280 protein-coding genes, 2 tRNA genes, 20 pseudogenes and 1 riboswitch (1 of these 303 running past the window's edge) are annotated in these 223169 nt (G+C 41.5%); of the genes and pseudogenes, 151 read left to right on the forward strand and 151 right to left on the reverse strand.

Going from position 1 to position 223169, the window contains the following annotated elements; all coding sequences use genetic code 11:
* Positions 1–122, reverse strand: the 5' portion of a protein-coding gene (locus MKP07_RS12775; RefSeq protein ID WP_240847538.1) for a LytR/AlgR family response regulator transcription factor. It extends 526 nt beyond the left edge of the window; 122 of the gene's 648 nt are visible here — the first part of the coding sequence; the start codon lies at positions 120–122; its stop codon lies beyond the left edge, outside the window.
* Positions 123–176: 54 nt separating this feature from the next.
* The gene (locus tag MKP07_RS12780) at positions 177–1280 is read right to left on the reverse strand and encodes a sensor histidine kinase (RefSeq protein WP_240847539.1); all 1104 of its coding nucleotides are present in this window, start codon (positions 1278–1280) and stop codon (positions 177–179) included.
* A 27-nt stretch (positions 1281–1307) separates the two neighbouring features.
* Positions 1308–1525, forward strand: a riboswitch (cobalamin riboswitch).
* 89 nt (positions 1526–1614) lie between these two features.
* Between MKP07_RS12780 and MKP07_RS12785 the strand changes: the two genes are divergently transcribed.
* The 3 genes from MKP07_RS12785 (at position 1615) to MKP07_RS12795 (ending at position 4173) form a co-directional block, all read left to right on the forward strand.
* The gene (locus MKP07_RS12785) at positions 1615–1926 is read left to right on the forward strand and encodes a TonB-dependent receptor plug domain-containing protein (protein ID WP_240847540.1); all 312 of its coding nucleotides are present in this window, start codon (positions 1615–1617) and stop codon (positions 1924–1926) included.
* A gap of 5 nt (positions 1927–1931) precedes the next feature.
* Entirely contained in the window at positions 1932–3491 is a 1560-nt protein-coding gene (locus MKP07_RS12790) for a TonB-dependent receptor plug domain-containing protein (RefSeq protein ID WP_240847541.1), read from the forward strand.
* Between the two features lie 100 nt (positions 3492–3591).
* A complete protein-coding gene (locus MKP07_RS12795; protein WP_240847542.1) occupies positions 3592–4173 on the forward strand; it encodes a MarC family protein in 582 nt (193 codons plus the stop codon).
* Positions 4174–4234: 61 nt separating this feature from the next.
* Here the strand turns inward: MKP07_RS12795 and MKP07_RS12800 are convergent, their stop codons facing one another.
* Both MKP07_RS12800 and MKP07_RS12805 read right to left on the reverse strand, forming a co-directional pair.
* Positions 4235–4729: a hypothetical protein gene (locus tag MKP07_RS12800; protein ID WP_240847543.1), complete on the reverse strand. Its 495-nt coding sequence runs from the start codon at positions 4727–4729 to the stop codon at positions 4235–4237.
* A gap of 19 nt (positions 4730–4748) precedes the next feature.
* Positions 4749–4871, reverse strand: a pseudogene (locus MKP07_RS12805) (DUF6496 domain-containing protein); the annotation flags it as partial.
* Between the two features lie 392 nt (positions 4872–5263).
* Here MKP07_RS12805 and MKP07_RS12810 point away from each other — a divergent pair.
* From MKP07_RS12810 to MKP07_RS12830, 6 genes are all read left to right on the forward strand, one after another.
* Positions 5264–5338: transfer RNA gene (locus MKP07_RS12810), tRNA-Arg, on the forward strand.
* Between the two features lie 30 nt (positions 5339–5368).
* A complete protein-coding gene (locus tag MKP07_RS12815; RefSeq protein ID WP_240847544.1) occupies positions 5369–5605 on the forward strand; it encodes a GIY-YIG nuclease family protein in 237 nt (78 codons plus the stop codon).
* Positions 5602–5946, forward strand: a complete 345-nt coding sequence (locus MKP07_RS12820; protein ID WP_240847545.1) for a GIY-YIG nuclease family protein — start codon at positions 5602–5604, stop codon at positions 5944–5946. Before MKP07_RS12815 ends, MKP07_RS12820 begins: the two co-directional genes overlap by 4 nt.
* Before the next feature lie 167 nt (positions 5947–6113).
* Positions 6114–6233 carry a GIY-YIG nuclease family protein gene (locus MKP07_RS42455; protein ID WP_394803652.1) on the forward strand — a complete coding sequence of 40 codons (120 nt, stop codon included), beginning with the start codon at positions 6114–6116 and terminating at the stop codon, positions 6231–6233.
* A 129-nt stretch (positions 6234–6362) separates the two neighbouring features.
* Complete coding sequence (locus MKP07_RS12825) at positions 6363–6542, forward strand: hypothetical protein (RefSeq protein ID WP_240847546.1); 180 nt, start codon at positions 6363–6365, stop codon at positions 6540–6542.
* A complete protein-coding gene (locus tag MKP07_RS12830) occupies positions 6542–6934 on the forward strand; it encodes a rhodanese-like domain-containing protein (protein WP_240847547.1) in 393 nt (130 codons plus the stop codon). Before MKP07_RS12825 ends, MKP07_RS12830 begins: the two co-directional genes overlap by 1 nt.
* A gap of 51 nt (positions 6935–6985) precedes the next feature.
* Here the strand turns inward: MKP07_RS12830 and crcB are convergent, their stop codons facing one another.
* The gene (gene crcB / locus MKP07_RS12835; RefSeq protein WP_240847548.1) at positions 6986–7354 is read right to left on the reverse strand and encodes a fluoride efflux transporter CrcB; all 369 of its coding nucleotides are present in this window, start codon (positions 7352–7354) and stop codon (positions 6986–6988) included.
* 82 nt (positions 7355–7436) lie between these two features.
* A complete protein-coding gene (tpx, locus tag MKP07_RS12840) occupies positions 7437–7934 on the reverse strand; it encodes a thiol peroxidase (RefSeq protein ID WP_240847549.1) in 498 nt (165 codons plus the stop codon).
* 335 nt (positions 7935–8269) lie between these two features.
* On the opposite strand from tpx, the gene MKP07_RS12845 reads away from it, so the two are divergent.
* From MKP07_RS12845 to MKP07_RS12860, 4 genes are all read left to right on the forward strand, one after another.
* A complete protein-coding gene (locus MKP07_RS12845; protein ID WP_240847550.1) occupies positions 8270–9127 on the forward strand; it encodes a MotA/TolQ/ExbB proton channel family protein in 858 nt (285 codons plus the stop codon).
* A 76-nt stretch (positions 9128–9203) separates the two neighbouring features.
* Positions 9204–9860, forward strand: a complete 657-nt coding sequence (locus tag MKP07_RS12850; RefSeq protein WP_240847551.1) for an ExbD/TolR family protein — start codon at positions 9204–9206, stop codon at positions 9858–9860.
* 28 nt (positions 9861–9888) lie between these two features.
* Positions 9889–10575: an ExbD/TolR family protein gene (locus MKP07_RS12855; RefSeq protein WP_240847552.1), complete on the forward strand. Its 687-nt coding sequence runs from the start codon at positions 9889–9891 to the stop codon at positions 10573–10575.
* A gap of 15 nt (positions 10576–10590) precedes the next feature.
* Positions 10591–11421: an energy transducer TonB gene (locus MKP07_RS12860; protein ID WP_240847553.1), complete on the forward strand. Its 831-nt coding sequence runs from the start codon at positions 10591–10593 to the stop codon at positions 11419–11421.
* Positions 11422–11820: 399 nt separating this feature from the next.
* Here MKP07_RS12860 and MKP07_RS12865 read toward each other — a convergent pair whose 3' ends face one another.
* From MKP07_RS12865 to MKP07_RS42460, 5 genes and pseudogenes are all read right to left on the reverse strand, one after another.
* Positions 11821–12843, reverse strand: a complete 1023-nt coding sequence (locus MKP07_RS12865; protein ID WP_240847554.1) for a lytic transglycosylase domain-containing protein — start codon at positions 12841–12843, stop codon at positions 11821–11823.
* 110 nt (positions 12844–12953) lie between these two features.
* Positions 12954–14248 (reverse strand): annotated as a pseudogene (gene gatA / locus MKP07_RS12870) (Asp-tRNA(Asn)/Glu-tRNA(Gln) amidotransferase subunit GatA).
* A gap of 172 nt (positions 14249–14420) precedes the next feature.
* A complete protein-coding gene (locus MKP07_RS12875) occupies positions 14421–14636 on the reverse strand; it encodes a Sec-independent protein translocase subunit TatA/TatB (protein WP_114793086.1) in 216 nt (71 codons plus the stop codon).
* A 153-nt stretch (positions 14637–14789) separates the two neighbouring features.
* Entirely contained in the window at positions 14790–15185 is a 396-nt protein-coding gene (rplS, locus tag MKP07_RS12880) for a 50S ribosomal protein L19 (RefSeq protein WP_240847555.1), read from the reverse strand.
* 3 nt (positions 15186–15188) lie between these two features.
* Positions 15189–16651, reverse strand: a pseudogene (locus MKP07_RS42460) (multidrug effflux MFS transporter).
* 58 nt (positions 16652–16709) lie between these two features.
* Here MKP07_RS42460 and MKP07_RS12895 point away from each other — a divergent pair.
* The 3 genes from MKP07_RS12895 to MKP07_RS12905 are packed head-to-tail and all read left to right on the forward strand — an operon-like array spanning position 16710 to position 17843.
* Entirely contained in the window at positions 16710–16925 is a 216-nt protein-coding gene (locus MKP07_RS12895; RefSeq protein WP_240847557.1) for a hypothetical protein, read from the forward strand.
* Positions 16926–16936: 11 nt separating this feature from the next.
* On the forward strand, positions 16937–17512 hold the full coding sequence (locus MKP07_RS12900) for a hypothetical protein (protein WP_240847558.1): 576 nt from the start codon (positions 16937–16939) through the stop codon (positions 17510–17512).
* Between the two features lie 43 nt (positions 17513–17555).
* Positions 17556–17843 (forward strand): hypothetical protein, encoded by a 288-nt coding sequence (locus MKP07_RS12905; RefSeq protein WP_240847559.1) that lies wholly within the window; start codon positions 17556–17558, stop codon positions 17841–17843.
* Here the strand turns inward: MKP07_RS12905 and MKP07_RS12910 are convergent.
* Entirely contained in the window at positions 17808–18524 is a 717-nt protein-coding gene (locus tag MKP07_RS12910; protein ID WP_240847560.1) for a hypothetical protein, read from the reverse strand. The genes MKP07_RS12905 and MKP07_RS12910 overlap by 36 nt on opposite strands.
* Before the next feature lie 244 nt (positions 18525–18768).
* On the opposite strand from MKP07_RS12910, the gene MKP07_RS12915 reads away from it, so the two are divergent.
* Complete coding sequence (locus tag MKP07_RS12915) at positions 18769–19581, forward strand: IS982 family transposase (RefSeq protein WP_240847561.1); 813 nt, start codon at positions 18769–18771, stop codon at positions 19579–19581.
* Between the two features lie 30 nt (positions 19582–19611).
* Here MKP07_RS12915 and MKP07_RS12920 read toward each other — a convergent pair whose 3' ends face one another.
* From MKP07_RS12920 to pheT, 5 genes are all read right to left on the reverse strand, one after another.
* Positions 19612–20247 (reverse strand): hypothetical protein, encoded by a 636-nt coding sequence (locus MKP07_RS12920; RefSeq protein WP_240847562.1) that lies wholly within the window; start codon positions 20245–20247, stop codon positions 19612–19614.
* A gap of 162 nt (positions 20248–20409) precedes the next feature.
* The gene (gene rny / locus MKP07_RS12925; protein ID WP_240847563.1) at positions 20410–21963 is read right to left on the reverse strand and encodes a ribonuclease Y; all 1554 of its coding nucleotides are present in this window, start codon (positions 21961–21963) and stop codon (positions 20410–20412) included.
* 202 nt (positions 21964–22165) lie between these two features.
* A complete protein-coding gene (locus tag MKP07_RS12930; protein WP_240847564.1) occupies positions 22166–22456 on the reverse strand; it encodes a cell division protein ZapA in 291 nt (96 codons plus the stop codon).
* 83 nt (positions 22457–22539) lie between these two features.
* Positions 22540–22821 carry a hypothetical protein gene (locus tag MKP07_RS12935; RefSeq protein ID WP_240847565.1) on the reverse strand — a complete coding sequence of 94 codons (282 nt, stop codon included), beginning with the start codon at positions 22819–22821 and terminating at the stop codon, positions 22540–22542.
* 50 nt (positions 22822–22871) lie between these two features.
* Positions 22872–25319 (reverse strand): phenylalanine--tRNA ligase subunit beta, encoded by a 2448-nt coding sequence (pheT, locus tag MKP07_RS12940; protein WP_240847566.1) that lies wholly within the window; start codon positions 25317–25319, stop codon positions 22872–22874.
* A gap of 779 nt (positions 25320–26098) precedes the next feature.
* Here pheT and MKP07_RS12945 point away from each other — a divergent pair.
* From MKP07_RS12945 to MKP07_RS12965, 6 genes are all read left to right on the forward strand, one after another.
* Positions 26099–26437, forward strand: coding sequence for a DnaB-like helicase N-terminal domain-containing protein (locus MKP07_RS12945; protein ID WP_240847567.1), 339 nt, complete (start codon positions 26099–26101; stop codon positions 26435–26437).
* Positions 26434–26832, forward strand: a complete 399-nt coding sequence (locus tag MKP07_RS42465; RefSeq protein ID WP_394803564.1) for a DnaB-like helicase C-terminal domain-containing protein — start codon at positions 26434–26436, stop codon at positions 26830–26832. The genes MKP07_RS12945 and MKP07_RS42465 overlap by 4 nt, the downstream gene beginning before the upstream one ends.
* Positions 26833–26852: 20 nt before the next feature.
* Complete coding sequence (locus tag MKP07_RS12950; protein WP_394803565.1) at positions 26853–27689, forward strand: DnaB-like helicase C-terminal domain-containing protein; 837 nt, start codon at positions 26853–26855, stop codon at positions 27687–27689.
* Between the two features lie 137 nt (positions 27690–27826).
* The gene (locus MKP07_RS12955) at positions 27827–28600 is read left to right on the forward strand and encodes an RsmE family RNA methyltransferase (RefSeq protein ID WP_240847568.1); all 774 of its coding nucleotides are present in this window, start codon (positions 27827–27829) and stop codon (positions 28598–28600) included.
* Between the two features lie 42 nt (positions 28601–28642).
* A complete protein-coding gene (gene nagA / locus MKP07_RS12960) occupies positions 28643–29497 on the forward strand; it encodes an N-acetylglucosamine-6-phosphate deacetylase (RefSeq protein WP_240847569.1) in 855 nt (284 codons plus the stop codon).
* 8 nt (positions 29498–29505) lie between these two features.
* A complete protein-coding gene (locus MKP07_RS12965) occupies positions 29506–29781 on the forward strand; it encodes an amidohydrolase family protein (protein ID WP_240847570.1) in 276 nt (91 codons plus the stop codon).
* A 56-nt stretch (positions 29782–29837) separates the two neighbouring features.
* On the opposite strand, the gene MKP07_RS12970 is transcribed toward MKP07_RS12965, so the two are convergent.
* The 6 genes from MKP07_RS12970 to MKP07_RS12995 form a co-directional block, all read right to left on the reverse strand.
* A complete protein-coding gene (locus tag MKP07_RS12970) occupies positions 29838–30002 on the reverse strand; it encodes a deaminase (RefSeq protein ID WP_240847571.1) in 165 nt (54 codons plus the stop codon).
* 44 nt (positions 30003–30046) lie between these two features.
* On the reverse strand, positions 30047–30253 hold the full coding sequence (locus tag MKP07_RS12975) for a deoxycytidylate deaminase (protein WP_240847572.1): 207 nt from the start codon (positions 30251–30253) through the stop codon (positions 30047–30049).
* Positions 30254–30324: 71 nt separating this feature from the next.
* Positions 30325–30669, reverse strand: coding sequence for a biliverdin-producing heme oxygenase (locus MKP07_RS12980; protein ID WP_240847573.1), 345 nt, complete (start codon positions 30667–30669; stop codon positions 30325–30327).
* Positions 30654–30860, reverse strand: a complete 207-nt coding sequence (locus MKP07_RS12985; RefSeq protein WP_240847574.1) for a heme oxygenase-like domain-containing protein — start codon at positions 30858–30860, stop codon at positions 30654–30656. Before MKP07_RS12985 ends, MKP07_RS12980 begins: the two co-directional genes overlap by 16 nt.
* Positions 30861–30895: 35 nt before the next feature.
* Positions 30896–31621 carry a sensor histidine kinase gene (locus MKP07_RS12990; protein WP_240847575.1) on the reverse strand — a complete coding sequence of 242 codons (726 nt, stop codon included), beginning with the start codon at positions 31619–31621 and terminating at the stop codon, positions 30896–30898.
* Complete coding sequence (locus MKP07_RS12995; protein WP_240847576.1) at positions 31530–33110, reverse strand: GAF domain-containing protein; 1581 nt, start codon at positions 33108–33110, stop codon at positions 31530–31532. The genes MKP07_RS12990 and MKP07_RS12995 overlap by 92 nt, the downstream gene beginning before the upstream one ends.
* 185 nt (positions 33111–33295) lie before the next feature.
* Here MKP07_RS12995 and MKP07_RS38455 point away from each other — a divergent pair, with 185 nt between their 5' ends.
* The 3 genes from MKP07_RS38455 to MKP07_RS13005 all read left to right on the forward strand — a co-directional run bounded on the left by MKP07_RS38455 (position 33296) and on the right by MKP07_RS13005 (position 34522).
* The gene (locus tag MKP07_RS38455; protein WP_262919282.1) at positions 33296–33745 is read left to right on the forward strand and encodes a DUF4846 domain-containing protein; all 450 of its coding nucleotides are present in this window, start codon (positions 33296–33298) and stop codon (positions 33743–33745) included.
* A 14-nt stretch (positions 33746–33759) separates the two neighbouring features.
* Complete coding sequence (locus MKP07_RS38460; RefSeq protein ID WP_262919283.1) at positions 33760–34059, forward strand: DUF4846 domain-containing protein; 300 nt, start codon at positions 33760–33762, stop codon at positions 34057–34059.
* Positions 34060–34168: 109 nt separating this feature from the next.
* Positions 34169–34522 carry a hypothetical protein gene (locus MKP07_RS13005; RefSeq protein WP_240847577.1) on the forward strand — a complete coding sequence of 118 codons (354 nt, stop codon included), beginning with the start codon at positions 34169–34171 and terminating at the stop codon, positions 34520–34522.
* A 6-nt stretch (positions 34523–34528) separates the two neighbouring features.
* Here MKP07_RS13005 and MKP07_RS13010 read toward each other — a convergent pair whose 3' ends face one another.
* The 7 genes from MKP07_RS13010 to MKP07_RS13040 all read right to left on the reverse strand — a co-directional run bounded on the left by MKP07_RS13010 (position 34529) and on the right by MKP07_RS13040 (position 38753).
* The gene (locus tag MKP07_RS13010) at positions 34529–34729 is read right to left on the reverse strand and encodes a helix-turn-helix domain-containing protein (RefSeq protein WP_240847578.1); all 201 of its coding nucleotides are present in this window, start codon (positions 34727–34729) and stop codon (positions 34529–34531) included.
* Between the two features lie 17 nt (positions 34730–34746).
* Complete coding sequence (locus tag MKP07_RS13015) at positions 34747–35595, reverse strand: response regulator (RefSeq protein WP_240847579.1); 849 nt, start codon at positions 35593–35595, stop codon at positions 34747–34749.
* 14 nt (positions 35596–35609) lie between these two features.
* Complete coding sequence (locus tag MKP07_RS13020) at positions 35610–36017, reverse strand: sensor histidine kinase (RefSeq protein ID WP_240847580.1); 408 nt, start codon at positions 36015–36017, stop codon at positions 35610–35612.
* Entirely contained in the window at positions 36007–36366 is a 360-nt protein-coding gene (locus MKP07_RS13025; protein WP_240847581.1) for a sensor histidine kinase, read from the reverse strand. Before MKP07_RS13025 ends, MKP07_RS13020 begins: the two co-directional genes overlap by 11 nt.
* A gap of 298 nt (positions 36367–36664) precedes the next feature.
* Positions 36665–36784, reverse strand: coding sequence for a PAS domain-containing protein (locus MKP07_RS41130; RefSeq protein WP_240847582.1), 120 nt, complete (start codon positions 36782–36784; stop codon positions 36665–36667).
* 86 nt (positions 36785–36870) lie between these two features.
* A complete protein-coding gene (locus MKP07_RS13035) occupies positions 36871–37698 on the reverse strand; it encodes a TerC family protein (protein WP_240847583.1) in 828 nt (275 codons plus the stop codon).
* Between the two features lie 8 nt (positions 37699–37706).
* Entirely contained in the window at positions 37707–38753 is a 1047-nt protein-coding gene (locus tag MKP07_RS13040) for a quinone-dependent dihydroorotate dehydrogenase (RefSeq protein ID WP_262919284.1), read from the reverse strand.
* A gap of 374 nt (positions 38754–39127) precedes the next feature.
* Here MKP07_RS13040 and MKP07_RS13045 point away from each other — a divergent pair, with 374 nt between their 5' ends.
* From MKP07_RS13045 to MKP07_RS13060, 4 genes and pseudogenes are all read left to right on the forward strand, one after another.
* Complete coding sequence (locus tag MKP07_RS13045; protein WP_240847585.1) at positions 39128–40300, forward strand: acetyl-CoA C-acyltransferase; 1173 nt, start codon at positions 39128–39130, stop codon at positions 40298–40300.
* Positions 40301–40502: 202 nt separating this feature from the next.
* On the forward strand, positions 40503–41573 hold the full coding sequence (locus tag MKP07_RS13050) for an ABC transporter transmembrane domain-containing protein (protein ID WP_240847586.1): 1071 nt from the start codon (positions 40503–40505) through the stop codon (positions 41571–41573).
* A pseudogene (locus MKP07_RS13055) lies at positions 41570–41988 on the forward strand (ATP-binding cassette domain-containing protein); the annotation flags it as partial. The gene MKP07_RS13050 and the pseudogene MKP07_RS13055, both read left to right, overlap by 4 nt.
* Positions 41989–42087: 99 nt before the next feature.
* Complete coding sequence (locus MKP07_RS13060) at positions 42088–42276, forward strand: hypothetical protein (RefSeq protein WP_240851121.1); 189 nt, start codon at positions 42088–42090, stop codon at positions 42274–42276.
* Positions 42277–42639: 363 nt separating this feature from the next.
* Here MKP07_RS13060 and MKP07_RS13065 read toward each other — a convergent pair whose 3' ends face one another.
* The 3 genes from MKP07_RS13065 to MKP07_RS13075 all read right to left on the reverse strand — a co-directional run bounded on the left by MKP07_RS13065 (position 42640) and on the right by MKP07_RS13075 (position 44186).
* Positions 42640–43221: a 7-carboxy-7-deazaguanine synthase QueE gene (locus tag MKP07_RS13065; protein WP_240847587.1), complete on the reverse strand. Its 582-nt coding sequence runs from the start codon at positions 43219–43221 to the stop codon at positions 42640–42642.
* An 81-nt stretch (positions 43222–43302) separates the two neighbouring features.
* Positions 43303–43389 (reverse strand): hypothetical protein, encoded by an 87-nt coding sequence (locus MKP07_RS13070; protein WP_240850813.1) that lies wholly within the window; start codon positions 43387–43389, stop codon positions 43303–43305.
* Positions 43390–43433: 44 nt separating this feature from the next.
* Positions 43434–44186 carry a bifunctional 5,10-methylenetetrahydrofolate dehydrogenase/5,10-methenyltetrahydrofolate cyclohydrolase gene (locus MKP07_RS13075; protein WP_240847588.1) on the reverse strand — a complete coding sequence of 251 codons (753 nt, stop codon included), beginning with the start codon at positions 44184–44186 and terminating at the stop codon, positions 43434–43436.
* A gap of 315 nt (positions 44187–44501) precedes the next feature.
* Between MKP07_RS13075 and MKP07_RS13080 the strand changes: the two genes are divergently transcribed.
* From MKP07_RS13080 to MKP07_RS13145, 15 genes are all read left to right on the forward strand, one after another.
* Positions 44502–44750, forward strand: coding sequence for a carboxypeptidase-like regulatory domain-containing protein (locus MKP07_RS13080; protein WP_240847589.1), 249 nt, complete (start codon positions 44502–44504; stop codon positions 44748–44750).
* Positions 44751–44811: 61 nt separating this feature from the next.
* A complete protein-coding gene (locus MKP07_RS13085) occupies positions 44812–45081 on the forward strand; it encodes a TonB-dependent receptor plug domain-containing protein (protein WP_240847590.1) in 270 nt (89 codons plus the stop codon).
* Entirely contained in the window at positions 45054–47597 is a 2544-nt protein-coding gene (locus tag MKP07_RS13090; protein ID WP_240847591.1) for a SusC/RagA family TonB-linked outer membrane protein, read from the forward strand. Before MKP07_RS13085 ends, MKP07_RS13090 begins: the two co-directional genes overlap by 28 nt.
* A 48-nt stretch (positions 47598–47645) precedes the next feature.
* Positions 47646–48725: a SusD/RagB family nutrient-binding outer membrane lipoprotein gene (locus tag MKP07_RS13095; RefSeq protein ID WP_262919285.1), complete on the forward strand. Its 1080-nt coding sequence runs from the start codon at positions 47646–47648 to the stop codon at positions 48723–48725.
* Positions 48677–49111: a SusD/RagB family nutrient-binding outer membrane lipoprotein gene (locus MKP07_RS38470; protein WP_317235807.1), complete on the forward strand. Its 435-nt coding sequence runs from the start codon at positions 48677–48679 to the stop codon at positions 49109–49111. The genes MKP07_RS13095 and MKP07_RS38470 overlap by 49 nt, the downstream gene beginning before the upstream one ends.
* A gap of 61 nt (positions 49112–49172) precedes the next feature.
* A complete protein-coding gene (locus MKP07_RS13100) occupies positions 49173–49574 on the forward strand; it encodes a DUF1735 domain-containing protein (RefSeq protein ID WP_240850815.1) in 402 nt (133 codons plus the stop codon).
* 240 nt (positions 49575–49814) lie between these two features.
* A complete protein-coding gene (locus MKP07_RS13105) occupies positions 49815–50087 on the forward strand; it encodes a hypothetical protein (protein WP_240847592.1) in 273 nt (90 codons plus the stop codon).
* 75 nt (positions 50088–50162) lie between these two features.
* Complete coding sequence (locus MKP07_RS13110) at positions 50163–50843, forward strand: hypothetical protein (RefSeq protein WP_240847593.1); 681 nt, start codon at positions 50163–50165, stop codon at positions 50841–50843.
* Positions 50844–51416: 573 nt separating this feature from the next.
* Positions 51417–51920 (forward strand): carboxypeptidase-like regulatory domain-containing protein, encoded by a 504-nt coding sequence (locus MKP07_RS13115; RefSeq protein WP_240847594.1) that lies wholly within the window; start codon positions 51417–51419, stop codon positions 51918–51920.
* On the forward strand, positions 51917–52558 hold the full coding sequence (locus MKP07_RS13120; protein ID WP_240847595.1) for a TonB-dependent receptor plug domain-containing protein: 642 nt from the start codon (positions 51917–51919) through the stop codon (positions 52556–52558). The genes MKP07_RS13115 and MKP07_RS13120 overlap by 4 nt, the downstream gene beginning before the upstream one ends.
* Positions 52525–52965, forward strand: coding sequence for a hypothetical protein (locus MKP07_RS13125; RefSeq protein WP_240847596.1), 441 nt, complete (start codon positions 52525–52527; stop codon positions 52963–52965). The genes MKP07_RS13120 and MKP07_RS13125 overlap by 34 nt, the downstream gene beginning before the upstream one ends.
* 79 nt (positions 52966–53044) lie before the next feature.
* Positions 53045–54562 (forward strand): TonB-dependent receptor domain-containing protein, encoded by a 1518-nt coding sequence (locus MKP07_RS13130; protein WP_394803653.1) that lies wholly within the window; start codon positions 53045–53047, stop codon positions 54560–54562.
* Positions 54563–54586: 24 nt separating this feature from the next.
* Positions 54587–56023 (forward strand): SusD/RagB family nutrient-binding outer membrane lipoprotein, encoded by a 1437-nt coding sequence (locus MKP07_RS13135; RefSeq protein ID WP_240847598.1) that lies wholly within the window; start codon positions 54587–54589, stop codon positions 56021–56023.
* Positions 56024–56170: 147 nt separating this feature from the next.
* Positions 56171–56605, forward strand: a complete 435-nt coding sequence (locus MKP07_RS13140; RefSeq protein WP_240847599.1) for a hypothetical protein — start codon at positions 56171–56173, stop codon at positions 56603–56605.
* Between the two features lie 93 nt (positions 56606–56698).
* Entirely contained in the window at positions 56699–57010 is a 312-nt protein-coding gene (locus tag MKP07_RS13145; protein WP_240847600.1) for a DUF3467 domain-containing protein, read from the forward strand.
* A gap of 71 nt (positions 57011–57081) precedes the next feature.
* Here the strand turns inward: MKP07_RS13145 and MKP07_RS13150 are convergent, their stop codons facing one another.
* Together MKP07_RS13150 and MKP07_RS13155 are read right to left on the reverse strand one after the other, a co-directional pair.
* On the reverse strand, positions 57082–57321 hold the full coding sequence (locus MKP07_RS13150; protein ID WP_240847601.1) for a hypothetical protein: 240 nt from the start codon (positions 57319–57321) through the stop codon (positions 57082–57084).
* 189 nt (positions 57322–57510) lie between these two features.
* Positions 57511–58233: a pyridoxine 5'-phosphate synthase gene (locus tag MKP07_RS13155; RefSeq protein WP_240847602.1), complete on the reverse strand. Its 723-nt coding sequence runs from the start codon at positions 58231–58233 to the stop codon at positions 57511–57513.
* A 191-nt stretch (positions 58234–58424) separates the two neighbouring features.
* Here MKP07_RS13155 and MKP07_RS13160 point away from each other — a divergent pair, with 191 nt between their 5' ends.
* The gene (locus MKP07_RS13160; protein ID WP_240847603.1) at positions 58425–58889 is read left to right on the forward strand and encodes a thioredoxin family protein; all 465 of its coding nucleotides are present in this window, start codon (positions 58425–58427) and stop codon (positions 58887–58889) included.
* A 149-nt stretch (positions 58890–59038) separates the two neighbouring features.
* On the opposite strand, the gene MKP07_RS13165 is transcribed toward MKP07_RS13160, so the two are convergent.
* From MKP07_RS13165 to MKP07_RS13200, 9 genes are all read right to left on the reverse strand, one after another.
* The gene (locus tag MKP07_RS13165; protein WP_262919287.1) at positions 59039–59515 is read right to left on the reverse strand and encodes a signal peptidase II; all 477 of its coding nucleotides are present in this window, start codon (positions 59513–59515) and stop codon (positions 59039–59041) included.
* Between the two features lie 2 nt (positions 59516–59517).
* On the reverse strand, positions 59518–59721 hold the full coding sequence (locus MKP07_RS38475) for a signal peptidase II (RefSeq protein WP_262919288.1): 204 nt from the start codon (positions 59719–59721) through the stop codon (positions 59518–59520).
* 141 nt (positions 59722–59862) lie between these two features.
* A complete protein-coding gene (locus MKP07_RS13170; protein ID WP_317236007.1) occupies positions 59863–60321 on the reverse strand; it encodes an alanine racemase C-terminal domain-containing protein in 459 nt (152 codons plus the stop codon).
* The gene (gene alr, locus MKP07_RS13175; RefSeq protein WP_240847604.1) at positions 60267–61154 is read right to left on the reverse strand and encodes an alanine racemase; all 888 of its coding nucleotides are present in this window, start codon (positions 61152–61154) and stop codon (positions 60267–60269) included. The genes MKP07_RS13170 and alr overlap by 55 nt, the downstream gene beginning before the upstream one ends.
* The gene (locus tag MKP07_RS13180) at positions 61132–61386 is read right to left on the reverse strand and encodes a hypothetical protein (protein WP_240847605.1); all 255 of its coding nucleotides are present in this window, start codon (positions 61384–61386) and stop codon (positions 61132–61134) included. The genes alr and MKP07_RS13180 overlap by 23 nt, the downstream gene beginning before the upstream one ends.
* Before the next feature lie 160 nt (positions 61387–61546).
* Entirely contained in the window at positions 61547–62326 is a 780-nt protein-coding gene (locus tag MKP07_RS13185; protein ID WP_240847606.1) for a Mur ligase family protein, read from the reverse strand.
* A gap of 8 nt (positions 62327–62334) precedes the next feature.
* On the reverse strand, positions 62335–63093 hold the full coding sequence (locus MKP07_RS13190; RefSeq protein WP_240847607.1) for a TerC/Alx family metal homeostasis membrane protein: 759 nt from the start codon (positions 63091–63093) through the stop codon (positions 62335–62337).
* The gene (locus MKP07_RS13195) at positions 63078–63311 is read right to left on the reverse strand and encodes a hypothetical protein (protein ID WP_240847608.1); all 234 of its coding nucleotides are present in this window, start codon (positions 63309–63311) and stop codon (positions 63078–63080) included. The genes MKP07_RS13190 and MKP07_RS13195 overlap by 16 nt, the downstream gene beginning before the upstream one ends.
* Before the next feature lie 32 nt (positions 63312–63343).
* Complete coding sequence (locus tag MKP07_RS13200) at positions 63344–63697, reverse strand: HesB/IscA family protein (protein ID WP_240847609.1); 354 nt, start codon at positions 63695–63697, stop codon at positions 63344–63346.
* Positions 63698–64006: 309 nt separating this feature from the next.
* Here MKP07_RS13200 and MKP07_RS13205 point away from each other — a divergent pair, with 309 nt between their 5' ends.
* The 5 genes from MKP07_RS13205 (at position 64007) to MKP07_RS13225 (ending at position 66687) form a co-directional block, all read left to right on the forward strand.
* On the forward strand, positions 64007–64510 hold the full coding sequence (locus tag MKP07_RS13205; RefSeq protein ID WP_240847610.1) for a hypothetical protein: 504 nt from the start codon (positions 64007–64009) through the stop codon (positions 64508–64510).
* Between the two features lie 15 nt (positions 64511–64525).
* On the forward strand, positions 64526–65302 hold the full coding sequence (locus tag MKP07_RS13210; protein ID WP_240847611.1) for a cation:proton antiporter: 777 nt from the start codon (positions 64526–64528) through the stop codon (positions 65300–65302).
* Between the two features lie 234 nt (positions 65303–65536).
* Positions 65537–65800 (forward strand): hypothetical protein, encoded by a 264-nt coding sequence (locus MKP07_RS13215; protein ID WP_240847612.1) that lies wholly within the window; start codon positions 65537–65539, stop codon positions 65798–65800.
* A gap of 318 nt (positions 65801–66118) precedes the next feature.
* Complete coding sequence (locus MKP07_RS13220) at positions 66119–66265, forward strand: hypothetical protein (protein WP_240847613.1); 147 nt, start codon at positions 66119–66121, stop codon at positions 66263–66265.
* Positions 66250–66687, forward strand: a complete 438-nt coding sequence (locus tag MKP07_RS13225) for a hypothetical protein (protein ID WP_240847614.1) — start codon at positions 66250–66252, stop codon at positions 66685–66687. Before MKP07_RS13220 ends, MKP07_RS13225 begins: the two co-directional genes overlap by 16 nt.
* A gap of 6 nt (positions 66688–66693) precedes the next feature.
* Here the strand turns inward: MKP07_RS13225 and MKP07_RS13230 are convergent, their stop codons facing one another.
* The 7 genes from MKP07_RS13230 to MKP07_RS38480 form a co-directional block, all read right to left on the reverse strand.
* Positions 66694–67041: a tRNA-binding protein gene (locus tag MKP07_RS13230; protein ID WP_240847615.1), complete on the reverse strand. Its 348-nt coding sequence runs from the start codon at positions 67039–67041 to the stop codon at positions 66694–66696.
* A 5-nt stretch (positions 67042–67046) separates the two neighbouring features.
* Positions 67047–68639 carry a Na+/H+ antiporter gene (locus MKP07_RS13235; RefSeq protein ID WP_240847616.1) on the reverse strand — a complete coding sequence of 531 codons (1593 nt, stop codon included), beginning with the start codon at positions 68637–68639 and terminating at the stop codon, positions 67047–67049.
* Positions 68640–68764: 125 nt separating this feature from the next.
* Positions 68765–69109, reverse strand: coding sequence for an SRPBCC family protein (locus tag MKP07_RS13240; protein ID WP_240847617.1), 345 nt, complete (start codon positions 69107–69109; stop codon positions 68765–68767).
* A gap of 59 nt (positions 69110–69168) precedes the next feature.
* A complete protein-coding gene (locus MKP07_RS13245) occupies positions 69169–69324 on the reverse strand; it encodes a hypothetical protein (protein WP_240847618.1) in 156 nt (51 codons plus the stop codon).
* A 292-nt stretch (positions 69325–69616) separates the two neighbouring features.
* Complete coding sequence (locus MKP07_RS13250; RefSeq protein ID WP_240847619.1) at positions 69617–70078, reverse strand: YciI family protein; 462 nt, start codon at positions 70076–70078, stop codon at positions 69617–69619.
* A 25-nt stretch (positions 70079–70103) separates the two neighbouring features.
* Positions 70104–70253 (reverse strand): hypothetical protein, encoded by a 150-nt coding sequence (locus MKP07_RS13255; protein WP_240847620.1) that lies wholly within the window; start codon positions 70251–70253, stop codon positions 70104–70106.
* A gap of 85 nt (positions 70254–70338) precedes the next feature.
* Positions 70339–70467, reverse strand: coding sequence for a hypothetical protein (locus MKP07_RS38480; RefSeq protein ID WP_262919289.1), 129 nt, complete (start codon positions 70465–70467; stop codon positions 70339–70341).
* A 223-nt stretch (positions 70468–70690) separates the two neighbouring features.
* On the opposite strand from MKP07_RS38480, the gene MKP07_RS13260 reads away from it, so the two are divergent.
* From MKP07_RS13260 to MKP07_RS13270, 3 genes are all read left to right on the forward strand, one after another.
* On the forward strand, positions 70691–71287 hold the full coding sequence (locus MKP07_RS13260) for a 3-keto-disaccharide hydrolase (protein WP_240847621.1): 597 nt from the start codon (positions 70691–70693) through the stop codon (positions 71285–71287).
* Positions 71288–71376: 89 nt separating this feature from the next.
* Positions 71377–72462 (forward strand): glutamate--tRNA ligase, encoded by a 1086-nt coding sequence (gene gltX, locus MKP07_RS13265; protein ID WP_240847622.1) that lies wholly within the window; start codon positions 71377–71379, stop codon positions 72460–72462.
* 8 nt (positions 72463–72470) lie between these two features.
* Positions 72471–72911 (forward strand): hypothetical protein, encoded by a 441-nt coding sequence (locus tag MKP07_RS13270; RefSeq protein ID WP_240847623.1) that lies wholly within the window; start codon positions 72471–72473, stop codon positions 72909–72911.
* A 42-nt stretch (positions 72912–72953) separates the two neighbouring features.
* Here the strand turns inward: MKP07_RS13270 and MKP07_RS13275 are convergent, their stop codons facing one another.
* Genes MKP07_RS13275 through MKP07_RS38485 form a run of 3 tightly spaced genes read right to left on the reverse strand, consistent with a single transcriptional unit; the run spans position 72954 to position 74272 of the window.
* Positions 72954–73331, reverse strand: coding sequence for a hypothetical protein (locus MKP07_RS13275; RefSeq protein ID WP_240847624.1), 378 nt, complete (start codon positions 73329–73331; stop codon positions 72954–72956).
* Between the two features lie 16 nt (positions 73332–73347).
* Positions 73348–73785 carry a GNAT family N-acetyltransferase gene (locus MKP07_RS13280; protein ID WP_240847625.1) on the reverse strand — a complete coding sequence of 146 codons (438 nt, stop codon included), beginning with the start codon at positions 73783–73785 and terminating at the stop codon, positions 73348–73350.
* A 22-nt stretch (positions 73786–73807) separates the two neighbouring features.
* Entirely contained in the window at positions 73808–74272 is a 465-nt protein-coding gene (locus MKP07_RS38485) for a YdeI/OmpD-associated family protein (protein WP_262919731.1), read from the reverse strand.
* A 513-nt stretch (positions 74273–74785) separates the two neighbouring features.
* Between MKP07_RS38485 and MKP07_RS13295 the strand changes: the two genes are divergently transcribed.
* Positions 74786–75043: a hypothetical protein gene (locus tag MKP07_RS13295; protein ID WP_240847627.1), complete on the forward strand. Its 258-nt coding sequence runs from the start codon at positions 74786–74788 to the stop codon at positions 75041–75043.
* Positions 75044–75102: 59 nt separating this feature from the next.
* Positions 75103–75447, forward strand: coding sequence for a GNAT family N-acetyltransferase (locus MKP07_RS13300; protein WP_240847628.1), 345 nt, complete (start codon positions 75103–75105; stop codon positions 75445–75447).
* A gap of 29 nt (positions 75448–75476) precedes the next feature.
* Here MKP07_RS13300 and MKP07_RS13305 read toward each other — a convergent pair whose 3' ends face one another.
* The 25 genes and pseudogenes from MKP07_RS13305 to MKP07_RS13420 all read right to left on the reverse strand — a co-directional run bounded on the left by MKP07_RS13305 (position 75477) and on the right by MKP07_RS13420 (position 93794).
* Entirely contained in the window at positions 75477–75992 is a 516-nt protein-coding gene (locus MKP07_RS13305; protein WP_317236008.1) for an HD domain-containing protein, read from the reverse strand.
* Positions 75993–76076: 84 nt separating this feature from the next.
* Positions 76077–76655 (reverse strand): YdeI/OmpD-associated family protein, encoded by a 579-nt coding sequence (locus tag MKP07_RS13310; protein WP_240847630.1) that lies wholly within the window; start codon positions 76653–76655, stop codon positions 76077–76079.
* 61 nt (positions 76656–76716) lie between these two features.
* A pseudogene (locus tag MKP07_RS13315) lies at positions 76717–77309 on the reverse strand (Pr6Pr family membrane protein).
* A gap of 59 nt (positions 77310–77368) precedes the next feature.
* Positions 77369–77674 carry a DUF5694 domain-containing protein gene (locus MKP07_RS13320; RefSeq protein WP_240847631.1) on the reverse strand — a complete coding sequence of 102 codons (306 nt, stop codon included), beginning with the start codon at positions 77672–77674 and terminating at the stop codon, positions 77369–77371.
* A 25-nt stretch (positions 77675–77699) separates the two neighbouring features.
* Complete coding sequence (locus MKP07_RS13325; protein WP_240847632.1) at positions 77700–78203, reverse strand: hypothetical protein; 504 nt, start codon at positions 78201–78203, stop codon at positions 77700–77702.
* Between the two features lie 314 nt (positions 78204–78517).
* Positions 78518–78991 (reverse strand): SMI1/KNR4 family protein, encoded by a 474-nt coding sequence (locus MKP07_RS13330; protein WP_240847633.1) that lies wholly within the window; start codon positions 78989–78991, stop codon positions 78518–78520.
* 15 nt (positions 78992–79006) lie between these two features.
* Positions 79007–79186 (reverse strand): hypothetical protein, encoded by a 180-nt coding sequence (locus MKP07_RS13335; protein WP_240847634.1) that lies wholly within the window; start codon positions 79184–79186, stop codon positions 79007–79009.
* 127 nt (positions 79187–79313) lie between these two features.
* Positions 79314–80069 carry a hypothetical protein gene (locus MKP07_RS13340; protein ID WP_240847635.1) on the reverse strand — a complete coding sequence of 252 codons (756 nt, stop codon included), beginning with the start codon at positions 80067–80069 and terminating at the stop codon, positions 79314–79316.
* A gap of 35 nt (positions 80070–80104) precedes the next feature.
* Positions 80105–80851 (reverse strand): hypothetical protein, encoded by a 747-nt coding sequence (locus MKP07_RS13345; RefSeq protein WP_240847636.1) that lies wholly within the window; start codon positions 80849–80851, stop codon positions 80105–80107.
* A gap of 760 nt (positions 80852–81611) precedes the next feature.
* Positions 81612–82130: a helix-turn-helix domain-containing protein gene (locus MKP07_RS41135; RefSeq protein WP_317235808.1), complete on the reverse strand. Its 519-nt coding sequence runs from the start codon at positions 82128–82130 to the stop codon at positions 81612–81614.
* Positions 82131–82168: 38 nt separating this feature from the next.
* Positions 82169–82336, reverse strand: coding sequence for a hypothetical protein (locus MKP07_RS41140; RefSeq protein WP_317235809.1), 168 nt, complete (start codon positions 82334–82336; stop codon positions 82169–82171).
* 189 nt (positions 82337–82525) lie between these two features.
* Entirely contained in the window at positions 82526–82879 is a 354-nt protein-coding gene (locus tag MKP07_RS13355) for a hypothetical protein (RefSeq protein WP_240847637.1), read from the reverse strand.
* Positions 82880–82910: 31 nt separating this feature from the next.
* Positions 82911–83311 (reverse strand): annotated as a pseudogene (locus MKP07_RS13360) (DUF2147 domain-containing protein).
* Positions 83312–83355: 44 nt separating this feature from the next.
* Complete coding sequence (locus MKP07_RS13365; RefSeq protein WP_240847639.1) at positions 83356–83772, reverse strand: Rossmann-fold NAD(P)-binding domain-containing protein; 417 nt, start codon at positions 83770–83772, stop codon at positions 83356–83358.
* Positions 83760–84323 (reverse strand): SDR family NAD(P)-dependent oxidoreductase, encoded by a 564-nt coding sequence (locus tag MKP07_RS13370; RefSeq protein ID WP_240847640.1) that lies wholly within the window; start codon positions 84321–84323, stop codon positions 83760–83762. Before MKP07_RS13370 ends, MKP07_RS13365 begins: the two co-directional genes overlap by 13 nt.
* A 346-nt stretch (positions 84324–84669) precedes the next feature.
* The gene (locus MKP07_RS13375; RefSeq protein WP_240847641.1) at positions 84670–85284 is read right to left on the reverse strand and encodes a hypothetical protein; all 615 of its coding nucleotides are present in this window, start codon (positions 85282–85284) and stop codon (positions 84670–84672) included.
* Between the two features lie 192 nt (positions 85285–85476).
* Positions 85477–85905, reverse strand: coding sequence for a hypothetical protein (locus MKP07_RS13380; RefSeq protein ID WP_240847642.1), 429 nt, complete (start codon positions 85903–85905; stop codon positions 85477–85479).
* A 540-nt stretch (positions 85906–86445) separates the two neighbouring features.
* Positions 86446–87495 carry an IS481 family transposase gene (locus tag MKP07_RS13385; RefSeq protein WP_240847643.1) on the reverse strand — a complete coding sequence of 350 codons (1050 nt, stop codon included), beginning with the start codon at positions 87493–87495 and terminating at the stop codon, positions 86446–86448.
* A 78-nt stretch (positions 87496–87573) separates the two neighbouring features.
* Positions 87574–88014: a hypothetical protein gene (locus MKP07_RS13390; RefSeq protein ID WP_240847644.1), complete on the reverse strand. Its 441-nt coding sequence runs from the start codon at positions 88012–88014 to the stop codon at positions 87574–87576.
* A 231-nt stretch (positions 88015–88245) separates the two neighbouring features.
* Positions 88246–89118: an alanine dehydrogenase gene (locus MKP07_RS13395; RefSeq protein WP_240847645.1), complete on the reverse strand. Its 873-nt coding sequence runs from the start codon at positions 89116–89118 to the stop codon at positions 88246–88248.
* A gap of 41 nt (positions 89119–89159) precedes the next feature.
* On the reverse strand, positions 89160–89459 hold the full coding sequence (locus MKP07_RS13400) for a hypothetical protein (RefSeq protein WP_240847646.1): 300 nt from the start codon (positions 89457–89459) through the stop codon (positions 89160–89162).
* A gap of 69 nt (positions 89460–89528) precedes the next feature.
* Positions 89529–89930 (reverse strand): tRNA (adenosine(37)-N6)-threonylcarbamoyltransferase complex ATPase subunit type 1 TsaE, encoded by a 402-nt coding sequence (tsaE, locus tag MKP07_RS13405; protein WP_262919732.1) that lies wholly within the window; start codon positions 89928–89930, stop codon positions 89529–89531.
* A gap of 89 nt (positions 89931–90019) precedes the next feature.
* The gene (locus MKP07_RS13410; RefSeq protein ID WP_240847648.1) at positions 90020–91033 is read right to left on the reverse strand and encodes a chloride channel protein; all 1014 of its coding nucleotides are present in this window, start codon (positions 91031–91033) and stop codon (positions 90020–90022) included.
* Positions 91002–91298 carry a hypothetical protein gene (locus MKP07_RS13415; protein WP_240847649.1) on the reverse strand — a complete coding sequence of 99 codons (297 nt, stop codon included), beginning with the start codon at positions 91296–91298 and terminating at the stop codon, positions 91002–91004. Before MKP07_RS13415 ends, MKP07_RS13410 begins: the two co-directional genes overlap by 32 nt.
* A gap of 147 nt (positions 91299–91445) precedes the next feature.
* The gene (locus MKP07_RS13420) at positions 91446–93794 is read right to left on the reverse strand and encodes an ATP-dependent helicase (RefSeq protein WP_240847650.1); all 2349 of its coding nucleotides are present in this window, start codon (positions 93792–93794) and stop codon (positions 91446–91448) included.
* Positions 93795–94007: 213 nt separating this feature from the next.
* On the opposite strand from MKP07_RS13420, the gene MKP07_RS13425 reads away from it, so the two are divergent.
* The 5 genes and pseudogenes from MKP07_RS13425 (at position 94008) to MKP07_RS13445 (ending at position 97367) form a co-directional block, all read left to right on the forward strand.
* Positions 94008–94772, forward strand: coding sequence for a hypothetical protein (locus tag MKP07_RS13425; RefSeq protein WP_240847651.1), 765 nt, complete (start codon positions 94008–94010; stop codon positions 94770–94772).
* Positions 94773–94809: 37 nt separating this feature from the next.
* Positions 94810–95256 carry a hypothetical protein gene (locus MKP07_RS13430; RefSeq protein WP_240847652.1) on the forward strand — a complete coding sequence of 149 codons (447 nt, stop codon included), beginning with the start codon at positions 94810–94812 and terminating at the stop codon, positions 95254–95256.
* A 112-nt stretch (positions 95257–95368) separates the two neighbouring features.
* Positions 95369–95542, forward strand: a complete 174-nt coding sequence (locus MKP07_RS13435; protein ID WP_240847653.1) for a hypothetical protein — start codon at positions 95369–95371, stop codon at positions 95540–95542.
* Positions 95529–96890, forward strand: coding sequence for a pseudouridine synthase (locus tag MKP07_RS13440; RefSeq protein ID WP_240847654.1), 1362 nt, complete (start codon positions 95529–95531; stop codon positions 96888–96890). Before MKP07_RS13435 ends, MKP07_RS13440 begins: the two co-directional genes overlap by 14 nt.
* Positions 96891–96957: 67 nt before the next feature.
* Positions 96958–97367: pseudogene (locus MKP07_RS13445) on the forward strand (GatB/YqeY domain-containing protein).
* A 58-nt stretch (positions 97368–97425) separates the two neighbouring features.
* Here MKP07_RS13445 and MKP07_RS13450 read toward each other — a convergent pair.
* The 3 genes from MKP07_RS13450 to MKP07_RS13455 all read right to left on the reverse strand — a co-directional run bounded on the left by MKP07_RS13450 (position 97426) and on the right by MKP07_RS13455 (position 99581).
* Complete coding sequence (locus tag MKP07_RS13450) at positions 97426–98511, reverse strand: lipase family protein (protein WP_240847655.1); 1086 nt, start codon at positions 98509–98511, stop codon at positions 97426–97428.
* A gap of 141 nt (positions 98512–98652) precedes the next feature.
* Complete coding sequence (locus tag MKP07_RS42470; RefSeq protein WP_262919291.1) at positions 98653–98844, reverse strand: hypothetical protein; 192 nt, start codon at positions 98842–98844, stop codon at positions 98653–98655.
* Positions 98841–99581: a malate dehydrogenase gene (locus MKP07_RS13455; protein WP_262919292.1), complete on the reverse strand. Its 741-nt coding sequence runs from the start codon at positions 99579–99581 to the stop codon at positions 98841–98843. Before MKP07_RS13455 ends, MKP07_RS42470 begins: the two co-directional genes overlap by 4 nt.
* Positions 99582–99870: 289 nt before the next feature.
* On the opposite strand from MKP07_RS13455, the gene MKP07_RS13460 reads away from it, so the two are divergent.
* From MKP07_RS13460 to MKP07_RS13490, 7 genes are all read left to right on the forward strand, one after another.
* Entirely contained in the window at positions 99871–100551 is a 681-nt protein-coding gene (locus tag MKP07_RS13460) for a hypothetical protein (protein WP_240847656.1), read from the forward strand.
* A gap of 166 nt (positions 100552–100717) precedes the next feature.
* Positions 100718–101527 (forward strand): hypothetical protein, encoded by an 810-nt coding sequence (locus MKP07_RS13465; RefSeq protein WP_240847657.1) that lies wholly within the window; start codon positions 100718–100720, stop codon positions 101525–101527.
* Positions 101506–101835, forward strand: coding sequence for a hypothetical protein (locus MKP07_RS13470; protein WP_240847658.1), 330 nt, complete (start codon positions 101506–101508; stop codon positions 101833–101835). Before MKP07_RS13465 ends, MKP07_RS13470 begins: the two co-directional genes overlap by 22 nt.
* Positions 101836–101894: 59 nt before the next feature.
* A complete protein-coding gene (locus tag MKP07_RS13475) occupies positions 101895–102761 on the forward strand; it encodes a hypothetical protein (RefSeq protein WP_240847659.1) in 867 nt (288 codons plus the stop codon).
* The gene (locus MKP07_RS13480; protein ID WP_240847660.1) at positions 102704–102910 is read left to right on the forward strand and encodes a hypothetical protein; all 207 of its coding nucleotides are present in this window, start codon (positions 102704–102706) and stop codon (positions 102908–102910) included. The genes MKP07_RS13475 and MKP07_RS13480 overlap by 58 nt, the downstream gene beginning before the upstream one ends.
* A 78-nt stretch (positions 102911–102988) precedes the next feature.
* Positions 102989–103059, forward strand: a tRNA-Gln gene (locus MKP07_RS13485).
* Positions 103060–103142: 83 nt separating this feature from the next.
* Positions 103143–104117 carry a Gfo/Idh/MocA family protein gene (locus MKP07_RS13490; protein ID WP_240847661.1) on the forward strand — a complete coding sequence of 325 codons (975 nt, stop codon included), beginning with the start codon at positions 103143–103145 and terminating at the stop codon, positions 104115–104117.
* A gap of 54 nt (positions 104118–104171) precedes the next feature.
* Here the strand turns inward: MKP07_RS13490 and MKP07_RS13495 are convergent, their stop codons facing one another.
* On the reverse strand, positions 104172–104846 hold the full coding sequence (locus tag MKP07_RS13495) for a 2-C-methyl-D-erythritol 4-phosphate cytidylyltransferase (protein ID WP_240847662.1): 675 nt from the start codon (positions 104844–104846) through the stop codon (positions 104172–104174).
* A gap of 91 nt (positions 104847–104937) precedes the next feature.
* Here MKP07_RS13495 and MKP07_RS13500 point away from each other — a divergent pair, with 91 nt between their 5' ends.
* Entirely contained in the window at positions 104938–105531 is a 594-nt protein-coding gene (locus tag MKP07_RS13500; RefSeq protein WP_240847663.1) for a bifunctional folylpolyglutamate synthase/dihydrofolate synthase, read from the forward strand.
* 87 nt (positions 105532–105618) lie between these two features.
* Positions 105619–106227, forward strand: a complete 609-nt coding sequence (locus tag MKP07_RS13505; protein WP_240847664.1) for a glutamate ligase domain-containing protein — start codon at positions 105619–105621, stop codon at positions 106225–106227.
* Positions 106228–106231: 4 nt separating this feature from the next.
* Here the strand turns inward: MKP07_RS13505 and MKP07_RS13510 are convergent, their stop codons facing one another.
* The 8 genes and pseudogenes from MKP07_RS13510 to MKP07_RS42485 all read right to left on the reverse strand — a co-directional run.
* The gene (locus MKP07_RS13510) at positions 106232–106915 is read right to left on the reverse strand and encodes an ABC transporter permease (protein WP_240850818.1); all 684 of its coding nucleotides are present in this window, start codon (positions 106913–106915) and stop codon (positions 106232–106234) included.
* A 101-nt stretch (positions 106916–107016) separates the two neighbouring features.
* Positions 107017–107454, reverse strand: a complete 438-nt coding sequence (locus MKP07_RS13515; RefSeq protein ID WP_240847665.1) for an ABC transporter permease — start codon at positions 107452–107454, stop codon at positions 107017–107019.
* 75 nt (positions 107455–107529) lie between these two features.
* Complete coding sequence (locus tag MKP07_RS13520) at positions 107530–107670, reverse strand: ribosome-binding factor A (RefSeq protein WP_240847666.1); 141 nt, start codon at positions 107668–107670, stop codon at positions 107530–107532.
* Positions 107667–107804, reverse strand: a complete 138-nt coding sequence (locus tag MKP07_RS13525; protein WP_240847667.1) for a ribosome-binding factor A — start codon at positions 107802–107804, stop codon at positions 107667–107669. Before MKP07_RS13525 ends, MKP07_RS13520 begins: the two co-directional genes overlap by 4 nt.
* A gap of 243 nt (positions 107805–108047) precedes the next feature.
* On the reverse strand, positions 108048–108233 hold the full coding sequence (locus tag MKP07_RS13530) for a hypothetical protein (protein ID WP_240847668.1): 186 nt from the start codon (positions 108231–108233) through the stop codon (positions 108048–108050).
* Positions 108230–109203, reverse strand: a pseudogene (locus MKP07_RS42475) (glycerate kinase). Before MKP07_RS42475 ends, MKP07_RS13530 begins: the two are co-directional and overlap by 4 nt.
* Complete coding sequence (locus MKP07_RS42480) at positions 109193–109525, reverse strand: alpha-L-fucosidase C-terminal domain-containing protein (protein ID WP_394803654.1); 333 nt, start codon at positions 109523–109525, stop codon at positions 109193–109195. The pseudogene MKP07_RS42475 and the gene MKP07_RS42480 overlap by 11 nt, the downstream one beginning before the upstream one ends.
* Before the next feature lie 9 nt (positions 109526–109534).
* A pseudogene (locus MKP07_RS42485) lies at positions 109535–110544 on the reverse strand (alpha-L-fucosidase); the annotation flags it as partial.
* Positions 110545–110948: 404 nt separating this feature from the next.
* On the opposite strand from MKP07_RS42485, the gene MKP07_RS13555 reads away from it, so the two are divergent.
* The 9 genes from MKP07_RS13555 to MKP07_RS13595 all read left to right on the forward strand — a co-directional run bounded on the left by MKP07_RS13555 (position 110949) and on the right by MKP07_RS13595 (position 117348).
* The gene (locus MKP07_RS13555) at positions 110949–112697 is read left to right on the forward strand and encodes a CarD family transcriptional regulator (RefSeq protein ID WP_240847672.1); all 1749 of its coding nucleotides are present in this window, start codon (positions 110949–110951) and stop codon (positions 112695–112697) included.
* Positions 112694–112957, forward strand: a complete 264-nt coding sequence (locus MKP07_RS13560; protein WP_240847673.1) for a DEAD/DEAH box helicase — start codon at positions 112694–112696, stop codon at positions 112955–112957. Before MKP07_RS13555 ends, MKP07_RS13560 begins: the two co-directional genes overlap by 4 nt.
* 23 nt (positions 112958–112980) lie before the next feature.
* On the forward strand, positions 112981–113316 hold the full coding sequence (locus MKP07_RS13565) for a hypothetical protein (RefSeq protein ID WP_394803655.1): 336 nt from the start codon (positions 112981–112983) through the stop codon (positions 113314–113316).
* Positions 113317–113330: 14 nt separating this feature from the next.
* Positions 113331–114344, forward strand: a complete 1014-nt coding sequence (locus tag MKP07_RS13570; RefSeq protein ID WP_240847675.1) for a TRCF domain-containing protein — start codon at positions 113331–113333, stop codon at positions 114342–114344.
* 125 nt (positions 114345–114469) lie between these two features.
* A complete protein-coding gene (locus MKP07_RS13575; RefSeq protein WP_240847676.1) occupies positions 114470–115363 on the forward strand; it encodes an oxidoreductase in 894 nt (297 codons plus the stop codon).
* Positions 115364–115436: 73 nt separating this feature from the next.
* Positions 115437–116252 (forward strand): helix-turn-helix domain-containing protein, encoded by an 816-nt coding sequence (locus MKP07_RS13580; RefSeq protein WP_240847677.1) that lies wholly within the window; start codon positions 115437–115439, stop codon positions 116250–116252.
* Between the two features lie 86 nt (positions 116253–116338).
* A complete protein-coding gene (locus MKP07_RS13585) occupies positions 116339–116539 on the forward strand; it encodes a hypothetical protein (protein ID WP_240847678.1) in 201 nt (66 codons plus the stop codon).
* A 12-nt stretch (positions 116540–116551) separates the two neighbouring features.
* The gene (locus MKP07_RS13590; protein ID WP_240847679.1) at positions 116552–117064 is read left to right on the forward strand and encodes a potassium channel family protein; all 513 of its coding nucleotides are present in this window, start codon (positions 116552–116554) and stop codon (positions 117062–117064) included.
* The gene (locus MKP07_RS13595; protein ID WP_240847680.1) at positions 117061–117348 is read left to right on the forward strand and encodes a hypothetical protein; all 288 of its coding nucleotides are present in this window, start codon (positions 117061–117063) and stop codon (positions 117346–117348) included. Before MKP07_RS13590 ends, MKP07_RS13595 begins: the two co-directional genes overlap by 4 nt.
* Before the next feature lie 150 nt (positions 117349–117498).
* On the opposite strand, the gene MKP07_RS13600 is transcribed toward MKP07_RS13595, so the two are convergent.
* From MKP07_RS13600 to MKP07_RS13620, 5 genes are all read right to left on the reverse strand, one after another.
* Positions 117499–117975 carry an ORF6N domain-containing protein gene (locus tag MKP07_RS13600; protein WP_240847681.1) on the reverse strand — a complete coding sequence of 159 codons (477 nt, stop codon included), beginning with the start codon at positions 117973–117975 and terminating at the stop codon, positions 117499–117501.
* A 298-nt stretch (positions 117976–118273) separates the two neighbouring features.
* Entirely contained in the window at positions 118274–119062 is a 789-nt protein-coding gene (locus tag MKP07_RS13605) for a Gfo/Idh/MocA family protein (RefSeq protein ID WP_240847682.1), read from the reverse strand.
* 5 nt (positions 119063–119067) lie between these two features.
* The gene (locus tag MKP07_RS13610; RefSeq protein WP_240847683.1) at positions 119068–119526 is read right to left on the reverse strand and encodes a Gfo/Idh/MocA family protein; all 459 of its coding nucleotides are present in this window, start codon (positions 119524–119526) and stop codon (positions 119068–119070) included.
* 216 nt (positions 119527–119742) lie between these two features.
* Entirely contained in the window at positions 119743–120483 is a 741-nt protein-coding gene (locus MKP07_RS13615; RefSeq protein ID WP_240847684.1) for a formylglycine-generating enzyme family protein, read from the reverse strand.
* Complete coding sequence (locus tag MKP07_RS13620; protein ID WP_240847685.1) at positions 120432–120629, reverse strand: hypothetical protein; 198 nt, start codon at positions 120627–120629, stop codon at positions 120432–120434. Before MKP07_RS13620 ends, MKP07_RS13615 begins: the two co-directional genes overlap by 52 nt.
* A 70-nt stretch (positions 120630–120699) precedes the next feature.
* Here MKP07_RS13620 and MKP07_RS13625 point away from each other — a divergent pair, with 70 nt between their 5' ends.
* Positions 120700–121641 (forward strand): hydroxypyruvate isomerase family protein, encoded by a 942-nt coding sequence (locus MKP07_RS13625; RefSeq protein ID WP_240847686.1) that lies wholly within the window; start codon positions 120700–120702, stop codon positions 121639–121641.
* Positions 121642–121857: 216 nt separating this feature from the next.
* Here MKP07_RS13625 and MKP07_RS13630 read toward each other — a convergent pair whose 3' ends face one another.
* The 4 genes from MKP07_RS13630 to MKP07_RS42490 form a co-directional block, all read right to left on the reverse strand.
* Entirely contained in the window at positions 121858–123321 is a 1464-nt protein-coding gene (locus MKP07_RS13630) for a peptide MFS transporter (protein WP_240847687.1), read from the reverse strand.
* Between the two features lie 63 nt (positions 123322–123384).
* Positions 123385–124146: a POT-type proton-dependent oligopeptide transporter gene (locus MKP07_RS13635; RefSeq protein WP_240847688.1), complete on the reverse strand. Its 762-nt coding sequence runs from the start codon at positions 124144–124146 to the stop codon at positions 123385–123387.
* A complete protein-coding gene (locus MKP07_RS13640) occupies positions 124143–124745 on the reverse strand; it encodes a POT-type proton-dependent oligopeptide transporter (protein ID WP_317236009.1) in 603 nt (200 codons plus the stop codon). The genes MKP07_RS13635 and MKP07_RS13640 overlap by 4 nt, the downstream gene beginning before the upstream one ends.
* On the reverse strand, positions 124694–125095 hold the full coding sequence (locus tag MKP07_RS42490) for a POT-type proton-dependent oligopeptide transporter (protein WP_394803566.1): 402 nt from the start codon (positions 125093–125095) through the stop codon (positions 124694–124696). Before MKP07_RS42490 ends, MKP07_RS13640 begins: the two co-directional genes overlap by 52 nt.
* 239 nt (positions 125096–125334) lie before the next feature.
* Between MKP07_RS42490 and purD the strand changes: the two genes are divergently transcribed.
* From purD to MKP07_RS13650, 3 genes are all read left to right on the forward strand, one after another.
* Entirely contained in the window at positions 125335–126612 is a 1278-nt protein-coding gene (gene purD / locus MKP07_RS13645) for a phosphoribosylamine--glycine ligase (RefSeq protein ID WP_240847690.1), read from the forward strand.
* Between the two features lie 81 nt (positions 126613–126693).
* Positions 126694–126825 carry a hypothetical protein gene (locus tag MKP07_RS38495; RefSeq protein WP_262919293.1) on the forward strand — a complete coding sequence of 44 codons (132 nt, stop codon included), beginning with the start codon at positions 126694–126696 and terminating at the stop codon, positions 126823–126825.
* 23 nt (positions 126826–126848) lie between these two features.
* Complete coding sequence (locus MKP07_RS13650; RefSeq protein WP_240847691.1) at positions 126849–127985, forward strand: PQQ-dependent sugar dehydrogenase; 1137 nt, start codon at positions 126849–126851, stop codon at positions 127983–127985.
* Positions 127986–128197: 212 nt separating this feature from the next.
* On the opposite strand, the gene MKP07_RS13655 is transcribed toward MKP07_RS13650, so the two are convergent.
* The 4 genes from MKP07_RS13655 to MKP07_RS42495 all read right to left on the reverse strand — a co-directional run bounded on the left by MKP07_RS13655 (position 128198) and on the right by MKP07_RS42495 (position 130017).
* The gene (locus MKP07_RS13655) at positions 128198–128407 is read right to left on the reverse strand and encodes a helix-turn-helix domain-containing protein (protein ID WP_240847692.1); all 210 of its coding nucleotides are present in this window, start codon (positions 128405–128407) and stop codon (positions 128198–128200) included.
* 152 nt (positions 128408–128559) lie between these two features.
* Complete coding sequence (locus MKP07_RS13660) at positions 128560–128835, reverse strand: hypothetical protein (RefSeq protein ID WP_240847693.1); 276 nt, start codon at positions 128833–128835, stop codon at positions 128560–128562.
* A 185-nt stretch (positions 128836–129020) separates the two neighbouring features.
* A complete protein-coding gene (locus MKP07_RS13665; RefSeq protein WP_240847694.1) occupies positions 129021–129617 on the reverse strand; it encodes a DUF2975 domain-containing protein in 597 nt (198 codons plus the stop codon).
* A 10-nt stretch (positions 129618–129627) separates the two neighbouring features.
* The gene (locus MKP07_RS42495; RefSeq protein ID WP_394803567.1) at positions 129628–130017 is read right to left on the reverse strand and encodes a DUF2975 domain-containing protein; all 390 of its coding nucleotides are present in this window, start codon (positions 130015–130017) and stop codon (positions 129628–129630) included.
* 687 nt (positions 130018–130704) lie between these two features.
* Here MKP07_RS42495 and MKP07_RS13670 point away from each other — a divergent pair.
* The 10 genes and pseudogenes from MKP07_RS13670 (at position 130705) to MKP07_RS13715 (ending at position 142455) form a co-directional block, all read left to right on the forward strand.
* Positions 130705–131136: a 6-bladed beta-propeller gene (locus tag MKP07_RS13670; protein WP_240847695.1), complete on the forward strand. Its 432-nt coding sequence runs from the start codon at positions 130705–130707 to the stop codon at positions 131134–131136.
* Between the two features lie 17 nt (positions 131137–131153).
* Positions 131154–131948, forward strand: coding sequence for a hypothetical protein (locus MKP07_RS13675; protein WP_240847696.1), 795 nt, complete (start codon positions 131154–131156; stop codon positions 131946–131948).
* Positions 131949–131991: 43 nt separating this feature from the next.
* Positions 131992–133287, forward strand: coding sequence for a TonB-dependent receptor (locus MKP07_RS13680; RefSeq protein ID WP_240847697.1), 1296 nt, complete (start codon positions 131992–131994; stop codon positions 133285–133287).
* On the forward strand, positions 133278–133529 hold the full coding sequence (locus MKP07_RS13685) for a hypothetical protein (protein ID WP_240847698.1): 252 nt from the start codon (positions 133278–133280) through the stop codon (positions 133527–133529). Before MKP07_RS13680 ends, MKP07_RS13685 begins: the two co-directional genes overlap by 10 nt.
* A complete protein-coding gene (locus MKP07_RS13690; RefSeq protein ID WP_240847699.1) occupies positions 133526–134920 on the forward strand; it encodes an outer membrane beta-barrel protein in 1395 nt (464 codons plus the stop codon). Before MKP07_RS13685 ends, MKP07_RS13690 begins: the two co-directional genes overlap by 4 nt.
* Before the next feature lie 674 nt (positions 134921–135594).
* Positions 135595–138891 carry a SusC/RagA family TonB-linked outer membrane protein gene (locus MKP07_RS13695; RefSeq protein ID WP_240847700.1) on the forward strand — a complete coding sequence of 1099 codons (3297 nt, stop codon included), beginning with the start codon at positions 135595–135597 and terminating at the stop codon, positions 138889–138891.
* A 122-nt stretch (positions 138892–139013) separates the two neighbouring features.
* Positions 139014–139163, forward strand: a complete 150-nt coding sequence (locus tag MKP07_RS13700; RefSeq protein ID WP_240847701.1) for a hypothetical protein — start codon at positions 139014–139016, stop codon at positions 139161–139163.
* A 14-nt stretch (positions 139164–139177) separates the two neighbouring features.
* Positions 139178–140272, forward strand: coding sequence for a RagB/SusD family nutrient uptake outer membrane protein (locus tag MKP07_RS13705; RefSeq protein WP_240847702.1), 1095 nt, complete (start codon positions 139178–139180; stop codon positions 140270–140272).
* Entirely contained in the window at positions 140269–140949 is a 681-nt protein-coding gene (locus MKP07_RS13710) for a RagB/SusD family nutrient uptake outer membrane protein (RefSeq protein ID WP_240847703.1), read from the forward strand. The genes MKP07_RS13705 and MKP07_RS13710 overlap by 4 nt, the downstream gene beginning before the upstream one ends.
* A pseudogene (locus MKP07_RS13715) lies at positions 140927–142455 on the forward strand (sulfatase family protein). Before MKP07_RS13710 ends, MKP07_RS13715 begins: the two are co-directional and overlap by 23 nt.
* A gap of 197 nt (positions 142456–142652) precedes the next feature.
* Here MKP07_RS13715 and MKP07_RS13720 read toward each other — a convergent pair.
* From MKP07_RS13720 to MKP07_RS13745, 6 genes and pseudogenes are all read right to left on the reverse strand, one after another.
* Positions 142653–143390, reverse strand: coding sequence for a LytR/AlgR family response regulator transcription factor (locus MKP07_RS13720; RefSeq protein ID WP_240847704.1), 738 nt, complete (start codon positions 143388–143390; stop codon positions 142653–142655).
* Positions 143387–144424: a sensor histidine kinase gene (locus tag MKP07_RS13725; protein ID WP_240847705.1), complete on the reverse strand. Its 1038-nt coding sequence runs from the start codon at positions 144422–144424 to the stop codon at positions 143387–143389. The genes MKP07_RS13720 and MKP07_RS13725 overlap by 4 nt, the downstream gene beginning before the upstream one ends.
* A gap of 118 nt (positions 144425–144542) precedes the next feature.
* Positions 144543–145328 carry a LiaF transmembrane domain-containing protein gene (locus tag MKP07_RS13730; RefSeq protein WP_240847706.1) on the reverse strand — a complete coding sequence of 262 codons (786 nt, stop codon included), beginning with the start codon at positions 145326–145328 and terminating at the stop codon, positions 144543–144545.
* Between the two features lie 112 nt (positions 145329–145440).
* Positions 145441–146138: pseudogene (locus MKP07_RS42500) on the reverse strand (adenine deaminase C-terminal domain-containing protein).
* 53 nt (positions 146139–146191) lie between these two features.
* Positions 146192–146584, reverse strand: a complete 393-nt coding sequence (locus tag MKP07_RS42505) for an amidohydrolase family protein (RefSeq protein WP_394803656.1) — start codon at positions 146582–146584, stop codon at positions 146192–146194.
* Positions 146530–147066: an amidohydrolase family protein gene (locus MKP07_RS13745; RefSeq protein WP_240847708.1), complete on the reverse strand. Its 537-nt coding sequence runs from the start codon at positions 147064–147066 to the stop codon at positions 146530–146532. Before MKP07_RS13745 ends, MKP07_RS42505 begins: the two co-directional genes overlap by 55 nt.
* A gap of 132 nt (positions 147067–147198) precedes the next feature.
* Between MKP07_RS13745 and MKP07_RS13750 the strand changes: the two genes are divergently transcribed.
* Positions 147199–148638 (forward strand): glycine-rich domain-containing protein, encoded by a 1440-nt coding sequence (locus MKP07_RS13750; protein ID WP_240847709.1) that lies wholly within the window; start codon positions 147199–147201, stop codon positions 148636–148638.
* Between the two features lie 28 nt (positions 148639–148666).
* Here the strand turns inward: MKP07_RS13750 and MKP07_RS13755 are convergent, their stop codons facing one another.
* Both MKP07_RS13755 and MKP07_RS13760 read right to left on the reverse strand, forming a co-directional pair.
* Positions 148667–148906 (reverse strand): hypothetical protein, encoded by a 240-nt coding sequence (locus MKP07_RS13755; RefSeq protein WP_240847710.1) that lies wholly within the window; start codon positions 148904–148906, stop codon positions 148667–148669.
* 270 nt (positions 148907–149176) lie between these two features.
* On the reverse strand, positions 149177–149320 hold the full coding sequence (locus MKP07_RS13760) for a hypothetical protein (RefSeq protein WP_240847711.1): 144 nt from the start codon (positions 149318–149320) through the stop codon (positions 149177–149179).
* A 523-nt stretch (positions 149321–149843) separates the two neighbouring features.
* On the opposite strand from MKP07_RS13760, the gene MKP07_RS13765 reads away from it, so the two are divergent.
* A complete protein-coding gene (locus MKP07_RS13765) occupies positions 149844–150557 on the forward strand; it encodes a hypothetical protein (RefSeq protein ID WP_240847712.1) in 714 nt (237 codons plus the stop codon).
* On the forward strand, positions 150554–150841 hold the full coding sequence (locus tag MKP07_RS13770) for a hypothetical protein (RefSeq protein WP_240847713.1): 288 nt from the start codon (positions 150554–150556) through the stop codon (positions 150839–150841). Before MKP07_RS13765 ends, MKP07_RS13770 begins: the two co-directional genes overlap by 4 nt.
* Before the next feature lie 135 nt (positions 150842–150976).
* Here the strand turns inward: MKP07_RS13770 and MKP07_RS13775 are convergent, their stop codons facing one another.
* The 4 genes from MKP07_RS13775 to MKP07_RS43755 all read right to left on the reverse strand — a co-directional run bounded on the left by MKP07_RS13775 (position 150977) and on the right by MKP07_RS43755 (position 153300).
* Positions 150977–151264, reverse strand: coding sequence for a hypothetical protein (locus MKP07_RS13775; protein WP_240847714.1), 288 nt, complete (start codon positions 151262–151264; stop codon positions 150977–150979).
* A 2-nt stretch (positions 151265–151266) separates the two neighbouring features.
* Positions 151267–152121 carry a hypothetical protein gene (locus MKP07_RS13780; RefSeq protein WP_240847715.1) on the reverse strand — a complete coding sequence of 285 codons (855 nt, stop codon included), beginning with the start codon at positions 152119–152121 and terminating at the stop codon, positions 151267–151269.
* Between the two features lie 83 nt (positions 152122–152204).
* The gene (locus tag MKP07_RS43750; RefSeq protein WP_240847716.1) at positions 152205–152690 is read right to left on the reverse strand and encodes a DUF933 domain-containing protein; all 486 of its coding nucleotides are present in this window, start codon (positions 152688–152690) and stop codon (positions 152205–152207) included.
* Positions 152691–152751: 61 nt separating this feature from the next.
* Positions 152752–153300, reverse strand: a complete 549-nt coding sequence (locus tag MKP07_RS43755; protein ID WP_317235813.1) for a GTPase — start codon at positions 153298–153300, stop codon at positions 152752–152754.
* A 120-nt stretch (positions 153301–153420) separates the two neighbouring features.
* Here MKP07_RS43755 and MKP07_RS13795 point away from each other — a divergent pair.
* From MKP07_RS13795 to MKP07_RS13810, 4 genes and pseudogenes are all read left to right on the forward strand, one after another.
* A pseudogene (locus MKP07_RS13795) lies at positions 153421–154559 on the forward strand (PDDEXK nuclease domain-containing protein).
* A gap of 14 nt (positions 154560–154573) precedes the next feature.
* Positions 154574–155047 carry a hypothetical protein gene (locus MKP07_RS13800; protein WP_240847717.1) on the forward strand — a complete coding sequence of 158 codons (474 nt, stop codon included), beginning with the start codon at positions 154574–154576 and terminating at the stop codon, positions 155045–155047.
* Complete coding sequence (locus MKP07_RS13805; RefSeq protein ID WP_240847718.1) at positions 155032–155703, forward strand: hypothetical protein; 672 nt, start codon at positions 155032–155034, stop codon at positions 155701–155703. The genes MKP07_RS13800 and MKP07_RS13805 overlap by 16 nt, the downstream gene beginning before the upstream one ends.
* A gap of 68 nt (positions 155704–155771) precedes the next feature.
* On the forward strand, positions 155772–155975 hold the full coding sequence (locus tag MKP07_RS13810) for a hypothetical protein (RefSeq protein ID WP_240847719.1): 204 nt from the start codon (positions 155772–155774) through the stop codon (positions 155973–155975).
* Between the two features lie 158 nt (positions 155976–156133).
* Here the strand turns inward: MKP07_RS13810 and MKP07_RS13815 are convergent, their stop codons facing one another.
* From MKP07_RS13815 to MKP07_RS13855, 9 genes are all read right to left on the reverse strand, one after another.
* A complete protein-coding gene (locus MKP07_RS13815) occupies positions 156134–156433 on the reverse strand; it encodes a hypothetical protein (protein WP_240847720.1) in 300 nt (99 codons plus the stop codon).
* Between the two features lie 83 nt (positions 156434–156516).
* A complete protein-coding gene (locus MKP07_RS13820; protein WP_240847721.1) occupies positions 156517–156909 on the reverse strand; it encodes a hypothetical protein in 393 nt (130 codons plus the stop codon).
* 34 nt (positions 156910–156943) lie between these two features.
* On the reverse strand, positions 156944–158596 hold the full coding sequence (locus MKP07_RS13825; RefSeq protein WP_240847722.1) for a SusD/RagB family nutrient-binding outer membrane lipoprotein: 1653 nt from the start codon (positions 158594–158596) through the stop codon (positions 156944–156946).
* Positions 158597–158624: 28 nt separating this feature from the next.
* Complete coding sequence (locus MKP07_RS13830) at positions 158625–160700, reverse strand: TonB-dependent receptor domain-containing protein (protein ID WP_240847723.1); 2076 nt, start codon at positions 160698–160700, stop codon at positions 158625–158627.
* A 244-nt stretch (positions 160701–160944) separates the two neighbouring features.
* The gene (locus MKP07_RS13835; protein WP_240847724.1) at positions 160945–161724 is read right to left on the reverse strand and encodes a TonB-dependent receptor plug domain-containing protein; all 780 of its coding nucleotides are present in this window, start codon (positions 161722–161724) and stop codon (positions 160945–160947) included.
* Between the two features lie 37 nt (positions 161725–161761).
* Positions 161762–162511 carry a DeoR/GlpR family DNA-binding transcription regulator gene (locus MKP07_RS13840; protein WP_240847725.1) on the reverse strand — a complete coding sequence of 250 codons (750 nt, stop codon included), beginning with the start codon at positions 162509–162511 and terminating at the stop codon, positions 161762–161764.
* Positions 162512–162696: 185 nt separating this feature from the next.
* Positions 162697–163803 (reverse strand): glutamine-hydrolyzing carbamoyl-phosphate synthase small subunit, encoded by a 1107-nt coding sequence (gene carA / locus MKP07_RS13845; RefSeq protein ID WP_240847726.1) that lies wholly within the window; start codon positions 163801–163803, stop codon positions 162697–162699.
* A gap of 150 nt (positions 163804–163953) precedes the next feature.
* On the reverse strand, positions 163954–164427 hold the full coding sequence (locus tag MKP07_RS13850) for a queuosine precursor transporter (RefSeq protein ID WP_317236010.1): 474 nt from the start codon (positions 164425–164427) through the stop codon (positions 163954–163956).
* Positions 164313–164753 carry a VUT family protein gene (locus MKP07_RS13855; protein WP_240847727.1) on the reverse strand — a complete coding sequence of 147 codons (441 nt, stop codon included), beginning with the start codon at positions 164751–164753 and terminating at the stop codon, positions 164313–164315. The genes MKP07_RS13850 and MKP07_RS13855 overlap by 115 nt, the downstream gene beginning before the upstream one ends.
* A 535-nt stretch (positions 164754–165288) precedes the next feature.
* Between MKP07_RS13855 and MKP07_RS13860 the strand changes: the two genes are divergently transcribed.
* The 4 genes from MKP07_RS13860 to MKP07_RS13875 all read left to right on the forward strand — a co-directional run bounded on the left by MKP07_RS13860 (position 165289) and on the right by MKP07_RS13875 (position 168994).
* The gene (locus MKP07_RS13860; protein ID WP_240847728.1) at positions 165289–165717 is read left to right on the forward strand and encodes a hypothetical protein; all 429 of its coding nucleotides are present in this window, start codon (positions 165289–165291) and stop codon (positions 165715–165717) included.
* Between the two features lie 202 nt (positions 165718–165919).
* Positions 165920–166567 carry a hypothetical protein gene (locus MKP07_RS13865; protein WP_240847729.1) on the forward strand — a complete coding sequence of 216 codons (648 nt, stop codon included), beginning with the start codon at positions 165920–165922 and terminating at the stop codon, positions 166565–166567.
* A gap of 160 nt (positions 166568–166727) precedes the next feature.
* The gene (locus tag MKP07_RS13870; protein WP_240847730.1) at positions 166728–167627 is read left to right on the forward strand and encodes a hypothetical protein; all 900 of its coding nucleotides are present in this window, start codon (positions 166728–166730) and stop codon (positions 167625–167627) included.
* Between the two features lie 236 nt (positions 167628–167863).
* Positions 167864–168994, forward strand: a complete 1131-nt coding sequence (locus MKP07_RS13875; RefSeq protein ID WP_240847731.1) for a glycosyltransferase family 4 protein — start codon at positions 167864–167866, stop codon at positions 168992–168994.
* A 220-nt stretch (positions 168995–169214) separates the two neighbouring features.
* On the opposite strand, the gene MKP07_RS13880 is transcribed toward MKP07_RS13875, so the two are convergent.
* From MKP07_RS13880 to MKP07_RS13895, 4 genes are all read right to left on the reverse strand, one after another.
* On the reverse strand, positions 169215–169457 hold the full coding sequence (locus tag MKP07_RS13880) for a glycosyltransferase family 2 protein (RefSeq protein WP_240847732.1): 243 nt from the start codon (positions 169455–169457) through the stop codon (positions 169215–169217).
* Between the two features lie 47 nt (positions 169458–169504).
* Positions 169505–169993 carry a glycosyltransferase family 2 protein gene (locus MKP07_RS13885; protein ID WP_240847733.1) on the reverse strand — a complete coding sequence of 163 codons (489 nt, stop codon included), beginning with the start codon at positions 169991–169993 and terminating at the stop codon, positions 169505–169507.
* Complete coding sequence (locus tag MKP07_RS13890) at positions 169917–170927, reverse strand: glycosyltransferase family 2 protein (protein WP_240847734.1); 1011 nt, start codon at positions 170925–170927, stop codon at positions 169917–169919. Before MKP07_RS13890 ends, MKP07_RS13885 begins: the two co-directional genes overlap by 77 nt.
* Before the next feature lie 102 nt (positions 170928–171029).
* Positions 171030–171686 (reverse strand): methyltransferase domain-containing protein, encoded by a 657-nt coding sequence (locus MKP07_RS13895; protein WP_240847735.1) that lies wholly within the window; start codon positions 171684–171686, stop codon positions 171030–171032.
* Positions 171687–171735: 49 nt separating this feature from the next.
* On the opposite strand from MKP07_RS13895, the gene MKP07_RS13900 reads away from it, so the two are divergent.
* From MKP07_RS13900 to MKP07_RS13910, 3 genes are read left to right on the forward strand one after another with little or no spacing between them, the layout of a single operon-like run.
* Positions 171736–172023, forward strand: a complete 288-nt coding sequence (locus tag MKP07_RS13900) for a glycosyltransferase family protein (RefSeq protein ID WP_240847736.1) — start codon at positions 171736–171738, stop codon at positions 172021–172023.
* 16 nt (positions 172024–172039) lie between these two features.
* Positions 172040–172582, forward strand: coding sequence for a glycosyltransferase family protein (locus MKP07_RS13905; RefSeq protein ID WP_240847737.1), 543 nt, complete (start codon positions 172040–172042; stop codon positions 172580–172582).
* Between the two features lie 11 nt (positions 172583–172593).
* Positions 172594–173421, forward strand: coding sequence for an FkbM family methyltransferase (locus MKP07_RS13910; protein ID WP_240847738.1), 828 nt, complete (start codon positions 172594–172596; stop codon positions 173419–173421).
* Here MKP07_RS13910 and MKP07_RS13915 read toward each other — a convergent pair.
* Positions 173411–174135, reverse strand: a pseudogene (locus MKP07_RS13915) (menaquinone biosynthetic enzyme MqnA/MqnD family protein). The gene MKP07_RS13910 and the pseudogene MKP07_RS13915 sit on opposite strands and share 11 nt — an antisense overlap.
* A gap of 160 nt (positions 174136–174295) precedes the next feature.
* On the opposite strand from MKP07_RS13915, the pseudogene purB reads away from it, so the two are divergent.
* Positions 174296–175632 (forward strand): annotated as a pseudogene (gene purB / locus MKP07_RS13925) (adenylosuccinate lyase).
* Here purB and MKP07_RS13930 read toward each other — a convergent pair.
* The 8 genes and pseudogenes from MKP07_RS13930 to MKP07_RS13970 form a co-directional block, all read right to left on the reverse strand.
* Positions 175629–175862 carry a hypothetical protein gene (locus tag MKP07_RS13930; RefSeq protein ID WP_240847740.1) on the reverse strand — a complete coding sequence of 78 codons (234 nt, stop codon included), beginning with the start codon at positions 175860–175862 and terminating at the stop codon, positions 175629–175631. The pseudogene purB and the gene MKP07_RS13930 sit on opposite strands and share 4 nt — an antisense overlap.
* A 419-nt stretch (positions 175863–176281) precedes the next feature.
* On the reverse strand, positions 176282–177874 hold the full coding sequence (locus MKP07_RS13935; protein ID WP_240847741.1) for a peptide chain release factor 3: 1593 nt from the start codon (positions 177872–177874) through the stop codon (positions 176282–176284).
* Positions 177875–177954: 80 nt separating this feature from the next.
* Complete coding sequence (ligD, locus tag MKP07_RS13940) at positions 177955–178143, reverse strand: non-homologous end-joining DNA ligase LigD (protein ID WP_240847742.1); 189 nt, start codon at positions 178141–178143, stop codon at positions 177955–177957.
* A complete protein-coding gene (gene ligD / locus MKP07_RS13945; protein WP_240847743.1) occupies positions 178133–179161 on the reverse strand; it encodes a non-homologous end-joining DNA ligase LigD in 1029 nt (342 codons plus the stop codon). Before ligD (MKP07_RS13945) ends, ligD (MKP07_RS13940) begins: the two co-directional genes overlap by 11 nt.
* Positions 179162–179224: 63 nt before the next feature.
* Positions 179225–179845 (reverse strand): ATP-dependent DNA ligase, encoded by a 621-nt coding sequence (locus MKP07_RS13950; RefSeq protein WP_240847744.1) that lies wholly within the window; start codon positions 179843–179845, stop codon positions 179225–179227.
* Between the two features lie 61 nt (positions 179846–179906).
* Positions 179907–180575, reverse strand: a complete 669-nt coding sequence (locus tag MKP07_RS13955; RefSeq protein WP_240847745.1) for a DNA polymerase ligase N-terminal domain-containing protein — start codon at positions 180573–180575, stop codon at positions 179907–179909.
* Positions 180506–181224, reverse strand: a pseudogene (ku, locus tag MKP07_RS42515) (non-homologous end joining protein Ku). The gene MKP07_RS13955 and the pseudogene ku overlap by 70 nt, the downstream one beginning before the upstream one ends.
* A complete protein-coding gene (locus tag MKP07_RS13970) occupies positions 181206–181346 on the reverse strand; it encodes a hypothetical protein (RefSeq protein ID WP_240847747.1) in 141 nt (46 codons plus the stop codon). The pseudogene ku and the gene MKP07_RS13970 overlap by 19 nt, the downstream one beginning before the upstream one ends.
* A 347-nt stretch (positions 181347–181693) precedes the next feature.
* Between MKP07_RS13970 and MKP07_RS13975 the strand changes: the two genes are divergently transcribed.
* From MKP07_RS13975 to MKP07_RS14010, 10 genes and pseudogenes are all read left to right on the forward strand, one after another.
* Positions 181694–181882: a hypothetical protein gene (locus MKP07_RS13975; RefSeq protein WP_240847748.1), complete on the forward strand. Its 189-nt coding sequence runs from the start codon at positions 181694–181696 to the stop codon at positions 181880–181882.
* Positions 181873–182106, forward strand: coding sequence for a family 43 glycosylhydrolase (locus tag MKP07_RS38505; RefSeq protein WP_317236012.1), 234 nt, complete (start codon positions 181873–181875; stop codon positions 182104–182106). The genes MKP07_RS13975 and MKP07_RS38505 overlap by 10 nt, the downstream gene beginning before the upstream one ends.
* A complete protein-coding gene (locus MKP07_RS13980) occupies positions 182031–182483 on the forward strand; it encodes a family 43 glycosylhydrolase (RefSeq protein ID WP_262919294.1) in 453 nt (150 codons plus the stop codon). Before MKP07_RS38505 ends, MKP07_RS13980 begins: the two co-directional genes overlap by 76 nt.
* Before the next feature lie 61 nt (positions 182484–182544).
* On the forward strand, positions 182545–184185 hold the full coding sequence (locus tag MKP07_RS13985) for a ribulokinase (RefSeq protein ID WP_240847749.1): 1641 nt from the start codon (positions 182545–182547) through the stop codon (positions 184183–184185).
* 53 nt (positions 184186–184238) lie between these two features.
* Positions 184239–184742 carry a class II aldolase/adducin family protein gene (locus MKP07_RS13990; RefSeq protein WP_317235815.1) on the forward strand — a complete coding sequence of 168 codons (504 nt, stop codon included), beginning with the start codon at positions 184239–184241 and terminating at the stop codon, positions 184740–184742.
* Positions 184730–184939 carry a class II aldolase/adducin family protein gene (locus MKP07_RS41160; RefSeq protein ID WP_317235816.1) on the forward strand — a complete coding sequence of 70 codons (210 nt, stop codon included), beginning with the start codon at positions 184730–184732 and terminating at the stop codon, positions 184937–184939. The genes MKP07_RS13990 and MKP07_RS41160 overlap by 13 nt, the downstream gene beginning before the upstream one ends.
* Positions 184940–185181: 242 nt before the next feature.
* Positions 185182–186684, forward strand: coding sequence for an L-arabinose isomerase (gene araA, locus MKP07_RS13995; RefSeq protein WP_240847750.1), 1503 nt, complete (start codon positions 185182–185184; stop codon positions 186682–186684).
* Positions 186685–186931: 247 nt separating this feature from the next.
* The gene (locus MKP07_RS14000) at positions 186932–188491 is read left to right on the forward strand and encodes a sodium:solute symporter family transporter (RefSeq protein WP_317236013.1); all 1560 of its coding nucleotides are present in this window, start codon (positions 186932–186934) and stop codon (positions 188489–188491) included.
* Positions 188492–188645: 154 nt separating this feature from the next.
* A pseudogene (locus tag MKP07_RS14005) lies at positions 188646–189322 on the forward strand (EcsC family protein).
* Positions 189323–189348: 26 nt separating this feature from the next.
* The gene (locus tag MKP07_RS14010; RefSeq protein WP_240847751.1) at positions 189349–190407 is read left to right on the forward strand and encodes a hypothetical protein; all 1059 of its coding nucleotides are present in this window, start codon (positions 189349–189351) and stop codon (positions 190405–190407) included.
* A gap of 64 nt (positions 190408–190471) precedes the next feature.
* On the opposite strand, the gene MKP07_RS14015 is transcribed toward MKP07_RS14010, so the two are convergent.
* Together MKP07_RS14015 and MKP07_RS43760 are read right to left on the reverse strand one after the other, a co-directional pair.
* Positions 190472–191149 (reverse strand): transketolase, encoded by a 678-nt coding sequence (locus tag MKP07_RS14015; RefSeq protein WP_240847752.1) that lies wholly within the window; start codon positions 191147–191149, stop codon positions 190472–190474.
* Between the two features lies 1 nt (position 191150).
* Entirely contained in the window at positions 191151–191306 is a 156-nt protein-coding gene (locus MKP07_RS43760) for a hypothetical protein (RefSeq protein ID WP_240847753.1), read from the reverse strand.
* A 204-nt stretch (positions 191307–191510) separates the two neighbouring features.
* Between MKP07_RS43760 and MKP07_RS14025 the strand changes: the two genes are divergently transcribed.
* The 7 genes and pseudogenes from MKP07_RS14025 (at position 191511) to MKP07_RS14050 (ending at position 195791) form a co-directional block, all read left to right on the forward strand.
* Positions 191511–192596: an MraY family glycosyltransferase gene (locus tag MKP07_RS14025; protein WP_240847754.1), complete on the forward strand. Its 1086-nt coding sequence runs from the start codon at positions 191511–191513 to the stop codon at positions 192594–192596.
* Positions 192597–192711: 115 nt separating this feature from the next.
* Positions 192712–193229 (forward strand): annotated as a pseudogene (gene frr, locus MKP07_RS14030) (ribosome recycling factor).
* A gap of 13 nt (positions 193230–193242) precedes the next feature.
* The gene (locus tag MKP07_RS14035; protein WP_240847755.1) at positions 193243–193995 is read left to right on the forward strand and encodes a PPK2 family polyphosphate kinase; all 753 of its coding nucleotides are present in this window, start codon (positions 193243–193245) and stop codon (positions 193993–193995) included.
* A 61-nt stretch (positions 193996–194056) separates the two neighbouring features.
* Positions 194057–194194, forward strand: a complete 138-nt coding sequence (locus MKP07_RS38510; RefSeq protein WP_262919296.1) for a large conductance mechanosensitive channel protein MscL — start codon at positions 194057–194059, stop codon at positions 194192–194194.
* On the forward strand, positions 194191–194466 hold the full coding sequence (locus MKP07_RS14040) for an MscL family protein (RefSeq protein ID WP_262919297.1): 276 nt from the start codon (positions 194191–194193) through the stop codon (positions 194464–194466). The genes MKP07_RS38510 and MKP07_RS14040 overlap by 4 nt, the downstream gene beginning before the upstream one ends.
* Positions 194467–194515: 49 nt before the next feature.
* Positions 194516–195310: a segregation and condensation protein A gene (locus MKP07_RS14045; RefSeq protein WP_240847756.1), complete on the forward strand. Its 795-nt coding sequence runs from the start codon at positions 194516–194518 to the stop codon at positions 195308–195310.
* 67 nt (positions 195311–195377) lie between these two features.
* Positions 195378–195791: an OsmC family protein gene (locus MKP07_RS14050; RefSeq protein ID WP_240847757.1), complete on the forward strand. Its 414-nt coding sequence runs from the start codon at positions 195378–195380 to the stop codon at positions 195789–195791.
* Between the two features lie 82 nt (positions 195792–195873).
* Here MKP07_RS14050 and MKP07_RS14055 read toward each other — a convergent pair whose 3' ends face one another.
* The 3 genes from MKP07_RS14055 to MKP07_RS14065 all read right to left on the reverse strand — a co-directional run bounded on the left by MKP07_RS14055 (position 195874) and on the right by MKP07_RS14065 (position 198451).
* Complete coding sequence (locus MKP07_RS14055; RefSeq protein WP_240847758.1) at positions 195874–196500, reverse strand: hypothetical protein; 627 nt, start codon at positions 196498–196500, stop codon at positions 195874–195876.
* A gap of 38 nt (positions 196501–196538) precedes the next feature.
* On the reverse strand, positions 196539–197348 hold the full coding sequence (locus MKP07_RS14060; protein WP_240847759.1) for a hypothetical protein: 810 nt from the start codon (positions 197346–197348) through the stop codon (positions 196539–196541).
* 83 nt (positions 197349–197431) lie between these two features.
* The gene (locus MKP07_RS14065) at positions 197432–198451 is read right to left on the reverse strand and encodes a hypothetical protein (RefSeq protein ID WP_240847760.1); all 1020 of its coding nucleotides are present in this window, start codon (positions 198449–198451) and stop codon (positions 197432–197434) included.
* A gap of 283 nt (positions 198452–198734) precedes the next feature.
* On the opposite strand from MKP07_RS14065, the gene MKP07_RS43765 reads away from it, so the two are divergent.
* Both MKP07_RS43765 and MKP07_RS43770 read left to right on the forward strand, forming a co-directional pair.
* Complete coding sequence (locus MKP07_RS43765) at positions 198735–199328, forward strand: aminoacyl--tRNA ligase-related protein (protein WP_317235817.1); 594 nt, start codon at positions 198735–198737, stop codon at positions 199326–199328.
* Complete coding sequence (locus MKP07_RS43770) at positions 199310–200212, forward strand: His/Gly/Thr/Pro-type tRNA ligase C-terminal domain-containing protein (protein ID WP_317235818.1); 903 nt, start codon at positions 199310–199312, stop codon at positions 200210–200212. The genes MKP07_RS43765 and MKP07_RS43770 overlap by 19 nt, the downstream gene beginning before the upstream one ends.
* 128 nt (positions 200213–200340) lie before the next feature.
* On the opposite strand, the gene MKP07_RS14075 is transcribed toward MKP07_RS43770, so the two are convergent.
* A complete protein-coding gene (locus MKP07_RS14075) occupies positions 200341–201165 on the reverse strand; it encodes a DUF3108 domain-containing protein (protein WP_240847761.1) in 825 nt (274 codons plus the stop codon).
* On the reverse strand, positions 201152–202147 hold the full coding sequence (locus MKP07_RS14080) for a lysylphosphatidylglycerol synthase transmembrane domain-containing protein (RefSeq protein WP_240847762.1): 996 nt from the start codon (positions 202145–202147) through the stop codon (positions 201152–201154). Before MKP07_RS14080 ends, MKP07_RS14075 begins: the two co-directional genes overlap by 14 nt.
* Positions 202148–202176: 29 nt before the next feature.
* Between MKP07_RS14080 and ruvC the strand changes: the two genes are divergently transcribed.
* The 6 genes from ruvC to MKP07_RS14110 all read left to right on the forward strand — a co-directional run bounded on the left by ruvC (position 202177) and on the right by MKP07_RS14110 (position 206633).
* On the forward strand, positions 202177–202734 hold the full coding sequence (ruvC, locus tag MKP07_RS14085) for a crossover junction endodeoxyribonuclease RuvC (protein WP_240847763.1): 558 nt from the start codon (positions 202177–202179) through the stop codon (positions 202732–202734).
* Positions 202735–203160: 426 nt separating this feature from the next.
* Entirely contained in the window at positions 203161–204309 is a 1149-nt protein-coding gene (gene atpB / locus MKP07_RS14090) for a F0F1 ATP synthase subunit A (protein ID WP_240847764.1), read from the forward strand.
* A 38-nt stretch (positions 204310–204347) separates the two neighbouring features.
* Positions 204348–204599 carry an ATP synthase F0 subunit C gene (gene atpE, locus MKP07_RS14095; RefSeq protein WP_114792401.1) on the forward strand — a complete coding sequence of 84 codons (252 nt, stop codon included), beginning with the start codon at positions 204348–204350 and terminating at the stop codon, positions 204597–204599.
* A 214-nt stretch (positions 204600–204813) separates the two neighbouring features.
* The gene (gene atpF, locus MKP07_RS14100; RefSeq protein WP_240847765.1) at positions 204814–205308 is read left to right on the forward strand and encodes a F0F1 ATP synthase subunit B; all 495 of its coding nucleotides are present in this window, start codon (positions 204814–204816) and stop codon (positions 205306–205308) included.
* A 66-nt stretch (positions 205309–205374) separates the two neighbouring features.
* Complete coding sequence (gene atpH, locus MKP07_RS14105) at positions 205375–205938, forward strand: ATP synthase F1 subunit delta (protein ID WP_240847766.1); 564 nt, start codon at positions 205375–205377, stop codon at positions 205936–205938.
* A 215-nt stretch (positions 205939–206153) separates the two neighbouring features.
* Positions 206154–206633: a hypothetical protein gene (locus MKP07_RS14110; protein WP_240847767.1), complete on the forward strand. Its 480-nt coding sequence runs from the start codon at positions 206154–206156 to the stop codon at positions 206631–206633.
* Here the strand turns inward: MKP07_RS14110 and MKP07_RS38515 are convergent.
* From MKP07_RS38515 to hemH, 6 genes and pseudogenes are all read right to left on the reverse strand, one after another.
* The gene (locus MKP07_RS38515) at positions 206607–207044 is read right to left on the reverse strand and encodes a metallophosphoesterase family protein (RefSeq protein WP_317235819.1); all 438 of its coding nucleotides are present in this window, start codon (positions 207042–207044) and stop codon (positions 206607–206609) included. The two genes, MKP07_RS14110 and MKP07_RS38515, sit on opposite strands and share 27 nt — an antisense overlap.
* Complete coding sequence (locus MKP07_RS38520; protein ID WP_262919298.1) at positions 207026–207868, reverse strand: FN3 domain-containing metallophosphoesterase family protein; 843 nt, start codon at positions 207866–207868, stop codon at positions 207026–207028. The genes MKP07_RS38515 and MKP07_RS38520 overlap by 19 nt, the downstream gene beginning before the upstream one ends.
* 167 nt (positions 207869–208035) lie before the next feature.
* Positions 208036–208590, reverse strand: a complete 555-nt coding sequence (locus MKP07_RS14120; protein WP_240847768.1) for a CopD family protein — start codon at positions 208588–208590, stop codon at positions 208036–208038.
* A gap of 189 nt (positions 208591–208779) precedes the next feature.
* Positions 208780–208992 carry a four helix bundle protein gene (locus MKP07_RS14125; RefSeq protein ID WP_240847769.1) on the reverse strand — a complete coding sequence of 71 codons (213 nt, stop codon included), beginning with the start codon at positions 208990–208992 and terminating at the stop codon, positions 208780–208782.
* A 57-nt stretch (positions 208993–209049) separates the two neighbouring features.
* Complete coding sequence (locus tag MKP07_RS14130) at positions 209050–209523, reverse strand: OsmC family protein (RefSeq protein WP_240847770.1); 474 nt, start codon at positions 209521–209523, stop codon at positions 209050–209052.
* Positions 209524–209554: 31 nt separating this feature from the next.
* Positions 209555–210603, reverse strand: a pseudogene (gene hemH / locus MKP07_RS14135) (ferrochelatase).
* A gap of 271 nt (positions 210604–210874) precedes the next feature.
* Here hemH and MKP07_RS14145 point away from each other — a divergent pair.
* The 18 genes and pseudogenes from MKP07_RS14145 (at position 210875) to hemL (ending at position 223132) form a co-directional block, all read left to right on the forward strand.
* Positions 210875–211486, forward strand: coding sequence for a glutamyl-tRNA reductase (locus MKP07_RS14145; protein ID WP_240847771.1), 612 nt, complete (start codon positions 210875–210877; stop codon positions 211484–211486).
* On the forward strand, positions 211486–212148 hold the full coding sequence (locus tag MKP07_RS14150) for an NAD(P)-binding domain-containing protein (protein ID WP_240847772.1): 663 nt from the start codon (positions 211486–211488) through the stop codon (positions 212146–212148). Before MKP07_RS14145 ends, MKP07_RS14150 begins: the two co-directional genes overlap by 1 nt.
* Entirely contained in the window at positions 212148–213110 is a 963-nt protein-coding gene (hemC, locus tag MKP07_RS14155) for a hydroxymethylbilane synthase (RefSeq protein ID WP_240847773.1), read from the forward strand. Before MKP07_RS14150 ends, hemC begins: the two co-directional genes overlap by 1 nt.
* Entirely contained in the window at positions 213100–213537 is a 438-nt protein-coding gene (locus MKP07_RS14160) for a uroporphyrinogen-III synthase (protein WP_240847774.1), read from the forward strand. Before hemC ends, MKP07_RS14160 begins: the two co-directional genes overlap by 11 nt.
* A complete protein-coding gene (locus MKP07_RS14165; RefSeq protein ID WP_240847775.1) occupies positions 213495–213794 on the forward strand; it encodes a uroporphyrinogen-III synthase in 300 nt (99 codons plus the stop codon). Before MKP07_RS14160 ends, MKP07_RS14165 begins: the two co-directional genes overlap by 43 nt.
* 113 nt (positions 213795–213907) lie before the next feature.
* Positions 213908–214866 (forward strand): annotated as a pseudogene (gene hemE, locus MKP07_RS14170) (uroporphyrinogen decarboxylase).
* A gap of 67 nt (positions 214867–214933) precedes the next feature.
* On the forward strand, positions 214934–215575 hold the full coding sequence (locus tag MKP07_RS14175; RefSeq protein WP_240847776.1) for a gluzincin family metallopeptidase: 642 nt from the start codon (positions 214934–214936) through the stop codon (positions 215573–215575).
* The gene (locus MKP07_RS14180) at positions 215521–215991 is read left to right on the forward strand and encodes a gluzincin family metallopeptidase (protein WP_240847777.1); all 471 of its coding nucleotides are present in this window, start codon (positions 215521–215523) and stop codon (positions 215989–215991) included. The genes MKP07_RS14175 and MKP07_RS14180 overlap by 55 nt, the downstream gene beginning before the upstream one ends.
* Complete coding sequence (locus MKP07_RS14185) at positions 215988–216494, forward strand: M1 family aminopeptidase (protein ID WP_240847778.1); 507 nt, start codon at positions 215988–215990, stop codon at positions 216492–216494. The genes MKP07_RS14180 and MKP07_RS14185 overlap by 4 nt, the downstream gene beginning before the upstream one ends.
* Before the next feature lie 73 nt (positions 216495–216567).
* Positions 216568–216786: a hypothetical protein gene (locus MKP07_RS14190; protein ID WP_240847779.1), complete on the forward strand. Its 219-nt coding sequence runs from the start codon at positions 216568–216570 to the stop codon at positions 216784–216786.
* Positions 216787–216795: 9 nt separating this feature from the next.
* Positions 216796–217758: an oxygen-dependent coproporphyrinogen oxidase gene (hemF, locus tag MKP07_RS14195; protein WP_240847780.1), complete on the forward strand. Its 963-nt coding sequence runs from the start codon at positions 216796–216798 to the stop codon at positions 217756–217758.
* A gap of 58 nt (positions 217759–217816) precedes the next feature.
* Entirely contained in the window at positions 217817–218656 is an 840-nt protein-coding gene (locus MKP07_RS14200) for an SH3 domain-containing protein (protein ID WP_240847781.1), read from the forward strand.
* A gap of 269 nt (positions 218657–218925) precedes the next feature.
* Positions 218926–219608 (forward strand): annotated as a pseudogene (locus tag MKP07_RS14205) (hypothetical protein).
* Positions 219595–219906 (forward strand): hypothetical protein, encoded by a 312-nt coding sequence (locus tag MKP07_RS38530; protein WP_262919300.1) that lies wholly within the window; start codon positions 219595–219597, stop codon positions 219904–219906. The pseudogene MKP07_RS14205 and the gene MKP07_RS38530 overlap by 14 nt, the downstream one beginning before the upstream one ends.
* Complete coding sequence (locus MKP07_RS14210; protein ID WP_240847782.1) at positions 219906–220280, forward strand: oxygen-independent coproporphyrinogen III oxidase; 375 nt, start codon at positions 219906–219908, stop codon at positions 220278–220280. Before MKP07_RS38530 ends, MKP07_RS14210 begins: the two co-directional genes overlap by 1 nt.
* The gene (locus MKP07_RS14215; RefSeq protein WP_240847783.1) at positions 220274–221263 is read left to right on the forward strand and encodes a coproporphyrinogen-III oxidase family protein; all 990 of its coding nucleotides are present in this window, start codon (positions 220274–220276) and stop codon (positions 221261–221263) included. The genes MKP07_RS14210 and MKP07_RS14215 overlap by 7 nt, the downstream gene beginning before the upstream one ends.
* A 9-nt stretch (positions 221264–221272) precedes the next feature.
* Positions 221273–221797, forward strand: coding sequence for an STM3941 family protein (locus tag MKP07_RS14220; protein WP_240847784.1), 525 nt, complete (start codon positions 221273–221275; stop codon positions 221795–221797).
* Between the two features lie 45 nt (positions 221798–221842).
* Positions 221843–223132 carry a glutamate-1-semialdehyde 2,1-aminomutase gene (gene hemL / locus MKP07_RS14225; RefSeq protein ID WP_240847785.1) on the forward strand — a complete coding sequence of 430 codons (1290 nt, stop codon included), beginning with the start codon at positions 221843–221845 and terminating at the stop codon, positions 223130–223132.
* The last annotated feature ends 37 nt before the right edge of the window (positions 223133–223169 follow it).

Here is a 223169-nt window from a genome sequence, read left to right on the forward strand (position 1 = left end):
AGGCCTGCTACTGCATTGTCAAATGTTTGGGTAAGGTCGATCTCGTTGATTTGGGTGCAATATTGTTTGATGATCTCCAATGCGAGCGGCTCATCATCTATGGCAACAGCGGATAGTTTCATGGGTACATGGTTTTAGTTTAATGTCTTCGGCTGTGATTACTACTTACAGGTATTTTATGGAAAGGAGACCTTGAACAACTGGTCGTCAGGAGTTATCCCAAGCTTGTAGTTGTTCTTGTAAAGATGTTCAAGTCTCTGTGTTACGTTCTGCAAGCCAATGCCTGCTCTTTTTGTATCATCGGCATTTTTTATAACCGGGTTAGATGTTTCCAGCCGTATCAGATCGCGATCTACATAAATGTGTATATTAATTTCGGATTCAACATTATTGCTGATGCCATGCTTGAAACAATTTTCTACAAAGGACATCAGGATAAGCGGTGCAATCTGCGCATCGCCATAAGTTCCGGTTACAGTATAATGAACGGTTACCTTTTTGCTAAGCCTTATTTTCTGTAAGGCAATATAGTCGTTGATGCAGGCTATCTCTTTCTCAATCGGTACAAAGTCAGTACGGGCCTCATCTGTTACATACCTCATAATATTAGAGAGACGTAAAATACTGGAAGCGGTTTGCTCATTTTTGGTGATCGCCAGCGCATAAATATTGTTGAGCACATTAAAAAGGAAATGCGGGCTGATTTGTGCCTTTAAAAAAGCCAGTTCGGCATTAGCTTTTTGAGCTTCAATGAGCGCTTTATTGCTTTCGGCTTGCCGCCATTGTTTGGAAAGAACAAGCATAGCGCTTACCGCCATAGACATGAAAAATAGTATCAGGCTGATAATGTCTATTCTCTGGCCTCCCTCGGGTCCGGGACCCATCTCTCCGCCAGGTTCCCGGCCATTGGGGTGAGGCGGTGGAAATCGTCCTTCATTCCCGTTGGGTGGGGGGCGGAATTGTTGGGCTCTATTACTTCTGAACGTACGCATCGTCTGTTCAAAAGGTTTCATATAAAAAGTGCCGGCGAGTAAAAGTATAAGCAGGGCTGCAAATGCGGTATACCTCTTTTTTAGAAACAAATGAGGCATTAAAACATACTGGTTCAGGTAAAATATAAAAATGTAGCATGTTGTGAAAAGAATGAATGAGCCTGAAAAAATAACCTGCAGAACTGTTTGGTCGCCCGTATTGCCGTTGTGCAGAAATGCGGCTACCAGGCAGATAAAAAAAAGCCAGCAGAGTAAATGGGTAAGTATTTTAAGGCCGCGTCTGTTCATGCTAAAACAAACTTAATACATTTCTGTACTTTTGCCGCGATTTTTGGTCTCCGCGGTAGCGGAGTTAAAAGGAAGTCCGGTGTACTTGTCTGCCGCAGGCACGGAGTCCGGCGCTATCCCCGTAGCTGTAAGGTTCAGGAATGATACATTCCTTTTTCGCACAGGACCCACTGTCTGCCGCTGGCTGACGGGAAGGGAGCGAAGCTGAACCAAGCCAGAAGACCTGCCAACTATCGTACTATATTATTCAGGCTTTCGGGTGAAAGGCGTGAAATGTAACCGCTCCTGCGTTTATATTTCCTTTGACCTGGCGTTAAACTAAAACACACTAAAAGTGAAAAAGGTAATTTTATCGATGTTGGCATTTACATCAGCCGCATCATTGATGGCGCAACAGGATGTAATTAATCAAAACCTGGAGAAGGTAACAGTAACTGCAACAAGATTTCCAAAAAAGCTAAGCGAAACAGGCAAAGTGGTGAGCGTCATCAGCAGGGCGGATCTGGATCGGGCAGGCGGAAAAGATCTGGCCCAGGTATTAAATGAACAGGCTGGAGTAATTATTAACGGAGCCAATAGCAATGCTGGTAAAGACAGAAGTGTTTTTTACGAGGTGCGGCCAATGCTTATACGGTTATTCTTATAAACGGCGTGCCTGTAAACGATCCTACGGGAGTAGGTGGTGCCTACGACCTGCGAATGCTGCCGGTAGAGTCGGTAGAAAGAGTGGAGATTTTAAAAGGAGCGCAGAGCACGCTTTATGGAACCGATGCGATAGCGGGGATAATTAATATCATTACCCGCAAGGGAGAAGGGAAAGCTGCGAATTTGTATGGGGGCATCAGCTATGGACGGTATAACACCCTCAAGGCGAATGCAGGGTTAAATGGCAGCTTCAAAGAGTCCTCTTACAACCTTTCTTTTATGCATGACGAAACCGGGGGTATTGCAGAAGCAAAAGATACACTGGGTACGCAAGATTTCCCTCGTAATGGTATGCTGCGCAACTCTTTGAGTATGGATATAGATGGCGCGGTTACCAATAACTTTCATGTAAAGCCATTTTTCAGGTATGCTTACTTTAAAAGTAGTTTTGCCAATGATGCTTTTATAGGCGGCGCTAACCGTTTTGCAAGCGAACTACTTTCTGCCGGAACACAGGCTCAATATCGTTTTGACAAGGGAACCCTAACTGGTATCTTTTCGTTTGATGACGTAAAAAGAGAATATCCTGATGGTTATGTAAAGTCTTACGAAGGAAATAAGAAAACTGCCGAATTGTTTAATCAGGTGGATTGGCACCAGCATTTTCAAACATTGCTGGGAGTGAGGTATGACGATATTTCCATGAAAAACCCTAACCCAACTAACCTGGATACCAATATACAAATGGTGAGCCCCTATTTGTCCTTGTTCCTGAGGGATTGGAAAGGCTTTAATCTGGAAATGGGAGGGCGACTTAACAATCATTCAAAATATGGGAACACATTTACCTACTCTGTTAATCCCTCTTACATAGTAAACAACCAGGTGAAGATTTTTGTAAATTATGGAACTGCGTTCCGGGCTCCGGCTTTGTCTGAATTATATGGCTCGTTTGGTGCTAACCCAAATTTGAAGCCCGAAGAATCTCACACTTTCGAAGGAGGTTTGCAATACACCAGTATTAATGATAAGCTGGATATACGAGCGGTTGTTTTTAAAAGAAATACAAAAAATATCATAGCCTATCAAAATCAGCAGTATACCAACTATAACCAGCAAAAAGACCAGGGACTGGAAATAGAATCCTCTGTAAAGATTAACGATGATCTTCAATTAAAACTGTTCTATACGTTTGTTGAAGGAAAAGTAACTACGCCTGCTTCGAATGGCGATACCACATATAATAATTTATTTAAACGCCCGCGGCATACATTTGGATTGAATTTAGGATACCAGGTTACGCCCGCTTTTTATGTGAGCACTCACTTCCAGAATTTTGGCAAAAGAAACGATCTGTATTTTGAATCCGTTCCACCTTACGGGCAGCGAACAGTACCGTTGGCTGGTTATCATCTTTGGGATATTTATGGGTCTTATTCGTTTTTGAAATCAAAAATCAGTGTTTTTGCGCAGGTAACTAATCTGTTAGATGCTGATTACTATGAAGTATATGGTTATAGTGTTTTGGGCAGATCATTAAATGCAGGGATCCGGTTCAGGCTCTAAATGGTTGGGCCGGCAAGAGCAAGCTCAACTATTCGAATACCCGAAACAATCATCTATATTCGTATAGCATTTGCTATTGGTAACCAACAAACCAGCTGATATGAATTTAAGCTACAAAGAAATTCTTACTGTTGCTTTTACACTCTTTGCTATTATTGATATTATAGGATCGGTGCCTATACTTATTTCTATAAAAAACAAAGCAGGCGGCATCAGGGAGTTTAGGGTTACCATCATTGCAGGGGCATTAATGATTTTATTTTTATTCCTGGGCGGGCCAATACTAAATGTATTGGGACTCGATGTTAAATCTTTTGCCGTTGCCGGTTCCATAGTAATTTTTATACTCGGACTGGAAATGGTTTTGGGAATCGAGTTTTTTAAATCCGACGGAGATGTAAAGGCGTCAACCGTAGTGCCCCTGGCATTCCCGTTGATTGCCGGATCCGGAACGTTAACCACCATTATGTCATTGAAGGCCAACTACGGGGTATACACCATTCTTTTTGCTATTGTATTAAACCTGATTGTCATCTACACGGTTCTTAAGTCATTAAGTGGAATATCGAAACTTTTAGGCCCTAGCGGATTGATTGCTATCAGGAAATTTTTTGGGGTGATCCTATTAGCCATCTCTGTAAAGATCTTTGCCGCAAATGCAGCGGGGTTACTCAACCACTAATTGTTGGGACGATAATAAAAGCTACTGGTTTAAGTAGCTTTTGAGTTATGTAGCAATAATCTTATTTCCTGTTATCCCAAAGAGGTTTTTTACCCGAAGGTTTTACGGATGTTTTAGCCTTAGAAGGATTTTGATTGCTATGGTAGGGGTCCTGTGCGGAAGCTTTGAAGTCTTCCGGCATATATTGCTGGTTAGGAGTACTGGCAGCAAAAACAGCCTCGTCATTTTCTGCTTCCGGGGTGACAATATTATTAACATCTGTATTGGTAACCTGTTCTTCACCTGAATTAGCAGATGTTGAACTAATGAACTCACCGGTGTCAGAGGTTTCTCCCGGCATTTTTGCTTTCGCTTTGGCAGGCTTTTCCCTGGTCTTTTTCGGCGATGCTGCTTTTGGAGCAGCGGATTTTACAGCCGATTTTTTAGGAGCTGCCCCGCCTGCCGGACGCCCGCCTGTACCGGTACGGGCAGGGGCAGGTTTTTTAGCGGGAGATTTTGCCGGTGTCGCCTTTTTCTTTGCTGCTGCTTTTTTAGTAGCGGCTTTTTTGGGCGCCACCTTCTTTGGAGCAGCCTTCTTAGGGGCGGAGCTTTTTTAGGAGCAACTTTCTTGGTAGCGGCTTTCTTTGCTGCAGTTTTTTTGCAGGTACTTTAGCGCCTTTTTCACGCGCTTCGGAAAGACCGATAGCTATTGCCTGTTTCTTACTGGTAACTTTTTTATCTGAGTTGCCGGAGGTAAGCGTTCCTTTTTCATTCTTTTTACTGCGCTCTTAACCGATTTTCCTGCAGCTTTTGAGTATTTAGCCATGATGTTGGAATTTAAGGGAGGTTAGAAAATGAATTAGAAGTGTTCTTTAGCAGTAAGAATTTCAAAAAACGTACCATTAATATATATACGATGTCCATTAAAATGCGCAGGAGTAACCTTTTTCGCTTAAATTTGCGCCCTGCTAAATGCAGCAGGCCTCGTAGTACAATGCCCGCCCGGCTGAACGCCGTTCGGATGGGGATAGTACAAGTTCCGACTCTGAATGTTTTTTTCGGACGGTATGAAGCTTTAACGCATCAATGGGGAGATGTTCTTCAAATTATTGGCCTCGTAGTACAATGGATAGTATAAGAGTTTCCGAAGCTCCAGATCCCAGTTCGATTCTGGGCGAGGCCACCAAAAACACCGCTTACTTTATATTATGCCTATGTGATAAAGAGTGTAGCCTTTGATTATTACTATAAGGGGCACTGTGCTGATTTAACCATACGACTTCAGGAGCATAATACAGGTAAAACGTCTTCTATTCGCAAGTATATCCCTTTTGTATTGGTATATTTTGAGCAGTTTGAAACCAGGCTGGAAGCTGTTGCTAGAGAAAAGTATTTCAAAACTGGCGCAGGCCGAAGATTTTTGAAGACTAAGCTAAAGGATAAGGAATCATGAGTTTCCGAAGTTCCGGATCCCAGTTCCCTGCCCGACTGCGTCATGCAGGCGTGGGATTCTGGGCGAGGCCACCAAAAACACCCCTTACTTTGTATTATGCCTATGTGATAAAGAGTGTAGCCTTTGATTATTACTATAAGGGGCACTGTGCTGATTTAGCGACACGACTTCAGGAACATAATGCAGGTAAAACGTCTTCTATTCGCAAGTATATCCCTTTTGTATTGGTATATTTTGAGCAGTTTGAAACCAGGCTGGAAGCTGTTGCTAGAGAAAAGTATTTCAAAACCGGCGCAGGCCGAAGATTTTTAAAGACTAAGCTAAAGGATAAGGAATCATGAGTTTGCGAAGTTCCAGATCCCAGTTCCCTGCCCGACTGCATTGTTCCGGCATAATCTTGAGCAATTATTTAAATCCTTAGGCCGGCGGGCCTGCCCGACTGCGTCATGCAGGCGTGGGATTCTGGGCGAGGCCACCAAAAACACCGCATGCTTTGTATTATGCCTATGTGATAAAAAGTATCTCCTTTAATTACTACTATAAAGGGCACTGCGCTGATTTAGCGACACGATTTCAGGAACATAATGCAGGTAAAACGTCTTCTATTCGCAAGTATATCCCTTTTTAGTTATTGCATTCTCCGGTGTTTTAAGCAACTGTTGCGTTTACACCTGCTCCTGCGTTTCCAGTTTAAAGTAAACCTGATTTTTAAACCAAGCTACAAAAACCTGATTTTCGTAGCCATAATTATTGCAATATGAATAAAAAACTATCTGTTCTGGCTTTGTCCTTGTTAGCCCTGGGTGCCATTGTTGTTATCTATTCCTGCAGTAAAAGCCATGCAGCGGAAAATGTAAATTATCCTAAAGCATTGGCAGACTATGGCGATTTTAAAGCTTTGGTGGGACAGGTGGAGGAGCACCGGCAAAAAGATTAGTGAACCTGAACGATTTTTTAAGAATGCAGAAAGAGCCCAACACAATTGTTTTGGACACCCGTTCTGCCAACCGTTATGCTGCCAGGCACTTGAAAGGCGCCATTTCGCTTCCTTTTACGGATTTTACACAAGCCAACCTGGCGCGGCTGATCCCCGATACTAAAACAAGAGTGTTGATCTATTGTAATAACAACTTTATGGGCGATCAGGTGAATTTTGCTACCAAAACGGCGGCACCGTCAGCAACTAATAATCATACACCGGTAACATTGGCCTTAAACATACCCACATACATTAACCTGTACGGCTATGGGTATGAAAATATCTATGAATTAGATGAGCTGGTTAATATGACTGATGGCCGGGTTCAGTTTGAGGGAGCGGTGAGATAGCATCGCTGTCTTAAAATTCATAAACCCGCATCATGGAAAGCTGCCGGAAAGTTATTTGGCTATAACCCATCCGGCAAATGTGGCCAGTAGACCTAACAGGAGACTTCCCAAAGTGTAGGCGAAAAAGTAGGTGTATTGCCCTTCTTTGAACAATGAGAATCCCTCATTTGAAAAAGTAGAAAAGGTAGTGTAGCCTCCACATACACCGGTAACCAACAGTAGTTTCCAATCCGAAGTGTCCGATGTTTGTTTGCTGAGAAAGCCTAACAGGACCCCTATCAGCAAGGAGCCCGATATGTTTACCAGAAAGGTCCCCAACGGAAATTGATTTTGCCACCATTTGCCTACCCAGGTTTGTGCAAGGTATCGGATTACGCTTCCGGCACCGCCACCCATAAATACCAATAAAGCCTCTTTCATTGTTTGATTTCTGATCATTCAAAGATATCCCAAAAAAGAAAACTCCCGGCTCGCGGGAGTTTTCAGTTGTTATAGTGGTGATTTATTTTAATGCAGATAATGCTGCTTCGTAGTTCGGCTCCTGCGCAATTTCAGGTACCTGTTCTGTGTAAACGATCTGTCCTTCTTCATTGGCAACCACTACTGCGCGGCTCAGTAAACCTTTCATACCGGAGTCCGCAATAGTAACACCATAATCAGCGCCAAAACTCCCACGGAAATCCGAGAGGTTTTCTACATTATTCAATCCCTCTGCAGCACAAAAACGCTTCAAGGCAAAAGGCAGATCCTTGGATACATTAACAACCACCGTATTGTCAAGAGAACTGGCTTCCTCATTAAATTTTCTTGCAGAAGCAGCGCAAATGCCGGTGTCTATGCTAGGGAAAATATTCAGCACTAATTTTTTGCCTTTATAGTCTGACAGGCTTTTTTCACTAAGGTCATCTTTAACCAGGGTGAAATCTTTTAACTGGCTACCCACTGCAGGCAATTCGCCTGTTGTATTCACTGCATTACCTTTTAATGTAATAGTCGACATATTTGCTTTTTTTGATTAATTGAGTATTTAAAATTACTTCGAACAAAAGTATTGTTAATTAAGGTTGCGCAGCTAACAGAAAAAACAAATTTGTATTGGTTATAAATTTCATATATTCATGCCAAAATAACGACGGCTATATTACAGACTGCAAGGCATTTGTATTAATTTAATGGTTATTAAATAACCATTTATAGGCATTAAATAATCATTAAACATTACTTCTTTAATCAGAAAAAAATAACAAAGAAAAATTTTGTTATAAATTATTTTTTGTTAGAATTGTAATCTATTTCACAAGCTTTAATATTTAAAAAACTAAAAAAACTAAGATCATGGCTGAAAATCAAGCTAAGCCGGTAGCGGCAGCAACGACATCTGTGCAACCTAAAAAGAGCAGTAACGCAATCTCCTGGCTCGCACCCATTTTGTGTGTAGTGGCAGGTTATAGCATTTGGAGATTTGGTATGGGTAATCCCGAAGGATTTAAGGCGCCTGACGCAGCAGGTGGTTTTTGGCCTCACCACGTTGGACCTAAAGGGGCATTTAACGCGATCTACGAAGGTGGTATCATTGTACTTCTTCTGATAGGAATGTTGTTAGTGGTTATCGTATTTGCAATCGAAAGATTCATGACCATCAGCAAAGCCTTAGGTAAAGGAAACATCAGCAACTTTATCCGTAAAGTACAGTATCACCTGGCTAATAAAAATGTTGACGCAGCTATCGCTGAGTGCGACAAACAAAAAGGTTCTGTAGGTAATGTAATGAAAGCTGGTCTTCGTCGTTATAAAGAAATGATTAACGAAACTGGTTTGGAAACTGAACAAAAAGTAGTTGCTATCCAGAAAGAAGTTGAAGAAGCTACAGCTCTTGAGCTGCCGATGCTTCAGAAAAACCTGGTATTCCTTTCTACTATCGTATCTGCTGGTACACTTGTAGCGTTATTAGGTACGGTAATGGGTATGATCCGTTCTTTCGCAGCATTAGGTGCGTCTGGAGGCGGTGGTGATTCTTCTGCTCTTGCGGTAGGTATCTCTGAAGCCCTTTATAACACAGCTATTGGTATCGGTACTTCTACATTAGCATTGATTTTCTACAACATGTTAACTACACGGATCGATAGTATCACTTATGGTATCGACGAGTCTGGATTTACTTTAACTCAGTCTTTTGCTTCTTTGTACAAATAATAAGTGTAACAAAGACGAAAGTTGATTTTATGGAAATTCCGGATTAATTCGTCTCATATCAAAATAATTATTCAATATGCCTAAACATAATATAGCCAAAAAGTCGACTGATACGGACATGACGCCCTTCGTGGACATCGCATTCCTTATCCTGTCGTTCTTTATCATGGCTACTAAGTTTAAACCGGCTGAGGCAGTTCCCATTACGACCCCTAATTCGGTTTCATCTCAAAAATTACCGGAGAATGATGCGGTAATGATCAGCATTGATAAAGATGATAAAGTATATTTCTCTATCATGGCTCAAAAAGATCCGCAACTGGCGAGAGATATTATTAAAGCTGCAGCACAGGCGAGAAATATTCCTGTAACTGATGCACAGGTTGCTGGTTATTTCCCTGGCGATATGATCGGTGTTCCTTTCAACAAATTAGGAGCGTTCCTTGCATTATCGGCAGATCAGAAAAAAACATACGTTCAGGAAGGTGTACCTGTAAAAGATTCTGCTAATAACGAATTGTATTACTGGATCGCTGCTTCTCGTAGCGTTTTTGCAGGTCAGCCTTTAAAGTATCTGATTAAAGGTGATAATGTATCCAAATACCCTGCTTTTAAAGCAATAATTGACGCTTTAAAGAAAAATGATGAGCAGAAGTATAACCTGGTTACTATGCCTGAGGGTGCTCCGTCAGGAACTGAGTTGTGGGTAGAGCGCAACACCAGCAAAAAATAGTTTTTAATTTTTTTAAACAGAATTAGTTATGGCAAGTTTAGATACCGGCGACGGTGGCGGACATAAAAAAGGCCCCGGCGTTAAGAAAGCCAAGAAGCTAAGCACAAGGGTAGACATGACGCCGATGGTGGATCTCGGTTTCCTGTTGATCACCTTCTTCATATTCACTTCTACCATGAGCTCTCCAACAACAATGGACCTCAATATGCCGAAGGATACGGATAAGAAAGAAGAGGAAACTAAGGTGAAAATGTCAGGTGCGCTTACTATCATGGTCGGCAGAGACAATAATATCTTTTACTATGAAGGAGAGTTGACCAACGAGAATGCCAGCCAGGCATTTAAGTCTTCAACAATCAAAGACATAAGAGATATCATTATCAAGAAAAAGAAAGAGGTGGAATCAAGGTATGTTACCGATGCCGCTTGCGAAGCAAAAGCCCAGGCAGATGGTAAAGATCCCAAAGATTGTCGGCAGAAAGACTTCTTTGTATTGATCAAACCAACTGAAGAGGCGAATTATAAGAATGTAATTGATCTGTTGGACGAAATGACCATTAATAAAGTAGCACGCTACGCATTATTGGAGCCATTCGACACAGAGAAAGAGCTTATTAGTGTATCGCAAGGTGCAGCACCGGCAGCAGCAGCGCGGCGCAATAAAAACCTGATGTTAGTTGTGTGGAATTTTCCGACACCCGCATCTTATAATTAACAAATTAAAAGAACAATGGACGCCAATAAAATTTTAAGTACCGACTTCTTGGACCTTCTGTTTGAAGGCCGCAATAAGAGTTACGGCGCCTACGAACTTCGTAGAAGCTATAACAAAAGATTGTGGACTGCCCTCGGTGCTACAGGTCTTGGCTTCGCTTTAATTGCAGGAGGTATATTCCTGAAAAGCCAGATGAAGCCGCCGGTAGATGAGGATGCAGTAAAGATCAATGAAGTTACTATACAACAGATCGAGCAGGAGAAGCCGGAAGAGCCGCCACCTCCGCCACCACCGCCGCCGCCCAAACAGGCACCGCCTCCAAAAATTGAAATGAAGGCGTTTACACCTCCTAAAATCGTAAAAGATGAGGAAGTAAAAGAACCACCACCTGCGGTTGAAGAGCTGAAAGAAACCAAAATTGGTACGATCAGCCAGGAAGGTATCAAAGATATCGGTATAGTTACACCACCTGCAGCAGCAGATGGAGGTAAGGGTCTCGTTGAGGCTAAACCGGTTGAAAAAGAGCCTGAAGTGTTTACCAAAGTGGAGGTTGATGCAAAATATCCTGGTAACTGGCGTTCTTTCCTCGAAAGAAACCTTGATGGCCAGGTTGCTGTTGACAACGGAGCTTCTCCCGGAACTTATACTGTAATTATCCAGTTTATTGTGGACGTTGCAGGAAACGTAAGTGATGTAAAGGCATTAACAAGCGTTGGTTTTGGAATGGAACAGGAAGCTACGAGGGTAATTAAAAAGTCTGGTAAATGGAATCCGGCCATTCAAAATGGTAGAGAAGTAAAGGCCTATAGAAAGCAGCCGATTACTTTCCAGGTTACAGATCAATAATTTGTACAGTATTCAAAACAACCAATATTTAAACCCGTCTTTTTAAGGCGGGTTTTTTATGTGCCTGCTATTTTTGAATTGAAGAGGAGGTAGAGGCTTGTTTACATCAGGGACGAGTACCCTGTTTTTAGGAACCTTAATTTGCTTCTTTGATAACAACAGAGATCTCTGATATTCATTTATTATTGCTTATCTATGCCATTTCAAGTAATTGATGGAAGATGGACAATTTTGTTGGAGCATACTGTGCAACGCGGACTCTTGAGAAGATTGAAGAATAAGCAGGGTAAAAGGGGATTGGCTTATCTGTGGTGCCAAATGAGCTGGCATTTGAGGAGGATGGTAGGGAAATAAAAAACCGCCTCAAAGGCGGTCTAAAGTTTATTATTACGAATAATGCTAGTTTCTATATTCAGGATTAATCAGCATTTGAATAGATTCGTTCAGCATCTCATTTTTCTTAGATAAAAATAAATCCATCTTCTCTAAAGGTAATTTGAGCTGGTAAGTAGCATTGGAAGCGAGTACCTTATCCATACTGGGATTTAGGCTGCTGAATTCTTCCAGGCTCATCTCCAGGTGCTTTATAATAGCTTTCGAATTATAACGGCCACTAATGGTTTGCACTTTTACGTCTTTGTGCGTTACTTCATCCTTAACGGTTGCCATCATTGCAAGCGCCTGCTGTTTGGAAACAGTTGTGATTCCGCCTTCACCTTCCATTATATAATGGGTTGCAATAAATTTTTTAACATGGTTACGGCTTTCGGTAGGTAAATGATACTGGAGTTTCCAGAAATCACTGCTACCTGCTTTAGCAATAGCCGAGTTAACCCGGCCTGGTCCGCAATTATAAGCAGCAACTACCAATAACCAGTCTTCATAAATATTAAACAGGTAATTGAGGTATTTACTCGCCGCTTTGGTACTTTTCAGGTAGTCTCTTCTTTCATCCACACCACGGCCAACACGTAGTCCCATTGTAGTGGCCGTACCGGGCATAAATTGCCAGGGACCTACCGCACCTACCCATGATACAGCAGAAGACTTTAAATTAGATTCAATTACCGCGAGATACTTTAATTGTTTGGGGATATTATTCTGTGTAAGAATATCATCCATCATATCAAAATAAGGCTTGCCCCAGGCCTGCAGCTCTTTTAAGTCCTCGGAGTATTTTTCCATATAATCCTGAACAAAGCTAAGCGCCTGCGGATTCAGGTGTTCCATGCTAACACCGTTTAGTGTGTTTGCTTTGGTTGATGAATTACCAGAGGCTTCGAAGAGATTTTTGAAACCGCCTTTAGGATCTGCTTTTTTAATAGCTTCGGCATTATTATTGACTCCGGAAGATATTACCAAAGGGCTTATTTGCCCGAAAGAGAGATAAGACAGAGAAGAAAAAGAATCACCATTCCGCAATGCTTCACCACCAGTTTTTTATTAATCATTCTTTGTAAAATGTTTTTTAAAAAAGGTCAATTAAAAGTCTATGGTTTGGTTGTAGTAGTTATTCGAATTCTTAATAACGTTTAATTCTCTAAAATATTGTTGCAAAACGAAAGCAAAGATAATTCATTAAAATGAGCAGACATCAGTTGCAGGCCAAATGGCATTTGATTGCCGGGGTGGGAGAACAAGGGCACTGCAATACCGGGTACACCGGTTAAATTGGCTATAACTGTGTAAATATCAGCGATATACATAGCCACAGGATCCTCCATTTTTTCGCCGATCTTAAAGGCGACAGAGGGTGAAGTTGGTAAACAGAGGAAATCGAAATCGTTGAAAATCAACGATAATTTATTTGTTAAAGTTCTCCTTACTTTTTGGGCCTGGGTGAAATAGGCGTCGTAGTAGCCGGAACTTAATACGAAGTTCCCGAGCATTATTCTTCGCTTCACTTCCCACCCAAAACCCTGCGAGCGGTTTTCTTTGTAAAAAGTATCAAGGTCGGTAATAGTCTCTTTATTGGCTCTAAAGCCATATTTTACGCCGTCATATCTGGAAAGGTTAGAAGTAGCTTCGGCTGTTGTAAGAATATAATAGGCCGGAACGATATAGTCAAGCAGGTCGAAATGCACTTCTTCAACGGTATGGCCCTGACTTTTCCAGTCTTCAAGCTTATTTTTTACGGCTTTTGAAATTTCAGGATCCAAACCCGGATGAGACAATGCTTCGGGGAAATACGCGATCTTATATTTTTGCCGGTTTCCAGCTGCTTAGAATAAGCCGGAACTGGCTTCTTGGACACCGTACTGTCAAATTCGTCAGCGCCAGCCATTACTTCAAGCAGGAGGGCCGCATCTGCAACGGTAGTAGAAAAAATACCTATTTGGTCAAAAGACGAGGCGTAAGCGATCAAACCGTAACGGGAAATGCGCCCGTAAGTAGGTTTTAAACCAATGATCCCGCAAAAATCTGCCGGTTGTCTCACCGAACCTCCGGTATCGCTTCCCAGCGAAACCATGCAAAGTCCTGCTTGTACGGCAACTGCCGATCCGCCCGAAGATCCACCTGAAATACGCGTTTCATCTGCGGCATTTAATACCTTTCCGTATACAGAGTTTTCGTTGGTAGATCCCATTGCAAACTCATCGCAGTTCAAACGCCCGATAATAATTGCGCCTTCTGCTAATAGTCTTTCCACAGCAGTTGCCGAAAATATCGAGGTGAATCCTTTGAGTATGTTGGAAGCGGCAGTTAACTCATGCCCCTTATGGCAGATAACATCCTTAATGCCTATCACAACCCCGTGTAGTTTACCTTGTGGGGTTGCTAATTCGTCCAGCTCTTTTGCACGGCTTCTTGCTTCTTCGGCATACACTTCTACAAAAGCATTTAACTGCTTTTGGGCTTCAATTTTTTGAAGATAAGTTTCAACAGTAGATAAGCAAGATGTTGTACCCTCTTTTAAGTCCTGATGGTACCGGGCAATAGAAATGAAATCTGGCAAAAGGATGGCTTTTGTAAGTCAGGAAAAAATATGGAAGAATAGTTTATTCGGCTCTTTTAGGTTCGCTTGTGATAGAGTTTGCGCTTTCTTCTATTTCTTTTTTAACATTGTCCTTAGCATCGTTAAACTCGCGCATACCTTTACCTAAACCTCTCATCAATTCAGGAATTTTACGACCTCCGAATAACAGCAGCACAATTACCAGTATAATGATGATTTCATTTGTACCCAAAGCGCCCAATAGTTGAATTTGTGTCATGATCAATAAAAATTAGTTATCAAAGATACGAGAAGAATACAAAAGCAGATGTGAACTTGTTTAAAAAATCGGCAATCGTATTTATTTAAAGAAGGTAAAGTAACAAAAAATCCCGCCGTTTGGGCAGGATTTTTATTAATATCATTAGTTGAATTATGCTTTTTCTGCAGCAGCTTTCTTCGCACTTTTAGCGCCAACAGCCATACGTTTTTCACGGATACGTGCGCTTTTACCGCTTCTTTCTCTCTGGTAGAACAATTTAGCCCTGCGAACCTGGCCAACTTTGTGTAATACAATAGAGTCGATATTAGGAGAAGTAAAAGGGAATAATCTTTCAACACCTACGCCGTCAGAAATTTTTCTAACTGTGAAGGATGCAGTAGCACCGCTACCTTGTATTTTAATAACGTCTCCTTTGAAAGACTGGATACGTTCTTTATTTCCTTCTATAATTTTATAGTTTACAGTAACATTATCACCTGCTTTAAAAGCTGGAAATTGTTTTGTCTGTGTCAATTGCTCGTGAACGAAAGCTATCGCGCTGCTCATAACTTATTTTTTTAAGGACTGCAAAGGTAGGGAGAAAATTTGAAATTTTAATAGAAGTTCTATAAGTTTTTCTTTGAGTGCAATATTATAACTCAGAAAGCATGTCAACCGAACTTTTTCTACTTCAGCTTTACGTGCGCGATAACGCACAATGCCTTTTCCCGTTAACAATATCGTAAGTGCAGTTAAAGCACAGAAGCCCATCACCAGCCCGAGTGGTGTGGCTGTTTTGTCGTGAAAGACGCTGACCATAGCCGAAGAAAGTGCTCCTGTTGCCATTTGAACACAGCCTAAAAGTGCGGAGGCGCTACCGGCATTTTGATCAAAAGGCGCCAACGCAAGTGCGGAAGCATTGGGAAAGGTAAATCCCTGGCAAGCCAGGAAAATGCTGCATAATATAATACTGCTCGTCATACCCCACCAGTTGTAAGCAAAGCCAACGAATAGTAAAATGCCGGCGCAGGTTTGGAAGAATATGGCTCTGGGTATGATTTTTTCGCTGGATGTGACCCTTAGGATCTGTGCGTTTATTTGCGTTGCCAGAATAAGTGCACCGGCAATCATCGCAAATATCCAGCCGTATAGTTTTTCGCTGGCTCCAAAAACCTCCATAAACACATGTGGAGACCCGGCTACATAAGCGTACAAGCCTGCTGCTGTAAAGGCGCTGGCAAAAGTATAGATTACAAACTGGGGCTGTTTAAAAACGTCGGCAAATCTTCTGAGTATAGCGGGTGGCGCCAGGGAGTAATCCGGAGAAGGTTGTTTACTCTCCGGTAACAGGAAAATGCACAACAGTAAAATAAGAAATACAATAGCCAGCAAAATGATAAATACATAGCGCCAACCGATAGCCGCAGTTACATACCCCCGATAGTAGGGGCCAATAGCGGCGAAACTCCAATTACGAGCATGAGCAGCGAAAATACTTTTGCACTTTCTTTTACATCGAAAAGATCGCGCACCATGGCACGGGAGGCAACCATGCCGGCACAACCTCCCAGGGCCTGCAGAAATCTGAAAACAATCAACATGTTCACTGAAGTAGCAACTGCACAACCGAGAGATGCCAGAATATAGAGGCTAAGGCCAAAATAGAGCGGCTTTTTACGCCCGTATTTATCTAATAGCGGCCCGTATAATAACTGCCCTGCGGAGATGCCAATAAAAAAACTAGACAAAGTGAGTGATATATTGCTGACATCAGTTTGCAGGTCTTTGGCGATATTAGGAAATCCCGGTAGGTACATATCGATAGAAAATGGTCCGATTGCACTGAGGAGGCCTAAAAGGAGTATTTTTAAAAACTTATTATTATTGCCCTTCATAAAATGAGATATGTGTTTGGGGCAAGCAAGAGTATGTATAAAATGAGCAGCGAAGCTAAGGCAATTTTTGGTAAACAGGAACTGCTGTAGTTTCGTGTGGCAAGCTATATTCTGTTGAAAACTGGCATTATACCCCATTTATTGTTATGTGTAACGCAGTACACCTATATTTTTGCAGGGATTAAACAACTTTTTCATGCGTGTGCTGCTAACATTCTTTCTGGTTGGTTTTTGGGGAAATACTGTATTGGGGCAGAACCCGTATATCGATTCTTTGGTCCTGCGTATTAGTGGTCTACAGGCGACAGGAGCCGACACGAACTACCCGGTGGGTATATTCCCTTCACAAAGAGCTTATTTGCCCGGGCGAAAACCTCCGAAGGAAGATGATAATATATTTTTACGGGGCTAATTGCCTGGACTTTGAATGATATAAAGGAAGAGTTATCCGAAAAGAACCGGACAATTGTAGCTGCCATGACCGGAAAAGCAACTGCTAATTACTACAGGTACCAAAATAAAGATGGCAGGCCGGTATATAATTTCTGGCAAACCCAACCATCGAGACATTTTCCTAATAGCCGCTATTTTTCTCAACGCAGGAAATACATAATACCCGATGACCTGGATGATACTGCCATATTATACTTATCTGCCGATTTTAGCGATAGCCTGAAACTGGAAGTGAAGAAGCTGATGGCTGAAAATGCCAATGGGCAAAAGAGAGGGATCAGGAATACCTTTAGACGTTATAAAAAAATACCGGCTTATTCTACCTGGTTTGGCAAAAACATGCCGGTGGATTTCGATATCTGTGTGCAGGCGAATGGTATGCGGTTTGTATTGGACAATCAATTGGCATTGAACCGGTATGATAGTGCTACCATCCGTTTGATGACGGATATGGTGCTCGACCGTAAACATATTAAACGCCCGCACTACATTCCCCGCATTACCAGAACACTGCTATTATTTTATACCACCTGGCCCGCCTGGTAGCAGCGCACCCCGGCATAATTTATTGGCTACATTAAAGCCGATATTGATCAAGGATCTGAAAGCAGAGATGCAAAGGGCTGATAATGAAATGGAGCTTGTTTTACTGCAAACGTCGCTTATAAAACTGGGAAAAATTCCGGGAGAAAAGATAGTTGTTTCCCGCAAGGATTGGGACCGTTTTTATTTCTTCGTGGCTAATATGACTTCGGTATTTCCTAATCCTGTAAAAGGGATTTTTGCCAATAGCAGGAAAACGAATTTCTTTTACAGGTCGGAGGCGTATTATCAAACACTGTTACTCGAAAATGAACTGTGGCGGCTGAAACGATAACCGGCCTGGCTTATTGATTAAATAATTGCTGCTTTTTTCTGCTTTTTCCGTATCTATACTTTCCCTCATTTCCCTGAATTCGTTACGTTCGGGTTGAGGTTCGCCAATATAAGCCAGCAGCGATTTTTTCACATGTCCTTTCTTTGCCTGCTTATAGGCGTCTTTATTTTCTTTTACCAGTTCAATGATATCACCTTTAGTGGCTATCCTGAATTTATCTTTTTCCTTAATGAATACCATTTCATCGTCGCCCTCGGCCTGGTAAAACTGTTCTACATTCCTGTTGAGCTTGGTGAGCCAGTATTTATTGTCAAAGTTGATGAAAGCCTCCATTCCTCCGCGTCCGTTGCGGCTCAGTTGTTTTACCTGGGATGGTGTGTAAGTCAGTTCTTTTCCTTCAGGCGTTTTAATCTCTACAACACACAGATCATTTTTAAATTTTATAGTGCCGCTTCCTGTGATGGTAGTGCCATCCTTCAACTCTGCACTAAAAAAATTACCCGATGGCGCATTTTTAAACTGCCCGTTAGGTGGATCGCCCGGCCTGTCTCCGGGGCTTCGCATACCGCCACCGGCCCCACCTCCTCCCGGACGTCCTCCACCCATGCCACCGCCGCCAAATTGTGCATGCAGGGTTGATAGAGTGAGAAGGCTGATAACCAACGGGAGAAAACGCTTCATTGGAAAATTTTTATTACCCGAAAGTACAGATTGACAATGCTGACAAACTTAAATAGGGTGGTAAAGTAATATTAAAGTTTTCTGAACACATTTTTATAATGACTGGATTGCGAAATTACTATAATAAGATCTCATTTTTTCCTAGTATTAAGTACTTAATTAACCCAAGTTGCTAGTAAAGCAATAAAAAAATGAGCATCAAAAAGATTTATTTTAGAGTTACCACACTTAAAAATGAATCGAGATGCTCACGGAAGATAAAATTATAAGGATTTTTTGTATTGTAGATGATATTTTAAAAGGGATTGGCCATTTTGAAGATAGTCGTCGCAGAGTCAGCGACAGTGAGGTAATAACGACGGCATTAGTATCCGCTCTTTATTTTGGAGGGCATTTGGATAATGGCAGGAACTTTATGAAGATGACAGGATTAGTTCCAGGTATGTTGGACAAAAGTCGATTTAACCGGAGACTTCACTGCGTCAGTGAGTTGGTTTTATCCCTGTTTTGGCAGTTAGGTCATTATTTAAAAAGCGTGGCAGGAGCGTCAGAATATGTGATTGATTCTTTCCCGGTAGCGGTGTGTGATAATATTCGGATCAGTCGTTGTAAACTACTCAAAGGAAAGCAATGGAGAGGTAAACAGTGTAGCATGCGTCGATATTTCTATGGAGTAAAAGTGCAGGTGCTAGTCAACGCTGAGGGCATCCCGGTAGAGTTTGGTTTTGTACCCGGTTGTGAGAGTGATGTACAGGCCTTGAAAAAGCTGCCATTGGCAGTGGCTGCTGAAAGTAAGATTTATGGAGATTCTGCTTATACCGATTATCAGGTGGAAGATGATATGAGAGAAGCAGAACTGATTGAGTTAATGATCCAGCGAAAAAGCAACTCCCGAAGACCCGATGAGCCGTGGATCCGGTTCATCAAAGAGCAAAAGAGAAAAGGAATAGAAACTTCTTTTAGTGAAATAAAAGCCCTGTTCCTTCGAAAAATACATGCAGTCACCTTTAAAGGGTTTCTGATCAAACTCGCGATGTTTATTTTGGCTTTCACCTAAATAAACTCACCAATTAACTAGCAACTTGAATTAATTAGATGCATTACCATTTATTTTTTCTTTCTTATCTTTTTTCCTCATTGACTCATTGTAAACCGCAATAGCCTTTTCGAGGTTGCCTTTATTGGCGTGTTGTACGGCTTTTTCATTACCTGAGACAAGATCTAAAACTATGTCCTTAGTGGCTTCGGCTATATTTCCATTTTTGTCAGTAACATAAAACAAATTTGCACCCCAAAGCATTGGAGTATAGGTTTTAATTGTTTCGTTTTTATTATGGCTGGCAATCCAGTATTTACGTTGTTGTGGCAGGCCGATAACAGAGTCTGCATTATTAAATTTATTAACAAAAAGAATTTGTTTAGTTTGCTCTGGAAGTATTTCCTTTATTGTAGAGCCCTTCTTTATTTTTATTACAGACCGATCTCCTTTACCTGTTATTGATCCTTTTATTCGTATGATGCTGTCATTCGTAAACGTTACTAATAGCCATATATTTTTATATGGATCTCCGTTACCATAATACATTGGTGTGTAAACAGAGTAACTAGATGGTATTTTTACAGGTCCTTGGGGTGTTGGAACAGTTGTGGTGGTGCGGAATGTTTGCCATTGTGCGTTCGCACACACGCAAATTATCGTCGACGAAATAACTATCAGTAGCATTTTTTCATAATGTTAGTTTTGAGGAGTAAAAATACGTGGATTTAATAAAATAGGAGGCTGTTTTTTGACTGTAGGTGCAAGTTCTGATTTATAAAAAAAATAGCCGGTCTCACAGGGAAACCGGCTGTTTCAACTATTTATTAAGCAATTATCTTGCTACGTTTACCGCTCTTTTTCACGGATAACGGTTACTTTAATCTGTCCGGGGAAAGTCATTTCTGTCTGGATCTTCTGAGCGATCTCAAACGAAAGCTTGTCGCTGTCCTGGTCAGTTACTTTGTCAGACTCTACGATTACACGCAGCTCACGGCCTGCTTGTATCGCATAAGCCTTTTCAACACCAGGGTAGCTGGTAGCCAGGTTCTCCAGGTCTTTAATACGTTGCAGGTATTGCTGCATAATTTCCCTGCGGGCGCCGGGGCGTGCACCACTGATGGCATCGCAGGCCTGTATGATAGGAGAGATCACATATTGCATTTCTGCTTCATCGTGGTGGGCAGCGATAGCATTCACTACAGCCGGGTTTTCACCATATTTTTCAGCCAGTTTTGCACCCAGCAATGCGTGGCTCAATTCACTTTCTTCATCAGGCACTTTACCAATATCGTGTAACAGACCAGCACGCTTAGCCAGTTTGGTCATATTCTGGTTCATACCTAGTTCGGCCGCCATGGTAGCGCAAAGGTTCGCCGTTTCGCGGCTGTGCATTAAAAGATTTTGACCATAAGAAGAGCGATAGCGCATGCGGCCTACCATTCTTACCAGTTCTTTATGCAGGCCATGTATGCCCAGGTCGATAACAGTACGTTCACCAATTTCCATCACCTGCTCCTCAATTTGCTTGCGGGTTTTTTCTACCACTTCCTCAATACGGGCAGGATGAATACGACCATCCGTTACCAAACGCTGTAAACTCAGGCGTGCAATTTCCCTGCGCAGTGGATCAAAACAAGATAGCAAAATGGCTTCAGGCGTATCATCAACAATCAGGTCTACCCCTGTTGCAGCTTCAAGTGCACGAATATTACGACCTTCTCTACCAATGATCTGGCCTTTTACCTCGTCGCTTTCCAGGTTGAACACGGTGATCGCATTTTCAATGGCCTGCTCCGCAGCGGTACGCTGAATGGTTTGAATGATGATTTTGCGGGCCTCTTTATTAGCTTTTTGCTTAGCCTCATCAATAATTTCCTGCTGCAGACCTATCGCTTGCGTATGCGCCTCATTTTTAAGACTTTCTACCAGCTGAGTTTTAGCTTCATCAGCAGTGAGGCCAGCGATCTTTTCCAGGCGGCGTATATGCTCTTCCTGGTGTTTTTCCAGCTCCGTGCGTTTTTTGTTAACTACTTCAATCTGCTTATTCAGGTTGTCTTTAATAACATCATTGTCTTTTACCTGCTTTTCAAGATTGGTTTCCTTTTGGTTTAAAGACTGTTCTTTTTGTTTAATACGGTTTTCGCTTTCAGATAACTTGCGGTTACGTTCGTTTACATCTTTGTCGTGAGCCGATTTTAGGGAAACAAATTTTTCTTTAGCCTGCAATTCTTTTTCCTTCCTGACGTTTTCTGCATTGAGTTCGGCTTCTTTTACAATGGTTTGCGCTCGTAAGCTGGCTTCGTCGATTTTTTGTTGTGTGTTTTTAGCGAAAATAAATTTACCCGCCACTATGCCCAACACCAGGGCCACTGCTGCTACAATAATTATTGTGGGTTCCATTAAAAGTCATTTGTTTTTTCTTTCGAAAAATGGTTCTATAATTCTAAATATCAAAAAAATACCCAACCAACGGGATGGGTAGTGGGCGAAGATAAAAATAAATTTGGTATTTAAGATTGAGATTTGGCGAATCGATCTTAAAACGACAACGATTTGATTTTATAGGTAGAAGGTGGCTCGGTTCAGGCTCCTCTGGTTATTGCTATTGAAGTTCGCTATCAATTAATGATTCTATCTGCTCCAGTTTGCCCAGCAAATGATTCTCATCGGCTATAGAAACATTTTTGTTCTTACTTTCTGTTACAAACCAAACCAATACCATTGATATATAATCCTGCATGTCTTTGCCCGGTATCTTGGTTTTAAATTCAACAATTTTATCATTGATAATGCGTACCGACTGGCGAACAACCTGTTCATCTTCAGGAGACATTTGCACCCGGTAGATCCTGTCGGCGATATTAATATTGGCGGGAATCAGATTTTCTTGCATGATAACGATGAAATAGTGAGTGGTGAGTAATAAGTGAACAGACTATCGACTATGATCTATCAACTATAAGCTTTCTTATACACTTAACAGCGCAATACATTTATCAATTTCTTTAATATATCCGTTGATCTTTTTTCAAAAGCTTTCTTTTCCTCCGGATCCATCATAGCCTGGCTGTATTTTTTAGCATCGAGCTGATGTTGCAATGCTTCGGCTACATCGGCCGCTTCGTTAAATTGCAGCCGGGCATCCGCCAGGGTTTCTTTTAAAGCCTGGTTTTCCTTCTTTATAGAAGCATTTTGCTTTGCCAGCAATTGCAATTTCTCCTGTATCTGCTTTATTTTGTCTTCAAGAATCTGCGACATGATCGATGTTTAAAAGTTCAAGACGGAAGGTTTAACCTATATTAAACTGCTTACTTTCTGATCTCGGCCTGTAGTTCTCTCTCCAGGCTTTGCATGATCTTTTTCATCCAGCCGTCAATCTCACCATCAGTCAGTGTTTTTTCTTCATCGAGAAAGGTGAAATTCACCGCAATAGATTTTTTATCTGCGCCTAGCTTTTCACTTTCAAACACATCGAATAACTGGATCGACTGTAGTTTTTTCAGGTTCAGTTTTTTTACCTGTTCTTCAACCGCCACATATTTCAGTTCTTTCGAAATAATTACAGCAATATCTCTTTGTACTGCCGGAAATTTAGAAAGTGGTTTAAACTGAACTTTATCCGCTTTTGATTTTTTGAGAATCAGGTCCCAGCTGAGGTCTGCAAAAAATACCGGTTGTTTAACATCAAATCTTTCCAGCATTTTCTTACCCACTAACCCAATCTGCCCGATTACTTCTTTTCCGGCTAAAACAGCCAGGCCATATTGCAGTTGTGTACTGCTGGCTTCATCAAAGCTAATTTCACCAATACCGGCCAGGGTCAGCACTTTCTCAACGGCTCCCTTCAACGTATAAAGATCATTGGCGGCTCCTTTTCCTTTCCAGGCATCAGCCTGCTTTTTTCCCGTGAGATAAATGCAAATATGCTCAGGCTCTTCAAATGCCCCTTTATTATTAATAGTATAGGTTTTACCATACTCAAACAGGCGAAGGTTCTCATTTTTGCGGTTGAGATTATGTGCTATGATCTCCAATCCTGTTTCCAGCATTTGCGGGCGCATGATATTCAGCTCCGCGCTTAAGCTGTTTTTCATCTTTACCACGCTGGCCAACTCTGCTTCACTAAAGTAGGCTTTGTTGGTGATGGAATTGGTCAATGTTTCGTTAAAACCAAGCCCTACCAGGTAATTAGCTACTTTTTCCTTCAGCACTTCCGCCGCCCTGTTTTCTTCTATCGCAGGAGTCATCGTAATGGAAGAAGGGATAATTACGTTATCCAATCCATCAATACGCAATATTTCTTCTACAATATCAGCCGGCAGGCTAATATCGGGCTTGTGATAGGGTACAGCTATTTTAAGCGAATCGATATCTTCTTTTTCAATCACAAAACCCAGGGCCGTCAGTATTTTCTTTACTGCATCCGGGTGATAATTTTTACCACTTAACTTTTTAAGGTAATGGTATTTAAGCGTTACAGATGTTTTTGGTTTTTCTTCAGGGTAAATATCAATAATGCCTGAAGCTACTTCGCCACCGCAGAGTTCCAGGATGAGCTCGGTAGCCCGTTTCAGAACATTCACAGTCGCCGAAATATCGGTTCCTTTTTCGAAACGGGTAGCGGCATCAGTTCTCAGTGCATGTGAAAAGGATGTTTTACGGATGGTGATGGAGTCGAAGCAGGCGCTTTCTAAAAAAATGTTTTTAGTAGCCTCAGAAACGCCACTGTTCAGGCCTCCATAAACGCCACCGATACACATACCGCCGTTTTCGTCGCAGATCATGAGATCAAAGCTGTTCAGTTTTCTCTCTTTTCCATCAAGTGTAACGAAGAGGGTATCCTGTGGCAGGTTCTTAACAATAACTTTTTTGCCTGCGATCTGGTCTGCATCAAAAGCATGGAGTGGCTGGCCGGTTTCATGCAATATGAAATTGGTAATGTCTACCATGTTGTTAATGGGCTTTACCCCGATGGCTTTCAACTTATCCTGCAGCCATTGCGGACTTGGGGCAATAGTTACATTATTAATAGAAATACCACTATATCTCGGGCAGGCGGTAGTATTTTCTACGGTAACCTCCAGCGGATTTTTACCTTTAAATGCGGGCAGGGCTTTTATAGCCGGCAGTTTCGGACCACCGTTCTTTTTATCATGATGAGCCAGGTAGGCAGATACATCCCTGGCTACACCCCAGTGGCTCATGGCGTCCATACGATTGGGCGTCAGGCCAATTTCAAATATGGTGTCTGTATATATATTAAACAACTCGGCAACCGGTGTTCCGGGTTTGGATGTTTCAGGTAATATCAATATACCCTCGTGAGAATTGCCTAAACCTACTTCATCCTCAGCGCAAATCATGCCCTGGCTTTCTTCCCCACGTATTTTAGCAGCTTTCATCGTTACGGGTGCTGCGTTAAGCGGGTAGATGGTAGTGCCAATAGGCGCCACTATCACTTTTTGCCCAATTGCAACGTTCGGTGCACCACAAACTATTTTCAGCGGCTCGGCAGCCCCGGTATTTACCGTGGTTAATTTTAGCTTGTCAGCGTTAGGATGCTTTTCGCAGGTAAGCACTTCTCCTACAACAAGGCCTTTTAAACCTCCTTTATGCGATTCGTAAGCTTCGATAGCTTCAACCTCCAATCCGATCGATGTCAAAATCTGGCTCAGTCTTTCAGGTTGCACTTTTTCTAACTGCCCCGCCTGTGCGGCAGGCAGGTACTCGCTCAGCCAATTATAAGAAATGGTCATTTTAAATAACAGATTTTTGCCCGAAGAACCCCTTCGGGGAGCGCAAAGATACGCAATGTTTAAAGTTTAGCTAGCAATTGCATGCTGGTTGTGAGCAAGAAAAAGGAACTCCCCGGCGATTTGCCGGGGAGTATTGGTTTGGATAATGGTCAACTTAAAATGCTGTATATTTTGAATACTTTCTATACTACTTCATTCCGCTACCCGCGAATGAGGACAAATGAAAATGAAAGAAAAATCTACGAAGGCATTGAACACACTAAATGGAGGGTTTAGCAGGGGTAAACATATCAGATTTTGTCCAGACTCTTCTTCCACTTCAATTATCGTTTTACATTGCTAACTATAGTCAGCATCAGGTTGGCAACGGCGATAAAACAAGATGTATTTTGATTTCTACGTTTTATTGCGTTGATTAAGCACCCGATTATACGTTCTCATGCGTGCGCTTTTCTCAAACTGCGTTGTTTGAGAACTAAGACGATAGAAAACTGCATTTAGTAACACAGGTATTAATATTTTTTTATGACACTTTAGCTGTAATTACAAGAAGTAAGCAACCGCGTACTACCAAAATGTGCATAACCTGTGTTTTCGTGTACGGAAAATGTTTGGAAATAAAGATTTTTTTCTACCCTTTTTCAGGTCTAAATTCGCCCTTTGGTTTTAACGGGTAACACACCTCAACTAATTAATTTAACAGAATTACAAGTAGGATTGCACCCAATGAATCGTTGGTAATAACTGATGACAGGACCTTTTATCGTTTGAATTGAACAATGGACCCCATTAACTTAAATAAAGACAGGAAGCAAAAACGCAGAACGAGCGCTGGCAGTGCAGCTGATGTAGGCACCCTGGTGTATGGCAAAGTACCGCCGCAGGCACGCGAACTGGAAGAGGCCGTTTTAGGAGCGATCATGCTGGAAAAGGGCGCTTTTGATGCGGTTATTGAAACCATACGTAACCCTGAATGCTTTTACGTAGATGCGCATCAGCGTATTTTCCGTGCTATACAATCTCTGGCTAATAAAAGCCAGCCTATTGATATCCTTACCGTGGTGGAAGAACTGCGCATGAAGGAAGAACTGGATATTGTAGGGGACCTTATTATGTGACCAAGCTTACCAACACCGTAGTTTCGGCAGCCAACGTAGAGTCGCATGCCCGTATTATCATGCAGAAATTTATACAGCGTGAATTAATACGGATAAGTGGGGAGATACTTTCGGATGCTTATGAAGATAGTGCTGATGTTTTTGATCTGCTGGATGATGCGGAGTCCAAACTGTTTGAAATAACCAACTCACATATGAAGAGTACGATGCAATCCATCGACTCTGTGTTGGTGGATACCATCAAGCGTATCGAAGACCTGCGTCACCGGAACGAAGATGTTACAGGAGTACCGAGTGGTTTTAAGCCTTTGGATAAGATCACTTACGGTTGGCAGAATAGTGATTTGATCATTCTGGCGGCAAGGCGGCGGTTGGTAAAACAGCGTTTGCCTTAAACCTGGCTCGTAATGCCATTATGAATCCTTCGAAGCAGACGCCGGTGGCTTTCTTCTCTCTGGAGATGAGTGCCGCTCAGCTGGTTCAGCGTGTATTATCTGCTGAAAGTGAGATCATGCTGGAAAAAATTGCCCGGGGTAAAATGGAAGAGCATGAGATGAAGCAGTTATATACCAAGGGTATACAGCGATTATCCCAGGCCCCGCTTTTTATTGACGATACAGCCGCCTTAAATATATTTGAGCTACGTGCTAAATGCCGTAAGCTGAAGAATAAACATAATATAGGAATGGTGATCATCGACTATTTGCAGTTGATGAGCGGTGGTGGTGACAATAAAAACGGCAACCGCGAGCAGGAGATCAGTACCATCAGCCGAAACCTGAAGGGTTTGGCAAAAGAGTTGAATATTCCCATTATCGCCCTGTCCCAGTTAAGCCGTGCGGTGGAACAAAGAGGTACGAAAGAGGGTAGCCGGGTTCCACAGTTGAGTGACCTTCGGGAATCGGGAGCGATTGAGCAGGATGCGGATATGGTTATGTTCCTCTACCGCCCTGATTATTACGATATCAATACCAATTCGGAAGGAGAAGATCAAAAAGGTTTGACCGAGGTGAAGATTGCTAAGCACCGTAATGGTTCGCTTGACACTGTAAAATTAAAAGCCTTACTGCATATTCAAAAGTTCATTTCCTGGGATGAAGATCCATATAACGCCATTGGTTTAGGCGGAGGTACCTGGCGCCCGGTAAATGATGATGCAGATGCAGGTGGCGGTGCGGGAGCGAGACTCTTCCAGGCTCAAAGCAAGATGAACAATATGAGCGATGATGAGCTGGATGAAGCACCTTTTTAGTTGATGGATGACAGTTGTTAGTGGGCAGGTTAATACCTGGACGCTCACCAAAACTCAATAAACAGTTTGTTACCTTATTTCTACATACAGCAGCTTGAAATTAGTTCTGAAATTTCCAAAGGTGAGAATGGAGAAGGTTGGTTTGCAGGATTCCCGGTAGATCAGCCGAATGTTTTTTTGAGGATGAAGAACAAAAGAATGCGAAAGGCGTAAGACTGACTTTAGGGGAAGAGAACGATCTTAATTCAGGTATGACCATTACCCTCGATGAAACCAATTCCAAACATGCGATCCAGGTACTGAGAATGAAAGTGGGTGATCAAATGCATCTTACAGATGGAAAGGGACACCTGATTACAGCTACTATCGTTAATGATCACCGGAAGCATTGCCAGGTATCGGTGGATTTTATAGAGCCAAAAGAAAAGCAGGGGAGTGAAGTAACCATTGCGATTGCACTCACCAAAAATGCCAGCCGTTTTGAGTGGTTCCTGGAAAAAGCGGCAGAGCTGGGTGTTAGCAGGGTAGTGCCGCTGATAACCAGGCGAACCGAAACAGAGAAATTTAAAGAAGAGCGCCTTCAGAATATATTAGTAAGCGCCATGTTGCAAAGTCAGCAAACCTGGCTCTTACAAATGAGCGCTCCTGTTGATTTCAATAAATTTATCGCCACCCAGGAGCATACATCTGCTACCAATAAATACATTGCCCATTGTATTGAAACAGATAAACAGTCCCTTAAATACAAATCCTCCTCTTCACTGATTTTAATAGGTCCCGAAGGTGATTTTACTGCAGAAGAAATTGAAGCTGCTTTGAACAGCGGCTATCAACCTGTTACCCTGGGAGAAACCCGTTTGCGAACAGAAACTGCCGGTATGGTTGCTGCAACATTATTAAGGGTTGGCTAATTAGCGATCTTAACTTTACTATGTTTGCTGAAAATTCGCTACATGTTAAAGGCTATTGTTAATGCGACTGTTTTTACCGGTTCTGAAATTGTAAAAAATACCTCCATTCTTATTGAGGATGGAAAGATCCTTAAGATAGATGCTGCTGTACCCGATGGCGCTCAAATAATCGATGCTTCAGGCAAAAACATCGCACCTGCTTTTATCGATATACAGCCCAATGGAGGCTATGATCTGTATTTTTCCAAAGAACTATCTGAGGCTTCCTTACAGGATATGTACCAGGCCAGCATTGATCATGGTACGGGCTATATACTACCCACATTGATCTCTTCCGGCTTTGAGACTATTCTACAAGGAATTGAAGTTGTTAAAAAAATTATGCAGCAGCAACCCGGCGTATTGGGCATGCACCTGGAGGGGCCTTTTATTAATGTTGGCAAGAGGGGTGCGCATCCGGCTGCTATTATTCGTAAACCTACTGATGAAGAATTGCAACAGATCATCGCTGCAGGTAAAGATGTAATAAAGATCATCACCATCGCTCCCGAATGTTTCACAGATGACCAGCTGCAGTTGTTGCTGGATAGCGGTATTAATATTGCAATAGGCCATACTGCTGTTACATATGACCAGGCTCAGTATTACTTTTCAAAAGGCATTCAGCTGGTAACTCATTTGTACAATGCTATGAACCAGATGGGCCACAGAGAATGTGGGTTGGTAGGGGCGATATTTGACAACGAAAATGTTTATGCGCCCATTATCCTGGATGGAGGTCATTGCCATTACGCAGCGGCAAGAGTGGCATATAAGCAAAAGGGCGATAAACTTATCTTATTGTCGGATGCTGCATTTTTAGGTAGAAAAAACAGGTATTCGATTGGGAAAACTTAAGCATCAAAATGGTTGATGGCTATTATCGCGATGGAGCCGGAAATTTAGGCGGTGCTGCCATATCAATGATTGATGCGGTTAAAAATGCTATGGCACACTTAAATGTTACTTTACAGGAAGCTATTGAAATGGCGACCAGCCGGGTGGCAAAAGCTATAAAAATGGATGACCGGATCGGGTTTATACAGCCAGGCTACGATGCACGATTTGTATTATTTGACGATGATTTAAATTCAGTTGAGTTTTTAGCAGGTAATTGTTTAAACGTCACCTTCGTCAAATGAAAGGGCGATATGCTTTTGCTGAGCGTCCATCTTTCTCATAACAATACCGGCTTTTTCTAACATTTTTTAGAAGCGATGAAACTATCCAGTGTAGCATATTTATCTGACAGGTAGATTACTTCACCGATGCCTGCCTGTATGATTGCTTTGGTACATTCGTTACAAGGGAAAAGTGCCGTGTAGATCTTGCATCCGTGAAGGCTGATGCCTATATTATTCAAAATGGCGTTTAATTCTGCATGGCATACATAGGGATACTTCGTTTCTAAAAATCGCCCTGCTTCTGCCAGGGAAATTCATCGTCACTGATACCAATGGGCAAACCATTATATCCAACCCCTACAATTTTATTCTGGGTATTTACAATACAGGCGCCTACCTGGGTAGAAGGGTCTTTACTGCGCTTGCCTGAAAGTAAGGCTACTCCCATAAAGTATTCATCCCAGCTAATATAGTTTTCTCTTTTACCCATTTCTCAATAGTATCTTTTTTACAAAATTATCGGAAATGAGTGATCCTATTGCAGGAACTATGATGTATGTGCTACGCAGGTATGATGGTCTCTGCAACTGTGAGGTATAGGTCGTATGCTTTTTGTGCGCCCCGTAATGCGCTTTCGTGATCTTCATATCGATTGATGACTTCCAGGAATTGTTTCCAACGTATTCCGGTCTGGTTAGCATAAACATTATAATAGGCTAATGGCAGGGCCGCTAAGGAGTCATTCTTTTTCAACTGCTTTATGATAAACTGTCCGCCAAGGGTAGCGCCTTCCAAAACATATAATGCGCCCAAAGCCTCAGCTTCATTGTCAAAAGAGGGTGGACGAATAATTAAGTTATCATCTGCTAAAAGGTTAATGCCGGAGCCAATCATGTCTTCTTCCAATGCAGGCAGTTTAGCTCTTTTGATAAGTTCAATTTCCTTTTTACGCGTTCTCCCAATACAGTAAAAATGATGGGTTCGAGTAAGCGGTGTACACAATAATTAACCCGCAATACTTTGTTGTAGTCAGAAAAGGTAAGACTCCCGTCCATAATAGCTCCGGCAAATAATGCCTGCTCCAGCCTGGTATGCAAGGGGCTGTTGTCGTCTTTATAACATTACTCAGCATTTAAGCAGGTGTGTTTTGAAATACAAGGTAGAAAGCGGTCCCTTCTCCGAGGTTACTGATGCACCAGGCATAACCTTTGTGCTTTTCCAGGATGGTTTGCACAATTGGTAAGCCTATGCCAGATCCTTCAAATTCACCGGCATTCTGGCAACGATTAAACAGGTCATATATATGAGCATGATCTTCGGGTGGAATACCGATACCGTTATCCAATATTCTGTAGCAGGTATAGTTATCTTTTTTAAAACCACTGATCTCCACCTTGGGGTTGCTGGTTTTTGAACTGTATTTTAAAGCATTGCCGATGATGTTAGAGAAGCAATGATAAATAAGGTGATGATCGCCAAATATTTCGGGCGTATTGCCTATTACAATTTTTGTTTTATGGTACTCGTGAGCTATGGTATGGTCGCTTACAATGTCATTAATGAGTATGGCAACATCTACTTCTTTAAATGTGATCTCGTTTTTATTTATACGGGTAAGTTGGTTGACGCCTGATATCATCTCACTCATCTTGTCAACGCTCGTCATTATTTTTTTAGTAATCTCTTTTTCTTTAGGGCTCATGGATTCTCCGGCCAGTAATAACAACTGGGCATAAGATCTGATAACCGTTAGCGGCGTTTTAAGATCATGAGAAACCGTATAACTGAAAAATTCCAGGTCCTTTAATACGGTTAAGCTTACTGTTATATTCGGAAATTTGCTTTCTTTCTTTCGCAAACGATGACTCTATCAGTCCTGTTACCCTTTGGGCGGAACTGATTTCTTCGTTGCTCCAGCTTTCAGATTGCTGTGTAATATTTTCTCTCCATACAGCAAAGGATTTACGGGGGATGTATTGCTGTAGCTGCTTGTTTCCCTTAACAGGCTGGGTATCCTTATCATGTGGGTTGCCCGCCCATTGCACTACATACCGGTTTTCTTTTTTGAACCAAACCAAATAGCCTTCTTCAATATTTAGCGGAGCGATGAGTATGCCGCTGGCTTTTTTATAATACTCAGCGGCCCTTTCATCTTCTTTAGAAAACTGTTGCGTGTAATGCAAACCGTATGTGCGTTTGGCTTTATACCATCCAATGATGGAAAGAATCTGATCTCTTTCGGGCACCAACCCGTGGCTATACAGCTGACCATCAAACATCATGGCGAAACCTGTTGCGCTGGTAGTTTGTAGAAAATGTTGCAGCCCCTTGCTGAGGCTTGATTTAAAATTATGCTCCTGTATGATCAACTCCTGCAAGCGCGAATAATTGACGGTGTATTTTCTTTCGGCCTGTTTGGAAAGATCCTTTAATTTTTCAGATATCCGTGACATCATTACTTTGGCAATGAGCAAAGTTGCCTGCCTTACTTTGTAGTCAATGATCTTAGGAGTGCTGTGATGACAGGAAACCAGGCCCCAAAGTGCATTGTCATCCATGATAGATACGCTATAGCTGGATGTTACTCCCATATTTTTTAAGTACTCAATATGGGTGGGAGATACGGCACGTAAAACAGAATAGGTGAGGTCCAGCGGAGCGGGGTAGACGAAATGATAAGCGGCGTTGCTCCCCGGCTTCGTGCACCAGGCGGATATGATGATTTTTTTATAAAGCTCCCGCGCCTGCCGGGGTATATCTGTCTCCGGATATCGCAATCCCATAAATGGTTCCAGGTCACCGTCTATTGCTTCTGCTACTACCTGTCCGCTTCCGTCTGTATGAAACTGGTATACCATTACACGTTCAAAACCGGTGATACGCTTGATCTCCGAAACAGCTGCATCCATAATATCAGCAATTACATTTTGGCCGATAACGGTGTCTACTATTTCAAAAATCTTGTCGGAAACATCATCGTCCTGCAAAACAGGTTCTGTTTCAAATAATATATAATTACTGCTAAAAGAATGGATCAGGTAATAACTAATGTCATTGCAGGTTATTACCGGGTAATGATTGGGCAAACTTTCGTCGCCCTTGCTTAATGATGCAGCGTAGCGGGAGAACAAAAAGCCAGGGCCAATAATAAGCTTATCTAAAATCTTACAATGTCTTCCGATAATATCATTGGCGTTAATGGATAGCAAGCTATCCACATTTTCGCTGACATGGGTAATCTGTTCTTTGTCTTTCTCTATCCCAATTAAAAATCCCCTGTCCTGTATTTTACCCAGAATATGGATCGGTTCGGTATGGCACTGAAGTATTGAAGAAGGATTACTCATAAACGGTTTTGGGGACTATTCCTTGAACACGGTAGAAGGTAAATGTAAATATTGTTTGCGATATATAGCTTATAAACGTTTTTGATTGCGGTTTAGTATTGAGTTTCATGGAACTACATTGTTAAAATTTTTAGACATACTATGGAATGCTGGTGGAGCCGCATCCTAATTCAAATAAACGGGCAATGAAAATTTATTTAATAACCATGCTGTTTTGGGTGGGATGTGAACAGGCCTCCGTTCGTTCGGCGGTTCGTGAATACCCTGCTGAGTCGGCTTCAAATATTGATGCTTTTCGCAGTGTGGGTGCTATCAGGGAGCCCGCGGGTTCTAAACGGATAGATTGTAAAGAAGGTTCCTTTGGGCATTGGTTAAGGAAGGTGACCTTAAAATCCGGCAACGAGGTTTTCCTCTTTAATGGCCGGCTTAAACCCAACCAGCAAGCACAATATGCAGTGATGGATATCTCTGTGGGGAAAAGGGACTTACAGCAATGTGCGGATGCGGTGATGAGGCTTCGCGCTGAATTTCTGTTTGATCAAAAGCGTTTTTCTGACATAGTTTTTGCCGACAACCTGGGAAAAAATATACCTGGACCGGAGGTAACGATAAAAGTAGTTTTCCTAAATACTTAGATCGTGTATTTGGAATGTGTGGAACTGCCTCACTGGAAAAACAGCTGAAACCAGGATTAGTAAAAAATATTGAACCCGGTGATGTGCTGATCAAAGGAGGTTTTCCCGGACACGCAATGATCGTAGTGGATGTGGCGATTGATGAAAAAGGGAGACGATGGTTTATGCTGGCGCAAAGCTATATGCCTGCGCAGGATATACATGTAGTTAAAAATCCTGATGCAAATAATAGTCCCTGGTATAAAGCAGATGAGCTACAGGCGATTAATACGCCCGAATGGACCTTTACACCCGGCCAGCTAAGAAAATGGTAGAGGGCTTTAAAGTCAATAGCAGGTACTATGATTAGAATCACTATTTCAATTGAGTTTTATCATGAGTGGTGATTTTTGGAGGAACTAGCTTTACATCATCTTGGCTAAAATGCAACTATATATTTCGGAAAGCACCCGACCCGAGGATGTGAAAAATTTCTTTTCATCCTGCTACCCGTTTCTAAAGATCGAACTTTATAAAATGGAGAAAGATACTAATGTGGGTCGGGGTAAAAAGCATAGCCCTGTGATGGATAAATTTGTGGATCTTCCCGGGGAAGGTGTTGTTGATATTCATAGCGATATCACCGTTGCGGAGCTGGGAAGCAGCTTTGCAGGTTTTGGCCTGCGAACGGAAGTGTTTAGAAAAAGCGGGAATGTGTGGGTGGCTACCCTGCTTACCGATAGCTGGACGCTTCAGCAACAAAATAACGCGGGTGAGGAGATCACCAATAATACCTGACCTTGTTTAGTAAGGCAGGTTCTTTAATTTCCCTTCGTTTAAAATAATAATACTTCCGCCTTTAATATCAATCAGCTTTTCTGCTTTAAAATCTGACAGGGTCCTGATCAGTGATTCTGTAGCGATCCCTGTAGCCTGGGCCAGGTTGTCTCTCGATAACCTGATTTCTTTGGTATCAGGCGATTCTGCTTTAAATTTCTCCAGCATTGCGGTTAACTGGTAGGCTACTTTTTTCGCAATGAGTTATAGGCAATGTTTAGCAGACTTTCTTCTTTCTCCAGCACATTATGTGTGATCAGTTTAATAAACTGCCTGGCAACCTGCATGTCGGCGGACATCAGCACCAAAAAATCATCCTTGGGAATCGTCATGATTTCTGCATCTTCCAATACTTCCGCACTCTCTTTATATACAATGTTCTCTAATATATAAGTATATCCGAGAAAATCACCTTTGCCCAATACATTCGTGATCAGCTCTTTCCCGTCATCATTCGATTTGAAGGTTTTAACCTTGCCACTTTTTACATAGTATACCGCCTTAGGCCTTTGTCCTTCGGCATATATTTGCTGTTTCTTTTTATAGTTATATACCTCCCGTTCTTCTGAAATTAAAGGAACATGCGTTACCTTTTTTACATTCGTCAAAAAGCTATTAAGCGAGTCGGAACTTTCAATATCCCTTGTCAGCTGCTGTTTCACCGCTTCTGATTTATGTAACCTCATCTCAACACCTTTTAGTAATTCTATTCCTTCAAAAGGCTTGGTGATGTAGTCGTCAGCGCCTAGCTCCATCCCCTTGCGGAAATCTGTCTTCTCCGATTTTGCAGTTAAAAATATAAAAGGAATGCTATTGGTTTTGGGATTTTGATTGAGCAGGTATACTACACCATAACCATCTAATACGGGCATCATAATATCACAGATGATGAGGTCGGGAATTTGCTCAATGGCTATTTCAGTTCCCAGTTTACCATTCTCCGCAGTAATTACCTCATAGCCCGATAGTTCCAGTATTTCGGCAATATTGTCTCTTACTTCGTCGTTATCTTCTATTACAAGAATTTTTTTCATCCTGTGATGTAGGTTTATTGAGGGATATGTATTGTGAAAACAGAACCTTTTTCCAGCTCACTTTTAAATTCAATAGAACCATTCATGAGTTCTATGTACCGTAATACGATATTTAAACCCAGGCCGGTACCCTGGATATTTACCGCATTTTTTGCCCTGAAGAACCGTTCAAATAAATGAGCCTGGTCTTCCTCAGAGATACCAATACCACTGTCCTTTATAGAAAGTAGCACTTCTGAAGAGCTGATATGGCAAAGTAATACAATGGCACTGTTTTCCGGGGAAAATTTAATAGCGTTAGAGAGTAAATTGATGCATATATTCTTTAGCAGCCTTTCGTCGATCACTATCGGCCGATCACCACTAAAGTCAGTCCGGATCTCCTGACCAGGTTTACAATGTACCGACATCTCATACCACATCGTTCAGCGCTTCAAAACAAGCTTCGGCGCTAAACGTTTCAGGTTTTGCCTGCACAATTCCTTCGTCCAGTTTATCCAATGATAAAAAGTCATCCAGTATCATCTTCATATCATTAACCGCATGTTTAATACGATTGATATGTTTGGTTCTTTTACCGGGTTCATCCAGGTCATTATACTTCTCCAGCAAAAAAGAAGAAGACAGGATGGTGCTCAGCGGCGTTTTAAATTCATGCGAAGCCATCGATACGAACTTGGATTTCATCTCACCCAGGTCCTTCTCTGTTTTCAAAGCTTCGCTTAACTCCAGCTTCGACTGCTCCAGAGCTGAAAGCGTTTCCCGCAACATCTTAGTGCGGTCATCAATCTTCTTTTCAAGTGATATGTTGAGCTGTTTGATCTCTTTGGTGACCTGCTCCAGTTCTTCCTTTTGTTTAAGTACAACCTCTTCCTGGTGCTTACGTACCGTTATGTTAATTACAAAAGCAATACGAAAAGCTCATTGCTTACTGTGTAACTACTCAAACTTACTTCCACGGGGAATACGCTGCCGTCTTTTCTTTGTGCATAAAGGTCCCTGCCATGTCCCATGGAGCGGGGAGTTGGGTGTTCATAATAGTCTTCTCTATAGCCCTCATGACGGGCTTTTATCGCTGGGGGAGTAAAATTTCAAGCGGCTTTTGAATAATCTCGTCCTTGGCATAGCCAAAGTCTTTTTCTGCCTGTTTATTAAAGTTAATGATCCTTCCATTCCGGTTGGTTACCACAATGCCAATAGTAGCATGATCAAATAAGGCTTCGATCCAGTTACGCTGGTCTTCGTTGGTATGTTCAAAAACTGGTGCATGCAGAGTTAATGCTCTTCTGTTGGCGGAAGAGGTTTTTGTGCATCTTCCAGAGAAGGCGCATTTAGTTTAACGACATGTGGTTTTTTCTTGCGCATTACCATATTGAGTAGTTCTACAATAAAAGAGAAGGCCATGGCAAAGTAGATGTAATTTTTAAGATGGAGCTCATGCGCCATATCTGCGTTCCAGCCTTCTACAATAAGGCTTACGCCAATCATTACCAGGAAAGATAGCGCCAGCATTTTTAAGGTTGGATGTTTCTCAATAAATGCCGCGATTTTAGGACTGAACGTAAACATAACGATCATTGCTACAATAACAGCAGCTACCATGATCTCCAGGTGCTTGGCCGTACCGCCTGCCGTTATTACACTGTCAAAAGAAAAAACTGCATCAATAACCAATATCTGCGCAATAGCCTGTCCGAAACTTAGTTTCTTTTGATTTTGGGCGTTGGCAGATGGATCCTCACCCTCCAGTTTATGATGTATTTCTTTTACGGATTTATAGATAAGAAACAAGCCGCCTACCAGCATTACGATGCTTGCCAGGTCGAAGCCCTTGCCAAACCAGGACTCCGGAATAATATGTTTGCCTTTTTGCGCCAGCAGCCAGCTTAATCCCGCCAGCAACAGGCACCTACTTAATATGCCGGTAACCATCCAGGTACGCCTGGCTTTCTTTTGCAGGCTAACTGGCAGCCTGTTTAAAATAATGCTTACGAAAATAACGTTATCAATACCCAACACTACTTCCAGCACTACAAGGATTAGAAAGCTAAGTAAAGATTCGAACGTAAAAAGTTCGGAACCGGAAATGAATAATAGATCCATTTTATATGTTATAAGGATTTACAGATTTGTTTTACAATATCGGGGCCCTGGTAGATAAAACCGGTCCATACCTGGATTAAAGAAGCGCCGGCTGCCATTTTCTCACGGGCGTCAACCCCGGTAAAAATACCGCCCGAGCCGATAATAGGAATGCTTCCGCCTGTTTGTTTGTGCACGTATTCAATAATACCCGTGCTTTTGGCGCGTACCGGCTTTCCGCTCAATCCACCGGCACCTATTTTCTCCTGCTCAGCTACAGGTGTATTTAATCCATTACGATCGATAGTGGTATTGCTGATCACCAGTCCGTCTAATTTAACCTCAGATGCCAGGTCTATTACATCATCAATCTGTGATTGGGTAAGATCGGGTGCGATCTTTAATAGAATAGGCTTAGCCACTGCTTTACCGTTATTGATCATGGCCAGGTTCCAGATGATCTTGCGAAGCGATTCTTTTTCCTGCAACTCCCGTAAACCAGGCGTATTAGGACTACTCACGTTCACCACGAAATAATCTACATAATGGTGTAGTTTATTAAAGCAGGTAGCATAATCCTTCCAGGCATCTTCATTAGGTGTAACCTTGTTTTTACCAATATTGCCACCAATGATCAATGGATATTTGTCCTCGCTTTTAGCTTTTCTTTCTCTCCATTTTTTCAATCGTTCGGCAATAATATCCGCTCCTTCATTATTAAAGCCCATCCGGTTGATCAGTGCCTTGTCCTCTGGTAAGCGGAATAGCCTGGGCTGTGGATTTCCGTCCTGAGCCAGTGGAGTAACGGTTCCTATTTCCACGAACCCAAATCCTAAGGCTTCCAGCTCATTCAGATAACGGGCATTTTTATCAAATCCCGCACCCAGGCCAACCGGGTTTTTAAAGGTCATATTTAAAAAACGGGTCTCGTGCCGGTCATCAGGCGGAGCAGCGATGGCGCTCACCAGTTTCTTTCCGGCTTTGGACGCGGTAAGCAGGCCTAGCTGGTTCATAGCCATATAATGGGCCTGCTCGGCCGGGAACATAAAGTACAATTTGCGCAGTAGTGAATACATCGGGTGCAAAAATAAGTATTCTAATAGCCTGTTTAAGTTTATAGTATAGAATTTCTTACAGGTTGGCCTAGAGCGAAACAGGTATTCCCGAATTTTTGGATACAGCGACGGTTGAAATGGATATGGCGTAAAACCTTTAAGGATACAACTGGATCCGTTTAATACAAGCGCTGCATACTGTTATAAACTTTAAAATCAATACCTGTAAAACAATAGCTCTGATGATTGAGGGAAATTGAATTGATCCTTATCATGATTATGGTTACCGGTAGCTTAATGAGGCATCCAGGTATTTTTGAAATGAGCAGAAATACTTAAATTTGAGTAATAAAGTTGTTTATGCAACTAATTATTCAGTATCAAATAGTATTGCCATGGAAGCATATATTGTTGCCGGTTACAGAACTGCAGTAGGAAAAGCAAAAAGAGGCGGATTCCGTTTTTATCGCCCTGATGATCTGGCTATTGAAGTGATCAAAGGGCTTATGAGCAGTATTCCGCAGTTAGAGCCTGGGAGGGTAGATGATGTAGTTGTGGGAAATGCTGTTCCCGAAGCCGAACAGGGTTTGCAGGTGGGACGCATTATAGCCGCCCGTGCCCTGGGTATTGCCACGCCGGGTATGACGGTAAATCGTTACTGTGCCTCGGGTTTGGAAACTATTGCAATTGCCAGTGCCAAGATCAGGAGTGGAATGGCTGACTGTATTATTGCGGGCGGTACAGAAAGCATGAGCCTGGTACCCGCTTCGGGGTGGAAAACCGTGCCTTCTTATTCCATCGCCAGTGACGCACCCGATTACTATTTGAATATGGGATTAACAGCCGAGGCTGTAGCCAAAGATTTTAATATTAACCGCCAGGCGCAGGATGAATTTAGCTATAATTCGCATCGCAAAGCAATTGAAGCTATAAGTAAAGGATATTTTAAAGAGGGCATTTTACCAATCGACGTGGAAGAGATCTATCTTGACGAAAAAGGCAAAAAGCAAAAAAGAAGTTTTGTAGTAGACACAGATGAAGGTCCCAGGGCTGATACCTCTCTAGAGGCTTTGAATAAGCTGAAACCTGTTTTTGCAGCAGGCGGTTCGGTAACAGCAGGCAATGCTTCACAAACCAGCGACGGCGCTGCTTTTGTGGTAGTCATGAGCGAGAAGCTGATGAATGAATTGCAGCTGCAGCCGATTGGCCGATTGGTGGCCTCGGCCGTTGCGGGAGTTGACCCGCGTATTATGGGGATAGGCCCGGTAGCGGCTATTCCAAAAGCGTTGAAGCAGGCAGGTAAAAATCTTAGTGACATTGATTTAATAGAATTGAATGAAGCCTTTGCTTCGCAGGCGCTGGCTGTGATACAAGAGGCCAAACTGGATCCGGAGAAAGTAAATATTAATGGAGGAGCCATTGCACTTGGGCACCCACTGGGTTGCACCGGTACTAAATTAACCATCCAGGTATTAGGTGATCTGAAAAGGCTGGATAAAAAGTATGGCATGGTTACCGCCTGTGTGGGTGGTGGCCAGGGTATTGCAGGTATAATTGAGCGGCTATAATGCGGAGGCCGCCGGGTTCTAAAATTTAAAATGATCAGGTTTAAGGTTGATTCAGACTTTAAACCTTTTTTAATGACTTGATTAATCATTCTTTATCTGATAACGCAACAAAGTACTTTTATAAACTGTCAGCAGTGGATGTAAAAGTTTTTACCCGGAATTTCGTCTAATCAGCATTGTCAACCTAATCCTTACTTAAAGAATGGCGAAACCTTTTTCTAAAACCCTTAACCTGGTGAACATCGTTAAGCAGCTATGGCCTTTTGTAAAGCCATACAAAACGATGATTTTCGGTACCCTGGCCCTAACTTTAGTGGGATCTCTGGCAGCCCAGGTAAACCCATTGGTTTTAAAATATACGGTAGATCATGTCGATGCTTTAATACAGCTACCCGATCCGATGAAAGAAGGGCTAAGGCTATTGACCGTTATTTCGGTAATACTTTTTGCAAAAGAGATCATCAATATTTTTATACAGTTCGGGCAGAAATTTTATGGTGAAAAGATCCGTATCAATGTAAGTAATAGCCTGGCGCAGAAAGTGATCCGGCGTATCCTTACTTATCAAATGGGATTTTTTGCGGCGCCGGACAACCAGTCGGGGAAATTGCAGACGCGAATAGACAGAGGCGTTGAAAGTCTTACCCGGTTGGTTCAAAATTTCTTCATCGATATACTGCCTTTATTCTGTAATGCGATTTTAGCCCTGGTCATTATGTTTATGGCCAACGTTTATGTAGGTCTTATTGCGATTACTATATTGCCCGCATACTTTTATGTAAGCGCCCGGCAGGCAAAAAAACTACAGGGTGTAAGGAGACAATTAAGAGGTGGCCGGGAAAATAAAAGCAATGGCTTGCTCAATATCATCGATTCGATGACTGTGATCAAAAGTTTTGTAAGAGAAAATGTTGAAGAGAAAAAACAATTAGTCATACAACAACAGCTAACCAATGATCAGCTCTATACCAGGCGAACCAACTTTACCTACGATGGCGTTAAATCTTTTATTGAGCAGATAGGCGTTGTATTGATCATTATTCTAACAGCCTACCTGGTATTGAACCACCAGATCAGCATCGGCGCCATTATGCTGCACATCATGTTGTTCAATAATGTATCAGCGCCCATCAGGCAATTGCACCGCATTTATGATGAGGTAAACGATGCTTTTATTTATGCAGAGGCTTTTTCCAGATCATTGAAGATGATGAAGAAATTGAACAGACCGGTACACACGCTGTTACCGAGGCTGAAGGCACTTTTGAAATGAGGCAGGTAGATTTTACTTACCCGAATGGTACCAAAGCACTGCATGGAATCAATCTTAAAATTGAAAGAGGGAAAACCACGGCCCTGGTAGGTTTAAGCGGCGCGGGTAAGAGTACTATTCTCAACCTGCTGAATAAGTTTTATGAGCCGGATAGCGGAGAAATACTACTGGATGGCATCAATTTAAATGAATATGAAAATGCCTCACTGCGTAGTGAGATAGGCCTGGTGCTTCAAAAGAATCACATTTTTAAAGGAACCATTGAAGATAATATAAGGTATGGGAAAATAGAAGCTACTCATGAGGAAATCATAGCTGCTGCACGAAAGGCCTACCTGCACGACCAGATCATGGAGTTACCCATGCAATACCAGAGTGATGCACAATTATTGAGTGGGGGCAGCAGCAGCGCATCGCTATAGCACGGTTATTCCTGAAAGATCCTCCGATTATTTTCCTGGATGAGCCCACTGCCAGCCTCGATGCCATTGCAACGGAACAGATTAAAAACAGTTTGGATGCGATTAAAGAGAATCGTACGGTGGTTATTATATCACATTCCATTTCCCAGATTGTTGATGCAGATATTATTTATGTGCTAAAGCAGGGGCAAATGGTTGAAAGTGGCAAGCATGAAGACCTGGTAAAAAAGGAGGGGTGTACAAAGAAATATTTGATGCTTCTGCGCGTAGTCTCAATATAGCCCGTCTTGCTCAAACTATGAATAACTGAGTTTTTCCGCATCTCGTAAATGGTTTTTCCCGATTTCGAAAATGAATAAAGAAGGGTGATGTTGCTTTTGTTTTACAAAAGCAATCGGGCTTCTCTGGCTTTTTCTTCCCGCCTCAGGTGGTTAGTTTTTGAGAGCAGGCCCGCCTAATATTTTAGTCGGGCAGGCCCACCAATAATAAGTATAGTTTTCCTTAAGCAGATAGTTTTCGAGAGTGCACCGTTTATTTCTATAAGGGGTGCTTTTTTTTGTAAGACGGAAACGCGGTACAGTCCGCAAAATGCCTGATTCAGGTTTTCCTTGTTAACTTATCAACTATTAAACTAATCAACCAGCCTACGGCACATTAATATACTTGTGTATTTGCAGGCTCAGTTCCCATTTGGGATTTTGTTTGATGTAATCAACGATAAGCGGAGTCATTACATCTGCCTTGCTCCATTCCGGTTGCAGGTAAAGTTTGCAGGTGTCAGAAACCTGCGCTGCAAAGCTTTCTCCCCAGGCAAAATCAGATTTATTAAAAACGATGATCTTGAGTTCATTAGCTACCGGAAGTATTTCAGGTAGTGGCGCCTTAAATTTTTTCGGTGAAAGGCAGATCCAGTCCCAGCTGCCGCTTAAGGGTGAGGAACCTGAGGTTTCAATATTGGTAGCAATCCCTTCTTTTTGAATCGCCGCTGTGAGGTCATCCAGGTTATGCATTAGTGGCTCTCCGCCGGTAATCACTGCCAGGGGAGTGTTGGACGCTTTTATCGTGCTTACGATCATGTCAAGCGACATAACAGGATGGCCGTCAAAGGACCAGCTATCTTTCACATCACACCACACACAGCCTACATCGCAACCACCCAGTCTTACAAAGTAAGCCGCACGGCCCTGATGAAAGCCTTCTCCCTGGATGGTATAGAAATGCTCCATAACAGGGAAGACCCCGCCCGCTTCCAGAGTGGAAGGAATTATTTGAGATTTATGATTTATAGCTTAATAATTTAGATTCTCCTAATCCCTATCCACGCATGATTTATAGGTATTCTTCATCAAAGCCGCGATGGTCATAGGGCCTACACCACCCGGAACCGGCGTGATAAAGGAACATTTAGGAGCTACCTGCTCAAAATCAACATCACCTGCTAACCTGTAGCCCGATTTTTAGATGCGTCTTCCAGTCGGGTAATACCCACGTCTACTACAACGGCTCCTTCCTTCACCATTTCCGCCTTTAAAAACTCAGGCTGCCCGATAGCTGCTACAATAATATCGGCCTGGCTGCAAATTTCGTTTAGGTTTTCCGTTCTGGAGTGGCAAACGGTAACGGTACAATTACCCGGATTGGTATTATTGCTTAATAAAATGCTCATAGGGCGACCCACTATATTGCTGCGACCCAAAACCACGGCATGTTTACCTTTAGTGGCAATATTATTATGTTCCAGCAACAACATAATGCCGTAAGGCGTCGCCGGGATAAAGGCTTCTGCTTCTCCCATGATCATCCTTCCTATATTTTCAGGGTGAAAACCATCCACATCCTTGCTTACGGCAATAGCTTCAATCACTTTTTTCTCTGAAATATGGGCAGGTAAAGGCAATTGAACCAAAATTCCATCCACCGACATATCCTCGTTCAGCTCCTGGATCTTGTCCAGCAGTTTCATTTCGCTCACTTCTTCTTCATACTCTATTAGGGTAGAAATAAAGCCAATTTCGTTACAGGCTTTAACTTTTGAGTTCACGTAAGTTTGGCTGGCACCATTGTTCCCCACCAGTATAGCCGCCAGATGCGGTATCTTTTTACCTGTTGCCGCTCTTTGGGCTACGTCTATTTTAACGGTATTCAGTATCGTTTTGGCCGTCTTTTTCCATCCAGTAATTGCATTTTGCAAAGATGCATCAATTTTTTAAGAGGAGGCAAAATTTGTATAAAAAACTAACTATTGTTAGTTTGATAGTTTTTTTAATTAATTTTAATCAATATTTTTTGTTAATGTATTAATGTGCTTTTTTATAATTTGTTGATTTTTAGATGTGTAAGATATATTTTTTATCTAAAATTTATTTTTATTAAGAAAAAATTAATCTCCAATGATTTTTTTGTTAAAAAAATATAACTTGCTTATTGCTAATTGATGGATAGTTTCATTAAAAGTATTCTATCCCTTTTAATCCGATTTGATCAATTTTTAACAAAAAAGTTTTACATGAGAAAAATTCTATTGCTTTTAGCAATGTTTATGGGATTTTCGTTTCTGGCTTTTTCTCAAACCAGGACGGTAACCGGAACAGTGGTAGATGAAGCAGCTGCTCCCGTACCTTTTGCTTCAGTTGCGGTAAAAGGAACCAATACCGGTGTGTCGGCCGACGCTGACGGTAAATTTAGTATTACAGCTAATAATGGTGTTGTATTGGTGGTTTCAGCTGCGGTTATAGCACTCAGGAAACCACCGTGAGGGGAAATACTGTGAATGTAGTTTTGAAAAAGGGGAAGGAGAAGTTATCGAAGAAGTGGTGGTGACGGCTTTGGGTATTCAGCGCCCTCCAAAATCACTGGGATATGCTACTGCTAAGGTAGATGCTGAAGTACTTACCCAAGGTAAGGCGGTCAACGTCGCTAATGGTTTACAAGGCAAGGTTTCCGGTTTAAATATTACTACCATTAATAGTGGTGTATTTGAAGAAGTTAAAATCAATCTGCGAGGTATCCGGTCTTTATTAGGTAGTAATGACCCCATGCTACTGCTGGATGGAGTTCGGTGGCACTTTCTTATTTGTCTTCTTTAAGTCCTAATGATATTGAAAACGTAAATATATTAAAAGGTTCTTCGTCTGCTGCTATTTATGGTGCAGATGCCCGTAACGGGGTAATAATTGTTACTACTAAAAAAACCTCAGCACGTCCTACTATCACAGTAAGTAGCAGCGCGCAAGCTTCAAAAATCTCTTTCTATCCGAAGTTTCAGACAACATTCGGCAGTGGTGGATATGGGGATTATATACCATTTGAGAACTGGTCTTGGGGGCCAGCCTACGATGGCAGCACGCGACTGGTTGGGGATGTTTTACCTGATGGTAGTTCACAGATGCTACCTTATTCACCGAACAATTCCAGAAAAGAATTTTTTAATACGGGTTTGACATTACAGAATGATGTATCGTTTAATACGAAAGACTTTTATGTAAGTTTATCTGACGCAAACATTAAAGGAATTGTACCAGACGATGTAAATAGGAGAACAGGTATCCGCTTAAATACGGGGAAAGAATTTGGCCGGTTCAAAGTGCAGGCCAATATGAACTACATCCAATCTAACTATGATATTTTTGACGATGATGCCATGGGCGATTATCACGCTTCTCAGAACGTAGGTCTGAACAGCGGATTAATGAACTTGATTTTTAATACACCAGCGCATATCCCAATTACATCTTACAAAGATTTTGAGAATAATCCCTTTGCACAGTATAACAATTATTTCAACCATTATGGTTTGAATCCTTATTTTGCTTTGGACAACTGGCGTCAGAAAGGCCGTATCCAGGACTTTTTGGGTAATTTAGAATTAGGTTTAAAGGTTACTGATTGGTTAAATTTTACCTACAGAGCAGGTTTGACATCCAGAGCTGACGTATACACACGGACTTCAAAAGGTGAGGCTGCAAATGCTTTCGGCATCAGCCGTGGCCTGACTTCCATACCAGCAATGGTGAGAGAGTACTCTAACACAAGTACGCGCCTTTCATCAGAAATATTTGCGAGTGTGAATAAAGACCTTGGAGACGATTTTAAATTGACAGGAGTAGTAGGTAATTACATTCGTGCATCAGAATCACGTAGTACGAATGTAGGGGCGACCAATCTGGTTATCCCTGGCTTATATAATATTTCTCATAGGAATGGCCAGCTTGTAGGCGCATCTCCTTTTGAACAAACACGATTGGTGGCTGCTTATGCAAGTGCGGGGTTAGGATATAAAGGCTGGGCGAACATTGAGATTACCGGCCGTAATGAGTGGGTTTCTATGTTGGCGCCTGGTAACAATTCTTATTTCTATCCTGGTGTGAGTGCCGCATTTGTAGCTACTGATGCCATCAATGGTTTGAAATCTGACGTATTATCTTTCCTGAAATTGAGAGGTGCCTGGAATAAAGTAGGTAGCGCAGATATCGCTCCTTACCAATTGGCCTCGACTTTTTCTCAGCCTGCGGGGTTCCCGTTCGGATCCATTCCGGGTTACACAGCTAATGACCGTGCTTTTACAGTTAATTTGAAACCAGAGTTTGTAACCAGTTCAGAGGTAGGTGTTGAAGCCTCTTTCTATAAAAACCGTATAAACTTTGAAGCAACTTATTTTGTTCAGGATAACACTGACCAGATCATCCCTATTCAGGTATCGGGAGCAACTGGTTATACTTCATCCTTAACCAACGCTGCGTCGTTTAAAAACAAGGGAATTGAGTTGGATTTGAAATTGACCCCATTGGTTAAATTCCACGAGGGAGGATTTGAGTTCCGTGCAAATGCTACTTATATAGACAATAAAATTACTAAGATCGCTGATAATTTAGAAGAGTTGGCTATTGGTGGGTTTACCAATTTTGCTATGAACTATGCGCTTAAAAATAGCCCGGCATTTTTATGGAGAGCTGTTGATTACTTAAGAGATGATCAGGGACGTGTGATTGTAGATGCGGAAACTGGTCGTCCGAGTGCTGATCCATTACTGAAAACTTTTGGACGTACACAGCCATTATGGATTGTGGGTTTAAACCCTTCTGTGTATTGGAAAGGTTTCAACTTCTCAGTGTTAGCTGAATATAGAGGTGGACACTACGCATATCATGGTATAGGCGATGCTATGGCCTGGACCGGTGTTTCGGCATATACAGCCAGGGGGTATCGTGATGCTTTTGTATTCCCTAATTCTGTTTATGAAGACCCTAACAATCCGGGGACTTATATACCTAACACTGATATAGCTGTAAATAATGTGAATGACTTTTATACTGGCGAATATAGAGATGTCGCTACTAACTTTTTAACCAGTGCTGCTTCTTGGAGAATTCGTGAGGCTTCGTTAAGCTATGAAATTCCCGTGAGCAGATTGTTCGGAGAAGGTGTTATTAAAGGAGCTAATTTCTCATTAACAGGAAGAAATTTATTTCTTTGGTTGCCTAAAACAAATGTTTATTCTGACCCTGATTTCAATTTTACTACTTCTAATACTGGTGGTGTTGGAACTTCACAGATTAACCCTCCAATTAGAACTTTTGGTGCCAACCTAACTTTGATTTTTTAGGCATTGAAAGAAAAAGCATTTTTAATTCGTAAGATTAAAATTATAAAAATGAAAAAAATAGTTTCAATATTATTAATCACAGCGCTAGCATTAGGATTTACCGGATGCAAGAAATTCCTTGATGTCAATGAGAATCCCAATAATCCTACAGATGAGTCAATAACGCCCAATTTGATCTTATCTTCAAGCCTTACCAGGATAGCTGCGCAAACTGCGACATCCTATGCTTCTACTGCCCGATGGATGGGTTATTGGTCGCGTTCGGGCTCCTATGGTCCTAACCCGGATGAGGAAGCATACAGGATTACGACAGGATTTGAAACAGGTGAGTGGACAACCTGGCTAGACATTATGAACGACGTTAATATTATGGAGAAAAAGGCCGTGGCTTTGGACCTGGATTTTTATACGGCGGCTGCCAAAACGCTAAAAACCATTGGGTTTATGTACCTGGTGGATCAATATAACAATGTTCCCTACACAGAAGCATTTGACTTAAATAACAATATGTTCCCTAAATACGACAAGGGGCAGGATGTATATAACAGTTTATTTGTAAACCTGGATGAAGCACTGGCATTGTTCCAGGGGGTGACTGACGTAAATGCAGAGAATAAACAATACGATATTTTGTTTGGAGGTGATTTGACGAAGTGGAAACAGCTTATTAACACCCAAAGGTTAAAACTTTCGTTACGTTTGGTAAATGTACCAGGTTTTACGGCAAATACGCAAATTGCTAAAATGAGTACTGATGGTTTTATCAGCACTTCTGCTAATGTTCAGCCTGGTTATAAGCAGGATCAGAATCAACAAAACCCCTTTTGGAACAGTTTTAAAGCTCTATATGACGGTAGTGTTGCTGATAATTTTAACAGGGCCAATAATTATGTATTAGGCAAATTCAGAAGCAATGGTGATCCAAGGTATACCCGCGTTTTCTCCGCCGTTAGCGGAAATTATGTAGGATTTAATTACGGGGAGGTTATTTCGAATGCCCCCTTGCAGCTAATTCGTCGGATGTCGCCGGTCCGGGTCTCGCCAAGAGTGCTGATCAACCACAGTGGCTGTTCACGAGCGTGGAATCGAAGTTTTTACAGGCAGAAGCAAAAGCGCGCGGCTGGATAACCGGTAGCGCGCAAACCGCCTATAATGAAGCAGTGACCGAATCTTTTACCTGGCTCGGATTAACGGCTACTCAGGCAAATACTTATTTAGCTCAGGATCTGGATATTGTTAGGTGGCCTGCCGCTAGTGCGGCTCAGGTACAAACAATTGGTATGCAGAAATACCTGGCATTGATTGGTATTAACAATTTTGAAGCCTGGGTAGATTACAGGAGAATTGGAGTGCCTACGGACTTGCCCTTATCAATGCATCCGAGCAGAGGAAGCAATATCATCCCTTTAAGATTGCATTATCCTCAGGCTGAGTACAGTTTTAACACTAATGTAGTTTCTGCTGAAGGTACAATTGACCCCCAGACAAGCAAGATATTTTGGGACGTAAACTAATTTTTATAAAACTTAATGATTATAAGATGAAAAAATAAATATTTTTTTACTCCTTTTGGCAGTGTCCGCTTTTTTCAGTTCTTGCCTAAAAGACCCTAATATAACGGATGATCTGCTGTATGGAGATGAGGGAATAGGGAAAACTGCTGTGATTGATATACCAGAAGGCACAGAGATCTCAAATTTTATTGATAATACCCCTGGTGAACGTGTGGTAGATTTAGTAGAATTCAGGTATGGCTATAATGATCCTGCTCCCCAGGATATTGTAATTGAATTGGAATATGATCAGGAACTGTTGGATGCTTACACGGAAGAACATGGAACAGGTCATGTTATTCCTACAAAGTATTCATTAGTTAATGGTATGAAGGTTGTTATTCCTAAAGGTCAGAGAAGTGCTTTCTTTCAAATAAAAGTTACCCCATCAGATTTTTTGGGGGAGAGTACGCTTTTCCCATAAAAATAAAAAGTGTAAGTCCGGCCACAGTGGCAAATCAATTGCGGAATCACAGTGTTATTGCTTTTGGTACAAAAAATAAATATGATGGTATTTATTCTTTAAATATTACTACCATAGGATGGAGCGCATTTGGTATTTCTGAAAATTTACCAGCAAATTTCCCTAGTGGTATTCATTTGGTTACCACCGCGCAAATACGGTAAACATATATTCACCTTATACCCAAAATGTATTACAGGTATGTTTTACTACAGACAATGCGGCGTTACTCAATTTGGAAATGCAGCTCCGTTATTTACATTTGATTTGACTTCCAATAAAATTATAAATGTTACTAATCGTATAGACGATAGTCCACGCGGCAGGAACTTTATTGTGAATCCGGCTGCTCCAGGTACTCATAATGTATACAACCCTGATACCAAAGAGCTTACAGCTAATTATTTATTAAGGCAACCCGGTAGACCTGATATGACGGTGATTATGAAAATGAAATATACAGGAGTACGATAATTCGAATTAGATATGCAGGATGGCTACACATTAGCCATCCTGTTTTAAAGATAGTTATCAATAAAAACGGCTTTTATGAAAACGATATTTATAACTTTTGTTTTTGCAGGCCTCTTTACTCATTGTTTTGCGCAGGGAACCTACGTTGCCAGACCTGTTAGCGGTTACCCCCTGGTTGGAGGCAAAACAATGGATATGAATGTAACCTGGAAGGCCATTGATGTGTCGGCTTTCAACGGGATTGCAGGAAGCCCATTTCTTTCAACTGAATATCGACAGGCGTTTATCAAAACCCGAACAGGAGAGCAATTCAATAACGCCTGGATAAAGTTTAGTACTTATAGTAACGAAATCCTATTGGAAAACGCAAGCCAGTTGGTCGCTTTAACAAATGTCGATTCCGTAAGTTATCTGGATGAGGCGAGTAGCAGAGGCAAGTCTAATGTTATTCTTAAAACAGGTTATCCTGCAATTGAAAACAAAACCTCAGAAAGTATTTATCATATACTTGCTTACCGAAATGATCTGCAGTTTTTAAAGTATTACCATACAAAGGTTGAAATGGTAAAAAAGATGGGTATGCCAGATCAGAAAACCTTTGTGACTACCTCCCATTATTATTTGTATAATTCCACTGATAAATCTATGAAACGTATCAAGTTAAACAAGAGTCTTATTGATGAATTTACAAGTTATGAAGGTGCGAAAAAAAGGCGGCGGAATTGTCTACAAACTTTAAGGAAGAAAAAGAAGTGATCAGGTTTTTTAATAGCTTATGACTGGATCTAATGAAACAATTTCTATCAATTTATCTTGCCTAGGGTAGGCCTTGCGGTATAGTGAACCAGTGTACTCGAATAGCAACTTTTGCTGACTGATTGATACTTATTGATACGATCAAGTAGAAATTACGGGACTTCACCATTTTTCCCGGAGAAAGAACTTTTGAGGATAGGGTTACTTTTTGTACTTTTTATTCCTTGATTTTAATCAATATTTTTTCTTAAAATTCATTTTTTGTTTAGAGGTGATTACTACCGTGACTGCTAAGTGTTTTTCTTTATTTCTGATTTTAAATATTATATATATATATTATTGTGTAATGTGTGTTGCGAAAGCACAAATAATTGATGTTTTTTAAAAAATCCTCTCTAAGTTATTACATCGAGTCTAAAAGATGTCTATTGGTTTTTTATTTTTCTAATAAAAGAGTAGTTTTTTTTATTTTTTCTAAAAAAAAACAATTTTAGTTAAATTGACATATTAATTTAACTAAAATTTTACATAGTTTTAACCCGATATTCAAATTTTAATTTTAAAAAGTTTTTAATGAGGAAATTCAAGCTACTGCTAACAGCTGCCTTATTGCTGATAACAAGTCTTGCCTGGTCACAGACTAAGACTATAACTGGTAAAGTGATTGATGAAGAAGGTAATCCGATATCGTTTGCTTCCATTTTAGAGAAAGGAACAACCAATGGTACATCTGCCAACACTGACGGCGGATTTAGTCTTACTCTTAAATCGGGAAATACAATCGCAGTTTCTGCTGCTGGTTTTCAATCCCAGGATGTAAGTATTTCAAATTCATCTTTAACAATTGTACTTAAAAGAGCCAGCGACTTACAGGAAAGTGTGGTTGTTACTGCGTTGGGAATATCAAGAAACCGTAAGGTACTTTCTTACAACCCTCAGGTTATTAAATCAGATCTTTTGCAGGACAAGGGTGATAACAATCTGTTATCTCTTTTACAAGGTAAAATAGCGGTGCTGATATTGCGGGATCTAGCGGTTCTGCAGGAGCTTCCGTCAATTTTATTTTACGGGGTATGACTTCTATTTCCAATAACAATCAGGCGCTGTTTGTAGTTGATGGAGTTCCTATCAGCAATGATGTAGATCAAACAGGAAGTACGCTATATGGTGTGCAGCCCTCCAATAGAGCTTATGACTTGAACCCTAATAATATTGAATCTGTATCTGTTTTACCTGGCCCTGCAGCTGCTGTGTTATATGGTTCAAGAGCAGCAAGTGGAGCGGTAATTATAACAACGAAGAGAGGGGCTGGTGGAAAAGGCAAAGTATTGGTAACCGCATCTACCTCATACTCTCAGCAGAAAGTATATGGATTCCCTAAGCTTCAGAACGAATATGGACAAGGCGCTTCAGGTGTTTTTAGTAATACATCAACGTTTTCATGGGGGCCTAAATTTGGATCAACACCTTCTCGTACCAATGGGTTAATTGCTGTTGCTGATCAGGTTGTTAATGGTGTTCAGTATAAAGCTGGCGACATTATCCCTTTTCAGTCGTATGACGATAATCTCATAGGTTTTTTTGAAACAGGAAGTATCTGGGATAATAACTTTGGTATTAACGGTGGTGATGATAAAGGTTTTTTAATATCGCTCTTAACAATAGTACCACACAAGGTATCATGCCCAATACCAAGTTCATCAGAAACAGCGTAGAATTTAATGCCGGGTCTCAGCTCACCGAAAAACTTAACGTTTCGGGTAGTGCAAAGGTGATGAACTCTATACAGGACGGTACCACACAGGGAAATGGGGGTAGCAGTGCTATGTTCAGACTTTGGCAGGTAACAAGAAGTACGAATCTTGATTACTACAAAAATAATTACGAAAATCCTGACGGAAGCAATAACTGGTTTGTATCGGGTGTAGATAATCCATTCTGGGCGGCTTATAATAATCCGGTAAGAAGTAATTTAATGCGCTTTATAGGACAGGTGAAAGTTGGCTATGACTTTACTCCCTGGTTAAATGTAGCTTACAGGATTGGTGCAGATTATTATACTGATCGTCGCAAAAAATATCCGCCCTTGGATCTACTGCAGGTTCAGGTCTTGGACAAGTAACTGAAGATTTTTTCTGGAGATCTGAGTTGAATGGAGATTTAATGATCAATCTGAAAAAGATCATCTGTTTGGTTCTGATATTAATGGAAGTTTGTTGTTAGGACAAAATATTAACCAAAGAGTATATCAAAATCCTTATATCGTATCTTCTAGCCTAGCGCTTCCCGACTTCTATAATGTTAGTAATGGCTCTAATTTTAATGGAACAGGGGAATATTCTTCTAAAAGAAGACTTCTGGGACATTTTGCACAACTGAACCTCGGCTATAAAAGCTATTTAAATACTGAGTTTACAGCGCGTGTAGATCAGTCATCTACTTTGCCTGTGAACAATAATACCTATTTGTATTATTCTGCGGGTGGTAGTTTTGTATTTACTGAAGCATTTAGAGAGTTAAGATCTGATATACTTAATTTCGGTAAAGTTAGGCTGAACTACGCGCAGGTTGGTAATGACGCTCCTGTATACAGTATTGATAATAGTTACTCTTCATGGTCTTTCGGAAATAATACAGGTTCGTTCAGTTTCCCTTATGGAACTTTAACAGGCTTTGGTGCATCTGGAACATTACCGAATGCGAACTTGAAGCCAGAGATTACAAAATCTTTTGAAGTGGGAGCTAACCTGGGTTTATTAAAAGACCGTGTTACATTAGATTTTACAGCGTACTGGTCTTCAAGTATCAATCAGATTATGTCTATTTCAATACCTGCCGCTAGTGGATATACAAGTCAGTATGTTAACGCGGGGAAAATTAATAACAAGGGTACTGAGATAAGTTTAGGTATTACCCCAGTTAAAAATTCAGAGGTTACATGGACAATGAACTTCACTTTCTCCAGGAACAGAAATGAAGTAAAAGAATTGTTTGGGGATATAAAGACTGCTAACGTATCCGGATTGCGCTTTGGTGGTGTTTCTCCTTCTGCCAGAATTGGTTATCCCCTTGGTGTGATAGTAGGTAGTAAAGTGCCTAGAAGTCCTGATGGGCAATACCTGATTGATTCCACTACTGGTAACTTCGCAGTACAAATTACTGACCAGGTTGTGGCAGATCCTAACAGAAAATGGATAGCAGGTTTAGTAAACACAGTTAGCTATAAAGGGTTCACTTTATCTGCTACTCTTGATTATAAGTATGGCGGAGATATTATGTCATGGACAGTTGCTACGCTTCGCTCGAATGGTTCTTTATATGAAACAGCAATTGACAGAGAAAGTCCAAAGATTCTGCCTGGTGTAATAGCAAGAGCTGATGGAAGCTATGTTCAGAACAATATTGCTATTCCGGCTCAGGTTTATTGGAATACAAACATGGGAGGAATTGGTGGTAGTGAATTTACGGTGTTCGATGCAACTACATTCAGGATCAGAGAGGCTTCTTTAGGCTATGATTTTTCAAATCTTGGAGTTAAAAATAAATTCGTTAACGGACTGAAATTGGTGGCTTTTGCAAGAAACCTATTCTTCTCTGCCCCTAACAGTCCTATCGATCCTGAGTTAAGCACACAAGGTGCGGGAAATATCAGAGGACTTGAACTACAAAGTGCTCCCAACACGCGTTCATTCGGAGCTAGTTTAAAAGTTACTTTTTAATTAGTTTATATTATTAAATGATTTATGATGAAAATTATATCTAAATATACTTTTGTAGGATTGTCTTTGCTTAGTCTGGTGTCTTGCAAAAAATTTATCGACGTTAACCAAAACCCCAATTCTCCTACAGATGTCCAGCCAAAAGTATTGCTGCCGACTACTTCGATGGGGATAGGATTTACAAACGTAAATCAATTGGGGCTGGCCGCTGGCCTGATGGTTCAGCATAACGCAGCAATTGCGCAGTGGACGGCCTTTGATGTTTATAATCTCGACGGTCAGACAGGTATAACCAACGCATGGAGTTTTGAGCTTTATAATGGCATTATCAATAATCTACGGATACTTATTGAAAAAACTCAGGAAACAAGTCCTGCTTATAGTGGAATAGCTAAAATTCAGTTGGCTTATGCATTTGGACTGGTTACAGATTTGTGGGGAGATGTTCCTTATTCGGAAGCGGGCTTTGGCTTAGCCAATACATCTCCGAGGTACGACACTCAACAGGACATTTACAAGGGTAATGCGGCCTCAGGTATTACAAGTCTTTTTGATTTAATCAGAGATGGGATTGCTGATCTCGACAAAACGTCAACTCTGAAACCAACCACGGATGATCCAATTTATGGAGGCGATCTTGCTAAATGGAAAAGAGCCGGAAATTCATTAATCTTAAAGTTTGCAATGCAGATGTCGAATGTTGAGTCGGCGTTAGCAAAGTCCACTATTGAAACTGTACTGGCAGGTAATAATTTCATCAATGATAATGCATTGAATTTCAGCGTTCCTTTTGGAACGTCAGCAGGAAATCAAAATCCGGGTTATGTACGCGACATTATCGGATCGTTTAAAAACAATCAGATGCTTAGTACAAGGTTTCTAACATTAGCCAGGTCATTAAACGATACTGTAAGATTGGCAAAGTTTTACACAAAGCCTAACAATGTATTTACATCGTACGATAATGGTGCTACTGTAGCTGCGGTTGCTGCGGCCAACAGGTCACAGTACAATGCTTATGTTGTTGGCGCTACAGGTGAAGGGCCAGCTAGGTTGATAACTAACCATCAGGTAAAATTCATCCTAGCGGAGGCTGCTATTCGGTATGGCATTTCTGGTGATGCGAATACGTATTACCAGGATGGAATCAAAGCGTCAATGCGACTAGCGGGGATGACCGATGCTGAAATAAATGCGTACTTTGAGGGTAATCCTGCTGTGGTAAACCTGGCAGGTACGAATGAGGATAAAATCAAACAAATTATTACACAGAAATATATATCTCTTGTTGGAAATGGTATTGAGGCATACAATGATTATAGGAGAACAGGTTATCCTGTATTGGCAGTAGCTCAAAATGCTACGGGAGACGATCCAACAACAATTCCTAAGCGATTGCCTTATTTAGCTACCGAAGCCAACAATCCTAATCAACCTAATCCAAGACCAAAACTAATGTAAAAGTTTGGTGGGGCTTATAATCTATTAATACAATAAAAACCAATTATATGTTTAGACTTTTTTATAATGTTTTTTTCGGGCTTTTTTGGTTGCACTTATTTCCTGTAAAAAGAGGAAGCCTTCTCAATTACAAATCACGAGCCTGAAGTGCCAGTTACTGTATTAAATCAGCAAGCTAGCTTCGTTGTACCAACTGTAACAGGCTCCAAGGCTTCAGGGACGTTTACAATTGAACTCGGGATTCCTGAGAACTCAGGACGTACGATCAAAGAGATATCGAGGGTGGTATATACTAGTTCTTCTACTGGTGCTGCAAACCTGCTTAAGGTAGCTACGTTCACCAACACTGCTGCATCGGGTTTTTATGTGAATACGCCCATCGCAGGCAGTGGCACTAAAGTTACTTTTTCATCTTCGTTTGATGAATTCAAAACCAAGACATTACAAACTGCAGTGGCAGCAGCTGTACCTGAACCAACGGCAAATAGTGCGTTAATCAACCGCTTCTTCCATTTTATGGTTACTTTAGATGATGGTACGAAGCTCATTCCAATGGGAGTTAGAGTACTGGTTATCCCATAATAGATTGTTAAGCATTTTAGAGCAAAGCTTTAAAGTCAGCCGTTCCCGAACAGGGACGGCTTTTTTCTTTATCTTCACCTCCAAATTAATAACATGCAGAATCAACAAGAAGGAAATCAGCTGAATATCGAAATTTCAGAAGAAGTGGCAGAGGGAACTTATGCTAACCTGGCTATTATTACCCATTCTCACGCAGAGTTTGTATTCGACTTTGTAAACATTATGCCCGGAACGCCTAAAAGCAGGGTGAAGTCGAGGATCATTTTTACACCTCAACATGCCAAGCGTTTTATGAAGGCATTGGTAGATAATATCGAAAAGTTTGAAGCCATGAACGGGACAATTAAAGACCTGGATGAAACCCAGATCCCGGTAAACTTTGGCGGTCCTACCGCGCAAGCCTAGCTCTATTGATGGTTAATAGTTCATAGATAATGGCTGTGATCGATAATAAACCATCTTCTATGAACTATTCCCTATCTGTATTTTTTCCTTCGATTGCTGTCCTCTGTTTGCAAAGGCGGATCGGGCTTCTGTTTAATCCAGATCGTAACCTGTTTGGTCTTTTCCTTATCCGACTTTAGACTAACGCTTACAGTTACTTTGGCTACATTCGGGTTATCAGGTAAAACCAGGTCATTGCCTTCAAATTTGCCATAGTCTGTTTTAAAATCCAGCTCTTTGGCGGTTAAAGGTTTCCAGTTGCCATCACTCATTTTTCCATCTACGTTAATATAATTATGAGTGCCTTTTTCAGGCTATCAGTATATAAATGGAAATGAATACTCTCTACACGCTGGGCCTGTAGTGAGCCAATCAAAAAAGAAATATAGCCGATAATAAAAGCTTCATGTTATATTGTTCAACCAATTGACGAGCGAACTAGTTAAAACGTTGTAATACTGTCAATTCCTCTCAAGCTGCCTTTTATATAACTGTATGGTGTTTTCAAAACCCAGGTAAAGGGCATCACAGATCAATGCATGTCCAATACTTACTTCATCCAGCCAGGGAATGTTGTTGGCAAAAAAACGGAGATTATTCAGGTCGAGGTCATGACCGGCGTTGAGTCCCAGTCCGAGCTCCTTGGCTTTCTTCGCCGCTAATACATAAGGGGCAATGGCTTCATCCCTGTTTGCATGATAGTGCTTCGCATAACCTTCGGTGTATAATTCGATGCGGTCGGTGCCTGTGGCTGCAGCGCCTTCTACCATGCGCTCATCCGGGTCTACAAAAATAGAAACCCGTATACCGGCATTTTTAAAAACGCCAATGATATTTTCAAGATAATCTTTATGAGTAATGGTATCCCAGCCATGATCGCTGGTTAACTGCCCCAACGCATCCGGAACCAATGTAACCTGATGTGGTTTTGTTTCTAATACCAGGTCGATGAATTTTTGTTCGGTACAATTGCCTTCTATATTGAACTCCGTGCTCAAAATGGGCTTGAGGTCACGAACGTCTGCATAGCGGATATGCCGCTCATCCGGCCTGGGGTGTACCGTGATCCCATCTGCCCCAAACCGCTCAGCGTCTTTCGCCATTTTAATAAGATCAGGATTGTCGCCGCCCCGCGAGTTTCTAAGCGTAGCAATTTTATTTATATTTACGGAGAGTTTCGTCATATCAATATCACTTTAGAGCACCGAAGGTACTATTATCATCCTTTTTGTGAGCGCTTAAAAACAGCAGTAATACCTTCGTTGTTTGTTATTGTTTACCCACACCAATTTATTCAACTATTATGACTTTTAAATTTATTGTGCTACTGTTATTCACAGTTTTCGCGATGGGCTCAAGGGCTCAAACAAGCCCTTTGCCGGCGGATACTATCTTGCAAAAAGCTTTTAACAAAGCAAGACTGGAGCATAAAAAAGTGTTCGTTATATTTCATGCCTCCTGGTGTGGGTGGTGCCGAAAAATGGATGCTGCTATGAACGACCCGGCCTGTAAGCCTTTTTTTGACGCAAATTATATAGTTGAACATTTAACTATCCTGGAGTCGAAAGATAAAAAGCACCTGGAGAACCCGGGGGCAGAAAATTTATTTAAAAAGTATGCGCCGGCTGACTCGGGAATTCCCTTCTGGCTGATCTATGATGCAAACGGAACACTTGTGGCTGATGCTAAAATGCCGGATGGAAGCAATGCCGGTTGCCCGGCAACAGTCAACGAGGTAACACATCTGATCCGTACACTCAAAGCGTCTTCCTCCATAGATGAAAAGACCAGTAAAATTATTTTTGAACGTTTTCGCAAGAATGAACCGGTAAAACAATGATAATCAAAAACAGGCATCGCCCAAATTAGGGATGCCTGTTTTTTTGTAAAATCTTTAACAAACACTATTTTTATACCTACTTATGATATAAAATATTATAGAGAAACACCGGTATCCGCTGGAGAAGTTATTTTTCAGCGGATATTTTTTTATTGCAGCTGCTGCTCAGCCACCAGGGGATTATTCGTCTCAACTTTTCTGTAAAACCGTTTCTGAAAAACGAGCAATGTAATAACGCCGGTAGAGATGGCCATGTCGGCGATATTAAAGATGGGGCTGAAAAACTCGAAAGGCTCACCGCCTACCCAGGGTAACCAGGATGGATAAGTGGTTTTTACCATCGGGAAGTACAGCATATCTACCACGCTGCCATGGAGGAAAGAAGAATAGCCCTTGCCGCCCATAGAAGCAATACCGCCATATCCTACATAGTCGCCTACTGCAGCGTCAAAATGTAGGCCTTTATCAAACAACATTCCGTAAAACATGCTGTCAATCAAATTACCTAAAGCGCCTGCATAAATAAGCGCCACGCAAACCATAAATCCCCTGGAATATTTTTCTTTTGCAAATTTTACGATCAGCCAGCTACCAAAAATAACAGCTACCAGCCTGAACAGGGTCAACGCTACCTTTCCCCTTCATTACCAAACTTCCACCCCCAGGCCATACCACTGTTCTCTATAAAATGTATACGAGCCCAATCCATACCAAAAAGACGAGTAACTTCACCAACAGGATAGTGCGTTTTGATGTATATTTTAACCACCTGATCTACTATGAGAATCAGTAGAATAATAATAATAGATGTGCTTAATTTACCTGCCTTCATAAGGTTGCAAAGATGATTTTTAATTTTTAAATTTCAATGTTTAATTTACCAGCTTTAGGCAAAAAATTGCTAAAAACGCGTATTCCCGGTAATATCCGGCTCTTTTAAGAAGCAAATTTTGGCCGCAATAGACTTGCTGGCCTATTCACTCCAATATACTCTTTTTACTCTTTGGGAAATGCCCGTCATTATTTCATAAGGAATGGTACCGATTGCTTTGGCCAGCTCTTCCACGGGGAGTCCATCACCAAAAACAATTACGTCATCACCTTCTGTCACACCTTTTATATGGGTAACGTCAATCATTACCATATCCATACAAACCGTGCCTATAACCCTGGCTTTTTTACCTTGTACCAGCATATAACCCACACCGTTACTTAAGCGCCGGGAGTAACCATCTGCATAGCCGATTCTTACTGTCGCGATGGTAGACTTGTGCGCAGCCACGCCCCGTCGATTATAACTTACCGTTTCACCCTTTTGGATTTGCTTGAGCTGGGCGATGGTGGATTTTAATGTAAGTGCCGGGTGTAATTTCTTAGCTATTTTTTTGCCCCGATACCGTATAAGCCAATGCCTAGCCGAACCATATCCAATTGCAGTTTCGGGAAACGGGCAATAGCTGAAGAGTTGGCTATATGAGTAAGAAAATCATATCCGATTTCTGCTTTTAGTAGACTGGCGGCCTCTTTCAGCAACTCGTATTGATGCAGGGTAAAAGCATCTTCAACCGCATCCTCGCTGGCGGCCAAGTGGGAGAAAACAGATTGTACCTTCAGAAAGCTGTTATTCTTTAACTGTTGGGCTAGTGCCGGTACGTCCGTTATTGCAAATCCAAGCCGGTTCATACCGGTTTCAATTTCAATATGCACCGGGTAGTGCTTCAACCCCGAATTTTGTATATGCTTCCCGAAAGCATCCAGTTGCTCAAAAGAGAAAAGATCTGGCTCCAGCAGGTGCTCGGTAATAACATCAAATGCGCTTGGCTCCGGGTTTAATACCATAATAGGGATAGAAATGCCTGCTCTACGTATTTCTACGCCTTCATCGGCGTAAGCTACTCCCAGGTAATCAGCTTTATGATATTGTAGTAAACCAGCTACTTCCGTTCCGCCGCTACCGTAAGCAAAAGCTTTCACCATCACCATCATTTTTGTAGATGGTTGCAGCAGTTGCTGAAATGTTTTAAAATTATGAGCAATAGCATTTAAATTGATCTCTAATATCGTTTGGTGGGCTTTCTGCTCCAACAACGATGCAATCTGTTCAAATTCAAATACACGACCTCCTTTTACCAGTATGGCCTCGTCTCTGAAGCCAAAGGAGTGCAGGTGCTGTATGAAATCAGCTGTAGTAAGAAAAAATGATGGTCGATCTTTACCCTTTTGGCAGTGATCAACGAATGCATCACCAATTGCATTTTTCTCCAATACCTATGAACCGGGCTATTTTATGTTTTTGCAATTGCCCCAGAATGTTTTCGTATAATAATTCGGGATCACTGCCTGCCTGCAAAAAATCGGATAAAATCACCGTTTTAGAAAGCCCCTTGGCCTGTTGCTGCAGAAAGTGCAGGGCTATAGATAAGGAATCAATATCGGTGCTATAACTATCATTGATAAGAATGCAATTGTTGTTGCCTTTCTTAAACTCTAAACGCATATTTACAGGTTGAAGCAATGGTACCCGTTCCTGTAGCGCGTGAATGTCTGTTTCTAAATAGAGCGCAACCGTGCAAGCTGTAATGATGTTTTCTATGGAAGCGGCGTCTGTAAAAGACGTCTGAACTGAAAATTTATGCCCTGAATAGTTCAGGTTTATTTCAGTGCCTGCATTTTTCTTCTTTATAGAGGTTACCTGGAGTGGAAAGGTCTTTTTTTCCCCAGTAAAAAGTGGGTGTTGATAGCTGGTCTACCTGCTCTTTTATAAGTGTATCATCACCATTGGCAATAATTACACGGCTGTTTTTAAAAAGAAGTAGCTTCTCCTTTAGTTTTTCAGCATTGTTTTTAAAGCCTTCGCTATGTGCACTGCCAATATTGGTGATAACGCCAATAGTGGGTTGAATAATTTCCTGCAATTGCTGCATTTCGCCAGGTTGGCTGATGCCCGCTTCAAATAAGGCCAGGTCATTAGTGGGTTCTATTTCCCAAACGCTCAACGGCACACCTATTTGTGAATTATAGCTTTTAGGACTTCTTACAATAGTCTTATCTGCCTGCAAGAGCTGGTACAGCCATTCTTTTACGATGGTTTTGCCATTGCTTCCTGTTATACCAATTACCTCTATATCAAATTGGGAACGGTGAAAAGAAGCGAGCTTTTGCAGCGCGCCCAATACATTATTTACTTCCAGGAATATGGCTCCCGGGTAACCCTTCGCACTGATTTTTTCTGAAACTACAAAATAGCGCAGGCCTGCTTTATACAATTCGGGTATAAAGAGATGTCCATCTCTTCTGGTGCCAGACAACGCAAAAAACAGGGAGGACTCGGGGTTGATCAGCTTCCTGCTATCTGTAAGTAAGGTATAAATGGATGCCCTGGGTACAGATTGCCCGGATAATTTAAGCGCGTGTGCAATATCCTGTAGCGTATACATGACCCTTATTAATCGTTTGGCGTGTCAGCAATCTTGTCATCCTCATCAGGTACTCCTTTTCGTTTTTTCAAAATCGAGTAAACGATGCTGCCTGTAATACAAAGTACAATTACCAATAGTGAAAGCACTACCTGTTGCGATTTTCCTAACCACTGCGAGATCCAGTGTTCTCCCAGCATTTTGGCTCCGATGAAAATAAGTACGATGGCGATACCTTGCTGCAGGTAATCGAATTTTGTAATAGCTCCTCTTAACAAAAAGAATAAGGAACGGAGACCTAATACTGCAAAAATATTCGAAGTGTAGATCACCATTTTGTTGGTAGAAATACCCATTACTGCAGGAATAGAGTCTACTGCAAAAACCAGGTCAATAACAGAAAGCATAACTACTACCACAAATAGCATCGTGTAGCGTCTTTTTCCATCTTCTTTAATCAAATACTTGCCACCACCATCATGTGGGACCACCGGCAACACTTTTTTGATCCATTTGTAAACAGGATGTGCCTTCGGGTCAAACTCTTCATCATCGCCGGCAGTAAACATTTTAATACCCGTATAAACCAGGAAGGCCCCAAATACATATAATATCCAGTGAAAGCGGTTTACCAGTTCCACACCTACGGTTATGAAAATAATACGGAAAACAATGGCCATTAATACCCCGAAAAGCAACGCACGGCTATAGTAGATCTCTTTAACCCTGAATGCATTGAAAATTAATATAAACACGAAAATATTGTCGATACTCAGGCTTTTTTCCATGAGGTAGGCGCTGAGGTACTCAATGCAATGGTTTTGTTTTCTTCAAAAAGGAGGAAAACGAAAAAGCCAAGTCCTAAAGCCACCCAGAATACAGATTGCCAAAGCGCTGTTTTAATGGTAATAGCCGTGTTCTTCTTGCTAAAAAGCCCCATATCGAACACAAGGGCAATAACGATTACAATACCAAATACGAGGTAAGAAATTTGATCGGGTGTCATGAAATTGTTGAATTGGATAAGATATAGAGGTGCTACACTGCGAAACTTTCGCCGCAGGCACAGGTGCGGGCTGCATTAGGGTTATTGAAAAAGAAGCCCTTGCCGCTGAGTCCCTCAGAAAAGTCAAGCATAGTGCCTAACAGATATAAAAGACTTTTCATATCTGTCACTATTTTAATTCCATTGTCTTCAAAAACCTGGTCTTTAGGTTTTTCTTCGCTGTCAAAGTCCAGTTTATAGCTCAAGCCCGAGCAGCCGCCGCTCACCACGCTCACCCTCACAAAGCTCTTTGTTCCCTTCTCAAGGTTTTCAGCAAGAATTTGCTCTATACGAGCTTTTGCGGTATCACTTATTTTGATGCTATCTGCAGAAAATGTATTGTTCATCCCCATTTTTTTAATAACTAACGGCCTTCCTGCTCATTTGTTTAACTGCTGCCGTATAGCATGTGTAAAATGCAAAGTTACCACATTATTGAAAGAGTTGCAGCACCGGCCTTCGTTATATTTTAGCTGGCTCATGCACCATAGAATTGAGATAAATGGTTGTTTATCAGGTAAATTTGCAAGCAGGGAGCGAATAAAACAGGATTTCTTACTTTTACCACGATTCGTATTGATTGTTTAACCGTTTTATAGTACTATGAAATTACTTCAACCTCTGATCTTATTTATCTTCTTTTTTGCTCCTGCGGATTGAGTGAACGGGAAAAGGCGATGAAGCATAAAGAAACAGAACTCAACGACCGGCAGCAGGCATTAGTGTTATGGGAGCAGCAGCTCACTCAAAAAGAGAGCGCTTTAAAAGACCGGGAACACCGGCTGGATAGCACTAAAAGAGAAATAGACTCGGTAGTGATACATGGTCCGTCGGTTGTAGGCAAATGGCAAATAAAAATGCAATGCGTAGAAACCTCCTGCGCAGGCTCTGCCATAGGAGATGTAAAAACAGAACAGTGGGAATTTGCGAGCGAAGGAAATGAAGTGATAGTAAAAGCCTACTCGGGCAAGAATTTAACCCGTATTTATAACGGAAGCTACACCAGGCGGGGTATGCAGCTGGTAGATAAAGGCGCATTGAGTGCAACAACAATGGAAGTAACCTTAAGAATGTTGAATGAAAAGAAAATGGATGGGTTGAGGGAGATTACCTTACCCGATTGTAAAACAACTTATTCGATCACCGCCGACCGTTTATAAAAGAGGTGTAAATATATGGTGCTACTACTTTCGTCTTTGGATTTTAGCCTGCCGCTGACCAACCCGGTGATCATATTCGCCCTGGTGCTTTTTATTATTTTGTTTGCGCCCATTATTTTCAGCAAAATAAAGGTGCCGCATATCATCGGGTTGATCATTGCAGGTGTATTGGTGGGGCCTCACGGGCTGAACCTGTTGAAGCGTGATACCAGTATTGTATTGTTTGGTACGGTGGGCTTATTATATATCATGTTTCTGGCTGGCCTTGAAATAGATTTAGCCGAATTTAAAAAGAACAGGAAGAAAATATTTGTTTTTGGGCTACTCACTTTCCTGCTGCCGCTTATTTGTGGTACGTTGGCTGCTTATTATATTTTAGGATACAGTTTTTTATCCTCTCTTTTACTGGCCAGCATGTTCTCAACACATACGCTGGTAGCCTATCCCATTGCCAGCAAGTATGGTGTTATACGCAACCGGGCAGTAGCCATGGCAGTGGGAGGTACTATGATCACGGACACGGTAGCCTTGCTTTTACTGGCTGCTATATCCGGTATGGCAAAAGAACAGGTGTCTGCTACATTCTGGGTACAATTGGGCTTATCCTCTATCGTTTTTGTATGTGTTGTATTGTTCCTGTTTCCTGTAATTGCCCGTTGGTTTTTTAAGAAGTTTGACGATAGTGTATCTCAGTATGTTTTTGTATTGGGAATGGTTTTCCTCGCATCCTTTCTTGCAGAAGCCGCAGGGATAGAAGCGATTATCGGGGCATTTTTTCGGGGCTTGTTTTAAACCGGTTTGTACCTCACAGCTCTGCGTTAATGAACCGGATCAATTTCGTAGGTAACGCCCTGTTCATTCCCTTTTTCTCATAAGTGTGGGTATGCTGGTAGATGTAAAAGTACTGGTGAAAGGATTGGGTGCAGCTAAAGTAGCTGCGGTGATTATTGTGGTTGCTTTGATTACGAAGTATGTAGCAGCCTGGGTAACTCAAAAATATTTAAGCTTACAACAACCGAAGGCCGGATGCTTTTTGGCCTTAGCGCCTCCCATGCTGCTGCCACGCTGGCTATTATCCTGGTGGGTTATAATATTATTATCGGGGAAACGGCTACCGGCGAGCCCATTCGTTTGCTGGATGAGGATGTACTGAATGGAACCATATTGCTGATTTTGGTGAGCTGCGGCGTAGGGTCTTTCGTGACCGAAAGATCAGCTAAAAAGCTGGCCTTACAGGAGGATGAGCAGATACCTGATGTTGAAGCGGCCGAAACGAGTGAAAAATATTGATTTCTTTAGCCTACCCGGAAATTGCCACAGATATGGTGGACCTGGGAGTACTGTTGAAACCTAAAAAAGCAATGTTCCGCTTTACGGCCTGCACATTGTAGCTGACGCAGCAGAGGGATCCAATGCTGCCGGAAGAGGTAAAAAGATACTTGAAAATGCCGTATCGCATGCCGCAGCCTCCGAAAATACCATGAGCCCTTTAATGAGGTACGACTCCAGTATCAGCAATGGTATTGTTTATACCATTAAAGAACAGCAGGTAACCGATATTGTTATAGGCTTACACAAAAATGCAGACCAAAAAGTTTTTTTGGAGAGGTGGCCGAAAATATCATTAAAAGAATTTACGAAACAATTTATGTATACAAACCTGCACAGCCGTTTAATACTTTAAAACGGATGATCGTTGCCGTTCCTCCCAATGCGGAGACAGAACCTGGTTTTGTGCATTGGTTGCAAAGATAACGCTGCTATCGCAGGAATCGGGGATGAAAGTTGGTTTCCATGGAATGGGTGCAACGTTGGCTGCCATACAGTCTGTAGCCCAGCGGGATAATAGCAACCTGCAGACCTCTTACAATGAATTTAATAACTGGGATGACTTCCTGATTTTTACAAGAGAGTTGAACACTAACGATCTGTTTGTGATCATTTCTTCGCGTAAGGGTTATAACTCTTATTTGCCCCAGTTCAATAAACTGCCTTATTACCTAACTAACTATTTCAATAAGCTCAGCTATATCATACTGTACCCTGAGCAATTAGAAACAGGTATCAACATGAGTGATATTCAACAAGCAGATGGTAAATTAATTGAAACGCTGAGTGAGCAGATTGGGGCTATCAATAAGGCCGGTAAATACCTGCGCAATCTCTGGAAGAAATAGCTGCATTTAACTGATCTTCTGCCCGTTTTTTACCGGTTTATCAGGTGTCAATAAAGTAACTTCTTTATCGGCGCCCAAAACACCCAATACCAGGCATTCACTAAAGAAATTGGCGATTTGCTTTACAGGGAAGTTAACTACGGCAATCACCTGCTTATTGATTAGCTCTTCGGGCTGGTATAGCCTGGTGATCTGTGCTGATGATTTCAGCGTACCGAGCTCCTCTCCAAAATCAATCAACAGTTTATAGGCCGGATTACGTACCTCAGCAAATACTTCTGCCTGTACAATTGTTCCAACGCGAATATCTATTTTTTCAAAATCGTTCCAGCTTATCGATTCAGCTATGTTCATAAATATTAATGTTGAAAGCCTGTAAGTTTTGTTTCATCAAAGTCCAGTTGCATTTCCAGGTTGCGCAATACCACATCGTCAAATTTACGCTCCCGGCGTATTTTATGTAGTTCTACCCTTTGCAATTTAATGATATCCCTTATCACATCCCGGTTACGTGCAGCGGCAGCCTGGAAATGTTCGGAGTGGTCAATGCAGCTGAATTTATCGGTCAGTAGCTCCAGCTCATTCTCCAGCTTGGTTTTCTGGTGACGAACCAGGCTATTTTCGGTAAGATCGCCGCCGTAATCATTGTTGATCTTTTCAAGAGCGACCTGTTTCAATTGCTTTTGTATAATGGCTTCCTGCTTTTCATGAGGAACTTTTACTTCGTCCTCTTCTACCTTTATCCATCTTAAAACCGCCGGCAGCAGTAAACCTTGTCCAACCAGGGTGATGAGGATGATCACAAAAGTGACGAACAGGATAATATTGCGATGCGGCAGGTTTAAAGGGATTGACAGCGCTGCGGCTAAAGATACCACGCCACGCATAGCCGCAAAGCTGATAATGAATGGTTCCTTCCAATTGGGCTTAGGCCGGGTAAGCCGGATCTTTTTAAAACAGAACCCCGGTAAATAGGCTAATGCGTAGCTGTAAAGCAGGCGTAATGCGATCATGGCACCACCTATAATAACAGCATATTTGATACCTTCTGCAATAGAATAATCTTTCATGCCGGCCACAACTACCGGTAGCTCTAAGCCAATGAGTACAAATACAATGGCATTAATGGTAAAAATCAAAGTGCTCCAAACAGCACCGGCCTGTATACGCGCAGTATGGCTTAAAAAGCAATGAGAGTGGTACGACATCATTAGTCCCCCGCTCACCACCGCTAATACACCTGAAAAGTGAAAATGCTCTGCCGTGATATACATTACATAGGGAACAATTAGGGTAATAATCGTATCGATATTAGAATTAGACGGGATAATGCGTAACAACGCAGAAAACAGGTAGCCAACAGCCAGGCCAATGGCAATGCCCATAACGGCCATCATAAAAAAGTCGCCCAGGGCCTGCTTAAACACAAACTGGCCGGTTAGTGCTGCCGCAAGAGCAAATTTAAAAACAATAAGACTGGAGGCATCATTGATCAGGCTTTCTCCCTCAAGTACCGTAATTGTTTTTTGAGGTATTTTCAGGTGTTTTAAAACCGAAGTGGCTGCTACCGCATCTGGTGGAGAATTGACACCTCCCAAAAGAAACCCCATGGCGAGCGTAAGCCCTGGAATTAATGAGGACGAAATATAAGCCACTATCAGCGATGTAAGAAATACCAACCCAAAGGCCATCCAGGAGATCTGTTTCCGGTGCTTCCAGAAATCTTTCCAGGATGTAAACCAGGCTGCTTCGAATAATATGGGCGGTAAAAAAATAAGAAATACAATATCGGGATCAATCTGAAATGCGGGCATACCCGGAACAAGGCTGACAATCAACCCTGCAATTACTAAAAAGATAGGGTAGGCTACTTTCAGCTTCTGACCGATAAGCACCAGCATCATTACACTAAAAGCAACTGCTATAGCAATTAATACATAATTCTGAATCATATAAAACAATTTGAATTGGCCTTCAACTTAAACGAAAAATTTCCTCACAACAACATTAATGAATTTCGCCTGGATTGCCTTTTGGAAAATTCGGTTTAGAATAACATACAAAGATTGCTTTTTGTTTATTGGCCTTCACTGAGTCTTTTAAGCTCCTGCAAACTAAGGGCATAATTGGTTGCTATAGTTTTTTGGGGGTTTTTAAACAGCGTTATAATGTTGAGCGGATAGGGGACATTACTATTGAAATTAATTTTTACATGAGTAGTGTTGCTTATTGGCTGTAAGCTGATATATGTTTTTGCGCGGGTTTTATAAGGGGCATAAACCATGATGTCTAACGTCACATCTCTGAAAGTTGTGAGCTGTGAAATGGTTATGCAACCTTTTCCCAGTTCAGTACTGTCACTTTCCCAGCAAAAACTCGATCCAGAACGGCCTTCATTTCCACCAATAGACGTTTTCATCATTTTATCACGCTTAAACCATGCATTCCAGCTATTTAAGGCTGTTAAATTGCTTGTGAAATTCAGACGTCTTCAACGGGAGCATTTATATGAATGGTTTGTTGAACCTTAATATTGCTATCTACAAATGCAGCGGTGATCAAAACCATCGCTGATAAGACGAGTAAGGCAATAAGCAATTTTTTAAGAATACCCATTTTTGAGCGTTCAATTTCCATTAAATAAACAGTTAACTTTTTCGGCTATACCTATAGTTTTGTAAAATCTGTTCAAAAAATTTCGGGAATCTATGATAGAGATGCGTTGTTAATATCAGTTCAGTTCATTGTTTAGTTCCTAAAGTTAGCAAAACCTTGCTGAAAAAAGATTATTTGTAAAATACTGTAGAAAAGAAATTTAAACCTGCCATTAAATACCTGCGGTGTTTTTGCTTTGCAACAATACTAACGCCATCTCCATTATTCAGGCATCAAAGCTCTATTGAAATTGTTTAATCAATATGTTCTTTTCTTAAAATTTCGTTTTGCTTATTTTTTCACTGTGAGGCAGATACATGGGCAAGGCGGCAGATCCATACCAGTCCAGGAGGTCATAAGTCAGCAAGCCTGTTTTAATCGCGGGATCAGTAAGAAGCAGTTTTTCAGCTTCTTCTTTATCCCTGGCTTTTAAAATGAATAGTCCCCGGTATTGTTTATCGTTTTTGCCGAAAGGGCCTGCTACTACCAGGTAACCGTCTTTTACCAGCTTGCCAATATTCTGCATATGGCCCGAAAAAACCTGCTTCACAGAATCCTTATCAGCAATTGTAACCGGGCCTGTCTTTAGTATCACCAATTGATACATTTTCATACCCCGTTCATCGGAGCCCAGGCTGTCGGCCAAAGATTTATTATAGTCAGGGTTAGCCTGGGCCTGAGAAACTGAAACAGTTACAAGCACCAGCAGTAATGCAAAAAGAAAGCGGCTCATCATGTAGAATTAAAAGTGATCAATAATTTTAAAAGCCAAATTGGCTAAGGTGGTGGTCAAGGTGTTTGGCGAACATATTATTCCATTCCGTTCGGGAGAGTACGCCAAATGAGTGAGATTCTTTGCCTTCAAAATGGGCACCACCCAGTTCCTGTGTTTGGATCAGGTAGTCGATCAACCTCTTTTTTCCGCCTCGTAGTTTCTATGATCAGCAATAATAAATGCAGGAGCAGTGCGCATATTACGCGGATATGGTTTTTCGTTTACAATATTCTTTTTACAAACTTTTTAAGGATCCATTTCATTAAGCCCTTAGGCCTGGGATGTTTACCCGGCTCATACAGCATTTCATAAGGTACATTCACATGCGCCAGCATCTGGTCTACCGTCATTTTACCCCAGTGCGGTTTTGTTTCCGGCGTTAAGTTATTGATCGTGCAATAAACGCTACTACGCCCTCCGAAGAAAACAAATCAGTCATTGTTATTTGGTTTATGTAAATGTACGCCATACATACCTATTACCTGCGTATAATTAATTACATGAAGGTACATGACGGCAGTCTGTTAAATCTTCGTATTTTTAAGGCTATCTCTATAAATCAAAAAATTATACATGAAAAAGATTCTTGCTGTTGTTTCGACGTTGTTATTGGTTTCTATGTTACATGCTCAAAAGAGCTTTTGGCTTTTTAATGGTAAAAACCTGAATGGATGGACAGTGCACGGTACTGAAAAATGGTACGTAGAAAAAGGGGAACTGGTTTGTGAAAGCGGTCCTGATAAGGAGTATGGCTATTTATCAACCGATAAAAAGTATAAAAACTTCGAACTGACTTTAAAATTTAAACAGGAGGCAAACGGTAACAGTGGCGTATTCTTTCGTTCTTCGATTGAAGGAGTAAAGATTAACGGCTGGCAGGTTGAGGTAGCTCTCTTAATAATAATAACCGGAGGTATTTATGAGTCTTATGGACGCGGGTGGATGGTAAAGCCTAAACCTGAAGATGAGAAATGGTTAAAAGTGGGCAAATGGAATACGATGAAAATACGCGTGGTAAATGACCAGGTAACTACATGGCTTAACAACCACCAGATGATTGATATTACCGATTCGAAAATTGGCGCAGCCAATGGTTTTATTGCCTTGCAGATACATGACGGAGGTGGCATTAAAGTGCGCTGGAAAGATATTGTTTTGAAAGAATTGTAATGATAAAACAGGTTTTGGTTGTAAAATTCTTCATCCACAAGCTATTGCTTTTATTAGCCTATTCGTGGTAATTGAAATACATTTGCGCCATGAGCGATAAAAAAGTCAGAGTACGTTTTGCCCCCTCGCCTACAGGGGGCTTACATTTAGGGGGTGTTAGAACCGTTTTATATAATTACCTTTTTGCAAAAAAGCACGGCGGTGATTTTATTGTAAGGATAGAAGATACCGACCAGACCCGTTTTGTTCCGGGGGCGGAGGATTATATTTTTGAATGCCTTAAATGGGCAGGGCTGGAACCGGATGAGAGCGTACAGCATGGAGGAAACTACGGCCCTTACCGGCAAAGCGAACGCAAGGAGTTGTATAGAAACTATGCTGATCAACTGGTGGCGGAAGGACATGCTTATTATGCTTTTGATACGCCCGAAGAGCTGGATCAAATGCGTCAGCAATATAAAACTGATGAGAATCCTGCTCCCCAGTATGACCAGAAGGTTCGTATGCAAATGCGTAACTCACTAACGCTGGATGGCGACACGGTGCATGAATTGATGCATAGCGATACGCCCTATGTAATCCGCATTAAAATGCCCGAAAACGAGACCGTAAGCTTTAATGATATGATACGTGGGGAAGTGAGCTTCAATACTTCCGTAGTGGATGATAAGGTTTTGCTTAAAGCGGACGGTATGCCTACTTATCACCTGGCGGTGGTAGTAGACGATCACCTTATGGAGATTAGCCATGCTTTTCGTGGCGAAGAATGGTTGCCCAGTGCACCGGTGCATGTATTACTGTGGAAATACCTTTTTGGAGAAGATAAGATGCCGCAATGGGCGCATTTCCCGCTCATACTAGGTCCCAACGGAAAGCTTAGCAAGAGAGATGGCGCAAAATACGGTTTCCCGGTTTTTGCAATGAACTGGAAAGATCCTAAAAGCGATGAATTAACCGAAGGATTTAAGGAAAAAGGATTTTTACCAGAAGCTTTTATTAACCTGTTGGCAGTGTTAGGCTGGAACGATGGTACAGAGCAGGAACTCTTTTCTATTGAAGAAATGATCGATAAGTTTTCGATGGACCGTGTGCATAGCGCGGCGCCAAATTCGATTATGAAAAAGCGAAATGGTTCAACCAGGAGTGGATCAAAAAACTGGATGCACCGGCTTTAAACCCCAAGGTGCAGAATATACTTTCTGCCAGGGGTATCGAGGTTCCCGATACTGCATTGCTCAATAAGGTAATTGAACTTGTTAAAGATCGCTGCACGCTGCTTACCGATTTTTATGAGCAGTCTTCTTATTTCTTTACCACTCCCCAGGTAATTGATCTGGCAGCTATTCAACCTAAGTGGAATGAAGCCAAGACATTGTTCTTCCAGGAGGTGATAAGAAACTATGAGTTGTCTACTCTTTGGGAAGCTCATGACCTGGAAAATAATTTTAAGGAGATAGCGGCAGTTAACCAGCTTAAGCCGGGAGAAGTGATGCTGCCGTTGCGTATTATGCTGGTGGGAGGTAAGTTTGGACCAGGTGTATTCGATATCGCCCAGATTATTGGCAAAGACGAAACTATTAAAAGAATTGAAAATACATTAAAGCAGCTGAGCACGGTTAATTAAAATGCTAATTAACAGGAGCCATTAAGGATAAGATTTAAGCTATCATTTGTTGCCAGCTTGATCATATGCCTTGATGGCTTTTTTTGTTGCCAGTTCGCGCCAGCTTAACGTTAATACCTGTTTGAGCAGTTGTATATCATAGTGATGAACCCACATGCAGATGTAGGGGTAGTTTTTGAAATGTTCGGGCAGGTGAAACAATTCCGGGTGGCTATCCAGGTACTGGTCTCTTATTTCAAAGCTGAGGCGTATGGGAATAAAGCTGCCTGTTTCATGCAGGCGGCACATTAATTTCCCTCTTACTTTCACCGATGGCGTCCCTTCGTGTGAAACCGACTCTTCCGTTTCAGGAAAAGATAGGGCTACCTGTTTTACGGTTTCAAAATCTGCGGGATTGTATGAGGATAGCGGAGATTTCATGATCAGGTCTTTTTATTTATTGTTGAAGCCATTCTGCTGCCGTCATCTCAAACCTGATTTCATTTTTACCATTAGTTCCTGTTTCTTTCCATCCCGCTTTTCTATAAAAATTTGCGGCCCTGGTTCCGGGGGCAGTGCCCAGCCATACTGTTTGGGTAGTTTGAGTAAAATACCAATTCATCATCGTGTCGTGCAGAAGCTTGCCAACACCCCGGTGCTCACAATCAGGATGCACAAATAATGCCCATATATTATGGTCTTGCAGATCGGCAATAGCGAAGCCTGTCAGCTTGCCGTTTTCTTCGCAAACCCATCCCTTTCCTCTTTCCTTAATAAAGTGTGCGCAGTCTTCGTTCGTTACTAATCCCGGATCAGAAAGCCGGTTTTCTTTTACCGCATTTCTTATTATTTGTATCTGGGGAATATCTTCTATTTCAGCCTGTCTGATGATCATTGCTCCGTTTTTAATAATGGTATCAAGGTTTATCACGCCCTATAAACCGTTCTTTACCTTTTAAAAAGTTAATTGCACGAATAGTATTTTTGCTAATGCTTTCCTGCGTTTTCAGACCCGAGAGATACCGGTTGATCTCTTTTCGCAGGTAAGGCGCTAATTGCTCATATACTACTTTTGCTTCCTTATCTTTCTTAAGTGCCTGCTCAAATACCTCAGGCACCTTTATTTCAGGCGGGGTGGCATGATTACATGCAATAGTGACTTTTAGTTTTTCTCCAATACGTTGGGGTGAATTAGCTAGCATTTGAGTATTGATGTACAGCCGCCATTCACCTCTAAATTTAACCAGTGTTTGGGTGTAAGGTTCTTGATTGATTGTTCCGGTAACAGGTATCGGCCCTTTATCCCTGCCTGCCGAATCGAAGAGGCATTTAAGAATTTTTCCAGGTATTGGTACAAATGGATTGATGCCAATAAGGTCCAGAACTGCCGTAAATGAATAAGTGTTTTTTCTGCCATAGCCTGATCTATTTGAGACCCACTTTACCGGTGCACTTCATTATTACAATGTTAAAACACTAAAGTTAAAGCATTATAGCTGTTCGGCAAATGGATGTCAGCATTTGGGCGAGTAAACAACCTGCTTCATCGAAAAAATAGGCCCATTCATCGAAAAAGTCTCTCATAATCCTTTCCGCATATTTCCTTTGTTCTATAAAGGAGCCTCCGGGCTTCTGCGATAACTTCTAAACATATTTGATGATCCTGATAATAGCCCATAATATCAAGGTTAATCAAGTGCCATTCGGAAGTTGGCAACTGCCCTAAAATGCTGCTGTAATTTTAAATAAGTTTTTATGAAACCGCTTCGTAGTGCCTACTTTTTATTTTGTTGTGTAATAGCATCAGATTAGCAGCGTGTTTTTACGGAGCTATTCAGCATGTAGCATCAATACACCTCATAATTCCCTCTTCATAAACATATTTTCATTGTCTGATGATTACCGCCCAAAAAGTAGACAAACCATTAGTTGTTGACCTGCTGGTTCAATGTTTTTGCAATAGTAAAAGCATCCATTATATTATAGAAAAAGAAGGTAGAAGCGAGAGCCGTATCAAAGTTCTGATGTCTTACGCTTTTGACTATTGCATGAATTATGGAGAAATATTTCTGTCGGATGACAGACTCGCTTGCGCACTGGTTTTATATCCCGAAAAAAAATCTTATCGATCGAGTCTATCTGGCAGCAGCTAAGTCTTGTAATAAAAACTTCGGGAGCGCAGTATTTTAGAAAAATTTCAGCAAGGCAAAAAGTGATCAGGCAGATCCATCCGCATGATCTGAAGTTTCACTTGTGGTTTATGGGCGTGAAGCCAGATGCGCAACGAAACGGAATTGGCAGCCGGCTTTTAAAAGAGCTTATTGCCAATTCTAAACAGCAGCAACGTATATTTTGCTTGGAAACACCTGACTCCAGGCATATTCCCTGGCTACATAAACATGGCTTTGGTATTTACCGCCAGCTCGATCTGGGGCATTTGCTTTATTGTATGTTTCATAAAGATGTACTTTGGAAGGCGCATCCCTTTGATCAGGCCTGGAAACCTGATCGGGAAAAGAAAGATAAATTTTTAAAGGGTGGACTAAGGTTGGTATAGCTATATGATATAAGCTTTATAGGATTGGATCAATTCTTTGATCCGGTGTTCAAGATAAGCATTGCCCTTCCTTCGAGATAGGATGCGATAGAAACGGCTTCATCAAGATAGGATGATTTTTTTGAAGCGTTCCAGAGTTCGGGTGGCTTTTGCAGATTGGTGATCCTGTCAGCTAGTTTAACGGCCCATATTTCTTTAGGAAGCGCTTTGATTCTTTTTAAACTATCCGGCATTTGTTCTGCCTTTGGCAGCGCTTCATTTTTGGTTAACGCCAATACTCCGGCTGCAATCTCTTCGCTAAATATTTTACTTAACTCTTCATAACTGGTCGGCGTGTCTTCAATGGTGTCGTGCAGTAAAGCAACCTGAACGGCGAGTGTTATATTGAACTCCGTTGAGTGATGACTTGCAATTAGTATTTCCATAGCTACATTGCAAACGTGTACGAGATAGGGCAGTTGGGTGCGGTTATCGTTTGACCAGCATGTTTTTGGGCAGCAAAATTGATGGCTTTCTGATAAGAGGATTGCAGATCTGTAAAAGATATTTGCATTACATTAGATTTAAAAAACAGAGGTAATAATTTAGCCAACAGGAACCGGTAGCAGAAGAAGATGCGGCTTTGCCGATCAGAATTGTTTGGGCTTTTGTTGTTGAGCAGCTGATTCAGCAATTTCAGTAATTCGTTTAAGCCGGGTCTCAGGTCTTTTGGCTGATACGATCCAGTAAAGTATCATTTTTTTAACCGACTTGCTGAGTGTTTCAAAATAAGCCTTCGATCCTTTATGGGCTTTGAACAACTTTTCAAGATCCGGTGGAATCGTTAAAGCATCCACTTCATCGAGTATATTCCAGGTGCCATTTTGCCGGGCGATTTCAACTGTTTTATGTCCCGCTTCGGTCATCAACCCGGCTTCTGTTAGTCGTGCAAACTTATCTTTGTTTATTTTAGACCAGGTACTTTTAGGTTTTCGTTTGCTGAAAAACTGTATGGAGCTTTCTTCATCCCGTTTCTTTTTCGTGCTGTCGATCCATCCAAAACAGAGTGCTTCGTCTACTGCTTCGCTCCAGGAGATTGTTGGTTTCTCAGATGCTTTCTTATACATGACCACCCATATATTATCCAGCTTTTTATGGTTTTTCTCCAGCCATTTTCTCCACTCCTTGGTGTTTTTGGGATAAAAGCTTTCAATTGGTTTTTCTTGCATACAGCGATGGTTTTAAATAAATAGGGTGGTATCCTGTGCAAACAACGATTTCGTGAATTTTTTATCTCCTGACCTTCCTATTGATGAAGATGAATACGAATGATAGTATCATGAAAAGAGCCAATATGATCAATGCATTGATCAGCGTTTGCTGCAGTCCTATTTCGGTAACATTTATAAAAGGGTAGGGATAGAATCCGGAAATGCTACCCCTTGCCAGTGTAAAGATGAGATAGGCCAGCGGGTAAATACTCCAGGAAAAGATCAGTGCATATCCTAATCCTTTTTTTCGAAGAAGCTCCAGTATATTAAAGCGCCCAGGGGAATAACAGAATGTAATAGTTCATCCACGAGTTTCTGCAGGCCCTGCGGATCCCATATATGTCTTAGCGCCACCTGGTATACCAGGCCCACAATAAGGATATAGACGGTTATGGCGGATAGTACACCTTTTGTAGAGGTAATACGGGCGCCGAATAACAGGGAGGTAAAATAAGTGGCAACAATAATATTGGTAAGAATAGTAAAATAACTAAAGAACCGAATGGTAGCCTCTTCAACTGAATTTGTATTGTTGTTGAGCATTAAAACATATTGGGCTATTACGGCAAACCAACCGGCTAATGCCAGTAGGCCGGCAAAATATTTTTGCATAGTATTGTAGTCTATTGTGTAACTGGTTGTACTCTACGGGTAAAATTATTGAGTATTGGTTATATTTTTACAGATACATTCGGCATTTTTTCAAATATATCCTGCATGTATTTCCTATGGTTGGCACCAGCAATCACTACTACCTTTTTAAGATTTAATGTCCTGGCCTTCTTTACCACGTTGTCACACATACCTTTATTTCGCATCAACCACCAGTGTATTTGTGATAGCATTTCTTCTTTAGGAAATCCTGGTATATTGTACATGTCAGCAAAGTAAAAATCTCCTGAAGCTAAAATAGCTGATGCTTCGTTGGTGTTTAACCATTCTGTAAACCGGGTTGATTTTTTTCTATGTCTGCGCATGCTTCAAATCCTTTAATTCTCTTAGCTAAAATGCTCTCCAGTTCTTTTGTATAAGAAGCTGTAGTGTCTTTTTAAAAGGCTCAAACCGGTCATAAAATGCCAGGGCAGATGCAGACCAGTTTAGGTCATAATCCTGGCAATCCATAGGTAACAGTTCCCGAATATCCATTTCCTGCATCAAAGGAAATGCAATCAATGCGTATTCCGAAGTTTTCAACCTTCTCATACTCCGGCCAGTCGTGTCTAAATTAGGGCTCAATAGATTATTGACGTAGTTTTCAAGCTGAATATTGGGTGATTTTTGTAAGTGATCCCATACTTGCCAATATTGATAATGTGCATTGGATACATCCTGGTTCAAGTAATAGGCATGTGCCAAATCTGCTTTTAACCGATAGTTTTTGGGGTTTGATAATACCTGTTTTTTTAAGCTGTCAATGGTGCCGGAAAGCCGTTCAGTTTTAATGTCTCTGTTATTCCTAAGTATTTTCAACCGCTTAATATTATCCTCTTTGCACCAGTAATCCATAACCAGCTGTTCGTCTTCTTTACTCAGGAATTCGCCAAAGAATGCAGTTGGTTTAAAGTTCCGGACTTGTGCATAGAGATTGGACAGGTCCTGCTGGGGGATTTGCTGTAGTTGTGTGCGACGCCTATTAATAATACATCAACTTTTTGCGCGTATGTATTAAAGGTTGCGAAAAGAAAAAGTAAAAAGGAATATTTCATGTTTATAAAGATATGTTCAACTTTTTTTGTCGTATAGTATTTTGAAAATATGGGTGAGGGTACAGGTACAAGCCAGCGGCTTTTGAACGACGCGTATTTATTTTTTCGTAAGGCTTATTCCCTCGTTGTATGAGTCAGAAATTCAGTAAAGCTATTCTCCGTTAACTCCACTTTCATCTCTTCATCTTCATGATCGAGAACGATTACTACTGTTTTGTCTTCATAAAATTGTAGGGCAATTAGATCTCCGCTATCCACTTCTCCAATGGGTAGTAAGTTAAATTGTAATGCTCCCCATAGCTCTGTCAGCTCGGGATGCTGAGGGAGTTTTAATGTCATCAATTCGGTCTCAAAGTTATCGGGGTAAAGCCCAAAGAGATCGCATAAATAGCCACTCACGGGTACAATAATATTCTTCAGCTCGCAAACGCCCCCATTGTACTTCAGTAGAAACTCTTTGTAGTCGGCCGGGAGCGTATAACCTAAGGCTTTTTCAAAATGCAGTAGTTCGGCTTCAGTTGGTAAACGTTTTGATTGTTTAGCAAGTGTTACCGTTGTTGCGATATTATTCAAAATTATCTCTTTCATTATTTTCAATGGAGTTTAAGTTTCTGCGATACCACCTACCTGTTCTATTTGATCGTCTACAAACTTGAATTCAAGACCATGCTCTTCGTCAAGCTCATAACGAATGATCAGGCGGATTGTTTTTTCGATACCCGCTCCCGTTAATGGATGCCGGCTTGGTGTATTGTAGTTTGAATTTTTAAGAGGCGTACTCATGCTTAAGATACGAGCCTCTGCCGGTACTGCAGATAAATCGAATGGAGCACTAATGGTTACATCTAAAACACCTAGATGCGCAATAGTTCCGTTGGGGCTTTCTCTTCCAGTAAATAATTATCCCAGTTCATTTTATTGTGTTACATATTTTTGGGTACTGATTGTATCTGCCAGTGGCATTGGTGTGGAATACAGAGCTGTTAATCTTTTTGGTGATCACTAAATTCCTAAAATAGGCTTCTGTTCCCGGACCGATCCATAAGCCGATGCTTCCTTTAGCATCAGCGCCATGTTTTAAGTCCGAGACAATCAACGTGGGCTGATTGGCATTATGAACAAATAATTTTGCTGTGTTTCCCTGTACTTCAATTTTTATTTTTGTCCATATACCCACCTCTAAATCTACATACGATTCATATTTCTCAGGGAAATCTTTACGCAGCTTATACCAGGGGAATTCCGGGTAAGATATATATTGAGCAGAATGGTTTCTCCGAACCTGGTCTGCGGCCCGTCCGTTTGTTGGACGCAGGTAGAAGCATTCAAATCCAGCGTTAGAACTATCTATTCGAAAAGCGATGCCTACAAAGCCCCGGGCTCCTTCTGATGCGTTTTTCATAGGCTGACCGGCTAATTCAACTTCGATAGTGCCATTGTGGAAATAGGACTTTTCCAGTTTGGCTATTCTCAATTCGGTATCGGCCTCCCGATCAATATCTGTTACTTTTACCGATCGCTGTTGCTTCAGCACTCCGGCCTGCACTGCTACATTCAGCGCCTCTAAATGTTGGGTGTCTGTAAGCGGGTATAATTTTTTCCCCGATTGGCTTTGGGCTGATAATACAGCCAGTACACAGGCCAGGAGTACAGTAAAATGCTTCATTGTTATGCGTTTTCAGGTCTGTTCAGAATACTTTTTCAGTTATCCTTATTAATATTAAAAGTATCAAAAGATATAATGCCAAAATCGTTTACCGTTTTTAACCGATCTGTTTCTTTTACCAGCGCTTCTGCATCCGGATCATTGCTGTTATTTAGTTTGTAGCTTATGAAATGATCTTTGTAAAGAAACCATTTGTTTTTGGCTTTATCGAATTTAAAAGTGGTAACATGTTCCCAGTGCTGCCCACCTGCAATGCCATGTTCGATCGAAAAGAACCCATTTTTTATGGTTGTTCCGGTAAACGGGTCGCCAAATGCGCCTCCGCAATCTATACAATAAACAGCATTGTCGTTTCGGATAGCAAGCTGGTAGCTATGGTCGCTTTGTCCTAAAAGTAACAATAGGGGGCGCTTATCGGGTTTGTTTGCTGCATTATTGGAAGTGCTTTCTTTCGTATTCTTCCGCAGCACCAAGATATTGTCTGTTCGCCCATCGAGGTTGGCGTCGCCTGACGAGATATTGATGGCCGAATAACCTTCCGGAACAAACATCTTCAATGACTGAGGTAAGTCGTCAATTGCTTCATTAAATGTGGGGTGTTTGTTTTCGCCATTCACTATGCCTGAACCAGGCTGAGGGGCGCCCGTCGAAAAACTGTCTTTTTGATCACCCTCAGGATCAGGGATCAATTCCCTATTTTTCTCAGGGGTATCATTTTTAGCGGTGCTTTGTCCGCAGGAAAAACAAAAGAGCGCAAAAAGAATAATAACTACAAATTTCATGGCTGTCAGGTAGCAATAATCAAGCCTTTGTTAGTTCAAGCGATTGTTGGTAGCTGTTGGCGCTGTTCGAGTTAGGTAGCTAATGGCTACCGGTTAGCAATGTGGAATAATATCGGCCCTTTTGCTACTGTAATGCCAATGCACTATTGCCTTCTATTTTGTTTGTAGCTGTTAGTCCGGGAATTTTCTTAAGATTTCGTCACCTTAAATTTCGATTTATCCTTATAGGCATATCTTTGCACACTTAAAATCTGGCTGTACAGTTGCTTCTCCTTAAAATAGATATGTGAAAAAGGAGGAAATACTATGCAGACATGAGTAAATAATTCAATCACTTTAAAATTAAATTTATGCCGAAAAAGACAGCTGAGCCCAGAAAGAATAAGCCTACACAGAAGAAAAGTTCAGCACAAAAAAAGCGAATCCAAAGAAAAAGCCCGTTAAATCAAAGATGTTGGGAGCCCGGTTCAAAAGCCGGGCTTTTTTATGCCTCTGTTTGAGTTTTGATTTAGGGCTATAGCACCAGGTTTTTCCTCCGGCGATTAAAAAAGCGAGAATGCTTTAGATATAGTGAAAGCGATCTGTCTTCTGTTTAGGTGGTGTGCACAACGTTTTAGGTATTGCTGAAGACGGGGATTTTTAAACTAAAGTTCAATAGAAGAACGAAGGTTGAACCTTATGCAAATGTTCAATCGAAGCCATCCAGCCCTGCTTTGGCAATACCTTGTTACGCACGGGCGTTCTTGACATTCGGTATCTGTTAGTTGAAAGATTGTCTGAACTTCAACGGCGAAATTTTTGTCTTGGTTTTAAATAATTTGCTGAATGATTGCATATGCTCAAATCCTAAATCGTAAGCAATTTCACTCACCGTTAATTCTGTGGTTGATAATTTTTCCTTTGCTTTTTCTATTAGTTTTTCGTGAATATGCTGTTGCGTATTCATACCCGTTAATGTTTTGAGTAAACTCCGCAAATAGGTTGGAGAAACATTTAAGTTATCAGAAATGTATTGCACAGTTGGCAGTCCTTTTGAAACTAAATTATCACTGTTGAAATAATCGGTAAGCAATGCTTCCAGGCGATCTAAAATTTGATGATTTGTTTTCTTTCGGGTAATGAATTGCCGTTGGTAAAAGCGTTCTGAATAGTTTAATAAGGTTTCAAGGTGGGAAATGATAATGTCCTGACTGAACTGGTCGATGTTGGCCTGATACTCGTTTTTGATATTTTCTACAATGCTGTTGATGGTCGTTTCTTCTTTTTCTGATAGAAACAATGCTTCGTTGATTTCGTAGCCAAAAAAATCGTATTGTTTTATTTTTTAGCTAAAAATGTGTTCCATAAAAAATCGGGGTGGATAAACATCATCCAGCCTTCTATATTTTCCGGAATGTTTTCGCTTTCTCCACGCAATATTTGCCCGGGCGATAAAAACGCCATGATACCTTCGTCAAAATCGTATTGTTGCTGTCCGTAAAACAATTTATTGCATCCTCGTTTTAAGGTAATTACATACAAATCAAAAATAACCGCAACAATTCCTGTATCCTTTTTTGCTTAGACAAATCTGCAATTTCAATCAACGGATGATGTGGTTTGGGCAAGCCCATTAATTGGTGCAATTGAGAGATGGTCTTTATGCGGATGGGCTTTGCCATAATGCAAATTTATTTAATTTTTGAAAGGATACTTTAACCAAATCAATACCAACGGCATAATCAAAAACGGAATTTCCATCAATGCCATTTTAAAATTTCCTGTTCTCATTGCCAATGCCATAATAATTAATATGGAAATAGCGTTGAGCACATTACCTGCAAAAAATGTTTTTGGAATAAGTAGCAATACGCCAATTAATAATGTAAGCCCGGCGAAGATGGGTATCATTGGCTCCGGTATACCCAAGTCGTTCATCATTTTTAACGATTCGGGATGTTTTTTGTAATTAAATGTATCCCATCCGTGTTTGAATGCCAGAAAAACCGACACTGCCAACAACACCAAAGAAATTATACTTTTTATCATCGTTTATTTTTTTAAAATTAAGGCAACTAACTTATCTAATTCTTTTAAATTTCATTGTTTTACCTAAAAGCGAAATGCCTAAATATCCTCTGAAATGAAGTTCGTTTTCACTTTTCAATTTAGCATTCAAGCTGTAGGTATCGCCATCGCTGGGGTTGTATAATCTCCCCCTTCGTATTCGCCGTCGTTGTATTTCAAATTTGTAATGTTTACAATGCCTTGCCTGGAGCGGGTTTTAAGGAATTTATTGGGGTTGTTAAAATCTTTCTTAGGTGTTTCACCATCGGCTTCAAACATATTAGAAGCCCAAAGTAACCTGCCAGAATATTTACCCTCCTGTTTAAAAATTTGAAATTTTAACTTCACTTCACCGTCAATGCTTTCCCAATTACCAATAATTTTATCGGCAGGCTGTTGGGCAAAAGTTACCATCGATGCCAGTAACAAAATGCCTGCAAATAATATTTTTTCATTTTTTAGTTAATTTTTTTGGGAGTAAATTCCAACCTTATCTTTATATAGCTACAAACATTAAAATTCAACCTTTGCAAGAATTTCTGAAACTTCCACAATTTTTTTGCAACGGCTATATCATTTGCTTGTTCAGGAATTTTTGCAATGGCTGGAAAGCCACGTGTTTCGCCCATTTTGTTGGGACCGTAATACACTCCACCTTTAGCCTCTGGCGAAGTAGCTGCAAATAAAGTGGGTAATGCTCCTTGCGATTGTGGCTGAAATAAAAATGGGAAAAATCTTCGCATAATACCTGCACTACTCCATTTTCCGGCACCAGTTATCAATAAATTGGTACGAGAAACACCGGGGTGAGCAGCAAGGCTTTTGATGCCCCAACCGTTCTTTTCGCTTTGGCGTTGAAGCTCTAAAGCAAACATAAGGTTTGCAAGTTTTGCCTGACTGTATGCTTTCCTGGCTTATATAAAGTTTTTGACTGAAGGTCTTCGAAATTAATTTGACCATCACGATTAGCGATGCTTGAAACGGTAACCACGCGAGCATCTGGGGCTTTACGAAGCAAAGGAAGCAATTGTGCTGTTAACGCAAAGTGGCCAATATGATTTGTTCCAAACTGTAACTCAAATCCATCTTTAGTTTCGATCCTGTTAGGCGGTGTCATAACCCCTGCGTTATTGATGAGGAGATTGATAGCTTCTCCTTTGGCAAGCATTCTTTCTGCAAATTTTTTGATAGAAGCTAAGTCAGCCAAATCTATTTGTTCAAAACTTATTATTGCTTTTGGATGAAGTTGAAGAATTTTAGCAATAGCCTCAGTTCCTTTTTGAGTGTTTCGTCCCATCATGATTAGGTTCCATCCTGCGGATGATAATGCCAATGCATCTTCGTAACCAATACCTTCTGTACTGCCTGTTATTACTGCCAAACCCTTGCTTCTTTGAGGGATATTTGCTGCTGTCCAATTTTTCATTTTAATTATTTTGTTGATGCAAAGATGGCACAGGTATGCTTGTTGGATGTATCCAAAACGACTGTTGTTGTAGTCGAAAGTGAATTGTCGTATAATCAGTTCGTTATTTTCCAGGTGTGTAATTTTTTTTATCTATGTCTTTTACCTTTGCTGCAGGTCGGGAGTTAGTATTCTGTTTGCCCGTAACCGCTGCTGATTGAAAATATGGTGATGAGGTTATGTACAAAAGCTGATCGATATTGTTAGCGGGAACTGAAGCTTAGATTTGCAAATAGCTGATGTTGCAATGTCAAGCCCAACTTGCATAAATCTCAATGTTGTAGGCATACTCTTCGTTCACTGTGTTTTAAAGTCGCTTCGCTTTTTTCGGAACTTTGCCATTTTGAAAATCTTGTCTTTGAGTTGTGTCGCCCAAATCCATTACAAATGTGTTCCACTTGCCTAACCAGTTTCTTACAGCACAACTCCAATTGCCTGTTACTGTTTCTGAAAATTGCCAAAGTATATGATAACCTTCTTCATTTGAAAATCCTTCATTGTCCGCTTGCAATATACCTTTAGTCTTGTTCCAGATTTTTGTTTTTATATTGCTGACAACTTCAAAATTTCCATTCTCAAAAGCAGCATTTAGCATTTGAAAAGCATAAATTACTTTTACCTTATCAAAATAATTTGTCAACCATTTAACCGCACCAGATGCAGGTTTACAGTCTTGAATATCTTCCTTAAACTCATTAAGTTCTTCTTGTCCTAATTCGCCTTCAATAACTGGATTTCTTTCTAATTGAGCTAATGGTTCTCCGTCTGCATTTAATATGTCAAGCGTTGTCCACTTGCTTGGTTCCTCGGTTGGGTCAAACTCAAGCTTTGCAGTCAATCCATCTGCCGATAATGATTGAATGAGTTCGTTAATATGAATGTCTGGGTCTTGTGAACCTAATACTCTGATGTAATATCCCATAGGAAAATGTTGCTTTAGAGTTGTCTATAACGTTTTTGAACTTTGCGTTAGGGCGGCAATACCTGGCTGCCGGCAGGTGGGGGAGTACAAAAGCCGATAATGTTACTAATGTTCAATTGAAAAACTGCTGTTGAATTTTGTACTTCAGTCAGCCTAACGCAAAACCTGTGTTAGTAGTTGTGATTGTTGTCTTTATAGTCTCAGGTCGTAAATTTGGTTATTGTCAATACTATATTGAACAGACCACCAACATTCTTTTGTTTTGTCGCTTGTATATTCTATTTTTCTCCATTCATCTTGTCCACCACAACGTACAGAAACAAACTCAATTTTTATTATTTTTTCTCCTTCAATACTTGTCATCCCGAAGTAACGTCTTTTATAATATTTCAACTGTTCTTGCAAAGGCACTTTTCCGTCAAGACTGTTTACAAAAATTGTTTGGTTGGTCTTTGTTCTCGTTTCCAAATAGTCAAGTAGCTTTTGTTCTGCTTCGTCAGTTTGAGATGTTGTCGGTTTGAATCCTATGTACTTGTCACAGGTATTGCTTTCAAAAACGACAAAGTCTTGAGTGTGCTTTCTTTCCGAGTCATTACAACTAGTCAGAAATAATATTATCAATATGTAGATTGTATGTCTTAACATAACTGCCAACGAGCAGGTCGGGAATTGCATTCCGTGTGCCCCGTAACTGCTGATCACTAAAAATATGTTACTGAAGTTATGTACAAAAGCTGATAGTTATTCTTTAGTTGGACCTGAAGCTGGGATTTACAAATAGTCGATGTAAAAGTGTTTTGCGCCCAACCTGTATGATGCTAAGTTTTAAGTTTTTCATTTAGCAATTTATAGTTTTCTGTTTCTGTGTCAACCGTTAGTTTAGCTAAGATATTAAGAGCATTTTTCTTGTCAATTTGTCCATAAACGTCATAAGCACTATACAACAAGCTATTGAAAATAGATTCATGATTTATCTTGTCAACAAGTAAACTGTTATAATGAGTTTGTTTCAAGTCAAACGGTACAGGACCGGCATTTTCTAATAGACGTAGTAACGCTTTTATATTCGTATAGTTATTGACTAACCTGTAATAGTTAGTACTTGATCGTACAGTCAGGGGCTAATTTTTAAATTTTCAAAAGGGATACAGATTAAATTAATTAGGCTGCTGGACTCACTTGATCCAGCAGTTTTTGTTTGGCTAAGGTAAGCGATTCTTTAAAAGTTTGCAGTGGAGTTTTACCAAAGCAAAATCTGCCACTGTGAGGTCGCTCATTGTTGTAATGGTCCAGCCACTCGTCCAGATCATTTTGTAAAGTTTGAAGATCCTGGTAGAGCTTTCTTCGGAAGGCGATTGCATAGAACTCATCCTGCATGGTACGGTGTAAGCGTTCGCAAATTCCATTACTTTGGGGATGGCGCACTTTCGTTTTGCTGTGATCTATACCTTCAATCTGTAGATATAATTCATACTCATGATTTTCGGGTCTTCCGTTAAACTCAGTTCCTCTATCAGTAAGTATTCTGAGCATTGGTATTTCATGTTCGTCAAAGAATGGAAGAACTTTATCATTGAGAATATCTGCCGATGTAATAGCATGTTTGCTTGTATAAAGCTTAGCAAAAGCTACCCGGCTATAGGTGTCAATGAAGGTTTGTTGATAAATCCTACCTACACCTTTAATTGTGCCAACATAATAGGTGTCCTGGGAACCTAGATAACCAGGATGCTCCGTTTCAATTTCCCCATGGGCTTCTTGCTTTTCTTTTTTCCGTTCCATCGCTATAACCTGGGCTTCCGTAAGGATCAAACCGTCCTGAGCTACGCGAGCCTCCAGAGCCTTGAGACGTTTTTCAAAAATCTCCAGATCATGCCGTTGCCACACACAACGAACGCCAGCTGCTGAAATAAAAATACCCTGCTTGCGAAGTTCATTGGAAGCTCTGGATTGGCCATAGGCTGGAAAATCGAATGCCATTTTAACAACAGCATTCTCAACTGCTGGGTCTACACGATTTTTGGGAATGGGTTTACGGCGACTTATTTCTCTGAGAGCCTCTTCTCCTCCAGTCTCATAGAGTTGTTTAAGACGGTAAAAACTGTCACGGCTAGTACCCATTAATTTACAGGCACGAGTCACATTGTTCAATTGTTCGGCTAAATTGAGTAAGCCAACTCTGGATTTGATTAACTTAGTTGCAGAATTCATAATCTGACTTTTGGGGGTTATTAATTTAGTTTGTCGTTACTCTAAATTAACCCCAACTGTCAGATTAAGTCTTAACTTCTACAACAACCCTTGCCATGTATCTCTAACCGTGGTTTCGTCTTCAAAAAAATTGACCCACAAAACGTATCCAACAGGGTCTGCATAATAGTTCTCTGACGCTAGGTATTTCATGAACTGCTTCCAAATGATTTCTTTTTCATTCTGGGAAATAATTTCTTTGTTTTTTATTCCATGATAGAATGGTGTCAGGAAATGATAATAACTGGGAAATGTTTCATATAGTTGAAATCCTAAAAAAATCTTTTGAGAGTTCTCCAGGGTAGAGTACCATAATTTGTCAGAAATTTCATCAAACAAGTCCCATGTATCTTCCGGTAGTTTTTTATTGACACCTTTCTTACCACAGTCAATAGAAGCTAGCTTGGCTTCATTACTGAGTCTTTTTACGTCAGACTTGTTTAATTTGTATGCAGAGAATATATCGTTAAGGGTTTGCATAAGTTTAGATACATAATTTTCAAATATCCGGAACTACGCTGATGTTTTAAATTTGTTGAACTTCCCTTTTATGTAATTGTATTGTATCTACAAGCATCTTTAGCACGACGCAACTTGAATGTCCTTAATACAAACCAGGTTTTTTGTGCATCAAGCTACCACAAAACAGTCCTAATGGTTCGAGCAGAAAATATTATATGATTATTTAGGCCGTTCGCAGTTATGCAGCAACTACCGCTGACTGGCAATCAGCAAATTCAGATCTGTATACTTCAAATCGAATCGCTGACTTAAATAAAAATTGGTGAGGTGTCCTTTAAACAGGTATATGCCATTACGCAGGTGTATACGATGCCAGGCCAGGTCTTCAATACCACCTTCTTCACCAGCATCTATTAATAACGGCATTAATACATTACTGATAGCCTGGGATGCTGTACGTGAGAAACCAGATGGTATATTGGGTACACAATAATGGATCACACCGTACTTCATAAATATGGGCGATTCATGCGAGGTTACTTCTGAAGTTTCAAAAACGCCTCCACGGTCGATACTGGCATCAATGATCACAGAGCCGGGCCTCATGCCACTTACCATTTCTTCGGTTACGATCATGGGTGTACGGCCGCTTAAATTAGATAAACAGCCTACGGCCACCTCGCAGGTGCGCAGTTGTTTGGCCAGGAGTTTGGGCTCTATTACCGAGGTCCATAATCTTTGTCCAATCGTATTCTGCAGGTTCTTTAACCGGCTTACATTATTATCGAACAGTTTCACTGATGCGCCCAATGCAAGGGCTGCGCGTGCCGCATATTCACCGACAATGCCTGCCCCAATAATAATAACTTTGGTGGGGGCTATGCCCGAAATGCCCCCCAATAAAACACCCTTGCCATGGTTGGCAGAGCTTAGGTATTGGGCGGCTATTAACATTACGGCACTGCCCGCAATTTCGCTCATACTGCGTACGATAGGGTAGGAGTCCGTGTCGTCTTTCAGATTTTCAAATGATAAAGCAGTAATCTTCTTTTTCATCATCGTGCACAATACTTCCGGCTGTAGCACCGATAAATGCAAGGGTGAAATGATGGATTGATTCATTTGCAGTAAGGGCAGATCCTCTTCAATAACGGGGGCACTTTTTACGAGTACCGCGCCTTAAATACCTCCTCGCGGCTATACACGATTTTTGCGCCTGCATCGGCATAGTCTTTATCGCGAAAATGAGAAGCTTCTCCCGCATTGTGCTCCAGCATTACATGGTGGCCATTGTTTACCAGCACGTTTACGGCATCGGGCGTTAAGGCGATCCGGTTTTCCTGGAAGGCAATTTCTTTAGGTATTCCAATGGTCATACCTTCTCCCTTTAATTTGATGTCCAGGGTTTCTTCCAGGGTTTCATAACTGAAAGAAGTACTGATAACAGGCTGTTTTTTGCTCATACGGGTAATGGAAATATCCTGAGTTTATCTCGGTTTATATTGAATACGACTTTCCAAATTTACTTGTTTTTACGCTATTTCCAGCGAGCGGTCTGTCTCGCCTTCAACGCGCAGGTATACCGTTGCCGTATCATCCGGGAACAACCCTTCCGCTCTTTCGGGCCATTCAACAAAGCAATAATCGCCACTGTACAGGCAATCTTCTACACCGGTGCGGATAGCTTCTTCCTCATCCTTCAATCGGTAGAGGTCTATATGATACAGCCGCTTTTGGGCGCCATCTTCACTGTAGCGATACTCATTAATAACCGAAAAAGTCGGGCTGCTTACCACGTCTTCTACTTGCAGCAAATTACAGATGGTGCTTACGAGTGTCGTTTTCCCTGCCCCCATTGTGCCATGTAAGGCTATCACTTTTCTGTCTTTCAGCTCATCAAGCAACCATTGGGCAGTTTGATTAATTTCGGCCAGGGTATATTTTTTATAGTAGACATGTTAACTAAATGTAGAGCGCAAATATCTTTTATTATTACTATTAAAATACAATTCAGCGACTTGCTTTACACCTCTTGCGACTTTGCCGACTTATAAAAATCATAAGTATACGCGTTGTATGGAAGCAGTCGTTGTGAGAATAATTTGGCAGTAAAGCACCCTATTACGATAGGGATGAATAAGCTGTATCCGTTAGGTACGAGGTTGCAGGCCAATATTAATGCCGTAAAGGGAGCGAAGATGGCAGATGAGAGCGTAGCGGCAGCACCCACCAAAGCAAAATTCAGCGGCACCAGGTTTGTATGAAAATAATTATTACAGAAAATAGCTAGCAACAAACCGAGGAAAGCTCCTGCCACAATGCTGGGCGCAAAAACGCCGCCATCACCACCAGCGCCTAATGTAAGAGAAGCTGCCAAAGGCTTTAACAAGATCAGCGATGCCAGGAGTAATAATGAAATATGTTCTTCATTGATGGCCGTTTCAAGAATATGATTCAAGCCATGGTAGCTATCTCCGTACAAAACGGGAAAGCATAGAATTAGAAAACCAACTACCAAAGCCCCGAGGTTTACTCTAAGGAAATTATTATGGATCTGCGCAAAAAGGCTCTTAATGCGTGTTACTAAAAAAGTAAAATAGACGGCCAGTGTGCCGCTTAACAAACCCAGCAATACAAAGAAAGGAATGGCATACCAGTTCCAGTTTTTAATATGAAAATGGAGTAGGGGTTCATGATCAAAAAAGAAAATAAAAGCAGCAGCGATGATGGCAGAAGCGGTGCAACTAATAACCAGTGATTTTCGCAGTTTACGGGCAATTACTTCCATTGCAAATAGCCAGCCGGCCAGCGGACTTGCAAAAAGTACGGCGACCCCTGCGGCTACACCCGCGCAGATCAGCTCTCGCTTATACATTTTAGCGGAGAACTCCCTTTTATATCCCATATTGCCTACAGTAGCCGTGGCTACTACTGTTGATACTTCCACACCTGTAGAACCACCGAAGATCACCGTAAGAAACCCATTGATGTAGTGCGAGGGGATTTTAAAAAAGGGAGATGTTCTTTCTCTGGTCAAGGGTTTTATAGATCTCTGTAATGCCCTTGTTTTTGCGATTCAAAAACAGGTATTTACGGAGAAAATAAATAGCCGTAATGCCAATAGTTGGCAGCACCACGAACAAAACCTTGTTGGTGGTTTCTACTTTATTAAATACCCTATGCTCGAAATATTCTGTAAGATGTTTGAGAGAGAATGCCAGCAGGCAACTTATTAAGCCAATGAGAATAGAGATGAGTACCAGCTTGTAATAATGATGTACGATGACTTTTTTCCTTTCCACGCAATTCCAATTTAATTAAGGAGCAGGGAAAGGCCCTGCCCCTGTTTAATATTTGGCAAAGGTAACAACTGTTGCTGTAAACAGTTGCTGCGAATAGTCATCTGGTTGATTGTCAATATTATCCTACAATTCTTAACCTGGCATAATTTAGCAGGATCTTTTTTCCCCGTTTGTATTAAACTTTATTAAAGCCATAGGATTGTGGCTGGCGCCTTCCATTTTAATGATCTCTCCAAAGCCAAACTTTTGGTGTTCTACCTTTTGTCCTACAGCCAACTCTGCTACTTCATTGGCTACAAAATTTTCTGTAGGGGTATGATCGGTAGCCTTTTTTTCTATCTTGGGAGGTAAATAGCTGGGGGTGGTTGTTTTTTTTGCTTGGTGGTGCACCATACTTTTTTCTGCATCTTCGGCAGCTTTTTTGGTTCCGCTCTCCCAGGAAGTCTTTTGTGACCAGCCACCACTAAATCCTCCGTTCGTGCGTTCAAAAGCACTTCCTCCAAAACCGGTACTCATCTTGGTACCGCCACCTGCATAACTGCGATCCAAAAATTGTTCGGGTAACTCTTCTATAAAACGGCTGGGCTCGTTTTGCACCAGCTGTCCAAACTTATATCGGGTATTGGCATAGGTTACCCATAGTTTCTTTTTAGCCCGGGTTACTACCACATAAAAAAGACGCCGCTCTTCTTCCAGCTCTTCCCTTGTATTAATACTCATAGCGTTCGGAAACAGCATTTCTTCCAGCCCGGCCGCAAATACACATTCAAATTCCAGTCCTTTTGCTGCGTGAATAGTCATCAGTTTTACCGTATCGGCATCCGGGTCTTTCTCGTCTGCATCGGTAAGCAAGGTGATCTGCTGAAGATAAGCGCCCAGGCCCTTATCCACCACCTCGCCATCCTCGTTATCCGGGCTTTCCACCCATTCTTTAATAGAGTTGAGCAACTCCTGTATGTTTTCGTAACGTTGTAATCCTTCTGTGCTTTTATCATTGAAAAGCTCTCTCACCAGGTTGGTATTCTTACCTACGTGAAAGGCCACTTCATAAGCATTTTGTTTTTCCAGCATGCTGGAAAAACTCCTGATCATGGTCACGAAATTGTTGATCACTTCCAGCGTTCCCGCGCGGAAGCCGTGTTGAGCGGCCTCCACCAATATTTCCCACATAGTTTTATTGTGGGTGTTAGCCAGTAAAATGATCTTGTCTATAGTTGTTTTCCCGATACCTCTTACCGGGTAATTGATGATCCTTTTCAGCGCTTCTTCATCGCGGCTATTGATGATGAGACGGAGATAGGCTACCAGGTCTTTAATTTCTTTGCGCTGGTAAAAGCTAACGCCTCCATACATGGTATAAGGAATGGCCATGCGCCTTAGAGCTTCCTCGAAAGCACGGCTCTGAGCGTTGGTACGATACAGTATTGCAAAATCCTTATTCAGGAAATGATTACGCAGTTTTTGCTCCTGTATGCTGTCAGCAACAAATTTGCCTTCTTCATTATCCGACATGGTTTTCACAATGCGGATCTTTTCACCTTCTGCGTTTTCTGTAAACAGTACTTTAGGAATTTGCCCCTTGTTTTTGCCGATCACATCATTGGCTGCATTGATGATCGTTTGTGTACTGCGATAATTCTGCTCCAGCTTTACCACTTTTACTTCATCATAGTCTTTCTGAAATTGTAAGATGTTCTGTATGGTGGCGCCCCGGAAGCTATAGATGCTCTGGGCATCATCTCCCACTACGCAAACATTTTCATGCATAGCTCCCAGTAGCTTGATTACCTCGTACTGAGCAGGGTTAGTATCCTGGTACTCATCAATCAGTATATATTTAAATTTATGCTGGTACTTGCTTAATGATTCCGGGTTGGTTTTAAGCAGCTCATAAAACTTCAGTAACAGGTCGTCAAAGTCCATGGCGCCATTCTTAAAACAGCGCTTGCAGTAAGAGTCGTAAATTTTGGCTATGGCCGGCCGGTTGGCGCGTAGGTCTTCCTGCTGTGCATAATAATCGGTAGCATAATCTGCCGGTGAAACCAGCGCATTCTTGGCGGAGGAGATCCTGTTGTATACCTGTGCCGGTTTATACAGTTTATCATCCAGGTGCATTTCATTGATCACAGCCTTTACTACACTTTTGGCATCATCCGTATCATAAATAGTGAAATTATTGGGATAGCCGATCCTATGAGCTTCAGCTCTTAAAATCCGCGCAAATACACTGTGAAAAGTGCCTATATATAAATTGCGTGCCTCGCTACCTCCTAAAATATGTTCAATACGTTCTTTCATTTCACGGGCGGCTTTATTGGTAAATGTCAGCGCCAGTATATTAAAAGCGTCTATGCCACTAGCCATCAAATGGGCAATCCGTGTAGTTAAAACCTTGGTTTTGCCACTTCCTGCACCCGCTATAATCATAATTGGCCCCTGAATATGTAAAACCGCCTCTTTTTGCCGCTCGTTCAATCCTTTTATATAATCCTGCATGGGCGCAAGGTACGAAGAGCCCCTGATTTATACGGTAGGCCGCCTGTAAAAAAGTATTGGTTGCCAATTTTCATCATTGGGAAAATTAATACTTTAACAAACCCGCATTAAACCTCCTAAGTTATTTGTAGTCAGATAACTGTTTGTAAATGTTTAACAATAATTAGCAGAGAGTTTGTCCTTTAAATATCATCTAATCAAAAATTACACAAGATGTATTTATTATTGAAGAAAATAGCGGTTATTGGTTGTTTTTTACTTATAACCAACGCGTTACTGGCGCAGGAAATACCGTCTAGGGCAAATGATGGAGTAAGTAGCGCTGCTCCAAGGGAAGCTCGTAAGGATGCTTATTTTAACCTGAAGCTGACCAGGGAACAGCAAAAAGAGCTGCAGGTAGTTAATAAAGAAAACAGGGAGAAAGTAAAAGAGATCGCTGCTGACAGTGCATTGACTCCAAAGGAGCGAAAGGAGAAAACACAGGCAGCCAGAAAAGAGCTGGTAGAAAAACGTAAGGCAGTTCTTACGGCAGAGCAGTATGCAATGTATGAGCAAAACCAGAAAGAGATTAAAGAAAAGGGTGCCATTAGTCCTGAAAAAAATGTGGTAAGTAGTGCGGAGAAAAATAAAGGAAAAGATCCCAACGGGTTGAGCAGGGATGCGGAGAAAAAGACATCTAAAAAAGGGAGGAGTAACTGGAACGATTTGCAAATGACCGGTGAGCAACGGGAAAAGATGAAAACAGCCAGCCAGGATTATAACTCACAAGTACAAACTATAAGAAACAATATTTCACTTACGTCATCGGAGAAGCAAGACCAGGTGCGGAATGTTTACAGGGCGTATGAGATGGAGGTGCGCTCTATACTGACCGCGGAACAAAAATCGAAATGGGACGATCAGCAGAGGAGGGCCAGGATGTCTATGTCGACCAGGGAGCTTCAGAACGACCGGGCCAGGAGAGGTCTGACTAATTAAGGTCCATATAAATAAGATCAAATGCCTTTGAGCAGGCGTGTTGGATAATTCAATTAAAACAAAAAAAGAAAACAATGAAAAAGCAATTTTTCTCGCTGCTGTGATCAGCGCTTTCAGCATCACCGCTACTTACGCACAGGACGCACCTAAGGAAAAACCTAAAGGGGAAGCACGCCAGGGCGGCGAAAGACGCGGCGGCGGATACAATGCAGCTGAAATGTATAAAGATCTGAACCTGACCAAAGAGCAGGAAACTAAGTTGAAAGACCTGAACGATGAGCAAGGCAAAAAGATGCAGGAGTTAAGAAATGACAACTCTTTGAGCGATGATGCGAGAAGAGAGAAAATGCAGGAAATGAGAAAGGACAGAATGGAGAAAGAAGGCGCTATTCTCAATAAAGAGCAAAAAGAAAAACTGGATGCTAAAAGGAAAGAAAGAATGGAAAGAGGCGGCAACAGAGGCCCTCGTGAAAATAAGCAATAAGCGTTCTTATATAATAGTATTCTGTAGGCCACTTTCTTTGAAAGTGGCTTTTTGTTGAAGCATTAGTATCTTTGTTCTTTAATTACTGTTGAAAAACAGCAAAATAGTATACATGAAAAAAATAGATCCCCGCTTTCAAAAGTTTGCTAAAAAGAAAAGCAATGCTGCCATAAAAGAAGGTTTTAAGCAAGAAAAGAGAAAGTACAAAAAAGAAAAGGCTGAGTTTTTGAACAAAAAAGAAAGAAGCCCGCGAAAAGCAGATTGCAGGACCAGTGATCGAGCGTGAAAAAGTGGTTTTGGAGCAAATGCCGCTTAACAAATACCTGGCGCATGGTGGGGTGAGCAGTCGCAGGGAAGCTGCTGATCTTATTAAGGACGGCAATGTAAGAGTAAATGGCAATGTAATAACCGAGCCTGGCTATAAAATGTCTGACGGGGATGAGGTTACGGTAAACGGGAAGAAGATCTTTATCACCAAAAACCTGGTTTATATCCTGATCAACAAACCCAAGGATTATATAACAACCACCGATGATCCGCAAAAGCGTAAAACAGTACTGGACCTGATCAAAAAAGCCACACAGGAGCGGGTATACCCGGTTGGAAGGCTGGATCGTAATACATCAGGAGTCTTATTAATTACCAATGATGGAGAGCTGGCACAAAAATTAACACACCCAAGTAACGAGGTAAAAAAGATCTACGCCGTAACATTGGATAAGGTACTCGAAAAAGGAGACTTTGATAAGATATTGAAAGGTGTAACACTGGAAGACGGGCCAGCTTATGTGGATGTATTGGCTTATAGCGATGCTAATGACAGAACACAAATAGGCGTAGAAATACATAGCGGCCGCAACCGTATTGTTCGCCGGATTTTTGAAAGCCTGGGGTATGATGTAAAAAACCTGGACCGGGTAATGTTTGCGGGACTCACCAAGAAAAATGTGGAGCGAGGTAAATTTCGTTTTCTTACAGAAAAAGAAGTACGTAACCTGAAATACTTAGGAAAGGATAACAGGAATAAAGGCAATGGCCAGATGGCTGCGAAGAAAAGAAATCAGCCGGAGGATATGGATGACGAAGTAGTGGCTACCGCTAAAAGAACGAGGAAGCCCGTTAAAAAAGAAGGCTACTCTGAAAAGTCTTACAGCAAGCCGTCTGGCAATGGCTTTAAAAAAGAAGGCTATGCAGGGAGTGCTCCGGCAAAAAGAACTTTTAAAAAAGAAGACTATTCAGGAAAGCCGTACAATAAAGCTACTGGCGCTGCTAAGAGAGAGGGATATGCATCTAAAGGGTCGGCTGGAAACACGGAAAGGCCTTTTAAGAAAGAAGCATATACAGCAAAGTCGTATCCTAAATCTGCAGGCGCTGCCAAAAGAGAGGGATTCGCGCCAAAAGCTCCTGCGAAGAGAACTGATAGATCTTTCAAAAAAGACGATAGCAAGGGAGCGTCTTATTCTAAAACCGGAGGCTCTTTTAAAAAAGAGGGTTATGCACCAAAAGCTCCTGCTAAAAAGATGGGGAAGCCATTCAAAAAGGAAGGCCCATCCGGCAGAGGCTCGGCAGGAGGTTATAAAGGAGCTTCGGGATCTGCCCGACCAGCACGGCCGCGTAGAGACAATAACAAATAACTTATAAACTGATCAATATATTAATATGTCGTTAGAGCAAACTATTAATGCAGATATTAAAACTGCTATGTTGGCCAAAGATGCCAACGCGTTAACCAGTCTTCGTGCAGTAAAAGCCGCTATACTTTTGGCTAAAACTGCTGAAGGTGCAAAAGGAGAACTGAGTGCTGATGATGAAACTAAGATCGTTCAAAAACTTGTAAAGCAACGCAAGGACTCGCTGGAAATTTTTGAGCAGCAAAACAGACCTGATCTGGCTGAAAAAGAGCGCCAGGAAATAACCGTTATCGAAAAATATTTACCTGCTCAACTTTCTCGGAAGAATTGAAAGCAGCGATTCAGAAAATTATTGCTGAAACCGGTGCTTCTTCTCCTGCCGATATGGGCAAAGTGATGGGCGTAGCGAGCAAAGCTTTATCTGGCAAAGCTGAAGGCAAAGCTATTTCCACTATGGTAAAAGAGTTACTGGCGTCTTAACAATATAATACGCATCATGATACTTAGCTGCTTGCTCCTAAACTGGTAAGCAGCTTTTTTATTGCGGGTAATATTTTTGTATGAGAAAATAATAAGGCGCAAAATGATGGTGCAGGAAATCGTCTTTTCCTTCGTCTTTAAATTTTTCGTCGTAGGCTGCATCTGGTATCAGTACAATCGGGCTTCCTGCTCTCATATAGTTGTTAGATGCAGCATAAGCAGGCTGTTTAAATTGCGGCAGCGCCTTTTTAATAGCCATCTTATAGATGGTTTTTCCCAGGTACTTGGTATACATTTCCTGTGCCTTTCTTGGTTTTCGGTTTACCCTGCCATATAAAATACCGCCGACAAATCTTACACCGAATTTTTGCTTTTTCAACAGCTCCTTTGTTTTGATCAGCGGGTTAGGCAGACTCATGTCCTGTATGCGCTGAATAGTGTAGGGTGACTCTGGTACCCAATCTTTTCGGTTGACAATGGTATAGCCCCATCCGTCGCGGGTTATGTTTTCATAGTCGTAAGCGTAATACATATTGCCCGGTTTGGGCGCAGCGCTACAGTATGTTTTAAACTGTATGTCTTTAGGCAGTTTGCCGTCCTGTTGTAAATAATGCAGGTAGGAGCGTAGCAGGAATGCAATAGCGGCTCCCTGGCTATGACCGAATAGGTATATGTCCCGCACGCCTTTCTGGTAAAGATCCTGTATTTTCTCAACCATATCAGGAGCCATTGCTGCCAGCGAAACCGTCCAGCCTACATGTACCAAAGCCTGCTCGTCAGATGAAAACTTATAGTTGAATTCGGTCGAATCGTTCATGTGAAGGCTGCCCTTTGCCGGAATCATGGCCGCATAAAAATTAGCCAGCCAGCTCAGCTTGTCCCCGATCGTTCCTCTGATAGATATCGCAGCTGTATTGTCGGCTCTCAGGTATAGGGACCATTGATTTTTAAGCCCAACTTCGGGAGAGCGATAAAGCCTTGTGTAAGGGTCTTTGGTCGTCTTGCGCAGGTTACTGTCGGGAATACTATTGCCAAAATAAAAGAGGGAGAATAAAGATATATACTCCTTTACATCAAAACCCGGCTTTAATTTGGTTTGGGCCTGCAGTGCATAACCACCTGACAGTAACAATGTCGTAGTCACGCATAAAAAATAAGTAGGCGTTTCAATTTGATTTCTTTTAAAGGTGTAGAAGACTTTTGGCTTTGGTGAATTTACTACTAAGATTTTAAAGCATAAAAAAAGCCAGCGGTTTAAATCGCTGGCTTTCCAAGGAAAAAAATATTACAGTGTTTTCAGCACATCATTCATAGCTCTTACTGCATCAGCACTTTTATTGAAAGTAGCCTGCTCTTCATCGCTTAATTTAAAATCGAGTATCTGTTCCCAGCCATTTCTACCAATAGTAACGGGTACTACAAGAGAAATGTCGCTTTGGCCATATTCTCCTTCCAGGAAAACACCGCTTGAGATCAATTTTTCTCATCACGTAAAATACTTTCTACCATAGCCGCAGTTCCCGCGCCGGGTGCGTACCAGGCAGAAGTGCCGATCAGCTTGGTCAGCGTTGCTCCGCCAACCATCGTGTCTGCTACAATTTTTTGTTGCTGCTCTTCGCTCAAAAAGTTGGTCACTGGCGTACTACCCCATGTAGCATGTTTAATCAGCGGGATCATAGTAGTGTCGCCATGACCGCCAATTACCACGGCGTTCAGATCTGCCGGAGAGCATTTCAACTCCTGGCTCAGGTAGTAACGAAAGCGGGCTGAATCTAAGGCGCCACCCATACCAATTACTTTATTTTTAGGTAAGCCAGAGGTAGTATAGGTCAGGTAGTTCATCGTGTCCATCGGATTAGACACAACAATGATAATCGTATCAGGAGAATGCTTTAATATATTTTCAGTAACACTTTTTACAATGCCCGCGTTTACGCCAATCAGTTCTTCTCTGGTCATGCCTGGCTTACGCGGCAAGCCCGATGTAATAACTACCACATCAGAGTTTTCGGTAGCCATATAATCGTTAGTTACCCCTTTGATTTTGGTATCAAAGCCCAGCAATGCTGCTGTCTGCATCATGTCTATCGACTTTCCCTCTGCAACACCTTCTTTTATATCTAATAGAACAAGTTCTGAAGCCAGCTCTTTGCGGGCGATATTGTCGGCACAGGTAGCTCCTACTGCACCAGCTCCCACTACGGTTACTTTCATTTTGTATTAATATTTTAAAGATGACCAATCGGTTAGTTACAAATGTAGTGAAATGAAGCATACAAATCCGGGAACTATTATATCATTAACACAATGGAAAGGAAGCATGCTGGCGAGGCTGTTTTTCATATAAACGGAAGACATATTTTCTTGCATTCAACTTATTTGTTTTTCACACTAAAAAACGAAATGTATTGAGGGGGCTGCTATCAGCAGGATTTAAACGGATCATTCAATGCCCTGTTGTTTTCAGCTTTCAAATATTATCTTTGGTCTATAATCTATCAGTATGGAAAATCAGAAAGGCGGTTTTTTTAGCGGATTGAAAAAGATGATATTTAAAGAGGAAGATGTGCCCCTCTCTGCGCAACCGACCGAACCAACTCCGGTTAAAGTCGAGGAACCTGCAGCGGTCGTATCTCAACCTGCCCGTTCGCCAGATACCAGCTCTGTGCCAATAGAGGCGAGAGAAGATGCTGCAAAGAAGGCCTATCAACTCATTGAGTCCATTAATCAACCAGGTGTGGATTTTTTCGAAGTGTGGAATGCCGTGGAAGAAAGTGGTGGAGAGCAGGCTGCGTCCTTGAAACAAGCGTTTAACACCTTGAAATTCGCTGATAAAACACTAACCAAAGAGAAGCTCTTGAGCAGTGGCAATTACTATAAGAATGAGTTGCAAAAGGCGTTGGATAATGATGTTCTGAAAAAGAGCGGAGAAAAAGCTGCTATTACCAACAAAATCAAAGAGTCGAAGGAAACCCTCATAGCGGAGGTTAGCTCGCTGGAAGAGCAGGTGTTAAGATTACAAAAAACGATTGCAGAGAAACAGGCTGAATTGTCGAACCTACAGGCGCACTGGCAGCCTAAGCTGGAAGATATTGAGAGGAAGATCCAAACCGGGAAGCATGCGATTGAGGGCGTGATTAGTAAAATGCAAACATTGTTGAGCTTAGCAGACAAAGAGTTGTAAATGCTTTCGAAGATCTTTGCCTCACGCTTCTGTAAGAATATGACCTGGAGTACATTTTTTAGCTTCTAAGCGTTTAGATATTGGCCGATATTAGATCTGTATTTACCGATTTACACTTGTATTAAACCTTGTTTTATCAGTAATTTTACGCATAAAAAATTAATTAATGACCACATCCAACAACCATTCGCTCGCTAATACGATTCCCGCATCGTTAAAAAGTCAGCTTCCTATTTTCCAGGTGATAGGAGACAAGTTGCCTGCGGTAGTTAAAACCCCTGAAGCTAAGAAAACATTCAGCGCCCTCATCTTTTGGGTATTGATGATAGGAGGCGTTATTGCTTTTGTAAAATACCTGCCCTTATTGCTGGAGTATGCACAAAAGAGTGTATTGTTTGTATTGTTTGGCATTGTATTTATCGTGCTGCTGATGCTGGCCCCTAAAATAATTAGTGTCCTGCATAGGTTAGGTACCGTGTTATTGTTTAAAGGCGAAAAGGCCATTATCCGCAATAATCCTATTGAATCGTTGCAGCTATTATCGCGTGAAGCAAAGGATACTTTAAAACGTGTAAAAGAAAAAATAGCTAACGTAGATGGTGTGCGTATTGATATGATCCAAAGTGGTGTAACGGCACAAAACGCCGCACAGGAAAAATATACTTTCGCCAAAAGGTTTACTACCGAAGCCGGTAACCTGGAGTTAAAAGGAAAAGAGGCAGAACAGGCGCAGGACAGGGAGAAAGCCAACGCGCTGAGCCGTGATGCCAAAGAAACCCGTACCAAGGCTTTTTTACTGGGAAAAGAAGGTGAGGCTGAAGAACAGAATGCGCGCAGCTATGCACAGTATGCCAACCAGTTTGCCAAAGTGCTGGAAGTATTAAAGGATAATGAAAGTGCCGCCCGTATTTACGTGAGCACGCTGGATAGTAGTATCTCCATCATTAACAAAAAATGGAAGCCACCAGCAAAATGAAGAATGCCACAGATGGTTTGGCAGAAGTGTTTAATATCAAAGATGGCTGGGTTTTCCAGGAAGCGATGGGTGCTGCAACAAGTGCCATCAGTCAGAATATTGCGGCCATACGTTCTAACCTGGAGTTCCTGGATCAGAATAACTCCGTAACGGTTGGTGGTACACCAAGCCAGGAGGAACTGACCGCATTCATCCAAAAAGTAGATCAGAGAAATCTAACCAAATTAAATGTGAATGAAGTAGGGCAGAGCTATCATGAATTAACCAACGATGAAAAGGTGGATAAAGGCTTTTCACTCTTGGACTAAATCTGATCTTACTACTATTTACTTAAAATTATTTTTTACTAAACTCAACTATAATTAAAATGTCAAACGGATCAACATGGAGCAGGCTACGCTGGCCGGTAAAAGCGCTCATAGTAGGTATACCTCTTGTAGGTCTTATCTGGTATGGTAGTCAGAACGAAAAAATAAAAGAAAAATTAGCTTCTACCGATGAAGTAACCACAAGCGAAGTGGTAACTGACGGTGGTAAAAAGGAAGGTTCTGAAAATACTGCCACCGGTAGCAGCGAACATAGAAGCTTTGCTTATCAGCCCGAAAAACCGGTTAACGGCGAATTAAAAGGGGTAGTGGAAGTAGGCGCCTCTGGCTTCAACTCGTTTGTAGTTAAGATTGATAAGGAGAAAAGATGGGAAGTAGTATCCAAGGAATTTGGCAACTCCATGGTATATGAAGGACTGGCTACCGCTGATGATATTCGTCAGGGACTAAAAAAATACCTGGCTGGCATGTTTGATAAAGGCGTAGCTAATAAGAATATGCATTTCGTGATTTCATCGGGTGCACAGAAAGAGCCAAAAACCGACGGCATCGTTAAGGAACTTAAAAAAATGGGTTATGTAGTAAACCTGGTTACCGCCGAGCAGGAAGGTAAACTGGCATTGAAATGCGTGCAGCCGGCTTCTTATAAAGAAAGCTCTTTCGTAACCGATATTGGTTCCGGAAATACAAAGCTTTCCTGGTACGAAGGTTCGAATCTGAAAGCCGTGGAAGCGGAAGGCGCCAAGTATTACGAATTGAATAAAAGCGACGAGTCGGTTTATGATAATGTAAAGTCAAAAGCTAGCGCTATTCCGCAAAAAACAGGGATGTATGTTTTATTGTGGGCGGTGTGCCATTTGAGCTGGCAGATCAAACCAAGCAGGATGGAGAGCGTTATACCGTATTAAAAGCTCCGGCTGATTACAAATCAGACAAGGCTAAAACAAAAGCAGGCATCAATATTTATAAGGCGCTTACAGATGCTACTGGCTGCGATACCTTCGTTTTTGATTGGGATGCCAACTTTACTATCGGTTTTTTGCTGGGCCTTCCTTAAAAAAATTGTTGATTAGTTTTGTACCATAAAAAGAAATTTCCCTATTTTTGCAACCCGATTGAGAAATCGGAGCAGGATTGACCCATGGTGTAACGGTAGCACTACTGATTTTGGTTCAGTCAGTTAAGGTTCGAATCCTTATGGGTCAACAAAAGAGCAGGTTCTAAAGAACTTGCTCTTTTTTTGAAGCAACTTTTAGGACTGGTTATTTTAAAAATGAATATTTTTGAAGATGCTTAAAATCGGAATAGTAGGAGTAGGACATTTGGGAAAATTTCACCTGAATAACTGGTTGGAAATTAATGATGTAGAAGTTGTTGGTTTTGTTGATCCCAATGATGAGATCGCTGCCGATGTGATAGAGAAGTATGGTATCAAACGTTTTTTTGATACGGATGATTTTTTAAGCCAATGCGACGCGATAGATATTGTAGCGCCTACAAACTACCACTACGAGTGGTGTGAAAAAGCCATTAAGCTGGGCAAGCACGTTTTTGTAGAAAAGCCTTTTGCACATACCATGGATGAGGCCCGCCAATTGGTGAAACTGGCTAAAGAGTCTAATATTAAGCTGCAGGTAGGACATGTGGAGCGTTTTAACCCTGCGTTCCTGGCGCTGAAGGGATTCGATCTGAAGCCTATGTTTATCGAAGTGCATCGGCTGGCGCAATTTAACCCTCGCGGCACCGAAGTGAGTGTGATACTGGACCTGATGATCCATGATATCGACATTATTTTAAGCCTGGTAAAAAGTGATGTGAAGAAGATTTCAGCCAGCGGTGTGGCGGTAATGACCGATACGCCTGATATTGCCAATGTGCGTATTGAATTTGATAATGGTTGTGTAGCGAATCTTACGTCAAGCCGTATTTCCATGAAGAAGATGCGTAAGATGCGGGTGTTTCAGAAAGACGCTTATATAGGTATTGATTTCCTGGATAAGAAAACAGAGATCATTAAATTGAAAGAAGACCAGGATACCAACGTTTTTGCATTTGACATGGCCACGCCAACCGGCACCAAAACGATTGCTGTCGCTAATCCGCCAGTGCCGCAGGTAAATGCCATTAAGCGCGAACTGGAAGAATTCAAGGATGCGATTAATAATAACACGCAGACCGTTGTTTCTGAGATCGATGGTTTGAAAGCAATGGATGTGGCACACCAGATACTGGCCAAGATCGGTAATACGAGCATCGCCGGGTAAATGCAGTGAGTTAATGTAGGTGGCGGGCAATGATGCTCGTCCAACCAGCAGCTGCTAAACCCTTTCCGCGAGCACCTGTCCGGCAATAGCCAGATCTACAGGATGGGTGATTTTGAGATTTTGCTTTTCTCCTTCCACAAGTGTTACCATCATGCCAAAAGCTTCCACTACGCTGGCTTCATCGGTAAACCAATCTTTATAATCAATATTAAAAGCGGGAATTAATATCTTGCTGTGAAAAACCTGTGGTGTTTGTACCATAACAATTTTTTCACGGTCTACAGCCTCATTCATGCCATCTTCATTAATCATGCGCAGGCTATCACTGCTTTTAACAACAGGAATTGCTGTTCCCATTTCCAGGGCAGTTTCGTAACATCGATGAATCAGGCCGGTAGTTAGAGCGCAACGCACTGCATCATGTACAAATATAATGGCTTCTCCTTCAACCATTGAAAGGCCGTTTTTTACAGAATCAAACCGGGTAGCGCCGCCAACAGCGATCCTGATGCGGTCATTTTCAAAATAGGCATCAATAATCTCCCTGCCCATATCAACATAGTCCTCTGCCAAAACTAATACAATTTGCAGGTCTTCATATGCCGATAGAAATGTATTTAAAGTGTGATACAGAACCGGCTTGTTCTGCACCATTAAAAACTGTTTAGGCAAATCACTGCCCATTCTTTTACCGGCACCGCCCGCCACTATTATCGCAACTTTGTTCATTCGTCAAAAATATCAATATTTGGCTTCCGGGATTTAAGATTTTTTAATTTTGTAGCGATAAAGCAAACCCTGCACCTGTTTATATTTGCGTATGAACTATCAGCAAACCTTAGACTATATGTATGCCCGACTGCCCATGTTCAGCAAAATAGGCGGACAGGCTATAAAAAACGGTTTCACCAATATTATTGCACTTTCTGAAGTATTAGGCAATCCGCATCAAAAGGGGAAGTTTGTCCACGTAGCAGGTACCAACGGTAAGGGATCAGTAAGTCATATGCTGGCTTCTGTTTTACAATCGGCAGGTTATAAAACAGGCTTATATACTTCTCCACATTTAAAGGATTTCCGGGAACGTATCAGGGTTAATGGTGAAATGATCGGCGAACAGGAGGTGGTGGATTTTGTTGAACAAATGCAACCGGAAATTGAAAGGATACAGCCTAGTTTTTTTGAGCTAACGGTAGCAATGGCTTTTGATCATTTTACAAAACAGAATATCGACATTGCTATTATTGAAACAGGCCTTGGGGGGCGTCTGGATAGCACTAATATTATTCAGCCATTGCTATCTGTTATTACCAATATCGGTTACGATCATGTACAGATACTGGGTAATACATTGGAAGAAATTGCCGCTGAGAAGGCAGGTATTATTAAACCCGGTGTACCGGTAGTGAGGTGAAAGAGCTTCCACAACCGAACCGGTATTTAGAACTAAGGCTACAGCCGAAAATGCACCTGTTTTTTCGCCGGGGAGCGTTTACAGGTAATGGACTGGAGACAGTCTGAATATGAATTGATCGTATCTGTTGCAGAAAACAATAAAGCCGATCACAGGAACTATCACTTAGATCTGACGGGTCAGTACCAGACCAAAAATCTTTTAACGGTGTTGGAGAGTTGTCATCAGTTGAAAGCAAAGGGTATTGATTTACCGGATACTTCTATAGAACAAGGTTTGAGGCAAGTGAAAAAACTAACCGGTTTACATGGACGGTGGGAAACCATACATCAGCATCCCCGTGTTGTGCTGGATGTTGCCCATAATGAAAGTGGTATGCAAGAGCTTCTAAATCAACTGGAGATAACCACTTACCATCGCTTACATATTATATTGGGAATGGTAAAAGACAAAGATGTTGATACAGTGATAGCAATGCTGCCCATCAATGCTTCTTACTACTTTACGAATGCTAATATTCCCAGGGCACTGCCGGCAGGAATACTTAGCGAAAAAGGTGCGCAGCGAGGGTTAACCGGGCATGTTTTTAACGATGTAAATGAAGCATTGACCGAAGCCAAAGCGCATGCTCATCCTGATGATCTGATATTGATATGTGGAAGTGTATTCCTTGTAGGGGAGGTAGTAGCGCATTAACTTGCTACTCACTCCTAAGTGAGAATTGTTGCCTGGATGCTTTAATAGCAGGTATCCAGGATGCCAGGAAGGATACGACCAAAACGGTGGTGGCTACTAAAATAAAGTCAATGATCCTGAGCTCTACCGGGAAATAGTCTATGAGGAAGGAGCCGCCCTCCAGTGGTACCAGGTGGAATTGCTGTTGTAGCAAAACTACTACCAGTGCGATCAGCATACCAATGCCACCGCCAATGCCCGCCAGTAAAAGGCCTTCACTTAAAAATATTTTCAAGACCAGGTTTCTATTAGCACCCAGGGCATTTAAAACGCTGATGTCTTTACGTTTTTCCAATACCAACATGGTAAGCGCGCCGACCATGTTAAAGGCCGCAACAACAAGTATAATGCAAAGCACTGCGTAAAATATCCAGCGCTCCAGGTTCATAATAGCATAAAGGCTTTGATTTTGCTGGTAGCGGTTTTGTATTTTAAAGCCTTTACCAAAAAGAGTAGCTAATTCCTGCCCTACTTTATCGGCTTCGTCGGGATTATTAACTGCAATCTCAACACCGCTATAATCATTGGCATTAAGTTTCATCGCATTTTGCAGGAATCGTAAATCGGTAATGGCGTACTTATTATCAAAGTCTTGTTGAATCATAAAAGAGCCGGCAGTATGAATGGTGTCACTGCTGATGTCTTCCATTTCATTCAACTCCTCCGAGTTGTTTTTTCGTGGGATATAGATAGTTAAAGGAAGTACATCGCTACCGGCCCTGATGCCTAAAGTGCCTTCAATGCCAACGCCTAATACAGCATGGGTTGCTGTTCGTTACCAATCCCGAATTTACCGGAATAAATATGCCTATTCACGGTTGTGGTAGTTTCATAGTTATTGTCTACCCCTTTCAAATGAACGATTGCCTGGTTGTCGCCATTCTGCAATATTGCTTTCTCTTCTACTACCAATGCAAAGCTCCTGATACCTTTCACCTGCCTGAGTTGCTGTAATTGTTCGGCAGATAAGCTCAATGTTTTTCCTGATGCCGGGCTGATCTTAAGATCCGTATAGAAAGACGCATATAAAGATTTAACCAGGCCTTCAAATCCGTTGAAGACGCTAAGCACAAGAATAAGCGCAGCAGTGCCCACCACCATCGCTACAATGCATATCCATGATATGATATTAATAGCATTGGTCGATTTTTTAGCTTTAAAATAACGCCACGCAAAAAGAGAATACAATGAATTAGGGATTTATAATTAAGGAAGATTGCTCTTGTCAATACGATCACTACTCATCACAGATCACTGACTTACTCATTGTTCGCCGTTAGCTTTTCTTTCTTCTTCAATTTTTTTGAACAGCTCTTCCATTTTAAAAACATGGTCTAAGGTATCATCGGCAAAGAATCGCAGAACGGGCATACTTCTTAGTTGATGTCTTACGGCAGCGGTCAATTCTTTTTTATTTCATGATGACGCTCTTCCACTTTTTTAAGCGCTGCATCTTTATCGTTCACCTGGAAAAAGCTCAGGTAAAATCTTGCTTCCAGCAGATCGGGGGTGATTTTTACTGCAGATATGGATACCATTCCCCGCCGATCATATTTAATCCCAACTTTTGAAAGATGGTATTCATTTCTTCATTTAATAAACCAGCTACCTGCTTTTGTCGCTTACTCTCCTGCATAATCATTCATTTTATAGATGTAAAAGTAGCTACTTTGTTGGTTTTTGAGGATATATTTAACAATATAAGATAGTATCTAATGCCTTGTATGAGCGTGTTGGGTTCGGTGATATACCCTTAAGTGCCTGGCTAAGCTGTTAGGCTTTTATGTATCAAAGGAGCCTGTTTTAATCTCTTGGCCTATCTTTTTCCCCGTTTTTATAAGATTAGCCTTCGTATTCCGAAGTGCTTTTGCCAGGCTTATACCAGGCGGATTAATATTGATCAAACGGTCAAAATAATGATGCAGCTTTTTATTGTCTGCCTCTACTTTTCCGCCAACTCCAATCACTTTAATTCCGGCTTTTTTACTCTTTGTGCTACACCAAAAGGAGCTTTGCCTTCTAGTGTTTGTGCATCTAATGCTCCTTCTCCTGTTATGACAAGATATGCCTGCTGCAATAGCTGGTTAAATTGAATGGCATCCAGGAAAAAATCAATTCCATTTACAATTTTGGCATCGCACAGCACCGCCAGCGAAGCGGCTACTCCTCCGGCTGCACCACCGTGAGGGAGGGAGCTGATCCTGATGCCTGATGTTTGGTGTACCACTTTGTTAAGCCGCTTCATCGATTTTTCGAGCGCTGTTATGTCGTTATTAGTTGCGCCTTTTTGAGGTCCAAAGATTTTTGCTGCACCGTTAGTACCTAATAGTTTATTCTTCACATCACATAATACGATCAGTTCTGTTTGTAGAAGACTACTGTCAAATCGCGAAATATCGATGCTATGTAAATCAGGAAGATCGCCAGGGAGATGCCTTATTTCAATGCCTGCGCTGTTCAGGAATTTTACCCCAGAGCCTTTAAAATGCCGGTTCCTCCGTCTACCGTTGCGCTGCCGCCAATGGCCAGCAAAATTCTTTTCGCCTTTCGTTTCAGTGCCTTTTTAAGCAGGATGCCTGTGCCGTAAGTGTTAGCCCGTATCGGATCATATTCCGCAGGTTGCAATAGTTTTAAGCCGGAGGCATCTGAAAGTTCTATAATGGCTGTATGATCCTGGGTATAGTAGACCGGAGCAAAGATGGGCCTTCCCAGGGGATCGACCGTTTTATAAACGCGCTTCTTTGCTTTTAAATGTAATGCCAGTATTTTTCCGGTACCGTCGCCACCATCACCTACAGGGCAGCAATTAACGACGGCATTAGTAATACTGTGCTGCAGACCTTCCGCTAATGCCGTCGCTGCTTCATCAGCGGGCAGGCTGTTCTTAAATGCATTGGGCGCTATTAAAATATGAACGGCTTGTTGTTTAGAAAGCATTACTGATTTTATAAGCCCAGGCTTGCTGAGTGTTTAACTCACCAGGCAAAAGGACAGGCGCTGTTATCGTTACATTTTGCCCCTGTTGTTTGTAATTTACTTTTCCCTTAAAGCCGAGTAGTTCTACCGATCGGGCTTTTATACCGGGAATGGTTACCTGTTGTTTCCAATTGGTGTGCAGTACATACAGATCCTTTCCTTTACGGGTGAAGAATACACTTGTATCTTTTTGCAGGGGAGCCTCTTTCCATGCGGTAGTGCCGTAAATAGCGTCGCCATTGATTTGTAGCCAGGCACCTATATCTTTTAGTCGCTGCTGCATGATCACGGGGATAGTACCATCTGCCGCAGGCCCAATATTCAACAGCAGGTTGCCGCCGCGCGACACCACATCAATCAGCATGTGCACCAGCTGGCGGCTGGTCTGGTATTGCTCCAGGTTTTCATTACGGTTATACCCGAAAGATTCGCCGATACCCCGACACTCCTCCCAGGGTCTTTCCAGGCTGGCTTTGCCGCTTCCGTATTCTGTGGTGGTAAATCCGCCATGGTTGCGACCTCCGCCCCAGCGGTCATTGGTTACTACCGTATTTTTTACAGGCGATTCATTATATAGCCAGCTTAAAAACTCGCGGCTTTTCCAAACTGTATCACTGTGATCCCATTCACCATCGGGCCAAATAATATCCGGCTGATAGCGGTTAACCAGGTCTTTTAGTTGCGGCAGCATGTGCTCATCAACGTATTTGTTTACATCCTGTTTGTATAAAGGGTTATACCATTCGTATAAGGAATAGTAAAAGCCCATGTGTAAACCTGTTTTTTAACAGCTTCACTTAAATCGCCTGCCAGATCGCGATGAGGACCGGCATCATAAGCATTCCAGTTCCATGATTCGCGGCTTGGCCAGAGGGCAAAGCCTTCATGATGCTTGCTGGTCAACACAACGTATTTGGCGCCTGCATCTTTAAAGAGTTGTGCCCATTGAGTAGGTTCAAATAATTCTGCTTTAAATTGGGTTACAAAATCCTGGTATTTAAAGTTGGGGCCATAGTTTTTGTTATGGAAGTCAACAAATTCTTTGTGTATTTTAAGCTTAGTATTATTGAGCCGTTCCCAATACCATTCTGCATAGTTGCTGCCAAAACCATCAGCATTAGAGTTGGTAGCCCATGCAGGAACACTGTATAGTCCCCAGTGTATAAATATTCCAAACTTGGCATCCGTAAACCATTGGGGTATGGGCCTGGACTCGAGTGAGCTCCAGTTGGGCTGATAAGATTGAGCCATCATGCACTGGCAGGAAAAAGCCAGGGCCAGCAACGTTATAATTTTTCGCATGAACTTAATTTAAGTGATTTCGCCTTTTTCCAGGCAGTATCCAAACCTACACAAAAAAGCGACTGATTCTTTTGCCGGTACTATTTTTTAAAAAGTTCTATGAAAATCTTAAATTTTTTGCCCCCTGTTACAAAATAAGTTGGATATACGTCCTTAACTACAGATCACTTGCTCAGGTGATTTCAATAAATCGAAAACAAAATGAAAAAGATTCTTTTCTATCTTTCGCTGATACCGCTGATGTATAGTTCTGAAAGAATCAGCATTGATCATATTTTATAGCATACTGTTCATGATGAGTTTATGGCGGCTTTCCCAGGCGAAGCGATGGCAGGTCGTTGGTTTTATGCTTTTATATTTCGGGACTTGTAAACTTTTGAACTTAATCGTAACTTCGCGCCTCGATGAGCACGGATGTGTTGCAGAATTTTTATATTAATGATACCCGCTGTTTACAAATAGCGGAGGGGCTTTCTTTGTTCCGTCCATCAGAAATAGCCCTTACAGGTCTTTTTGGCAGTTCAGCTCCTTTTGTATTTGCCGCGAGTGCAGGATATGCGCCTGAGTTTAATCATGTAATTGTTTTAAATGAGTCGGAAGACGCGGCATATTTTCATAATACACTGGAAAACATTACCGGAGCGCTGGATATTTTTTATTTTCCCTCCTCCTTTAAAACCAGGAAGAATTACCGGCAGCTGAATGCTTCGCATGTGATGTTGAGAACAGAAGCACTCACAAAGCTGGCCTCCCATACAGATGCGCAGCCCGTCAGGAAGAAGATCCTGGTAACTTACCCCGAGGCTTTATTCGAAAAAGTAGTGATCTCCAAAACCTTATCGGAGAACATAATACATATAAAAACTGCCGATACTATCGACATCGGTCAATTGCTATTGAAGCTGGATCAGTACGGTTTCGTACGCAGCGATTTTGTGTATGAGCCGGGGCAGTATGCTTTACGCGGGGGCATTTTTGATATATACTCTTTTGGTAATGAAAAACCTTATCGTTTTGAGCTGTTTGGCAACGAGGTAGATTCTATTCGTATTATCGATCCTGAAACTCAATTAAGTGAACGTAAGCTTTTGTCGGTATCCATTATCCCGAATGTAGATACTCAATTTGGTTCGGAAGAAAGAGTGTCACTTTTCGATTTTCTGCCAGCCAATACCGCCATCTGGCTACAAGACCAGGAATTGTGCGTAGAGCGATTAAGGGATCATGAGGAGGAATTGCAATATTTCCTGGAGATGTACCCTGCTGGTCAGGCGGCTGCTAACAGTGATGATGAAAAGCTCTTTAAAAAAGATATTTCCCCTGATGATTTTATAACGGCCGATAGTTTGGCTGAGGCGCTGAAAGATCGATCTGTTTTTCATTTCGGTGGCAATAGCTATACGGCCAAACAGGAATTTGAATTTAATACGAAATCGCAGCCGGCATTTAACAGGCAGTTCGATTTGTTGATTAAAGACCTGAAGGAAAAAGAAAAGAAGCAATATAATATTTATATTTTTTCAGAGAATTCGAAGCAACTGGAAAGGTTGCAAACCATTTTTGATGACCTTAAAGCAGAACTGGTATTTAACCCTGTGTCCGTTTCTATTCACCAGGGATTTATTGATGATGATCTGAAAGTAGTTTGCTATACCGATCACGAAATTTTTCAGCGTTATCATAAATACAGGGTTAAGCAGGCGTACAATAAGAGCAAGGCTATAACATTACGAACCTTACGTGAGCTGCAACCTGGCGATTATGTAACACATATCGATCATGGTGTAGGTGTTTATAGCGGTCTGCAAAAAATGGATGTGAATGGTAAGCTACAGGAGGCCGTGCGTCTTATTTATAAAGACAAGGATGTACTGTATGTGAACATCAATTCCCTCCATAAAATTGCAAAATACACCGGCAAGGATGGCAGTGTGCCAAAGGTTAACAAGCTGGGTAGTGATGTATGGAACCGCCTCAAGGAAAAACCAAGGCAAAGGTTAAAGAAATTGCCTTCGATCTTATTAAGTTATATGCCAAACGTAAAGCTCAGCAAGGCTTTGCGCATACGCCGGATAACTATTTACAGAATGAGCTGGAAGCTTCGTTTATTTACGAGGACACGCCTGATCAAAGTAAGGCTACCGCCGATGTGAAGAAAGATATGGAGTCTGCTTCGCCTATGGATCGACTGGTTTGTGGCGATGTGGGTTTTGGTAAAACGGAAATTGCCATTCGTGCAGCCTTTAAAACCTGTGTAGATGGCAAGCAGGCAGCAGTACTGGTTCCAACAACGATTCTGGCTTTTCAGCATTATAAAACTTTCAGTGAGCGTTTGAAAGATTTTCCTGTTACAGTAGATTTTATCAACCGTTTTAAGAGTGCGAAAGAGAAAAAGAAACGCTGGAGAAATTAAAGGCGGGTAAAATTGATATACTTATCGGTACCCACGGCATTATAGGGAAAGAAGTAAAGTTCAAAGATCTGGGAGTGCTGATCGTAGATGAAGAGCAGAAGTTTGGAGTAGCCCATAAAGAAAAGATCAAGACCATCCGTACCACGGTTGATTGTTTAACATTGACGGCGACACCAATTCCACGAACGCTGCAGTTTTCTTTAATGGGCGCCAGGGATTTGAGTATTATCAATACACCGCCACCTAACCGGCAACCGATACAAACTGAGGTACAGGTGTATAATGAAGATTTTGTGCGGGAAGCTGTTTACTTTGAAACAGAGCGTGGCGGACAGGTGTTTTTATTCATAACCGCGTAGCTGGCCTGGCCGAGATGGCAGCTATTATCCAGGGGCTTTGCCCCGATCTTTCTGTAGGCTACGCGCACGGACAAATGGAAGGTCATCAGCTGGAAGAAAAGATACTCGATTTTATAGACCGCAAATATGATGTGTTGGTTTGTACCAATATCGTGGAAAGTGGTGTGGATATACCGAACGTAAATACGATTATTGTTAACAATGCGCATCATTTTGGCCTAAGCGATTTGCACCAGCTACGTGGCCGGGTTGGACGTAGTAATAAAAAAGCGTTTTGTTATTTGCTGGCGCCGCCGATGAGCACATTACCCAGCGATTCACGTAAGCGCCTGCAAACATTGGAGCAGCATAGTGAACTGGGCAGTGGTTTCCAGATAGCGATGCGTGACCTGGATATACGTGGTGCGGGAAATTTATTGGGCGGTGAACAGAGTGGGTTTATGGCCGAGATAGGTTTTGAAATGTACCAGAAAATTCTCGACGAGTCTATTCGTGAATTAAAGCGTACGGAGTTTAAAGACCTGTTTAAAGAAGAGATCAGCAAGCAGGACGATTTTGTGCATGATTGTACGATCGATACCGACCTGGAAATTCTTATACCAGATGAATACGTGGAGAACATCACAGAGCGACTCTCGCTCTATCAGCGTTTGGACAACTGTGAGAATGACCAGGAGCTGGAGGAAATGCATATTGAGCTGGCCGATCGTTTTGGAGCAGTACCACCACAGGTCGATGATCTGTTTGAAACTGTAAAATGCCGTAGGCTGGCTATAGAACTAGGCTTTGAGAAAATGAGCTTAAAAAGTGAAACACTTCGTTGTCATTTTATTAACCGTCCGGACTCTCCTTATTTTGAATCTAACATCTTCCAAAAGATCATAGAATACCTGCAGATAAAAACCAACAAAGCCAGACTCAAACAAACCGGCAAATTATTCTTATTAATAGCTGATCCTATACCTTCCATGAAAGAGCTGCACGAGTTTCTAAAAGATATGCATGCGTTTGTCGCAAGCCCTTCCTGAAAAGACGATGCTATATAATTGTTACAGGCGATTGACGTGAGCCGTGTGGCCAAGTAACTTAGAGCCATATACACAAATTGTTTTAGTAAACCTTCCGGAGCTTTGCAGAAACAAATTCATTTAACATGGAAAAAGTATGGTTTATTACAGGAAGCTCCAGGGGACTGGGCAGAAGCATAACAGAAGCCGTTTTAAAAAGTGGCGATAAAGTAGTAGCAACTGCGAGAAACAAACAGGATCTGCAGATATTGGCTGATCAATATCCCAACCAGGTATTGTGCTTGTCTTTAGATGTAACCGATAAAGCAGAGATACTATCGTCTGTAAACGAAGCGATCGGATACTTTGGTAGAATTGATGTATTGGTAAATAATGCCGGATTTGGAATCACTGGTGCAACGGAGGCATTCACAGACGAGCAGGTAAGCAGCCAGCTGGAGGTGAACCTGGTAGCGCCCATTCAAATTACGCGTGCGATATTGCCATATATGAGACAGCAACGGTCGGGACGGATATTGCAAATAAGCTCAATTGGTGGCAGGGTAGGTAACGCGGGCTTGAGCTTGTACCAGGCAGCTAAATTCGGGCTGGCCGGCTTTGCCGAATCGTTAAGCAAAGAAGTAGCCCACTTGGGGATAAAAGTAACATCGGTTGAGCCTGGTGGCTTTAGAACGGATTGGGCCGGCACATCGATGTCATTTGCTCCGCATGTAGAAGGCTATGAAACAACAGTGGATGCTTCCAGGGAGTTCCTGAGCTCTGGTAAATTTGTTCCGTTGGGCGACCCCGCAAAAGCAGCGAACGTAATTGTTGACCTGGCCAACCATCCTCAACCACCTGTGCACCTGGTGTTAGGTAGTGAGGCTGCAGCCATTTTGCAAAAAGCAGATGCAATAAGAAAGGCAGAAATGGAGCAGTGGCTACCTGTTTCTTTGTCGACAGATCATGATGAATCGGCAAAGTTTTATGAAACAGCAGCCGGCAAAGATTACCTGGCGCTTAAAGGGATTGAAATTTAACGATCGCTTTGCATCGCTATTGTTTCTCCTTGTATGTTTAAACGGGTTTAATAAGTATCTTGGATAATATATAATGAAAGAACAAGAAGATCATCAGTTGCGGCCCGGCATTTTTTACTCCTGCTATCACCAGATCAGCAGGGATGGCGAACATTTTGTACCAGAACACACTTTAAGTTTTGTTACAGCCGGTTCGTTGATACTGAATGATGGTACCAGGGAGTATCCATCGCAGGAAGGGCGTTTGAGATTTATAAGAAGAAACCAGTTACTGAAATTTATTAAACACCCACCGGCCAATGATACTTTTAAATCAATTAGTATTTACCTCAGCCAGGAAATATTAAAAGAATTTAGCCTGGCACATGGTGTATATGCAGGTGGTAAAGTACGGAAGCCTGGAATTGTTGACCTGGAGAGAAATAAATCGATGGAAACTTATATGGATTCGGTTATTCATTACCAGGAAGCGGGTTGCCTGGATAATGCCTACCTGGTAAAAGTGAAAATTCATGAAGCTATTTTGTTGCTTTTGCAATTACATCCTGAGTTAAAAGAAGTGCTGTTTGAATTTACTGACCCGCATAAAATAAACCTGGAAGCATTTATGAACCGGAGTTACCAGTTTAATGTGAAGCTGGAACGCTTTGCTTATTTAACCGGTAGAAGCCTGGCCACTTTTAAAAGGGATTTCGGAAAAATATTTAATATACCTCCACGGCAATGGTTGCAAAAAAGGCGGCTTCAGCGCGCGCATTATCTGATTACTGAAGAGGGTAAAACAGCTTCTGATATATACCTGGATCTGGGCTTTGAAGATCTCACGCACTTCTCGCATGCGTTTAAAAGAGAGTATGGATATTCTCCTAAAAAGGCAGCCGGTAACTAATGGCAACAGGCAGTGGATTAGACTGTTTGTTGCTTTTTCATCATTTAGGCCGCAAATGATTAGATTTACTTTTCGAACCCAAAAGTATGGCCAGAACAAAACAGCTTTCTAAAGATATTTCTAATACCGGGTATACGGCAAATGCCGGCATGCAGAGAATCATGAACCGGGACGGAAGTTTGAATGTGCAGCGCAAAGGCCTTAACTGGTGGCAGCGCAATAGCATTTATCACACGATGATCAGCCTTTCTCCGGCGCGATTCATGCTGGTAGTGTTTTTATTTTAAACTTCCACCAATTTGCTTTTTGCCTGTATTTATACCTTGCTTGGTATTGATAAATTACAGGGTATTGATCCTGTATCTGGTTTTGGTGAAAAATTCATGCAGGCTTTTTTCTTTAGCTCTCAAACACTTACAACGGTAGGGTATGGGCATATCAGCCCCAAGGGGATGGCCGCCAATATTGTTGCATCGTTAGAATCTTTTATTGGCATCATGGCCTTTGCCATTGTAACTGGTTTATTTTTTGCCCGTTTTGCCCGGCCTCGTGCTTTTTTAAGATTTAGTGATAACCTTATCATGTCGCCTTTTAAAGCATCGGCTGCTTTTATGCTAAGGGTTATATCAGCAAAAAATATTTCGCTTACTGATGTACAGGCCGAAGTAACCACCGCCTTTGAGGTGGAAGAGAACGGCAAAAAAGCACCCGCTATTTTCAGCTCCCCCTGCAGTTCAGCCGTATTAATTCCCTTGCCTTATCATGGACGGTGGTGCATATTATTGATGATAAAAGTCCTTTTTATGGTTTGAGTCTTGAAGAAATAAAAAATAGCAATCTTGAGGTTATGATCAATGTAAGAGCTTTCGATGAGCATTACTCCAATACCGTACAACAACGGATTTCTTATAAGGGCAGCGAAATTTTATATGGCGCCCGGTTTCTTCCCGCTTTTGCTCCTTCAGAAGACGGAAGAACTACCATTTTGAAAGTAAAAAAGCTCAACCATCATGAAAAGTTGGAAGAAGCGCATGTAGCCGCTATACTCGAAAAGATCAAATTGGATCAGAGAAAGAGTGAAGAAGCAAAGGACTGATACTTATGTGCTAACTGATAGAGCTGTAGCCCCTGTTTACACTCTTTTTTACCAACTATCCAACAGCCGACTTTTACTTTAATCTTCAATTAATTACGTTTTTTTGTAACCGCTTTCCCATCTTATTTTTCAGTATGACTGAAAAATATTTTATGTTTTTTCTGAATCATACTGCTTAAACCCGATCCGATTTCTTCGTCCCGTAGTACTTTGTTTTTCAATCAGCTCTTTTAGCACCACGAAAATATTTTCGATATCGCGCGTATTGCCTTTTACTTCTTTTTCCAATTGAGCAAGATGAATCAAAATGTCTTTATGAGTAAGCGCGTGTTCCCGAAGTTGTGTAAATACCCGGATAATGCGGATATTAACTTCAATGGCTGTATCGCTGTTTAGAACACTTGATAACATCGCCACCCCCTGTTCGGTAAAGGCGTTAGGCAGTTTACGTGTACCACCCCAGCCGGATAAACTTGATGTCGCAATTTGCGACATCAAGTTGTCAAACTCTTTTTGGCTTAACATAAACATAAAGTCTTTGGGAAAGCGTCTACTATTTCGTTTAACTTGCTCATTCAGGCGCCTCGTCTCAACACCGTACATTTCAGCCAGGTCCCGGTCTAGCATTATCTTCTGACTACGCACTACATAAATGCGGTTGAGTATTTTTGCTCAGCAACGAGCGACTGCAGGTTAGCCTTTGCCATTGTATATTTATTGAGGTGTTATAATTTAGCTGGTATTGCAAGGCAGTTAGCCTACTACTAATTTACATCATTTAATTGATAATTTCTTGGGAATTGCCTGGTAGAAAAGTTGTAAGAGATGGACTTGTCAGTATCCCGGCACATGGATGATAGTATCATTAAACGAAAAACCTCCGCTATTATCTATAGCGGAGGTTTTCAATATAATAAAGCAACTACTAGAAATACTTTGTTTTGCCCGGTGTAGCTATCGGGTAGTTGCCGTCAGCATCGGGAACAATCGGCGGTGTAGCGCTGAAGCTGTATTCCTGCGGCATTAAACTGATACCACTATTTAATGCTTTCTCAAAATCAATTACCTGTCCACTATAGGTAGCCATACGTCCGATGATACCTGTTAATGTGCTTTTGGCGCCGTGCTCGGCATCGGCAAATTTATATTCGCCTTTCGCAATGGCAGCAAACAATTCATCGTGTTCGGCCTGGTAAGGATTATTCTCTCCTTTTTTATCGAACGCAAAAAGAGTATTGCCTTTATTGTCTTTAATTACGGCAGCATCTCCATAAATTTTTCCTTTGGTACCAATAATGAGCTCATCTACCTTACTCATCGTTCTGGGTATATGGCGGCACTGGCTGTTCATAATGCTGCCATCGGCATAGTGGAATTCTACAAAATGGTGATCGTATATTTCGCCATACTTTTTATCGGTGCGTACCTGGCGTCCACCTAAGCCCTGGGCTTTTACCGGGTAACCGCCCTTAAACCAGTTGATTACATCTATATTGTGTACATGCTGTTCTACTATATGATCGCCACAAAGCCAGTTAAAATAATACCAGTTGCGCATCTGGTATTCCATTTCTGTTTGTCCTGCCTGGCGCTCTTTCACCCATACGCCATCGTTGTTCCACCAGGCCTGGGCAGAAGTAATATCGCCGATAAGATCCTTTTTCTTAAATAGCTCGCGATAGGAGTTCTGATACCTTCTTTGCAAGCCTACCACTACATTCAGTTTTTTTGTTTAGCAATCTCGGCAATATCCAATACCTTTTTAATACCAGCAGGATCAGTAGCTACCGGCTTTTCCATGAAAACATGTTTGTTCTGCTTTACAGCTGCTTCAAAATGGATAGGGCGAAATCCTGGAGTACTGGTAAGGATTACTACATCGGCCAGGGGAATGGCTTTTTCGTATGCATCAAAACCAACAAATTTTCTTTCTTCAGGCACATCTACCCGGCTTTTGTCGATGCCCGATTCGGCAAGGTTGCCGGTAATCGATTTATAGCAGCTGTCAAGGCGGTCTTTGAACGCATCGGCCATAGCTACCAGCTGTACATTTTGTTTGGTGCTTAATGCTTGTATAGCAGCACCGGTACCGCGTCCGCCGCAACCGATCAGCGCTACTTTAATGGTTCCGGCCGAACCCGAAAAGAAATTGGCATTGCTTAAGAATGGTGCAGCCATCAATCCCCGGTAACCAGGGTTGTTTGCTGTACAAATTTTCTACGCGTTGTTTTATTGTCCATTGTTGGTTGTTTTGATATATGTATTTAAGGTGATTGGTATGTTTGAATTGGAGGCAATATCTCTTATTTTATGTTGATCACTCATTACTCATCGTTGACTACAAACTCAGGTAAGTCTCAAAGAATTTCTCAGCTTCTTCCCTGGATGGTTGCTTTACCGGACGCACGAGTCTGAATCCCACAAAGGCGCATCTGCATTCCACCATTTACTTTTAGGTATCTGTGGATCGCGACGGTTCCATATAAGATCAGACTGCTCCCGGTTGGCACTGGTTAATACATTGGCTGGGTCATTATAGTCACCACCGCGTACCACCAAAGGATGTTTGCTGGTAGGTGTATTAAGAGGATCGGTTGCACTTTTCCCCAATTTGGTATAGGCATCTGCACTATACTGATCCAATACCCACTCCTGCACATTGCCCAACATATCGTAAAGTCCCCAGGCATTGGGCTTTTTCAACCCCGTTTTCTGATAACGGTCGCCACTGTTAGCAGCGTACCAGGCATAGTCCTTTAATTGGGTACTATCATTGCCAAAGGGGTAAACAGTAGCAGATCCGGCACGGCAGGCATATTCCCATTCGGCTTCAGTGGGCAGGCGGTAAAACACACCCGTTTTTTCATACAACCATTTGCAGTACATGACCGCACCATGTTGCTTCATGCTATTTGCAGGAAAGCCACCTTCTTTACCCATGCCTAGCGTCATTTCAATATAAGGGCGCGACGGCCGGCTAATGGCGTCCACGTCGCTATTCTCTGCATAATTTTCATCGTTAAGATAAAGTGCAAATTCATCATGGGTCACTTCTTTGGCGCCCATCCAAAAAGCGCTCAGCGCTACTTCGTGTTCGGGTTGTTCGTCAGCTTGCTTAGAAGACTTGCTACCCATTTTAAAACTACCGGCTTTAATGGGAACCATTTCAAACTTACAGCGCTGCCGGGAATAGCTTGTTCATATTTTTCGAATGACTGATTTTGAGCGTTAAGAGCTGCTGCCATTGCAGTGCAGGCAGCAATCAATACAATTTTCTGCATGGCTTAAAGATATAGAAATTCAGCGAAAACGGTTTTGCGCAAACGGTTGTTTAGGTTGATTAGGGAAGTTTTGTTATTTTTCACAAAAAATAGTAACGATGCAAAGAAGGTCCTTCTAAAAAACACACTGCTTACTACGGGTTCTTTTGCAGCTGCAACTGCTGCCTTTAGCCAGACTAAAACCAATATTTCCAAAGGTCAGCCCTTTCATTTAGACTATGCACCGCATGAGGGGATGTTTGCCACCAGCGGAGGTAAAGATTTTGTCGATCAGATCAAGTATATGCACGACCTGGGTTTCAGGTCCATTGAAGATAACGGAATGGCGGGCCGCTCTACAGAGCAGCAAACAAAAATCGGAGAAACGCTGGCTAAGCTGGGCATGCGCATGGGTGTTTTTGTGGTGCCGAAAGGTGGTAATGGCGCTAATACGCTTGCTGCAAAAAAGAAAGAGCACGTTGATATTTTCCTGGAGGGCTGTCGTAAATCGGTAGAAGTGGCCAAGCGCTGCAATGCTAAATGGGTTACGGTGGTGCCAGGAGATTTTGAAAAGAACCTGCCCCTTTCCATACAAACAGCCAATGTTATTGAGGCATTGCGCCGCGGTGCTGAAATATTCGAACCGCATGGTATCGTAATGGTTTTAGAACCACTGAGTGATACACCTGATCTTTTCCTGCGTTATTCTACCCAAACCTATGAAATTTGCAAGGCAGTAGATAGTCCCAGTTGTAAAATATTATATGATGCCTATCACCTGCAAAAAAATGAAGGCAACCTGATTAAAAACCTCGAACTCTGCTGGGATGAAATTCCTTACATACAGGTGGGAGACAATCCCGGGCGTAAAGAGCCTACGACAGGGGAGGTTAATTACAAAAACGTATTTAAGTTCCTGCACGAGAAAGGCTACAAAGGTGTTGTAGGTATGGAGCACGGCATGTCCAAATCAGGCAAGGATGGAGAAGACAGGCTGGTGCAGGCCTATAGGGAAGTGGATAGTTTTGTATAGGGTGAAGTTGATGATAGGTTGACTGGTTTATTGGTTGACTGGTTGAAAAGAAAACGCCTTGTCAACTTATTAGCCAGTCAACTAACCTCCCATTATTTCAACTCCCCTAACCTGGTTACTATTTAATAACTATAAAAGCTATCCTCAGTGCTCATTTATAAATCAACTGGTTAAAAAGCACACTCTCCTTATCAACAAGTCAACTTGTCAACCAACTTACTTCACCTCTCCCATCCATTTCTTCACTAATGGTGATAATAATAATATTAGTGCCCCTGCAATAGCCGATGCTATGGCAATCTCTTTTAAAATAGTAGCATAATAGGGCAGGGAGGCGATAGCATTATTTTGAACCGATTCGGGTACACTCATCATCTTGCCGATCTTACCCGCCAGGAATTCACCACCCGCGCTGGCGAAGAACCAAACTCCCATCATTACCGCAACCATTCGTACGGGCGATAGTTTAGTAACCATCGACAGTCCGATAGGAGACAGGCAAAGTTCTCCGGCAATGATAAACATATATCCCATAGCGAAAGCAAATAAACTGATCAGTCCGCTTTCTGCATTTAAACAGGCCAGGTAAAATACTAAGAAGCCGATTGACATGAGTAAAAAGGCAAAGCCGAATTTTACCGGAGTCGTGGGTTCCAGTTTTCGCTTGGCTAGCCAGGTCCACAACCATGCAAAGAAAAAGCTTAGTATGACCACCCAGCCCGGAGGCAGGAAGTTGTTTACCGACAGTGCCGGAAGTTCCGTGCCCATAACGTGCATGTCTACATTGCGCATGGCAAACAGGTTGAGCGAGCCGGCATTTTGTTCATAGAAGGCCCAGAACAGGATGGAGAAAATGATCATGAATAATGCTGCTATCAGTTTATTTCTGCTGGCTGCATCCATGCGAAAGGCCTCCCATAATACATAGGATATAGCAATTACACCCAGTACCGCCATAAAGTAATCCATGATCTCATGGCGATTAAAAAGGGCTACCACCACCGGAACGATCAATAAAGAAGCTACATAAATTAATTGCTCGTTGGTAATGCCGATCGTTCTTTTTCTAAGCGCTACCAGGTTGGGCGGAAGACCGCGGTGCCCTAAAGATTTCTGACCGATCACAAAAACGATCAAGCCCAGAACCATGAAAATACCGGCTAAGCCAAAACCATAATGCCAGTTAATTCTTTGCCCCACATAACCACAAAGCAATCCTCCCAGTGCAGCACCAATATTGATACCCATGTAGAAAAGCGAAAAACCGCTATCGCGCCGGGGATCATTATCTTCATATAAAGTACCTACCAGGCTGGATATATTGGGTTTGAAAAAACCATTGCCACAAATGATAAAAGCCATACCATAGAAAAAGCTCCACTCCTGGGGTAGGGCTAACACCAGGTGCCCGATGGTCATTAAAATGCCACCATAGATCACCGCTCGGCGATACCCCAGGAAACGATCAGCCAACATACCTCCCAGCATGGGCATGGTATATACCAGCGCAGAGTAGGCGCCTAGTATACCATAAGACTTGGGTTCATCAAATTTCAATTCCGTCACCATGTAGGCGATCAATAGCGCCTTCATTCCATAGAAGGAAAACCGTTCCCACATTTCCGCAAAAAACAATAGGTATAGTTGGCGGGGTTGTTTGCTGATAGCTCTTTCTGTCATATAGTCCAATTAAAAAAGTCCTAAAACTTGTTCAGGACTTTGCGCAATAAAAATAAAGTAAAATTATCTGATACCGTGCATGAGTTTTCTGATTACCGGGGTAAGCAGTATAATGAAAACACCCAACGCCATAGGTATGAGCGTGAATATCAAAAAGAAAGTCTGCATGTCGTATTTAGCCGTAATCTTATCAATTTCGCCACCAATGCTCCCTGCAAGTTTGTTGCCGATAGCAATAGCCAGGTACCAGATGCCAAACATAATACCGATCATTCTACCAGGTACCAGTTTACTTACGTACGATAAGCCCACAGGAGATATAAAAAGTTCTCCCAATGTATGAAACAAATAAGCCAGTACGAGCCAGATCAAACTAACCTGTGCCACTTTTGCCCCTTGCGGGATGGAAGATGCTCCGATAGCCAGCGCAGCAAAACCAATACCTAGCAGTATCATGCCGATACCATTTTTTACTGTAGCAGGCGGATTCAATTTGCTTTCCCATATTTTGGATACTAAGGGAGCGAGGCTAATGATGAAAAGCGAATTCAGGATACCAAACCAGGTTGCAGGTATTTCAGATTTTTCTTCTGCATACTGCTGGCTAAGCATGTATATTACAAGTCCCCAAATTAGTAGAAAGCCAAAGGCCAATACAATATTGCCCATACTGTATTTTTTGAATGTTTGTCCAAACAATTTTGCTAAAACAAATGATATGATCAGCATGGGAATAATTGTAATTAATGTATTAACTACATTAAAAATCACTTTTCCTGTTCCTTCCAGGATCCTGTCTGTGTAATCTTTTGCAAAGATGGTCATTGATCCGCCGGCTTGTTCAAACGACGCCCAAAAAATACGGTGATGAAGGCAAGCACTACAATAGCGATCATACGGTCTCGTAATACGGGTGCATATTGCGTAATTCTTTTTACAAGAATAAAAAGAAACAGCGCTAAGGCTATCAGGATAACAAAATTGCTGCCATCAAGGGTGCCTACGGCAAAATTGAAAAGATTGAAGGACGTAATTTTGGAAACAGGATCATTAATGACCCAAACCAACCCGATAGCAGACACAATTGTTATAATGATCAGATCGAAAGTAGAAAAAGGGTTTTTAGGCGAATTGTCAATATTTTCCACAGTTGTTTTGCTCTCTACCACCTCGCCTTCGGTGCTTTCAGCTACCTCATTTAACTGTTCATTTGTTTTGGGTTTCAGGCCAATTTTACCAAAAATTCCCTGGGTGAAATAAAACTGCAACATGCCCACGAGCATGAAAATACCTGCCAACCCGAAGCCCCAGCTCCAGCCTACTTTTTCTCCCAGGTAACCGCATAAAAGCATTCCCAGAAAAGCACCGGAATTTACGCCCATATAAAAGATGGTATAAGCTCCGTCTTTTTTTCCGGGTGTGATTTATACATCTCAGAAAGAATGGATGTCATATTAGGTTTGAAAAAACCATTTCCGAGAACTAATAATATAAGACCCAGATATAGGAAAAAGGGATTAACTTCTATAGCCATGGATGCGTGGCCCAGCGTCATTAGCGTAGCTCCGACTACCACAGCCCATCGATACCCTAAAATGCGATCAGCAAAATATCCACCTAAAATAGGAGTAAGGTAAGCCATTGCTGTGTAAGATCCGTATAATGCAAGAGCGTGTTCTCGCGGCCAGCCCCAGCCTGCATTGTCTCCGATTAAGGAAGATGTTAAAAAAGGACTAAGAGCGCTCTCATACCATAATAGGAGAACCGTTCCCACATTTCCGTAAAAAATAAAACAAATAATCCTGAGGGGTGGCCTAATACACGGCTCTTAAAAAGTCATTTTCGGTTGCTGACATACGAATTAAATTTTATACAAGATCAGTAAATATAGTAATTTACCCGAATGCATGTGCAAAACTATTATAAGCGGTTTTCCCTCAAAAATTACCTCATTCATTCTCACAGCCTTCATTAGAGATTTGTTACCTTCACGACCTTTAAAAATAGCGAAAAATGAAAATATTGATATTGGGCGGTGGCGGCAGAGAACATGCGCTCGCCTGGAACATTAAAGAGAGGGGAAATAGAAAGCACGAGTTATTTATTGCCCCCGGCAATCCTGGTACAGCACAATGCGGCACCAATATTAATATAGCTATTACCGATTTTGAAGGATTAGGAAGCTTTTGCCTGGATAATGCTATTGAAATGGTAATTGCAGGGCCTGAAGAGCCGCTGGTAAAAGGAGCCTGGGACCATTTTCAGCAGGACGCGCTAAAACATATTCATTTTATCGGTCCATCGCAGTTCGGAGCACAGTTGGAAGGAAGCAAGGCTTTTGCCAAAGCTTTTATGCAACGCCATGATATTCCCACAGCGGCTTACCGCGAGTTTACGGCTGAGCAGTTTGAAGAGGGAGTGAATTACCTGCAGCAGCACTCTTTACCAATTGTGCTAAAAGCCGATGGTTTAGCCGCAGGCAAAGGAGTGGTTATTTGCAGCACTCATGCTGAATCGATCATCGAATTTGAAGCCATGCTGGTGCAGGCCAAATTTGGAGATGCCAGCAAAACCGTGGTGGTAGAACAGTTCCTTGATGGGATAGAGATGAGTGTGTTTGTACTTACTGATGGCAAAGAATATGTATTGCTACCCGAAGCGAAAGACTATAAGCGCATTGGCGAAAAAGATACAGGATTGAATACGGGCGGAATGGGGGCGGTAAGCCCGGTACCTTTTGCAACAGACGATTTTATGCAAAAAGTAACAACGCAGGTTATTGAACCAACCGTAAACGGATTGGATAAAGAAGGAATTAACTACACTGGCTTCGTTTTTATTGGTTTGATCAAAGTAAATAATGAGCCTTTTGTAATCGAATATAATTGTCGCATGGGCGATCCTGAAACAGAAGTAGTGATGCCTCGTTTGAAAAACGATCTGGCGGCACTTTGCCTGGCTGCGGCTGAACACAGGTTAGCAGGTATTCCTATCGAAACCGACCCACGTACGGCAGTAACGGTTGTGGCAGTTAGCGGTGGTTATCCGGGAAATTTTGAGAAAGGCTACAAAATAGAAGGACTTAAAGATGTAGCGGCCGAAACAATTGTCTTCCAGGCAGGAACCAAAGAGAAAGAAGGCCAGGTGGTTACCAATGGAGGCCGTGTACTCTGTGCTACTTCTTTTGGGGCTAATACTTCTGAAGCAGTGGCCCAGTCGAGAAAGGCTTTATCACAGATAAGGTTTGACGACATGTATTACCGGGGAGATATTGGCTACGAGTTTGAATAGTTCTTATACGGCAATAATACATGGCACTAATCTTGTCTCTTCGAAACGGTTCTTTTGAACTGGTGCTCATTCTCTAAACTCTTGAAAAAATATACAATGCAGGTAAAAATGGTAGCTTTCATCGTATCCCTTATGGCTTTAACTGCCGGTGCCCAGGCACAGGGTAACATAGATAATGATACAAAAAGAAGCTGGCAGCCCAGCCGCCGGTAACCGTAAAAACCACGGTAGGGCCTTTGGTTTTACAGCCTCCTTTTAAAACTGAGTCTGCTAATAAAAACAGCAGAACGATTAACTGGCCGGAGGGGGTGACGCCCAAAGCACCTGAAGGGTTTACAGTTACCCGGTTTGCCGACAAGCTGGATAATCCACGCTGGACCTATGTAGCGCCTAACGGCGATTATTTTGTTGCTGAAGCAGGAACGCGTAAAAGTGCCAATCAGATTACTTTATTGAGAGATACTGATAAAGACGGTAAAGTGGATGAGCGTTATGTGTTTATCAATAACCTCAACCGTAATTTTGGGATGCTGGTATTGGGTAATCACTTTTACATTGCTAATACTGACGGTGTATATCGTTATCCATACAAAGCGGGTGATATTAAACTGGAAGGAACCGGTGAAAAAATCGTATCGCTTTATGCCGGTGGGTACAATAATCACTGGACGAGAAATATCATCACTAATAAGAAAGGCGATAAGATCTATATTACCGTGGGTTCGGCCAGCAACGTAGGAGAACATGGTATGGATGCGGAAAAAGGTCGTGCGTTGGTATACGAAGCGAATCCTGACGGGACTGATTTGAAAATTTACGCGAGCGGTTTACGGAATCCTGTGGGCCTGGACTGGAACCCGGTTACCGGTGAGCTTTGGACCGCAGTGAATGAACGTGATGGTTTGGGGGACGAAATAGTTCCAGACTATGCTACCAGTGTAAAACGAGGTGGCTGGTATGGCTGGCCCTTCAGCTATTATGGAAAAGTAAAGGATCCGCGCTGGGCGGCTGATCCACATGAGGATATGGTGAAGAAATCTATTGTTCCTGATGTTCCGCTTGGACCGCATACAGCTTCTTTGGGACTGGTTTTTTATAAAACGGGCAACTTCCCCTCGAAGTATAAAAACGGTGCTTTTATAGGCCAGCATGGCTCCTGGAACCGCTCAAAGCTATCGGGTTACAAAGTAGTATTTATCCCTTTTGAAAAAGGTAAACCCAAACCAGCCATTGATTTTCTGACCGGCTTTATTGCGAGTGATGAAAAAAGTGAAGTGTACGGACGGCCTGTTGGCGTAGCGGTAGCCACAGACGGCTCTCTGCTGGTGAATGATGATTCGGCGGGTATTATCTGGAAGGTGAGCGCGAAGTAGTCTGAAGTTGATAGTTGACAGGAGGGCGTATCGAAAATTGTGCGTTGAATATTTCCACCCTCTTTTCGTCATTCGATGTTCCCTACTTACATTTTTGTTTCCTGTAAAGCCCGCAGAGAGACGGAGTTGCGGAGAATGATTGTATACTGATTATTGAAAATTGAGTATCGAATATTTTGGTTCCTACTCGCCACTAGCTATTCCCTACATCCCTATTCTCCTTCTCTATACTCCAGAATATCTCCCGGCTGGCAATCCAGTGCATTGCAAATAGCGTTCAATGTTTCGATACGTACAGCTTTAGCTTTCCCGTTTTTAAGAATAGACAAATTGGACAAGGTAATGCCCACCCTTTCGCTGAGTTCGTTCAGCGACATCTTTCGTTTCGCCATCATCACATCCAGGTTAATAATTATCGCCATGCTACACGGTTAATTCGCTTTCTGCTTGTAATACAATACCTCGTCTGTAATATCTGGAAAAGTATATACTTAATGCACCGAAAAACAAGTAAATACCGGCACTGGAAGAAACTTTGTAGGATGAGTACCTAAAGTTTTTATCAGGTGCCAGTTTAAAAGTATTTATCCAGATATCCGATAACACCTGCTAATAACAGGATACGCCCGATTTTATAAATGGCTTCAAATGTAGCCTGTTCGAAGCGACCTTCGCTCTGCATATTTTTTATTGCCTTCAACACGTACCACAAACCAGTAAAAGTTAAAATGAATCCGAAAACTTCTCTCAACAAAAAATAAATTCCCCAGCCAGAGTTGGGGTGTATTTCAAGTTTATAATCGGGTTTAGCTATCAATCTTGAATGAGAGATGCTGTCTGTTTGTATCAATGTGTCATTAATTTGAACCGGAGTATTTTTCTTTTTTGTATGTCTACCTCCATCAGGCTTTCCCCGGTAAAATATCTGTAAAACTGCGGAACTATAAAAAATAAAGTGATTGCAAGAAAAGCTGTGAATAAAATGTAGGTTTGGTGATTGGCCTCCTTACGGGTATAGGTGTACATTGTTAAATTTTAAACAGTTAAGTTATTTTCATTTTGAAGTTCAATGCCTCTCTTAAAAACATAAGCGACAACAAAAAGTGCAATGCTCATAAAGATCCATACATCAGCTCCACCCAGGTAGAGCGACTCTAAATCGGGCATACGAACTCCTTTTTTACTCAACCAGTCGGCACAGCTTGCACCCAGGATGGAAAATAAACCAATTAAAAGAGCCAGAGAAGCAATCCGTAAAATAAAACGCTGGGCAATATTGGTAAAAGGCTGTTCTATTTTTAATTGCTTATTATGAAGTATGCTGATGATCAGATAAAATAGAACGGCTTTTAGTGCTGATACAATACCTATGACCCCTACCTGCGTAAAGAAAAAATTATGCCCATACTTTAAAAGATCTCGCAGATCGGCCTGTTGCCAAAGATAGGGGACAGCCTCCGGTTTTGCCAGTACGAAAATGGCGTTGGTAATAAACCCGCCCGCTTCAATGCTTAGCCCCACAAATATGATCCAGGCGATGATGTAGAGCAGGGTTAGAATCACCTTTGTTTTTGGGGACGGCTTCCAATTACCCTGGGATACTTCGTTTGAAGCTATATTAACTGATTTCATTGTATCGATTTTAAACAGTGAATTCATTTTCTTGTTGAATGGAGTAACCTTTTTTAAAAGCCTGATATAATGCACCGAAGACAAATCCTATAAACAGGAGTTTGCCGGTATTGTAAAATATTTCCGGTTTAATAATAATACCCCTGTATAGCTTATTAAGTACCAAAAAACAAGCTAAGTGTATTAAGCAGTATATAGCAGGCACAGATAGAAAAACATACATTAGCGTTCTTAGGATTAAAAGATTTATTGAGGTGAAAATATTGCCTTTTCTTATTTCCATTATTAATCTTATTATCCCTCCTGATGAAATGATAACTAAAAGTAGTATTAATGCAATCATCAAAAAAATCAGTAAATATTTCAGAATCTGGTATGTATGCTCGGCTACCGGCAGCATAACCGAGTCGACATCTTCATCATAAAAGAGTTCTGAATGGGTGATTGTGTTTCCGTTTGCTAAATAGCCGTGTCTGTTCTTTATAAAGTAAACAGACGCATTCGCTTCAGACTCTCCAAATGATTTAAAGGTTAACCCATTAAACGTAAAAAAGCAGATTGAATCTATTTTTGCTGAAGTTTCTTTTTGTAAAGAATGATAGAAACCATTTTGAACCTCCCGTTCATCTAAAAGGCCCTTCTTTGTAATACTCCTATGGGAGAAATTAAGCCATCATAAACAACGCCTTCGCGATAGTACTGTAAATTAGCCAGACTATCAGCCTGTCGCTTATAAGCTGTATCAAAAAAGTAGCATTTAGAGCCGGAGGAGCAACTATTATTTTTTCATGCTCAAAATGAGGAAATACAAATAAGAAAAGTGCAATAACGGAAAGTACAACAGATAATATAATGGGACCTGATCTCTTATATCTTTGTCGCATGGTTTGAAAGTTTGAACGAAAGATAATAATTATTTATTGAATTACAATAAATTTATTTTGTTTTGCAAGTACTTGTTTTAATCTGGCTTAGCATTTTCAATAGAATTTTAAACGACCATTTACCAAGATTAGCATTTAACAAATAGCTATCATTTCGTCTGAAGAGCGTCCACTATATTTGACACTTTAACTGCTTTTTCTTTGTGAAACATTACATGCTAATCGGTTGGTTGATCGGTATACTGGGTACAGCTAGTGCTCAAACCATACCTGTTTTAGATCCGGCCCGGGCCGTGGATACCAGCTTTTCCGCCCTTTTTGATGATGTAGAAATTATTCCTTTGGAAACCAGGCCTGCGTCTGTTTTCGGAATAGTAAAACAATTACTGGTAACGGATGAGTATTTTATTATTCTTGATCCGGATACGGACGCTGTCCTGTTCTTTGATAAGAAAGGACGTTTTCTAACAAAATATAAAAACAAGCAGCGGCGTTACCGGATCAACTTTATCCAATTAGATCCCGCGCATAATGCACTGCTTATTTTCAGTCAGAACAAAAACTATAATGTCAATACTGCAAAACTGCAGTCTTACCTTTACAAGGAGCAACAAAAGAATTTCGGGAACTGGTAAAAAGTACCCGGCTTTATTTGAATGACCTGGGAACCTTACGGCCAGAAGAGTTAAAAGCATCGGCTTACCTGCTCACTAATCCAATACTGCTTGGTTCCGGAAGCTTCACCTATAGTTTTATAAAATCGAACAAGATCGATAAGGATACACTGGATTATCAGCTGCAGATCGTAAATGATAATGCTGTAATAAAAAGCTTTTTCCCCTACAATAAAAAAAAGGATACCGCTTTTATTAGTCCAAATGCCTGGCAATGCAGTTTGAGCACCACATTAAATGATTCGGTATTATGGGTTACCAGACCATTTGATTCCACTATTTATTCTTTGACGCCTGCTGCTCTAACCGAAAGCTACAAAGTAGTCCTACCTAAGCAAGACGCTGCAGAAATGTCTTTTGGATCAGAATCTGCTTCATTTTTTGATGGAGAATCATTTAGTATATCTGCATTCAATTTGGTGGGCGGTAGAACCGGTAATACTATTGACTTCAATAAGAATGCCATTGGTCATGTGGTTAGTCTTAGCCGGTTTCTTTTCTTCAGTATCCAATCTTTCCCTAACAACTATTTCATTTATGATAAGATCAACGGTAGTATTTATAACTACAGGCAATTGAAGCCAGATAGCAGTAATTATATGTTTCCTGCGACCGGGGCTATCCTTGCTTTTGATGACAACAGTATTTACCAGAGCTTAACAGCGCGGAGTCTTTTCCGGAAAAGAAAAATGCCATCAAGTCGAAATGGCATTATCAGCAAAGTCTTGCCAGGTTTTATAGCACTGCAAAGGAAACGGACAACCCTGTATTGATACGTATCCAACCGAAAGAAAGGAACAGCGCAAAATGAAGCAGGTGTTGATCATAATATTGTTGCTGCAGTCAGTTGTTTCTTTTGCTCAAAAAGCCGGAAGCATTAAGGGGGCTGTTGTCAGTTCTTTAGATAGCGCTGCTTTACGCGCAGCAACGGTAACGGTTTATAAAAAAGCTGATTCATCATTGGTTAATTACCAGATAACCAGGGAACGTGGTGTTTTTGAAATTGCCGACCTTCCTTTAAAAACAGCATTATTTGTATCGATAACGCATACAGGATATGCAGGGTTTTACAATGCTTTTTACCTGGACTCTGCTCAAGCCCACATGGATCTTAAATGGATCGGTCTTATAAAAGATACCGGGCAGTTAATGGAAGAAGTGGTAGTGAAATCAGTAGCGCCTGTTACGATGAATGGAGATACATTGGAAATTAACCCGGCGGGAATTAAGCTGGACTCTATTGAAGTGGTAGATGAATTATTGTCACGGGTGCCGGGCATTACCAGGTGGCAGGACAGCTCACTTACTATTAATGGCAAAAAAGTAACCAAACTTTATGTAGACGGCAGGCCATTTTTCGATGGTAGCTTTAATATGGCTGTTAAAAACCTGCCTAAACATGCAGTTGATAAAATTCAGGTATACCAGGAGAAAGATATTTACAAACAAACGGCGGCCGATATTGCTAAAGACTCTACAGTTGTTTTGAATATTAAGTTAAAGCCCGACAAGCGAAAAGGATATTTTGGTAATACGAATGCACAGGCAGGTACGAATGACAGTTACGGAGGGAATATGTCTTTACAGGTGTACAATAAAAAAACACATTTGGGTTTTAACGGTCATGGCAATATAGTGCGGAACGCATTGGGCGATATTGAGCCCGTGGTTGAAAACAAGGATTTAAATCTGCGTAGTAACTGGGATCTGGGTACAACTTTCAGGCAGTACTTTAAAGAGAATGCGGGTTTATATAATGACAGATCTTTGAATGGCGGCTATAATGTATCAGGTAATCGAAATAGCGCTGTAACCAACCGTACCACTGTAAAAAATCTGGCTGATTCTAAATTGACGGATATTAATGAAGGCTATAACCTGTCCAGGTACCTGCGGCAATCTGCTAATGGTTCTTATGATGTAAGGAAAAAGAAAAATCCTTCTCTGCTAATGCCAGCTATGCGAGGGTGGAAAGTAGTAATGCTTCAGAAGGAAACATCATTACTTACAGAAATGATTCTATTCTTGCCAGCCGCTCAGCCAATAAATCTCAGGGTGAAAGTTCCAATAACCAGTTTAGTGTTAATGGTGATTACAACAATATGTCGGTAAATGAAGATCCAGGAGCCGGAAGTCTCTCCATTAATTACATGTTGAACTATGACAACAGTTTGAGCAAGAGTAATACCTACAGCCGGTTTGACGCAATATCTGACAGCGCTTACAAAAACCTGTACAACAGGAAATATATTAACAGGAATTCCAACTTAAATGGCAGCGTTGGTATTCATTACAACGGCCTCCGTCAGCTAATTTTTAAAGACCATAATCTTTGGAATATTAATATGGGTTGAATAGTAGCACACAATATAGCAGGTCGGATATCAATGCAGATGTAAGCGATAAAGACAGTGCAACCAATACCTATATCGCTAACGAAGAACTGAGCAACCTCAGTGGGGTTTCCAACATAAATAACAGAACGGGGTTAAGATTAGAGAAGAATTTCTTTAAACGTATAACGGATCGCTATGAACGAACGATACAGGTGAGTACTAATTTGCAGAGCCAGTTGCTTTATCAAAAAAATACATCAACCTTAAGCTACCGCAACCGTACTTTTATTTACAATTTTTTTACTCCGTCAAGCAGTATCAATTATAACTATAATAAAGTCGATCAATACAATATTGGCATTGGACTTACACATAATAGCTCAGCCAGTGCTCCAACCATCGATCAGTTATATCCTATTCAGGATAGCGCCGCCAACAGGTATAATATGATAGTTGGCAATCCTAACCTGAAGTCTAAGTTTAATGACGCATTTAATTTTGATCTTTCTTTTAATAAGAGTAACGGCTTCGAAGGGAAGAGATCTTTTAATGTGAGTTTGAGCCTGGGGTATGACAAGGAAAGAAACGGCATAATAGATAGTATTATTTACGACAACAACGGCGGACGCACTACTTACTTCATCAATACACCAGGTTCTGGAATGTTTAATACCAGTCTTAATATTGGCGTTTTTCTCAAATTCAATAAGACGACATTGCAGGTTGGAACCAATGGTGGATGGGCGAACGGGTATACACATTTTGCTGCGGGTCGCGGGTATAGCAATGCGCTGAATGGGTCCATGAATGTAAATGTTTCCCATCCTTTAAAAAAGGGAAATATCCAGTTCAGTTATCGCAGTGGTTTTAACGCTGCTGAAGGACCACAGTATATTAATATGGAACGGTTAACCTATAAAAATGAAGGTCAGAACCATTCGGTATCCATTGCTTTTAATATACCTGGTGTTATAGATCTGAACCTGCAGCAGGCTGTTAACAAAACAAGCGCTGAACAGTTGGGATCTGCCAATGCTTATCCTGCGGCCCAAACACGGTCTTACAATACAACAGCTCGTTTAACGATTAAAGTGCCCAAAAACTTTAGCCTGGGAAGCAATATCCGTTACAGCAATAACATTTCTGTAAACGCTCAACCTATAAAAAATATGAATTGGGATGCCAATGTGGGCTATATGTTCCCTAAGACAAAGATGTTTGAAACACGTGTTTCTGTCTTTAATATATTGGGACAAAATCAAAATGTCAGCAATGTCTCATCAGGCAATATTACAACTACTTCTGTAACGCAGGGGCTGCAAAGATATTTCCAATTCACGCTCTCTTATTTCCCCAGGCAATTTGGTGGCCGTGCCAGAAGATCGCATGTAATGGATGAAGCAGATTAGATTTTAATTGTTCTATTAAACATTCCCTGGCAGCTGGTTCCTGGATTTGACTTGATGTTTTGTAACCGTTTGCAAACTCCGGAACACTATTCAACTATTTTACTAATCATTCCAAAAAGAGCCGGGATGAATTGCGTAAGTGATTAATAATTAATCAAGTATTGCATTAAGGTAATAGGTTCGTTGTTTTCGAATGTTTGGCTTCTAAACTGTTTTTTCTAATTTGTCTTCGAATTTAGGTCATACCCTCTGTATTGACAGATCGATTGCGGTTTTATAAAAGCAGTAAAAATAATCGTCAGTTATATGAAAAAGAAAGCCTGGTAATCCGGACAATTTCGCGAACGCTTCAAAGTTTGATATGCAGTTTTTTTGAAAGTAACTCCAGGAATCTGCTTTCACAAACAGTGTTGCTAACAGCAGCTAAACCGGCTTTACAGGAATTGAAAACGCATGTCTGTATGAAAATGTCTATACAGGCCGTTAGAGCCCTACCGATATCTTCTTAACTCAATCCAAACAGGAGAACGATTAAGCCGTTAAGGTAAAAAAATAAGATCAACAGTTTTGACTCCATACAAACAGATCAGGCCTCTGTAAGGAGATCTGGCTATGCGTTGGTTAGACAACTCGCCAGGTCAATAACATTCAAGTAAGTCTAAAGTAAAAAGTTTATGAAGTATAAGTATTTAGTAACAGCTATTACAAGAATTGCATTGTTGCAATTAATTTGTACACTATCCTTTCCGGATAGTTTGTTTGCTGCCAGCTCCCCGGAGCTGAGCGCTACAGTGTACCAGGCACCGATAAAGGGTACCGTTCGAAGAATTGACGGCACTCCATTGGTGGGAGCCTCAGTCAGCATTAAAGGGAGTGAAGTAGCCACCACGACAGACGAGAACGGGACATTTACAATTGATGCGGCGACAGGGCAAACATTAGTGGTGACTTTTGTAGGATACAGTACCAAAGAGGTGGTTGTTTCTGAAACGGAAGAATTAAACATCAATTTAACCGCACTGGAAAGCAATCTTGAAAATGTGGTGGTAGTAGGGTATGGCACCATGCGTAAGAAAGATCTTACAGGCGCGATCACCCAGTTGAAACCTGATAAAATTGCAGACGAGAATCCCCGTACAGTGCAGGATATTTTGAGGGGCACACCGGGTCTTACCATCGGGTTAGATGCTTCTGCAAAAGGCGGTGGCTCCATTAATATACGGGGGCAACGTTCGGTATATACGGCGGGTAATCATAACTCACCCTTGCTGATTTTAGACGGAATGATCTTTTATGGCGAGCTATCGGAGATTAATCCGGATGACATTGAACAGATAGATGTATTAAAAGATGCATCGGCTGCAGCTGTTTATGGTGCGCAATCTGCCAACGGAGTTTTGATCATCACTACCAAAAAAGGTAAACAAGGTAAGCCCAAAATTAACTTTACCTCTAACCTGGCGCTTTCTACTATGGGAGTGGATCGGCCGGTTTGGGGCCCGGAGGGTTATATAAAATACAGGGAGGATTGGTATACAGCCGCAACTTATGGTCTAAATACTGCCACTGGTAAATATGAGCCCTACCAGATGGCGGGAGATCCGTCTCTGGGTAAGCCGGGGTATTATGAAAAACCTACCGCCGATATGTTATCCAGGTATGGCATAACTTCAGATCAATGGAGAGCTTATTCGACTAATGAAGCAGGCGCTTCTGACGACCTCATTTTTGCACAACGTATTGGCCTTGGACATAATGTTTTGACCAACTATCTTGCTGGTAAAACATTCGACTGGTACGATCACAGCTTTAGAGACGGGGTTAACCAGGATTATAATCTCAGCGTTTCGGGTGCCAGTGACAAGATCAACTATTACATGTCTGCCGGGTATCTTTCCAACCAGGGCGTTATTGTTGGCGATAATTACAGGGCAGTTCGATCTAACCTGAAAGTAGATGGAAAAATAGCTAACTGGTTAAGTGTAGGTGCTAATATTAACTTCCAGGATCGTTCGGATGGAAATATTGCTACCAACTGGGGCAATGCTATTACGTTTAATAGTCCTTTTGCTTCTTATAAAGATGAGAACGGTAACCTGGTTGTGCATCCACAGGGTTCAACACTTACCGGGCTGGTGAGAGGTTATAACTACGATTTTAACCGGCAGTTCCAGGACCTCGAAAGCGGCTTCACCGTTTTGAATTCTATTTTTACTGCAAAAGTAAAACTGCCTTTTAACATCAATTATTCATTTAATGTTGCTCCAAGGTATCAATGGTTTTACAGGCGCTATTTCGCCTCTTCAAAGCACCCCGACTGGAACCCGCTTACGAATAACGCAGGCGTTGAGAGGGAAAGCAAAAAACGATTTGACTGGTCGCTCAATAATACCATCAACTGGGAGCATACTTTTGCTAATAAGCATCGCGTTAATGTAACCCTGGTGCAGGAGTCGGAAGAACGTGAATTATGGGAAGACTATATCAGGGCTCGTAACATAACACCTACAGACGCTTTGGGCTTCCATGAAACATCTACCGGTGATAAGCTGCTAAGTGAATTTGATTCTTATGATGCGCGTCAGACAGCAGATGGTATGTTGGGCCGGTTATTTTACTCCTATGATGACAGGTATATGTTTACCGGTTCTGTACGTCGTGATGGGTATTCTGCTTTTGGTACTTCCAATCCCCGCGCTACATTCCTTTCTGCCGCATTAGCCTGGACGTTTACTAATGAGAAGTTTTTTAAATGGGATGTATTGAGCAATGGTAAACTGCGTTTATCTTATGGGCAAAACGGTAATCGATCGCTTGAGAATCCTTATATAGCATTGGCGGATCTTGCGCTTGGTACAGGCACGCAGGGATATGTAAATGGCACAGGAGATTATATACAATTCTACTACCTGAGAATTTCCCGTATGGCCAATAAAAACCTGCAATGGGAAAAGACAGCATCTTTCAATGTAGGTCTGGACCTGGGTTTTCTTAACAACCGTATTACAACGACATTGGATTACTTCCAGATGTCTACTACTGATATGATCATGAACCAGTCCCTGCCTAACTTTTCAGGATTCAGCAGCATTACTTCCAACCAACGTGAAGTGCAGAATAACGGGATTGAAATATCCATTAATTCCCGCAATATCGTTCGGCCGGATTTTAGCTGGAATACCACCTTCGGTTTTTCTTATTATAAGAACAAGATCAAACATCTCTATTACCAGTATCAGGATGTGCTGGATGCCAACGGCAATATCATCTCAAGCAAAGAGGTGGATGATATTAACAACCGGTGGTTCATTGGTCAGCCAATAAGCGCTATCTGGGATTATAAAGTAACGGGTATATGGCAGGTTAATGAAATAGAGGAAGCGAAAAAATATGGTCAACGCCCCGGAGATCCTAAAGTAGAGAATAGTTATACGGCAGATGATACCAAAAACGCTGACGGAAGTACTACTCCGGTTTACAATAATAATGACAGGCAGTTTCTGGGACAGACCCAGGCTCCCGTTATGTGGTCTTTGCGCAATGATTTTACCTACAAAAATTTCAACTTCTCTTTTAATATTTATTCCTACATGGGGCATAAGATAAGAGCAAGCGGAGCGTATCTGAACCAGGATAATGGTACATCAACTATTAGCCAGGGTCTTGCTAATACCTACGAAAAGCCCTACTGGACCCCTGGAAGTCCCAGCGATTTCTGGGCCCGCCTGGAGTCAAAAGGACCGCAGGGATTGAATGCTCCTCAAAGAGTGTTGAGCCGCTCCTTTGCCAGGTTGGAGAATATAACATTAGGATATACATTACCTGGTAAACTAACCTCATCAGTAAACATCGAAAAAGTCAAAGTATTTGGCGCCATACGCAATGTAGCCGTGTGGAAAAAGATAATAACTGGCGTTACTGGGATATTGAAACAGGAGAAATGGCACCAAGAATATTTGCGCTTGGGTTAAATCTAACTTTTAAACGAATAGAATATGAAATGACCATAAAAATTTTCGAGCAAATTCATACCCAAAGCGATGAAAATTTTTATGCAAAATTCCATGTGGCTAAAAACATAAAAAATCTACACATGAAAACGAAACTTTTTTATATACAGGCGATTGCTTTGATAAGTATGTTATCTGTTAGCGTACTATCGGGTTGTACAAAGGATTTCTTAAAACCCGATCCGCTCTCTTTTATGAACCCGATATTACATTTGCTGATCGTGCAGGCATAGAGGCAACTACTTACATGCTAGACAGACATCTACGTACTTATTGGAGTCATCTTTCGACAAGAGATATATCGGTACCTATGAACACCGAATATATGCTGTCTGATATAGCAGTGTCTGGCAAAACGGATGATGGTAATATTTTTGCAGACGTAGCTACCCGCCTTACTCCAACTGATGGTATGCATGATAATGATATAAATATGATCTCATTTTTCTGGGGAGAAACGTACAACGGTATCAAATATGCTAATACCATTACAACCTATATAGATGGCGTTCCTGGCCTTGATGAGACTGCTAAACATGAATTTCTTGGCAGAGCCTATTTTCACCGGGCTTTCCGCTACCTGGCGCTTTGTTTCCAGTTTAAGGATGTGCCACTGGTAACCCGAATCTTAACAGACGGCCCTAAGCAAAATTATAAAACTACCAGCCGTGAGGCCATCCTGGAAATGATCACTGCTGATATGGAGAAGGCCGTAGCATGGGTTCCCAATCAATCGCAAATGGCTTATGTAGGTATGATCAATAAAGGAGCCTGCCGTCAATTACTGCTGAAATGTTACCTGGCTACAGGCCAGTGGGATAAAGCCATTGCTCAGGCCGATACGTTGATCAGCCATTCGGGTTATGCTTTGATGAGCAATACATTCGGCACATTCGACAACCCTGCACCTGTTGCATGGCCCATTACACGCAATGTGATCTGGGATCTGCACCGGCCGGCCAATAAGGCAATTGCTGCCAATAAAGAAGCCATCCTCGTGATGCCCAATCGTGAAGGTACCGATGCTACAATACGATATAAGTCTATGCGTAACTGGGGGCCTATGTGGAACCAGGCAGCATTAAAGTCCCCGGGTGGAAAAGTGCTGCAATCTTACGCCAAAACCAATGCAAGTTACCGGGCGTTATATGATATCAATGGTGCTTTCGGAAGAGGAATAGGCATGATTCGTCCTACGCATTTTGCCCAGTATGGCCTTTGGAGTGTTAACGGTGTTAATGATTTAGGCGACCTGCGTCATAACAGTACTGTAGGTAACTGGGTACGCATGGATTCCTTAAAATATAACGATCCTACGGATCCTTTTTTGGCCAGAAGTTGAGACTGTATAACGGTAACACTCTTTTATGTACTGACACGATCCGCAGCTGGTTCGACTGGCCGCAATACAAAATTTACATTGATGACCCGGTATTTCTGGCAACTCCCGGATCTAACCGGAATGACGGAGGCGCTGCTGACTGGTATTGCTATCGTTTGGCAGAAACTTACTTGTTAAGGGCAGAGGCTAACTTTTATAAAGGCAATATTGCACAGGCTACTGCCGATGTAAATGCAGTAAGAACCAGGGCTCAATGTAGTCAGCTCTACTCAACCGTAACCCTGGGCGATATTGTTAATGAACGTGCCCGGGAATTATATATGGAAGAATGGCGTCACATGGAGCTAAGCCGCATTTCTTATAGCCTCGCGCTAAGTGGCAAGGCTGATGAATGGGGAAATACTTATAGTGTAAATACACTATCCGAAAATAATTACTGGTACCAGCGTATTCAGCACTATAATGATTATTATAATAAAAATAAGGTAGTTGTAAGAGGGCGTAATTATGCAATAGCACCGCATAATATTTACTGGCCTATTCCTCAGGGCGCCATAGATGCGAATCTTTATGCCAAATTACGCCAGACGCCCGGCTATAATGGTTATGACGCTAATGTTGAAGTATGGACCAATTGGCAGGATGCTGTCGAGGATGAGAATACAACGGGCAATTAAATTCAAAGGTAGTTTTGGCGTTCAGGCAGTATATGTTATAGAATACGTGATTGTCACTTTTAATAAGCCTCAAAATGCGCGTGTTTTTATTTATATTTTTTGTTGGATCGTCTTATCGGGTAGCAGTCAGAATCTTCATCCGGTAAAAAGACCCAACATATTATTTGCCATCAGTGATGATCAAAGCTATGAGCATAACAGTTTTTCAGGATGCCGTTTTGTAAAAACACCTGCTTTTGATCAAATTGCAAAAGAAGGTGTTTTCTTTAAAAATTGTATCGCAGGTTCTCCGGGTTGTGCGCCGTCCCGAAGCTCTATTGTAACCGGACGTTATCCCTGGCAGAATGAGCAGTCGGGCCAACATGCGTCCAGCTGGATGAAGCAATATGTTTCTTTTATTGATTTAATGGGGCAGAATGGTTATCAAACAGGATATACCGGAAAAGGGGTAGATCCATTTCAGTATGCCCGCAATGAGAACGATACACTGTGGCGGGAAGAAAACGCCGCCGGCAAAAGTTTTAATACAATACGGTATAAGGCCGGGGATGTTACAGATACAAGGCCGGCTAAAGGACTAAGTGATATAAACTACTTCCAAAACTTTGTCGATTTTCTAAACAAGAAAGCAGATGGTCAACCCTTCTTTTTTGGTATGGCGCTTTAGAGCCACATCGTGGCTATGAAAAGGATTCATGGCAGAAGAGTAAGAAACGACTTGAAGATGTAGATGTACCGGCTTTTCTGCCTGATAACGAAATTGTAAGAGGAGATTTACTGGATTATGCAATAGAAATTGAATGGTTTGACTACCACTTACAACAAATGCTGCAATATCTAAAAGAAAAAGGGGAGCTGGATAATACCATCGTCATTGTAACATCTGATAACGGAATGGCCTTTCCAAGAGCGAAAGCCAACAGTTATGAATATGGTATTCATGTTCCGTTTGCAATGAGCTTTCCCAAAATGTTTCCGGGAAGAAGGGTTATTGATCGTCCAATCAGCTTTGTCGATATAGCGCCAACGCTGCTTGAGTTATCTGGAATTCCGTCAAAGGGAATGATGCCGATTACGGGAAAGAGCAGGGTAAACCTTCTTAAAAATGAAAAGCTTCCGTCCATTGCTGATGAGGCTGATAAATATGTTTATTCCGGCCGGGAGCGCCACTCTTATTCGCGTTACCAGAACCAGGGATACCCGCAGCGGGTTATCCGTAGTAAAGAATATCTCTTGGTTTGGAATATGAAACCCGAACGGTGGCCTTCCGGAGATCCCCAGGCTGTTAATCCTAAAAATAAGCCACAACTGTTTCCAAAATACGGCATCGATAAAAATGGTCGCTACCATTCTGATTGGGCTTTTACAGATATTGATGCAGGACCTTCTTTGTCATTCATTGTAGAAAATCACGATGATAAAAAAGTCAATTCTTTTTCAGGTGGGCTGTTGACAAACGACCTGAGTTTGAGTTGTATGATGTATCAAAAGATCCCGGCTGTTTAGTAAATCTTTGTGGTAGGAGTGCTTATACGTCGATCGAAATAGAAATGAAAAATGCTTTAAAAGAAAAACTGGGTAAAACAAAAAGACCCACGTATTGTGGGTCCTGATACTGAAATATTTGATTCTTATGAGCGATATTCGGGTCCTATGAGGGAGTTTCCTGAACTGGGCGAACACTAAAAAACTATTCTATCGCGCTACAGCCCCAATACTCCTTTTAGTTTACCATATCCGTTACGGCTTACATTGATCTTTGCGCCATTTTTCAAAATAGCAACATGCCCGTCTTTTTCATAAGGGTCGATGCGGGTAATTTCCTGGATGTTTACAATAAACGAACGATGACTGCGTACAAACATATCTGCCGGCAAAAAGGATTCAAAAAATGACATGGTCTTATTCTTAAGGTAATAGCCTTCTTTGGTAAATATTTTTACAAAATCATCTGCTGCCTCCAGGTATAATACTTCCTGTACCGGGATGATCTTGATCTTACTGCCATTTTTAACCACAATGCGATTATTGCTTCCGGGTAACTGAGCATCATTCAGTAGTTCTTTGGTATTTTCTACAGCCGCTGGGCGATTCTGTGCCGAAAATTTAGCGACTGCTTTGTCAAAGCGTTCCTGGTCGAAAGGTTTCAACAGGTAGTCAATAGCATGGGCTTCAAAAGCCTTGATAGCATATTCATCAAAAGCGGTTGCAAAAATTACTGCAGGAGGGTTTTCCACCAGTTCCAGCATTTCAAATCCGCTGATTTTGGGCATCTGTATATCCAGGAAAATAAGGTCGGGCTCATGTTCCTGTATTGCTTTCAGGCCTTCAAAGCCATCGCCGCATTCAGCCACTACTTCCAGCTGCGGATGTTTTTTCAGATATTCTTTAACCATGCTCCTGGCTAAAAACTCATCATCTATAATTATTACTTTACTCATACCTGTTGCGGAATTTTTACGGTTGTTTCAAAAATAGTATCGTGTGCAGCGGTGCTTAATAAATCATTTCTGGCGAAAAGCAAATATAGTCTCCTTTTAATAGAAGATAATCCGAAGCCCGTTCCTTTTTGAGGTGCAGCGGTTTCAGGATCGAATGGGTTTTTAACGCTAATGATCAGTTCATTGCCTTCTGAGCGGCAATCGATGGTGATGAGTGTTTGCCCGGTTGTATCATAAAGGCCGAACTTAATAGCGTTCTCAACAATGGGTTGCAATAATAAGGTAGGCAATAAGGCTGGTTTGCAACCCTCGCTGATATCAATTTTTGTTTGCAGTCGGTTGCCAAATCTTACTTTTTCTATTTCAAGATAGAGGTTCAGATATCCTATTTCCTCTTCCAGGGAAACCATTTGCGATTCTTCTTTCTTCAGCGTGCCTCTCAGGAAATCGGATAATTGTTGTACCATTTTGCGTGCCAGTTGAGGATCCAGGCCTATTAGTGCATTGATCGAGTTCAGGCTGTTGAAAAGAAAGTGGGGCTGCAGTTGCTGACGCAGCTTAAATAGTTCTGCTTCCCGGGAAAGTGCTTCTACATCTGATTTTCTTTTGGATTCTTTCTGCCGCTCCTGCCAGTTGTACCATAAAATGGATGCGGTAGTGACGATGGTGAGCACCAAAAAGGCGAAGGCAAAACGTATGATCAATGAGTTGTGTAAAAAGTCGAGATAACTTTTTTGACCGGTAAAAAGGATCTTTAAAAAGCTATTGGAAATCAGCAACCATAAAAGCGATAACACCAGTGAGGATGCTATAACGCCGACATACTGGTAGGATGTTGGCAAATAATATTTAGTAATGTTCAGCACGAGCAGGCTTGCCAGAAGCAACATGGTTATACTAAGCAAGCTGTCACCCAGCACAATACTGATAGAAAAATTTAAATCATTTAAGATCAGCGCCTGCGCATTTACCAGCACCACCCAGCCAATAATTAGCGATGCGATAAATCGTTTTGCTGAAAGAGGTGAGGCCATCGGGTTGGGTTGTGGTTATTTTAATCTAAACTTAAGTCCATGGCTGTTAAAACCATGGACTTTCCGGTTGAAATATGTTGATTTCAGGTACTGGCCGGTCTACTAAGGCCCCTGATTTTTAGAAGCTTTTAATGTCAATACCTCCGAATATTACGGTTCCCTTTATCAAAAGTGTTTTATTGATTTCGGGTAATCCTTTTAAGATACGCTTATCTTTTACTTCACCCATAATCGCTACAGCTTCTGAAATCACGTTCCAGTTAGAGGGCACAATTAAAGTAGCTCCGCCAAATAAGGCTGTAACATCTAAAACGGCGGTTCCGTTCATATCAGCCTGGGAAAGATCGATTTCGGTACCTCCGAATACATTCGTCATATCACCGCCTCTGAAATTTTTAGAGAATACTTTCTTTTTAGAACCACCGAAAATAGAGGTAGTGTCAATATAATCCTGTCCGGAAGCACCAGCAAGGGGAGAGGTACCACTCTCATCAAACTGGATATAGTTTTTAGAACCTTTAGGCCTGAAAATAAAGAATAGACCTGAGCCAATTAAAATAATGGGTAAAATAAACCGTTTTAATTCTCCAAAAACGAAGAACTCGTTAATAAGGAATATGGCGCCGATCAGTACCATGATCATCCAACCCGGCCCTTCGAAATTTTTACGCACCCCTATGAAAAGACCTAATGCGATCAGGAACATCTGCCAGGAGAAAATAAAATCAGGCAGATCTATACCAATACGCCTTAATAAGTAAACGACGCCTATAATCAGCAAGAAACCGCCTATCCAAAGATGGCTCTGCGACTGTTTGGGGCGGAAATTGTTAGGATCTGGCTGCTGGTAGCCACCTGGCTCACTTTTATACATTTCTGTGTTGTATGGATTGTTTTCGCTCATTGTTTTCAATTTTAAGTAAAAATAGCACGCCTTAACTCCCCTTGCAATAGATTTATTGTATGTAAACTTAATATATCGGTGAATGGCGGAGTTGGGTCGGTCAGTAACAGTGCTAATTTTCTGCTACCCTCACAAATTCAAATTTAGTGCCGTCAAAAAGACCTTTATCGCTCAATTTAAGGGCTGGAATCACCAATAATGCCATAAAAGACAAGGTCATAAAAGGAGCGCTTAGCGGGCTGCCCATTTCTTTAGCCATGGAGTCGATAGCGGTATACGCTTTGGCAACTTTGTATCCATCTTCTGTGCTCATTAACCCGGCAACTGGTAAGGGTAGTACGTTTTCTTTAACACCATTAACGGCGCTTACACCTCCTCTTTGGGCTATTACCAGGTTTACGGCTTTGCAGATACTTTCGTCATCTAAACCTACCGCCACAATATTATGACTGTCATGTGCTACCGAAGAAGCCAGTGCTCCTTTTTAAGGCCAAAATTTTTGATAAAAGCAATGGCAACGGGGGCATTTTGGTACCTGTTGACTACCGCTATTTTGAGAATATCATTTTCAACATCGCTAATGATATATCCGCTCTCGGTTTTGGGTGCTGCAAAAAGCTGATGGGTGATCAATTGTCCGTCTAAAGCTTCGATGACTCTTATTTGAGTAGCTCCATCTGACTTAACAGCAAATGCGTCAGCCGTTTTGGTGGCGCAATTAAAGTTATTAACCAGGCCCGGCCTTTGCGATGCAATCAGGGTTTTGCCGTTTTCGGCAACCAGCTGACCGTCAATATAGCTTTGTATCACCTCGAAATGGCTCAGGTCTTTTACCAGTATAAAATCGGCAGGATCTCCTGCTTTCAATAATCCACATCCAGTTTATAATGTTGAACCGGATTGATGCAGGCCGCCTTCAATATTTTGAAAACATCAATGCCTTTTTCTACAGCCCTGGCGCAAAGCTGGTTGATATGACCAGCCTCCAGGCTGTCGGGATGCTTGTCGTCGCTGCAAAACATAATCTGGTCGGGGTATTCGTGAAGCAGCTCAACTAATGCCTCAAAATTTTTAGCAGCGCTTCCTTCCCTGATCAGTATTTTCATACCAAGGCCCAGTTTATCTAAGGCCTCTTCAGCAGTAAAACATTCGTGATCGGTGCTGATGCCGGCATCGGTATATTTTCGGGCGTCTTCACCTCTTAACCCAGGCGCATGACCGTCAACAGGCTTTCCCTGTTCCCGGGCTGCCTGTATTTTTGCAGTACTTCGGGGTCGCCGTTGAGAACACCGGGAAAGTTCATCATTTCGCTAAGGTATTTGATCTCTGGTTTACTGAGCAATGCTTTTACATCATCCACACCCAAAACAGCACCTGCTGTTTCAAAGCTGGTGGCCGGCACACAGCTGGGCGCTCCAAAATTGAATTTAAAGGGGACTGTGTTTCCGTCATTAATCATATATTCCACGCCCTCCATGCCGCATACATTAGCTATTTCATGCGGATCGCTCACCGTTGCAACGGTACCATGTACCACCGCCAACCGGGCAAATTCAGAGGGGATCAGCATGCTGCTTTCGATATGAACATGGCTATCTATAAAACCGGGCAAAATAAAATGATCAAAGCTTTTACCTTCAAGCGGTTCAATACTTTCAATCGCCCCATTTTTTACCTTTATGCTTCCCGGATAAATTTTAGATGCTCCGATATCTACAATATTTCCTTCGATATTCATAGGGTTAAAAGTAACGTATTTTGAGGGCTGGTTATCAGGAAGTTTATTAAATTTCCGGTAAGCCGAATGTACCCAATTGAGTTTGAATTTAGCTATTTGTATATTTGATCATTATTGATCCAAACTATCTTTATGAATCAGCAGCTTTGGAACGAAATACTAGCCTACAACCTGGATACGCCTTTTAGTGAATACGGTTTTTCTTTGAGGCTGGTTAACGAAAATTACTGGACTAAGGATTTTACAGAGCTTGCAATTTTGGAGTATAAGAAATTTATGTATCTGGCGGCTACCTCTGATATGATGGTGTCACCATCAGGGGTTATTGATGTCGTTTGGCATCAACATCTCATATTTACAGAGTCTTATGAAGCTTTCTGTAAAATGCTTGGCAAAAAGATACAGCATGTCCCGTCTACTCACAATAAAGAAGATTTTCAAAAATTCCGTTCGGCAAAAGAAAGAACGGCACAATTGTATGAAGAGGCTTTTGGGACGCCTCCATCTACAATATGGGCTTGCGATACCATGTACGATAGCCTCAATCTTCCCAAGGCTAAATTAAAAATAAGGTCCTTTGTAAATTGGGGTGTTCTGGCAATGGTTGGTTTATTGGTGCCGTTTTATTGGCTTTTAAAGCCTTTTTACAGTCGGTTTGATAATCCTGAGTTTATGTATGTCCTGGTAGCATTAACAGTTGTAGTTTTTGCAGGATTGGAATTTTTAAACCGATACCGACTCACAAAAATAATCGGGCTTTTCAGTCGGGAAAGTTTTGCATATAGTTTACGGCCTATGGAGCTTGTCTATCTTAAGACTCAAAAGTTAGAGAATATAATCAATGGGACTTTAAATGAAATGTTTGAAAAGGGCATGGTTTACATGGATAAGGATGATAGGATAAGCACGGGTGTTGATCAAAAGCGGAGCCTGAATGAGGACGAAGCACAGGTAGTGATGACTTTGAATGAAACAGGTTCGACATTTTATTCGATATTAATGGCTACGTTGAAAAGAAAGCCTGTTTTTAGCAATATTGCCAATAGTATGGATGCTTTTAAAAAGTACGTTTATAAATCCCGGAAATTTAGCCAATTATTTTACCTGAATTTTTCTATTATCGCCATTTTGCTTCTGCTAGCTTTCACCAGAATTATTACGGGCATTGAAAGAGATAAACCCGTCTTTCAAATTGTGATATGTACTGTTCTCCTGGTTGTAGCGGCAATATTTTTTCTAATAAGGTTAACCGGGCAATTAGGCACCAATAGTATACCCCGGTTATATAAAGATCAGATCCTGCCCTCGAGACCGGCGGAGAATAATTGGCAGTGGACCTATTTTTTAATGGGAGCTGCGGTATTGGATATTTCTTTAACGGCTGTTATAGATAGAGGGGGAGAAACGGGGCTGATAGTACTGGTTCTGGTAGTGGTGATGATGGGTCTTCCTGCGGTAGTAATTGTGGAAGCTCATGCAGTAGTTGCGGGGGATGCGGAGGAGACTAATATTTCAGCTATTAGTAAAGGGCAAAAAAGAGAGGCGCTAACCTCTCTTGAAATAATTTTTTAGTTGGTTAAAATACCCTCTTCCAGTTCCGTTACCAATTGTTGCAAATGTTGCCCGATCCATTCAGGAATCGTCTGTTTAGAAGATATTGACCAGTCATTGTCATTTTTGCTAAGCCTGAAAAAATACGGTTTCCCCTATCATCGGCAGTATCTACATCAAAAACATAATCGCCGGCATTATTGTTTTTTTTGTAGTTAAACTCCCTCAATCTTCCGCTGATTTTTACCAACCTGCTAAAGTGTATGATTTTTACAAATGATGTATGCATTTTCCAAATAAGATATTTAAATACCTCGCAAATATTGTACCGCCAAGATGAGTTTTAAAAAGTACAGTATAGGCGAGAGTGCCATTAACCCGTCTAAGGTAAAATAAAATAAATAATCATTCTTGGTTTTTATGGCCCGATTGTACAAGGAAAAAGTTAAGATGATAGGAATCAACAAAATAAAATTATCCACAACGCCTAAATCGGAAAAATAACCAATGAATAAAGCTGTAACGATGTTAAGTATTATGAAAATATTAAACACTATTTTTATTTTTGAGGCGGTAATAGCGTCACCAGGCTTTTAACACCTGTTAGTTTGTCGTAGTCTTTATCCCTGAGATCAAATAGTATACATATAGGAAAAATAAGTGTAAAACGATTGATAAAAAGATGGTATACACAGGGTTCCATGGTTTTTCTACAATAAAAAAGGGAAGGGCCGATGTAACATAGGTCCACATCAATGCGAGCAATATAGTTTTCCCCAGAATAAACTTTTTGAGCGTTGTAAAGGGCCGAAAGGGGAATTTAGGCGCAGTATACAGCAGCGTTAAAAAGATAGCAGGAAGTATCCACTTGATGTACCCCAATTCCTTCGCCAAAAAGAAAGCACAACCAATGGAGCTAATGACAAAGAAAGTAGCATGAAGCCTTTTGTTTTTGCTGAGCCAGGGAGTACGGGATGCCGTCGTTTCTGTAGTCTCATCGGTAAGATACCAGTGAATACTATAACTAGCCAGTGTTGAAAAGAACAAAAAGCCCGCGAAATGGGCCGGCGGAAAACCTAATGAAAAAACATGAGTGCTATATCCAGCCATTGCCACTGCACAAAGGGCTATGAAAATGTTGCTGAAAATGATAAAATCAAAAAACTTTCTATTGTAAGATGCCTGCAATGAAATTACTTTTGTTGCTCAAAAATATTTAAAAATACATGGATATCGGAGACAACCTTGCCAATGAAATTTTCAGCGGTTCATTTGATTTTGATAAAATCTGTCTGAAGGTATTCAGTTTTCAATATGAGCATAATCCTATTTATAAAAAATATGTTGATGCGTTGAAAATAGATGTGTCTAACGTAAGTAAGCCTTCAGATATACCTTTTTTGCCCATTCGTTTTTTCAAAACCCATGACGTTGTTACAACGGTTTTTGAACCGGAAACAATATATGAAAGTAGCGGTACTACAGACACAATCAATAGCAGGCATTATGTAAAAAGTAAAAATATCTACGAAAAAAGTTTTTTGACAGCTTTTGAGCATTTTTATGGTAACCCGGCAGAGTGGTGTGTATTGGGCCTATTGCCCTCCTACCTGGAGCGTCAGCATTCATCGCTGGTTTATATGGTAGAAGAATTGGTACAACGTAGCCGCCATGAAAAGAGTGGCTTTTATTTATACGATTTTGAACAATTGAATGAAACGCTGCGGGCATTGGAGCAGGCAGGACAAAAAACGCTATTGATTGGAGTGACTTTTGCTTTGCTCGATTTTGCGGCACAACACCAGCTATCATTGCAACATACGATGGTAATGGAAACCGGCGGTATGAAAGGCCGCCGTAAAGAAATGATCCGGCAGGAAGTGCACGATGTATTAAAAAGGCTTTTACGCTCCAGGAAGTGCATTCGGAGTACGGAATGACGGAGTTATTATCCCAGGCTTACTCTAAAGGAAATGGTTTGTTTCAAACCCCGCAATGGATGCGTGTACTGTTGAGGGATGAGGAAGATCCGCTTACAATAAAACCCAACACTGGTACAGGTTCAATAAGGGGATTGATCAATGTGATTGACCTGGCCAATATATATTCCTGCAGCTTTATTGCTACCGACGACCTGGGCGTTTTATATGGAGACAGTCATTTCGAAATAACAGGAAGAATGGACAATAGCGATTTGCGGGGATGCAGCCTGCTGGTTGTTTAAGTTTTTTTCTTTTTGGTTGGTTTAATGTTCCTTGGTGCAGCAAACAAACCGGCGAGCTCTGACAGTGATTGACTGATCTCCACTGTGTTGAGGCTAAATAGGGAGACCCCCATCTTTACACATGCAGCGGCAATGTCAATAGCTTTCTGAATGTTCTGAAGCTGTTGGTAGGTCTTCCAACCTAGAGGTAACGCTCTTAATAGACTCAATCGATGTTTCTATCTCGTCCATTACGAGTGTAGCAGATGTGGTATATAATTCATCCGACCGGTTGAGTAATTGCTTGTGATAACTTTTCAGGTCTTTTTTCTGACTCGCATTCAGCTCTTCGTCATGCTGGATACGATAGTCGCCTACTGCTTTTGCAAAAGCAAGAAATTGGTCAGCAAGTGCTGTTATCTGTTTTGAAGTTAAGGCAGCCATTACTATAATTTTTTCAGGGTGTTGAATTCGGTGATTAGTTTAGATAGGGTGGCAGAGTAACCCGCCAACTTGCCTGCCAGGTTCAGGTTTTTATCATTTAAACGATACCTGTTTTTGTTCAGCTCATTATGGCCTTGCGCAATTGTGCCTAATTGCAGGGATAATGTTTCAATACGTTTGCGGATCATTTCAAGTTCGGTTATTGAGCTGTTGTATTGTTCAATGATCAATTTCTTTTCGTAGGCTGAAATGTCCTTATTCTGAAAAAGGTCGAAGGTGTAGGCTTTCAGTCTTTCTTGTTGGGTGTTGAGCCTGCCTCCCAGGTTACCCACCAGGTTGAACTGTAGGGCTTCAATGATCACCTGCAAGGGCTCATTTGCTTCGGCTATGTATTGTTTTAGTTTCTTTTTGCGATACCGGTTAGTAACAGCATTGGTAAGGGTTGTGGCTATTTTTTGAAAAGCCACAGCCTGTCTTTCGGAAATGATAATATTACCTATTTTGCCTGCTGTTATATTACCCGCTAAACCTTCATAACTATAGCTGGTCAATTTATTGTCGGATAGTTTAATAAGACCCTCCATGTAAAAATTGGTAACCGAAAACAAGTTTTGTATAACACTATCCGCTTTGGCTTCCAGGCTGCAATTACAGTCATTCGCTAACAGCTTTTGCTCGTCTAATTGCTCGTATAAACACTTATCCCTGCAAGCCTTATTAAAACTGTAGTCAAGGGTTTCGAAACTTTGCAGGGCTTTTACTGAAGCGGTACTGTAACCTGATACATACCTGAGCGATGAGCAGCTCATGCAAAAAAGCAGGAGCAGGCAACATAATGGTGGCGTAGGCTTCAGCATTTTTAATCTTTGCTTAAAGTTAACCTACTTTAATAACAAAACCCGGCATAAGCCGGGTTAATAAGTCTCATATATTGTTATCATTAAACGTTAAACCTGAAGTGCATCACATCTCCGTCTTTTACCAGGTATTCTTTACCTTCAATTCTAAGTTTTCCTGCATCTCTTGCAGCTGCTTCCGATTTATAAGTTACATAGTCGTTATAGCCAATCACCTCAGCTTTTATAAATCCCTTTTCGAAATCGGTATGAATTACTCCAGCACATTGAGGTGCTTTCCACCCTTCATGGAAGGTCCAGGCGCGCACTTCCTGTACGCCAGCCGTGAAATAAGTATTTAAGCCCAACAATTTGTATGCAGAACGGATTAAGCGATTTAAAGCAGGTTCTGTCATCTTATATTCATCCATAAATAAAGCTTTGTCATCCGGGTCTTCCATTTCAGATATCTGCGCTTCAATATTATTGTTCATTACAATAATTTCTGCACCTTCTGCCTCGGCTGCTTGTTTTAGCGCTTCAGAAAATTTATTGCCTGTGTGCATAGATGCTTCATCTACGTTAGCCACATACAAAACCGGCTTGTCAGTAAGTAAAAAAGATCGGCAATGGCTACTTTGTCCTCTTTGCTTAGATCCAGAGCCCGAATACTTTTGCCTTGCTCCAGGTGCGCTTTGCAGCGTTGTAAAACCTCAACTTCAGCCTTGGCTTTAGGGTCAGTTTTAGATTGCTTTTCTTTTTTTGAATTTGTTTTTCTACGCTATCCAGGTCTTTCAGTTGTAATTCTGTGTCTATAATTTCCTTATCGCTAATGGGGTTTATGGCGCCCTCTTCTCTAAGCACATTATCGTCTTCAAAACAACGAATTACATGTATTACGGCATCTACTTCGCGAATATTTGCCAAAAATTTATTACCCAGCCCTTCTCCTTTGCTGGCCCCTTTTACCAGGCCTGCAATATCTACTATTTCAATTTGAGTAGGTACCGTGCGATCGGGCTGCACCAGTTCTGCCAGTTTTGCAATACGCTCATCCGGAACATCTACCAGGCCAACATTCGGTTCGATAGTACAAAAACGGTAGTTGCTGGCCTGCGCTTTGGCGCTGTTACTTACCGCGTTAAATAAGGTTGATTTTCCTACGTTGGGTAAACCTACTATCCCTGCTTGTAAAGCCATATTATTTTAATTTGAATAATAATGTTTTTTATTAAATCTGGTTCATTCACCATAAAAGTCTGCAAAGGTAAGTATTTTAAGCGGAGGCTAACTCTTACAATAATCTTCTTATTTTTGGTAATGGATTTTAAAGGGCTGCTTTCTTCCATTTCAAAAACCCATGTATTGCTACAGCGATCGGCTGTAAATGCGGTAAACCTGCATATTACACTTCGTAACTGGCTTATCGGGTTTTATATTTTTGAGTACGAGCAGAAAGGCGAAGACCGGGCGAAATATGGTGATCTGCTTTTGGAAAAGCTAGCCAAACGCATTAAGATCAGCGGGCTTTCTGAAACAAATCTGAAAAATTTCAGACGGTTTTATCTTTGTTATTCCTCAATAGGTCAGACAGTGTCTGCCGAATTTCAACAGTTAATACCAATAGGTCAGACAGTGTCTGACCTATCTAAGCCAGTCGTAGCAAGTGTTTCAGGCAACCGGATTGTATCTCCGATAAAAGGAGTTACTGCTGCTCAATACAAAAAGCATGTTGTCCAGTTATTTGCTACGGCCTCTTTTTCGCATTTCACTGAGCTCATTAAAATAGACGATGCTTATAAGCGGCTTTATTACGAAATGCTATTGATGAATACGCAGCCATCGGTAAGAGATTTAAGAAGAGCCATTCATACTTTGTCTTATGAAAGAACGGGTCTATCGCAGAATAAGAAACTGTCTCTACAGGAAATTGAGAAAAAGATAAAGCCTGCACAGGCTACCGATGTGATCAAAGACTTTTACTTTTTCGATTTTTTACAATTACCACAATCGGAGACAATACATGAAACAGAGCTTGAAACAGCGCTGTTAACGCACCTGGAAAAATTTATCCTGGAGTTAGGAAATGGCTTTTGCTTTGAAGCCAGGCAAAAAAGATTGCTGATCGGCGATGAATATTTTTTGTAGATATGGTATTTTATCACCGTATTTTACACTGTCACGTGCTGATAGAGTTAAAAGTAGAAAAGTTTGTAAGCTATTATGCTTCGCAATTAAAAGCATATCTCAATTATTACGAAAAGAATTGCAGGACCGAAGGTGATAACCCGCCTATTGGTATTTTACTGGTAACAGATAAAAACAATGCGATGGTAGAATATGCAGGAGCTACTGTTGAAGAAAAGATGTTTGTATCTAAATATGCGGTAGTGTTACCTACCAAAAAGCAACTGGAGGACTTTTTGAAAAAAGAACTCAGGAAGTATAAAACAAAATAAGAGAATTAAACAGTATGGTATTAAGCAGAATCTGGAGTGCCTTCATCATTATAGCTTTGGCAGTGGCTGTAGGTAGGTTTGTGTTTCAGGATGATCAGAAACAGATATTTACGCAAATGGTAACGGGCAAAAGTGGCGATACGACTTTTGTTCAAACGGTAGACTCATTACTATTGCCGGCTTCAGTACACAGCCAAATAACAGCCGGACTGAACGGAGTAAAGTGGGAGGGACACCAGGTGATACCTGCGGGCAATGGACAATTTAAAATTTTTAAGCTGCAATCCACCAACGGTGTTTTTGAAACTACCAAGGATGCAGTTACGCTATGTATAGGGCTGATTGGGATTATGGCATTGTTCCTCGGTTTTATGAATATTGCTGAGCAGGCAGGCGGCGTGCGTTTTTTATCGCGCATTATCGGCCCTTTTTTTCAAAGATCTTTCCCGAAGTGCCCAAGAATCACCCCGCCATGGGACATATGGTAATGAACTTCTCGGCCAACCTCTTAGGATTGGATAATGCAGCTACGCCATTTGGGATTAAATCCATGGAAAGCCTGCAGGAACTCAATCCTGATAAAACTAAAGCCACCAACGCGCAGATCATGTTTTTGTGCCTGCATGCATCGGGCTTAACGTTAATTCCAACCGTTATTATTGCCGATAGGGTAGCCTTAAAATCGCAGTTTCCCACCGAAATTTTTATACCCTGTATGATCGCCACTTTTGTAGCAACTATAACAGCCATGGTCATTGTATCTTTTAAACAAGGCATTAAAGTATTTCAGCCTGTAATTGTAGCGTGGGTGTTGGGGATCACTGCCATTTTCACAGCGCTGATTGTATATGTACGCATGCTGGATGCAAAAGGCATTCAATTGTTTTCTACCAGTTTAAGCAATGGATTGATTTTGCTGATCTTTTTATTGATCATAGCAGGTGCTATTTACAAAAAAGCGCCTGTATTTGATGCTTTTGTGGATGGCGCTAAAGCTGGCTTTGAAACAGCAATAAGGATTATTCCATACCTGGTGGGTTTGCTGGTAGCCATCAGCTTACTAAGAAACAGTGGGGCTTTTGATTTTATTATGGAAGGCATCAAAGCCATATTTGCTTTTTTGGTGGCGATGCACGAATTGTAGATGCTTTACCAACCGCCATTCTAAAACCCTTCAGCGGTAGTGGCGCCCGCGCCATGATGATCGATACATTGAAATCTCACGGGCCGGATTCTTTCGCCGGTAACCTGGCTTCGGTATTTCGTGGTTCAGCTGATACCACTTTTTACATCATTGCTGTTTACTTTGGCGCAGTGGGTATCAAAAATACCCGCTATTCAGTAAGCGCTATGCTGCTCGCAGATCTGGCGGGTATTATAACGGCGGTGGCGGTGAGTTATCTGTTTTTTGGATGATTGTTAGGGAGATGATTCTATTAATATTCTTCTCATTACAGACTTTCCGTGATTTCTATTGTAAGCGCCCAACTTTTTTGCACATAAAAATACCCCCAAAAGCATTTTGGCTTGTTGGAGGTATAGTAAGAAGTTTTATTACTCTTATTAAGCGATCTTTATTTAGTATAGAAGAAGGAAATAAATGGTCGCCTAGGTTCTGTCGTACCTGCGAGTCCGTTGTAGCCCATAGCAAATCCTGTATACTTTCTACCAGTATTAAGTGTGTTAACACCATCATAGGTGGCTATTGCAGTTCCTGCAGTTCCTGAGCCGGCAGCCCTGACAGTCCACACTTTATTGGTTTGGGAGGTGTCAATCGAAAACTCCGGACTGCTTGCAAGGTATGCAATATTGGGAGCTAAAAGCGTCGGGCCAAAATATAGATCTATAGCTGGCACATTAGGCATTAAGTTCACAACTTTGAATTTAGGTAGTGCACGCTGGTCAATCGTCAAGTCTTCTTTAAAAAGCGCTGTTTTGATATTGGCTCCAGTATCCGCTACATGAAAGGTATATGTCCGGCGTCCGCTAAATTAATAGTGCCATCATAAAAGGTGACAGAATCATTGCTGGTTCCTACATTCGGAATGCTAAATTTTATTTTGTTGGTGCCAACAGGTACCGCTAAATAGTCTCCAGTACTAAGCCCGCTGGTATTAAAGCCCCCTCCGGGATATGGATATCTTGCCGTAATTAGCCCACTTACTTTTGTTTCGTTGATTTTGATCTGAAAACTTGGATTTGCACGCTTTACGGAGGTGTAATTTATTTTCAACCTGGCAAAGTGGCTTATATCTGTATCGTATGTTGACTTCATCACTTCAGCTAAATCTTGTTTACATGCTCCAAAAACTGTTGCCAACAGTAAGACTGCTATAAATGTTTTTTTCATAAAAATATCTTTTTGGATAATTTTTGATCTGATATTAGGGTTGTACGATCCATAGTGTTTTGGTATGATAACTTTGGCTTCCTTCTCCCGCTGCGCCTATTTTCTGTAGAGAGACTTGGTTCCAAACATTCTCCGAATTGAAACGAGGATAGTATCTATAAACGAAAGCACTTGGATTTCCTGGCCAGGGTTGATTTCCTGCAACTCTGATATTAAGTGCGTATCCACGATAAACCTGTTCATTGGTTTGCGGGTCTATATCAGTATAATGATATCTTCTCATATCCATCCAGGTTTCCAGAATGCCATGCCCAAACATTGCAATATATTTCTGCATCATTATTTTAGTTAGAGTTAAAGCATTGGGGTCAGTGGGGACGATTGCAGGATTACTTAGGTAAGCATTGCGATTTGCAGTAGTAATTTCTTTCCCAGCTGGTATCGCGAGGTTATATACTGTAGTTAACATGTCAAAATGCGAATTGATTCCATCCTTAAACGCCTGCAAAGATGTGGCCTTATCTCCTTTTTTGAAGGCCGCCTCTGCTTTGATAAATTTCATTTCAGCCGCTGTCATAACCGGTATGGGAGAGTTATTTCTGAATATAAACCGGCAGTTTTGGTCGTTTGCAGGGCTTGTATTGGAAGCTGTTGGATTCTGAGTGATACCGTGAAAATTTTCTGGTCTGTCTGCGGCTGCCAACACAGCCTGACCTGCTCCGGAAGCAACCCCAACTATTGTTCCGTTGGTGTTGCCTCTCAACATGTACCACGCTCGGGGATCAGGCACTCCGGCAAATTCTGGGTTTATGCCATTAAGCATATTTGCAATGTAGGCAGCTTGTCTAATTCCTGTCGGGTTTGCTGTTGTAGTTCCTGCAAAATTGGCTCTTAATGGCCCAAAGAAATTATTCGTAGCGCTTAAAGCGGTGGCCGCAAATTTTACACTGGCATTATCTGCTATCGTGGTCATTGCCCTATCTGCATAATAAATTGCGGAATCCGGTTTGTAAGAGGCTTTATTGGAGAAATGATTATAGTAGCGTGCTAACACTCCGTTAGCGAATTTCTTCCACTTTTCAATATCTCCGCCATAAAAAAACTGATCCGCTTCTGCAAGTTTGGGGTCTGCAGTAGCTTTATTGAGATTTTCTAATGCTTCGAAGGCACGCAATCTTATGCGATCATAAGCTGCTTCTTCAGAATCGTAATTGAATGTAGTTAAACTCGTATTAAAAGCCTCGTTTACTATTACTTCTCCATAATAATCTGCCACGAGCATCCATCCCCAGGCTTCAATCGCTTTTCCTATTCCTACCAACCCCCATCTTTCTTGCTCCGCTGCCCATTCCATCATTCGCTGGTTATTCTGACCAATGTCATAATAATGTGTACGCCATGTAGATTGTGCAACATCACCCACGCCATTATTATAGCCCATGGCATCAAAAGTGCTGTTGGCAAGGTAAAAAGAAAAGTTTTGAATATAAGCACCCACATATCTGGCATCATTCAGCGGACCGTGTCCTGCATAATTGCCAGCCATAGAGGCAACTATCTGGGGTAAAAGGGTTTCCGGCTCAACTTTAGAATAACTGTTTGGGCTAAGATAGGCATCATCTATCATTTTACTACAACCTGTTAAAATAACGGCAGCAGAGAATATGATCGGAATAATTATTTTCATTTTGCTAAATTTTAGAGTTGGGATTAAATTAAAAACTGGTTCTGAGACCCACATTCACGCTTATAGGCATACCTACATTTCCGTAATCGAAGCCAAAACTACCCACACCCCTGGATCCCGCTGTGGTCCCATTTACCTGCGGATCAGCTCCTGTGTAATTCGTGAATAGGATTGGGTCAGTAACAGTTGCGAAGATGCTTAAGGATTTCATTACCTTCTTAAACGGTCTTATGTTGTTCCCAAATTGATAGGCAACTGTAATATCCCTTAATCTGAACCAGTTTACATCTTTTTGGATAAACTCTTCCTCCGGCATGTTAAGATTGTAATACGCATTGTTGTAATAAGGTGTTACTACGATTGTATTAATTGTTGGATTGTCTGTATTCTCCAGGCCATCCTTCAAAATTCCGTCAACTATTCTGGGCACTTCTCTATCTGCAGTCCGCATGCTTCTTCCCATACCAGTTAAATAGTCATCTGTAGCATTAAAAATGTCACCGCCTACTTTTAAATCCCAAAGCATACTTAGCGTCCAGTTTTTATATGAAAGGTTATTAACCCAACCCAGTGTAAAGTTGGCGTTTCTATCGCCTCTAACCTTAAACACCTGATCGTTTACTGGTAAGCCATTAGCCGGGTCTATCAATATTTTACCATCTTTATTTCTTTCATAGCCATAGGCTGTAATGGTAGTTGTTGGTAAACCTACTGCGCCACCACCTCTGGCATTCCCGTATAACCAAGTGTCAGAAATATAAAATTCAGGAACGTTTGGAGGTAACGATGTTATTTCATTCCACATCTTGTTGAAATTGAAGCGGGTTTTCCAGTTGAAATCACTACCCTTAATCGCGTCAAGCGATACAACAAGCTCCACACCTTGGTTATTATTGCTACCAACGTTCAAGGTGTTCAATACGAAGCCTGTTCCATAACTAGCCCGAAAATTCTGAACGATAAGGTTTTTATTAGACGTGTTATAATAGGTAGCGTCTACGCTAAGCCGATTCTTAAATAACCTAAATTCAGTACCCAGTTCAAAAGTGTTCTGACGTTCAGGCTGGAGGTTGGGATTAGCATTGGTGAAATCATAATAGAAACCACCTCCGCTACCGGTATTGAAAAGGAATATAGATTGATTAGCATAGGGACTGGAAGAACGTGCTGTGTTTGCTAAAGATCCCCTAATCTTCCAATAACTTACTGGTGAATTTTTGATCTCTGGGATCAGGTCAGATAGGATCATACTGATACTCGCTGCTGGATAATTGTATTTCCTGAATTGTTTCGGGAAAATAGACGATTCTTCAAAGCGGTGAGAATAGGTAAAGAAAATTGCATTGTTCCATCCAATCATTGCTTCTCCAAAAGTGGCGAACTGTCTGTTGATTGAGTAATTCGGTTCTCCATTTCTAAACTGTTGATTAAATAAAATAACCCTTGTCGCCGGATCTGTATTGGCGCTGTCTGTACGGGATGCACTTTTTAGGTTGTTGCCATTTATTGACCAGGTTTGCGTCTCATAGTCCTGCCACATTGTACCAACCAATAAGCGAGTGGTAAACTTTCCAAACTCCTTTCTAGCCGTCGCCGTAATCGTATGATTATAGCCATAGTAATTAGTGTAATAATTTCGTTGAACACCTTTTTGAGCCCTCGTGGTATAAAAAGACATGGAATCGTACTGTTGATAGCCTTCAGTTCTATAATAATCATATCCGAACCGGCCGTTCACTGTTAACCATTCGAAGGGCTTTATATTAATTCCCAATGTACCTGTCATACGATTCGTTTTATCTTCTCCAGGGTTTTTGTAAACGTTATAGAAAGGGTTGTCTATTTCTCCGTTAGGATTTGCATTAAACAGTGGGTCTTTCAATCCATTCGCATCAACATAGTTTCTTATATCGTTGTTTGCTGGCCAGGTTAGGAGGTTCAGTAAATAACCACTTGCGCCCCTAAGTACTTTATTGTTGGATGTACTTGCATAAGAGAAAGCTGGAGCTATATCTACATATTTCCCGATTTTAGTACTATTACTAATCCTTAAATTATATCGCTTATAACCGTTGGCAGGTATAAAACCGTCTTGATCAAACAAAGAGCCCGATACTCGGAAATTAGAAACTTTGTTACCGAAATCCAAAGCCAGGTTATGTGTTTGGGCAAAACCAGTTTTAAAAAATTATTTTTATTATCAAAAAGTTGGTCAGCCTCGGTGTAGGCTGGTCCAAATGCGCTAAAAACTTCCTGAGATAGTCCATTAGATCCACTCCTATATTTGTCAAAAGTTTCCTGAAAGCGTATCAGCTTGGAGAACCTGAAGCTATTGTCATAGTTTATTCCTACTCCTTTCTGAGTACTCGACTTTTTGTAGTGATAATGATCGCACCAGAGCTAGCCTGACTACCATACAAGGCAGTGGCTTCGGGGCCTTTTAACACCGTCACACTGGCAATGTCATTCGGATTAATATCTGAAATCCTATTTACAAAGTCCTCCCTGCGATTCTCGGTAGTGCCCGTTAAACCTCCTGTATTAGTAGTACTATTGTCCATTATGACGCCGTCTACTACAAACAATGGAGAGTTGTCCAGTGATAATGAGTTAAAACCCCGTAAAACAATTTGGCTGCTGGCACCTGCCATTCCAGAAGTTGGGTTGATCGTTAAGCCGGCTATACGTCCCTGCATGCTATTCAGGAAATTTTCCCTTTGTGCTTCTTTCATTTCATCACCATCAAGACTTTGTGTTGAGAATCCAAGCTCTCTGGGGTTTCTTTTTTGATCCATAGCAGTAACAACCACTTCCTCAAGGTTGTCCTTTGATTGGATTAGCGTTATAGACAGCTGCGTCTCGTTTTTAAGTGTTACGGTTTGTGTCTCATAGCCGATGAAAGAGATTTGAAGTATATCTCCGGTAGCCGCTGTGATATTAAACTTTCCATTTACATCAGTTGATGCCGCAATGGCCGAACCTTTGATGATTATGGTTGCTCCAGCTAGACTTTGGCCCATTGCATTGGACACTACACCTGTCACCGCTCTTTTTTGAGCCCATGTATACAGGGGTAGGGAACAGGCAAAAACCAATGATAAAAGCAAAGGCAAAAGAGTTTTCCTCATGATTTTTTAATTTAAAAAATATAATTGTTCTGATTGTCTACATTACAGTTACGCCAGCCTCCTTAAAAGGCGTTAAAGTATCATTTGAAGGATCCAGCTCAGTGATCAGGTAATCGATTTTTTCTATTTTGCACACACTGATAGGTTGGTAAGTTTGCAGTTTTTCCGAGATCGTCATGCAAATTACTTTGGATGCCGAACTTACCATTGCCTTCTTTATTTGAACCACTTCCCAGTCATTGTCGGTAAGGCCATGCTGAGTATCAATTGCATTGGTGCCCAAAAAACATAAATCAGCATTTACATGACTGATCTTCTGTATGGCTTCAGCACCAACCGTCAGTTTCGAGTCTCTCGATAATTTATCGCCAATTACTACTACATCCAATTTAGGATGCGCCATACAGGCATTGATAACAGGAATGCTACCCGTCATGATCGTCACCTTCAATTGCGGAGGCAATGCTCGTATTAACTCTAAAATAGTGGTACCGCCGCTGGTTAATATAAACATCCCATTATGTATCAGCTGTAGGGCCTTGCTAACGATCTGCTTTTTATGGATCTGCGAGTAAACATTCAAAGGTGTAAACTGCACTTCATTAAATGCCATCGACAACGCACCTCCATGAACTTTTATCAACTGCCCTGCTTCCGACAACTCCTGCAAATCCCTCCTTATAGTATCCTCAGAAACCGCGATCTCACTACATAGGTCCACACTCAACACTTTGTTATGCAAATTGAGTTGATGTAGTATATACGCCTGTCTCTCTTTCTTTAGCAATCGATTAAAGTTTTGTTAAGGATAACTTAAAGATAGTGTAGTTTCCCGCAAAAACCCGCAAAAGGCAGAAAAAATTTGCAAGTATTTTTTCGAAATTTTTTTGTTCACTGGCAATACCATCTAATACACAAAAAAGCCGAACTTTTAAGTAAAGTCCGGCTTAAAATATGGTTTAGGTAATATTTTTAATTCTTAGACTCTTTAATAAGAGCAATAAAGTCATCAAATAAATATCTTGAATCGTGTGGACCCGGTGTGGCTTCAGGGTGATATTGAACCGAAAAAGCAGGTTTACCCTTAATACGTATGCCCTCTATAGACTGGTCGTTGAGATTTACGTGCGTTACTTCTACTTTATCAGAAGTTTTGATAGATTCAGGATTAACGCCGAAGCCATGATTTTGCGTAGTGATCTCAGATCTGCCAGTTATGAGGTTCTTTACGGGGTGGTTCAACCCTCTATGACCATGGTGCATTTTAAAGGTCTCAATCCCGTTGGCCAGCGCTAAAAGCTGATGGCCCAAACAGATGCCAAAAACAGGCTTCTCTTCATTCAGGATCTCTTTTACCGTATCAATGGCATAATCCATGGCTGCCGGGTCGCCGGGGCCATTAGAAATGAAATACCCGTCAGGATTAAAGCTTTTCACTTCTTCCAGAGAAGCTTTGGCCGGGAAAACTTTTACATGTGCTCCACGCTCCACCATGCAATTCAGAATGTTGCGCTTCGTGCCATAGTCCATTACCGCAATCTTTACCTCAGAATTTGCATCACCCAGCTCGTACGCTTCTTTGGTAGATACTTTTGAAGCCAACTCCTGTCCACTCATATCAGGCGTTTCGGCAAGCTTTGATTTAAGCTGCTCCATATCAAATATTTCGGAAGAAATGATGCAATTCATTGCGCCCTTGGTGCGAACGTGAGATACCAAGGCCCTCGTATCTACACCATGTATGGAAACGATATTATTCTTTTTCAAATAAGCGTCCAGCGATCCCTCAGCTCTTTTGCGGGAATAATTTTCATTGAGATTTTTAGCAATAACACCCAATACTTTCACGCTATCACTCTCCACATCCTCCGGAATTACGCCATAGTTGCCCACATGAACCGCATTCATTATTACGATCTGGCCATAATAACTAGGGTCGGTAAAAACTTCCTGGTAGCCAGTCATACCCGTATTAAAACAAATTTCACCGGTAGTAGTGCCAATAGCACCGAAAGCGAATCCTTCGGCAATAGTTCCATCTTCTAACAATAAAATAGCGCGGGCTTGTGTTTCAGACATGTATTTTTTCTTTTTTGTGGGCTCAACTTCTATTCAGAAGCATTGCACCATTGTACTGAGGAATAAGTTTTCAACAAAAAATCGCGCAAAAATAGGGCTAAAAAATCAGATATTTAAAAGAAGCATTACATTATTTGTTTGAAGGTGTTATTAATTTCCTTTGCTCATTGCCTGGCGCTTCATTTCTGTGGCCAATGGTGCACCAAGATACCTCTCAATCAGTGCATGTACGCCATAAATAACGGGTGTCATGATAATTGCCACGATAAATTTATAAATATAATTGCCCATACATATAGCCATTACCAGGTTCAGGCTCCAGGGAGTGCCTTGATTGCCCGATATGCGGGGGCCTATGTAGAAAGCTATAAAAAGCACTACAAAACTGTCGATCAGTTGTGACACCAGGGTAGAACCGGTTGCCCGTAACCAAATAGCTTTTTCGCCGGTCATTCGCTTAATGCTATGAAATACAAGTACATCCAGGATTTGTCCTATTAAAAATGCGGCTAGCGAGCCAATAATGATCCACGAGCCCTGTCCCAGGATAACCCGGTAGGCTTCGTTGGCGTTATCAATTTGCTGGTTTTTATAGTTGCCAACCCAAAATCTGCTGGTGTTAATCCGATAGCCCCCTGGAACATAATAAAAGTGTACGCAATTAGGGCCGCCGCCAGAAAAGATAAAAATCGCACCCCTTTTACACCGTAGTATTCATTGATAATATCTGTCATAATAAACACCACAGGCCATAAAAGAACCCCGGCAGTCAAATTAAAAGAAAAGCTATTACCCAGGATACTTAGGTTGAAGGGCTCAATGCCGATCGTTTTCTCCAGTGAAAACAACTTTACGCCAATTACTTCTGCAATAATGGCGTTGGCAATAAAAAAACCTCCCAATAAAATGAAAAGTTTGGTGGGTTTATCGTTGATTATAGTACGGATCATTGAAATAAAAGATGAAAATTAAGAGAATAAGGAGCATAATTATATTAGAGATGATCAGCCAGCGGGGTACAAGCTGTGCAGGTTTTTTGCCGGTAACAGTTAGTATAAGGTAGAAAACACCTGTCAAGGGGAGCATTACCATGGCTAATCCGTACCCGGCCATTATGATAGTAGACGCCAGACCTTCATTCTCATTCCAGGAAGTGAAAAGCAAAGAAAAGGCCAGTAACATGAAGAGCCCGCATAAAAAGGAAACTCGCGACAAAAATATTAACCAACGCATAAGCGAATTTATCCGGCAAATTTATCATTATTTTTAGCCCGGATGAACGCTGCGAAAATTTTTCAGTCTTTTATAAAATAAATATAATCCTTAAAAATTTCGACAACGTTTCATATAAAATAGTATTATTTTGCTCCATCCCGCAGGGTTCTATGTATGTAATGGCCAAGCAATGTATTGCAAATCAAGTGTGCGACGCAAAACCGTTCATATATATTCAGCTGCCGGGCTCATAAAAATAAAACTTTTATAATGACTCCTTGGCTGAAGAAGGCATTGCCGCATGTACTGGCTATCCTGGTTTTTTTAGTAGTAACGGTACTATTTTGCAAACCTGTGTTGGATGGGAAAACACTTAATCAGCATGACACGGGTATTGACGGCTGGCGGGGTTCTGCGCAAAATGCTTTTGATGTGAAAGAAAAAACGGGTACTATGCCGCTCTGGAGTACTAGTGTGTTTAGCGGTATGCCCAATTACCAGATTGCCATGGAGGGGAAAAGTGCATTACCTGTAGACATTAATAAAGTGTTTGGCCTGGGCTTGCCTAAACCCATGAACTTTTTCTTTATTGCCTGTGTGTGCTTTTATATTTTATGCGTTGTATTAGGGCTCAACCCGGTAATAGGCATCCTGGGGGATTGGCATTTGCCTACTCCACTTATAACCCACTTATTATAAGCGCAGGACATGAAACTAAAATGCTCACCATCGCTTATATGCCTTTTTTGTTGGCTGGTCTGTTACTTATTTTTAATAAACGTTACTGGATCGGGCTAGCAGTGGCCACCCTTGGCGCTACATTGGTGTTGATGGCTAATCACCCGCAGATTGCTTATTATTTTTTATAATTGCCGGTGCGGTTACGATTGGTTATGTTATTGTGTGGATTAAAAATAAAGAGTTTAAACACCTCGCGATATCGTTTGTGTTGAGTGTTGTGGCTGCATTAGTAGGCTTAGGATGTTATTCTTTAGCTTTTTTAACAACTAATGAGTATACTAAATACACCATGCGTGGCGGTAAAAGTGTGGAGATCAGTGGCAGTGAAGTGAAAGCGGCCAATACCACCGGGCTGGATGCAGACTATGCGATGAGCTATAGTATGAGCCAGGTAGAGCCGCTGATCATGCTGATGCCCAAAGCGGTGGGCGGAAGTAGCGGGACGATGTTAAAGGAAGATTCTAAAGTAATTGAAAAGCTCGCAGCAGCGGGTGTACCTGAGATGCAGGCAGCCCAATTTGTAGGCCAGTTTCCTGCGTATTGGGGTGGAATGACCAAACCCGGAGATTATTCGGGAGGCCCTGCTTATATCGGAGCTATTATTTTTGTATTGGCTGTTATTGGATTTGTTATAGTAAAGAATACTTTGAAATGGCCGTTGCTGGTTGTTTCTGTATTAGCTGTTTTGATGAGCTGGGGAGTTACTTTTTTGGCTTCAATGAATTCCTGTTTAATTCTTTACCACTGTATAATAAGTTCAGAGCTCCATCTATGGCCCTGGTTATTTGCCAGCTTACCCTGCCTCTAATGGCCACAATCACCTTGTATACCTTGTTCTTTGAAAAGAATGCAGGAGATTTTTAAAGACAAATTTTAAAAAGATCCTATATACTTTAGCTGGTATTACTGCAGTACTGGCATTGTTATATATCGGGCAAAGTTATTCCTCTGCGATTGACGATCAGATTATGCAGATGCAGATGGACCCTAATGGCGGCGATACTTTCAACCGTGCTATTATTGCCGGTATGAAAGCCGACAGGCAGAGTTTATTCGGTGGCCAGGTAATGCGTGCTGTACTATTTATGGCGCTTGTTTTAGCCGGTATTTATGCCGTTATGAAAAATATGATTAAACCCGCAATAGTTGTAGCTGTTTTAGCGGCAATTAGCATTATAGATCTGTGGATGGTGGATAAGCAATATTTTAGTGATGATCTTTACATTGCTAAAGATGAGATAACTAACCAGATCGAAGTACCTACAGCAATTGACCAGGAGATTTTTAAAGATAAGGACCCGCATTTCAGGGTGTATGATGTTGCAGGTATGAATAAGAACCGTGTGTCTTATTTTCATCGCTCGGCATTAGGATATTCGGCGGTAAAGCTGAGGGTGTATCAGGATCTCATAGAAAGGTATTTCACCGGAGCACCTAATGAGCAGATACTTAATGCGCTGGATGTACGATATATTATCAACAGGAGTGAAGATGGACAGGAACATCTTATTCCTAACCCCAATGCTTATGGAGCTGCCTGGTTTGTAAAAGCTGTTAAACCTGTTGCAACCGAGGTGGAGGAATTGCAGGCAATAGGTAGTACGAATTTGAGAGACACTGCGATTGTTCCTCAAAGTGCATTGAAGTCAGGAACTAATCTAAATGCAGACTCTGCTTCATCTGTAACGCTGGCGAAATACTCCAACGATGAAATTGAGTACAATACCAACAGCACTTCAGGAGGTTTTGTTGTGTTGAGCGAGGTATATTATCCTGCTGGATGGAATGCCTATATTGATGGAGAAAACGGATATTGTAAAGACGAATTATTTCATGCGTGGCCTGGTCGTTCCGCAAGGCAAACATAGCATTAAACTTGCTTTTGAACCGGAAACAGTAAAAAGAGGTATGACTATCTCTTATTTGAGCTCCTGGTTACTGATCATTTTGGTATTAGGCGGTTTCTTGATGCAATGGCGGGTGGATAAAAAGAGGACAGCTAATAGTCGACAGCTGGCAGCGAAGGATTCATAGTTTATAAGCGCTATCAACGTCATTGCATATATTCAATAACCAGTATCTAACATCTGGTATCTCGTTCATCATGCTCAAAATAGCTTCTCTTGTTCCCTATAAAATTATTCCTGCTGTAACCGGTGGGGAGAAGGGAATATTTTATTTCCTGAAGTATGTGGCACGTTACGCTGATATAACCAGTTTTTCAGTGACGGAAAATGCGGGAGCGGTAGAACGCATAAACTTTATTGATGTTTTGGGCAGTACTCATAAGAAAAGCCGTTATGCCGATTTTTCAGTTTTTCGTAAAATAAAAAACACATGCCGTTCACTTGGCATTAAGCATATCATTGTAGAGCACCCTTACCTCGCATGGCTGGGCGTGGCTTTAAAGAAATGGGGAGGCCTCAAGCTAATTATCCATTCCCACAATATTGAAGCGGCTCGGTTTAAGAGTGTAAAAAAATGGTGGTGGCCTATTCTTTATCAGTACGAAAGATTTGCGCACCGCCAGGCTGATTTTAATTTTTTCATAACTGAAGAGGATAAAGACTATGCAATAAGAACGTACCGGCTTGATACCAGTAAATGTGCGGTTGTCACTTATGGAATAGAACATGCAGAAGCACCCTCTTTCGAAGAAAAACAACAAAGCAAGAAGCAGGTTTGTGAAGAGTTAGATTTGCCCATACATACAAAGCTCATCCTATTCAACGGAACGCTGGATTATGCGCCTAACCGGGATGGGCTGGACCGGATATTAAAGGAGATTAATCCGCTGCTTCAGCAACAGGCTGGGTTTTCTTATAAAATTATTATTTGCGGATTAAGATTGCCGGCGGAGTATAATCGTCTTAAAAACTACGAAGGGCAGCACATTATTTATAAAGGCTTTGTTGAAGATATTAGTATTTACTTCAAAGCAGCAGATCTTTTCATCAACCCAATTACAGATGGCGGGGGTATTAAAACGAAACTGGTTGAAGCGCTGGCAGCAAATACGCCTTGCGTTTCTTTTAAGGCAGGCGCTTATGGTGTGCCGGTAAATGTCACGGGCGATCATTTGTTGGTTGTGCCGGATGGGGATAATAGAGGATTCGCCAGCTCGATAGAAGAGCAGCTTTCTAATCTTCATAAAGATATACCAGAAGCTTTCTATGATCACTTTAGCTGGGATGCTATTGCGAGAAAGACAATGGCTATAATTGAAGGGTTATAGCACCTTGTAAAACGTCCTTCTGTTCAGCAATATGTCGAAAAAAACTTTAAAGAAGAAAGCACATTCTGGGAATAGCCTTGCCAGGATTTCCACTCTTGTCGCATCCCTTTCCTAACAAAAAATGACTTTAATAGCACAATGATAAAAAATAAGGGAATAGTAACTAAGTTGGCAACCAAATGAAATAGATACCACCCAAAGCCAAATTCCTTTCTGAATCTCACAAAATTTGACAACAAAATTTGATATCCTTTTTATCAGAAAGACTTTGATAACCCTTGGTTTTCGAATCATAAGCGTTATTGGAGCTACCTCCTTCCAAGTGTAAAACATTGAAGTCTCCATAAATACAAAGCTTTCCTGCTTTTTTTAAACGACTGCACCATTCGCTTTCCTCAGCATAAAGGAAAAAATCTTCATCAAAAGAACCCACCTGAGCTATGGCCGATTTTTTTACCATCAAAAAAGCGCCGTTAATCCAATCTACCTCTATAGTAGTTGTGGCATTAGCTATATTTGTTTTTTAACACCACTTGAAATTGCTATTCTTCGGATCATCCTGCCAATGTAGGGCAATGCCATGAGATAGTTAAGTCCTCCTCTTAATACATAGTTGCCTGAAATTTGAGGTGTTCTATCAACATTAAGTAGCTGTACTCCGCAGGCAACAAAAGAGTCATTCTCTAAACGGGTGAAGCAATTATGGATAGCGTTATTTTCGTTTAAGGTATCTGAATTTAGCAGCAAAACGATTTCTCCTTTGGATACTTTAATTCCTGCATTATTGGCTCTTGCAAAACCGCTGTTATATCCCATATCGACCCAGCGAACGAAAGGATGAGAGGTCATTATCAGTTCCTTGCTATTGTCAGCCGAATCGTTATCCACTACAATGATTTCCGTCTCATTAAATGAAGCAGTACTAACAATCGTATTGATACAATCGTTTAATAATTGCGGAGTTTTGTAATTGACTATGATGATAGAGTAACGAATCAATTATGTAATTTTTTTTATTAAAAAGGAAGTGAAGTGTCATGAATATTTTGGACATGAATCCATTTCTAAGCAAAGAACGAGGAATTTTTGCCTGCCAATATATCATCGATTTTATAACGGGGTGTACGTTCCCGATATAGCCCATTGCTATGAATTGTTTTGGATGTATAATGGAGAAATTTCTTAAAAATCGCCAATTGTAATCATATACTAAAATGTTTTCAAGCTTTTCAATACCCATTTTTTGTAAAAAATGAAAGTGCTCAGGTATTTCTACTGCTGCAATATTTTTCGTATAGGAAGTTACCTGTGTATTACTGAGCGAAACTTTAACGAGTGGTTGGGCAATATATATCAGCTTTTCTGTTTCCATACGTCTTCTATACATATCAATATCTACGAGCCATTTCAGTTGAGCGTCGTATTCGTGTTTTTCGTCATTTTTATACATAGTAACGCTGGGAGGACCTATAAAGTTTTTAGCAACTAGTATTGCAGGTTCTTTATCGGCCTGTAATAATCTAAATTTTTCGGGATAGATAGCTTCTTCCCTTTGTTGGCTTTCATAAAAATTAATGTAAGCGGAAAAAATCAATCCCTTTTCATTTTTTTGTGCACAATCGGCAAATTGTGTTAGGGATTCTGCATTTGTAAACCAGTCGTCGTCATGCATCAATTTGATCCAGGAGCCCTGGGCTAGCGAAATAGCTTTATTCCAGTTTGCCGGTGTTCCGAGGGAAACCTCGTTTTTATGATAAGTAAGTGTTATCCTGTTCACATACTTTTCGCAAAGCACTTGTACCGAATTGTCAGGGCTATCATCAGTAACAATCACTTCAAAGTCTTTGAATTCCTGGTTGACAATTGATTGCAGCAACCGGTCCAGGTACTCAACTCTTTGGTAAGCAGGTATACAAATGGATATTAAAGGCATACTAAGCAGGCTTTTCAGCTATTGTAAACAAATGTAGCCGATGGATTTCTCTTTGAAAATTTACTTTGAAACCGCAAAATTCCAACAGTTCATGCATTGTTTCTAATGAAAAAATATGATGATGGACACAGCGGTTATGAAAATTGTCTGCCGTTCTTTTTTCAGCTCCTCTTTACCCTCAATGCCAGGGTCTTTTTCAATACTATGCAGATTGATTACTTCTTCGAAATGTGTTGAGTCTGTTTCGCCAACCTGGTTATGGTAATCATCCACCAGGTGTTGAAAAGTAGTATATGGGCGATTGATATCGAATGTAGCTTCTTTATTAGGTACTATTACCACCAGTTTTCCGCCGGGCTTTAGCACTTCATACCAACGTTTTAACGCTTTGGCAGGATTTGCTATATGCTCCAGGCTATGGCATGAAAGCAAAAAGTCGTATTGATTATTTGCTATATCGTTGAGCTCTGAGGCTTCTGAAATATATTGTTTTCCTTTTGGATAACCCTCCAGGTACCGGTAGGTTTCTCCGGCTTCTATTTCGCCTTCCCACACCGTACTGGCATTAAAATTAACGCCGTCAATACGCCCTGCGTATAGATAAATGGGGTAGTAGCTTTTTTGCCTGAAGAAGGCACTAGGTCCGCCAATTTCAATACCAGTCTTCTCTTTTAATGCTCGGGCAAAGCCAATTGTAGGACGCTTTTCCGGATGTTTAAAAGCACTGATAGCCGTTATGATTGCATGTGATATTTTCATTGTATATTTTATATCCTTAACTTGGCAAAATAATTTCTTTTAACTCATAATGGAAAAAGTTTTTGGTGTAGTTATACTTTATAATCCTGCTGACGACATTAAACAGCATATCCAAACCTATCTTGATAAAGTTGACCGGCTTTTTGTTTTCGATAACAGCGAACTGATCGCTGACCGGAAACCGGAAGAATTGGGACATAAGGTTGTGGTAGTAGCCGACGGCGTTAACCGGGGAATTGCGGAGCGATTGAATACAGCAGCAAGGATGGCAATTGCAGAAGGCGGAAAATGGTTGCTTACTATGGACCAGGATTCTTTTTTTCAGACAATGTTTTAGATCGATATTGCAGTGTGTGGATGATTTTAATAATAAGGATGATGTAGGGATGTTTGGCGTTGAATACGAAAAAAATAACCGTCAGTTGGGTTGCGAGTCAGAAATTACAACGCAATTGATTACCTCGGGTAGTGTGGTTAACCTGCTTTTGTTTGCTGAAATAGGTGGGTTTGACGAGCAATTGTTCATTGATGAAGTAGATTCAGAATACTGTTTCAGGTTGAATCAGAAAGGATACCGTACTATTAAGTTGAAGAATATATTCCTGAACCATTCGCTTGGGGTGGTTTCGGCGCATCGCTCGTTAAAGAATTTTAAAGAAACACCCCGCACTTTACATTCTCCTTTACGTGTTTACTATATGATACGTAATTATTTGTACATAAGCCGGGCCTATAAGCAGGGACAGCCGGCTTCATTTGCTTATAGAAGAATTGCTCTGGTGAATCGGATAAAAAATAATTTGTTATATGGTAAAGATAGAATGCTCCTGGTAAAATACCTTTGGTTGGCATATTGGCATTTTAAAACGGGCAAGATGGGGAAATTTAAAAAATAGCATACAATCAAATGGCGTCAGTAGTTACAAATATTATTAATGGAATTGGCAAAAATGTCGGTAGGGTAGCAGGTAATCCATATAAAGAATTAAGTATTGGCTGGTTTGATCTGCGGATGCTCAAGAACAGTCCTAAGCAGGATCATTATAAACAACGGTTCTTAAATGGTTTTATTACTTTTAACAGTGTTCCTGAATTTCTTTACGGTATCAACGAAATATTTGTAGATCATATTTATCGTTTCCAGGCAAAAAATGATAGACCGGTAATACTAGATTGTGGCGGGCATATAGGCCTGAGCGCTATCTATTTTAAGCGGCAGCACCCTAATGCCCTGGTCACGGTATTTGAGCCTGATGCAGGCAATTTTGAATTTCTGAAAACTAACCTGGCATCGCAGGGATATGGCGATGTCGTTTTGCGTAATGAGGCAATCTGGATAGAAAATAAAATGCTTACATTTAACTCTGAGGCTTCCATGTCCAGTAAAATCGCTACCGACAATGAAACTGATGGGCTTATGGTAAAAGCCGTTCGCTTAAAAGATCAATTAATCACCGAAATTGATCTTTTAAAGCTGGACATAGAAGGTGCTGAATATGAGGTATTGAAAGATATAAAAGACAAATTACACCTGCTCCGGAATATATTTATTGAGTACCACGGGCTTTTTGCCCAGCAGGGCGAATTAATGCAGATACTACAATGGGTAAGCGAAGCCGGTTTCACCTTTTACATAAAAGAGGCTCATAATGTATATCCGCAACCGTTTAGCAGGCAACAGAACGACAAAAGTAGCTACGACGTGCAGCTAAATATTTTTTGCTTTAGGAATTAGCAGTTTCAAGGTATTCTAAAAATTTTCGCATACCCTTACGTTTTTCCTCATCAAGCTCATAGCTCAGGTTTATGGAGAAGTACTTCTTTAAGTCATAAACTCCATTGTAGTGTTCGTCGGCTATTTCATCTATATGCTGAAGACCGTAGGCATTGGCTTCGTCAAACTTTTTAATGAAATCATCGGGTAATTGTTTGGTGCTCACCCAGGCCGCAAAAACAAAAGGCAGGCCTGTTGCCGTTTTCCATTCTCCCGCCAAATCATAAGTGTACTTGAAATTAGCCCGCTGTGCCAAAGCCCTGTCGCCTATAATCACTGCTGCGGTATCGCCTTTAATATAACTGATATAGGATTCGTCAGTTGCATTTACAAATTCAGGAGTTATTTTCCAATGATTTTTTACCAGCCATTTTAATAAATTTACCGATGACCGGCTTTGATAGTCCAGGTATATTTTTTTATCTGAGCAATCGGTTGTTCGCTGAAAAGTGCTACGGAGGCAACGTCACCCACAGCGCCAATGCAGTAATTACCGTTAATGAAAAAATGCGGAAGTTGCGGAATAACAGCTACCGGCACCAGTCCCAGGTCAATTTCGCCGGTTTTGAGCTTTTCTGCCAATGAGGCAGGGTAGGCTTCAATCAATTCAATTTCATCTTTTATGGGGAGTCTTTGCAAACCATAAATCAGGGGACGGGTATTTAAATAGCTCACAATTCCAACTCTAATCTTCTGTTCCAATCTTTATTCCTTTATTTTTGCGCGAAATTAGCAGGTTTTAGGTTTAATGTTTCTGGTTCAGCGTTAAACTTTAAGCCTCGAACCTGTCCGACCGGCATTGAGCCGGACGGCTTTTAACTATTAAATACGGAGCATGTCTTTAACCGCTATTTCGCCTATTGATGGCCGCTACAGTAAACAGGTACAAAGCCTGCAGGAATATTTCAGTGAATATGCATTGATCAAATATCGTGTTATTATTGAAATTGAGTACCTTCTTTTGCTTGCGGATAAAAAGTTCCTGAAACTATCAGCAGGGGCAAAAAAGCATTTACGCGAATTGAAAGAGAACTTCAGCGTTGCTAATGCAGAAGCTATCAAAGAAATAGAAAAGACTACAAACCACGACGTTAAGGCGGTGGAATATTTTTAAAAGCGGAACTGGATAAGACGGATGCACAGGAGGCGAAAGAGTGGATCCATTTTGGTTTAACGTCGCAGGACGTAAATAATACAGCAATACCTCTTTTGTGGAAACATAGCCTTGAGTTTGAGTTACTGCCGTCTTATTTAAATTTACAAACCCATTTACACCAGCTGGCTCAAGATTTTAAAGATATTCCTATGCTGGCTAAAACCCATGGTCAACCTGCCTCTCCAACCAGGCTGGGAAAAGAAGTCATGGTTTTTGTAGAACGTTTAGAGAACCAGATCCGCTTGTTTTCCTATATACCCGTTGCTGCAAAGTTTGGCGGAGCCACCGGAAATTTTAATGCACATCATGTGGCATACCCCAAAACAGATTGGATAAAGTTCGGTAACCATTTTGTTGAGGAGGTGTTAGGGCTGCAAAGAATGCAGTTTACAACTCAAATAGAACATTACGATAACCTGGCTGCTCACTTCGATTGTATCAAACGTATCAATACTATTTTATTAGATCTGTGCCGTGATATCTGGACTTATATCAGCATGGAGTACTTTAAGCAGCAAACAAAGGCCGGCGAAGTCGGTTCTTCAGCTATGCCACATAAGGTGAACCCGATCGATTTTGAAAATGCCGAAGGAAATATCGGTGTTGCTAATGCCATGCTGGAGCATCTTTCAGCAAAATTGCCGGTAAGCCGTTTGCAGCGCGATCTTACTGATAGTACTGTTTTGCGCAATATAGGAGTGCCTGTAGCACATACCATTATCGCCATCAAAAGCATTGAGAAAGGACTGAGCAAGCTTGTTTTAAACGAACAGGCATTAAAAGCAGACCTTGATAATAACTGGGCTGTAGTCGCCGAAGCTATTCAAACCATCCTCCGTAGGGAAAAATATCCCAATCCTTATGAGGCGTTAAAAGAGCTGACTAGGGGAAAAGACGGTATCACTAAACAGTCCTTGCATAAATTTATCACTTCACTAAAAGTGTCTGCTGAGGTAAAAGCGGAGCTGAAGCAAATTACACCTCACAATTATACGGGTGTGGTAGCTAAGTATTAGTTTTTCCTGGAGCGTACTACTTTTCCATGAAAGGAAGCATAAAGTTGTGGGTTAAAATAATATTCTTCGAAATGTAGCATACCATTTTTAAGGGTAATATAATCCCATAATACGGTCATCAGTATACTGCCATTTAGCCTATTTGAGTAGGTGATTTTTAAAGTAGTTCTATCCGTAGATTGGATTAGTTCCCACTTAGGAATATCATGGGTGTAACCAACATTATCCACTTCATATCCTGTAAAATCTTTTTGAATAGATAATATTCATTGTCAAAGCTTTGGGTATAACCCTGTGTTCCTCTTGAATATCCTACAACATTATTTCCCAATAAGCCGTATACCGATTCCATTTTCCATTGGGCAGATGTCAAAATGTTGATGTCAACTAAAGTATCTTTTGGGGTCTGCTCAACGATGGTTTTCTCCTTCGTGCAGGACATTGTTATTGAGGACAGCAATATAAGGACGGAAAAAAGTGCAATAACACAAGCTAGTTTTGTAGTTTTCATAGATTTTTATTTTTACAGGGCAAATATAAATAAAAGCAGCGACGTATATTAACCAGGATGCAGAAAGTTCCGGCAATGCATAAAAATGCCGCAGTAATTTTACACTGCGGCATAAATATTCATTCGGGCTGCTAAGAGTTAGTCAGCCTTATGTATTTCACTGGTGAAATGAAACTTTATATCCGGGTTATTACTAATCTCCGTATTTAAAAACCATTCGCTCTGGGCCAGGTAAACGTCATGGCCATCTTTGTCTAATGCTGAGTTGGCTTGTTTAAAACGAACAAAGTCGTGTAGTTTTTTAGCATCATCGGAGGTAAGCCAGGTGGCTTTATAAAATGGTAAAGCTCGGAACTCAACACTTGCCCCATATTCATGCAGCAAGCGGTACTGAATTACCTCAAACTGAAGCTCACCTACACAACCAATAATTTTTTTAGTGCCGCCAAACTGGGTAAATAACTGCGCAACGCCTTCATCGGTTAATTGCAATAGTCCTTTTTCCAGCTGCTTGGTTTTCATTGGGTCTTTATTCACCACCTCTTTAAATATCTCCGGAGAGAAAGATGGAATACCGGTGAAATAAAAATCTTCGCCCTCTGTTAATGTGTCGCCAATCTTAAAGTTGCCAGTGTCAAACAGGCCTACTACATCGCCTGCATAAGCGTCTTCAATTACACTTTTGTCGCGCGCCATGAAAGAATAAGGATTACTGAAACGAACATCTTTATCCAGGCGTACATGGTGAAAATATTTATTGCGCTCAAAACGGCCGCTGCAGACCCTGAAAAATGCAATCCGGTCCCGGTGCTTGGGGTCCAGGTTGGCGTGTATTTTAAATATAAATCCACTTAGCTTAGGCTCTTCCACTTCTACTTTCCGGGCAGAAGTTTCACGGCTTTGCGGCGTCGGAGCAATGCGGATAAAAGTGTCCAGCATTTCTTTAACACCGAAATTATTAATAGCACTTCCAAAAAATACAGGAGATACTTTTGCCGCTAGGTAGTCTTCTGCATTTAATTCACCATTCACGCCATCCACCAATTCTACATCCTCTCTCAGGATAGCTGCATCGGCGGATCCAAGCATTTCTTCCACCACGTCATCGCTTAAGTCTGTTATCGCTATCGATTCATCACCCTCAGCCTTGGTGTTTGCAGCAAACAGGCGCAGGTTTTTATCATATAAATTATATACACCCTTAAATTCCTTACCACTGTTAATGGGCCAGGTCATTGGGTGCAACTGAATGTTGAGCTCTTTCTCAATTTCTTCTAAAAGATCGAAACGGTTTTTACCATCCCGGTCCATTTTATTAATGAAAACGATCACCGGGGTATCACGCATACGGCAAACTTCCATTAAACGACGGGTTTGATCTTCCACACCATTTACACTATCTACCACCAGGATAACGCTATCTACAGCAGTCAGTGTGCGGTACGTGTCTTCTGCAAAATCCTTGTGGCCTGGAGTGTCTAAAAGGTTGATCAGTATGCCATTGTACTCAAAGCTCATTACGGATGTAGCAACCGAGATACCTCTTTGCCTTTCAATTTCCATAAAATCTGAAGTGGCCGACTTTTTTATTTTGTTGCTTTTTACCGCGCCGGCAACCTGTATGGCCCCTCCAAAAAGCAGGAATTTCTCCGTCAGCGTTGTTTTACCGGCATCGGGGTGACTGATGATGGCAAATGTGCGCCTACGCATGATCTCATCGTGAAACTTCATAATCTAAAATCTTAAAAGGCCGCAAAGATATTTGTATTTGGTGAATAGTTCATCGTCGATAGTCCATAGACCGTGGAAGCTTATCCTTCCATCTTTTTGAGGCACTTCATAATATCTACGCCCCGACCCAGTACCGGCTTGAAAATATCTCCAATTTTGGCGATACGCTTTGGAATAGTATGTATGTCAAATTGTGAGGGATGTAAGCCCTTTTTTACTTCTTTCCAATCTAATGGTGTAGAAACCGTAGCACCTTTTTTAGGTCGCACACTGTAGGCGCTGGCAATGGTTTGTCCCCGGCGGTTTTGCAGGTAGTCTACATATATTTTTTATTACCTCTTTTTTCAGGTTGCGCTCCAGGGTTGTAAAATCAGGCAGCAATTCTGTTACCTTCATCGCTGTGAGGTGCGCAAAGTTTTTTACATGCTCATAGTCATATTTATTACCCATGGGGACAAATACGTGTAGACCTGAGGAGCCGGACGTTTTGCAATAAGATCTTACGCCGCATTCGTCCAGTATTTGTTTGGTGGCCATGGCTACATCAATTACCTGTTCAAAGGTATTTTTATCGCCAGGATCAATATCAATGATGAGATAAGTAGGATGCTCCTGCTTTTTAACCGTGCTGTTCCAGGGATTCATTTCTATGCAGCCAAGGTTGGCCAGGTACAATAATGTTGCCTTGTCATTGCAAACTATGTAATCAATGTTTTTATTATTGCTTTCCGAATACACTTCTACCGAATTAACCCAGTCCGGCGCACTATCCCCCGCATCTTTATGATAAAAACTGGGTCCTTTAATACCGTTGGGGAAGCGATTGAGGCTTTCTGGTCGGTCTTTCAGGTAGGGCAAAATAAACTTAGACATCTGGTCATAGTAAGCGATCAAATCGCCCTTCGTATAACCTTCATCCGGCCAGTACAGTTTACTTTGATTGGTAAGCTTTACCTCCTGCTTGCCTATTTTAATTGTTGTATCCTTTTCCTTTGCTGTATTCTCCTTTTTGGACGCTTTGGCAACTGTTGATTTTAAATGCTTTTCGGTTGTATTTTTTGCTTTGGCCATAACTTTTTCATTTTTGGGAATGATGACTTCTTGGGGAGCTTTGTCAACCCTTAAGCCGATAAAAACAGGATGCCTGAAAATATGCTCTTCGGTAAGCTCTGAGTATTTGATAGTAGCTACCAGTTTAGGCTGTACCCAGGTGGCAGGCATATTGGTTTTGGGCGTAGTTGCAAAAGGCGAGGTTTTCCTTATCAGCGGCTTTAGTTTTTGATACATTTCATCGAGCGTAGCAGCATTAAAGCCTGTTCCCGTGTGCCCGGCATAAACCAGTTGATTTTTTTATAGCGGCCCAAAATCAACGCACCAAATTTTTGCGTGAGCCTCTCGGTTCGGTAAAGCGGCGATAATGACTTCCTCGGTGTTATGATGTTTGATTTTCAACCATTCGGCCGTGCGTCGTCCCTCGTTATAAGTGGAGTCGGCCCGTTTCGCTATCATTCCCTCCAGGTTGTTGTCTTTGGCCGCCTCAAAAAAATCAATGCCATTTTTTTCTACATGATCGCAATATTTTATAAAATCATTTTCTATAAGGGCTTCTTTCAATAACTCTTTTCTTTGAATATTGGGAAGAGCGGTGGTTTCATGACCATTTAAATACAACAGGTCGAAAACATGGTATACCAGGGGAACTTCGGGATGCTCGCCAAAATGTTGAAGGGTTTGAAAATCGGGCAGATTGTCTTTGTTATACGCTACAATTTCACCATCCAATATCATCTCGTGTTGCTGCTCTTGCAGCGCTTCGGTGATGGGAGCAAATTTTTTGATGAAGGATATACCATTACGGGAATACAATTTTAATTCTTCGCCAATTTCAGCAATAGCCCGGTATCCGTCCCACTTAATTTCGAAGAGCCATTCATCATCATTAAAAGGCTGATCTCCCAGGCTGGCCAGCATGGGATGTACGAATTTTTTAAGTTTTTGTTCGCCGGAAAGATAGGCGGCGTAATGCTTCAGGTTAGTTTTCGTTGAACTGTTTTCGGGCTTTGGCTTCGGGGACCGGGCTTTTTTTTACAGCCTGCTTTTTCTGGACCCCTGTCCGGGCCGCTTTAGCCTTCACCGCCTTTGTTACTTTAGATGTTTTATTGGTAAACTTCTCTGCATCGTATTTTGTAGTTACGGCATATTCGTCTTTATGTTTGATCAAGAGCCAGGCATTACCTGCATCCTCTGTCTTCATTTTTACCAGGGCAAATTCACCCTTTAATTTTTTGCCATGCAATATAAATTTCAGGGAGCCTTGTTGTAGTTCTTTAAGCAATATAGTCTCATCTCTTTTACGGCTTTCTTTCTGAAGTGCTTCATAAGTTCCTTCGTCCCAGATCTCCACTTCGCCTGCGCCATAATTGCCTTCAGGTATGGTGCCCTCAAACGTTCTGTAATCATAAGGGTGATCTTCTACCATCATCGCTAATCGCTTATCGGCTGGGTTCAGTGAAGGACCTTTGGGTACCGCCCAGCTTTTCAATACGCCTTCCATTTCCAGCCGGAAATCGTAATGAAGCCTCGAAGCTGCGTGCCGCTGTATTACAAATTTGAGTTGTTTGCCACTTTTTGTCAATCGGCCCTTAGGCTCTTCCGTAGAGCTAAAATTTCTTTTCTTCTTATAGCTACTGAGTGTTGCCATAGTTTAAGATGCCTTCTTTTTGCCGACAGGCTGGCTTTTAATTGTTCCATCAGGTCTTTGGTTTTAACATGCGCCACTCTTAATTTAGGAGTGGCTACTTTTTTGCCTTTGGCCTTGGCTTCAATCACTTTCATTAACTTTTCTGAATAAGTATTTTTATAGGCCGAGATATCAAATTTTTCGGAAAGCTGCTCTATCAAGGTTACGGCCATTTTTAATTCGGCTGGCTTTACAACTCGTTTGGGAATAGTAAGATCACTGGTTTTTCGAATTTCCTGGTCGTACCGTATTCTTTGAAAGATTATAATATTGTTATAAGGCCTTAAAATGCCCAACACTTCTTTGTTACGCATTACAAAAGTGCCGACGCCGGCCATTTTTGTTTTTTGAGGGCATCTGCCAATAATGCGTATGGCGCCTCCCCGTTTTTTTGAGGTTCCAGGAAATAAGGGGTTTCAAAATAAATGCTATCTATTTCGTCTTCTTTTACAAAATGATCGATTGAAAGTATCTTGGTTTTTTCGGGCATCGCTTTCTCAAAGTCTTTCTCATCCAACACAATGTATTTACCGTCATAGTCATAGCCCTTTACAATATTCTCCCAGGCTACTTCTTTGCCGCTTTTCTCATTTACCCGTTTATACCTGATATGACTATGATCTTTTTATCGAGCATATCAAGATCCAAACTGCTTTCTTCGGTTGCCGAATAAAGTTTAACCGGTATGTTTACCAGCCCGAAACCTATTGCGCCTGTCCATATCGCTTTCATAAGTGCATCATTTTAGACTGTTGCTAAAACAAAATTGATACCAAGGAATTCTGCTGTTCTGCGCTGTCTCTTTAAAGTATCTTAACAAGTTGCTGCCTGTTATCTGTCTATCTTAGGGATATTTCTTAAAATCTGATTTATTTTTATCCCATAATTTTTAAATTCAATATGAAACGAAGCCTGCTTTTTTGTATCTCCCTGTTTTTGATGGTCCATATCAATGCTCAGAAACCCAGTTCCGGCAATCCTGTTTTTCCCGGCTGGTATGCTGATCCCGAAGTGGCACTTTTTCAAAAAAATATTGGATATTTCCCACTTATTCAGCACCTTATAATAAGCAGGTTTTCATGGATGTGTTCTCGTCCAAAGACCTGGTAAACTGGCAAAAACATGAGCGGATAGTGGATACTGCTGCAATAAAATGGGCCTGGAGGGCCATGTGGGCGCCTTCCATTGTAGAAAAGGATAAAAATACTACCTGTTTTTTGCCGCCAATGATATCCAGAGCGATAATGAAAAAGGCGGTATTGGCGTAGCCGTGGCTAATAAACCAGAAGGCCCTTATAAAGATTACCTGGGCAAACCGTTGATAGATAAGTTTCACAATGGCGCACAGCCCATCGATCAGTTTGTTTTTAAAGATAAGGATGGGCAGTATTATATGTATTATGGCGGGTGGAGACATTGCAACGTAGCCAAGTTAAAAAAGACTTTACCGGTTTTGAGCCTTTTGCTGATGGTACGATCTTCAAAGAAGTAACCCCTGAAAAATACGTGGAGGGGCCATTTATGTTTATCCGTAACGGGAAATACTATTTTATGTGGTCAGAAGGCGGCTGGACAGGCCCCGATTATAGTGTAGCTTACGCGATAGCAGATTCACCCATGGGGCCGTTTAAAAGAGTAGACAAAATTCTGCAGCAAAACCCGGCTATTGCCACAGGGGCGGGGCATCATTCTATTTTGCAAATACCGGGGAAGGATGAGTACTATATTATTTACCATCGTCGCCCGCTTACGGAGAAAGACGGGAACTCCCGTGTGGTATGTATTGATAAGATGGAATTTGACGCTCAGGGCTTTATAAAAACCGTACAAATAACCAATGAAGGGGTGGCTCCAAGACGTATAAAATAATTGTACCTATTACAATTATTATTCGTTTTTTCTTTATTTTAGCAGAAATTATTTAGCTGCCATGTCTCAAGATGTATATGTGATAGGTGTCGATTACGGGTCAGATTCCGTAAGATCGGTGATCCTGAATGCCAGGAATGGAGCAGAAATTGCTTCCTCTGTTTTTGAATACCCGCGCTGGAAAAAAGGTTTGTACTGTAATGCTGGAGCTAATCAATTCCGGCAGCACCCGCTCGATTATGTAGAGGGGCTAGAGTTTACGGTCAAGAATTGCCTGGAAAAAGCAGGTCCTGATGTAGCACAAAAAATAAAAGGTCTTTCTGTTGACACAACGGGTTCTACTCCTGTGGCAGTGGACGAAACGGGTACTCCATTGGCTTTGAATCCGCAATTTGCAGAAAATCCCAATGCGATGTTTGTTTTATGGAAGGATCATACTTCTATAAAAGAGGCGGATGAAATAAATACACATGCCACTAAATTCGAAACCAATTACTTACAATATGTGGGTGGCATTTACTCCAGTGAATGGTTTTGGGCTAAGTTGCTGCATGTATTTCGCGCAGATGAGGCGATACGCAACGCTACTGCCAGCTGGGTAGAGCATTGTGATTGGTTGCCGTTTCTGCTGACAGGAGGAACTAACGTAAAAGATATTAAAAGAGGCGTTTGCTCTGCTGGTCATAAAGGCCTCTGGGCAAAAGAGTTCAATGGCTTTCCTCCGAATGATTTTTTTGCAACCCTTGATCCATTGCTGGACGGCTTTACCGCTAAGCTTCCTGCTGATACCTTTGCGGCTGATGAGGCCGCAGGTAACTTATCCGCAGAATGGGCAGAACGCCTGGGTCTGGGTACAGATGTGGTTGTAGGAATTGGGGCATTTGATGCGCACATGGGCGCTGTAGGCGGACAAATAGAGCCTTATTATTTAAGCAAAGTGATGGGCACTTCTACCTGCGATATGCTGGTGGTGCCTACCGAAGAATTTGGTGATAAATTGGTTCGGGGTATTTGTGGACAGGTGCCGGGTTCGGTTATCCCTGCCATGATTGGATTAGAAGCAGGGCAAAGTGCTTTTGGAGATATTTATGCCTGGTTTAAAAACCTGCTGGCATGGCCTTTACAATTTGTGGAAGATGCTGAACTCAGAAAATCTATCGAATCTAAAATAATAAAAGAATTATCTGAAGCAGCGGCAAAATTACCACTGCATGAAGATGATGAATTAGCGGTGGACTGGCTGAATGGCCGTCGCACGCCCGATGCCAGCCAACTGCTGAAAGGCGCTATTAAGGGATTAAACCTGGGTAGCGATGCCCCGGCTATTTTTAAAGCACTGGTGGAAGCCAGCTGTTTTGGCGCCCGCGCCATTGTAGATCGATTTATTGATGAAGGTGTTCCTGTAAGGGGGCTGATTGGGGTAGGTGGAGTTGCTAAAAAATCGCCTTATATCATGCAAGTAATGGCAGACGTAATGAATATGCCCATCAAAATACACAAATCAGAGCAAACCTGTGCTACGGGTGCTGCTATGTTTGCGGCAACTGTTGCGGGTGTTTATGAAAATGTAGGACAAGCCATGGAGGCCATGGGACAGGGATTTGATGTGGAATATCACCCTATTCCTGAAAATGTAGTATACTATGCTAAACGCATGGAGCAGTACAACGCTTTTGGAAAATTTATTGAAGAAACAAAATAGTCAATGGTCCATAGTCAATGGACCATTGACATTTCTATACAATTTAAGATTTCATGAATTACAAGTATATACGTGAAGCGGCTTATGAAGCCAATATGCAATTACCTCAATTAGGACTGGTATTATTTACTTTCGGAAACGTAAGCGAAGCAGACAGAAGCCAGGGACTTTTTGCCATTAAGCCAAGTGGTGTAGCGTACAGCGACCTTTCGCCAGAGAAAATGGTGATCGTAGATTTTGATGGTAATACAGTGGAAGGGACTTTAAACCCTTCGTCTGATACCAAAACACATGCAGTTTTGTATAAACAGTGGGAAGGTATTAATGGAATCGTACATACACATTCTACCTATGCTACAGCCTGGGCACAGTCGCAGCGCGATATTCCTATTTTTGGCACTACCCACGCTGATTACAACACGGTCGATATTCCCTGTGCTCCACCAATGAGTGATGAAATGATCAAGGGAAACTATGAGTATGAGACCGGCTTCCAGATCATTAATTGTTTTAAAGAAAAAATCTGGACTATAAAGAGGTGGAGATGGTGCTGGTAGGCAATCATGCTCCTTTTACCTGGGGCAAAAATGCTGCAAAAGCGGTACATAATAGCGCAGTTTTAGAGCAGGTAGCTAAAATGGCTTTACTTACTGAGCAGATCAATCCACAGGCGCCACGCTTAAAACAAGCTTTAATTAATAAGCATTACGAGCGCAAACACGGTCCGGATAGTTACTACGGGCAGGCTGGGTAGTTGACAGTGAATGGATGACAGCTGACGGGATTATTATAGCTGTTATCCTTTCTAAAAAATTGTTGAGAGAAGGTGAAAATGAGTTTAAGGTAACTGCCATCTGTCAACAGCCAACTGTAATCTAAAAGAGGACACTTGCACTACAGTTGAAGAGTGCGACGCCCGTTCGAACGGATTTCATCCGGGCGGGCAATGTTGATGAGTTATATTCATAAGTTGATAACAAAATAAAAAATAGTTTCATGACAGATCTGAAAAAGTTAGAGGTTTGGTTTGCCACGGGTAGCCAGAATCTTTACGGGGAGCAAACATTGATTGAAGTAGCTGAACACTCAAAAGAAATTGCAGACTTTATTAACGCGCATGCGTCAATTCCGGTTACTGTTATTTACAAAGGTACCTTGAAGTCAACTGAGGAAATCTATAATTTCTGTGCTGACGCTAATCACGATGCCAATTGTATCGGTGTCATTACCTGGATGCACACTTTTTCACCTGCTAAAATGTGGATCAATGGTCTGAAGATCTTACACAAGCCATTATTGCATTTCCATACCCAATATAATCGGGATATTCCATGGGGCTCTATCGATATGGACTTTATGAATACCAACCAGTCGGCACATGGCGACAGGGAATTTGGTTTCATGGTAAGCCGCATGCGTAAAAGAAGAAAAGTAGTGGTAGGGCATTGGCGTGATGATAACGCTATTGAGCGTATTGCGGTGTGGACACGTGCAGCAGCAGGCTGGAACGACTGGCAGGGCGCCCGCTTTGTGCGTTTTGGCGACAATATGCGTTATGTTGCAGTAACTGACGGCGATAAAGTAGAAGCTGAATTGCGTTTTGGTTACAGCGTGAACACGCATGGTATTGGCGACCTCGTGAAAGTGATCAATGATGTAACGGATAAACAGGTAGAAGATCTGATCGCAGAATATCATGAGACTTATAATGTAATGGAAAGTCTGCATGCGAGAGGCCCTCAATACCAGTCGCTGGTAGATGCGGCAAGGATTGAGCTGGGACTGCAGCGCTTCCTCGAAGAAGGCAACTTTAAAGGGTATAGCGATACATTTGAAGACTTGTATGGCATGAAACAATTGCCTGGCATTGGCTCCCAGAGAATGATGGCCCGCGGTTACGGTTTTGCGGGTGAAGGCGATTGGAAAACAGCTGCCCTCGTACGTGCCATGAAAGTAATGGGGGCCGGCTTACCCGGCGGTAACTCATTTATGGAGGACTATACCTATCATTTCGACCCTAACAATTCTTTGGTTTTGGGTTCCCATATGCTGGAGATATGTCCAAGCATTGCCAGCGGAAAAGCAAATGTTGAAATACATGCTTTAGGCATTGGTGGTAAAGAAGACCCTGTACGCCTGGTGTTTAATGCACCTGGTGGTCCTGCTTTAAATGCTTCCGTGGTAGATATGGGCAACCGTTTCCGTTTATTGGTAAACGAGGTAGAAGCGGTAGAACCGCAGAACGATCTGCCTAAATTGCCGGTTGCACGCGTGCTTTGGAAACCTTACCCTGATATGAATACCGGTTGTGCTGCATGGATTTTGGCGGGTGGTGCTCACCATACCGGATACTCTCAGAACCTGACATCCGAGCATTTGGAAGATTTTGCTGATATGGCGGGTATTGAGTTTACTTTAATCAGTAAAAACACAGAACTCTATAATTTTAAGAATGAATTGCGCTGGAGCGATGTATATTATCAGTTGAATAAAGCTTAAAAAAAATTGCGTTTTTCGATTGTTTTATTGATTATATTAGCAAACTTTTTAAAAAAATTTTAATTGCTGTCATTATGAGTAATAATTTAGGTACGCTGGACTACATAGTGTTTTTTACCTATTTTGTCCTTGTTTCATCCTATGGTTATTGGGTTTATATGCGTAAGAAAAAGCGACTGTTTCGGCATCGCATGATTATTTTCTTGCAGAAGGCTCGTTAACCTGGTGGGCTATCGGAGCCTCTCTCATCGCTTCCAATATTTCTGCCGAGCAGTTTATCGGGATGAGTGGAGAAGGTTTCTTTGTAGGGGTAGCTGTTGCCGCTTATGAGTGGATTGCGGCGGTAGCGCTTATTATCGTAGCCGTTTGGTTTATTCCTATTTATTTAAAGAATAAGATTTATACGATGCCGCAGTTTCTGGAAACACGGTATAATAAGTCTGTTTCGCTCATAATGGCCGTATTCTGGCTGTTTTTGTATGTAATTGTTAACCTTACTTCCATACTTTACCTGGGTGCATTGGCTATCGACACCTTATTGGGTGGCGGGTACCTGCATGTTATTATGATCGTATTGTTAATAATGGCATTGCTGATTGGCTTAGGAGGTATGAAGGTAATCGGTTATACCGATGTTATACAGGTAGCTGTTTTAATCATAGGTGGCTTTGCTACCGTTTATATGGCGCTTCAGATCGTAGATCAACGAATCAATGGTGCGGCTGTAGGAAGTGCTATAGCCGGATTTAAATCACTAATGAATGAAGCTCCGGGACACTTTAAACTGATGCTGGATAAGCCTACGGTAACTACTACCACTTTGTCAATGCCGGAAAACCTGGATGTGCAGAAGTATGTAGTATTACCTGGTTTGGCCATGTATTTTGCCGGTCAGTGGATCGTAAACCTGAACTATTGGGGATGTAACCAATACATTACACAACGTGCATTAGGCGCTGATTTAAGAACCGCACGTACCGGTATTTTATTTGCAGGTTTCTTGAAACTGTTTATGCCCATTATCGTAATGCTGCCAGGTATTGCTGCTTATGTACTGCATAGTAAAGGACAGTTGCCTGGTTTTGACGGTGTGAAAGATGGTGCTTATTCGGCAATCCTCGGATTTTTACCGGTAGGTTTAAAAGGGTTGGCTGTAGCTGCTTTAACTGCTGCAATTGTAGCTTCTTTAGCAGGTAAAGTAAACAGTATTTCAACCATTTACACTTTGGATATTTATAAAAAATATATCAAGGCAGACGCTACAGAGATTCAAATGGTAAGAACCGGAAGATGGGCCATCATTGTTTCCATGCTAGTAGCTTTAGCGTTTACCTGGACAGATGCATTGGGGATTGGCGGTGAAGGTGGATTTACCTTTATTCAGAAATATACCGGTTTTATCAGCCCGGGCGTATTTGCCATGTTCCTGCTAGGTATGTTCTGGAAACGTACAACGGGTACTGCAGCGCTGGTAGGTGTAGTATTAGGTTTTGTACTAGCCATATTCTTTAACAGCTATGCGGTTGAGCTCTTTGGTAAGGAAACCTGGATGTACACCGCCTTTACTTACGAGAAAATGGAAAAAGGCGTGGTGCATACCATTACAGAAATTCCATTCCTGATCAATATGGGCTGGTCTTTTGTAATTACCATTCTGGTGATGATTGCCATTAGCCTGGCAGGTCCGAAAAACAATCCAAAAGCATTTGCAATAGACAGAAGTATGTTCAAGGTAGATCCAAGAACACTGATACTTATTGTAGTTACGCTTTTATTAATTACAGCTATTTACGTTAGGTTCTGGTAAAATGGCAAAGCAGTATATTTACACCGGTCAGAAGATGCTTCTGGCCGGTTTTTTTGTTGACAGAAGTTCGAGGTATAATTTTTGCGAATACCAGAGCATGGATAATTATGAGGCTTTTGCATCCCATGAACTGCGACAGTGGCAGTACAAAATGATGAAGAATCCCGGACTGCTGGGTAAATTGTCCAAAAAGGCGCAGGATAAGATTAACTCCTTTATACCGGAGAAAGTACATAACGGAATTACTACAGTCATCAAACAAATGATTAGAGGCGTTCTTTTTGGCGCCAAACATACCACGGCAAAGCCACTTCAGGCTGCATCATTATTTGAGCGGGAGCTGGTTGTAAAAGAGAAAATAAAGTTGTACAGAAGTACGGCTGCGTTAGAAGGTGGCGTAACCGGCGCGGGAGGTTTTTTTTAGGCCTGGCTGATTTTCCGATACTCATTGCTATAAAACTAAAATTGCTCTACGAAATAGCAGCGAGCTATGGATTCGATCTGGACGATTATAAGGAACGTATTTATCTGCTGCATATCTTCGAATTATCATTTTCCAGTAGGGAGCATAGCCGGAATGTTTACAAGAAACTGGTTGATTGGGACCGTCAGGTGGCAGGGCTACCAGCAGATATTAACCAGTTTGAGTGGCGCAGGTTTCAGCAGGAATACAGAGACTACATAGACCTGGCTAAAATGGCGCAATTACTTCCCGTTATTGGCGCTCCTGTTGGTCTTATTGCAAACTATAGTTTGATAAAAAAATTGGGAACCACTGCAATGAATGCTTACCGGATGCGATTACTAAAAAGTACCAGTTCGGTTGCTTAACTATCTTATCCCTTTAAATCATATAAATGAAATGTACCTTTATACCCCTCGCCTTAAGTTTTGCTGCCGCAGTTTGCAATGGAACCGACGCTAACGATCATAAAGTTGAAGGCATTGCAGACAGTACAAAAAGACAGGAAGACGCGGTGCAGCATAATAACATCGCTAACGCAGATTCTATCGCAGCAGATAACCATGTACTCCCTATCGATACTGCCGCGTACAACAAAAAAATGCGCTGGATGGCTAATGGCGATAGCTCCGGCAAGTGGCCTGCAAAAGGACCTTATCCGTTAAAGGGAGCTTTGTTGCCTTTTAATCGGGTCGTAGCGTATTATGGTAACCTGTACTCTACCCGGATGGGTATATTGGGGGAATTACCTAAAAAGCAAATGCTGGAGAAGCTAAGGGAAGAGGTTGGCAAGTGGGAGAAAGTAGATCCGGAAACGCCCGTGATACCGGCATTACATTATATAGCCGTTACAGCCCAGGGAGAGCCGGGCTCAGATGGGAAGTATCGTTTGCGTATGCCTTTCAAACAAATAGATACTATTGTTAGCTGGGCTAAAGAAATCAAAGCGCTTACTTTTATCGATGTTCAGGTAGGGTGGAGCAGTTTGGAAGAAGAGCTCCCGAGATTTGAAAAGTATTTTAAGCAGCCCAATTTCCACCTGGGTATTGATCCCGAATTTTCGATGAAAGGCGGCCAGAAGCCGGGAAGTGTAATAGGAAGCTTCAATGCCGATGATATCAATTTTACCATCGATCTGCTGGCGAAGATTGTACGCGAGAACAAATTGCCTCCTAAAATACTGGTAGTGCATCGGTTCACGAGCGATATGGTAGCCGATTACAAATCGATTAAAAAAGTACCTGAAGTGCAGGTGGTAATTGACATGGATGGCTGGGGAGGAAAAGAATTGAAAGCCGGTACCTGGCGTCGGTACATTTACGAGCAACCGGTGCAGTTTGCCGGGATTAAGATTTTTTACAAAAATGATCTTAAAAAGGGCTCCAAAGGGATTTATACGCCGGCTGAGTTAACCAAATTTAAGCCGATACCACTTTATATACAATATCAGTAACTCTATAAGAAATAAAAAAACCGGTAACACTGGTTACCGGTTTTTAAAAGAATGTATACAATTTTTAGTAGTCGCCTAAAGTTTCGGGCAATTGCTCAAGTGCCTTAGCTAATTGCTCATCATTAGGAGCAATACCGTGCCATCCGTGGTCGTTTTCCATAAAATCTACACCCTTACCCATTATGGTATGCATCATAATAGCAATAGGTTTGCCTTGTCCTGAAGCTGCTTTTGCCTTATCCAGCACTGCAACCACATCATCCATGTCGTTTCCTTGCATTTCCAAAACATGCCAGCCGAATGCTTCAAATTTTTCGTGCAGGTTGCCCATATTCAACACTTTTTCAGTAGGGCCGTCAATTTGCTGACCATTCCAGTCTACTGTAGCCACCAGGTTGTCCACCTTATGGTGAGCTGCAAACATTACAGCCTCCCATATCTGGCCTTCGTTCAACTCTCCGTCTCCATGCAAAGAGTAAACTAATTTATCGTCATTGTTCAATTTTTTGGCTAAAGCTGCACCTATTGCAACGCTTAATCCCTGGCCTAACGATCCGCTGGCAACTCTTATGCCTGGTAAATGCTCATGCGTAGCAGGGTGACCCTGAAGACGGCTGTTGATTTTACGGAAAGTAGACAGCTCTTTTGCATCAAAGTATCCTGAACGTGCTAATACTGAGTAAAATACAGGAGATATGTGACCATTGGAAAGGAAGAAAAGATTTTCATTTTTGCCTTCCATATTAAAAAGATGGATCGTGCTCCATCACTTTGAAATAAAGTGCTGTTAAAAAATCGGCACAACCAAGAGAGCCGCCCGGGTGACCACTCTGAGAACCGTGTACCATTCTAACTATATCTCTTCTCACCTGAGAAGCTGTTTCCTGCAAAGTTGCCATCGTTTCAGTTTTTGATGAGGTGCAAAAATGCAGTTTTTTTATAAAAGCCTGAAATATTGTTTAGGCCGCAATAATATAAAAAATGGCCAAAAATTGTTTTTAACCGGAGAATGGCTACTTTTGTGCCACCTTAATCCTTATCGAATGCTCCAAATATTAATAACAGCTATAATTTCGTTTATAGTTGCATTTTTAGCAATTCCTGTGATCATTCTGATCGCAGACAAGAAAAAATTGTTTGATATTCCGGATGAGCGTAAGCTTCACAAGCATACAATCGCCTCTTTAGGCGGTGTGGGGGTTTTCATTGCGCTTACTTTTTCGTCGCTGCTTAATATTTCGTTTCAGGAGAATCCGGAGTTCCAGTATTTCTTTGCGGCTCTTTTTATTATGTTCTTTATTGGCCTGAAAGACGATATCATAGCGTTATCTGCATTCAAGAAATTTATTGTACAGATAATTGCAGCGGCCATCATAATTCACCTAGGTGGAATTCGGATTGACAGCTTATTTGGCATCCTTGGAATAGAAACGCTGGAACCTATGTATGGTATTCCGCTTACTTATATTGTTATAGTATTGCTGGTAAATGCTTTTAATCTTATCGATGGAATTGACGGCCTGGCCGGCGGTTTGGGCCTGATGGTTACTTTGCTGTTAGGAACTTATTTTTACCTGGGTGGGTTACCGGCTTACGCCATATTCTCTTTTTCTTTATCGGCAGCTCTATTAGCATTTCTTATTTTTAATTTTCATCCGGCTAAGATTTTTATGGGTGACTCGGGTTCATTACTAATTGGAATGGTTGCCTCGATCCTTGTACTAAAATTCGTTTCTGTAGCGTCAAACCCTTCGGCTGTTTTGCCCATTACCTCTGCCGCCGCAATTGGCGTATCTATTTTGCTGATACCGTTGGCGGATACCATCAGGGTTTTTGCCATAAGAATATTAAAAGGGCGTTCTCCTTTTTCACCCGATCGAAATCATATACATCATATATTATTAGATAAAGGCCTAAATCACTCGTCCATCGTACTGGTTTGTGTATCTGCCAATATTATCATTATTGGAGCGGTATATTTTGGCCGGTCTATGGGTAATATGGTACTTATGACGTCAGTTTTTGCTTTAACCTTTTTAACTATGGGTGTTTTGTATATTACATTACCTCGCAGAAAACTGGTTCTTCAACGCCAGATCATTTCCAGTTTGAAGGCTAAAAAAGCTAACTCAAAAGTCATTGATCTTTCTACCAAACAGCATATTCCTATCGAAAAAGTACAAGGTTAATTATTCTGTTCCGCGGGTGTCTTAAATTTATTGCATTTTGTTAGCTTTGCCACACTTCAAAATATAATATATGCAAGATCAAATTGATAAGATTGTAGCCGCCGCGGAAGAGAGTATGAAAAAAGCCATTTCGCATTTGGAAGCTGAATTAGTGAAAATTCGCGCAGGCAAAGCCACCCCACAGATAGTTGACGGCATCATGGTTGATTATTATGGATCATCTGTACCTATTGGTCAGGTAGGAAATATTACCGTAATGGATGCCCGTACACTCAACATTCAGCCCTGGGAAAAAATATGCTGCAACCTATAGAAAGAGCCATCATTGCGGCAAATATTGGTATCAATCCCCAGAATGACGGTATAAATATTCGCTTGTTTTTGCCCCCATTAACGGAAGAGAGAAGAAAAGAGCTGGTGAAAAGGAGCCAGGGAGAAGGCGAAAACTCAAAAGTAGGGGTGAGAAGCGGCAGGAGAGACGCTATAGAAGCGATTAAAAAATTACAAAAAGATGGACTGAGCGAAGATGCATCAAAAGATGCCGAAGCCAGTGTGCAGCAACTTACAGATAGTTATATAGCTTTCGTTGAAAAGCATTTAGTTGCAAAAGAAAAAGAAATCATGTCCATTTAATAAAGTGCCAACAATGAGCAATTACAATCTTTCCGAAATTAGTACCAGGGCTCCGGAACATTTTAAAAAAGAAGATTGTAAAAAAGAAACCCAGTTAATTTTGGAGGAGCTGGATGAACTCCAAAACCTGTTATATGCCGGGGGCAAACACGCCGTACTCATTATATTGCAGGGAATGGATGCCAGCGGTAAAGACGGAGCTATTAAAAATGTGTTCGGTCGCATGAATCCGCAGGGCGTGCAGGTAACATCATTTAAAGTTCCTACTGAGGAAGAGCTGGCCCACGATTTTTTGTGGCGTATTCATAAAAATGTACCCGCGAAAGGTCATATAAAGGTTTTTAATCGTTCTCACTATGAAGATGTATTGGTAACCCGTGTACATGGCTGGTGCAACGATAAATTGGCCAGACAACGTTTTGATGCCATCAACAACTTCGAAAAACTGTTACAAGAGCATGGTGGTACCCACATTTTAAAGTTCTACCTGCATGTTTCTGCCGAAGAACAGGCTGAAAGATTGAAAGAAAGAATGAGTAACCCAGCCAAAATGTGGAAGTATAATGAGAACGATTTTAAGGAAGCGGCCCTGAGAGATCAATATTACAAATACTATAAGGAATGTTTTGTAAATTGTAGCCAGCCCCAATGGCAGATTATACCTGCAGATCAGAATTGGTATAAGGAGTATTGCCTGGCAAAAGCTTTAAAAGAGCATTTGGAAAAGCTGAAGATGAAATATCCTGTTTTGCCACCGAAAAACTAAAGGGAAGCAAAAGCACTGGAAGGTGGCGCTAAATTTGTTTATGTAAATCAAAATTTTAACTATGGGATTTTTAAAAGAATTTAGAGATTTTGCCGTTAAAGGTAATGTTGTAGACCTCGCTGTAGCGGTGGTAATTGGAGGTGCATTCGGCAAAATTGTTACTTCATTGGTTGAGGACATTATTACTCGGCTATATTGACACCGGCATTGGAGAAGGCCAATTTAAAGAATCTCAGTGAGTTGACATTTCCGGGAACTGCCATTAAATATGGGAACTTCCTGTCCCAGATCATATCCTTTATCATAATCGCGTTTGCACTGTTTTTGATTGTAAAGGCGGTTAATAGCTTTAAACGCAAAGAGCAGGCCGCAGCACCTGCGGGTCCCTCTTCAACAGATCAGCTGTTAATAGAAATCCGGGACGAATTGAAAAAAGGCCTTAATTGGCAGTTTAAAATATTAATTTCGTGAAGTCCTGCTTTTACGGCAGGACTTTATTATTCCCCAATAAAAAGACACAGTGACAAATTCCACCTACCAAATAAAGCTTTCTCAATTCGAAGGTCCTTTCGACCTTTTACTGTTCTTTATTGAGCGTGACGAGCTGGATATCTATAATATTCCCATTACTCAGATAACCAATGATTTTCTCGACTATATCCACAACCAGGATGCATTGAATATTGAGTTGTCCAGTGAGTTTATTCTGTTTGTATCTACATTAATGCGTATTAAAGCAAAAATGCTGATACCACGTAAGGAGCTGGATGCACAGGGAAATGAAATTGATCCGCGCGAAGAATTAGTAAGTAAATTACTGGAGTATAAGAAATTTAAAGAGGCGGCAGCTTTAATGGCGGAGAAGGAAGCCCTTAGAATGTTGATGATTAAAAGAGGAAACATTCAAAAAGAGCTTTCGCATGTGGGCGAAGAAGCAGGAGAGGGGACCGAAATACAAGCACTGTCTTTATTTAAACTTATGAAAGCCTTTGAAAAGGCTATGCAGAAGTATAGCGATCGGGTTAACACGCCGGTGCACACGGTGGTTCAATATAGCTATACTATGGAAACCAGCCGCGGACAGGTTATCAATTTAGCTCAGAGGGAGAAAAATGTGTCGTTTGAGAAGCTATTTGCGGTAGCAGAAAATCGTGTTCAGGCCATTTTTATGTTTCTTTCGGTACTCGAATTGGTACAGCAAAACTTTCTGAAGATCATGATTGGAGAAGGGATGAATAATTTTATTCTTGAATTTGTGGAGCCTGAAGACCGGGATCCGGATATTGAAGTGAGCGATATTTCTTCTTTTGATTAAGAGGAATAATTCTTGCTTATAAAACGCAATTGTCTCTAAACATCATAAAATAATAAAATAACAACAAATGAAACGCTTCGCAACTGCCAATTGGCAAGGATCAGGTAAAGAGGGTAAAGGAACCAATTCTACCCAATCAGGCGTATTGAACAACGCTCAATATTCTTTTAAAACACGTTTTGAAGATGGAAACCCGGGAACAAATCCCGAAGAACTGGTGGCTGCGGCCCATTCAGGCTGCTTTACCATGAAGCTGAGTTTTGTATTGAACGAAGCCGGATTTACCGCCGATAATATCGACACTAAATGCACGATCGATTTCCAGGACGGCGCTATTGTGGGAAGTCATTTAGACATTACTGCAACAATTCCAGGAATTGATGATGCGCAGTTTCAGGCCGCAGTAAAAAATGCTGAAGAAAACTGCCCGATCAGCAAATTGTTGAATACAAAAATTACTTCAACAGCTACTCTGGCTTAGTCTGATTGTACATAATGTATAGAAAAATCCCCGTCAATCATTTTGAACGGGGGATTTTGTTGATATATAAATGTTTGATTGCCTAAATTTTGAAGCCCAAGGTCAACAATACTCTTGAGTTGTTGTTTTTAATTTGTGCCGGGAAAAAATCATTGGTAGTTAAGCGATAAGGGAACAATACATCTTTTCCGAAGCTGTGTACATAACCCAGGTCGATGAAGAACCCTCTGTTACGGTATCCTAAACCACCGGTACCCTGCAGCAATTCGCCTTTTTCGCCTGCAATATTTTTGTAAGGGTTACCATAATAAGCACCACCAAAACGAACAGCAATGGTATTGAATTTCAGTTCAGCACCCAGTCTCGCGTTAACGGCACCTTTATAAGCATTATCTATAGCATTATTTAAAGGCGTGAAATAGTCATTATTGGCGCCCCGATCGTCTCTTGTTGTGCGGAAGTTAGATGCCATATAATTTACATACTCCACATCACCCGATACAAAACCCTTCTGGCTGCTTACATCGTTCACATTACCAAACAGCAATGAAAAGCTACCCATGAATTTGTAAGGCGTATTCAGGTTATAATCATAAATCAACTCGTTGCTGGTATTTTGTTTGTCAATATCATCCAGATTAGCACCAGCTGTAGCTATATAGCTATCACTTAAAGAATAAAAAGTAGGGGAGTGCGCTGCAAAACCCAATCTTAAATTCTCAGTTGCTTTAAAAACAACACCAGCCTTTACGTTAATACCAACACCTTTTGTGATGAGATCGTCATCAAACCATGCTGCATCAAAACCGTTGCGGTTGTTCCGGGGTCCTGCTCTGTATATTGCCTGGTAGCACCATATCTCAGCATCGGAATACCAATAGTACCACCCAGGTAAACCCTGTCATTTAAGTTGGCAGCACCCGCAATAGCTAATTCAGTAATACCACCATTAGTAGTAATCACCTGTCTTTGTTCCAAACCACTTGCTCTTGCCAGATCTACAGCGGTGGACGAAAGGTCTATGTTACCGCCATTGGGAGTTTCCTTAATCCACCCCGACTTAACTGCAAGGTCTGAACCATATTCATTTGTTCCATTGTTGGCAACGATGTCGTCTATAAAATAGTCGGCCATAGAAGTACGGCTTAGCTGGCCACCTTTATTGGAATAAACAACACGATTATTAAAATCAGCTAATCTGTTGATGGCAATTCCAAAGGCTGAGCTTTTAAGTGAGCCTCCGCCATAGGAAGGTTTACCCAAGACAAAACCTGTTGTTCCAAGGAAGCCCGAGCCTTTATTTTCTTTTTGAGATACTCCTAGGTAAGTACTGCTGTTGTTTAAAAAGTTACCACCGCCGGATATAACAAAGTCTCCGGTTTTATAAAACCCGATGTTAGCGGGGTTGGAGAAAATAGTTGAAATCTCTCCACCTATAGCACCATTCGCATTACCTATAGCCTGAGAACGCGCAGTACCGGAAGCTTGTAACCAGGAATACCTTAAGGCATCCTCTGGTGTTTGTGCCTGGGAAACGCTATATGCAGATACCAGCATTACAGCCAGAAAAACTTTTTCATGTATAAAATTTAATAGGTTTAAAGTAGTAATAATAATCAACACACACTTAAGCGGCTATACTAAAATCTTCTGCCGCTTCCGCCGCCGCCGCCAGTGCTTCCACCTCCGCCGCCACCGCCAGAACTACCGCTGCTTGATGGAGCAGAATAAGACGGTGATGAAGAAGGTTGCGAATAGCTTGGACGACTATCATTACTCCTGGATGGTGGTGAGTAGGTATCCCGGCTATAGGTTTGTCCCTGGTTGTAAGAACGATTATAGCTTCCTGTATTAGCCGAACGGCCATAAGAACCTGAGTTGCTGGTATTGGTACTTACGCTGGCATTGCTTCTTACACCATAAGTGCTTCTGTAAGTGCCACCGGTTGGATTAATATATCCGGGTGTAGTTCGTCCGCTACCGCCAGTACCAACGCTCATATTTCCACGCCCTCCATAGCTACCCAGGTTGCTATTGGTTCTCGGACCATAATCAGCCCTCCGGCCTATGGCTACACCACCGCCATACCAGCCGCCGCCCCAGCCCCAGCCGGATCCATACCAGCCATTGTACCAGGGGTCGTACCAGCCGCCCCAGCCGCCGCCCCAACCAAATCCACCGCCCCAGCCAGCATACCAGGGACTATTCCAGCCCCAGCCACCCCAGCCGCCGCCCCAGCCAAATCCACCACCCCAGCCCCAGCCGGAGTACCAGGGGTTATACCACATATTCCAGTAGCTAACGGGGCTCCATGGGTTATTCCAATACCAGGGGTCATTCCAATAAGCCCAATTATTATAATAGCTGAAATTATAGCGGTCGCCATAGTACCAGTCATTCAGATCATTCCAACGGTTACGGTTGCGCACTTTCATCCGCAGGTAGCGGTCGTCATAGTCTTCATACTCCTCGTCTGCATCATCATAAGTACGATACCTTCTTTCATCGGTTTTTTTAATTTTTGCATACTCTTCCTGGGTAGGAGCGGGCGAACTATACACGTCGTCAGGTGTTTGCCCGGTTCGGTAGGCAGTAGAACAGCTGGCTAGCGCCACCATTATACCTACGAGAAACAGTAGGGTTGTAGATTTTATTTTCATTTTGGCCATTTATATATATTTAATAATTGTTTTAGTTGGGCTTAAAATTTACATTTGCGATCCCTAAAATAGCAATTTGTAAAAATAACACATTATCCCCTAATTGTTGTGACGCTGAAACGTGATAAAAGGATGCACAATTTGCTTTTAATTCACAACATTTTTTGTTAAAAAAGGTTGGTTGGCGAAATAGTGGTGAAAATGAAGGGTGAAAAGATATTTTAAGGAACAGGAATATGGATAAACGGCTTATTATTAGCGGGTTTTAAAACATAACAAAATTATGAGTAAAGAAATTACATCAAGACAACAGGACTACTCACAATGGTACAATGACCTGGTACTAAAAGGCGGACTGGCTGATTATTCTGCTGTAAGAGGTTGTATGGTGATAAAACCCTATGGTTTTGCCCTTTGGGAAAATATGCGTGATGCGCTGGATAAAATGTTTAAAGACACGGGACATGTGAACGCTTATTTCCCGCTTTTTATACCTAAAAGCTTCTTAAGCAAAGAGGCGGCTCACGTAGAAGGTTTTGCAAAAGAGTGTGCGGTGGTTACGCACTATCGCCTTAAAAATGACCCGGATGGAAAAGGGGTAGTGGTGGATCCTGAAGCAAAGTTGGAAGAGGAACTGATCGTTCGGCCTACGAGTGAAACAATTATCTGGAATACTTATAAAGACTGGATACAGTCTTACCGCGATTTACCCATTTTGGTAAATCAATGGGCGAATGTGGTTAGATGGGAGATGCGCACCCGCCTGTTTTTGCGTACCGCTGAATTTTTGTGGCAGGAAGGTCATACTGCGCACGCAACGCAGGAAGAGGCAGAGATTGAAGCAAAAAAATGTTGGATGTGTATGCGGAGTTTGTAGAAGAGTTTATGGCCGTTCCGGTAATAAAAGGGGTGAAAACAGAAAGTGAACGCTTTGCGGGCGCCGTTGATACCTATTGTATTGAAGCGCTGATGCAGGATGGTAAAGCACTACAGGCTGGTACCTCGCATTTTTTGGGGCAAAATTTTGCAAAAGCTTTTGATGTTCAATACCTTACGAAAGAGAATAAGCAGGAGTATGTTTGGGCTACCAGCTGGGGTGTTAGCACGAGGCTAGTAGGCGCATTGGTGATGGCGCATAGCGACGACGAAGGTTTGATCTTACCTCCGAAAATTGCTCCATTACAGGTAGTAATTGTACCTATTTATAAAGGAGAAGAGCAAAAGGCGTTAATTGACGCCAGGGCTACAGAGATACTAGCTGACCTTAAAACCATGGGCATAAGGGCTAAATATGATGATAATGATAATAACAGGCCGGGCTGGAAATTTGCGGAATATGAGCTGAAAGGTGTTCCGGTTCGTGTAACCCTGGGCGCGCGAGACCTGGCAAACAACCAGATAGAAATTGCCCGCAGGGATACGAAAGCCAAAGAGTTGATTCATGCCGATGGAATCAGCCAGTACATTGACGGATTATTACTGGATATCCAGAACAACATGTTTAAAAAGGCGAAAACCTACCGGGATGAACACATTACCAAAGCCGACTCCTGGGAGGAATTTGTACAGCTCTTAGATAACAAAGGCGGTTTTATTTTGGCTCATTGGGATGGTACCGCTGAAACGGAAAACGAGATCAAAGAAAAAACAAAAGCTACTATTCGCTGTATCCCTATCGATGAAATGGGAGTTGAAGAGGGTGTTTGTGTATTGAGTGGTAAGCCTTCTAAGCGACGCGTACTTTTTGCAAGAGCATATTAGTAGTATTACTTTTGGGAATAAATATATCAGCCGGGAGATTTCAGAGTTTCCTGGCTTTTTTCATTGCAGACGGCAATAAAAAAGATCCCTGAAAGGATCTTTTTACATTTAAAATGAGGTTGTTATACTTAATTCTTTTTGATCAAAGCGGTCATAGGGTTACGCAGGTTTTCAAAGCTGGTCATATCAATTCTTACCTTACCTACTATAATCGGGCTTTCAATTCTAACGGGTACGTGATTGGCATCGTCCGTTACCCAAACCGTCATTTGTTCACCACCTTCAAAAATGGTTCCTTTTATAGTTAAAGGTTTGAATTTGATAGTATTAAACTTGCCGTATTTGGTACTTACCACTTCTTTTCCGAGGTAACGTACATACATCGAATGCACTTCGTTGTCCAGGAAAACATTAAAAGGTATTCTGTCGTTCACTTTTAAGCCGTTAAAATTGATATTTCTGGCATAAAAAACAGCGCTTACCACGTCATGTGCACAAGCAGGCATTTTAAAAACGCCTTCGCTGCTGATAGCGGTATTGGCTGCACGATTAAAATTGACGTTCTGGTATTTTTTATAGCCGCCTTCGTCTATGTTTCTTACAAATTTTAGAGGGAGCAAACTTTCGGCATCCATATAAGTTTCATAAGTGTCCTTTGCTTTGTAAGCCCACTCGTAGGAAGGCAAAGTATGTCCTTCGCCCACTACATGATATACATTTTTACCGTTTAATTTTTCCAGTGTGGTTGTGAAAGATCCTGCTCCGGCGGTAACATTAATCAGTTTGGCTGCTGTGTAATAAACAACAAAGCCCACTTTTTCCCCGGCTTTAAAAGCAGTATTGGTAATCCCGCATTTTTGTACAGATTCGTTTTCTTTCACAGCCGGCAGCCTGGTATTAGCCATTGCGGCAATAGCAAAAAGAGAGAGTACAGATAATTTAAGTGCTTTCATTTCTATTTTTAAAAATATTCTTAATCCCCAGTATCAGCAAGCTCCCGATCAGGGCCGGAAATACCAGGTTTATTAACCATATACTTAACGAAGTTAAGCTTACGCCCAAATGGTTGGTTGTAAATAATCCCATAAGCTGGATGCTTAATTCGTTTTTTAAGCCCAGGTCAGTAAAAAGTGCAATAGTGGGTATTATTGCCATCACTAAAAACATCACACTTATTCCCATCCAGCTTTGAAATACAGTTACATTTACATCGAACAGCTGAAACAGTAAAAAATACTGCAGGCTAAACACTGAAAACCGTATCACAGACAAAGACAAGAACTTTACAAGCAACGTTGCATTGATATGCTCAATAGCCTCAATGGCCCACGAAAATTTACTGACCTGCGGCAATTTATCAATAATTTTTATTAGCCAGGGCAGCCGGAAATAAAATAACAGTAGTGTAACAATAATAATGGCCGAAACCCATACAAAAGCATTGATAAATGCCTGTGTAGCAATGCCTGCGAGTACCAGATCCTGCTTTATAAATAGTAATGCGGCCAGGCCCATTGCAAATGTGACGATGAGCTGGCTCATATTCGCAACAACGGTCAAAGAAATTGCTTTGATGCGGTTCCCTTCGCTCATATAGAGCACCCGCCCAAAATATTCCCCAATACTGTTGGGTGTACTGATAGAAAAGGATATGCCGGAAAGAATGGCTTTAAACGCCCTTCCGAAACTAATATGTTGAACCCTCTTTACCGCAAGCATCCACTTATAGGCTTCCAGTCCCCAATTAACTATCATTAGGACTACTGTTATTAAAAGGAAGAGGATATTGGTGCTGGCCAGCGATGATTTAATACGGGAAAGGGACGCTTCGAGGCCTTTCTGACTGCCGATCTGATTATAAATAGACCAGGCCAGCCAAATAAAGAGCACCGGCCCCAAAAAGTAATTGATGAATATTTTAATATTTTTGTTCACCTTCACAAGAAGGTAAAAATAATATCTGTTTGCAAGAATCTTCCAAAATAATATTGGGTATTGATCCTGGAACCATCATTATGGGTTATGGGATCATCGCTTGTCAGCGGCAAAAAATACAGTTGCTGGAAATGCACGCGTTAAAACTGCCGGCAAAAAAGAGCAACTACGAAAGGTTGAACCTCATCCACCAAAAAGTAACAGAACTTATTAAGACCTACCGACCGACAGAGTTTGCTATTGAAGCGCCATTTTTCGGAAAAAACGTACAAAGTATGTTAAAACTGGGTCGTGCGCAGGGGGTAGCTATTGCAGCAGCAATGCATTATGATCTACCCATAACAGAGTATTCTCCTAAGAAAGTAAAGCTGGCGGTAACCGGTAATGGTAATGCAGAGAAGGAGCAGGTATGGAAAATGCTGCAGCAAACTATGAATATCAAGGAATTGCCACAATATTTTGATGCAACCGATGCGCTGGCAGTAGCGGTGTGCCATCATTACCAGATCTTATCGCCTATTCCTTCTTCCGGTAGTTTCAAAGGTTGGGATGACTTCATTAAGAAAAATCCTGAAAGGGTAAAGTAAGCAGTTTGAGAACTGCCAGGGAAATTGAGTAAATTGCAAGTAAGATGGCCAGAGCGGAAAAAAATATGAGATAACGGAAGAAGAGGATTTGTCTTCGGTGGTAAACGAGCCCGAGGTGCCGTTCATGAAGTGTTTCTCTTCACAAGAAGAAGCTGAACATTACAACATAAAGAAGCGACTGCAAAAGTCAGATATGGAACGCTTACAGACCCTTTGCCGGCTGATACGAATAGGTAAAATGTTATCCGGAGCCAAAACTGTAGGGTAATTCTTAATAAAGGGTTATCGTGAAAAAATAAAAAGAATTCAGGAAGAGGGAGATGGTAATTCATAGCCTCTAAAATTGATCATTTATTAACTTTTCAATCCTCAAACCTGCCAATTTTCCCATACTCCCCTTATCTTTGCGCCAAATTTCAGCGAATTATGGGTTCTAACGGCTTCAAATCCTTTATAGTAGCGGCTTTCAGCCTATTTTTAGTCTTTGCAGGACAATCTGCTTTTGCGCAGCATGAAGAAGGGCACGAATCTGCCCCGGCAGAACAGCATGAGGCTGGCGAACATGGGGCAGCTACAGAATCGGCTTTTAACCCGGGCGAAGCTATCCTGCATCACATTGCTGACTCGCATGAGTTTCACTTCTTTAATTTTAAAAAGAGTGATGGTACCGAGTTTCACGCTACTTTACCTTTACCGGTTTTGGTATATTCTCCGCAAAGAGGTTTTTCGGCTTTTATGTCTTCCAAATTCCACCACGGACATGAAGTGTATAATGGCTACAAGCTGGAGCATGATAAAGTAGTACCTGTTGACGCTAATGGTAATGTAGATGAGTCTGTAAAGGTTTTCGACTTCTCTATTACTAAGAACGTATCACAAATGTTATTGGCTCTGATCGTTTTAGTATTGATCTTAACGTCGCTGGCTAAAAAATACCTGAAAGGTCAGGGTGTAACATCGGCTCCCAAGGGTTTTCAGAATGCAGTAGAGCCGGTTATTACTTTTGTACGTGATGATATTGCCAAACCCAACCTGGGTCCTAAATACAAGAAGTACCTGCCTTACCTGTTAACTGTATTTTTCTTTATTTTAATTAATAACATTTTTGGGTTACTGCCTGGTGCCGCCAACGTTACCGGTAACATTGCTTTCACAGCAGTTATGGGTATTATATCTTTCTTTGTCATTCTGTTCAGCACCAATAAGCATTATTGGGAGCACGTATTTTGGTTCCCCGGCGTACCTCTTCCGGTAAAAATCCTGATGATCCCAGTGGAGTTGCTAGGTGTATTTACAAAGCCTTTCGCGTTGATTGTGCGTTTATTTGCGAACATGACTGCGGGACACATTATTATCCTGAGCTTTATCAGCCTGATATTCATCTTCGGAGAAATGAGTAAAGGAGCAGGATATGCATTCTCACCTGTTTCTATAGCGTTTGCCGTATTTATTTACGTAATTGAGATACTGGTTGCATTTATCCAGGCGTATATTTTCACCAATCTTACTGCTGTGTTTATTGGTGGTGCTATTGGTGATCATCATTACGAAGAAGATGTGCATCCGCATCATTAATTTGTTTTCTATTTTTAATTATATATAAAATCACAATCATGGATTTATTAAACACTTTGTTGGAAGTAACTGGTAGCTGGTCTCACGTAGGTGGAGCTATTGGCGCTGGTTTAGCAGCAATTGGTGCTGGTTTGGGTATTGGCCAAATCGGTAAAGGTGCTACCGAAGGTATCGCTCGTCAGCCAGAAGCTGCAAACGACATTCGTGGTGCTATGATCTTAACTGCAGCCTTTATCGAGGGTGTTGCCCTGTTTGCGGTAATCGCAGGCTTATTGGCTGTATTGAAGTAATAGCTTCATCAAAAATTTTACTGCATCTAAAGCAAAGGGCGGCGGGTGCAGTATTAATTTAGTTCTTTATTATGTCGATATCAGTATTTTGATCTAAAGATCGTGATACTGCTATATATCATATCAACTATTAGTTTACATGTTTAAAAGTTGAAAGGTTTACAGGTGCGCCCTGTTAACTTGTCAACTTATAACTTATCAACTTTATAAAACAATGGGATTAGTTACTCCAGACCTCGGTTATTTTGTATGGGCACTTGTAGCCTTCTTAGTGGTATTCCTGATACTGAAAAAGTTTGCCTGGAAACCTATTTTAAAATCTTTAAACGAGCGTGAGCAAAATATTGCCGGCGCTATTGCTTCTGCTGAAAAAGTAAAAGCAGAAATGGCCCAGTTGCAAAATGAGAACGAAGCTTTATTAGCTAAAGCGCGTGAAGAAAGAGCCGCTTTATTGAAAGAAGCACGCGAGACAAAGGATAAGATCATTAACGAAGCGAAAGAGCAGGCTAAAACGGAAGCATCCAAAATTATTGCTGATGCTCAGCAGGCTATTAATGCTCAGAAAATGGCTGCTTTAACCGAAGTGAAAAATGAAGTGGGCAAGCTGGTTGTAGAAGTAAGCGAGAAAATTCTGAAACAGGAATTGAGCGGGGCTAACAAACAGGAAGCACATATCAACAGTTTGGTTGACAGTGTTAAATTGAACTAGTCGATTTTAGATCGGTTAGCAGGGTAGTAAGAATATTAATCTGAAATATTAAATTGTAATTATAAAATGCTGAATCCCCGGTTAGCACATAGATACGCAAAAGCACTACTGGATATTGCGGTAGAAAAAGGACAGTTGGATCAGGTGTTTGCAGATATTCAGTGGTTGCAGGCTGTATGTAAATCTAACAGCGATTTTGTGAGTTTGCTGCGTAGCCCTATTATTAAGGCAGACAAAAAGCAGAAGATTGTTGAGGCTGTAGCTAAAGGCAATATTGGTGAGATTACTACTGGTTTTATCCGTTTGCTGATAAGCAAGGCAAGGGAGTCTTATTTACCAGAAATACTTACCGAGTTTGTGTCTTTATATAAGAGACATAATAATATCAATACGGTAAAGCTTACAACTGCTGTTGCTGTTAGTGATGCTACCAGGGATGGTATTATTGCACAGGTGAAGAAAGCAGCAGGTGTTGAAAAAGTAGAATTGGAAGAAACGGTAAATCCTGATATTATTGGAGGTTTTGTGTTGGAGATGGGCGATAAGATGGTAGATGCCAGTATCGCCTATGATCTTAGAGAGGTGGCTAAGCAATTTAAGAATAACGACTTTATTTATAAGGTACGATAGGATATTCTTGAATACCAGAGATTATTGAGTCTGCAATATATTGCAGACTTTTTATGCATGCAACTCTCCCTTAAACATTATCGTCTTGTGGTTACCAATTTAACTTTATGAGGATACCACCTTTTTTAATTATTCTTTTTGTTCTTACCGGATCGATTTTGCCAGCTAGTGCACAGAATAGAATTAGCAATATTGATCTACCTGCAGCGCAGCAGTTGCACAAAATCAAATTATCCGTTTTAGGGCTTACGTACCAATGGGAGAAACCTGTTAGCCGTAAATCGGTGATTACGCTTGAAGGCGGTGTCGCTGGTGGTATGTCTTTTAGCGCAGGTTCTGTTAGCGGGACCGAATTTCGGTATGCAATAGTTCCCGAATTGGGCATCGGTTTTAGAAACTACTATAACCTGGACAAACGTTTTAAGAAAGGAAAGAAAATAGATAATAATGCCGCCAATTTTATAGCAACAGATGTTTTTATAAACGGTAATCCAATCCTGTCTTCGGGCAACATAACAGCACGGGAAGCGGTTGGCCTTACAGCTGCCTGGGGTATGCAGCGATCTTTGTCCTCTCGAATAAATTTTGAGTGGCAGGCCGGTGTAATCGGCGGCACCGATTTTAAAGATTGGGTGATAGCCCCGAACTTGAGAATTGCTTTTAGCTTTTTAGCAGGGAAGAGAGGTTCCCATTAAAATTGCTATTTTTTTTACTATATAATTGCCAACTTCGCTTCCATCATCTTTCAGCATTTTTAAAGAAAGCTCCTGTTGATTGGCTTTTACTTTTATCAGCGTTCTGTTACCATCTTTAGGTCCGCCTCCAATAATGATGGGGTAGCTATGTTTACCTTTTTCGGGTGCAAACACTCCGAACTTGTGGGTGTGGCCTGAGATTACTATGTCAACTTTATATTGATCAAAAAGCGGTGCAAATAATTCACGGCAATGAAGGGGACCATGCCAATCGCCCGAGTAAAAGTGAGGGATATGCATCATTACTACTCTGAACGGTGCTTTTTTAAAGGCTGGAGTTTGCATCTCTTTTTCCAGCCAGGCGGCTTGTTCCCTGCGATACGAATCAAAATCTACAACACCTGCATACACAGCGCATCATCCGGCTTGTCTTCGCCGGTGTCAAGCACAATATTATAAACAGGCCCCCATTGGTAAGAGTAGTAATATTTACCAGAAGGCGATGTAAAATAGTCAGCCAGTTCGCGACTGTACTTGCCTCTTGTTTCATGATTTCCTCTTACAAAAAGAAAGGGTTTGCTACTTGCAAAGCTCTCCAGGCAGGGCGCGAGCATGTGGTTGATGATCTGCTGTTCGTCGGTTTGATAGTCGAACATATCACCGTTAAAGAACACATAGTCGTACGGATCATTTCCATTCAGCTTCATTAGGTGAGGTATAGATTGAGGACGATCGTGAATGTCATTCATGATCAGCCAACTCACTTCTTTGGCTTTGGGTTCTACAGTTTTGAAAGTACGGGTATCACTGGTAATGCTTTCTCCATAAACCAGCTTATAAGGTTGAAATTCGAGAATTTCTTTAGAAACTACACGATAGGTATAGGTTGTATTAGGTTTTAAATTGCTTAAACGAACTGCATTCACCCTATTGTAAGCATTTACCAAACCATCTTTAATTTCATGCGCTTTTTGATTGAGCTGATCTCCTTCTCCATATTCTACCCAGCTATAACAAAGCTTGTTGGTAATCCACATAATGCTCATTCCATTTTCTGAGGGAGCCTGCAGGTAAGGCTGTGACAAAAAGATATGTCCTTCTGCGGGATGGGCTGACAGCTCATTTATGTTTTTTACAAGGGGTGTTGTGTTACCAACGCCCAATACACCCAGAAGACTTGCTTTGGATATATTTCCAATAAAATCCCGGCGTTTTAATGACGACTTTGTTTGCATAACAGGAGTATTTAGTTCGATGGACTTATAATACGTTCTAACCCATCTTTAGCAGGGCGTGTAAATTTTTATAAAGATAGGAGATGGCGCAGGTTATTTGCAGCGCAAACGTTTGAACTAAATGTTATCTTTCAGTACCGTCTTAAATCTGAGGATAGTTAACGACGCTATGAATTTTTATTTCTAACGCGTTTATAAATCCTGATGGCTAGCATCAAAATGATTACCAAAAGTACCGTGCCTACAAGTCCCCAAACCAGGCTGATGCCTTGTTTTACTACCACAAGCATCACAATGCTGATCAAAAGAAGGGTGGCTGCTTCATTCCACATTCTCAGTTGCTGGGAGCTGAGCGTGAATAGACCTTTTAATTGTTGTTTGAAAATGCGATGCGTGTATAAATGATATCCATAAAGAAAAACCACTAAAATCAGTTTAAGCAACAACCATAAACCTTCTTTGTGTAGTAAAACAGATTGCCAGGAACCCTTAAAGAGAACGGAGAGCCCAAAGATCAAAGTTAAAATTGCCGATGGCCAGGTTATGCCGTACCAGAGCCTTTTCATCATAATGGCGAACTGTGATTGCAATGCCTGTTTCACTGCAGGTTCTTTATCATTGGCTTCTACGTTGTATATAAGCAGACGCGGCATGTAGAACAGGCCCGCAAACCAGGTTACAACAAAAATGATGTGAATGGCTTTGAAATATAAGTAAGACATGTGAATAGTCAATAGTGAATGGTCAATGGAGAGGTGATTAGTGTTGCATTCTGGCGTTTATTAGTCCCGTTACCAGTTTAAATGAATTTTGCAAATCAATCCCCAATTGACTTAGTGGTAAATTTTTTAAATAGTTTAAGGCTTCAGCAGCATCAAGAATTGCATCAATCTCAACAACCGAACCTCTGGCTATTTCAAAAAATCTTTTTGTTCAGCTTCTGACTTCCTCGATGCTCCTTCGGCGATGTTTAACAAATTAGATAATGCGGCTCTTCTCATTTGAGATGCCATGGCAAACTTCTCGTAATCGGGCAGAGCATGACAAAGTCTATAACATTCAATTAAAAGATTTTTAGACACTTTATAAGCTTCCAGGTTTTGATGATTTAATTTTAAAAACATAGGTAATAATTTAGCATCTTAAAGGTACCTAAAAGTCTTTATTCACTCTTCACCTGACTACTCACTTTCTTTCGATATAATTTTGGGATGATGAGTTACTGCAAAATTGAGGGAATTAGCAATAAAACAAAACTTATTGGCTTCAGCATGTAGCTCTTGAGCTTTGGCCGCCATTTCTTTTGACGAAACAGTGACAACCGGATGTAAGGTTACCGAGATAAATCGTCCGCTGCCATTGTTTTGTTCCTCCATGATCCCCTCGGCATTGTCTTCATAATGGAGCACTATAATCCCATTCGCACTGCATAAATGCAGGAACCAAAGCATGTGACAGTTAGAAATAGAAGCCAGAAATAACTCTTCGGGATTATATTTAGCCGGATTCCCTCTAAAGGATGGATCTGAGCTGGCTGCTATTTCCGGTTTATTTGCAACAGCAATGATATGGTCTCTTGAGTAACTGGTGTATTCAATTGTGCCGTTGTCATCATGCCAGGAAACAAGGGTTTTATAATGATGTTTTTTTGTCATACAATGAAAAAGCCCCTGAGCGGCTTTAAGCTTATTGATTAATAGACATTCTTTCGTACGGAGCGTCTTTGGCTTCGTCGATCAATTGCACCAAGGCATCTACCCATATATCACTGGTATTAACGCAGGGGATATACTCATATTTTTCTCCTCCGTTGGCTATAAAATCCTCCTTACCTCTTTCTTCAATTTCTTCCAGTGTTTCCAGGCAGTCGCTGATAAAAGAAGGACAAACTACCTTCATTTTCTTTACGCCTTCCTTAGGAAGGTTAGGCAGGCGCTCCTGTGTGCTGGGCAATAACCAGGGGTCGCGGCCCAGGCGGCTTTGATAACTTTGGGCCCACTGGTTTTTCTTTAATCCTAATTTTTTAGCAACCAGTTCGCTGGTCATGGTTACCTGGTGCCGGTAACAGGTAGGGTGTGAGTCGCTGGATTTATAACAGCAATTATCTACCTGCATGCAATGTTGTTTAGTAGGGTCTGTTTTGAGTACATGACGTTCAGGAATGCCGTGATAGCTAAATAGCAGCTGGTCGTAATCATCCTGTAAATAAGGCTTCATACTTTCCGCTAAAGCGTTGATATAGGCGGGATGCTTATAAAAAGGCGGTACGGTCTTTAATTCAAAGCTGTAATTATATTTTTTGTGGATTTCCTTCATATAAACCACAGCTGTTTCCCAGCTGCTCATGGCGTAATGAGGATATAAAGGTACCAGGATCACTTCTTCCAGGTCTGGCATTTTCTTTAATAAATTATCGTAGGCTGTTTTAGGGTTGGGCTTACGATAACGCATGGCGATTTCAACAGGTTCTGTCACTTTTTCCTGCAGCGCTTTTTGCAGGCGCTCAGTAAGCACTACTAATGGAGAGCCCTCTTCCCACCAGATGGTTTTGTAAGCTTCAGCTGATTTGGGAGCCGGGTTGGTACAATAATCCCCTTTACGAGTAAGGTTCTTAGCCAAAGAGGTTTGTCTATTACCCGCTCATCCATCAAAAATTCCTTCAGATACACTTTCAGATCAGGTACACTGGTACTGTCGGGCGAACCCAAGTTCATTAATATAATTCCTGTTTTCATTATTCAGTTCGAAGCAGTTTTTAAATGGCTGCTTTAAGGGTATTCTGACAAGGCTTGCTATATCTGCATATAGTATTGAGCAGTTTATGTATACGATACCATCCCTGTCTGAATGGACGGGAGTAGCGTTCAATAGTTATTCTTAAGCCAGATCAAAATTTTTTTGCAAAGGTAACAAATAGTTGTGGCGACGCCGCTAAGTAAAGTATGATTTTGATCATATTATACAATGATATCTTTTTTGCCCAGATGACATTTTTATGACGTGCAGATGGACAACCTTATATACATTTGCACCACTCAAATGTCTGCAGAAGATTTTCATATTTCAAAACAAGTACTCGATAGGTTTTGCGTTGCGGGAATCAACTACCACAAGGCGGATACCGCTACCCGGGGCCTGTTTTCCATTAATAACGACCAGTTTGCAAAACTGGCATTAGCTGCCAAAGCAGCCGATCTAAAAAGTGTTTTTGTTGTTTCCACCTGTAACCGTACCGAAATTTATGGTTTTGCCGAGTCGGTAATGCAGTTGGTGAACCTTTTATTAGACCAGTGCCGTGCGGACCGGAGCACTTTTTTTGAGTATGCTTATTTAAAGAACGGCAATCCGGCGTTACAGCATTTGTTTAATGTGGCTTCTGGTTTGGATTCACAAATATTGGGAGACTACGAAATACTGGGACAGATTAAAAAAGCAATAGATCTGTCAAAAGCCAACAATATGATCGGTCCGGTGATGGATCGTACCCTGAATTTTGTATTTCAGGCCTCAAAAAGAGTGAAAACGGATACCGCGCTTAGCAATGGAACTGTTTCGGTATCGTTTGCTGCCATTGAATTATTGCAGGCGATTCCGGACCTGACTGAAAAAAGATATTAGTGATAGGGGCAGGTAAATTTGGTGCGAATGTTTGCAAAAACCTGGTGACCTACTTTCCTGGTGTAAGCCTTACGGTAATGAACCGCACTGATGACACGGCTTATGCATTGTCACAGGCCAGCCGGATTTTATTTTCATCTTATAAAGACAAAAGCGAAGCCATTGCAGAGGCTGATGTAGTTATTGTATGCACCAATGCCAATGAGCCTACAGTGCTGCCTTCGCACTTTAACGAAACCGATGACAAGCTGATTCTCGACCTCTCGGTTCCGGTGAATGTACACCCTGATGTAAAACAAATGAAGGGTAAGCTGGTGATTGATGTGGATGAGATTTCTACTACTATTTTAGATAAAACCCTGGCTAAGCGGAGGGACGAAGTGCCTAAAGCGGAAGCCATTATAGAGTATTACACCCAGGAGTTCTGGCAGTGGTTAAAAGACTATCGTTATGCCCTGCATTTAAAAACCTGGAAAAGTAAGCTCGAAGAAATTGATAAATTGCAACTGCATCCTTGTGAGTTTGCCAGAGATGCGCAGCTAAAACAACAAACGGTGAAAGCCCAGAAGGCCGTAAAACAATTAGCTGTAAATCTGAAAACAAAAAATGATAAAGGCTGTCAGTTCATCAATTTGATCAATGATTACCTGCAAATGTCCTGATGCAAAATAATCCTATCCGAATCGGAACCAGAGAAAGTCAGCTGGCAGTATGGCAAGCCGACCTGGTAAAAAAACTACTCGAAGACAATGGCCACGCTGCAGAGCTGGTTTTTATAAAAAGCGAAGGCGATATCGACCTCGTTACCCCTTTATATGCAATGGGCGTGCAAGGCGTATTTACCCGTAGTCTTGATGCTGCTTTGTTGAATAACCGCATTGATATAGCCGTACATAGCATGAAAGATGTGCCGGTGCAATTGCCGCAAGGTATTGTGCAGGCTGCGGTGCTGGAAAGGGCGAGCTATAAAGATATTTTAGTTTACAGAGAGCAGTTGACGGATGATAGTATCACGCAGATCCGTCAGGGATTTCAGTCAACTGACAACCAACAACTGTCATCTCTCCTTATTGCTACCAGCAGTATTCGTCGCAAAGCACAGTGGCTCAATCGTTATCCCGGTAGTGTTGTAGAGAATTTGCGGGGCAATGTTAATACCCGTTTAAAGAAAGTAGAAGAGAGTAATTGGCATGGAGCCATTTTTGCGGCGGCAGGCCTGGATCGGATCAATGTAAGGCCTCAAAGCAGCATTGACCTCGATTGGATGTTACCGGCTCCTGCGCAAGGTGCCATTATGGTGGTATCCCGTAGCGGAGACGAGAAAATATTGGATGCTTTCGCGCCAATCAATCATGCTGACACAGCCACTGCCGTTAAGGTAGAAAGAGATTTCCTGAGCGCATTGATGGGCGGCTGTTCTACCCCGATAAGCGCATTGGCTGAAGTTACCCCGGATCATATCCTGTTTAAAGGGAATATTATATCGCCTGATGGCTTGCAAAAAGTAGCTGTTGAACTCACTTTTGGTAAAGAAGAGGCCAATGAAGCCGGAACAAGTGCGGGACAGCAGGTTTTAGAGCAGGGTGGTCGTGAAATTGTGAATGCATTTAAAAATGCAAAATAGAAGGATACAAATATTAAGTACTAAAATCCTTGATGAGGCACTCCTTGCAGAAGCAGCCAATCATGAAATTGACATTGCCTGTCTTCCTTTTATTGAGACACAGGCTGTCGCTGATGAGGATCTCATTGATTCCCTCAAGCGCTTAAGTGGTCAACCCATCACTGCTATATTTACCAGTTCGAGATCTGTTACAGCGGTATCTGCACTGATAAAGGAAAGCGTTAGCTGGAATATTTATTGCCTTTTCGGGGCTACAAAAGAACAGGTACAGATACATTTTCCTCAATCAACCGTATATGCAACAGTTGCAGATAGTGCTTCATTAGCAGAAGAAATAATAGCAGCTGGAATTAAAGAAGCTTATTTTTTTGTGGCGATAAAAGAATGGACACCATCCCTGAAAAGCTGGCTGGCAAAACCGATTTAAAGCAATTGATTGTGTATACCACGCACGAAGTAGCTCATGCCATAACACAGTTGTTTGATGGTATATTGTTTTTTAGTCCGAGCGCTGTCAAAAGCTTTTGCAGTGTGAACAAGGTGGGGCTGCACACTATTTGTTTTGCAGTAGGGAATACAACAGCAGGATCTTTAAAGCCTTTTACCCAAAACATAGTGGTTGCTGCTACCGCAAGCGGGCAGGCAATGATTGATAAGGTGAAAGAGCAGTTTAGTCAAATATAAAGAAGCAAAGAAATATTTTAAGTAATCAAAAGATGAAAAGAGATACTACTATAAAAAATGATTTATTGATCAGGACCTTATTGGGTGAACCCACAGAACGCACACCTGTATGGATGATGCGTCAGGCGGGGCGTTATTTACCAGAGTATATCAGGTTAAGAGAGAAATATTCTTTTTTGAAAGATGCCAGAACCCGGAGTTGGCTTGTGAAATTACTTTACAGCCGGTAGATATTGTAGGTGTTGATGCCGCAATATTATTTTCTGACATATTGGTAGTACCCCAGGCAATGGGACTGGAAGTGCAGTTGATAGAAAAACAGGGACCTTTATTACCTGACCCGATAAAAACGCAAAGTGACCTAAGCCGCGTTAAAGTGCCTGATGTAAATGATACGCTTCATTATGTATTTGATGCGATTAAATTGATCAAGCAGGAACTGAACGGAAGGGTTCCCTTAATCGGTTTTGCAGGTGCACCATGGACTTTACTTTGTTATATGGTACAGGGCAAGGGCAGTAAGACTTTTGATGAAGCCAAGGGGTTTTGCTACCAGAACCCGGAGTTGGCGCATACCTTGTTACAAATGATCACAGATACTACTATCCAATATTTAAAAGGCCAGATAGCCGCCGGTGCTGATACCGTACAGATATTTGATAGCTGGGGTGGTTTATTAAGCAAACATGATTTTGAAGCTTTTTCGTTGCAATATATCCGCCAGATAGTAGCTGCGGTAAAAGAGGATGCCCCTACCATCGTTTTTGCAAAAGGGGCCTGGAGCTCTTTAGGTGAAATGGCGGCAACAGGCGCTCACGGATTAGGTATAGATTGGTGCATTGAAGCTCCGGTGGCCAGGCAATTTGCTGGTGCAAACGTAACTTTACAAGGGAACTTTGATCCGGCAAAATTATTATCGCCGGTACCAGTGATACAAAAAGAAGTAACGCAAATGTTAAAGGATTTCGGACCAGGAAGACATGTTGCCAACTTGGGGCATGGTATTCTACCTAATGTACCTGTAGATCATGCCAGGGCATTTGTAGATGCGGTAAAAGAGTTTCGTTTTTAAGTAGCAGCATAGTGAATTGCACAACAATGATCGATACTTAAAGCTTTTTCAATTCAAAGATGGAGGTATGAAAAAGATTGTTGGATTATTAGGGCTATTAGCTTTTTCTGTCTCATTAGTAGCACAGGCGTTATACACACCGCGTAATGTTAGAGCTGCTTATGACAGGGGAACCAGGTCTGTTCAGGGTCTACCTGGTTCAGGTTACTGGCAAAATAAGGGTGTTTATGATATTAGTGTGCGGGTTGAACCGGTATCCAAAACAGTTACGGGTACAGAAACTATTCTGTACAGTAATAACAGTCCTGATACCTTGCAAGAACTTGTTATTCGTTTTGTCAATAATCTGCATAAGCCCGAAGCTCCCCGCTATGATTATTTTTCAAAAGACTTTTTAACGGAGGGGTTGAAAATAAAGACCCTTTCGATTGACCGTTTTGTTTATAAAACAGATGGAACAGATTGGGGAACTGTAAATGCAATTGAGCTGGCAAAGCCTGTAGTTCCGGGGCAACAAGTTGAAGTGAAAATGGAGTGGTCGTACCCGTTGTCTAAAGAAAGTGACCGCGAAGGTCAAATAGATCCTCAGACTTTTTTTGTGCGTATGCCTATCCGCGAATCTCTGTATACGATGATTACAACGGCTGGGACAGATTGCCGCACGCAGGAAGGCAGGAGTTTTATAATGATTTTAATGACTATAACCTGAAAGTGCAGGCTCCTAAAAATTTTGTAGTATGGGCTACAGGAACACTACAAAACGCAGCCGAAGTATTATCGCCGGAGGCTGCTAAAAGATTTACATCATCTCTCTCTACCGCGGATGTAGTTCACGTGGCCACAGCAGCGGAGATGAGAGAAGGAAAAATTACTGCACAGCAAGACTGGAATACCTGGCATTTTACTGCTGAAAATATTACAGATGTAACTTTTGCACTAAGCAATCACTATGTATGGGATGCCGGAAGTATTGTTGTAGATCCGGTTACAGGAAGGAGGGTTAGCATGCAAGCCGCGTATAAAGAGGGTGCCGCAGATTTTAAACAATATGTAAACTGGGGTAAGTATTGTCTTCAATGGTTCTCTTCCAAGTGGCCGGAGTACCCTATCCGTATCCAACCATGACTGCTATACAAGGGTTTGCAGATATGGAGTACCCTATGATGGTTAATGATGCGTCAATTGAGGACTTAAAAGATTCGCGTTTAACCCTCGACCATGAAGTAGCACATACTTATTTTCCTTTTTATATGGGTACCAACGAAACACGTTATGCCTTTATGGATGAAGGTTGGGCAACCGCTTTTGAATACCTTATTGGAATAGAAGAGAATGGTAAAACCTATGCTGATTCTGCGTTTAAAGCATTGCGTGTTCAACGTTATATACAGGATCCTTCAGCTGAACAAGATCAGCCAATTATTACCATGTCATCCCAATTAAGCGGAGTGGGGTATGGTAATAATGCTTATGTAAAACCGGCATTGGCTTACCTGGCACTTAAAGATCTGTTAGGAGATACACTGTTCAAAAAAGCTTTGCATCAATACATGGTCAACTGGAATGGTAAGCATCCTATTCCCTGGGACTTTTTTATTCTTTTAATACAGCTACTCAACAAAACCTGAACTGGTATTGGAATAACTGGTTTTTTAGCAATAATTATATCGATCTGCGGGTAAAGCAATAGATGCCAGCACCGTGCAGGTAGAAAACATAGGAGGGTTTGCTATTCCCTTTGATGTAACAATATTATTGGCCGATGGCAGCGAGAAACTCACGCATTACAGTCCGGTAGTTTGGCGAGGTACAAAGGCAATCAATATTAAAGCATCCACCAACAAGAAGATAAAAAGTATTGTAATAGACGGAGGTGTTTTTATGGATGCTACACCGGGAGATAACAGTCTTTCATTATAAATGGATATCATGAATGTAAAAGAACAATGGATTGAGTTTATTCACGACCTGCAAAACCGCATTTGTGCTGCCTTGGAGCAGGAAGACGGGAAAGCAAAATTTGTGGAAGATCAATGGACACGGGAAGGCGGCGGCGGCGGCAAAACCCGCGTGATAGCTAATGGAAATGTATTTGAAAAAGGCGGTGTTAATACTTCGGTTGTATATGGAAAAGTAACAGACACCATGCGAAAAGCATTGAACATCAATGGTGATCAATGGTTTGCTGCTGGGTTAAGCCTGGTTATACATCCTTTCAATCCCTTTGTACCTACAGTGCATTGCAATTACAGAATGTTCGAGCTGTATAACGAGCAGGGAGATACTATTGACAGATGGTTCGGCGGGGGTACGGACCTAACACCTTATTATCTATTTGAAGAGGATGCTATCCATTTTCATACTACTTATAAAAATGTATGTGATGGTTTTGACAGTTCGTTCTACCCCAGGTTTAAAAAAGTATGTGACGATTATTTTGTGAATACACATCGGGATAATGAAAGGCGTGGTATAGGGGGTATTTTTTACGATCATCAGAAGGCCGATGATCATGAAGATGTTGATTTATGGATGAATTTTGGCAAGGCCTGTGGCAATGCGTTTATACCAGCTTATCTCCCTATTGTTGCCAGGAGAAGGAATGACGAATTTGAGCCTTCGCATAAATACTGGCAGGAAATAAGGAGGGGGCGATATGTAGAGTTTAACCTGGTACATGACAGGGGTACCATTTTTGGCCTTAAAACCAATGGCAGAACAGAAAGTATTTTAATGAGCCTCCCTGCTACTGTTCGATTCGATTATAATTACCAGCCGGTACCGGGAAGCGCAGAAGACCGGTTATTACAGGCTTGTAAACACCCAAGGGAATGGGTGACGACTACTGAGATCACTGAAGAAGATTGGGCGTCCCGCGTTAATAAATGCTGATATTGCACACCCAGGTAAACATAATACTCATGAAGCAGCTGTTCATCTTTTTATACTATTGCCTTTTATTGGCTCAGCTCAAACAAAGACCTGGTATAACTGGAAAGGATTCCCTTTAGAGGTTTTTGAAAAGCCAGATGTTAAAAGCCGGCAGATTGGTACGCTTGCAAAGGGCAGTAAAGTAGATGTAGTGGAGTTCAATAAGAACAGTTTTTTTCCTATCTATTTGTGTTATTATGGCGATACTGTAACAACCCGCCCTGAGCAGTATGCCGATAATGAAAAGCATGTTTATACATTAAAATCGGAATGGGCTAAAGTAGTGCACAACAATAAAGAAGGATATGTGCCTGCAGCCTTTTTGGTGCATATACCCATAAAAACTATCCATAAGAAAAAGACTTCTGATGAATATATCCCCGATATTCCGATTAGTGATGCTTTAAAAGGGTATTTGGGAAAGCCGCTCACTTACAAAAAGCAGCAACTGGAGAAGCAGGATAAGGATGAGATCCATTTCAGTGAAAGTTACACCTTTAATGGCGGGTATACTTACAAGGCTGTTCAGCAATATATGGAGGAAGGTGGCGCGGGCGGGGAAACACATACTTTATTTCTGCCTTCGTTTTCGCTGCATGAGGCGGTGCTCTTTTTATTAGAATTGCAAAATGCCCGTGCTTACCGGCCGGAGGATGTAAAGAGCTTTAATAAGTTAAAAAGTGCTTACGACTATTTCAGTTGGTGGTATCAGACCGTAAATTATGATGACGATGGTAATGAAGTAAAATCAGCGAATATGTATAATTTCCAGTATAATAGCGAGGGCGGTGGAAGTGGTGTAAAGTTTATACAAAAGAAGGATGGGGTGGAGGTGGAATATAGCTTTGGCGGATGCTGATGAATCTATTTCGGAAGATTTTTAACAATCTGCAACTGGGGATTTGAGTATTCTGACCTAGGAGAGATCAAATATTTATAGCACTAATGTTTGAGTGGCCCCACGACCCCAGCGGGGTTGAACAAAGGGGGTATTTTTGTCGCTACTGATAAAACAAACAAATCAAAGATAAAAAAGTGATGTCTGACATAGGATGTCTGATTTATGAAATAAAGCAGGATCGCTAGAAAAATCGTACATCTTAAATCATACATCCGAAATATTATATTATGTACTTACAACGTAGAAATCGTATTACACGCAGATCAGGAGCCATCAGGAGCTTATTGGCAGAAACAGTGTTGACACCCAACGATTTTATCCTGCCTTTATTTATAACCGAGGGGAAAGAGGTGATAGAAGAAATACCCTCGATGAAAGGATATTACCGGCGTTCGCTCGATAAAACCATTGAGGAAGTGAAGTTAGTGTGGACTCTAGGTATAAAGGCGGTATTGCTGTTCGTAAAGGCGCTCGATGAAGTAAAAGATAATACTGGTAAAGAAGCCTGGAACCCCGATGGCTTGATGCAACGAAGTGTGAAGGCGATTAAGGACGCCGTGCCTGAAATGGTTGTGATGACGGATGTAGCTCTTGATCCTTATTCTGTTTATGGCCATGATGGTATTGTAGATATAGAGAAAGGAACTATCGTAAATGATCAAACGGTAGAAGCGCTGACCCTGATGAGCTTGTCTCATGCTGCTGCGGGGTTGATTTTATTGCGCCTAGTGATATGATGGATGGCCGTATAGGGGCATTCAGAAAGGCGCTGGAAGAAAATGGGTTTACAGATGTAGGTATCATGAGCTATAGCGCCAAGTATGCCAGTTGTTTTTACGGTCCTTTCAGAGATGCACTGGATGCGCTCCTGGCTTTGGCGATAAAAAACTTACCAGATGAATTACGCTAATCGACTCGAAGCTATCAACGAGACATTGCAGGATGTGGAGCAGGGAGCAGATATCGTGATGGTGAAACCTGCAATGGCCTACCTGGATATCATCAGGGACATAAAGAATAATGTGACAGTACCTGTGAGCGCTTATCATGTAAGTGGTGAGTATGCAATGATCAAAGCTGCTGCTGAGAGAGGCTGGCTGGACGAAAATAAAGCGATTCTCGAAAGTTTGACTTCTATTAAAAGAGCGGGCGCAGATTTGATAGCCACCTATTTTGCAGTTGATGCAGCTAAGTTGTTGAATAGTTAATGAGCCTGGTTACAAAATATAATATCCCTGGTCCCCGGTACACCAGTTATCCCACGGTTCCTTATTGGGAGGAGTCATCGTTTTCAACAGACCGATGGAAAGCATCCCTTGTTAAAAGCTTCAAAGAAAGCAATGCCACGGAAGGCATCAGCATCTATATCCATCTACCTTTTTGTGAAAGCCTTTGCACATTTTGCGCCTGTCATAAGCGTATCACCAAACGCCATGGTGTAGAGAATCCGTATATCGATACCCTATTGAAAGAGTGGAAAATGTATACGGAAATAATGGGAGAACGTCCCCGCATAAAAGAACTGCACTTAGGTGGCGGCACACCTACTTTTTCCAGCCCGCGAACCTGCAAAGGTTGCTAGAGGGTATATTTGAACTGGCAGATATTGATACACATCCTGAATTTAGCTTTGAAGGACATCCTAATAATACAACAGTTCAGCATCTGGATACCTTGTATAATATGGGTTTCCGGAGGGTGAGTTTTGGCGTGCAGGATTATGATCTTAAAGTGCAGCAAACGATCAACCGCATACAGCCATTCGAAAAAGTGCAGGAAGCAACCAGCGCTGCACGTGCTTTAGGATATGCCAGCATTAGTCATGATCTTGTTTTCGGACTGCCGCATCAGACATGGGAAAGCATGAAGCATACCATTGAAAAAACCATATCATTAAAGCCCGACCGTATCGCTTTTTATTCCTACGCGCATGTTCCCTGGGTGAAAGGTGTGGGGCAAAGAGGTTTTGATGAGCAGGACCTTCCCGGTCCTGAATTAAAAAGAACGTTATATGAAAACGGTAAGCAGCTATTGCTTGATCTGGGCTATGTAGAAATAGGCATGGATCATTTTTCGCTTCCAACGGATAAGTTATATCAATCGGTATTGAATAAAACCATCCACCGCAACTTTATGGGCTACTCGTCTTCATCTACCCAGGTAATGATTGGGTTGGGAATGTCGGCCATCAGCGATAGCTGGTACGCATTTGCTCAGAATGACAAATCGGTGGAAGATTATACCGAACGAATTAACAAGGGCGATTTACCTGTTTTCAGGGGACATGTTTTGAATAGGGAAGACCTGGTGATAAGAAAACATATTCTGAACCTGATGTGTAATTTAGAAACATCCTGGCAGGATGAAAGAGTGCAGTTGTCCGAAATGCCTGATATTCTGGAACGTCTTCATGAAATGCAGCAGGATGGTTTAATTGAAATAGCCAATAATCATTTGCTGGTAACAGAAAAAGGCCGCACTTTCGCGCGCAATATTGCAATGGCGTTCGACCTTCGGCTGTTACGTAAACAGCCGCAAACCAGGATATTTTCAATGACCGTATAAAACCACAGTATGATAATAAAAGTGCCCATCAATAAATCGAAAGCTATTAAGAGGTTTACATTCTTTGTAATACTGCTTCTGATTTTTACCTTAATGGCTATACAGCCGCAGCTGTTTACCAGAAGTAGCAGCACAGGTTTTATAAAAGTGGCCGGCTTTATCGGGTCTTTTATTTTTATTATCGGAGCTGCATTTATGGCGCAAAAAGTGTTTAACAAAAAGCCGGGGCTCATCATTGACAATGATGGTATAGCGGATGGCTCTCTGGGCGTATTGTTTCCCAAAGTAAGCTGGGCGCAGGTTACGGAGATCGGGCACCTCGAAAGCAATGGTGATCATTTTATCAAAATAACCATTAAAGATCCTGAAAAATATATGGCTGCTGAACCTAACCCGCTAAAGAGGAAAATGCTGGAGATGAATTATAATACGCTACGTACGCCGGTTAACATCGCGGCCAGTCGTTTAAAAATGGATTTTCAGGAGCTATATTCGCTCATACAAAATAAGCGGCAGGCATTTAGGAACAGCTGATGTAATCAACCATATATTATCAACTAATTAAAGGAATAGTAAATTATGTATAGTTACGAATCAAGTAAAGCCTTATTCGAGAGAGCGCAACAAAGCATTCCCGGGGGTGTTAACTCGCCGGTACGGGCCTTTAAAAGTGTAGGTGGCACGCCCTTGTTTATCAAAAAAGCCAAAGGCGCTTATTTGTATGATGCAGATGATCAGCAATATATCGATTATATCGCTTCATGGGGCCCTATGATATTGGGGCATGCTTATGAGCCCGTTGTAAAAGCCATTTGCGAGAGAGCCCAGTACTCCACTTCCTTTGGTGCTCCTACCGAACTGGAAATTGAAATGGCCGAATTGATAAGGTCGGTTGCGCCAAATGTAGATCTGATAAGAATGGTGAGCAGCGGTACAGAAGCTTGCATGAGCGCCTTACGTGTAGCAAGGGGTTATACCGGTCGTAATAAGTTTATCAAATTTGAAGGTTGTTATCACGGCCATGCCGACGCTTTTCTGGTAAAAGCTGGTAGTGGCTTAGCTACTTTTAATATACAGACAGTACCAGGTGTAACGGCTGCGATTGCTAATGACACACTGACCTGTGCCTATAATGATCTGGAGGCGGTTAAGAAATTGGTTGCAGAACACAAAGAGGAGGTAGCTGCTATTATTGTTGAGCCGGTGGCAGGTAATATGGGTTGCATTCTTCCCCAGCCTGGTTTCCTGGAAGGCCTGCGGCAGGTTTGTGATGAGAATGGAATCGTATTGATTTTTGATGAAGTAATGACAGGGTTTCGTTTGGCCTTGGGTGGCGCACAGGAGAAGCTGGGAGTGGCAGCTGATCTGGTTACCTATGGTAAGGTAATCGGGGCGGGCATGCCGGTAGGGGCCTTTGGGGGTAAACGTGAGATTATGGAAGTAGTGGCGCCGCTGGGTAATGTGTACCAGGCAGGAACCCTAAGTGGTAATCCCATTGCTATGATCGCTGGTTTTACTTTATTAAGTGAGCTGAAATCGAACCCCGCTTTATTACAGGAGTTGGATAATAAAACCTTATACCTGAAAAACGGATTGGAAAAAGTGTTAAGCAAATGGGGGCAGGCATATTCCATTAATCATTTGGGTAGCATGATCAGCGTGCACTTTGGTGACAAGCCGGTAACTGACTTTGCCAGTGCGGCTGCATGCGATATAGAGCGGTTTAAGCAGTTTTTTCATGCTATGTTGAAAAGGGGCATCTACCTGCCGCCATCTGCTTACGAAAGCTGGTTTTTAAACAATGCGCTGAGCTATGAAGACCTGGATAAAACGGTGCAGGCAGTAGCAGAAAGCCTGGTAGAACTATAATACGAAAGATATAAACGGGGGATGGGGCAATTTATTT

The organism is Paraniabella hibiscisoli (genome assembly GCF_022512515.1).
Taxonomy (GTDB): domain Bacteria; phylum Bacteroidota; class Bacteroidia; order Chitinophagales; family Chitinophagaceae; genus Niabella; species Niabella hibiscisoli.

Excerpts from the sequence above, each read along its gene's own strand:
- MKP07_RS13065 (WP_240847587.1), bottom strand. The coding sequence starts at position 43,221 with ATGGAGCATTTCTATACCATCCAGGGAGAAGGCTTTCATCAGGGCCGT.
- MKP07_RS13835 (WP_240847724.1), bottom strand. The coding sequence starts at position 161,724 with ATGAGGAAAACTCTTTTGCCTTTGCTTTTATCATTGGTTTTTGCCTGT.
- MKP07_RS13510 (WP_240850818.1), bottom strand. The coding sequence starts at position 106,915 with ATGGAAGACATCAGCAGTGACACCATTCATACTGCCGGCTCTTTTATG.
- MKP07_RS14075 (WP_240847761.1), bottom strand. The coding sequence starts at position 201,165 with ATGAAAGCACTTAAATTATCTGTACTCTCTCTTTTTGCTATTGCCGCA.
- MKP07_RS13425 (WP_240847651.1), top strand. The coding sequence starts at position 94,008 with ATGTATTTATTATTGAAGAAAATAGCGGTTATTGGTTGTTTTTTACTT.
- MKP07_RS13525 (WP_240847667.1), bottom strand. The coding sequence starts at position 107,804 with ATGGTATCCATATCTGCAGTAAAAATCACCCCCGATCTGCTGGAAGCA.
- MKP07_RS13145 (WP_240847600.1), top strand. The coding sequence starts at position 56,699 with ATGCAGAATCAACAAGAAGGAAATCAGCTGAATATCGAAATTTCAGAA.
- MKP07_RS13365 (WP_240847639.1), bottom strand. The coding sequence starts at position 83,772 with ATGTTTGCTTTAGAGCTTCAACGCCAAAGCGAAAAGAACGGTTGGGGC.
- MKP07_RS13770 (WP_240847713.1), top strand. The coding sequence starts at position 150,554 with ATGACGGAGTTATTATCCCAGGCTTACTCTAAAGGAAATGGTTTGTTT.
- MKP07_RS12945 (WP_240847567.1), top strand. The coding sequence starts at position 26,099 with ATGGACCCCATTAACTTAAATAAAGACAGGAAGCAAAAACGCAGAACG.
- MKP07_RS42495 (WP_394803567.1), bottom strand. The coding sequence starts at position 130,017 with ATGCTGCCGGTAGCCGAGCATACATACCAGATTCTGAAATATTTACTG.
- MKP07_RS14120 (WP_240847768.1), bottom strand. The coding sequence starts at position 208,590 with ATGTCTTACTTATATTTCAAAGCCATTCACATCATTTTTGTTGTAACC.
- MKP07_RS13195 (WP_240847608.1), bottom strand. The coding sequence starts at position 63,311 with ATGACACCCGATCAAATTTCTTACCTCGTATTTGGTATTGTAATCGTT.
- MKP07_RS13755 (WP_240847710.1), bottom strand. The coding sequence starts at position 148,906 with ATGCATACATCATTTGTAAAAATCATACACTTTAGCAGGTTGGTAAAA.
- MKP07_RS13505 (WP_240847664.1), top strand. The coding sequence starts at position 105,619 with ATGGACTGGAGACAGTCTGAATATGAATTGATCGTATCTGTTGCAGAA.
- MKP07_RS13275 (WP_240847624.1), bottom strand. The coding sequence starts at position 73,331 with ATGAAATCTCCGCTATCCTCATACAATCCCGCAGATTTTGAAACCGTA.
- MKP07_RS13340 (WP_240847635.1), bottom strand. The coding sequence starts at position 80,069 with ATGAAGCATTTTACTGTACTCCTGGCCTGTGTACTGGCTGTATTATCA.
- MKP07_RS13600 (WP_240847681.1), bottom strand. The coding sequence starts at position 117,975 with ATGCTAGACCGGGACCTGGCTGAAATGTACGGTGTTGAGACGAGGCGC.
- MKP07_RS13465 (WP_240847657.1), top strand. The coding sequence starts at position 100,718 with ATGACCACATCCAACAACCATTCGCTCGCTAATACGATTCCCGCATCG.
- MKP07_RS13705 (WP_240847702.1), top strand. The coding sequence starts at position 139,178 with ATGCTAGACAGACATCTACGTACTTATTGGAGTCATCTTTCGACAAGA.
- MKP07_RS13345 (WP_240847636.1), bottom strand. The coding sequence starts at position 80,851 with ATGAAATTTGTAGTTATTATTCTTTTTGCGCTCTTTTGTTTTTCCTGC.
- MKP07_RS14160 (WP_240847774.1), top strand. The coding sequence starts at position 213,100 with ATGCAAAATAGAAGGATACAAATATTAAGTACTAAAATCCTTGATGAG.
- MKP07_RS13775 (WP_240847714.1), bottom strand. The coding sequence starts at position 151,264 with ATGGCTGCCTTAACTTCAAAACAGATAACAGCACTTGCTGACCAATTT.
- MKP07_RS13875 (WP_240847731.1), top strand. The coding sequence starts at position 167,864 with ATGCTCAAAATAGCTTCTCTTGTTCCCTATAAAATTATTCCTGCTGTA.
- MKP07_RS12850 (WP_240847551.1), top strand. The coding sequence starts at position 9,204 with ATGCCTAAACATAATATAGCCAAAAAGTCGACTGATACGGACATGACG.
- MKP07_RS12825 (WP_240847546.1), top strand. The coding sequence starts at position 6,363 with ATGAATAAAAAACTATCTGTTCTGGCTTTGTCCTTGTTAGCCCTGGGT.
- MKP07_RS13010 (WP_240847578.1), bottom strand. The coding sequence starts at position 34,729 with ATGCTGGAGAAATTTAAAGCAGAATCGCCTGATACCAAAGAAATCAGG.
- MKP07_RS13455 (WP_262919292.1), bottom strand. The coding sequence starts at position 99,581 with ATGAAAGTAACCGTAGTGGGAGCTGGTGCAGTAGGAGCTACCTGTGCC.
- MKP07_RS13950 (WP_240847744.1), bottom strand. The coding sequence starts at position 179,845 with ATGCTGGCCAGCCTGGGAGATCAGCCTTTTAATGATGATGAATGGCTC.
- crcB (WP_240847548.1), bottom strand. The coding sequence starts at position 7,354 with ATGAAAGAGGCTTTATTGGTATTTATGGGTGGCGGTGCCGGAAGCGTA.
- MKP07_RS13615 (WP_240847684.1), bottom strand. The coding sequence starts at position 120,483 with ATGGGTAGCAAGTCTTCTAAGCAAGCTGACGAACAACCCGAACACGAA.
- MKP07_RS13435 (WP_240847653.1), top strand. The coding sequence starts at position 95,369 with ATGAAAAAAATAGATCCCCGCTTTCAAAAGTTTGCTAAAAAGAAAAGC.
- MKP07_RS13580 (WP_240847677.1), top strand. The coding sequence starts at position 115,437 with ATGAAAGAACAAGAAGATCATCAGTTGCGGCCCGGCATTTTTTACTCC.
- MKP07_RS13185 (WP_240847606.1), bottom strand. The coding sequence starts at position 62,326 with ATGTATACGCTACAGGATATTGCACACGCGCTTAAATTATCCGGGCAA.
- MKP07_RS12950 (WP_394803565.1), top strand. The coding sequence starts at position 26,853 with ATGAATCCTTCGAAGCAGACGCCGGTGGCTTTCTTCTCTCTGGAGATG.
- pheT (WP_240847566.1), bottom strand. The coding sequence starts at position 25,319 with ATGACCATTTCTTATAATTGGCTGAGCGAGTACCTGCCTGCCGCACAG.
- MKP07_RS12910 (WP_240847560.1), bottom strand. The coding sequence starts at position 18,524 with ATGAAGCGTTTTCTCCCGTTGGTTATCAGCCTTCTCACTCTATCAACC.
- MKP07_RS13900 (WP_240847736.1), top strand. The coding sequence starts at position 171,736 with ATGGAAAAAGTTTTTGGTGTAGTTATACTTTATAATCCTGCTGACGAC.
- MKP07_RS13115 (WP_240847594.1), top strand. The coding sequence starts at position 51,417 with ATGAGGAAATTCAAGCTACTGCTAACAGCTGCCTTATTGCTGATAACA.
- MKP07_RS13760 (WP_240847711.1), bottom strand. The coding sequence starts at position 149,320 with ATGGAACCCTGTGTATACCATCTTTTTATCAATCGTTTTACACTTATT.
- MKP07_RS13355 (WP_240847637.1), bottom strand. The coding sequence starts at position 82,879 with ATGATAAAAAGTATAATTTCTTTGGTGTTGTTGGCAGTGTCGGTTTTT.
- MKP07_RS13250 (WP_240847619.1), bottom strand. The coding sequence starts at position 70,078 with ATGATGAGCCGCTTTCTTTTTGCATTACTGCTGGTGCTTGTAACTGTT.
- MKP07_RS14220 (WP_240847784.1), top strand. The coding sequence starts at position 221,273 with ATGATAATAAAAGTGCCCATCAATAAATCGAAAGCTATTAAGAGGTTT.
- MKP07_RS38455 (WP_262919282.1), top strand. The coding sequence starts at position 33,296 with ATGAAAATTTATTTAATAACCATGCTGTTTTGGGTGGGATGTGAACAG.
- MKP07_RS13500 (WP_240847663.1), top strand. The coding sequence starts at position 104,938 with ATGAACTATCAGCAAACCTTAGACTATATGTATGCCCGACTGCCCATG.
- MKP07_RS13105 (WP_240847592.1), top strand. The coding sequence starts at position 49,815 with ATGTTTTACTACAGACAATGCGGCGTTACTCAATTTGGAAATGCAGCT.
- MKP07_RS43760 (WP_240847753.1), bottom strand. The coding sequence starts at position 191,306 with ATGGCAACTTTGCAGGAAACAGCTTCTCAGGTGAGAAGAGATATAGTT.
- MKP07_RS13080 (WP_240847589.1), top strand. The coding sequence starts at position 44,502 with ATGAGAAAAATTCTATTGCTTTTAGCAATGTTTATGGGATTTTCGTTT.
- MKP07_RS13870 (WP_240847730.1), top strand. The coding sequence starts at position 166,728 with ATGCAGATGCAGATGGACCCTAATGGCGGCGATACTTTCAACCGTGCT.
- MKP07_RS42480 (WP_394803654.1), bottom strand. The coding sequence starts at position 109,525 with ATGCAGCAGCGACTAAAAGATATAGGTGCCTGGCTACAAATCAATGGC.
- rny (WP_240847563.1), bottom strand. The coding sequence starts at position 21,963 with ATGGAACCCACAATAATTATTGTAGCAGCAGTGGCCCTGGTGTTGGGC.
- MKP07_RS14185 (WP_240847778.1), top strand. The coding sequence starts at position 215,988 with ATGACTGCTATACAAGGGTTTGCAGATATGGAGTACCCTATGATGGTT.
- MKP07_RS13570 (WP_240847675.1), top strand. The coding sequence starts at position 113,331 with ATGGCAGCTATTATCCAGGGGCTTTGCCCCGATCTTTCTGTAGGCTAC.
- MKP07_RS13805 (WP_240847718.1), top strand. The coding sequence starts at position 155,032 with ATGGGACATATGGTAATGAACTTCTCGGCCAACCTCTTAGGATTGGAT.
- MKP07_RS13040 (WP_262919284.1), bottom strand. The coding sequence starts at position 38,753 with ATGTATTCACTACTGCGCAAATTGTACTTTATGTTCCCGGCCGAGCAG.
- MKP07_RS13015 (WP_240847579.1), bottom strand. The coding sequence starts at position 35,595 with ATGAAAAAAATTCTTGTAATAGAAGATAACGACGAAGTAAGAGACAAT.
- MKP07_RS13855 (WP_240847727.1), bottom strand. The coding sequence starts at position 164,753 with ATGATCCGTACTATAATCAACGATAAACCCACCAAACTTTTCATTTTA.
- MKP07_RS13685 (WP_240847698.1), top strand. The coding sequence starts at position 133,278 with ATGTCGGTAAATGAAGATCCAGGAGCCGGAAGTCTCTCCATTAATTAC.
- MKP07_RS13750 (WP_240847709.1), top strand. The coding sequence starts at position 147,199 with ATGAATCAGCAGCTTTGGAACGAAATACTAGCCTACAACCTGGATACG.
- MKP07_RS13050 (WP_240847586.1), top strand. The coding sequence starts at position 40,503 with ATGGCGAAACCTTTTTCTAAAACCCTTAACCTGGTGAACATCGTTAAG.
- MKP07_RS13975 (WP_240847748.1), top strand. The coding sequence starts at position 181,694 with ATGGATGTGTTCTCGTCCAAAGACCTGGTAAACTGGCAAAAACATGAG.
- MKP07_RS13240 (WP_240847617.1), bottom strand. The coding sequence starts at position 69,109 with ATGATGAAAACGTCTATTGGTGGAAATGAAGGCCGTTCTGGATCGAGT.
- MKP07_RS12915 (WP_240847561.1), top strand. The coding sequence starts at position 18,769 with ATGCTCACGGAAGATAAAATTATAAGGATTTTTTGTATTGTAGATGAT.
- gltX (WP_240847622.1), top strand. The coding sequence starts at position 71,377 with ATGAGCGATAAAAAAGTCAGAGTACGTTTTGCCCCCTCGCCTACAGGG.
- MKP07_RS13400 (WP_240847646.1), bottom strand. The coding sequence starts at position 89,459 with ATGAGCAAAAAACAGCCTGTTATCAGTACTTCTTTCAGTTATGAAACC.
- MKP07_RS13700 (WP_240847701.1), top strand. The coding sequence starts at position 139,014 with ATGAAAACGAAACTTTTTTATATACAGGCGATTGCTTTGATAAGTATG.
- rplS (WP_240847555.1), bottom strand. The coding sequence starts at position 15,185 with ATGAGCAGCGCGATAGCTTTCGTTCACGAGCAATTGACACAGACAAAA.
- MKP07_RS13045 (WP_240847585.1), top strand. The coding sequence starts at position 39,128 with ATGGAAGCATATATTGTTGCCGGTTACAGAACTGCAGTAGGAAAAGCA.
- MKP07_RS43765 (WP_317235817.1), top strand. The coding sequence starts at position 198,735 with ATGAGTAAAGAAATTACATCAAGACAACAGGACTACTCACAATGGTAC.
- MKP07_RS13120 (WP_240847595.1), top strand. The coding sequence starts at position 51,917 with ATGACTTCTATTTCCAATAACAATCAGGCGCTGTTTGTAGTTGATGGA.
- MKP07_RS43755 (WP_317235813.1), bottom strand. The coding sequence starts at position 153,300 with ATGGCTTTACAAGCAGGGATAGTAGGTTTACCCAACGTAGGAAAATCA.
- MKP07_RS13955 (WP_240847745.1), bottom strand. The coding sequence starts at position 180,575 with ATGGCAACACTCAGTAGCTATAAGAAGAAAAGAAATTTTAGCTCTACG.
- ligD (WP_240847743.1), bottom strand. The coding sequence starts at position 179,161 with ATGTATCAAAAACTAAAGCCGCTGATAAGGAAAACCTCGCCTTTTGCA.
- MKP07_RS13035 (WP_240847583.1), bottom strand. The coding sequence starts at position 37,698 with ATGGATCTATTATTCATTTCCGGTTCCGAACTTTTTACGTTCGAATCT.
- MKP07_RS13180 (WP_240847605.1), bottom strand. The coding sequence starts at position 61,386 with ATGCGTTTAGAGTTTAAGAAAGGCAACAACAATTGCATTCTTATCAAT.
- MKP07_RS38510 (WP_262919296.1), top strand. The coding sequence starts at position 194,057 with ATGGGATTTTTAAAAGAATTTAGAGATTTTGCCGTTAAAGGTAATGTT.
- MKP07_RS12860 (WP_240847553.1), top strand. The coding sequence starts at position 10,591 with ATGGACGCCAATAAAATTTTAAGTACCGACTTCTTGGACCTTCTGTTT.
- MKP07_RS13765 (WP_240847712.1), top strand. The coding sequence starts at position 149,844 with ATGGATATCGGAGACAACCTTGCCAATGAAATTTTCAGCGGTTCATTT.
- MKP07_RS13635 (WP_240847688.1), bottom strand. The coding sequence starts at position 124,146 with ATGACCATCTTTGCAAAAGATTACACAGACAGGATCCTGGAAGGAACA.
- MKP07_RS13320 (WP_240847631.1), bottom strand. The coding sequence starts at position 77,674 with ATGCGCAGACATAGAAAAAAATCAACCCGGTTTACAGAATGGTTAAAC.
- MKP07_RS14010 (WP_240847751.1), top strand. The coding sequence starts at position 189,349 with ATGAAATGTACCTTTATACCCCTCGCCTTAAGTTTTGCTGCCGCAGTT.
- MKP07_RS13335 (WP_240847634.1), bottom strand. The coding sequence starts at position 79,186 with ATGAGTACGCCTCTTAAAAATTCAAACTACAATACACCAAGCCGGCAT.
- MKP07_RS13125 (WP_240847596.1), top strand. The coding sequence starts at position 52,525 with ATGCCCAATACCAAGTTCATCAGAAACAGCGTAGAATTTAATGCCGGG.
- MKP07_RS14130 (WP_240847770.1), bottom strand. The coding sequence starts at position 209,523 with ATGACAAAAAAACATCATTATAAAACCCTTGTTTCCTGGCATGATGAC.
- MKP07_RS13910 (WP_240847738.1), top strand. The coding sequence starts at position 172,594 with ATGGCGTCAGTAGTTACAAATATTATTAATGGAATTGGCAAAAATGTC.
- MKP07_RS12875 (WP_114793086.1), bottom strand. The coding sequence starts at position 14,636 with ATGACACAAATTCAACTATTGGGCGCTTTGGGTACAAATGAAATCATC.
- MKP07_RS12895 (WP_240847557.1), top strand. The coding sequence starts at position 16,710 with ATGCGTGTGCTGCTAACATTCTTTCTGGTTGGTTTTTGGGGAAATACT.
- hemF (WP_240847780.1), top strand. The coding sequence starts at position 216,796 with ATGAATGTAAAAGAACAATGGATTGAGTTTATTCACGACCTGCAAAAC.
- carA (WP_240847726.1), bottom strand. The coding sequence starts at position 163,803 with ATGTCTGAAACACAAGCCCGCGCTATTTTATTGTTAGAAGATGGAACT.
- MKP07_RS13585 (WP_240847678.1), top strand. The coding sequence starts at position 116,339 with ATGGCCAGAACAAAACAGCTTTCTAAAGATATTTCTAATACCGGGTAT.
- hemL (WP_240847785.1), top strand. The coding sequence starts at position 221,843 with ATGTATAGTTACGAATCAAGTAAAGCCTTATTCGAGAGAGCGCAACAA.
- MKP07_RS13110 (WP_240847593.1), top strand. The coding sequence starts at position 50,163 with ATGAAAACGATATTTATAACTTTTGTTTTTGCAGGCCTCTTTACTCAT.
- MKP07_RS13555 (WP_240847672.1), top strand. The coding sequence starts at position 110,949 with ATGAGCACGGATGTGTTGCAGAATTTTTATATTAATGATACCCGCTGT.
- MKP07_RS14210 (WP_240847782.1), top strand. The coding sequence starts at position 219,906 with ATGAGCCTGGTTACAAAATATAATATCCCTGGTCCCCGGTACACCAGT.
- MKP07_RS13695 (WP_240847700.1), top strand. The coding sequence starts at position 135,595 with ATGAAGTATAAGTATTTAGTAACAGCTATTACAAGAATTGCATTGTTG.
- MKP07_RS14015 (WP_240847752.1), bottom strand. The coding sequence starts at position 191,149 with ATGGAAGGCAAAAATGAAAATCTTTTCTTCCTTTCCAATGGTCACATA.
- MKP07_RS13490 (WP_240847661.1), top strand. The coding sequence starts at position 103,143 with ATGCTTAAAATCGGAATAGTAGGAGTAGGACATTTGGGAAAATTTCAC.
- MKP07_RS13020 (WP_240847580.1), bottom strand. The coding sequence starts at position 36,017 with ATGTGGTATGAGATGTCGGTACATTGTAAACCTGGTCAGGAGATCCGG.
- MKP07_RS13800 (WP_240847717.1), top strand. The coding sequence starts at position 154,574 with ATGGTATTAAGCAGAATCTGGAGTGCCTTCATCATTATAGCTTTGGCA.
- atpB (WP_240847764.1), top strand. The coding sequence starts at position 203,161 with ATGGGTTCTAACGGCTTCAAATCCTTTATAGTAGCGGCTTTCAGCCTA.
- MKP07_RS12935 (WP_240847565.1), bottom strand. The coding sequence starts at position 22,821 with ATGTCGCAGATTCTTGAAGACAAAATAAAGCAGATACAGGAGAAATTG.
- MKP07_RS13375 (WP_240847641.1), bottom strand. The coding sequence starts at position 85,284 with ATGGGATATTACATCAGAGTATTAGGTTCACAAGACCCAGACATTCAT.
- MKP07_RS13200 (WP_240847609.1), bottom strand. The coding sequence starts at position 63,697 with ATGAACAATACATTTTCTGCAGATAGCATCAAAATAAGTGATACCGCA.
- MKP07_RS13420 (WP_240847650.1), bottom strand. The coding sequence starts at position 93,794 with ATGCAGGATTATATAAAAGGATTGAACGAGCGGCAAAAAGAGGCGGTT.
- MKP07_RS12920 (WP_240847562.1), bottom strand. The coding sequence starts at position 20,247 with ATGCTACTGATAGTTATTTCGTCGACGATAATTTGCGTGTGTGCGAAC.
- araA (WP_240847750.1), top strand. The coding sequence starts at position 185,182 with ATGACAGATCTGAAAAAGTTAGAGGTTTGGTTTGCCACGGGTAGCCAG.
- MKP07_RS38475 (WP_262919288.1), bottom strand. The coding sequence starts at position 59,721 with ATGAAGGCAGGTAAATTAAGCACATCTATTATTATTATTCTACTGATT.
- MKP07_RS13655 (WP_240847692.1), bottom strand. The coding sequence starts at position 128,407 with ATGGCGATAATTATTAACCTGGATGTGATGATGGCGAAACGAAAGATG.
- MKP07_RS13890 (WP_240847734.1), bottom strand. The coding sequence starts at position 170,927 with ATGCCTTTAATATCCATTTGTATACCTGCTTACCAAAGAGTTGAGTAC.
- MKP07_RS14175 (WP_240847776.1), top strand. The coding sequence starts at position 214,934 with ATGAAAAAGATTGTTGGATTATTAGGGCTATTAGCTTTTTCTGTCTCA.
- atpH (WP_240847766.1), top strand. The coding sequence starts at position 205,375 with ATGCTGAATCCCCGGTTAGCACATAGATACGCAAAAGCACTACTGGAT.
- MKP07_RS12820 (WP_240847545.1), top strand. The coding sequence starts at position 5,602 with ATGAGTTTCCGAAGTTCCGGATCCCAGTTCCCTGCCCGACTGCGTCAT.
- MKP07_RS13280 (WP_240847625.1), bottom strand. The coding sequence starts at position 73,785 with ATGATCATCAGACAGGCTGAAATAGAAGATATTCCCCAGATACAAATA.
- MKP07_RS13970 (WP_240847747.1), bottom strand. The coding sequence starts at position 181,346 with ATGAAAGCGATATGGACAGGCGCAATAGGTTTCGGGCTGGTAAACATA.
- MKP07_RS13025 (WP_240847581.1), bottom strand. The coding sequence starts at position 36,366 with ATGTTGCGGGAAACGCTTTCAGCTCTGGAGCAGTCGAAGCTGGAGTTA.
- MKP07_RS13295 (WP_240847627.1), top strand. The coding sequence starts at position 74,786 with ATGATTACCGCCCAAAAAGTAGACAAACCATTAGTTGTTGACCTGCTG.
- MKP07_RS13825 (WP_240847722.1), bottom strand. The coding sequence starts at position 158,596 with ATGAAAATAATTATTCCGATCATATTCTCTGCTGCCGTTATTTTAACA.
- MKP07_RS38460 (WP_262919283.1), top strand. The coding sequence starts at position 33,760 with ATGTGTGGAACTGCCTCACTGGAAAAACAGCTGAAACCAGGATTAGTA.
- MKP07_RS13720 (WP_240847704.1), bottom strand. The coding sequence starts at position 143,390 with ATGAGTAAAGTAATAATTATAGATGATGAGTTTTTAGCCAGGAGCATG.
- MKP07_RS13860 (WP_240847728.1), top strand. The coding sequence starts at position 165,289 with ATGACTCCTTGGCTGAAGAAGGCATTGCCGCATGTACTGGCTATCCTG.
- tpx (WP_240847549.1), bottom strand. The coding sequence starts at position 7,934 with ATGTCGACTATTACATTAAAAGGTAATGCAGTGAATACAACAGGCGAA.
- MKP07_RS13730 (WP_240847706.1), bottom strand. The coding sequence starts at position 145,328 with ATGAGCGAAAACAATCCATACAACACAGAAATGTATAAAAGTGAGCCA.
- MKP07_RS12995 (WP_240847576.1), bottom strand. The coding sequence starts at position 33,110 with ATGAGTAATCCTTCTTCAATACTTCAGTGCCATACCGAACCGATCCAT.
- MKP07_RS13575 (WP_240847676.1), top strand. The coding sequence starts at position 114,470 with ATGGAAAAAGTATGGTTTATTACAGGAAGCTCCAGGGGACTGGGCAGA.
- MKP07_RS14165 (WP_240847775.1), top strand. The coding sequence starts at position 213,495 with ATGGACACCATCCCTGAAAAGCTGGCTGGCAAAACCGATTTAAAGCAA.
- MKP07_RS13395 (WP_240847645.1), bottom strand. The coding sequence starts at position 89,118 with ATGAATCAATCCATCATTTCACCCTTGCATTTATCGGTGCTACAGCCG.
- MKP07_RS13330 (WP_240847633.1), bottom strand. The coding sequence starts at position 78,991 with ATGAAAGAGATAATTTTGAATAATATCGCAACAACGGTAACACTTGCT.
- MKP07_RS13630 (WP_240847687.1), bottom strand. The coding sequence starts at position 123,321 with ATGACAGAAAGAGCTATCAGCAAACAACCCCGCCAACTATACCTATTG.
- MKP07_RS13745 (WP_240847708.1), bottom strand. The coding sequence starts at position 147,066 with ATGAATATCGAAGGAAATATTGTAGATATCGGAGCATCTAAAATTTAT.
- MKP07_RS14145 (WP_240847771.1), top strand. The coding sequence starts at position 210,875 with ATGGACAACCTTATATACATTTGCACCACTCAAATGTCTGCAGAAGAT.
- MKP07_RS12855 (WP_240847552.1), top strand. The coding sequence starts at position 9,889 with ATGGCAAGTTTAGATACCGGCGACGGTGGCGGACATAAAAAAGGCCCC.
- MKP07_RS38530 (WP_262919300.1), top strand. The coding sequence starts at position 219,595 with ATGAATTACGCTAATCGACTCGAAGCTATCAACGAGACATTGCAGGAT.
- MKP07_RS13235 (WP_240847616.1), bottom strand. The coding sequence starts at position 68,639 with ATGATTCAGAATTATGTATTAATTGCTATAGCAGTTGCTTTTAGTGTA.
- MKP07_RS12975 (WP_240847572.1), bottom strand. The coding sequence starts at position 30,253 with ATGGGTAAAAGAGAAAACTATATTAGCTGGGATGAATACTTTATGGGA.
- MKP07_RS13935 (WP_240847741.1), bottom strand. The coding sequence starts at position 177,874 with ATGAAGTTTCACGATGAGATCATGCGTAGGCGCACATTTGCCATCATC.
- MKP07_RS13610 (WP_240847683.1), bottom strand. The coding sequence starts at position 119,526 with ATGGCTGCACCATTCTTAAGCAATGCCAATTTCTTTTCGGGTTCGGCC.
- MKP07_RS13245 (WP_240847618.1), bottom strand. The coding sequence starts at position 69,324 with ATGGAAATTGAACGCTCAAAAATGGGTATTCTTAAAAAATTGCTTATT.
- MKP07_RS13325 (WP_240847632.1), bottom strand. The coding sequence starts at position 78,203 with ATGGATTACTGGTGCAAAGAGGATAATATTAAGCGGTTGAAAATACTT.
- MKP07_RS14125 (WP_240847769.1), bottom strand. The coding sequence starts at position 208,992 with ATGTTTTTAAAATTAAATCATCAAAACCTGGAAGCTTATAAAGTGTCT.
- MKP07_RS13190 (WP_240847607.1), bottom strand. The coding sequence starts at position 63,093 with ATGGAAAAAAGCCTGAGTATCGACAATATTTTCGTGTTTATATTAATT.
- MKP07_RS13460 (WP_240847656.1), top strand. The coding sequence starts at position 99,871 with ATGGAAAATCAGAAAGGCGGTTTTTTTAGCGGATTGAAAAAGATGATA.
- MKP07_RS38480 (WP_262919289.1), bottom strand. The coding sequence starts at position 70,467 with ATGACGGTAGACCAGATGCTGGCGCATGTGAATGTACCTTATGAAATG.
- MKP07_RS13620 (WP_240847685.1), bottom strand. The coding sequence starts at position 120,629 with ATGCAGAAAATTGTATTGATTGCTGCCTGCACTGCAATGGCAGCAGCT.
- MKP07_RS12965 (WP_240847570.1), top strand. The coding sequence starts at position 29,506 with ATGGTTGATGGCTATTATCGCGATGGAGCCGGAAATTTAGGCGGTGCT.
- MKP07_RS13150 (WP_240847601.1), bottom strand. The coding sequence starts at position 57,321 with ATGAGTGATGGCAACTGGAAACCTTTAACCGCCAAAGAGCTGGATTTT.
- MKP07_RS13665 (WP_240847694.1), bottom strand. The coding sequence starts at position 129,617 with ATGAAATCAGTTAATATAGCTTCAAACGAAGTATCCCAGGGTAATTGG.
- MKP07_RS13475 (WP_240847659.1), top strand. The coding sequence starts at position 101,895 with ATGTCAAACGGATCAACATGGAGCAGGCTACGCTGGCCGGTAAAAGCG.
- MKP07_RS12845 (WP_240847550.1), top strand. The coding sequence starts at position 8,270 with ATGGCTGAAAATCAAGCTAAGCCGGTAGCGGCAGCAACGACATCTGTG.
- MKP07_RS13385 (WP_240847643.1), bottom strand. The coding sequence starts at position 87,495 with ATGAATTCTGCAACTAAGTTAATCAAATCCAGAGTTGGCTTACTCAAT.
- MKP07_RS13230 (WP_240847615.1), bottom strand. The coding sequence starts at position 67,041 with ATGAACATAGCTGAATCGATAAGCTGGAACGATTTTGAAAAAATAGAT.
- MKP07_RS13780 (WP_240847715.1), bottom strand. The coding sequence starts at position 152,121 with ATGCTGAAGCCTACGCCACCATTATGTTGCCTGCTCCTGCTTTTTTGC.
- purD (WP_240847690.1), top strand. The coding sequence starts at position 125,335 with ATGAAAATATTGATATTGGGCGGTGGCGGCAGAGAACATGCGCTCGCC.
- MKP07_RS13895 (WP_240847735.1), bottom strand. The coding sequence starts at position 171,686 with ATGAAAATATCACATGCAATCATAACGGCTATCAGTGCTTTTAAACAT.
- MKP07_RS14065 (WP_240847760.1), bottom strand. The coding sequence starts at position 198,451 with ATGAAAATAAAATCTACAACCCTACTGTTTCTCGTAGGTATAATGGTG.
- MKP07_RS13310 (WP_240847630.1), bottom strand. The coding sequence starts at position 76,655 with ATGCAAGAAAAACCAATTGAAAGCTTTTATCCCAAAAACACCAAGGAG.
- nagA (WP_240847569.1), top strand. The coding sequence starts at position 28,643 with ATGTTAAAGGCTATTGTTAATGCGACTGTTTTTACCGGTTCTGAAATT.
- MKP07_RS13990 (WP_317235815.1), top strand. The coding sequence starts at position 184,239 with ATGAATTACAAGTATATACGTGAAGCGGCTTATGAAGCCAATATGCAA.
- atpE (WP_114792401.1), top strand. The coding sequence starts at position 204,348 with ATGGATTTATTAAACACTTTGTTGGAAGTAACTGGTAGCTGGTCTCAC.
- MKP07_RS12930 (WP_240847564.1), bottom strand. The coding sequence starts at position 22,456 with ATGCAAGAAAATCTGATTCCCGCCAATATTAATATCGCCGACAGGATC.
- MKP07_RS38520 (WP_262919298.1), bottom strand. The coding sequence starts at position 207,868 with ATGCAAACAAAGTCGTCATTAAAACGCCGGGATTTTATTGGAAATATA.
- MKP07_RS13985 (WP_240847749.1), top strand. The coding sequence starts at position 182,545 with ATGTCTCAAGATGTATATGTGATAGGTGTCGATTACGGGTCAGATTCC.
- hemC (WP_240847773.1), top strand. The coding sequence starts at position 212,148 with ATGCAAAATAATCCTATCCGAATCGGAACCAGAGAAAGTCAGCTGGCA.
- atpF (WP_240847765.1), top strand. The coding sequence starts at position 204,814 with ATGGGATTAGTTACTCCAGACCTCGGTTATTTTGTATGGGCACTTGTA.
- MKP07_RS13370 (WP_240847640.1), bottom strand. The coding sequence starts at position 84,323 with ATGAAAAATTGGACAGCAGCAAATATCCCTCAAAGAAGCAAGGGTTTG.
- MKP07_RS13725 (WP_240847705.1), bottom strand. The coding sequence starts at position 144,424 with ATGGCCTCACCTCTTTCAGCAAAACGATTTATCGCATCGCTAATTATT.
- MKP07_RS12795 (WP_240847542.1), top strand. The coding sequence starts at position 3,592 with ATGAATTTAAGCTACAAAGAAATTCTTACTGTTGCTTTTACACTCTTT.
- MKP07_RS13390 (WP_240847644.1), bottom strand. The coding sequence starts at position 88,014 with ATGCAAACCCTTAACGATATATTCTCTGCATACAAATTAAACAAGTCT.
- MKP07_RS13495 (WP_240847662.1), bottom strand. The coding sequence starts at position 104,846 with ATGAACAAAGTTGCGATAATAGTGGCGGGCGGTGCCGGTAAAAGAATG.
- MKP07_RS13155 (WP_240847602.1), bottom strand. The coding sequence starts at position 58,233 with ATGACGAAACTCTCCGTAAATATAAATAAAATTGCTACGCTTAGAAAC.
- MKP07_RS41160 (WP_317235816.1), top strand. The coding sequence starts at position 184,730 with ATGGTGCTGGTAGGCAATCATGCTCCTTTTACCTGGGGCAAAAATGCT.
- MKP07_RS13470 (WP_240847658.1), top strand. The coding sequence starts at position 101,506 with ATGGAAGCCACCAGCAAAATGAAGAATGCCACAGATGGTTTGGCAGAA.
- MKP07_RS12780 (WP_240847539.1), bottom strand. The coding sequence starts at position 1,280 with ATGAACAGACGCGGCCTTAAAATACTTACCCATTTACTCTGCTGGCTT.
- MKP07_RS14060 (WP_240847759.1), bottom strand. The coding sequence starts at position 197,348 with ATGCTGGTATCTGCATATAGCGTTTCCCAGGCACAAACACCAGAGGAT.
- MKP07_RS13210 (WP_240847611.1), top strand. The coding sequence starts at position 64,526 with ATGGTGCTACTACTTTCGTCTTTGGATTTTAGCCTGCCGCTGACCAAC.
- MKP07_RS14050 (WP_240847757.1), top strand. The coding sequence starts at position 195,378 with ATGAAACGCTTCGCAACTGCCAATTGGCAAGGATCAGGTAAAGAGGGT.
- MKP07_RS13005 (WP_240847577.1), top strand. The coding sequence starts at position 34,169 with ATGCAACTATATATTTCGGAAAGCACCCGACCCGAGGATGTGAAAAAT.
- MKP07_RS13095 (WP_262919285.1), top strand. The coding sequence starts at position 47,646 with ATGAAAAAAATAGTTTCAATATTATTAATCACAGCGCTAGCATTAGGA.
- MKP07_RS13215 (WP_240847612.1), top strand. The coding sequence starts at position 65,537 with ATGCTTTTTGGCCTTAGCGCCTCCCATGCTGCTGCCACGCTGGCTATT.
- MKP07_RS13260 (WP_240847621.1), top strand. The coding sequence starts at position 70,691 with ATGAAAAAGATTCTTGCTGTTGTTTCGACGTTGTTATTGGTTTCTATG.
- MKP07_RS14035 (WP_240847755.1), top strand. The coding sequence starts at position 193,243 with ATGAGCAATTACAATCTTTCCGAAATTAGTACCAGGGCTCCGGAACAT.
- MKP07_RS13135 (WP_240847598.1), top strand. The coding sequence starts at position 54,587 with ATGATGAAAATTATATCTAAATATACTTTTGTAGGATTGTCTTTGCTT.
- MKP07_RS13820 (WP_240847721.1), bottom strand. The coding sequence starts at position 156,909 with ATGAAAAAAACATTTATAGCAGTCTTACTGTTGGCAACAGTTTTTGGA.